The sequence below is a fragment of the Lentzea xerophila genome, from assembly GCF_051094245.1.
In the GTDB taxonomy this organism is placed as follows: domain Bacteria; phylum Actinomycetota; class Actinomycetes; order Mycobacteriales; family Pseudonocardiaceae; genus Lentzea; species Lentzea xerophila.
Map to the genome: position 1 here is coordinate 7894859 of NZ_CP194934.1, position 225692 is coordinate 8120550.

The following is a 225692-nucleotide window of genomic DNA, read 5'->3' on the forward strand; positions in this document are numbered from 1 at the left end:
CCGCGCTCGCGGTCTTCGAGCGGGGCGACACCGGCGGCGGGGCGTTCCTCGCCGCGTTGACGCTGGTCATCGGCGGTCCGTCGCTGTACGCGATGGCCAGGGCGATCTGGGCCCGGCCACGGCCGACCGGTGTCGCGATGACCCGCGCGACGCACCCGGAGCTCTGGCGGCACGTCGACGAGCTCGCCGGGATCGCGGGCACCCGCAGCCCCGACGACATCCGGCTGGTCCCCGAGGCGAACGCGGCCGTGTGGGAGCGCCAGGGCGTGCGCTACCTGGAGCTGGGCCTGCCGTGGGTGGCCGGGATGACGATCGGCGAGGTGCGGTCGGTGCTCGCCCACGAGCTCGGGCACTACGGCGGCGGGCACACGCGGGTCTCGGCACTGACGTTCCGCGCGAAGCTCGCCCTCGGGATGGTGATCGGGCAGGGCGGCTACCTGTCCGCCGTCCTCTACGCGTGGGCGAAGCTGTACGCGCTGGTCGCCGCCTCGCAGAGCCGCCGGCACGAGCGGTTCGCCGACGAGGTGTCGGTGGCCGCGGCCGGGCGGGAGGCGGCGAAGCGGTCGTTGCTGCGCGGCGGCCCGGTCGGCGAGGCATGGAACGACTACCTGCGCTGGTACGTGTCGCTGGCCGTGCTCGCCGGGCGCACGCCACCGTTGCTGGAGGGCTTCCGCTCCTACCTGGACCACCCGCGGCGCGTGCACCAGCTGCGCGAACTGGAACCGCTGATGGCCGCGCGGGAGCCGACGTCGGTGTTCGACAGCCATCCGCCGATCCGCGAGCGGGTCGCGGCGATCACGTCGCTCTCACCGTTGTCCGGAGGGGTGACCGAGGCGTTCGACGAACGCCCCGCGTGGATGTTGCTCGGCAGCCTGCCTCCCGAGCCGGTCGCCGCGCTGGTCGGGGTGCAGGGACCGCCGATCACGTGGGAACAGCTCGCCGCGCTGACCGGGCCGGTGCTGGTGCGCCGCTACGCGGACGGGCTGCGGCACGCGGGCCGGGTCAGCAAGATCGGCGACACGCCGGCCGACGTGCTCGCGGCGTTGGAACGCGGCGAGCTGCACAAGCTGACCGGAGCGCCGGTGGACGCGTCGCTGAGCGCGCAACAGGTGCACGACGCAGCCGTCGAGACCGTGACGGAACTCCTCGCGTGCATGGTCGCGGACCTGCTCGTGACCGCCGGTCTCGCGACGCTGGAACTCAACTGGGGCGGGCTGTTCAGGCTGCGAATGCGCGACGGAGCTGCGGTCCACGCCGACGACCTGGTCGCCCCAGCCGTCCGTGACGCTAACCGGGTCCCCGAAGTGCGGCTGCGGTTGAGCGCCCTTGGTCTCGACGGATTGTGACGGAACGCTCACCCACCGCCATTGTTTACGCCATGTGACGGGGATTACACTGAGGGCAGGTGCCGGTCGGCCCGTGCATTCGTCGGGGGATGCACGGGCCGACCGGCCACTTGTCATTCCCGGCAGTCCCGCTGGGCGGTTTGGCGTGTTGCCGTAGCGTTGTGCCGCCCGACAATCCACGGAAGCTACGGAACCCACAGACACGATGAGCAGCGAGAAGCCCGTCTCCCACTTCCTCGAACTCGCGCGCGGCATGGTGCCGCCGATGCACCCGGCAGGGCGCCCGTTCGTCGCCGGTGCGGCGATCGCGACCCTCCTCGTCCGGCTGCGCTTCAAGCGCCTGGGCGTAGTCCTCGGCCTGGTCACGGCGTGGGTGGCGTGGTTCTTCCGCGAGCCGAAGCGCGTGACGCCGACCCGCCCGAACCTCGCCGTGGCCCCGGCCGACGGCACCGTCTCGCACGTGGTCGACGCCGTCCCGCCCGCCGAACTCGGCCTCGGCACCGAGCCGATGACGCGCGTCAGCGTGTTCCTGTCGGTCTTCGACGTGCACGTGCAGCGCGTGCCCGCGGACGGCGAGATCGTCCAGGTCTCGTACCACCCCGGCAAGTTCCTCTCGGCCGACCTCGACAAGGCCTCCGAGGAGAACGAGCGCAACACCGTGTGGCTGCGGACCACCTCCGGTGTCGACCTGGTCGTCGTCCAGATCGCCGGCCTGGTCGCCCGCCGCATCGTCTGCGAGGTCGCCGAGGGCGAGAAGGTCGCCGCAGGCCAGACCTACGGCCTGATCCGCTTCGGCTCGCGCGTGGACCTCTACGTCCCGCGCGGCAGCCGCGTCCTGGTCGAAGCCGGCCAGCGCACCATCGGCGGGGAGACCGTCCTCGCTGAGCTTCCGGAGGCCTGATGGCGCCCAGCGGGCCCGGCGTTCGCCTGCTGCCGAACGCGATCACGGTCCTGGCCATGTGCTCGGGCCTGTCCGCCGTGCACTTCGCGAACGTCGGCATGTGGGGCGCGGCCATCGCGTCGATCGCGGCAGCCGCCGTCTTCGACGGCCTGGACGGCCGAATCGCCCGCCTGCTGGACGCGACGTCGAAGATGGGCGCGGAGCTCGACTCGCTGGCCGACGCCATCTCGTTCGGCGTCGCCCCGGCGTTGGCGATCTACCTGTGGAAGTTCGAGGGCAGCCGCGCCGGCTGGCTCATCGCGCTGATCTTCGCCGTCTGCATGGTGGTCCGCCTGGCCCGCTTCAACACGCTGCTGGAGAAGGAACAGCCGCCGTTCGCGAAGGAGTTCTTCGTGGGCGTCCCGGCTCCGGCCGGCGGTTTGCTGTTGCTGCTGCCGTTGATCATCGAGGAGCAGATCCGGACGGACGGCTGGTGGAACTCGCCGGTTGCCGTCGGGGTGTGGACCGTCGTGGTCGCGATGCTGCTGGTGTCGCGCATTCCGACGCTGTCCGTGAAAACGGTGAAGGTGCCGCCGCGCGCGGTCGCGCCTCTGCTGGTCGTCGTCGGGCTGCTGGCTGCCGCTGTGATCACCTATCCGTTGGTGGCTTTGATCATCGCGATGGTGGTGTACCTGGCTCACCTGCCTTACTCGGTGCGGCGGTACATGTGGTTGTCGAAGCACCCTGAGGCTTGGACCGTCACCGGGGCTGATCGCCGGGCTATCAAGCGGGCGCACGGGGTGGCTGCTCGTCGGCTCGGGTTGCGTCAGCCTTTGCGCGGCCGTGTGGCTGGTGCGGCCATGCGAGCGGTGCGTCGGCCTCGGCGTGACGGCTCTGTCGCTGCTGCGGCGGAGAGCACGGTTCCCGGCACCAACGGACGTCGCCGTTCTTGGCGGCAGCTGGGGCTTCGTCGGCAGCCCAAGCGCTGATCGCTCTCTAACAGACTCCGGGCCGGAGTCTTTGGAGGAACTAGAGTCGTCGGGGTGATCACGCTGACGGCTCGTCTGTCCCCGTCCGCACTGGACACCCGGCGCGGCGTTGTCCGGCTCCACCCCGAGGTGCTCGACGCCCTGGGCCTGCGGGCCTGGGACGCGGTGAAGCTGACTGGCGCCCGCGTCAGTGCCGCGCTCGCCGCCGCCGGTGAGCAGCCGCCGGGTGTGGTGCTGGTCGACGACGTCACGCTCACCAACCTCGGCGTGGTCGAGGGCTCCGAGATCGTCGTGGCACCGGTGCAGGTGGCTGCCGCCCGGTCGATCACCGTCGCGGGCTCGCGGCTGGCCAGCACCGCGCTGACGCCGGACCACGTGCGCATGGCGTTGACCGGCAAGGTGCTCACGGTCGGGGACAACGTCTCGCTGCTTCCCCAGGACCTCGCGCCGCCGCCCGGTGCGAACCTCTCCGAGACGCGCCGCAAGCTGTCCAACGCCATCGGCATGACGTGGACCAACGAGCTCATCACCATCACCTCCACCGATCCGGCGGGGCCGGTGGCCGTCCAGCCGTCGAGTGTCGTGGGCTGGCGGTCGGCCTCGGCGCCCGCCGCCGAGGTGACTCCCGTGGTGGTGCAGGAGAAGCACGACGCGCTGCCCGTCGCCGACCTGGTGGGCCAGCGGGAGCAGGCGCGTCGCCTGACCGAGTGGCTGGAGCTGATGTTCCGGCAGCCCGAGCTCCTCACGAAGCTGGGCGCCTCCGCGCGCCTCGCCGCCATGGTCAGCGGACCGGAGGGCGTCGGCAAGGCGACGCTGGTCCGCGCGGTCGCCCGTGCGGTGGACGCCTCGGTCGTCGAGCTGGCCGCACCGAGCATCGCCGTCCTGGAACCGGGCGCCATGGCCAAGCAGCTGGGTGACGCCATCGCGGGCGTTCCCGAGCAGCCCACGGTCCTGCTCCTCACCGACATCGACGCCCTGCTGCCCACGGCACCCCCGCCGGTCGCGACCGTCGTCCTGGACATGCTGCGCACGGCCATCGCCCGGCCCAACCTCGCCCTGGTGGTCACCTCGGCCAGGGCCGAGTCGGTCGACGCGCGCCTGCGCGCCCCGGACCTGGTGGACCGCGAGCTGACGCTTCCCCTCCCTGACGCGTCGGGCCGGACGGAACTGTTGCGGGTGCTGCTCCGCGACGTCCCGCTGGAGTCCGATGTGGACCTCGGCGAGGTGGCCGCCCGCACCCCTGGCTTCGTGGCGGCGGACCTCTGCGCGCTGCGCCGGGAAGCGGCGGTCCGCGCCGCGCTGCGCCAGCGCGACGTGGCGGAACCCCGGGTGGGGCAGGAAGATCTGCTGGCTGCCCTCGGCACGGTCCGGCCGATCTCCATGTCCGCCAGCGACACCGTCCAGACCGGCGGCCTGACGCTGGACGACGTCGGCGACATGAAGGAGGTCAAGCAGTCGCTGACCGAGGCCGCCCTCTGGCCGCTGCGCTACCCGGACTCGTTCGCCCGCCTGGGCGTCGAACCCCCGCGCGGCCTCCTGCTCTACGGCCCGCCGGGATGCGGCAAGACCTTCCTCGTCCGCGCGCTCGCGGGCTCGGGCCAGCTGAACGTGCTGACCGTCAAGGGCGCCGAGCTGATGGACAAGTTCGTGGGCGAGTCCGAACGAGCGGTCCGGGAACTCTTCCGCCGCGCCGCGGACGCCGCCCCCGCCCTGGTCTTCCTGGACGAGGTGGACGCGCTGGCCCCGCGCCGGGGTCAGTCCTCCGACGCCGGCGTGGCGGACCGCGTGGTGGCGGCCCTGCTGACCGAGCTGGACGGCGTGGAACCCCTGCGCGACGTCGTGGTGATCGCCGCGACGAACCGGCCCGAGCTGATCGACCCAGCCCTCCTGCGACCGGGCCGCCTGGAACGCCTCGTCTACGTCCCGCCACCGGACGCCGACGCCCGGACGGAGATCCTGAAGTCCGCCTCCCGCAACACGCCGCTGGCGGACGACGTGGATCTCGCCACGCTGGCCGCCGAGCTGGACATGTACTCGGCCGCGGACTGCGCCGCCCTGGTCCGGGAAGCCGCGCTGACGGCGATGCGCGAGTCCCTGGAGGCGGCCGAGGTCACGCAGGCCCACCTGGCGAAGGCCAGGCAGACGGTCCGCCCGTCACTGGAGCCGGCACAGCTCGCGGCGCTGGCGGCCTACGCGGCACGCTGACCTACTTGCTCTTGGCGGCACCCTGGTAGTCGTTGGTGACGATCAGGATGATCCCGGCGGCAGCCGACTGGATGCCGTCGAACCGGGGCTCGACCCGTGCCCGCAGCACCGCGGCGAGCTCCCGGGCCGAAGCCTCTTCGTCGGTACCGGGCCGGAAGTAGACGGTGGTGGTCGGAATGGTGCCGGACGAGTAGTTGCCGGTCTCCGCGACGGTCCACCCGTTGGCACGAACGTCGTCGGAGGCCGTCGACGCCAGCCCGACCACTGTCGAGTTGTTGTAGACCCGGACCGGCACCTTCGCGACCCCGGGCGGAGTGACCGGCGGCGGGGGCACGGCCGCGGACGAGGCCGGCGCCGACGGTGTGGCCGTCGTCGTCACGGCGGGCGGCGCCGACGAGGGTGTGGACGACGGTGTGGACGCGGGTGGCTGCTCGGAAGTGGTGGTCTGCGCCGGAGGCGCGGTGGACGTCCCCTCAGCGACCGGTGGCGCGTCGGAGTCACCGCCGAACAGGCTGATGACACCGATCACCAACGCCACCGCGGCGACGCCGAGCAGGGCGAAGCCGGCGGCCTTGGCCGGACGGGACGGGCTTGCGGACTCGGGGGAGGTCATCAGTCCTCGGTGCTCCTGGCGCGTGCGCGAACCCTCTGACGGCCTGTCCGCACGCCGCGCAACCGCTTGACCAGCATCGGATCGGCCGCCAACGCGGCCTCGGACTCAACCAGGGCGTTGAGGAGCTGGAAGTAGCGGGTCGCCGACATGTCGAACAGTTCCCTGATGGCCTGTTCCTTGGATCCCGAGTACTTCCACCACTGGCGCTCGAACGCGAGCATCGTGCGTTCGCGGCTGGTCAGCCCGTCAGCGGAGGTGAGCGTCTCGGCGTGATCCATCTGGCTCCCCACGGTCGCCACACCATCTCAGGTGCGGGCAATTCAATCATGTGATCGTTCCAACCTACCGCGCGACACCGACAGTTTTGGACGGCTTAAAGTCTGACCATGGCCGTCCATCGCATCCGCATCGCCGGCGACCCCGTGCTCCACAACCCGACGCGCGAGGTCACCGAGTTCGACACCGAGCTGAAGACCCTCGTCGACGACATGTTCGAGACGATGGCAGCCGCTCGCGGAGTGGGGCTCGCGGCCAACCAGATCGGCATCGACCTGCGCGTCTTCGTCTACGACTGCCCGGACGACGAGGGCGTCCAGCACCGCGGCGTGATCGCGAACCCGGTCCTCGAGACCTCCGAGGTCCCCGAGACCATGCCGGACCCGGACGACGACTTCGAGGGCTGCCTGAGCGTGCCCGGCGAGGCGTACCCGACCGGACGCGCCCGATGGGCGAAGGTGACCGGGCAGGACGTCGACGGTCAGCCGATCGAGGTCGAGGGCACCGGCTTCTTCGCGCGCTGCCTGCAGCACGAGACGGACCACCTCAACGGCTACCTCTACACCGACCGCCTGATCGGCCGGTACCGGAAGGAGGCCAAGCGGATGCTGCGCGACAACGAGTGGAACCAGCCGGGCCTCTCCTGGGACCCGACCGATCCCGCGAACTTCGACGAGGACGACGACTGAGCCGCTAAGGCCGGAGCACCGACTCCACCTGCGCCAGCTCGTCCGCCGTCAGCGCACCGAACTCCAGCGCCCCCGCGTTCTCCTCTGCCTGAGCCACCGTCCGGATGCCCGGAATCGGCACCAGCCGGGGAGAACGCGCCCAGAACCACGCCAGCGCGCCCTGTACCAGCGTCCGCCCGCCCGACGTCAGCACGTCCCGCACGGCCTCCCGCGCCCGGAAGTACTCCGGTGACGGCCGCCCGTCGACGAAGAACCGCAGCCAGGACGGGTTCGTGACGCGCACGTCGTCGGCGGGCAGCACGCCGAACGTCTCCCGCGCCAGCAGTCCCATCGCCAGCGGCCTGCGGCACAGCACCGCGAAGTCGCCCGCGTACATCTCCGGGTTGTCGAACAGCAGGTTGATGTCGGCCTGCGCCGCGATCCCGTGCTCCCCCTCGCAGAAGAACCGCGCCCGCTCGGCGTCGTCCGTGCTCCACCCGTAGGACCGGATCTTGCCCGCGGCCACCAGCGTTTCGCACTCGTCGCGCAGCAACGCGGCCTCCTCCAGCCCGAGATCACCGACGTGCAGCTGGTAGAGGTCGATCCGGTCGGTCCCCAGGCGGCGCAACGACCCCTCGACGGCGCGGCGCAGGTACTCGACCGACCCCTCGTTGCCGGTCATCCGCCTCAAAGAGGCGTCGAACCCGCAGCCCCACTTCGTGGCGATCAACACCTGGTCACGCAGGTCCGCAAACGCTTGCCCCACCACGGTCTCCGCGTGCCCGCAGCCGTAGACGTCCGCGGTGTCGAACAGCGTCACGCCCAGCTCCACCGCGCGCCGCAACGCCTTGACCGACTCGCCGTCGTCGGCCGGTCCCCAGCCCACCGGCAGGCCGTCCGGGCCCGAGAACGGCCCACCCATGGCCCACGTGCCGAAACCCAACTTCCCCAGTTCCAAGGTCATGCGGCCAGCGAACATCCTGGAGCGCGCTCCAGGTCAACCCGCCGCTTCCGGCAAAAAGAAATTGCGGCCACCAGCGACCATCGACGCATGCCCATCGAAAACATCGTCGCCTTCGTCGCGGCCTCGTTCCTCATCGCACTGTCGCCCGGACCTGGCACGGCAATGGTCCTGCGACAGTCGGTGCACGGGCGGAAGGCCGCGCTGGCGACGGTGTTCGGCATGGAGGTCGGCGTCGCCTGCTGGGCCGTCGCGGCCGCGTTGGGCCTGAGCGTGCTGCTCACCGCGTCCGAGATCGCCTTCCACACGCTCCGGATCGCGGGAGCCGTCTTCCTGATCTACCTGGGCGTCAAGGCCCTGATCAGCAAGAGCCTGCCCGGCGCCGCGCCGCCGCCCGCGAGCCACGCGTTCCGCGGCGGGCTGGTCGTGAACCTGGCCAACCCGAAGCTCGGCGTGTTCGCGATCTCGTTCCTACCGCAGTTCGTGCCTGCCGGGGAGGCCGGCCAGGGGGTTCTGCTCTTCCTCGCCGTGTTCTGGGTCGTCATCGACACCGTCTGGTACCTGGTCATCGTGTCGATCCTGCACACCATCCGCGGCTGGCTCAGCCGCCCGCGGGTTCGCCCGGCTCTCGAGAAGCTGTCGGGCGGCGTGCTGCTGGCGCTCGGAGTCCGGCTGGTACTCGACCCGCGTTGAGACCCGGTCGCCCCGGCGCCAGAACAGCTCGGGCAACCCGGCCAGCTCGGCGAAGGTGTGGCAGGCCGCCATCGACGCGTAGCCGCCGGCCAGCACGTGCGCGCGGATCCGGTCCAGCCGGCCGAACTCGATCACCTCACCGGCGATCAGGAACGGCAGCACCAGCTGCCAGGCCCGCACCACGGCCGGACGACGCCGGTGAGGTGCGCGCAGGGCGGCGCGGGCGACTCGTAACAGGTGCTCGTTCGCGCTCATCGTGGACGGGTGCGCCGAGTGGTCCCAGTTCCACCGGCGTTCCTCGGTCACCGCGCACCGCACGCACTCGACCGGCCCGGTGCCCAGTTCGGCACCGCACCGGGAGCACGCGAGCAGCGTCATCGCCCAGTCGACGCACGTCCACGGGTACTGGCCGACGTCGGCGGAGGTGACCAGCTCGGCCAGTTCGCGGTCCGCCAGCTGGGACGACATCCGCAGGGCCTCCCAGTCCGCGAGCCAGAACTGGTCGAGCAGCTCCGCGCAGAAGCCGCAGTCGGGGTAGCCGCGACCTGCGAGTTCTCCGCAGGAAGGGCATGCCGAGACCACGGCGGGACGTTGACCGCGACGCGCGCCGGGCGGGAACGGCTGGTGATCAGCCACGAGGAAGAGATTAGGGGCAAACGACGCCCTTGGCAGCTACGGCGCGCTCTGACTATGGTCAGTTCTCGACAACTCAACAAGAACGCGGGAGCTCGCGCCTGAAGCGGGCTGAGAGGGTGACTGGCTGCTGTGCCGGTGTCACCGACCGCCTGAACCTGACCGGGTAATGCCGGCGTAGGGAGGAATGTCGTGACGGCACTTGACGACCGTTCGGTCAAGCCCAGTGTGACCACCGGCCCGATCTCGGGCTCGCGCAAGGTGTACCGCGAAGTGTCCTCGGACATCCGCGTGCCCTACCGCAGGGTGGAGCTGACCAACGGCGAGCATGTCGATCTGTACGACACTTCCGGTCCGTATACCGACGACAACGCGACCATCGACGTCCACAGTGGACTCCCTGACCTGAGGTCGGGGTGGGTCGCCGCACGGGAACCGATCAACGGAGCTGTCAGCCAGCTCGCGTACGCGAAGGCCGGGATCATCACCCCGGAGATGCGCTACGTCGCGACGCGGGAGAACCTCGACGCGGAGTTCGTCCGCGCAGAGGTCGCCATCGGGCGTGCGGTCATTCCGTTGAACCGCAAGCACCCCGAGGCCGAGCCGATGATCATCGGCAAGAAGTTCCTCGTCAAGATCAACGCCAACATCGGCAACTCCGCGGTGTCGTCGTCGATCGAGGACGAGGTCGAGAAGATGGTGTGGGCGACCCGCTGGGGTGCCGACACGATCATGGACCTGTCCACCGGCAAGCGGATCCACGAGACGCGGGAGTGGATCCTGCGCAACTCGCCGGTCCCGGTCGGCACCGTGCCGATCTACCAGGCGCTGGAGAAGGTGAACGGCGATCCGGCGAAGCTGTCGTGGGAGGTCTACCGCGACACGGTGATCGAGCAGTGCGAGCAGGGCGTCGACTACATGACCGTGCACGCGGGCGTGCTGCTGCGGTACGTGCCGCTGACGGCCAAGCGCGTCACCGGCATCGTCTCGCGCGGCGGGTCGATCATGGCCGCGTGGTGCCTCGCGCACCACAAGGAGAGCTTCCTCTACACGCACTTCGAGGAGCTCTGCGACATCCTGCGCGCCTACGACGTGACGTTCTCGCTGGGTGACGGGCTGAGGCCCGGTTCCATCGCGGACGCCAACGACGCGGCGCAGTTCGCCGAGCTCAAGACCCTGGGCGAGCTCACGCACATCGCCCGTGCCCGCGACGTCCAGGTGATGATCGAGGGCCCCGGCCACGTGCCGATGCACAAGATCGCCGAGAACGTCCGGCTCGAGGAGGAGTGGTGCGGCGAGGCGCCGTTCTACACCCTCGGGCCGCTGGCCACGGACATCGCGCCGGCGTACGACCACATCACGTCCGCGATCGGTGCCGCGCAGATCGGCTGGCTCGGTACCGCGATGCTCTGCTACGTCACGCCGAAGGAGCACCTCGGCCTGCCGAACCGCGACGACGTGAAGACCGGCGTGATCACGTACAAGATCGCCGCGCACTCCGCCGACCTCGCGAAGGGCCACCCCGGCGTCCAGGACTGGGACGACGCGCTGTCGAAGGCACGCTTCGAGTTCCGCTGGGAGGACCAGTTCAACCTGTCGCTCGACCCGGACACCGCGCGCTCGTTCCACGACGAGACGCTCCCCGCGGAACCGGCGAAGACGGCGCACTTCTGCTCGATGTGCGGGCCGAAGTTCTGCTCCATGAAGATCACGCAGGACGTGCGGCGCTACGCCGAGGAACGCGGACTGTCCACAGTGGAGGCTATCGAGGCGGGCATGGCGGAGAAGTCCGGCGAGTTCGCCGACACGGGCAACAAGGTCTACCTCCCGGTCGTGGAGACTTCGTGACCTCGACCCCACCCAGGGCCCTCACCATCGCCGGAAGCGATTCCGGCGGTGGTGCGGGGATCCAGGCCGACCTCCGCACGTTCTTCGCGTGCGGAGTGCACGGCTGCGTCGCACTCACGGCCGTGACGGTCCAGAACTCGCTGGGCGTCACGGGAGTCTCGGAGATCCCGGCCGACGTCGTCGCGGCGCAGATCATCTCGGTCGCCGAGGACATCGGCCTGCAGGCCGCGAAGACCGGCATGCTCGCGTCGGCTCAGATCATCGAGGCGGTCACGCCGGCACTCGACCGGGTCGGGATCGGGCGGGGCGGCCGGACGCCGCTGGTCGTCGATCCGGTCTCGGCGTCGATGCACGGCAACCAGCTGCTCGCCGACGACGCGCTGGACGCGTTGCGCGGCCTGCTCTTCCCGCGCGCGACGCTGGTGACGCCGAACCTCGACGAGGTGCGGCTGATCACCGGCATCGCGGTGAAGGACCGCGCGGACCAGCGGGTCGCGGCCGAGGCTTTGCACGCCATGGGCCCGGAGTGGGTGCTCGTGAAGGGCGGCCACATGTGGGACGACCCGGAGTGCCTCGACCTGCTCTACGACGGCCGCGAGTTCATCGAGCTGCCCGGCCCGCGCTACGACACCAACCACACGCACGGCTCCGGTGACACGCTCGCGTCGTCGATCAGCTCGGCGCTCGCGCGTGGTGCGTCGGTGCCGGAAGCCGTGCGGTTCGGCAAGGACTTCATCGTGAAGTCCGTCGCGGCCGCTTATCCGCTGGGTGGCGGCGCGGGCCCGGTCTCACCGTTCTGGAGGCTCGACCGGTAGCGGCCGCTACTTCGACTCCTCGCCGACGAGGGTCTCCAGCGCATCCAGCGCGTTCACCAGCGCGGCCACGTGCTCGGGCGTGAGCTGCTCGATCCTTCGTTGCAGCTCACGCACCCGCGCGGACCGCACGCCGGACACCATCGTCTCGCCCTCGGGCGTGGGCGTGGCGAGCCAGGCGCGGCCGTCCTGCGGGTCGGGTTCGCGCTTCACGTACCCGGCCTCGACCAGCGCGGCGACGATGCGGGACAGCGTCGGGGGCGCCACGCCCTCCTTGGTCGCCAGGTCGCCGAGGCGCATGGGGCCGCAGCGTGCGAGCGTGGCGAGCGCGGAGACCGCGCCGGGGCCGAGTCCGGGGGAACCGGTGCGTCGCAGCAACCGGGCCAGCCGGCCGATCGCCAGGTACAGGCGCGCGGTCGCGTCCTCGACCTCGGCGTCAATGGGGGCCGTCACGGCTAGTCGTCCTCCTCGGCGGGATTCAGGTAGTTCTCAATCATCCCCCAACACGTGAGTACCCACGGTAGCGACCTCAGAGACCCGGCGAAGACGCTTGGGCCCAAAAGCGCCGCGGAATCCTTCCAGCCAACCGCGCCAGTCGTCCGCCCTCGACCGCACAACGCATGGCGGCGCCCATCCGTTCCGGGTCCTGCGCGCGCGTGACCGCCGTGGCCAGCAGCACCGCTGAGCAGCCGAGTTCCATCGCCAACGCCGCGTCCGACGCCGTGCCGATGCCCGCGTCGAGCACCACCGGAACCGACGCGCGGGAGGTGATCAGCTCGATGTTGTGCGGGTTGCGGATGCCGAGACCCGTTCCGATCGGAGAGCCCAGCGGCATGACGGTCGCGCAGCCGATGTCTTCCAGCTTGCGCGCCAGCACGGGATCGTCGTTCGTGTAGGGCAGCACCACGAAGCCGTCCCGCACCAGCCGCTCGGCCGCGTCGAGCAGCTCGACCGGGTCCGGCAGCAGGGTCTCCTCGTCGTGCACCACCTCGAGCTTGACCCAGTTGGTCTCCAGCGCCTCCCGGGCGAGCTGCGCGGTCAGCACGGCCTCCGCGGACGTGCGGCAGCCCGCGGTGTTCGGCAGGACCTCGATTCCCAAGCGCCGCAACAACTCCAGCACGCCGGTCTGGCCGGCCGAGTCCACCCGGCGCAGCGCCACGGTGGTCAGCTCGGTGCCGGACGCGACCAGCGCCCGTTCCAGCACCGAGAGGTTCGCGGCACCGCCGGTGCCGGTGATGAGCCGGGACCGGAACTCCCGGCCCGCGATGATCAGCGGATCGTCCACGTCAGCCTCCCTGGACCGCGGTCAGCACCTCGACCACGCCGCCGTCCGGCACGATCGTCTCCTCCCACAACGTTTTCGGCACCACGGCGCCGTCGAGCGCCACGGCCACGCCCTTCTCGGGTGCCCCCACCAGCGTCACGACCGCGGCCACCGACGTGCCGTCGGCCAGCTCCCGGGACGTGCCGTTCACCTGTGCCTTCACGAACTTCCTCCCTGAAGCAGCTCGACCACGAGCCGAGCGGTGTGCGGGGCCAGCAGCAGGCCGTTGCGGTGGTGGCCCGTCGCGGCGATGACGCCCGGTTCCAGCCACCGCACGACCGGCACGTTGTCGGGGCTGCCCGCGCGGAACCCGACGGCGGCCTCGGTCAGCGCGTACTCGGCGATGCCCGGCAGCACGGTTTCCGCGTCCCGCAACAGGTCCCGCACGCCCGCCACCGAGACGTCCGTGTCGAACCCGGCCTCGTACTGGGTCGCGCCGACGACCAGGCCGTCGTCGCGCGGCACCAGGTACACCGGACGACCGGAGACCAGCGCCCTGATCGTGTGCCGCGGCGGTGGCAGAGCGCCGGACCTGTGCGTCAGCCGCAGGATCTCGCCCTTGACCGGCCGGATCACGTCCCGCAGCGCCGGGTGCAGCGAGCCGCTCCACGCCCCGGCCGCGATCACCGTCACCCGTCCGTCCACTGAGGACACGACACCGGCGTCCAGACATGCCTTCCACAGTGCGGAAAGCAGCACCCGGTTGTCCACGGCCAGATCGCCGGAGGCGTACACACCACCGCGCACCGCCGGCCCCAGCGACGGTTCGAGCGCCCGGATCTCCCGCGAGGTCAGCAACTCCCCCGCGTGCCGCAGGTCCGCGAGGTCACCGGGCTGCGTACCGACCGCCAGCGTGCCCGCCGTGAACAGCGGAACCCCGATCGACGAGGCGAACGAAGGCCACATCGCGAGCGCCTCGACGCCCTGCGCCACCACGGCTTCCTCGCCCGGCCAGGCCTCCGTCAGCGGCGCCAGCATGCCGCCCGCGACCCGTGAGCCCGCATGCGGCGAGCCCTCGTCGAACACGGAAACGGAGAACCCCGCCCGTGCCGCCGCCAGAGCCACGGACAGACCGATGACACCGCCACCCCGGACGGCCACTTCCACACTGCTCAAGGCATTCACGCTCCCTGCGCCGGCATGACCCGGATCAGGTTCGACGGTCGGAGCGAACCACGCTCCCTCTCAGCCCGGTGTTCTCCAGGCTCCCGTGCGGACCGACTTCAACATAACGGTTAACGTGCGTACGTGCCAGGACTCGACGGAAACCTGATCAGGCAACGACTCGCCGACGCGACGCTCTACCTCTGCACGCCGAACCGGCCTGATCTGGCCGAGTTCGCGGACGCGGCCCTCGCGGGCGGCGTCGACATCATCCAGCTGCGGGACAAGTCACTCGAGGCGAAGCAGGAGATCGCGGCGATCGAGGTCCTCGCCGAGGCCACCGAACGCCACGGGAAGCTGCTCGCCGTCAACGACCGGGCGGACATCGCCCACGCCGTCGACGCCGACGTGCTGCACCTCGGCCAGGACGACCTGCCCGTCCCGCTCGCCCGCCGGATCATCGGCGACGACGTGGTGATCGGCCGCTCGACCCACGACGTCGGCCAGATGCGCGAGGCCGCCGCGGAACCCGGCGTGGACTACTTCTGCACCGGCCCGTGCTGGCCGACCCCGACCAAGCCGGGCCGTCCCGCACCGGGACTCGGCCTCGTCCGCGCCACGACGTCCGAGCGCCCGTGGTTCGCGATCGGCGGCATCGACCTCACGAACCTCGCCGAGGTCAAGCAGGCCGGAGCCACCCGCGTGGTCGTCGTGAGGGCCATCACCGACGCCGAGGACCCGCGCAAGGCCGCCGAGTCGTTCAAATTCGAACTTAGTCGTTGAAGTTTGAACAAACTGGCGTACGCTCGATGACGTGAGCGCACCTGTGCTGTACCTGAGCCACGGGGCTCCCCCGCTGGCTGACGACGAGACGTGGACCAGAGAGCTCAGGGACTGGTCCGCCACCCTCCCGCGCCCGGAGGCCGTGCTCATGGTCTCCGCGCACTGGGAGGAGGCGCCGACGACCATCGGCGCGACCACGACAGTGCCGCTGGTCTACGACTTCTGGGGCTTCCCGAAGCGCTACTACGAGGTCACGTACACCGCGCCGGGCGCGCCGGAGCTCGCCGAGGACGTCCGCAAGCTCCTCGGCGGACACGTCGAGCAGGACGAGGCGCGCGGGCTCGACCACGGCGCCTACGTGCCGCTCAAGGAGATGTTCCCGGACGCCGACGTGCCGGTGCTGCAGATGTCGATGCCCACGCTCGATCCGCGCGAGCTGCACACGATCGGCCGCAAGCTCGCCCCGTTGCGCGACCAGAACGTCCTGATCGTCGGCAGCGGGTTCATGACGCACAACCTGAGCTGCGTGAACTTCCCCGCCGGACCGGACTACGAGCCGCCGTCGTGGTCGAAGGAGTTCGACGACTGGGCGCACCGGCAGCTCGCGGACGGCGACGTGGACGCGTTGCTCGACTTCCAGCGGAAGGCCCCGGCGGCCGGGATCGCGCATCCGCGGACCGAGCACTTCGCGCCGTTGTTCGTGGCGCTCGGCGCTGCGAGCGACGAGAAAGCCCGTACCAGCGTTGAAGGCTTCTGGTACGGGCTCTCGAAACGATCAGTGCAGTTCAGCTAGTGCCTAGCCGCGCGTGAGGCTCAGGCCGTAGCGCGACAGGATCGGGTTCAGCGGCTGGAAGAACGTGGTGCCGCCGGACGAGCAGTTGCCCGAACCGCCGGACGTCACGCCCTGGGCCTGGCCGAAGCCGGAGCCCGCCACCCACGAACCACCCGAGTCGCCACCCTCGGCGCAGGCGTTGGTGCGGGTGAGGCCCCGGACCGAGCCCTGCGGGTAGTTCACGGTCTGGTTCTTGGCCTGGACGGTGCCGCAGCGCCATCCGGTCGTCGAACCCGAACGGCAGATCTGGGCGCCGACAGCGGCCTCCGTGTTGCCGCGGACGATGACGTTCGCGCCGCCGTAGCGGTTCACCCACGGACGCGGGGTCCAGTTCGCGTTCGTGCGCACCCAGGCGTAGTCGTTGCCGGGGAACACCGAGCCGGCGAACGAGCCCTGCGCGACGCGGTTGTAGCCGGAGACAGCGGTGCCCGTGCGGCCGCAGTGGCCCGCGGTGACGTAGCCACCGCTCACCGAGAAGCCGAGCGAGCAGCGGCCGCCGCCCATGTAGATGGCGTCACCACCGCGCAGGTCGTACAGCGGGGTCGGGCTCTCGGTCACCTCGGTGACCTGGACCGCTCCGCTGATGCCCTGGGCGGTCGCGATCCACTTGTCCGCGGCCGCGTCCCGGGTGTTCTTGTTGACCTCGACGACGACGCTGTTCGACTTCTCGTCGACCCGCCAGCTGGTGATGCTCGCGGGGGCGCTCATGAGGTCGAGGACCGACTTGGTCCCGTTGAGCTGGCTCAGTGAGTTCTTCACCACCTGGGTGTCGGCGCCGGTCACGGAGAGTCCCGGCCTGGTCACGGCAACGGTCAGCCTGCCGCTCGCCTGGTCGATCCACGCTCCGCCGAACGCGTCGCCCAGCGAGGACTTCGCTTGCTCCGCCAGACCGGCCGCTTGGTGGTCAGACGCCAACCGGACGCGCGCCTGATCAGCGTTCAGGCCCAAATCACGTTCGACCGCTTGGAGCAATTCGGCCGGGTAGCTCTCCGTATCCGAACCGGTTGGGGCGGCAGGCGCGGCAGGCGCGCCAAACGCCGGTACGCTGAGAGCAGTGACGACTCCGGTGGCGAGCAACAGGGCACCGGTTACACGGGCCGCACTCGTGCGGTTCATCAGGCGTCTCCCTCACTTTCGGGTGCAGGGGTACCCGAGAGATCGGTTGCAGGGACCTCTCTCGGGGGCTCTAGGGGGACGGGTGGTGGGGCGGCGGCAGGGGTCGCCCCACCCCTCCCGTCCTTGGTTGCCTCTCGGCCTCACAGGCGTTGTCGAACTCACGGCGGGCGCCGGGCTCAAGCGGACGTGCCACGAGCCTCATTGCGCCTCCTCTGGTCTCTTTCGGACCGAATTCTTACGCCCGTTCGAGTGAAGTTATGGGCCAGGTAGCTATGACGCCCGACCTCGAACGTGGACGAAGTGTGTCACAGCTCACGACAGATCAACTGCGCTGCGTAGCAATTGACAGTTAACTATCGCTCAACGTAGTGACGTGATCACCGAATGGGGTCGACAGTTGACGGCGGCGTCGAGCTGTCGGTCGGCTGTCGAGACTCTGTCGACGTCGTCGAGGGCGCGCTCGTCGTGCTTTCGGGCGCCGACTGTCCGGACGTGCTCGGAGGGACCGTCACGGTCATCGTTTCGGTCTTCGTCGTCTCGGTGTGCGTCTCGATGTGCGATTCGGTGTGGGTGCTTGTGGACGGTTTGCCGGAATCGGCCGTGACGGGTGTGCCGGTCACGAGCTGGACGCTCGTCGCGGTGAGGACGGTCACCACGAAGACGAGCAGACCGCCGACGGCGATTACCTGCCAACGCTTTTCGCGTTCCATCGACCGTTGGTAGAACACGGCACCCACGGTGGTCACCAGGCTCGCGAGGATCGCGCCGATGACGGTGCCGACGAGGTTCAGGCGAAGGCTCAGCACGGCCGCAGTGGCGGCGGCGAGCACACTCGCGACGAGCTTGACGGGGGTGATCTTCTCCTTATCAGACATGACACAGGTAGGACGTTGGGCACAGTTCACCGGTTGTGTGCCGGTGACGTGCATCATCAACGCATGCGCCTGGTGACCCTCGAGGACGTCCGCGCGGCCGCCGCCGCGATCGCACCGCACGTCGTCCGCACCCCGTTGCTGTCCTTCGACTCCGGTCTGTGGATCAAGCCGGAGAACCTGCAGCCGATCGGCGCCTTCAAGCAACGCGGCGCGGTGAACGCGTTGTCCCGCATACCTTCCGAGGATCGCGCCCGCGGTGTCGTGGCGTACTCGAGCGGTAACCACGCGCAAGCGGTCGCCTACGCGGCCAAGATCCTCGGCATGCCGGCGGCCATCGTCGTGCCGAACAACACGCCACAGCTGAAGATCGACGCGACGCGCGCGCACGGCGCCGAGGTGTTCGTCGTCGGCATCACCGAGCGCGAGTCGCGCGCCTACGAACTGGTCGAGGAGCGCGGCGCCACGCTGATCCCGCCGTTCGACCACCCGGACGTCATCGCCGGCCAGGGCACCATCGGCCTGGAGATCTGCGCCGACCTTCCCGACGTGGCAACGATTCTGGTGCCGGTGAGCGGCGGCGGACTGATCTCCGGCGTCGCGGCGGCGGTGAAGGCACTGCGCCCGGACGTCCGCGTGGTCGGCGTCGAACCCGAGCTGGCCGGCGACGCCGCCGCCTCGTTCGCCGAGGGCTCGCTGGTGCGCTGGGACGCGCACGACCGCGCCCGCACGAGCGCCGACGGCCTGCGCGCCGAGCCCTCGGAGCTGACCTGGGCCCACATCAGCGAGTACGTCGACGACTTCATCACCGTCTCCGAGGACGAGATCCGCGACGCGGTGAACCAGATCGCCCGCCGCACGCGGGTCGTGGCCGAGCCGAGCGGTGCCGTGCCCGTCGCCGCGTACCTGAACCGGAAGCTGCCGGACGGTCCGGTCGTCGCGGTGGTGTCGGGCGGCAACATCGAGCCCTCGCTGCTCGCGTCGATCCTCGGATGATCGCGCTCCCAGACATCCGTGCGGCGGCGGAGGTCATCGCACCGCACGTGGTGCGCACGCCGTTGCTGCCGTTCGGTTCCGGCTGGCTCAAACCGGAGTCGCTGCAGCCGGTCGGCGCGTTCAAGCTGCGCGGCGCGCTGAACGCGTTGGCACGCCTGGAGAACCGCTCCAACGGGGTGGTGGCCTACTCCAGCGGCAACCACGCCCAGGCCGTGGCGTTCGCGGCCCGGCTGCACGGCGTCCCGGCCGCGATCGTGATGCCGGACAACACCCCGGCGGTCAAGATCGAGGCCACGAAGGCGTTGGGGGCCGAGGTCTTCATCGTCGGCATCACCGAACGCGTCGAGCGCGCCGAGGCCCTCGTCGCCGAACGCGGCGCGGCGCTGATCCCGCCGTTCGACCACCCCGACGTGATCGCCGGCCAGGGCACGATCGGCCTGGAGATCATCGAGGACCTGCCCGTCGTCGAGGCCGTCGTCGAGGCCGTCGTGGTGCCGATGTCCGGCGGCGGGCTGATTTCCGGCGTGGCGACGGCGATCAAGTCGCTGCGCCCGGACGTCCGCGTCGTCGGCGCCGAACCCGCGCTGGCCGCCGACATCGCGGAGTCGCTCGAGAAGGGCGAGTTGGTGCGCTGGGACCCGCTGCGGCGCGCTCAGACCGTCGCTGACGCCCTCAGGGACGAGCCCTCGGCCCTGACCTGGGCCCACATCAGCGCGTTCGTCGACGACGTGATCACGGTGTCGGAGGACGAGATCCTCCAGGCGGTGGCCGGCCTCACCCGCAGAGCGCGGCTCGTCGCCGAGCCCAGCGGTGCCGTCGCCGTGGCCGCGCAGAAGAAACTCGGCGGCGGGGTGGCCGTCGTGTCCGGCGGCAACGTCGATCCCGGACTACTGGCGCGGGTTCTCGCCACCTGACCGGACGTGCGTCGGCGGGCCCTCCACGCCGCAGTGCAGGCACTCGCCGGGGTGCGGGGTCTCGTGCTGCTCGGGCGCCGCGGCGAGCACGCGGTTGTCCACGCCGAACGCCAGCAGACCGCCGACGATCGCCGCGACCGCGCACAGCACGAGGGCCATCTGCCAGCCGTCCGTCATCACGGCCGGGTTCGCGTAGTCGTCGCCCGTCAGACCGACGGCCGCGGGCAGCACGGCCATGGCGAGCAGGCTGCCCGTGCGGGCGACGGCGTTGTTCACGCCGGACGCGACCCCCGCGTGGTGATCGGAGGCGGAGGCGAGCACGGTGGCGGTCACCGGCGCCACCACGATCGCCAGGCCGATGCCGAACACAAGCACGCCGGGCAGCACACCGGTGAGGTACGAGGCGCCGGGCGCGGCATTGCGCAGCAACAGCATGCCGACGCCCACGAGGATCGGGCCCGCGACCAACTGGAGGCGCGGGCCGTGGCGCTGGGCGATCCGTCCCGACGTCGAGGACGCCAGCAGCATGATGATCGTGATGGGCACGCTGGCCAGGCCCGACGCCGTCGGCGAGTAGCCCATCGAGATCTGGAGCTGCAGCACGAGCAGCACCATCACGCCGCCCAGCGCCGCGTAGACGAGGAACGTCAGAACGTTGGACAGTAGGAACGTTCGATTGTTGAACAGTTCTACCGGGACCAGCGGGTCGGCGGACCGCTTCTGCAGCACGCCGAACGCGATCATGGCGAGCAACCCGAGAATTGTCACAACGTAGGATTGTTCAACAATCCCACCTGTCAACAAAGCCAGCCCCAACGCTCCGACCAGCGCGGACAGGTAGTTGGGGTGGCCAGCCGACTCGTCGCGAGACTCCGGCACGAACTTCAGCGCCAGGTACACGCAGAGCGCGGCCACCGGCAGGTTCACCAGGAACGCGAGCCGCCAGGACCACGCCTGCACCAGCAGACCGCCCACCAAGGGCCCGATGGCCGTGGCGACCCCCGAGAGCCCGGACCACGCGCCGATCGCGCGCGACCGGTCCTCCCGGTTGAACGTCGACTGCAGGATCGCGAGCGCGCCCGGAGTCAGCAACGCCGCGCCCACCCCCTGCAGCACGCGGGCGGCGACGAGCACCGGCACGTTCCACGCGGCACCGCACAGCAGCGAGGCCACGCCGAACCAGATCACGCCGATCACGTAGACCCGCCGGCGTCCGAACCTGTCGCCCAGGGAACCGGCGATGAGGATCAGTGAGGCCAGCGCGAGCAGGTACCCGTTCAGGATCCACTGCAGGTCGGTGACCGACGCGGAGAACTCCGCGCCGATCCGGGGCAGCGCGACGTTGACGATCGTGCCGTCGAGCATCGCCATGCCCGAGCCCAGGATCGTCGTGGTGAGCACCCAGCGGGCACGAGGTGTGCCCCAGGCGATCATGCGCCGCCGATCAGGACGGCCGGTTCAGCGTGGCCACGAACTTGTACCGATCACCCCGGTAGACCGAGCGCACCCATTCGATCGGGTTGCCCTCGGTGTCGAACGAGTGCCGCGACAGCAACAGCATCGGCAGGCCGATGTCGGCGCCGAGCAGCTCTGCCTCTTCGGGCGAGGCGAGCGCGGTCTCGATGGTCTCCTCGGCGTGTCCCATCTCGACGCCGAACCGCTCGGACAGCACCTGGTACAGCGAGGCGCCGGGCGCCAGGTACCGGCGCAGCCCGCGGAAGCGGCCGAGCGCGAGGTGGGTCGTCTCGATGGCCATCGGCTCGTTGTCGGCGAGGCGCAGGCGGTGCAGGCGCAGCACCTTCGCACCGGGACGCACGCCGAGGTACCGGGCGAGCTCGGCCTCCGCCGGCATCTCCGAGGCCTCGATGAGCTTGGACGACGGCACGCGGCCCTGGGCACGCATGTCCTCTGTGTACGAAGACAGCTGCAACCTCTGGGCGACCTTGGGTTCCGCCGCGAAGGTGCCCTTGCCCTGCACTCGGAGCAGCCGGCCTTCCACCGTCAGCTCGGCCAGGGCCTGGCGGACGGTCGTCCTGGAGACGTCGAACTCCGCGGCCAGCGACCGTTCCGTGGGGATCGGCGAACCGGGCGGCAGCGCCCTCAACAGGTCGAGCAGGTGCCGCTTGAGACCCCAGTACTTGGGTTCGCGTTGCGCACGCGTCCTGGCGTCCACGCCTGATGCAGGCGTCGTCTCCAGCATGGCCTCCTCCTCGCACTCCATGTCACGCACCACAAGGATGCCTTGTCCGTGCCGATTCGTGCGTCCGAACCCCCGCATCCGACCTGAAATTGGTCCGATGACTTCGCAACGTATTGGCAACGCGCTTGACAGACGCGGTGACGCAGCACACGCTGTTCCGCATTGGTCTACACCACTTGGACGTTCCGGCCGAGTGCCGGGCTTGGTGAAAGGGCGCGAACTGTGAAGGGCTGGAGAGGACTCGCTGTCGGTGCCGCCGCGCTGGCAGTGGCCGTGTCAGGTTGTGGCACGAGCACGAGCGGTAGCGGCACGGAGACCAAAGAGATCACCGTGTGGCTGATGGACGGCTCCGCGCCGACGACCCTGACCGACGCCTTGAACAAGGAGTTCGAGTCAGCGAACGGCATCAAGGTCAAGTACGAGGTCCAGAAGTGGACCGGCATCCAGGAGAAGCTGACGACCGCGCTGGCCAGCAGCACGCCGCCGGACGTCATCGAGCTCGGCAACACCCAGACCGCGAGCTTCGCCGACCAGGGCACCCTGGCCGACCTGACCGCGGACAACGCTCAGTTCAACGGCGGTGAGTGGCTCGGCGGTCTGAAGGACTCGCTGACGCTCAACGGCAAGCAGTACGGCGTTCCGTTCTACGCCGCGAACCGCACCGTCATCTACCGCACCGACCTGCTCCAGGCCGCGGGCGTCGCGCAGCCGCCGACGTCGCGCGCCGAGTGGCTCGACGCGATCAACAAGCTCAAGGCCGCGAACGCGTCCAACCCGGAGTTCCAGGCGCTGTACCTGCCGGGTCAGTCCTGGTACTTCCTGCTCTCGCTGATCTGGGACGAGGGCGGCGACATCGCCAAGCTGGACAACGGCAAGTGGACGGGCACGCTCGACACGCCGCAGGCCAAGGCGGGCTTCGAGGCCTACAAGGCGCTCTACGACGCGTCGGCCACCAAGAAGGCCCCGGCTGACATCGACGAGGCGAAGCCCCAGCAGATGGAGGTCTTCGGCACGGGCAACGTCGGCATGATGGTCGGCCTCCCGTGGGAGCTCGCCGGTGCCGTGAAGGCCAAGCCGGAGCTCGCCGACAAGACCTCGGCGTTCCCGATCCCGTCCAAGAAGGCCGGCTCGGCCGCCCCCGTGTTCCTGGGCGGCTCGAACCTCGCCATCCCGGCGGGCAGCAAGAACGCCGACGCCGCGAAGAAGTACCTCGCGCTGCTGTCGTCCAAGAAGTACCAGGACATGCTCGCCGAGGGCGGCGCGGTTCCCGGCACCTCGAAGGACACCGCCAAGCTCGCCAGCAACGCGATCGGCAAGGCCATGGCGGACTCCTCCCCCAACGGCAAGGTCACCCCGGTGACGCCGAAGTGGGCGGCCGTCGAGGCGGGCCAGAACCCGCTCAAGGACGCGCTGACCGCGTACCTCACCGGTGCCAAGTCGCTCGACCAGGCAACGAAGGACGCGAGCGAAGCCATCACCAAGGCCATGGCCTAGCCAAGCTGAGATGACGGCCGTCAAAACGACCGAAACGGCAGCGCCGGCAGGGGACCTCCCTCCGGCGCTGCCGCCTGCCGTGACGGGTGGGGCGCGCAAGCGCCGCCGCCGGGGCAGCGCCTTCGACAGGTCGCTGCCCTACCTGCTGCTGGCTCCCGCACTCATCGCGATCCTCTGGCTGATCGGCTGGCCGGTCGTCTCGGTGTTCGTGACGAGCTTCCGCCAGCTCAACCTCGGTGAACTGGTCCGCGGCGAGATCGTGTGGACCGGCTTCGACAACTACGTGACGGTGCTGCGGGACGAGCGGTTCTGGACCGTCTCGTTGCGCACCGTCGTGTTCACCGTCGCCGTCGTCGGCGCCTCGGTGGGCGCGGGTCTGGGGATCGCGCTGCTGATGCGCGTGCTCACGCCGTGGGTGCGGGTCGCGTTGCAGATCGCGATGCTCTGCGCCTGGGCGATGCCGATCCTCGCGTCGACCACGGTCTACCAGTGGATGTTCGACCAGAACTACGGCATCCTGAACAAGACGCTGGTGCAGCTGGGATTCGACTCCTTCGCCGGCTACTCGTGGTTCTCCTCCGGCACGTCGACGCTGTCCGTCGTCGGCCTGTTGATCATCTGGCAGGCGATCCCCTTCCTCGCCTTCTCCCTCTACGCCGGACTCGTCGGCATCCCCCGCGACCTCTACGAGGCGGCGGGCATCGACGGCGCGACGGGCCTGCAGACGTTCCGCGCGGTGACGTGGCCGGAGATCAAGTCGCTGCTGATGATGGTGACGTTCCTGTCGACGTTGTGGGACTTCAAGGTCTTCGCCCAGATCTGGGTGTTCCGCGAGGGCGGTCCCAGCGGTGAGAGCACGACGCTGCCGGTGCTGCAGTACCTGGAAGGCATCGCGAAGAGCCACTTCGGCATCGCGGCCGCGATCTCCGTGCTGATGATGCTCATCCTCGGCCTGATCACGTTCCAGTACCTGCGCAAGCTCCTGCAGACCGAGGAGGGGAAGATCTGATGCTGAAGAAGTCCGCAGCCAACGTCGTTGGTCTCGTACTCGCGTTGTTCTTCCTCTTCCCGACGTACTGGATGATCACGACGGCGCTGAAGCCCAAGGGTTCGACGATCACGTCGGACTACGACCTGATCCCGTTCTCGGTGACGTTCACGAACTTCGTGACGGCGTGGACCAAGCCGGGCTTCCTGTCCTCGCTGGGCAACAGCCTCCTGGTGACGCTGACCGCGGTGCTCGCCGCGATCGTCATCGGCATCACCGCGGCGGTCGCCATGTCGCGCTTCGCGTTCCGCGGCCGCAAGAGCTTCGTGCTGCTGATGCTGGTGGCACAGATGGCGCCGTTCGAGGCGTTGCTGATCCCGATCTTCCTGATGATGCGGGACCTGCAGCTCTACGAACACCTCTCGTCGCTGATCCTCGTGTACTTCGCGGTGACGCTGCCGTTCTGCGCGTGGACGTTGCGCGGGTTCGTCAACGGCATCCCGATCGAGCTCGAAGAGGCCGCGATGGTCGACGGCTGCGGCCGGTGGGGCGCGTTCCAGAAGGTCACGCTGCCTCTGCTGGGACCGGGCCTCGTCGCGACGTCGGTGTTCGCGTTCATCACGGCGTGGAACGAGTTCCTGTTCGCCAAGGTGCTGATCCGCAGCCAGGACAGCGAGACGCTGCCGGTGTGGCTGTCCGGGTTCCAGACCGCGTTCGGCACCGACTGGGGTGGCGCGATGGCCGCCTCGGCGCTGTTCACGGTGCCGGCACTGGTGTTCTTCCTGATCGTGCAACGCAAGATGGTCGCCGGCGTCACCGCCGGTGCGGTGAAGGGATGACACGTGGATCAGTTGGCCGCTGCCGTTCTGCTGCCCGGTTTTCACGGAACGACCGCCCCCGACTGGTTGCTGCGGCGGGTCGCTGACGGCCTCGGCGGCGTTGTGCTCTTCGGGCGCAACGTCGTCGACGACGCCCAGGTGACCCAGCTGTGCGGCGAGCTGCGTTCGGTGCGCCCGGACGTGGTGATCGGCATCGACGAGGAGGGCGGCGACGTCACGCGGCTCGACGCGGGCCGCGGCTCCGAGGTGCCGGGCAACCACGCCCTGGGCGCGGCGGACGACATCGACCTGACCCGCTCGGTCGCGGCGTCCATCGGCTCCAGGCTGGCGAAGTGCGGGATCTCGTTGAACCTCGCGCCGTCCGCGGACCTGGTGCTGACGCTGGACGACCCGATCATCGGTGTCCGCGCGTTCGGCTCGGACCCGGTGCACGCCGCACGGCACGTCGCCGCGTGGGTCGAGGGCCTGCAGACCGTGGGCGTCGCCGCGTGTGCCAAGCACTTCCCCGGCCACGGAGCGTCCACTGAGGACTCCCACGAGCAGCTGCCCGTGCTGCCGCGCACCGAAGAGCAGTTGCGCGCGGTCGAACTGGTGCCGTTCCAGGCGGCCGTGAACGCCGGCGTGCGGTCGATCATGACCGGCCACCTCGTGGTCCCCGAGTGGGGCACCCAGCCGGTGACGCTGAACAAGCACGCGATCGACCTGCTGCGCTCGGAGCTCGGGTTCACCGGCGCGGTGATCACCGACGGCCTGGACATGAAGGCCGTCGGCGGCGACCTGGCTCACGGCGCCGTCCGCGCCCTCGCCGCCGGCGTCGACGCGCTCTGCCTCGGCGGCATCGCGCTGGACGACACCGACCTGCAGTGGCTGACCGACTCGATCGTCGCCGCCGTGAAGGCCGGCGAACTGTCCGAGGAGCGCCTGACCCAGGCGGCAGCCCGCTCGCTGGCGCTGGGCCTGCCGCCGTCGACCGTCGACGCCCACGACGCTGAGATCGGTCTCACGGCCGCTCGACGCGCCATCGAGGTGCGCGGCCGGGTTAGTGTCGGTGCCGACCCGGTCGTCGTCGACCTGGTCGTGGACCCGTCGATCGCGGTCGGCGACGTCCCGTGGGGCCTGGGCCCCTACCTGCGGGAGGTTCTTCCCGGCACCGAGGTGATCGCCGCGCGCGACATCTCCGCCGACGAAGTTGCGAAGGCCGCGGGTGGCCGCACGATTGTCGTCGTGACGCGAGACGCCCACCGCCACACGAGCGCTCGACAACTGGTAACAAACCTAACTAATCTGCAGCTGGACGTGGTGCACGTCGAAACCGGTGTGCCGGGTCCGGACCTGGGCAGCGTCGCCCGCATCGACACCCACGGCGGTTCTCGGGTGAGCCTCCGAGCCGCGGCCGAGCTGATCCTGAAAGGCACGACATGACCACGCCCCAGCCAGGCCGGCACATGGCAGCGGAGATCGCCGAACAGCCGTCGATCTTCTCGTCGCTGTACTCCTCGCGCTCGGCCATCGCCGAGGTCGCCGCGGTGATCCGCGAACGCGCCCCGCGCTTCGTCCTGTTCGCCGCGCGCGGCTCCAGCGACCACGCCGCGATCTACGCGAAGTACCTGACCGAGATCCTCCTGGAGCTCCCGGCAGGCCTGGTCTCCGCGTCGACCACGACCCTCTACGGCGCCGAGCCCGATTTGCGCGACGTCCTGCTGGTCACCGTCTCGCAGTCCGGCGGCTCCCCCGACCTGCTGGAGGTCACCGCCGCCTACCGCAGGCGCGGCGCACTGACCGTGGCCGTGACCAACACGGCGTCGTCCCCGCTGAACGCGGCCGCCGAGCTGTCGGTGGACGTCTCCGCGGGCGTCGAGCACGCGGTGGCCGCCACCAAGACCTACTCGGCCACGCTGCTGGCGCTGTACCTGCTGATCGACGCCGTCCGCGGCGGCAACGGCGAGGCCGCCGCATCTCTGGGCGACCTTGCCCAGGTGACCCTGGACGCCTCGGCCCCCACGGTCGAGGAGGCGGTGCGCCGCTACCGGTTCGTGGACCGGGTCCTCACCACCGGCCGCGGCTACTCCTACGCCACGGCCCTGGAAGCCTCGCTCAAGCTCGCCGAGACCTCCTACCTGGCCGCCCGCGCCTACAGCGGTGCCGACCTCCTGCACGGCCCGGTGGCCGCCGTGGACGGCGAAACCGCCGTCCTGGCCATCACGTCCATCGGCAAAGGCGGCGACTCGCTGCGTGACGCCCTGGACGTGGTCCACTCACGTGGCGCCGACGTCGTGGCGGTCGGCTCGGCCTCGGAGAAGGTCGGCGCGACCCTCGCCGTCACCATCCCGGAGACGGCCGAGGAAGTGGCGCCGGTGCTGGAGATCCTCCCCGTGCAACGCCTGGCCCACGGCCTCGCACTCGCGCGCGGCGGCGACCCGGACAGCCCGCGCGGCCTGAACAAGGTCACCCGCACCCGCTAGCCGCAACACGAAAGGGGCCCCGCTCGTTTTTGAGCGGGGCCCCTTTCGCGTTTCCTACTGTCCTGCGGTGGCGTAGCCGGCCACGACCGGCGCCACGGGTACCTCGGCGTCGAACACGACGCGACCGTCGACCCAGACCTTCCTGGGCCGCAGATCGTCGTCCCACCACACCAGGTCCGCGACGGCACCGGGTGCGAGCCGGCCGAGACCGGACTCGCCGATCACCTCGGCCGGCACGATCGTCGCCGAGGCGAGAGCGTCGGCCACCGGCACACCCACCGACACGATGTTGCGCACCGCGCGGTCGAGCGTGAGCGCCGAGCCCGCGATCGTGCCTTCCGGCGAACGCGGCACACCGTCCTCGGTGAGCAGCACGTCGGCCCCGCCGAGGTGGTAGCGGCCGGGCGGCATCCCGGCAGCGGCCACGGCATCGGTGACCAGCGCGACCCGTGCCCCGGCGGCGTTGAACACCAGGCGGCACACGTCCGGCCCGACGTGCGCCAGGTCGGCGATCAGCCCCAGCGTGAAGCGCTCGTCGACCAGAGCCACGCCGGGCACACCGGGTTCCCGGTGCCCCAACGGCCGCTGGGCGTTGAACAGGTGCGTCACCATCCGCGCCCCGGCATCAGCGGCGGCACGGGTCTGTTCGCCGGTGGCGTCGGAATGCCCGACGGCGACCAGCACCCCGGCCTCGACCAGCCGGCGCACGGCCTCCAGACCACCGGGCTGCTCCGGTGCCATCGTCACCATCCGCAACGCGCGGCGGAGCACGTCGTCGTTCAGCAGCGCCGAGATCTGGTCCGGCCCAGGCTCGACCATGAACGACGGGTCGTGCACCCCTGCCCGTTTGGGCGACAGGAACGGTCCCTCCAGGTGCACCCCCAGCGGCCGCGCGCCGACCCCGTCCGGCAACGCGGCCGAGGCGGCGAGAACGGCACGGGCCTGCCTGACGACCACGTCTACCGGCGCGGTGATCAACGTGGGCAGGAACCGGGTCACACCGGTGGACGGCAGAGCTTCGGCCACGGAACGCATTCCGGCGGCGTCCACCTCGGCGAAGTCGACGCCGACGGCGCCGTTCACCTGCACGTCGACCAGGCCCGGCGTCAGCAGGCCGTCGGACAGGACCTCCGCGCCGGGTGGTGCCTCACCGGTGGTCACTTCGACGATGCGGCCATCCCTGATCCGCACCGAGGCAGGACCGACGATCGTGCGACCGAGCAAAGCGCGCGGTGCTGCGACAACGGCGTCCAAGATCCCTCCTTGAATGGTCCAGACCATTATGGCCACAACAGGGGTTCTCGTCACGTCTCGTTAGTAGATAACCATCTTACATAGCATTTGGTGAATATGCGCCAGAAATGCCGTGATGCCGCGAAGATGACCATCCGTGGCGCATACTGGCCATCAGACATCCGAGGTCTACGACGAGTTGAGGGTGCCGTGGCAGTCACTGACGATGCGATCGTGCGCGTCAAGGAGATGATCGTTTCGGGCGAGCTCAAGCCCGGCGACCGCCTCCCGCGTGAGGCTGACCTGGCAGAACGACTCGGGCTGTCGCGCAACTCGCTGCGCGAAGCCGTGAAGGCACTGTCACTCGTACGAGTGCTCGACGTCCGCCAGGGCGACGGCACCTACGTCTCGTCACTGCGCGCGGACGACCTGCTCGGCGCACTCTCGTTCGTGCTCGACCTGCACCGCGGTGAAGATTCGGTGCTGGAAGTCCTCCAGGTCCGCCGCATCCTCGAACCGGCCGCCGCCGCGATGGCCGCCCAGCGCGTCGACCAAGACGAGATCATGAAGCTGCGCGCCCTCTGCGACGCCGCCGAGTCCGCGAAGTCCGTGGAGGAACTCGTCGAGCACGACCTCGAGTTCCACCGCGCCATCGCGCAGTGCTCCGGCAACGCCTACCTGGCCCAGCTCCTCGACACCCTGGCCGGCCCGACCGTCCGCGTCCGAATCTGGCGCGGCATCACCCAGTCGAACGCAGTCGACCGCACCGTCGCCGAACACCGCGCCATCGTCGACGCCCTGGCCGCACACCAGCCGGAACTCGCCCGCAGCTGGTCCACGGTGCACGTGGCCGGCGTCGAGCAGTGGCTGTCGGACCTGGCCTAGTCGAACTCGCCGCGCTTGACGGCGTCCAGGAACACGCCCCAGCCGGGCGCAGCGATCGTCGAAGCTTGATTCTTGGAGTCACGCACAAGCGCTGTTGAGCTGGTCAACGCAACCTCGACGCAGTCGGTTTCTTCTCCGTTGTTGCTACGACTGCTCTTGCGCCACACAGCGGACACTTCGACCCCTACCTCTCAGCAGCCAGCCTCTCGATCCACGCGGCGGACTGCTCGGGGGTCAACGCCAGCTTCGAGAGATGCTTGAAATCGAGGCTAGCAGTCTTCACCAGAGCCGGATCCTCGCTCTGGAACGACCCCCGGTTGTATTCGACGTACAGCACCTGAGGGTCGCCGGAATAGGGGAAGTCCAGCAGACTGAACGCGCCGTTGTGCCCGTCGTGCAGGCCGGCCGAGTCGAGAAAGACCTGGACCGTGACGTTGGGCAACTCACCGACTTGGTTGATGTGCAACAGCTGGCTGCGATCGGCATGGACCATCGCCGCCTCGCCGATCACCGCGTGGAGCTGAAGAGGATTGTCGCCGTGGAGTCGCTGCTGACGGCGCTCTCGAATGGCGATCTGCTGCTCGATCCACTTCCGCGAACGTGGTGTCCGCGAACCGCTGAACAACGCATCCATGTAGGACCTGATCTGCAGCAGGCCAGGGATGTAGATCGGCTGCACCGTCCTGATCCTGGTCGCGTCGTGCTCCAGGCTGAGGTAGCCGCGGCCCTCCTCTCGATACTGGTGCCACCAGGCCTTTTCGACTGCCAGGTTCCACATCTCGACGTAGGGCGCGGTGTCGTCGGCGATCACGCCGTACATGTCGAGCATCGTCTCGAACGCGCTGTAGTCCGGCACCTGGCCGTTCTCGATGCGGCTGACCTTGGCGATGTTGTAGTGCAGCCGCTCGGCGATGTCCTTCTGGCTGAGGCCGGCCCTCTCCCGCAACTCCTGCAGCACCCTGCCGAGCCGCCTCTGCCGGAACGTGGGTTCGGACACGAATGAGACGTTATCGGTGTGATCTGGAATCTGAGATTCTCACTGCGCTCAGACCTGCCGCAGCTGTTCCAAGACCACCCGAACGGCTGGCTGGCCGTCCGCCCGGTTCCGCACCACCGCCGAAACGGTCCGGAAGACCTGCTGCTTCAACGGCCGCAACGCCACCCCGGGCCGCCGCGCCACCGACGGCACCAACGCCACACCTAGGCCGGCCTCGACCAGTCCGCACATCACGCCGAAGTCGTCGCAGTAGGCCTGCGCCCGCGGTACGAACCCGGCCGCGCCGCACGCTCGCTGCGTCAGTTCGTGGCAGGACGCGTCGGTGCGCGGCATGATCCACGGACGGTCGGCCAGCACGGCGAGGTCCACGGAATCCTGCTGCACCAACGGATCTGACAGCGGCAGCGCCACGTTCACCGGCTCCACGAACAGCTCGTGCGACTCGCAGGAAGCGGGCAGCGAGCGCGGCATGATGTTGTACGAGTGGATGACGGCGATGTCGATGTCGCCGCGCCGCAACGCCGGCAGCGACGCCTCGGGTTCCATCTCGTGCACGAACAGGTCCACATCGGACCCGTGCGCCGACCGCAGCACCTGGATCACCCGCGGCAGCAAGGCGGCGACCGACACGAACGTCCCGATGCGCACCACACCGGACACGGAGGTCCGCAACGACGCCAGGTCCGCTTCGGCGGCGGCCAGCTGGTCGAGGACCAGCTGGGTGTGAGCGGCCAGGACGTGGCCGGCGCGGGTCAACGAGAGGCGGCGCCCGTCCCGTTCGACGAGAGCGACGCCGGCCTCGCGTTCCAGCGCGGCGAGTTGCTGGGACACAGCCGGGGAGGTCACGTGCAGGGCTTCCGCGGCGGCGGTGACCGTGCCGTGGACCGACAGGGCGTGGAGCAAACGGAGCCTTCGTACGTCCAACACAAAGCTCAGCTTAACGTTCCGGGCAGAACTTCTAACTGGAACTTTGCGAAGACTGGAGCCACGCTGGAGTCATGTTCGGACGAGTGCTGGTAGCGATGGTCACCCCGTTCACCCCCGACGGTGACCTGGACCTCAAGGGCGCGCAGGAGTTGGCGGCGCACCTCGTCGGCAAGGGTGGCGCGGACGGGCTGGTCGTCAACGGCACGACCGGCGAGGCGCCGACCACGACCGACGCCGAGAAGGCGCAGATCATCAGGGCCGTGAAGGAAGCGGTCGGCGAGAAGGCCCAGATCCTCGCGGGCGTGGGCACCAACTCCACCCGCCACACCATCGAGCTCGCGCACCAGGCCGAGCAGAGCGGCGCTGACGGCCTGCTGGTCGTCACGCCGTACTACAGCAAGCCCACGCAGGAAGGCGTCGAGAACCACTTCAAGCAGGTGGCGAACGCGTCCGGCCTGCCCGCGCTGCTCTACGACATCCCCGGCCGCACGGGCACGGCGATCGAGACCGAGACGCTGCTCCGGCTCGCCGAGCACCCGCGCATCGTCGGCGTGAAGGACTGCAAGGTCGACCTGCTCGCGACGGCCCGCGTGATCGCCGAGACCGGCCTCGACTACTACTCCGGCAACGACGAGCTGATCCTGCCGCTGTACTCGATCGGCGGCGTCGGCACGGTCAGCACCGTCGGCCACGTCGTCGGCAACGAGATCAAGGCGATGCTCGACGCCTACGACGAGGGCGACAACAAGGAGGCCCTGCGCCGCCACCAGGCCCTGCTGCCGGTGATCACCGCGATCATGACCCGCGAACCTGGTGCCGTCGCGGTCAAGGCCGCGCTCAGCCTGCTCGGCCTCCCGGCCGGTCCGGTCCGCGAACCGCTCGTCGGAGCGACTCCGGAGCTGATCAACGAGCTGAAGGCGCTGTTCGCCTGATCAGTTCGCCTGATCAAACGGTGGAGAGCAGGTTGCGTCTGTAGGTTCGGCTTGGGTCCAGCCACCGGGGCCGGGTGAACACCGGTATGCCGGACACCATCGTCACTTCCCACTCGCTCTGGTGCACGAGCGTGTGATGCGACCTGCACAACAGCACGGCGTTGTCGACGGAGGTCTCGCCTCCGTCCGCCCACCCTCGAACATGGTGACCGTCGCAGTGTCTCGGCGGCCGATCACACGATGGGAACGCGCATCCCTTGTCCCTGGCGACGAGGAGGCGGCGGATCGAGGCGGGGAAGGTGCGGGTCTTGCGGCCGATGTCCATCGGCTCGGACCGCCCGCCCAGCACCACCGGGATCACCCCGGCGTTGCAGGCCAGCTGGCGGACCTCGGCGGCGGCGATCCGCTCGCGGGTGTCGAGCATCGCCGCGCCGATCTCGTGGGTCAGGTCGTCGTAGCTCATCGTGAGCGTCAGCGTGACGGGCTCACCGCCGTGTTCGGGCAGCTGATCGGCACGCAACATCAGGTCGACCAGCTCCGCGAACGCATCGCCTTCGCGTTCGGCGCGGCTGCGCGGATCAGGGCCTTCGTCGGCGGTGGCCGGGCGCGGCTTGGCCAGCGGGTCGATCATCGCCTCGAACTTGGCGCCCGCGACCTTGTCCAGCTTCGCCCAGACCTCCAGCTGGTCGTCGGTCCACCGCATGCGCAGCTGGTTCCGCGGCCGCTTCGGTTCGGCGTCGCGCGGCTCCGGGTCGTGCTGGTAGAGGCGGTAAGCGAGCTCCTTGCCGAACGAGCGCACAGCCGCGGGTTCGTGCTCGCGCGCGAACTCCACCACTGACTGCTCGGCTTCCGCGGGCAGCTCCTTCATCACCTCGGCGACCACGGTGACGTGCTCGCCGGACAACGCGCCCTCGGCCATCGCGCCGGCGGTGGCGGGCAGTTCGGGATCGAGCCGCGCACCCGTCGGGGTCAGCTGCCCCGTCAACGCCAACGCGCGGGCAAGCCATTGCTGCGAGGTCTTCAGATCCCACCGCACCGCGTGCCGCAGCACCTGAGCCAGATTCTTGTAGCCCAGTTCGGTCGCGGCACCGCGCCGCTCCAACTCGGCGATCTTGCGCATCATCGCGTGCTCCCGGACCCGGAGCTCCGCCACCTCCGCGACGACACCACAAAGGAGCTCGTCGGTGGCGAGGAGGGCGAGGTCGGGTTCGTTCACGTGTTCGACGCTACCGCAAGATCACGACGAAACCGCACGTCACAGCGTTCTCGATCGGGTGAATCCACAGCGCCGACCCAATGATCAGAGCGCGTAGATCCGGCTAGCGGTGCCCGAGAAGATCGCGGTCTGCTCGTCGGGTGACAGCTCGGAGACCAGTGAACGAGCAGCGGAAAGCCAGTCGGCGTAGGAAGCCGCGAGCAGGCACACCGGCCAGTCCGAGCCGAACATCAGCCGGGACGGGCCGAACGCGTCCAGCACGACCTCGAAGTACGGCCGCAGTCGCGCAACGTCCCACGACGCCCAGTCGGCCTCGGTGACCAGGCCGGACAGCTTGCACGTCACGTTCTCGTGTGCCGCCAGCGAGCGGATCGGCTCGGCCCACTCACCAACACCCGAAGACCCGATCGCGGGCTTCGAGCAGTGGTCCACCACGAACTGCACGTTCTCCAGCGCCGCCACGGTCCGGCGCGCGGCCGGCAGCTGATGCGGCAACGTCAGCAGGTCGTAGACCAGCCCGTGAGCGCCGACCTGCGCCAGCCCGTGCCAGACGTCCTTGCGGCACAACCACTCCGGGTCCGGCTCGCCCTGCACCTGGTGCCGGATCCCGCGCAGCCACGAACCGTCGGGCCCGTCCACCAACGCCGCCAGGGCGTCGCCGACACCCGCGGACGTCAGGTCGGTCCAGCCCACCACCGCGGCGACGACGTCCGAAGACGCCGCCACCGCCAGGAGCTCCGGCGTCTCCTCCGGCACGCACACCGTCTGCACCAGCACGGAAGCCGACACGTCGGGTGCGGCCGAGACGAAGTCCGGCTCCAGGAACGACCGCCTGATCACGCCCATCGGCGGATCGGTGATCCAGTCCTGGTCGCGGACCGAGAGATCCCACAGGTGGTGGTGCGCGTCGACGATCACGGGGTCGGCACCTCCGAACCGAGCAGCCCCAACGACTTCAGCTCCTCCCACAGGCCGGCGGGGATCGGCGCCGAGAAGTAGGCCGCGTTCGACGTCATCTGCTCGGCGGTCCGCGACCCGATCACGACGGACACGACGGCGGGATGCCCGAGCGCGAACTGGATCGCCACCTCCGGCAACGTCACGCCGTGCCGCTCGCAAACGGAAGCGATCGCGCGGGCACGAGCGACCAGCGCGGCGGGCGCGTCCTCGTAGTTGTACTTCGCGTCGGACGCCACGACGGGCTTCGACAGCAGTCCGGAGTTGAACACCCCGCACGCCACCACCGAGACACCGCGCTCGACGCACGCGGGCAGGAACGACGGCAGCGCGGGCTGTTCCAGCAACGTGTACCGCCCGGCCAGCATCACCACGTCGATGTCGGTCTCGCGGACGAACCGCTCCGGCATCTCCCACTGGTTCATGCCCACGCCGATCGCACCCACGACGCCCTGCGCCCGCAGCTCTTCCAGCGCCGGGTAGGCCTCGCCGAAGGCCACGTCCCAGTACTCGTCCGGGTCGTGGATGTAGACGATCTCCACCCGGTCGGTGCCGAGACGCTCCAAAGAGGACTCGATGGACCGGCGAACGCCGTCGGCCGAGTAGTCCCGGACGCGCCGGAACTGGCGCGGCACCGCGAAACCCTCGTCGTCGAACCCGACGCCGTCGGAAGGCTCCAACAGCCGTCCGACCTTCGTGGAGAGCACGTACTCGTCGCGCGGCCGCCCGTCCAAGGCGACGCCGAGTCGCCACTCCGACAACCCGAGCCCGTAGTGCGGCGCGGTGTCGAAGTACCGGACGCCGGTCTGCCAGGCCGCCTCCACCGCGCCGAACGCCTCGGCGTCGGAGACCTCCCGGTACAGGTTGCCGATCGGCGCACCACCGAAGCCCAGACGAGACACAGCGACCTTCACGGCAGCTCCCACACGAGTCGCACATCGGGTTCGGCGCCGGAGTAGTCGTCGGAGACCTCCAGCAGTTCCGCCATCCGAGCCTGCCACGGAACGTTCGCCGGGTGCTCGGCCAGATAGGCCCTCATCGCGCGGTAGTCGTCCACCTCGACCAGGTGGAACAGGTCGCGACCAGAACGCCAGATCCGCCACGAGTGCACCCCGGCCTCGCGCAACGCCCCGTCCAGCTCGGCCGGGATCGTCGCGTGGATGCGATCGTAGTCAGCCTCTCGCCCAGCCAGAAGCCTCGTGTGCAACGCAACGGTCTCCACCGGGCTCACTCCTGCTTCTGGCCGGTCGCGAACCGCGTCACGATCAGCGCGAGGATGATCACCGCACCGTACGAGGCCTTGATGTAGAAGCCGGACACGCCCTGCAACCGCAGGATCTGCTCCACGAGCCCCAGCATCAGCACGCCCGACAGCGCCCCGAACAGCGTGCCCTTGCCGCCCTGCAACGAGATGCCGCCGATCACCGCGGCCGCGAAGACCTGGAAGATCATGCCCTCGCCCTGCGTGGCGGCCACCGACCCCAGCCGTCCGGTCATCAGGATGCCCGCGATCACGGCCAGCACCGAACCGATGATCAGCACGGTCCACACCACGCGGTCGACCCGGATGCCGGCGGCACGCGCGGCCTCCGAGTTACCGCCGATCGCGTACAACGAGCGGCCCGCGCGCAGGTACTTCAGCACGAAGATGCCTGCCGCGTAACAGGCGACGCAGATCCACACCGCCGCCGGTAGCCCGAGCCACGTCGTGGAACCCAGGTACAGGAACGACTCCGGCACGTCGATCAGCGACTTGCCCTCGGTGACCGCGAGCTGCAGGCCGCGCAGCATCGTCAGCATGCCCAGCGTCACCATGAACCCGGACAGCCCGACCTTCAGGATCAGGAACCCGTTCAGCCCACCGATGAGAACACCGATCAGCAGGCACAACGGCAACGCCAGCCAGGCCGCGAGCCCGACGTCCAGCCCACCGGCCGAGGACGGGATGATCAACGCGACCGCCAGCGCCGGCGCGAGACCGACCGTCGACTCGAGCGACAGGTCCATCTTGCCGACGATCAGGATCATCGCCTGCCCCAGCACCAGCAACGACAGCTCGCTCTGCTGGGTCAGCACGGCGATCAGGTTGTTCGGCGTGAGGAAGATCGGCGACAGGATCGCGCCGATGACCAGCAGAAGGATGATCACCGGGACCAGCGCGAGGTCCTGGTACCTCGCCAGCCGGAACTTCTGCTTCTCCGGCACGGGCGCCGAGACAGGCGGAGTCATGGCCTTGGTCATTCCGAGCTCATTCCTTCGATCGCAGAGATGAGTTCCTGATCGCGCCAGCCGCGGGCGAACTCGCGCACGACCCGGCCGTGGAACAGCACCAGGACGCGGTCGCAGACCCGCAGGTCGTCGAGCTCGTCGGAGACGACGATCGCGGCCTTGCCCCGGCGCGCCTGCGCGTCGACGACCCCGAGCAGCGACTCCTTGGACTTCACGTCGACGCCCGCGGTCGGGTTGATCAGCACCAGCACCGACGGGTCGCCGGCCAGCGCACGCGCCATCACGACCTTCTGCTGGTTGCCGCCGGACAGGTCGGACACCGGCTGGTCCGGCCCGGCGGCCTTCACGTCGTAGGACGCGATCGCCGTGCTGCCGGCCGAGCGTTGCGCCGACGGCCACACGAACGACCCCGCCGTGCTCATCGTCGCGTTCTCCGCGATCGACAGGTCCAGCACGAGCCCCTGGTGGTGCCGATCCCGCGGTACGCAGCCGATTCCGGCCTTCAAAGCGGCCGGGACATCGCCTCCACGCACCACCGAACCGTTCACCGAGATCGTGCCAAGAGACGGCTTGCGCAGCCCGTAGACGGTCTCGGCGAACTCGTGCTTGCCCGACGACGCACTGCCCGCGAGCCCGATGACCTCGCCGCGCGTCGCGGACAGCGAGATGCCCGAGAAGTGGTCCCCGCTCAACGACGACACGGTCAGCACCTCCTCGTCCGAGGAGGGCCTGTCGTCGCCGCTGGGCACGTTCAACCCGCCGGCCTCGCCCGTCATCGCCTCGATCAGGCCGGGCTTCGACATCTCGGCGACCGGCGCGGTGACGATGTGCCGCGCGTCGCGGTAGACCGTCACCGTCTGGCAGACCTCGTAGACCTCCTGCAGGTGATGGGAGATGAACAGGAACGTCACTCCCTTGTCCTGCAACGACCTCATCCGGTCGAACAGCCGCTCGATCGCCGGGCCGTCGAGCTGCGCGGTCGGCTCGTCGAGGATCACGAACCGCGAGCCGATCGACAGCGCCCGCGCGATCTCGACGAGCTGCCGCTGCTCGACGGTCAGCGCGGACACCAGCGCGTCCGGCCGCACCGCCACGTCGTAGGTCTCCAGCAACTCGGAGGCCTGCTGCCGCAGCTTCTTCCAGCTGATCAGGCCGCCACCGAGGTCCTGCCGGTTGATGAACAGGTTCTCGGCGACCGACAGCTCCGGCACGACCGTCGACTTCTGGTAGACGCACGCGACGTGCCGGCGCCACGCCGAACGGTCGGCGACGGGCGGCGCGGGTTCGCCGAAGAAGGAGACCTCGCCCGCGTCCGGCGCCCGCATGCCGGTGAGGATCGAGACCAGCGTCGACTTGCCCGCGCCGTTGCGGCCGACGAGCGCGTGCGACTCACCGGCGCGGATCTCGATGCCCACGTCGTCCAGCGCGAGCGTGCGCCCGAACCTCTTCGTCACGCCCCGCGCGACGGCAGCGAATTCGTTCATCAGATCTGGTTGCCCCAGAACGCCTTGTCGTCGACGTTCTCCTTGGTGATCAGCGGCGCCGGCAGCTGGTCCTCGAGACGGCCGCCACCGACGTCGACGATGTTCGAGTCGTGGTCGGTCGGGCCCGGCTGGAACGTCTTGCCCTCGACCGCGGCCTTCGCGTAGAAGAGCGCCCACTGCGCGTAGAGGTCGGCCGGCTGCGAGACGGTCGCGTCGATCTCGCCCTTGCGGATGGCTTCGAGCTCCGCCGGGATGCCGTCGTTGGAGACGATGAAGATGTGCTTCGGGTCGGTCGGCGGGACCAGCAGACCCTTCTGCCGCAGCACCTGCAGCGTCGGCGCGAGGAACGCACCGCCTGCCTGCAGGTAGATGCCGTTGATGTCCGGGTGCTGGTTCAGCCTGGTCTGCAGGGCGGCGGCCGCCTTCGCGCCCTCCCAGTCAGTCGGCTCCTCGAACACGGTGATGCCGGGGTAGTTCTGCTTCATGCAGGCGGCGAACGCCTCGGAGCGGTCGCGGCCGTTGACCGACGACAGCGCGCCCTGGAACTCGACGACCTTGCCCTTGCCGCCCAGCTTGTCGCCGAGGAACTTGCAGGCCTTCTCGCCGTACGCCTTGTTGTCCGCGCGTACGACCATGTAGGTCTTGCCCTTGTCCGGCCGGGTGTCGACGGTGACCACCGGGATGCCGGCCTTGTCGAGCCGGTCCAAGGTGGACGCGATCGCGCCGGTGTCCTGCGGGGCCATCACGATCGCCTTGGCGCCCTGCGACTGCAGCGACTGCGCGTTGGCGACCAGGTTCTCGACCTTGTTCTGTGAGTTGGTCGGGTTCAGCAGGTTGATCCCGAGTTCCCCGGCCTTGTCCGGGAAGTACTTGATGTAGGAGTTCCAGAAGTCGGTGTCGGCGCGCGGGTGGTCGGCGCCGATCGGGCCGACACCGCCGGCACCGGTTCCGGCCGCTCCGCCGCCACAGGCGGTCAGTGTCAGAGCACCGGCGAGCGCGAGGCACACCGCGGCGGTGAGGTTGCGACGCTTCATCGTTGAGTTGCCTTTCATGACTGCTGGGGACGCAAGCGCAGGCCGTGCATGCCACCGTCGACCGCGAGGATCGTGCCGGCGGTGGAACCCGACAGCGGGCTCGCCAGGTAGGCGACGGCTCCCGCGACCTCGTCGGCGGAGACGAGCCTGCCGTGCGGCTGGCGTGCCTCCAGTGCGGCTCGTTCGGCCTCCGGGTCGGGCGCCGAGTCGAGCAGGCGGCCCACCCACGGGGTGTCCGCCGTGCCGGGGGCGACCGCGTTGACGCGAATGCCCTCGCGCACGTGGTCGGCGGCCATGGCGAGCGTCAGCGAGTACACCGCGCCCTTGCTGGCCGAGTAGAGAGCGCGCTGCGGGAGCCCGGCCCAGGCAGCGATCGAGCAGGTGTTGACGATCGCCGCGGACGGCGAGTTCCGCAGGTGCGGCAACGCGGCCCGCGACACCCGGACCATGCCCAGCACGTTGACGTCCAGCACCTTCAGCCACTCGGCGTCGTCGTTGGCCGTGACGTCGCCCTGCGCGCCGATGCCCGCGTTGTTCACGACGACGTCGAGCCGTCCGAACCGCTCGACGACCTCGTCGATGGCGGCCTTGACGCTCTCGTCGTCCGACACGTCCGCGCGGATGCCGACGAGCGGGTCCGCGACGTCCGGGTTGAGGTCCAGTGCCACGGCCGTGGCCCCGCGCGACGCCAGCAGCTCGGCCGTGGCCAGGCCGATGCCGGACGCGCCGCCCGTGACGACGGCGACAAGTCCTGCGAAGTCAGTCATTCTCAGCCTCCAGTGCCGTCCACACAGGACCCCCTGGGTAGACGTAGTCGGCCAGCGTCTCGTCCTTGAGCTGGGCGGAGAACCCCGGCTCGGCAGGTGCCAGGTAGCGGCCGCGCTCGACGACGGCCGGGTCCAGGAAGTGCTCGTGCAGGTGGTCGACCCACTCGATCACCCGGTCGCCGACCTCACCGGAGACGGCCACGTAGTCGAAGAACGACAGGTGCCGCACCAGTTCGCACAGGCCGACCCCGCCGGCGTGCGGGCACACCGGGATGTCGAACTTCCTGGCCAGCAACAGGATCGCGATGTTCTCGTTCACGCCCGCGACCCGGCAAGCGTCGAGCTGCAGCACGTCGATCGCACCGGCCTGCAGCAGCTGCTTGAAGATCACGCGGTTCTGCACGTGCTCGCCGGTGGCGATCCTGATCGGGGACAGTGCGTCCCCGATCGCGCGATGCGCCAGCACGTCGTCCGGGGAGGTGGGCTCCTCGATCCAGTACGGGTCGTACGGCGCCAGCTCACGCATCCAGCGGACCGCCGTGCCGACGTCCCAGCGCTGATTCGCGTCCACCGCGACGCGCACCTCGTCGCCGACGACCTCGCGGGCGAGCTTCATCCGGCGCACGTCGTCGTCCAGGCTGCCGCCGACCTTGAGCTTGATCATGCCGAAGCCGTCGGCGAGTGCCTGCCGGGCGAGGTTCGCGAGCTTCTCGTCGGAGTACCCGAGCCAGCCAGGTGACGTCGTGTAGGCCGGATAGCCGTCGCGGGCAACGGTGTCCGCGCGCCCGGTCTTGCCGGGCTCGGCCTCGCGCAGGATCCGCAGCGCCTCGTCGGGCGTCAGGGCGTCGGACAGGTACCGGAAGTCGACGAGGCTGACGATCTCCTCCGGCGACATCCGGGCCAGGAACCGCCAGACCGGCAGCCCGGCGCGGCGCGCGGCGAGGTCCCACGCGGCGTTGACCACGGCGCCGATCGCCATGTGCGCGACGCCCTTCTCCGGGCCGAGCCAGCGGAGCTGCGAGTCGCCGATCAGCTCGAAGTACAGCTCTGCCAGCGCTTTCGCGTCCTCCGGCACGTCCTTGCCGACGATGTGCGGTGCCAGCGCCTTGATCGCGGCGGCCTGCACGTCGTTGCCGCGGCCGATGGTGAACGCGAGCCCGTGGCCCTCCGGCCCGTCGTCGGTCCGCAGCACCACGTACGCGGCGCTGTAGTCCGGGTCCGGGTTCATCGCGTCGGAGCCGTCGAGCTCGCGCGAGGTCGGGAACCGGATGTCCAGCACGTCCAACTCGGTGATCCTGGGCATGGGTCAGGCCTGCCCGAGGGTCTGGCGTTGCGTCCCGAGGCCTTCGATCTCCAGCTCGACGACGTCACCGGCGCGCAGGTACGGCTTGGGCTCGGGCTGCCCCAGCGCCACCCCAGCGGGTGTACCTGTGTTGATGACGTCACCCGGTCGAAGGACAAGGAACTGGCTGAGGTAGCGCACGATCTCCGCGATCGGAAAGATCATGTTCTTGGTGGACGAGTTCTGCTTGATCTCGCCGTTCACCCAGAGCCGCATCTCGAGGTTCTGCGGATCGGCGATCTCGCCGGCGGGCACGAGGAAGGGGCCGAGCGGGTTGAACGTCTCGCAGTTCTTGCCCTTGTCCCACGTACCGCCGCGTTCGATCTGGAACTCCCGCTCGGAGACGTCGTGCGAGAGCACGTACGCGCCGACGCACGCCAGAGCGTCCTCTTCGGACTCCAGGTAGCGAGCGGTCCGCCCGATGACGACACCGAGCTCGACCTCCCAGTCGGTCTTCACGGACCGGCGCGGGACGAGCACCTCGTCGTACGGGCCGACGATCGTGTCGGGCGTCTTGAGGAACATCACCGGCTCGCCCGGGATGTCCGCGCCGGTCTCCTCCGCGTGGTCGCGGTAGTTGAGGCCGATGCAGATGACCTTGCCGGGACGCGCGAGCGGCGGTCCGACCCGGACGCCCTCGGTGTCCACGACCTCCAGCTCGCCGGCGTCGAGCGCGGCACGGACGCGCGCCACGCCGTCGTTCGCGAGGAACGCGCCGTCGATGTCCGGCGTGATCGGCAGGAGGTCGTACGTGGTCCCGTCGTCGGTCCTCACCGCAGGACGTTCATCGCCGACCGGCCCCAGGCGCAAGAACTGCACGGCCGTTCCTCCTTCTGCTCACACCGCACGAAATACATCGGATGTATAGCCCCGCAGGGGCACGTTCGTCTAGGCCTCACGCGTAAGTCGTCCGATGAATAAGAGAGATTGATCATGAAGTTGTTGGCCGCGTCACTCCTGGCCGGCGCCCTGCTCACCCCGTCCGGCCCGCCCGAGAATGTAACCGTTTTCGTGGAGCTGACCTCGACGGCTGCCGTCGACATGGGCACGGCCGCCCAGGCCCGTTCCGCGCGGAACGAGACCTCGGAGCGCGCCGAGGAGGTCGTCTCCCGCTCCGGGGGCCGCGAAGTCGCCAGGACGACCAACGCGGTGCCCGGTGTCGTCCTGGCGACCGCCAGGTCACGCCTGTCCGCTCTGTCGCGTATGCCCGAAGTGCGGGCGGTGCACCGGATGGTGCCGAAGAAGGTCGCCAACGCGTCGGCCGTCCGCCTCACCCGCACGGCCGACGCGTGGAAGTCGATCGGACGCCTCGGCGAGGGCATGCGCATCGGCGTGATCGACACCGGCATCGACTACCGGCACGCGGACTTCGGTGGCGGCCCCACCGAAACATTTCCCACTGGCAAGGTCGTCGGCGGCCACGACTTCGCGGGCGACGCCTACACCGGCAGGCCGGGATCGCTGCCGGAGCCGGACGCCGACCCGATGGACTGCGGGGGTCACGGCACGCACGTCGCCGGGACCGCGGCCGGGTTCGGCGTCAACGCCGACGGCACTACCTATCGCGGTTCCTACGACTCCGTCGACCTCGACGCGATGAAGATCGGACCGGGGACGGCGCCGCGCGCGTCGCTTTACGCGTTGAAGGTGTTCGGCTGCAAGGGCGGCACCGACCTGACCGCCAAGGCGCTGGACTGGGCGCTCGACCCCAACGGCGACGGCGACTTCGCCGACCGGCTCGACGTGGTGAACCTGTCGCTGGGCGGCGACTTCGGCACGCCGGACGACCCGGACGCGCTGTTCGTGCGCAAGCTCGTGGAGCACGGCGTGGTCGTGGTCGCGGCGGCCGGGAACGGCGGCGACTTCTACGATGTGGCCGGATCTCCCGGCAACGCCGCCGAGGCGATCTCCGTGGCGAACAGCCGTGACGCGTTCTCGATGCTGGACGGGCTGGAGGTCGCCGGTCGTCGGTGGCCGGGGCAGTACAGCCAGCTCTACAAGGGCTCCTTCGACCTCACGCTGCCCGTCGTGCGGCTTTCGTCCAATGTGGATGGTTGTCAGCCGATCTCCGAGCCGCTGGCCGGGAAGATCGTCTGGCTGGAGTGGGACGACAGCGACGCCACGCGTGCCTGCGGTTCGGGTGCCCGGACGGACAACGCCTGGAAGGCCGGTGCGGCCGGGGTGCTGCTGCCGACCACGTTGCCGGTTTTCGCGGCCGGGATCGCCGGGAACGCGCACATCCCGGCGTTCCAGCTGACGGCGGCGGCCTCTCAGGCGCTGCGGCCGGAGTTGGAGGCCGGGACGCTGACGGTGCGCCTGACCTCGGCGTTGAAGCTCGCGGTGCCGTCGGTGGAGCCGTCGATCGCGGACACGATCACGCCGTCGTCGTCGCGTTCCCGCTCGTCGATCGCGGTGGCGGCGCCCGGTGACACGGTCTTCTCCGCGGCCTCCGGGACGGCGTCGGACGGCGTGTCGATGAGCGGCACGTCGATGGCCGCGCCACACGTGGCCGGGATCGCGGCCCTGCTGCGCGAGGCTCATCCGGAGTGGACGGCCGAGGAGATCAAGGCAGCGCTGATGAACACGGCCGCCGGTGTGGTGCGGTCCGCGGACGGCGCGCGGGAGGCGCCGATGCGGGTCGGTGCCGGCCGGGTGGACGGGCTCGCCGCGTTGTCCACCGACGTGCTGGCGCTGGGCGACGCGTCGTTCGGCACGGTCGAGGCCGACAGCCCCGTGCTGATGCGCCGGAAGATCCGCCTGGTCAACAAGGGGACCGAGACCGTCCGCCTGCACGCGCGCTACGAGCCGACCACCACCGTGCCCGGTGTGTCGTTCCACGTCACGGTGCCCTACGTCGTGGTGCCGGCGGGCGGATCGGCGTCCGTGCCCGTGCAGCTTCGGATCTCGCACCCGGCCGCGTTGCGCAAGACGCCCGACCCCACCGTCTCGCGGGACGAGGGCCGCCAGTTCCTGGCCGAGGCGTCCGGGCTGCTGACGTTCAGCGGTGACCGGACGCTCCGGGTGCCTGTCTACGCGGCACCGAAGCCGGTGTCGCGCCTGACCGTGACGGGTGACCGGGTCTCCGGCCGCGGCCTCGACCAGGAGGACTACCGCTCGCGCATGACCGTGCTCCAACTCGGCGCGCACTCCGACCGGCTCCCCGACTGCGGCCCGGACGTGCAGGACGACTGCACCGCGAACCGCACCGCCCGCGGCGCCGACCTGCGCTACGTCGGCGCGACCGCGACGCCCGACCTGCTGGCGTTCGGCGTCGCGACCTGGAGCACCTGGGCGAACCTCGGCAGCAACACCCAGCCCGAGGTGCGTTTCTCGGTGGGCGGCAAGGACTTCGTGACCAAGGCCGTGAAGCCGACCAACGGCGGCGACGTGACCGCCGACGTCTGGCTCGCGCGCACTCTCGTCGCCGACACCGACGAGGTCGTGGACGAGCAACCGTTGAACGGCCTGGACGGCTCGTCCGACACGAACCTGTTCGACAGCGACGTCGTCGTGCTGCCGGTCTCGCGCGCGGTTCTGCCGTCCGGCCCGGTGACCTACACCGTTGGCATGAAGAGTCGTTACACCGCGCCCGCCGATTCGGACGAACGGGTCGATGTCGCCCTCGCGGCCGTGTTCGACTACGGCTTGACCGTTCCGTCACTGTCCACAGTGGTACGTCCGGGTGATCCGGTTCCGCCCGGATCGCTGGTGTTCTTCCACCACAACGCGACGGGTAATCGCGCACTGATCCGGTGACACCCGGTTGGGCGTGCCTCAGGTCCGCGACTCTCGGCATACTCGATCGTTATGGATCTGGTTGTGGGACTCGACGCCGGCGGCACCTCAACCAGGGCTTTGGTGCTCGGTCTGGACGGCGCCCGCCTGGGCCAGGGCCTGGCGGGCGGCGCGAACCCGAACTCGCACCCGCCGTCCGTCGCCGCCGCCCACATCGGCGAGGCCCTGACCGAAGCACTGGACGGTCTGGACTCCCGCAAGGTCCGTTGCGGAGTCCTCGGCATCGCGGGCGCCTCCCGGATGTCCGACCCCGCCGTCCTGGACCTCTTCCAGGAAGCCTGGGAACGCGCGGGCCTGCACTGCCCGATGCGCGTGGTCACCGACTGCGAGGCCGCCTTCGCCACCGGCACCTCGTCCCCCGACGGCACGGTCCTGGTGGCGGGCACGGGTTCCATCGCCGGCCGCATCGCCGACCACCGCATGGTCGGCCAGTCCGGCGGCTACGGCTGGCTGATCGGCGACGACGGCTCGGCGTTCTGGCTGGGCCGCGAAGCCGTCCGCGCCACGCTGCGGTTGCTGGACCTGGACGCACCCCTGGAGGGCCTGGCCACCGCCGTCCTGACCGCCGCCGGCGCCCGCAACCGCGGCCAGCTGATCACCGCCGTCAACGCCGCGGCGCCGATCAGGCTGGCGCGCTTCGCCCCGCTGGTCAGCTCCGCCTACCACCACGGCGACCCCGAAGCGCTGACGATCGTGGCGTCCGCCGCCCGCCTGCTCGCCGACACGGCCACAGCGGTCCGCGAGCCCTCCGACACCTCACCGATCGTGCTCGTCGGCAGCCTGATCAAGACCCCGATCGGCACCCACCTGAAGCAGGAACTCCTCACTCGCTGCAACGCCCAGGTCATCATGGCGACGGAGGGCGCGGCGGGCGCGGCGTGGCTCGCGGCCGTTGACGTGCTCGGACCCACGGCCCCGCGCCCGGTCTGCTGACCTGCCCAGGTTCCGCAGCGTGTCCGCAGCGCCACGCAAGGTCCATAGTGTGAGATATATTTCTCGGCTGCTGGTTCGACGCAACACGACCTTAAACTCCGCGTAACGCGGGTGTGACGTCGCGACGAGGCGGCGACAGGGCGTCTCCGCACAAGGCCGGACGGCTCGCGTTCTCCCGATTCCCACCTAGGAGGACGGCAGATGCCTGTGCTGGACGAGAAACTGGCCGACATTTACGCCGAGGTGCTGCGCCGCAATCCCGGCGAGAGCGAGTTCCACCAGGCGGTGTACGAGGTGCTGGACTGCCTCGGCCCGGTGGTCGCCAAGCATCCGGAGTACATCGACGCCGCCGTGATCAACCGGCTGTGCGAGCCGGAGCGGCAGATCATCTTCCGGGTGCCGTGGGTGGACGACAGGGGGACCGTCCAGATCAACAGGGGTTTCCGGGTCGAGTTCAACTCGGCGCTCGGCCCGTACAAGGGTGGCCTGCGCTTCCACCCGACCGTCTACCTCGGGATCGTCAAGTTCCTCGGCTTCGAGCAGATCTTCAAGAACGCGCTCACCGGTATGCCGATCGGCGGTGGCAAGGGTGGTTCCGACTTCGACCCGAAGGGCCGTTCCGACGGTGAGGTCATGAGGTTCTGCCAGGCCTACATGACCGAGCTGTACCGGCACATCGGCGAGTACACCGACGTTCCCGCGGGGGACATCGGGGTCGGGCAGCGGGAGATCGGTTACCTGTTCGGGCAGTACAAGCGGATCACCAACCGGTACGAGTCGGGTGTGCTCACCGGGAAGGGGCTCGCCTGGGGCGGTTCGCTGGTGCGCAAGGAGGCCACCGGCTACGGCACGGTCTTCTTCGTCGAGGAGATCCTGCGCCACCGGCACGACTCCTTCGAGGGCAAGCGGGTCGTCGTCTCCGGTTCCGGCAACGTCGCCCTGTACGCGATCGACCGTGTCCAGCAGCTCGGCGGGATCGTCGTGGCCTGTTCGGACTCGAGCGGCTACGTGTTCGAGGAGAAGGGCGTCGACCTCGAGGAACTCAAGCACGTCAAGGAGATTCGCCGCGCGCGGCTGAGCGAGTACGCCGACGCCAGGTCCGCGACCTTCGTGGAGGGCCGGTCGATCTGGGAGGTGCCGTGCGACGTCGCGCTGCCCTGCGCGACCCAGAACGAGCTGAACGGCACCGACGCGGCGATGCTCGTCGCCGGCGGCTGCTCGGTGGTGGCGGAGGGCGCGAACATGCCGTGCACGCCGGAAGCGGTGCGGGTGCTGGGAGAGGGAGGCGTCGTCTTCGCCCCCGGCAAGGCCGCCAACGCGGGCGGAGTGGCGACCAGCGCGTTGGAGATGCAGCAGAACGCGTCGCGCGACTCTTGGTCGTTCGACTACACCCTCGACCGGCTCGGCAGCACCATGCGCGGCATCCACGACCGGTGCCTGGAGACCGCCGAGGAGTACGGCGCTCCCGGCAACTACGTCGTCGGCGCCAACATCGCGGGCTTCACCAAGGTCGCGGACGCGATGCTCGCACTGGGCGTCGTCTGAGCACTTAGGAGGCGGACTCCGGCACCTGCGGGTGCCGGAATCCGGGATGCCCGGCAGGCAGCGCGCGCCGCAGCATCCACCCCGACACCAGGATGCAGACGATCTGCACCGGCCACGACAGCGCGAGCCGCAGCGTGGCCAGCCAGTACACCTGGGCGTCGAGCCACAGCGGCGTGAAGACGGCGACGCGCAGCACGTACTGCGCGACCCACGGCCACGAGGCGATGGAGTAGGCGCGCAGGAGGGCGGGATCGCGGCGCCAGCGGGTCTTCTGGCCCAGCAGGGTGCCGACGACCACGCCGAGCAACGGCCAGCGCACCGCGATCGAGCCTGCCCAGGCCAGCGCCGAGGCGACGTTGGACAGCAGCTGGATCAGGAAGAAGTCCTCGGCGCGGCCGGTGTAGAGGGCGATCAGGGCTGCCGCCACCACCGCCAGGACCGAGAACACGACGGCGCGGGGTTTCTGGCCGCGCACGAAACGCACGACGCCGATCACCACTCCACACAGGACGGCGGCGACGGCGCCCGCGCCGATCGAGTGACCGGACAGCAGCCAGCCCGCGACGAACGCCAGTGGCGGCAGGGAGGCGTCGAGGGCGCCGCCCCGGCCTCCGAGCAGTGATGCGAGCGACTCCTGGCGCACGTCCGTCATGGTTCCAGGGTGCCTTAGGTGAACCTAAGTCAGGTAACGGACCTGTATCGGGGATTGACCGCGGTGAACCAGGTCACTACCGTCTCCACGAAATCGTCTGGAAAGTTAACAGACAGGAGCGGACCTAATGCGTGCCGGAAGCCCACGACTGCTGCGGGAGATCAACGACCGCGCAGCCATCGAGGCTCTGCTGCGCAACGGGCCGCTGACCAGGTCGGAGTTGGAGGGCCTGATCGGCCTCTCCAAGCCGGCGACCGCACAGCTGCTCACCCGGCTGGAAACCGCCGACACCGTGGTCCGCGACGGGCTGCGCGGCGGTGGACGCGGGCCGCGTGCCCAGCTGTGGTCGGTCAACGGGGCGCTTGCGCACATCGCCGCCGTCGATCTCACCCCCGAGACGGTCGACATCGCGATCGCGGACATCTCCGGTGCCGTGCTCACCGAGCACAAGGCGCCGATGCCCGCGAAGCACGGCGTGCTGGAGGCGTTCGTGAGCGCGATCGGCAAGGCCTGCGCTCAGGCAGGTCTGAGCGCCGAAGAGTTGCTGCACGTCGTGGTGGGCTGTCCGGGCGCGGTGAACCCCGCGAACGGCGAGCTCGCCTACGCACCTCATCTGCCCGGCTGGAGCGGTTTCGACGTGCCAGGGCGGTTGCGGGAGCGGCTCGCGACCTCGGTGAGCGTCGAGAACGACGTCAACCTCGTCGCGCTGGAGGAGATGGTCGCCGGACGGGCCACGCGGGTGAGCGACTTCGTCGTCATCTGGCCCGCGGACCTCGTCGGTGCCGCCGTCGTCGTCAACGGGGTGCTGCTGCGCGGCGCTTCCGGTGGCGCGGGCGAGATCGACGGGCTGATGATCCCCGACCGCGCGACGGCCGACACCGGCACGGACCGCTCCGGCGGCACGTTCGGTGAGCTGCTCAGCAACACGTCGATCTGCAAGCTCGCCAGGGCCCACGGGCTCGCCGCGCGCAACGGCCACGGGGCCGTGCGCAAGGCGCTGGCCGCGGGGCCGGCGGGCCGCGAGTTCATGGCCGATCTCGCGAGGCGCATCGCCACCGGTGTGGCCAGCGTCGTCGCGGTGCTCGACCCGGAACTCATCCTCCTGTCCGGCGACATCGCCCAGGCAGGCGGAACCACGCTGAACGATCTCGTTGCCGCGGAACTGCGGCAACTGGTGGTGCCGAGGACACCTGTCCAGCTGGCGCTGGTGACCGGGAAACCGGTGCGCAGCGGCGCACTGCACTCGGCTCTGGCCGTCGCACGCGAGCAGGTTTTCGGCCTGCCGGCAGCCACCACGGCTCCATTCCGCGGCCCTGTGTCCTCGGCCTCAGCGGTCGCCGGGTCCCCACGTTGATCGAGAAGGAGTGCACATGCGCAAGCACACCCGTGCTGCCTTGCTCTGTGTCGCCGCAGCGCTGACCCTCACCGCATGTGCGGCGGGCAAGGGTGGTGGCGCGAGTTCCGACGCCGCCGCTGCTCCTGGCAAGGACGACAAGCTCACCCTCACGGTCTGGAGCAACTACTCCGACCGTGAGTACGAAGAGGTCACCAAGGCCCTCAAGACGTTCAACAAGAAGTTCCCGAACATCGAGATCAAGCACGAGGGCTCGCAGGACGACGACAAGATCACCGCGGGCATCCGGTCGGGCAACACGCCGGACGTCGCGCTGTCGTTCACCACGGACAACATCGGCCAGTTCTGCTCCTCCGGCGCGTTCCAGCCGCTGAAGTCCTACATCGAGCGCGACAAGGTCGACCTGAACCAGCTCTCCCCCGCCGTTCAGGAGTACACCGAGTACAAGGGCAACCGCTGCGCGATGCCCATGCTCACCGACGTCTACGCCATGTACTACAACAAGGACATGATGTCGGCGGCCGGCATCGCGACCCCGCCGAAGACGCTGGACGAGCTGTACGACGCGGCCGTGAAGGCCACCAAGAAGGCGGCGAACGGCGACATCGAGGTGGCGGGTTACCTGCCCACGATGGGCTTCTACGCCAACCGCCCGACCATCCTGGCGCCGTCGTTCGACGCCGCGTGGGAGACCGCCGACGGCAAGTCGGCGCTCGCCTCCTCGGCCGGCTGGACCGAGATGATGAAGTTCCAGAAGAAGCTCGTGGACTTCTACGGCTACGACGCGCTCGAGCGCTTCCGCGCCGGTCTCGGCCAGGAGTACTCGGCCGACCACGCGTTCCACCAGGGCAAGATCGCGATCATGATGGACGGCGAGTACCGCACCGCCTTCCTCAAGGCGCAGGCGCCGCAGATCAAGTTCGGCACCGCCCCGTTCCCGACGCTGAAGCCCGAGCAGTACGGCACGGCGTTCACCACGGGCACGATCATGGGCATCCCCAAGGGCGCCAAGAACCCCGGCGCCGCGTGGGAGCTGATCAAGCACCTGACGTTCGACACCGACACGATCGTCGACCTGTCCAACGCCATCAAGAACGTCCCGAGCACCAAGGCCGCCATGGAGAGCCCGCGGCTCGAGGTGGACGAGCAGTTCAAGACGTTCATCGACCTGGCCAAGAGCGACAAGCTCAAGGGCAACCCGGTCACCCCGATCGGTGACGCGCACATCAAGGCGGTCACCGACTTCTCGGTCTCCTACCAGTCCGGCAAGGTCCCGGACCTGGCGGCAGGCCTCAAGGAGGTCGACCAGAACATCGACGACCAGATCGCCAAGAGCGGCAAGTAGGGATTCGCACGATGACCGCCACGCTCGGCGCCCGTCCCGCCCCCGGCAGGGGGCGGGCACGTGCCCGCCACCGTCTCGCCGTGCTCGGGTTCATGGCCCCGGCCATCATCGGCTTCGTCCTGTTCTTCGGTTACCCGTTGGTCGCCACGATCGTCTTCAGCTTCACGAAGTACGACCTGATCAACCCGCCGGAGTTCAACGGCCTCGACAACTACACGTTCATGTTCAAGGATCCCTTGCTCATCAAGGCGATCACGAACACGCTGTGGTTCGTCGTGGTGCTCACGATCGCGCGGACCGTGTTCGCGCTGGGCGTGGCGTCGGTCATCGCTCGTCTGAAGTCGGGCGTCGGGTTGATCCGCACGCTCTGCTACCTGCCCTCACTGGCACCGCCGGTGGCCGCGACACTCGTGTTCTTCATGGTGTTGCGCCCCAACGGCGGCCCGGTCGACAGCGTCCTCGGCTGGTTCGGCGTCGACTCACCGCTGTGGTTCTCCGACCCGGCGTGGGCCAAGCCCGGCATCACCGCGATCATGCTGTGGATCTCCGGCGACCTGATGATCATCATCCTGGCCGCGATCCTCGACGTGCCGCAGGAGCAGTACGAGGCGGCCGAACTCGACGGCGCCGGCCCGATCCGGCGCTGGTGGCACGTCACGCTGCCGACGATCTCCCCGGTGCTGCTCTTCGGCGTCGTGAACTCGGTGATCCTCGCGTTGCAGCTGTTCACACAGGCGGTCGTCGCGGGGTCGGCCGGCTCGGGGGCGGCGGACGCGACGGGATCGACCAAATATCTCGGTTTCCCGGACAACTCGACGCTGACGTTCCCGGTTTACCTGTACACGCAAGGCTTCCGTTACTTCGACATGGGCTACGCGGCCGCCATGGCCACCGTCCTGTTCATCATCTCGTTCGCCGTGACCATCGTGCTGGTCCAGCGGATGCGCAAGAACTCCAGCGCCGAGGAAGGGGGTCCGGGAGCATGACCGCCACGCTGACCAAACCACCGGTCGACGTCACCGCGGAACCGGAGCGGCCACGCCGCAAGCGGAACGTCGGCGGCTTCCTGAACTGGGTCGCGACGCACGCGATCGGCCTCGCGCTCGGCCTGATGTTCGCCACGCCCGTCGTGTTCGTCTTCCTCACCGCGGTGATGTCGGACAACCAGGCGTTCACGTCGAACCTGTGGCCGACGGAGTGGCACTGGGAGAACTTCGTCGAGGTCTTCGACAAGGCGCCGCTGTTCCAGTACCTGATCAACAGCCTCACCTACTCGCTGCTCGCGACCGCGGGCATGCTGATCTCGTCGATCCCGGCGGCCTACGCGCTCGCGAAGCTCCAGTGGCGCGGCCGGAACGTGGCGTTCATCCTCGTCATCGGCGCGATGATGCTGCCGCCGCAGGTCGTGGCCGTGCCGCTGTACGACACGTGGTCGTCGCTGGGCCTGACGGGCACGCTGTGGCCGTTGATCGTTCCGTACTTCCTGTTCGACGCGTTCAGCATCTTCCTGCTGCGCCAGTTCATGCTCACCATCCCGCAGTCCTATGTGGACGCGGCGAGGGTGGACGGCTGTTCGGAGTTCCAGGCACTGGTGCGGATCATCGTGCCGATGGCGAAGCCCGGCATCGCGGCCACCGCGCTGTTCTGCTTCCTCTTCACCTGGAACGACTACTTCGGCCCGTTGCTCTACACCGGCGAGGTCAAGGACCAGTGGACGTTGTCGCTGGCACTGGCGACGTTCAAGGGCATGCACATCGTCCAGTGGAACTCGTCGATGGCGGTGACGTTCCTGACGATGATCCCGGCCGTCGTCCTCTTCGTCTTCGCCCAGAAGTCGTTCGTCAAGGGAATCACGTTCACGGGAGTAAAGGGATGAAACTCACCGTCGTCGGTGGCGGGTCCACCTACACACCGGAGCTGATCGACGGCATCGCCGGTCGTCGCACCAGCCTGGCGGTGGACGAGATCGTCCTCGTCGACCCGGACCAGCACCGCCTCTCGCTCATCGGCCCGTTCAGCCAGCGGCTGCTGGACCACGCGGGTCACCCGGCGAAGGTGCGCACCACCACGTCGCTCGAAGAGGGCATTGAGGGCGCGTCCGCGGTGCTGCTGCAGCTGCGCGTCGGCGGGCAGCAGGCGCGTGCCTCGGACGAGACGTTCCCGCTGAGCTGCGGGTGCGTCGGCCAGGAGACCACCGGCGCGGGAGGCCTCGCGAAGGCCCTGCGGACCGTGCCGGTGGTCCTGGACATCGCCGACAAGGTGCGCCGCCTCGCCGGCCCCGACACGTGGATCGTGAACTTCACGAACCCGGTCGGCATCGTGACGCGCGCGTTGCTGCAGGAGGGCCACAAGGCGATCGGGCTGTGCAACGTGGCGATCACGTTCCAGCGCTGGACGTCCGCCCTGCTGGGCGTGGATCCGTCCACTGTGGAGCTGGAGCACGTCGGCCTGAACCACCTCACGTGGGAACGCGGCGTCTACGTCGACGGCGTGGACCGCCTGCCGGAACTGCTCGCCGACCACGTCGAGGGACTGGCCGAGCACATCGGCATCGACGGCGCGCTGATGCGGCGCCTGAACATGGTGCCGTCGTACTACCTGAACTACTTCTACAACCACGACGCCGTCGTGAAGAAGCAGCTCACCGAACCGCCGCGCGCCGAGGTCGTGGCGGCGGTCGAGAAGGAACTGCTCGACATCTACGGCGACCCGTCGGTCGTGACGAAGCCGGAGCAGCTGTCGCAGCGCGGCGGCGCGTACTACTCCGAGGCGGCCGTGCAGCTCGTGCACGCGCTGACCGGCGGCGAAGGCGCCGAGAAGCACGTGGTGAACGTGCGGAACGACGGCTCGCTGCCCTTCCTGCCCGACGACGCCGTGATCGAAGTGTCCTCCACAGTGGACTCGAACGGCGGCAGGGCACTGCCGGTCCGTCCCGTGGAACCGTCCATCTCCGGCCTGATCTCGCACGTCACCGCGTACGAGTACCTGGCGCTGGAAGCCGCGAAGCACGGTGGCCGTGACCGAGTGGCGAACGCGCTGCTCGCCCACCCGCTGATAGGCCAGCACGCCATCGCGGACCAGCTGGCCGACGAGCTGATCGCCCAGAACCGCGATCTGCTGCCGTGGGTGAAGGGAAACTGACAACGATGACAGACCGGGTGCTCGCCATCGACGGCGGGAACAGCAAGACCGCGGTGCTCTTGGTCGACGCGGACGGCAAGGTGCTCGCGCAGGTGCGCGGTCCCGGTGCCCCGCCGCAGACCGTGGGCATGAAGCGCGGGCTCGACGTGTTCGAGGGACTGGCACGCGAGGCCGCGGCTCAGGCGGGACTGTCCCCCGACGAGCCGATCGCCGCGCACACGTCCGCCTACCTCGCGGGAGCAGACCTGCCCCGCGAGGAGGAGGACCTGACGCGGGCGATCTCCGAGCGCGGCTGGTCGAAAACGACGTTCGTCGGCAACGACACGTTCGCCCTGCTCCGCGCCGGCACCGCGGCCGCCGGTGGCGTGGCCGTGGTCTGCGGCGCAGGCATCAACGCCGTGGCGGTGGCCCCGGACGGCCGCACCCACCGCTTCCCGGCGCTCGGTGCGATCTCCGGTGACTGGGGTGGCGGCGGGCAACTCGGCAACGACGCCCTCTGGCACGCCGTGCGGGCGGAGGACGGCCGCGGCGAACCCACCCTGCTGCTCCCCGCCCTGCTTGAGCACTACGGCGAGACGTCCATCGCCAAGGTGGTCGAGAAGATCCACTTCGAGGAGCTCAAGCTCGACCCGCACGCCCTGTGCCCGCTCGTCTTCGAGGTGGCCGCACAAGGAGACTCCGTCGCTCTCGCCCAGGTCGACCGCCTGATCGAGGAGATCGTCCTGCTCGCCACGGTCTCCCTGCGCAAGCTCGACCTGCTGGACGAGCGCGTGGACGTGGTGCTGGGCGGCGGAGTCCTCACCAACACGGGCGACGTGCTGGTCGGCCCGGTCCGCCGGCAGATCCTCGAAGCCGCCCCGCTCGCCCAGGTCCGCCTGGTCGACGTCCCGCCGGTGGTGGGCGCGGCACTCCTCGGCCTCGACCACCTCGGGGCCTCGCCGGGCGCGGAGCTGAGGCTGCGCTCGGCCTACCACGACCACCTGCCGGCGGCCACCCTGGACGTGGCGGCCAGCGGGTGACAGACCCCGTCTCAGGGGGTGACACGGCGGCGGCGCCCCCTGAGACGGCCCCCAGCCCTTTCCGGCGGGAGCCATCGGCGGCGGCGCTCCCCCCGGAAAGGTCCCACTCCCGCAGCGACCTCACGCGCCGAGGTCGCTGCGGGTTTTTTCGTGCCGGACTACGGAACCCGCGCGCCGGCCACGGAAGAAGCCGGACTGGGCAACACGGCCGGCAACACCACGGAAGGCACCACGGTCGTCCCCGCGACACTCTCCCGGGGTTCGACGACCACCGGGGTGACCACCGGATTCGAATGCGGAGGCGGCGTGACCACGGGCCGTCCGGACGGAGGCACCGACGCCTTCACCGCGGACGGCACCGAAGCGGACGGCGAGAACTCCATCGGCGGCTGATCCCCACCGGTCTGCGCCACCTCGGGCCGTCCGGGGGCCACGCCACCAGGGTTGGACCCGGAGCTCAGCGCCATCGCAGCCAGCACCCCGGCTGTGACAAGCGCGACACCGGCGGAAACGAGCGGAAGCGGCAAACCAGAACGCATCCGGCAAAAGGTAGCGACCAGATGAGACGAATCCCCCGGATCACCCTCAAGCTTCCCTCGATCGAGTGGTAAAAGAATCGTCACCCACAGCGACAAAACCTACGATGCCGTAACCGACGGTGGCGTAACCACGGCTTCGTTGTGCATGCTAACCAGTTGTCTGCGATCGGGAGTCCGCAGGCACAGGCCACGCAAGACCCCGCCGGGCAGGGCAGGCCCGGCGGACGGCAAGGCGCGAAAAGGGGGATGTTGTGCTGCTGCGATGGAACAGTCTCGTGTCCCTGGGGGACAGCTTCACCGAGGGCATGGACGATCCGGGCCCGGGAGACACCTACGTCGGCTGGGCCGACCGCCTGGCGGGAATGATCGCCAGGAACGCACCGGAGTTCCGGTACGCGAACTTCGCGGTCAGGGGCAAGATGCTGCAGGAGATCATCGACGAGCAGGTGCCGCTCGCGATCTCCCTCAAGCCGGACCTGGTGACGTTCTGCGGTGGCGGCAACGACATCATGCTGCCGAACAGCGACCCGGACGCGCTCGCGGAGGTCTACGAGGTGGCGGTCGCCGACCTCAGGGCCGCCGGGTCCGATGTCGTGATCTTCACGGGCTTCGACACGCGGGCCACCCCGCTGCTGCGGAGCCTCCGGGGCAAGGTCGCCATCTACAACTCGCACCTGTGGTCGATCGCCGAGCGCTACCACTGCCGGATGGTCGACCTGTGGTCCATGCACGTGCTGCACGACCGTCGCGCATGGAGTGACGACCGGCTGCACCTCTCGCCGGAGGGACACCAGCGGGTCGCGCTCAAGGCCGCCGAGGTGCTCGGGCTGATCGACGACCACTCCTGGAACGAGCCGTGGCCCGCGCTCGAACAGGCGGACTGGGTCACCCAGCGCAAGGCCGACCTCAAGTGGGCGCGCGAGTACGTGGTCCCGTGGATCGGCCGCACACTGCGGGGCGAGTCGATGGGTGACGGCCTGGCGCCGAAGCGGCCGGAGCTCATGCCGTTCGCAAGGTGCACCGAGGAGAACTACAACTAGTGCCGAACAGGAGAAGGCCCGACCGGCACTCTCCCCCGAATGCCGGTCGGGCCTTCTGGATGCAGGCGCCGTACCCCCTCGGTAATCCCCCAAGTCGGCAGCCTGCACGTCCAACATCCCATGTTTTGGGGCCAGACGACTAAACGTCCGCTAAACCTCGGACGACAACGAGTCCAGGGCGGCCCTCACCTCGACCGCGCGTGCGGAGTTGACCTGCGCGTACAACCGCAGCGCCTCCGTCAATTCCGCTGCCGCAGCAACCCATTCGGCCCGCCGGAGCAACACCCCGCCGAGCACGTGGCGGCCGAAACCCTCGAGGTAGGTCACCCCCGCCACGGCGGCATGTTCGACGACCTGGCGGGCCAGCGCCTCCGCCTGGTCCAGCTCGCCGGCTTCGAGGTGCAGCTCGGCGAGGTTCGCGAGCCCGCGGACGAACGCCACCTGGTCGCCGGAGCGCCGGTACACCTCGACGGCGTGGGCTTGGTGCCGCAGCGCCACCTGCACGTGGCCGCGCGCCTGCTCCACCTGCGCGACGTTGTTGAGCCCGTGGGCTTCCCCGACGACGTCACCCGCCTGCTGCGCGAGCTGCACCGAGTCCCAGAAGTGCAGCAACGCCTCGTCGTGCTCCTCCAGCCGGAACAGGACGTCGGCGAGCTGGGCGAGCGTCAGCACCAGGTACTGACGCTCGCCCAGCTCGGTCGCGAGCCGGTGCGCGCGGCGAGCGTCCGGCAGCAGGACGGGACGTCCCAGCCGGGCGTTCGTCGTGTAGGTCGTGTCCAGCATCAGGACCTGGCCGAGGCGGCTCCCCGTCACCTCGGCCGCGACCAAGCCGAACCCGACCAGCGCGACCCACTCCCCGGTGAGCGCGCGCACGGTCGCATAGTGGTGCAACAGCCTCACGAGCTGCCACACCTGGTCGTGCATGCCCTTTTCGGCGGCCGCGTGCACGACGGCGACGATGTTCGGCCACTCCTGGTCGAACCAGCCGACCGGGTCGCCGAACGCCGGCAGCGAGGTGGACCCGTTGTCCCCCAAGGCGAAGTCCAGCCCGTCCCGCGCCGGCCGGATGGCGCGGCGGACGTGGTCGCAGGCGACGAGGTAGTAGTTCACCAGGCGCCGCAACGAGTCCAGGTCCGCACGGCCTGCTCCCCGCACGTACAGGCGCACCAGCTCGTGCATCGTGAAGCCGTCCGGCCACGGTTCGACCAGCAGGTTCACCTCGACGAGCTGCGTCAGCCGCGACCGGGCCGACTCCACGTGCGTGCGGGTCAGCGCCGCCACGGCGTGCGGCGACATCCACCGGCCCGGCGCGAGGCCGACGGACTGGAAGACCTCGCCCAGTTCGGACGGCAGGTCGCGGGTCGACAGGTCGAGCGCCCGCGACACCCCCACCCCCGCCTCCGGCAGGTCCAGGCCGCGCATCCGGTGCCCGTCGTCGGCCAGCTCCCCCACCAGCTCCTCGACCGTCCACTCGGGACTGATCACGAGCTTGGCCGCGGCCACCCGCAACGCGAGCGGCAACCCGCCGCACAGCTCGGCCAGCTTCCGCGCGGCCACCGGGTCCTCCTCGGACAACGGCTTGCCCAGCACGTCGTCCACCAACGCGCGCGCCGCCTCGTCGTCCAGCGGGCCGAGCTTGCGGACGCGGGCACCGTTGGTGACGACGAGCCGTTCGAGCTGGGAACGCGACGTCACCAGCACCACCGAGCCCGAACCCGGCGGCAGCAGCGGCTGGACCTGCTCGAAGCTCGTCGCGTCGTCGAGCACCACCAGCACGCGGCGGCGGTTGAGCAGCGAGCGGTACAGCCCGACGCGGTCCTGCACCCCGACCGGCACACCGTCCGCCGGCACGCCCAGTGCCACCAGGAACCTGGTCAGCACCTCACCCGGCTCGGTCTCGCCGAGCGACGCGAACAGCACGCCGTGCGGGAACATCTCGGCGTTCTCGTGCCCCCACGTGATCGCGAGCGCGCTCTTGCCGACGCCGGGCGGGCCGGTCAGCACGGCCGCGGTCGTCGCTAGCAGGTTCCTGGTCGCGACGACGTTGCTCAGCCACGACCTGTCGTCGTCCCGGCCGAACAGCCGCGACGCCGAGGCCGGCAGCAACGCGGGAACGACGATCCCCGCGCGCGGCGCGACGGGACGGGAGTCGACGGTCTCGATCACGCTCAACGACGGGTCGTCGCGCAGCACCTGCTCGTGCAGCGACCGCAGCTGCGGGCCGGGGTCGATGCCCAGTTCCTCCACGGCACGGCGCTGGAACCGCTGGTAGGCCTCGAGAGCGTCGGCGCGCTGCCCGGACCGGTAGAGCGCGCGCATGCTGTGGGCGACCAGGCGTTCCCGGAACGGGTACTCGGTGCACAGCCCGCGCAGCTCGCCGACCAGCTCCAGGTGGCGGCCCAGCTCCAGTTCGGCGTCGATGCGCTCCTCCAGCGCCGCCAGCCGCAGCTCCTCGAGGTCGGAGGTCATCGGGTCACCCGGCACGTCGGCGAGCACCGGCCCGCGCCACAGACCCAGCGCCTCGCGCAGCAAGCCCGCCCTGATGGCGGCGGGCTTGCCGCGGGAAGACGCCACGAGCTGCCGGGCGCGGTGCAGGTCGAGACGCCACGGGTCCACGGTCAGCTGGTACCCGGTGGGCGTGGTGCGGATCGTCGCGGAGCCCGCGGGATCGGACTCCTCCAGCACCTTGCGCAACCGCGAGACGTAACCGTGCACGATGGTCCGCGCGGTGGCGGGAGGCGACTCCGTCCACAGCGCGTCGACGATCTGGTCGATCGAGACGGGTCGGTTCGCCTCGACGACCAGCATGGCCAGCAGCCCGCGCATGCCACGGCGGCCCAGCGGGACGAGCCGTCCGTCCGCGAGCACCTGGAGTGGACCGAGCACGCCGAACTCGAGTCCGGTTTTGCTCCGCATGCCCCTCCCTCAGGTGCGCTGACCTCGTCACTTCAACAGGTGCGCAGGGCGGAGTGTCAGATACAAGTACGGCCGAAGTTCGCGGGACGCTACTGTGCACCCGTGCCGCGAGATCGGAACTCCGTGGTTGACCGCGGCGCCGGGTGCCTTCTCGGCGGCGCACTCGGTGATGCGCTCGGCGCCCCTGTGCAGTACCTCGGCTGGGCCGACATCCAGCGCGAACACGGTCCCGAGGGCGTCCTCAGCCCACCGAAGCCCGCGCTGTTCACCGACGACACTCAGCTGACGCTGTTCACCGCCGACGGCTACCTGCGCGCCTGGGTGCGCGGGAAGCGCACCGGCGAGTGGGAGCCGTCGGAGATGGTGTGGCACAGCTACCGGCGCTGGCTGGTGACGCAGCAGCAGCCGGCCCCCGAGCGGGGTGCGGTCGGGCTGCTCGCGGACGAACGGCTGTACGAGAGCCGCTCGCCGGGCCTGACGTGCCTGCGCGCGCTGGCTGCCGAGACACCGTCCACTCCGGAGAACCCGCACAACGAGTCGTCCGGCTGCAACGGCGTCACGCGCACCGCCCCCGCGGGCTTCGCGCCGTCCGCCGCGATCGCGTACGACCTCGGCTGCCGGTTCGCCGCGCTGACGCACGGCGGCACGGGCGGCTGGGTGTCCGGCGGCGCGCTGGCGTTGCTGGTCCACCTGCTCGCGGTGAAGGGCAGGCCGTTGCGCGAGGCCATCGACCAGGTCATCGGCCGGGTGCTGCGCGACGACACCTACACGGCGACGGTGCTGACGCGGGCCGTGGTGCTCGCGGACGAGCACGACGGCGAGTCGTCCGTGCGCGTCGACCGGCTCGGCAGCGGCTGGACCGGTCCGGAGGCGCTGGCGATCGCGGTCTACACCGTGCTGACGCATCCGAAGCCGGTGCAGTTCGTGGACGCGATGCGCGCCGCCGTCAACCACTCCGGCGGCAGCGACGCCACGGCGGCGTTGACGGGCAACGTCCTCGGCGCGCTGCACGGCACGGAGGCGCTGCCCCGCGACTGGCTGAGCGGGCTGGAGATGGTGGACGTGCTCGACGCGATGGGCCGCGATCTCGGCATGTCCGCCGTGGGCGTCGACTTCAACGAGGACCGCTACGCCTGATCGGGTGAGCCATGGGGCACCGTGCCGCGTCCCGCGAGTTCGCGTCGGTCGTGGGGCACCGTGCCGCGTCCCGCGAGTTCGCGTCGGTCGTCCGGTCGCCTCTTCGGGTCAACCGCCGCAGGCGATTCGGGCCGAAGCGGCGGCCGGACGACCGACTCAAAGGCGAACTCGCCGCCGCGCCAGCGGCCAATAAACACAGAAAAGGCCTGCCTGGGGTGCGCTCCCGAATTCGCACCGCCGGCAGGCCTTCTCGCACGAGTAGTTGGTCGACAGCAGGCCGGGTCTTGCCCCGAGCGCGAGCTCCGATCCAGCTCTTGATCAACGAGAAACGTGCCCCGGAGTCAAAGCTCCGTTGGGCGGGCATGTTAACAGATGTGTACCGGAAGTCCAGGGCTCGAGTACACGCGTCGATCTTCGTCGACGATGAAGACCTCGCACTCCTCCTGCGTGGCCGCCCACTCGATTCCGTCCCTGCCCAGCGCAAACGCTGCTGTGGCAGTGGTATCCGCGATCGCGAGGTCGTCGGAGAAGACCGTGATCGACAGGATTCCCGTGACTGGTTCACCGGTGCGGCCGTCGAGGATGTGCCGGCCGCGTTCGTACAACGCTGACGTGGCAACGGCTCCGTCGCGCACGCCGAGCACGACGCTGAGCCGGTCGGCGAGGTCGGGATGCCGAACGCCCACGCGCCAAGGCTTTCCGGGCTCGGGCTCGCCGGCCGTCACGACGTCGCCGCCGGCGTTGACGCAGAACGTGGAGGCGCCGCCCTCGCGCAGCAGGTCCGCCGCGCGTTGCACGGCCCAGCCCTTCACCACCGCGCACGGGTCGAGCCCGCGGCCCGGCACCCGTGCCGTGAACGCGCCGCCCGTCGACTCCTCGTACCAGTCGCACAGCGCGAGAACCTCAACCAGGTCCGGGGTGAGCTGCTCGGAGGTGAGCTCACCCCGGTCCAGCCGGGACACCTCGCTGCCGGGCTTGAACGGCGAGAACCGGGCGTCCACCTCGTGCAGCCACGCGAACGCGCGCTCGGCCAGTGCGGCGTCCCCGTCACGCAGGTCCACCGAGATCGGCAGGCCCATGATGTGCTCGACGCGCCGCACCGCCACCGCTACCGCGCCCCGTCGATGGCGGCCTGCAGCGACTGCTGGTAGCCCTCGGAGGTCGCGGTCGCGCCAGACACCGTGTCGATGTCCGCGCTCTGCGCCTTCAGTGCCGACTCCCGCAGCAGCGGCAGCGCCATCCTGGTCGGGTTGCTGTTGGGCGCCCGCAACGCCTTCACGTCGGTGATCCTGGTGCCCTCGAACGTCACCTGCACCTGCACGGTGCCTTCGGAGGTGTTCACCGCCGGCCCGGACACGCTCCGGCTCTGGGCCGGCTGCTGTTGCGGAGCGGTCTGGGTCTGTTGCGGCGCCTGGGTTTCCGGCGCGGCGGCCTCGCTGATCTCACCTCCGTGGCCGGCACCCGGTGAGTAGAGCCAGACCGGCACCAGGCCGGCCACGCTCAGCGCCAGAACGGGAATCGCCCTCTTCACGTCGTCGGACCCTCTCAGTTGGCCAGCGCGAAGCGCTCGGCGTGGACCTGGTTGCCGGGCACGCCCAGCTCGTCGAGGCTGCGCACCACGGCGGCGGTCATGCCGTTCGGGCCGCAGATGAACACGTCGCGGTCCTGCACGTCCGGCACCAGCGCGGCGATGTTCTCCGGGCCGAGCAACGGGCCGTTCGCGGTGATCGTCTTCGACGAACCGGTGACCAGGCGCAGCACCGCGCCCTTGGCCCGCGCGAGGCCTTCGAGCTCGCGCAGCAGCACGGCCTCGCGCGGGTCGGTGACCCGGTAGAGCACCACGACGTGGCCCTTGATCTCCTCCAGCAGCGCGCGGACCGGCGTGACGCCGACGCCGCCCGCGACGAGCAGCGCGTTGGACTTGGTCTGGTGCATGGTCGTGAAGGCGCCGTAGGGGCCCTCGGCGAACACACGGGTGCCGACCCTGATGTTGCGGATGTCGGCGCTGCCGGTGCCCAGGGCCTTCGCGGTGAGCCGCAGGTACTTGCCGTTCGGCGCCGCGGACAGCGAGAACGGGTTGGCCTGCCACCAGCGGTCCTTGGTCAGGAACCGCCAGAGGAAGAACTGGCCGGCCCTGGCGCCGAGCCGGTCGAGGTCCCTGCCCTCGATGTAGACCGAGACGACGTCGGGCGACTCGGGCACCACGGCGGCGACGCGGAACTGGTGGCGCCAGTTGCGCCAGAACGGGAGCACCAGCCGTCCGATCAGGACGGACCCGAGCGCGAACGTCCAGAGGCCCCACCAGTACCCGGTGGCGAGCGCGGAGTTGCGGAACGTGCTGCCGACCACGACCTGGTGCGTGAACGCGAGGAAGATCGCGACGTAGGTGTAGAGGTGGATGAAGTGCCAGGTCTCGTAGGCCATCCGGCGCCGCGCGAAGCGGGCGGAGACCACGCCGACGACCATGATGATCGTCCACGCGACGACCGCGCGCAGGATGCCCTCCAGTTCGGTCGCCTGCCGGACGATCTCGGCGACCGGGCCGTCGGCACCCGCGTTGCCGAACGCGATGAAGACCAGGTGACCGACCAGCATCCAGAAGATCGTGAAGCCGACCCAGCGGTGCCACGAGGTGAGCTTGTCCATGCCGAGACGGCGGTCGAGCCACGGCAGCCGCGCCACCAGGAGCAGCTGGAACGCCATCGCGAGCGCGCCGTACAGGCCCGTCAGCCGGCCGAAGTTGATCAGCCTGTTCGACCCGACGCCCGCCGCGTTGAACAGGTAGGTCACGAAGGCCGCGTTGGCCAGGAGGAACACGTAGAGGCCGGCTTTGGCCAGCACCTTGTGCGGCGTCGCGCGCCCGGCCGGAGCCGGTCGCACGGGATGCTGCAGGGTGGTCGTCACGGCGGGCTCCTCGGTCAGGGCGGTCGCGGTCGGTCGGTCTCGATCCTTGGTGTGCGAGCTGTGGCTCCGCTTTGCGCGGGCTGTCGACTTCCTGTCGATCGAGCGGCGGTGCCATCAGGTGACGCACCATGAGCACGTGGACAAGGGCAACTCGGTTCGATTGCTCGTCGTGGACGACGAGCCGCACATCGCTGACCTGGTCGCGACGGTGGCCCGGTACGAGGGCTGGCAGGCCGCGACCGCGCTCAACGGCGAGGACGCCCTCAGAGAGGCGGCCGAGTTCCAGCCGGACATCGTCGTGCTCGACCTCATGCTGCCTGACCTGGACGGATTCACCGTTCTCGACCGGCTTCGGGCGGCCGGCGCGATGGTGCCGGTGGTCTTCCTGACGGCGCGGGACGGCACCGCGGACCGCGTGGCCGGGCTCACCCGCGGTGGCGACGACTACCTCGTGAAACCTTTCTCGGTCGAGGAGCTGATGGCGCGGCTGCGCGCCGTCCTGCGCCGCTCGACGGGTCCGTCATGGAAGCGCTCGGTCCTGAAGGTGTCCGATCTGCTGATGGACGAGGACACACGCGAGGTCCGGCGCGGCGGCAAGCTCGTGACGCTCACACCGACCGAGTACGAGCTGCTCCGGTATCTCATGCGCCGCTCGCCGGCCGTGCTGACGAAGGCGCAGATCCTCGACCACGTGTGGGAGTACGACTTCGGCGGCCGTTCCAACGTGGTCGAGCTCGTCATCTCCCACCTGCGCCGCAAGCTCGACGACGGCCGTGAGCCGTTGATCCACACCGTGCGCGGTGTGGGGTACGTGCTCCGCCGAGCAGCGGAGTGAGCCCGGCATGAAGCTCCAACCGAAGCCCGTCCGCGACTGGCGGCTCGGCACCCGTCTCGCCCTCGTCCTCGGCGCGCTCGCGCTGATCGTGTTCGTGATCGTCGGCTGGGTCATGGTCACGTCGATGAGGGACTTCCTGGACCGCCGCCTCGACGACCAGATGGTCCTCAGCCAGCAGGGGTCGGCCAGGGAGGTCGAGTACCACGGCGAGGTCACGAAGCTCCCGCCCGACTGGTTCGCCGTCCTCTACAAGATCGAGAACGGCGAGCTGAAACCCCAGCCGGGGGATCAGCAGCCGGAGGACCGCGAGGAGTTCGACGCTCTCGCGAGGCAGGCGCTGACCGCCGACCGGTTCGCGACCGACTACCTGCGCGACGAGGGCAAGTTCCGCCTGCGCGCCTGCCAGATCATCAAGGGCGAGTGGATCCTGGTCAGCGCGGCCCCGACGCAGGACAGGGACGGCACGATCTCCCAGCTCGTCACGGTCAGCGTGATCGCGTTCCTGGCCGCGCTCGTCGCGCTGGTGGTGGGCGGCCAGGCGTTGATCCGCAAGGGCATGCAGCCGTTGTCGGACATGGCCGACACCGCGCACGACATCTCCTCGCACGACCTGACCGACTCGGGCGACCTCACCGTGCGCGTGGGCGGGCGCGGTGGAGGTGTCGAGGTCGAGGAGCTGCGCGAGGCGTTCAACAAGATGCTCGCGCACATCGACTCTTCTCTGGCCGCCCGCACGGCCGCAGAGCAACGCCTGCGCCGGTTCATCGCCGACGCCTCGCACGAGCTGCGCACACCCCTCACGTCGTTGCGCGGCTACGCGGACCTCTTCAAGTACGCGGCGGCCAACGAACCGGGCGAACGCGAGAAACACCTGGAGAAGCTGCGGTCGGAGGCGGCACGCATGAGCGTGCTGCTGGACGACCTGTTGTTGCTGGCACGCCTGGATTCCGCGGAGTCGGAACCGCCGTTGCGCCCGGAGGAGCTGGACCTGGCGGTGATCGCGGACGCGGCCGCCGACGCGTTCCGGGCCGCCCGGCCGTCGCACTCGCTGGACGTGGACGCCGACACGGTGACCATGGCGGCCGACCCGACGCGGTTGCGGCAGGTGCTCGACAACCTGCTGACCAACGCGGCCGTGCACACGCCCGCCGGCACCGCGGTGTCGTTGAAGGTGACGGCTGAGAACGGCTGGGCGGTGATCAGGGTGAGCGACACCGGCCCCGGCATCCCGGAGACCGACCAGGCGCGGATCTTCGACAGGTTCTACCGCGTCGACGACTCGCGGACCCGCCAGCGCGGCGGGAGCGGCCTCGGCCTCGCCGTGGTGCAGTCGCTGGTGAAGGCGCACGGCGGCACGATCGAGCTGGCGAGCCGGCCGGGGGCGACGGTCTTCACGATCCGCCTCCCCCGGCACGAGCACTGAGCCTGTCTCACTCCGCCTGGGAGCTGGTGGCCCAGAGGTCGATGCCCGACTCGACCGCGTGCTTGTCGATCTCGGCCAGCTCGTCGTCGGTCAGCGGCGGCGCCTGCAGGGCCGCGAGGTTCTGCTCCAGCTGCCCGACCGACGACGCGCCGATCAACGCCGACGTGACGCGCGGGTCGCGGATGGTCCAGGTCAGCGCGAGCTGGGCCAGCGACTGGCCGCGCGACCTGGCGATCCCGTCGAGCGACCGGATCCGGCTGAGGTTCTGCTCGTTCAGCAGGTCCGTCGACAGCGACTTGCCCTGCGAGGCGCGCGAGCCCTCCGGGATGCCGTCGAGGTAGCGGTCGGTCAGCATGCCCTGCGCGAGCGGCGAGAACGCGATGCAGCCGGCGCCGACCTCCTCCAGCGTGTCCAGCAGCTCCGGCTCGATCCAGCGGTTGAGCATCGAGTACGACGGCTGGTGGATCAGCAACGGCACACCGGCGGACCGGAGCAGCTCGGCGGCCTCGCGGGTCTTGGCGGGCGAGTACGACGAGATGCCGACGTAGAGCGCCTTGCCCTGCTGCACGGCGCTGACCAGCGCGCCCATCGTCTCTTCCAGCGGCGTCTCGGGGTCGAACCGGTGCGAGTAGAAGATGTCGACGTAGTCGAGGCCCATCCGCGTCAGCGACTGGTCGAGCGAGCTGAGCAGGTACTTGCGGCTGCCCCACTCCCCGTACGGGCCCGGCCACATGTCGTAGCCCGCCTTCGTCGAAATCACCAGCTCGTCGCGGTACGGCCTGAGATCATCGGAGAGGATCTGCCCGAACGTGATCTCCGCCGAACCGTACGGCGGACCGTAGTTGTTGGCGAGGTCGAAGTGCGTGACACCGAGGTCGAACGCCCTCCGCGCGATCCCGCGGCCCAGCTCGTAGGGCCGGTCGCCGCCGAAGTTGTGCCACAGGCCGAGCGAGATGGCGGGCAGCTTGAGGCCGCTGCGTCCCGTCCGCCGGTAGGTCATCTGGTCGTAGCGCGCGCTATCCGCGAGGTAGGACATGGTGCCCACAATGTCACGTCCTAGTGGGACAGAGCAGGACATGACCCGCGCCGCGGAGGCGGGCGAGGTGCTCGATCTCTCCCGCCGCGGGAACAACGTGGTGCGTGCGGAAGCGATCCGCGACCTGCTGCGGTCGGGCGAGGTGGACCCGCGCGGTCTCAAGGTGACCGGCGCGCGCATCACCGGTGCCCTCAACCTCGACTTCATCAGCACTTCCACGGCGTTGCAGCTGGACAACTGCCTCTTCGAGGAACCGGCATCACTCCACGACACCGACCTGCCCGCCCTGTCGCTCGACGGGTCGACGCTGCCCGAACTGAACGCCGAGAACCTGCGCACCCGCTACCTCACGATGGAGAACGCCCGCTGCGCCGGGATCATCGACCTGCAGAACGCGCACGTCGACGGATCGCTGCTGCTCAGCGGCGCCACCGCCCGGCCGCTGTTCGGAACGGGCCTGCGGGTCAGCCGGAGCATGGAGGCCGACGGGCTGTACGCCAGCCGCGTCTGGCTCGACGGCTGTGAAATCGGCGGTGACGTGAACCTCTCCGACGCCGTGATCGTCAACGAGACCGGCCTGGCCTTCTTCGCCGTCAACGCGAAGATCGGCGGAGACCTCACGTTGAACCGGGCCTTCGTCAAGGCGAGCGGCGAGGGCCCCGCGGTGAACCTGATCGACGCCACCGGGCACGGCCTGCACATGAAGGGGGCGGTGCTGCGCAGTGCCGGGAGCTGGGCCCTCTGCCTCGACGGCGCGCACTTCACGCAGGAGGTGCGGCTGAACGAGGGGTTCGACGCCCGGTCGACCGGCGAGACGATCCACGTGGTCGACACGCGCATCGGTGCCGGGTTCATCCTCGACGGTTCGGTGCGCAGCCGCGAGAGCCAGGCCATCGTGCTGCACCGGACCGAGGTCGGCGCGGCCATCACGATCAAGGCCACCGAGATCGAGGCGACCAGCCGGCGGGCCGCGGTGGACATCGAGGACGCGGTGGTGAACGGCGAGCTCGTCTTCGAGGCGAAGAAGCTGGTCAACCACGGCAGCGGCTACGAGCTCGAGCTCTCCGGCACCAAGGTGCGCAACGTTCTCCACCTCAACGAGTCGAAGCTCATGCAGGCCGACGTGTTCACCGTGACCGTGGACGGCCTGACCTATCCGAACCCGCCAGTGGACACCGACGCGTGGCTCAGGATGCTGCGCGACCACACGTTCGGCTACGAAGCCCAGCCATACCAGCACCTTGCGGCCGTCCACCGGGCCGCCGGCCACGAGCACACCGCCCGCAAGGTCCTGATCGCCCAGCAGCGCGACCTCCGCCGCCGGGGCGACCCCGGCAACAAGCTGTGGCACTGGTTCCTGGGCGTCACTCTCGGCTACGGCTACAAGCCGTCCCGGGCGGTGGCCGGACTGCTCGTGACGTTCCTGCTCGCGATCGGTCTGGTGTGGACAGCGGGCCAGTTCGGCGGCCTCACCCCGGCCAAGGACCGCCCCGCCGACTCCTGTTCACCGGTGAACAGGATCAGTCTTGCGGCCGATCTCGCGATCCCGCTGGTCAAGCTCGGCGGGACACCGAGGTGCGAACTGGCGAACGGAGCAGCCGGGCAGTGGGCGACGGGGGCCGGCTGGGCCGTGCAGATCCTCGGCTGGTCGTTCGCCACGCTGAGTGTCGCGGGCTTTACCGGACTCGTTCGCAAAACCTGAGGAACTGCCGGCCGAAATGGACGAGGGTCCGCCCACCTGGGCGAACCCTCGTTCTCCGTGAGCCGGCGAGGGGAATCGAACCCCTAACCTTTCGCTTACAAGGCGAGTGCTCTGCCAATTGAGCTACGCCGGCCTGGCTCGTGTTCGCGAACATCGTAAGCGCCCCTTGCGGGTACTACCTGCGGCGAACGGACTGCTCTCAGTGTGATCGGATTGCTCCGACCGGAGTCGGACCAGCCAACTGAGTGGGTCAGTGCGTCGGAGTGACCGCCTTGACCAGGTCAGGAGGGTAACCAACGGACAGTGATCATGTCCTCCTTTTTGGGTCCCCCGATCGGGGGTGGCAGAGGACACAGCAACAGTAGAACGACTCCGCACGATCACACGACGGAGGTGCGCGAGATTTCCCCGAACAACCTGCACGGCCCCTCGTTGCCGGACGACACCACTGTTCACCTGGTACTCGATCTCGCCTTGCGGATCGGTGAGGTCCAAATGGCCAGTGGGGCCGGCGCGGCCGACGTGACAGCCACGATTCTCTCGGTCACCGAGAGCTATGGGCTTCCACATACGGAAGTCGACGTGATTTACACCTCTATCAGCGTGTCGTGTCATCGGGGCACCGAGGCGCCACCGGTCACCGCGGTACGGGTCGTCCGGCAACGAGGTCTCGACTACACACGGCTGGCCGCGGTGGAGCATCTCGTCCGCAATCTCGGGCCGATCGAGGACGCGCACGCCGAACTCGAGGACATCACCAACGCCCAGCACCCGTACCCGCGCTGGGCCGCCACCGCCGCCTGGGGCGGGATGGCCGCCGCTGTCGCGTTCCTCGTCGGTGGCGGGTGGGTGCTCGCCCTCACCGCGGCGGTCATCACCGCCGTGGTCGACCGGGTCGGCCGGCTGCTCAACCGCCGTGCGCTGCCGTTCTTCTTCCAGCAACTGGTAGGCGGTGCGCTCGGCACGGGTGCCGCGCTCGCCGTCTACGCGACCGGGTGGCTGCCGGTGCGGCCGAGCCTGCTCGTCGCCGTCGGGATCGTCGTGCTGCTGTCCGGGCTCGCGCTGGTCAGCACCGTGCAGGACGCGATCTCCGGCTACAACGTCACCGCCGCGGGCCGCACGGTCGAGACCGTGCTGCTCAGCGCCGGCCTGATCGCGGGCGTCGCGCTGGCGATCCGCGCGGCCGTCCACTTCGGACTGGACATCAGGCTCAGCGACCCGTTGCCCGCACTGATCTCCGCGGTGCCCATGCAGTTCGCGGCCGGCGCGGCGACGAGTGCGTTCTTCGCGCTCGCCTGTTACGCCCAGCCCCGCGCGCTCGTCGCCGCCGCCGTCGCCGGCGCGATCGGCACGGCCACCTACGGCCTGGTGACGACGTTCGGCCTCGACCCGCTGCTCGGGTCCGCCGTGGCCGCCGCGATCACCGGCTTCGGCGGCGCGACGCTGACCCGCCGGTTGCGCATCCCGACGCTCGTCGTCGTCCAGGCCGGCGTCGTCCCGCTGCTGCCCGGCTGGACCACGTACCGGGGCCTGTTCCAGCTCACGGCCGAGGGTGATCCGGCCGGTTTGAGCACGCTGGTGTTCGCGAGTGGCATTGCTCTCGCTCTGGCCGGAGGTGTCGTGTTCGGCGAGTACCTGGCCCAGCCGGTGCGCACCGGACTGAGCCGTCTGGAACGGAAGTTCGCTGGTCCGCGCATGTCCGGGCCGCTCAAACCCACCAAGCGTCGTTTGGAGTGAAACTCGCTGTGACAGGGGTTACACGACACGCCGACGGCACGCGTCCGCACTAGCCTCGGAAATGTGAGCATCGACATTGGCGAGAACGGGGCGGAATTCGTAGTCGTGGCCAACCGGCTGCCGGTTGACCTGGAGCGCTTGCCCGACGGAACCGAACGGTGGAAGCACAGCCCAGGAGGGCTGGTGAGCGCGCTCGAGCCGTTCCTCCGCTCACACAGCGGCGCCTGGGTCGGCTGGCCCGGCGTCGCGGACACCGAGGTGCCGCCGTTCGAGGACGACGGACTGCTGCTGCACCCGGTCGAGCTGTCGGCCAAAGAGGTCGAGGACTACTACGAGGGCTTCTCCAACGGCACGCTTTGGCCGCTTTACCACGACGTCGTGGCGCAGCCCGCGTTCCATCGGCACTGGTGGAACGCCTACGTGAAGGTCAACCAGCGGTTCGCCGACGCGACCGCGAAGGTCGCCGCGCAGGGCGCGACGGTGTGGGTGCAGGACTACCAGCTGCAGCTCGTCCCGGCGATGCTGCGCGAGCAGCGGCCCGACCTCAAGATCGGCTTCTTCCTGCACATCCCGTTCCCGCCGGTCGAGCTGTTCATGCAGCTCCCGTGGCGCACGGAGATCATCCGCGGTCTGCTGGGCGCCGACCTGGTGGGCTTCCACCGGCCCGGCGGCGCGCAGAACTTCCTCTGGCTGGCCCGCCGCCTCGTCGGCCTGGAGCCGAGCCGCGGCACCGTCGGTGTCCGGACCCGGCCTGGTGTCGTGCAGGTCGGCGACCGCACCGTGCGCGTCGGCGCGTTCCCGATCTCGATCGACAGCGCCGGGCTCGACGCGGTGGCGCGGCGCAAGGACACGCAGGCCCGCGCGAGGCAGATTCGAGAGGACCTCGGCAACCCGAAGCGCATCCTGCTGGGTGTGGACCGTCTCGACTACACGAAGGGCATCGACGTCCGGATCCGGGCTCTCTACGAGCTGATCGCGGACGGACGCGTGGACCCCGAGGACGTCGCGATGATCCAGCTCGCGACACCTAGCCGTGAGCGGGTCGACCACTACAAGACGATGCGCCAGGACATCGAGCAGTCCGTCGGGCGGATCAACGGCGAGTTCGGCCGGGTCGGCAAGCCCGTCGTGCACTACCTGCACCAGTCGGTGAACCGCGAGGAGCTCGTCGCGTTCATGAGCGCGGCGGACGTCATGGTCGTCACGCCCGTCCGGGACGGGATGAACCTCGTGTGCAAGGAGTACGTGGCCTGCCGATATGATCTTGGTGGAGCTCTGGTGCTCAGCGAGTTCGCCGGCGCTGCCGCAGAGCTGACCAGTGCGTTCCTGGTGAACCCCCATGATCTGGACGGTGTCAAGAACGCACTGCAGGCCGCCCTCGACATCGATCCCGCAGAAGGCCGCCGTAGGATGCGCGCGCTGCGCCGTCAGGTCCTCACCCACGACGTTGACCGTTGGGCAAGGTCGTTCCTGGAGGCGCTGGGCACGCAGACCTCGGTCTGAATCCTTTCAGATCTTCCCAGCAGTGTCATCCTGACCCATCGAGTGCTCCAGGAGGGGCGTTGACCGCCGAGGCCCTCCCCGCCGAACTGCGCCGAGCCATCTGTCAGCTCGCCCGCACCCCGCGACTGCTGGTCGCCAGCGACTACGACGGAACACTCGCGCCGATCGTGAGCGACCCGGAGGCGGCTCGCCCGCTTCCGGAGTCGGTGAACGCGCTGCGTTCGCTCGCGAGCCTGCACGAGACCACCTCAGCCGTGATCTCCGGCCGTGCGCTGCGCGATCTGGCCACCCTTTCCCGCCTGCCCGGCGAGGTCCACCTGGTGGGCTCGCACGGCTCCGAGTTCGACGTCGGCTTCGTCCACGCGCTGGACGCGAACGCCAAGGCGTTGCTGCGGCGCATCGAAGCCGACCTCGAAGAGATCGTCGACGGCCACGAGGGCGTCCACCTCGAGGTCAAGCCCGCCTCCGTCGCGGTGCACGTGCGCCGCGCCGCGACCGCGGAGATCGGCGAGACGGTGCTCGCCGCCGTCCGCTCCGGCCCGTGCACCTGGGAAGGTGTGCAGGTCACCGAGGGCAAGGCCGTCATCGAGCTCGCGGTCGTCGAGACCAACAAGGGCCAGGCGCTCGACATCCTGCGCCACCAGGTCGGCGCCACCGCGGCGATCTTCCTCGGCGACGACGTGACGGACGAGAAGGCGTTCGCGCGCCTGCACGGCCCCGACCTGGGCATCCGGGTCGGTGCCGGCGAGTCGCTCGCCCAGCACTACGTGAACGACCCCGCCGACGTGGCGACCGTGCTCGCGTTCCTCCTGGAGGAGCGCCGGGCGTGGCTGCACGGCGACCAGGCCGTGCCGATCGAGCGCCTGACCATGCTCGCGAACGAACGGTCCGTGGCCCTGGTGACGCCCGATGCCAAGGTCAACTGGTTGTGCCACCCCGAACCGGACTCCGCGGCGATCTTCGCCGACCTGCTCGGCGGTCCCGCCGCGGGCCACTTCTCGATCAAGCCGGAGCACGGGTCGCTGCCACTGGGCCAGCGCTACCTGCCGGGCACGATGATCGTGGAGACCCGCTGGTCGCGGCTCCTGGTGACGGACTACCTGGAGCACGACCTCGCGTCGCACCGCACGGACCTGGTGCGCCGGATCTCCGGCTCGACCAACGCGGTGATCACGTTCGCGCCGCGGCCGGAGTTCGGCCAGGTGCCGGTGCGGCTGCTGCGCGAGCGCGACGGCCTGCGCGTCGTCGGCACCTCGGACCCGATGGTGCTGCGTTCGCCGGGCGTCGACTGGGAGATCACCTCCGACGGCGTGCAGGAGACCGCACGCGCCGTGGTTCGCCCGCGCGAGGGCGCGCATGTGTTGCTGGAGCTGCGTTGCGGCACCGACGACATCACCGAGCACGCTTCCCCCGAGTCGGTCCGCCGTGACCGCGCGGCCGGCTACTGGTCGGACTGGGCGGCGGGGCTGCGGCTGCCGAGGGTGCAGCCGGACCTGGTGCTGCGCTCGGCGCTGACGCTGCGCGGCCTGGTGCACAAGGACTCCGGCTCGATCATGGCCGCGGCCACCACGTCGCTGCCGGAAGAGCTCGGCGGCGTCCGCAACTGGGACTACCGCTACTGCTGGCTGCGCGACGGCGCGATGACCGCCTCCGCGCTGGTGTCCGTGGGCTCGTACGCGGAGGCCGACGGCTTCCTGGCGTGGCTGCACGGCGTCCTGAAGACCATTCCCGGCCCGGAGCGCCTGCACCCGCTGTACACGCTGCACGGCACCCAGCTCGGCGCCGAGGCCGTGATCGACACGCTGCCCGGCTACGCGGGCTCGCGTCCCGTGCGCGTCGGCAACCTCGCGAACCAGCAGGTGCAGCTCGACGTGTTCGGCCCGGTCGTGGACCTGGTCGTGGCGCTGGCCTCCGCCCGCGGTGCGCTGTCGGACGCCGACTGGGCGATGGTCCAGGCGATGGCCGAGGCCGTCGCGCGGCGCTGGCACGAGCCGGACCACGGCATCTGGGAGGAGCGGCACGCGCCGCGCCACCACGTGTACTCGAAGGTCATGTGCTGGCTGACGATCGACCGCGCGATCAAGCTCGGCGAGCAGTTCGGCCGCTCGCTGGACCCGTCGTGGGTGCCGTTGCGCGACACAATCGCCACGGACGTGCTGAAGAACGGCTGGAACGACGAGGTCCAGTCGTTCACCACGGCCTACGACGGCGACGATCTGGACGCCGCCTCGCTGTTCGTGGGCCTGTCGGGGTTGATCGACCCGGCCGACGAGCGGTTCCAGTCGACGGTGACGGCCATCGAGGCCGAGCTGCGGTCCGGCTCGACCGTGTACCGCTACCACCGCGACGACGGCCTGCCGGGCGACGAGGGCGGCTTCCACCTGTGCGCGGCGTGGATGATCGAGGCCTACCTCCTGACGGGTCGCCGCACCGAGGCCGAGGAGCTCTTCGGCCAGATCGTCGCGGCCGCGGGCCCCACCGGCCTGCTGCCCGAGGAGTACGACCCGGTCGCCGAGCGTTCGCTGGGCAACCACCCGCAGGCGTACTCGCACCTGGGCCTGATCCGCTGCGCCCAGCTGCTCTCGCAGTGATCTCGTAGTTCTGCTGCCGCCGCGGTCCTGTTCAGGGCCGCGGCGGTACTTTTTCGATGATCGTCGCCGTGCCGGGCGAACGGCCGTGCAACGTGATCATGTCGCCGCGGATCAGATGCGCCCACGCCGGCGGCACGAACGGCCTCAGGCGAGCCGTCGCGCGTTCACCGGGCCCCAGCACCGGCTTGGACTCGATCCACAGCGCAGCGACACGCTGGTCCCTGCCCGTGACGTCCCACATCGGCCGTTCTCCCCTGGCCTGCAACGGTTCCGCGTCGACGCTCAGCGTCAGCTCGACCCGCCACAGGCCTTGGATCGACTCCACGCACCGCCACTGGAACCAGGCCTCGTCCTGCTCCATCTGGATCGCCGCCTCGGCCAGCAGGGCCCAGTAGCGCGGCGTCTGCCAGGTGTGGCCGTCGAACTCCCCCAGCAGCTGGAGCACCAGCTCCCACTCCTCGAGTTCGAGGTAGTCGAGCAGGTCCGCGCTCTGCACCTCACGGGGCACCAAGGACGTGGCGAACCGCAACAACTCACCGATCTCGCTGTCGTGCTTCCCCAACACCCGCGTATTCGATCACAGTCGCCGTGCCGGACACCGACTGTCCCTCGTGGAGGGTGATCACGTCGCCAGCCCCGAGGTGGCGCCAGGCTTCTGGCCACGCGGGCAGCAACCGGCCGACCGCGTGCGGCTTCGACTCGACCCAGAGCCTGGCGGACTGGGCTGCGCCGGTTCCCACGTCCCAGAGCACGCCGGTGTCCGGAACCGGGTTCCCGGGCTTGAGGTGCAGGTCCACGCGCAGCAGCACGCGCTGGTACGCCTCGTACTCGCGCCAGCGGAACCACTCGGCAGGCAGGCGCAACTGCTCCGCCGCCCTCACCAGCAGTGCCCAGTACTCCCAAGGCTGCCAGTCGATGCCGCCGAAGTCGCCGAGCAGGTCGAGCGCGAACTCCCACTCGTCGCGGTCGAGGTACGCCCGCACGTCCGCCGCCGAGGCCCCCGAGTCGCCGCGGATGTCGTCGGGCACCAACTCGACGGCGCGCCGCAGGAGGTCAGTCATCCTCGTTCTTGCCGCCGGACTCGGACTTGCCGCTGCTGCGCTTGCGGTTCAGGCCCAGCACCTCCAGCGCCGACACCAGGTCGTTCGCCACCAGCGCGCGCACGCCGTCGGGCAGCGGGCCGTGGTCCGGCGGCACGAGCGCCTTCTTGAAGCCGAGCCGTGCGGCTTCCTGGAGCCGCTTGCCGACGCCGTTGACGCGCCGGATCTCGCCCGCGAGGCCGACCTCGCCCAGCACCACCAGGTCGGCGGGCAGCGCGATCTCCCGTTCCGCCGACGCCACCGCCAGCACCACGGCGAGGTCCGCGGCCGGCTCGACCAGCCGCATGCCGCCGACGGTCGCGGTGAAGACGTCCTTCTGGAACAGGTTGACCTTGCCGCGCTTCTCCAGCACGGCCAGCGCCATCGCGATCCGCGCCGAGTCGAGCCCGCTGACGGCACGCCGGGGCGCGGGCAGGTTCGTCTTGGCCACCAACGCCTGCACCTCGCCGAGCATCGGCCGCTTGCCCTCGACGATCACCGTGACGCAGGTGCCCTCGACGGCCTTCTCCCGCCGCGTCAGGAACAGCCCGGACGGGTCCGGCACGCACGCGATGCCGTCGTCGCGCAGCTCGAAACAGCCCACCTCGTCGGCCGCGCCGTAGCGGTTCTTGATGCCGCGCAGCAGCCGCAGACTGGAGTGGCGATCGCCCTCGAACTGCAGCACCACGTCGACGAGGTGCTCCAGAACCCGAGGCCCCGCAACGGATCCGTCCTTCGTGACGTGACCGACCAGCACGACCGGCAGACCGCGCTCCTTGGCCATCGCGATCAGTCCTGATGCGACGGCCCGCACCTGCGTGACGCCGCCAGGGCCGCCCTGGGCGCTCACCGTCGACATGGTCTGGATGGAGTCGACGATCAACATGGACGGCTTCACCTGGTCGACCTGACCGAGCATCGCGCTGAGCTCGCTCTCGGCCGCCAGGTACATCTCGCCATGCAGGTTGCCGGTGCGTTCCGCGCGCAGCCGCACCTGCCCCGCGGACTCCTCACCCGTGACGTAGAGACAACGGCCGTGGCTCTCGGCCCAGCGGTGCGCCGTCTCCAGCAGCAACGTCGACTTGCCCACACCGGGCTCACCGGCCAGCAACACGACCGCACCCGGCACCAGCCCACCGCCGAGCACCCGGTCGAACTCGCTGACACCAGTCGAGAGCGCCCGCGCCGACTCGATGTCGACCTCACCGATCGGCCGGGCCGCCGACGTCGGCGCGCCCGCCACGACCCGCGTCACCGACGCGGTGCCCCGTTCCTCGATGCTGCCCCACGCCTGGCACTCGGGGCAGCGGCCGAACCACTTCGCCACCTCGTGCCCGCACTCGGCACAACGGAAGATCGGCCGCGCTGTCTTCGCCACGGGTCGAACGTTAGAGCAAGGGTCTGACAGTGTTTGTTGGCGCTCGCTGGCGCTCGCGCGGCGAGTTCGCCCTTGAGTCGGTCATCCGGGCCCCGCTTCGCGCCGAATCGCCTTCGGCGGTTGACACGAAGAGGGACCCGGACGACCGACGCGAACTCGCAGTGTTTGATGGCGCTCGCTGGCGCTCGCGCGGCGAGTTCGCCGGGGAGTCGGTCATCCGGGCCCCGCTTCGCGCCGAATCGCCTTCGGCGGTTGACACGAAGAGGCGACCGGACGACCGACGCGAACTCGCTTTCGCTGGTCAGCCCTGCGTCTCGAAACTTTTCAAGATTCTTTGAGGCGGTTTGTCGATCCGGCGGGAGGCCCGTTCGACGCATCAGTGGAAGGACACGACAGCCTGGAGGACACAGTGACCACCGCTACCGCGACCCAGACCCGCAAGTTCGCCCTCGGCCGCTACGCCACCGTCGTCACCCGCGTGCTGACCGGCCTGCTGTTCGCCACGACCGGCCTCAACGGCTTCATCATGTTCATGCCGGCCCCGGATCCCAGCACGATGGCTCCGGAGGGTGTGGCGTTCAGCGCGGCGCTCTACGCGACCGGGTACATGCTGCAGCTGACGTCCGGCGTCCAGCTGCTCGCCGGCGTCCTGCTGATCGTCGGCCGGTTCGTGCCGCTGGCGCTCGCGCTGCTCGCCCCGGTCGTGGTGAACATCTTCCTGTTCCACGTCTTCCTGGAGCCCGCCGGCATGGTCATGGCGTTGCTCGTGGTCGCCGCCGAGATCGGCCTGGCGTGGGCGTACCGCGACAAGTTCCGCCCGATGCTCCAGGCCTCCTGAACCACCGGGGTCCTGAACCAACGAAAACGCCGCTCCCCCAACGAACGCGGGGGAGCGGCGTTTCGCGCATCTCTTGCGAGTTCGCGTCGGTCGTCCGGTCGCCTCTTCGGGTCAACCGCCGCAGGCGATTCGGGCCGAAGCGGCGGCCGGACGACCGACTCAAAGGCGAACTCGCCGCCGCGCCAGCGGCCAAAAAATCAGTGTCCGCCGGAGTCGTGGCCCTCGCTGACGCGCTCGTGCTCGGACGGCGCCACCGGCACCTCGAGCGTCAGCGAGCCGGCCTTCTCGAACAGGAACGTGATCTTGACGGTCTGGGCCGCCACCACGTCGCGGTTCAGCTTCTTGAGCGTGCAGCGGATCTGCAGCACCTCGAGGTCGGGGTCCACCGCGGTCGGCGCCGCGGAGGAGCTCGACGGCGGGCGAGCGGACGACGAGGCGACCGAGGACGGCGCGCCGGACGACGGCGTCACCGAGCCCGAGGTCGGCGCTACCGACGAGGACGACGGGGCGCCCGAGGTCGCGGACACCGACGAAGAAGGCGCGTGCGACGACGACGGGGCGTGCGCGGACGACGAGGGCGCGGAGGTCTTCGTCGGCGCCTTGGAGGCGTCGTACTCGGCCCGCAGGGCGTAGCCCGCCGGGATCTCCTTCGAGCCGACGATCTCCGCCTCGGCCTCGGCCGCCTCCGACTTGATGGAGAGCAGCTTGTCCGGGGTGGAGCCGGTGTTCGCGATGACGAACGTCAGCGGGGCGTCCTCGCCCTCGTGGTACCGGTTCCCGTCCGCCGGGAAAGCGAGCATGGCGTTGCGCACCGCGATCGGGCCAGCGTTGCCGCTCGCACCGTCGACGGCGGCGACCTGGGTGTCGGTCTGGGTGACCTGACCGGCGCTGCAGCCGACCGCCACCAGGCCGAGGCCCGCGGCCAGCGCTGCCGTCACGATCATCCGGCGAGACACTCCTGAGTTCACGGCTCCAGCGTCCTTCCTAGGGAACAACCACCAGGCAAGGAGCCTAACTGGGGGCCGAAAAGAGGACGCGACGGGCTGCCAGTCGATCTTCGGTGAGTCGTACCTTGCACGCGAACAGGTGGTTTGTCAACCCCCCGCATGGCCCTGACCAGCACTAACGGATCATCGAGCAGCAATCGGAGGGTTGCCGGACGTGTTAGGATGGAGGCATCGAAAGGGGCAGAGGACACATGGTTTTCAAGGTCGGAGAGACCGTCGTCTACCCGCACCACGGTGCCGCTCTCATCGAAGCAATCGAGACCCGCGTGATCAAGGGCGAGGAGAAGAAGTACCTCGTTCTCAAGGTAGCGCAGGGCGACCTCACCGTTCGGGTTCCCGCTGACAACGCCGAAATCGTAGGCGTGCGTGACGTTGTCGGCCAGGAAGGGCTCGACAAGGTTTTCGAGGTCTTGCGTGCTCCCCACACCGAGGAGCCGACCAACTGGTCTCGGCGGTACAAGGCCAACCTTGAGAAGCTCGCCTCCGGCGATGTGAACAAGGTTGCGGAAGTGGTGCGCGACCTCTGGCGGCGTGAAAAGGATCGCGGGCTGTCCGCCGGCGAGAAGCGGATGCTGGCGAAGGCGCGGCAGATACTGGTCAGCGAGCTGGCGCTGGCCGAGGGCACCGACGAGGACAAGGCCGAGGTTCTCCTCGACGAAGTTCTCGCCACTGCCTCGTAGTTCTCACAATCACAACAAGAGCATCGGACCTAAGTCGCGAACATGAGTGTCGTCGCGCTCGTGCCCGCGGCAGGGCGAGGTGAGCGTCTGGGCTACGGGATGCCCAAGGCGCTCGTGCCGGTCAACGGCGTACCGCTGTTGACCCGTGCCGTGCGCGGCCTGTTCGAGTCGGGCCACGTCCAGCACGTCGTCATCGCCGCTCCACCGTCCGATGTGGATCTCGTGCACACCGCTACCGCCTCGCTGGCCCCGGCCGGCGGGGCGGTGCACGTGCTTCCCGGGGGCGCTCAGCGCTCCGACTCGGTGCGCCTCGCCCTCGAACACGCCCTCCGCGTGATTCCGGACACCTCGATCGTGCTGGTCCACGACGCCGCTCGTGCCTTCACCCCTCCCGAGGTCATCGCCGGTGTCGTGGCCGCGGTGCGCGGCGGGCACGACGCCGTCATCCCCGTGCTCCCGGTCGCCGACACGATCAAGCAGGTGGACGAGGTCGGAGTGGTCGTCTCCACACCTGATCGAGCGGCACTGCGGGTCGTGCAGACCCCGCAGGGTTTCCGCGCCGAGACTCTCAGAGCCGCCTACAGCTCCGGTATCGCCGCGACTGATGACGCTGGTCTCGTTGAGAAGAACGGTGTCGCGGTCCACACGGTTCCCGGGCACGCGCACGCCATGAAGATCACCACCCCGTTCGACCTCGCGGTCGCGGAAGCACTTTTCAGCGGAGGCCAGGAGTGAGGATCGGCCAGGGCGTCGACGTCCACCCGATCGAGGCAGGCCGGGAGTGCTGGATCGCCGGCCTGCTGTGGGAAGGCGTCGACGGGTGCGCCGGCCACTCGGACGGCGACGTGGCCTCGCACGCGTTGTGCGACGCGTTGCTCTCCGCCGCGGGTCTCGGCGACCTGGGCGCCGTCTTCGGCACGTCGGACCCGCGCTGGTCGGGCGCGCACGGGGTCGTCCTGCTCACGGAGGTGCGCCGCCTCGTCGAGGAGGCCGGTTACCGTGTGGGCAACGCCACAGTGCAGGTCATCGGCAACGAGCCGCGCATCGGCAAGCGCCGCGACGAGGCCCAGAAAACGCTTTCCGAAGCCGTCGGCGGCCCCGTCTCGGTCGCCGGCACCACCACCGACGGCCTCGGTCTCACCGGGCGGAGCGAGGGCATCGCGGCGATCGCGACGGCCCTGCTGATCCCGGTGGACTAGCGGGAAGTCCGCTGGCTCGGCACCTGCAGGACGGCGGTGCCGCCGTCGAGGTCGACCAGGCTCCGCGGCGGTGCGCCGTCGCCCTCCTCGTCGCGCAGCTGCCGTTCCTCCTTGCGGTACTCCAGCTCGTCGCGCTTGCCCGCCTCGAACGTCGCGCCGAGCTCCCCGATGCCGGCCGCGGCCAGCGGCGTGCCCCGCTTCTTCCTCCGCACGAACCGCTCGACCACGGCGAGTGCGAACAACACCACCACCAACGCGGGTAACGACATCGCGAAAAGGAACCCCAGGCTCATTACTGGACAACTCCCGCGCCGGCGGTGTGGTTCCCGCCACTACCATCCACACGGTGCCCAAGTACGACGTGTGCCTCTCCTTCGCCGGTGAAGACCGCCCCTACGTCGACGAGGTGGCCCGCCACCTCTCCGAACTGGGCGTCTCCCGCTTCTACGACACCGACGAGCAAGCCGATCTCTGGGGCAAGAACCTGGTCGAGCACCTCGACCAGATCTACCGCCACGACTCGCGCTTCTGCGTGATGTTCGTGTCGGAGCACTACGCCAGGAAGATGTGGACCCGGCACGAGCGCCAGTCCGCGTTCGACCGCGCGCTGGTCTCCGACACCGAGTACGTGCTGCCCGCCAGGTTCGACGACACCGAGCTGCCCGCGCTGCGGTCCGGCACCGGCTACCTGGACCTGCGCCGCCTCACGCCGCGCGAGCTGGCCGAGATGATCGCGGCGAAGGTCGGCGTCCCGGCCTCCCCGCCGCCCTCCGGCTGGGAGTACCAGCTGTTCTCGGACAACGTGGCGCTGCACATGCGCAACCTCAACGACAAGCGGATCAGCCACGAGATGGGCTACGCCTCGCCGGGTCGCACGATCTCGACGGACACCGACGCGCTCGACACCTACATGGCGCGCACCCGCGCGTTCGACCGCATCGTCAACGGCATCGCGGACCTGCTCTCCCCCGGCAGGCAGCAGTGGGCGTTCGGCCCTGCGGGACGGCCCGGTGACCGCGAGAAGATCCGGCACCTCGCGAACCGCTTCGTCGAGTCGTACGAGAGCCTGCTCGACTGGGCCGCCGAGCTGCGCGGCACCGTGACGCCGGACCGCTTCACGAACCTCTACCGGATCACCGCGCAGCTCGCCGACCAGCCGCTGAAGCAGATCGAGGAGTTCGTCGAGCAGTTCGCGACCGCCGCCGGGCGTGGTGCCGGCGACCTGCAGCTGGTCCTCTCCTATGACGCGTCCCACGTTGAGGCGGAACTCAAAAAGGTCCAGACCACCTAGCCGCGGAGAACGTAGAGTCGGGGGCGTGACGATCCGCGCCGCGCTCTTCGACTTCTCCGGCACGCTCTTCCGGCTCGAACACCCCGAGCTGGCGTCCAACGCGGACCTGATGCGTGCGCTCACCGCCCCCGTCGGCATCGCCGACGGCATGGACCCCGACCTCGTCGACGCGTGGTACCGCCGCGACCTCGACCCCGACCTGCACCGCTGGGTCCACCTGAGGGTGCTCAACGACTCCCTCGTGCCGGACGCCGAGGCGCTCTACGACCAACTCATCCAGCCCGAGTCCTGGGAGGCCTACCCCGACACCAAGGCCGCGCTGGAACACCTCAGGGACATCCCCGTCGCGGTCGTCAGCAACATCGGCTGGGACATCCGCCCGGTATTCGAGCGGCACGGCGTCACCCACCTCGTGGACGAGTTCGTGCTCTCCTACGAGGAAGGCGTGATCAAGCCGGACCCGAAGATCTTCACCACCGCGTGCGAACGGCTGGGCGTCGATCCCCGCGACGCCGTCATGGTCGGCGACAGCGAGGAGGCGGACGGCGGAGCGGAGGCGATCGGTTGCTCCTTCCGGCTCGTCAACCCGGTTCCGACGAGTGACCGCCCCAATGCTCTTTTGGATGTGGCCCGTACCATTCCCGTGTGAGCCTCCACATCTACGACACGGCGAGCCGATCCATGCGGGAGTTCCACCCGCAGGTCAACGGAACGGCGTCGATCTACGTGTGTGGGGCGACGGTGCAGGGCGTACCGCACATCGGGCACGTCCGCAGCGGCCTGAACTTCGACGTCCTCCGGCGCTGGCTCGCCCGTGACGGTGCCGAGGTCACGCTGGTCCGCAACGTCACCGACATCGACGACAAGATCCTCACCAAGGCCGCCGAGCACGACAAGCCGTGGTGGGAGTGGGCGTACCAGCACGAGCGCGCGTTCGAGGACGCGTACGACGCGCTGGGCTGCCTGCCGCCGTCGTACGCGCCGCGTGCCACCGGTCACGTGACGCAGATGGTCGAGCTGATGCAGCGGCTGATCGACAAGGGCCATGCGTACGACGTCGACGGCGACGTCTACTTCGACGTGCGCTCGTTCGCCGAGTACGGCGCGTTGTCCGGGCAGAAGCTCGACGCGGTCGAGCAGGGCGAGACGGCCGTGCGCGGCAAGCGCGACCCGCGCGACTTCACGCTGTGGAAGGCCGCGAAGCCCGGTGAGCCGTCCTGGCCGACGCCGTGGGGCGACGGCAGGCCCGGCTGGCACCTCGAGTGCTCGGCGATGGCGACGACGTACCTCGGCGGCACGTTCGACATCCACGGCGGCGGGCTCGACCTGATCTTCCCGCACCACGAGAACGAGCAGGCCCAGTCGCGCGCGGCCGGTGACGGCTTCGCGAACTACTGGATGCACAACTACTGGGTGACGCTGTCGGGCGAGAAGATGGCCAAGTCGCTCGGCAACACCGTCTCCATCCCCGCGATGCTGGACAAGGTCCGCGCGCAGGAGCTGCGGTACTACCTGGTGGCGCCGCACTACCGGTCGCACATCGAGTACTCCGAGGACGCGTTGCAGGAGGCGGTGTCGGCCTACGGCCGGATCGAGTCGTTCCTGCGCCGCACCGTCGAGCGCGTCGGCCCGATCGAGCTCCGCGGCGACATGTGCCCGGACTTCGTCGTGGCGATGGACAACGACCTGAACACGCCGCAGGCCGTGGCCGCACTGCACAACAAGGTGCGCCAGGGCAACACGGCACTCGCCGACGGCGACCACGACGCGGCCCGTGCGGCCGCCGAGTGCGTGCGCCGGATGGCTGACATCCTCGGCGTCGACCCGTTGTCGCCGAAGTGGAACGACGCGTCGTCTGCCGATCTCGGCATGCGGCAGGCGTTGACCACACTGGTGGATCGGCTGCTCGCCGAACGCCAGGAGGCCCGCAAGAGCAGGGATTTCGCGCGCTCTGACGCACTGCGCGACCAGCTGCACGACGCGGGCATCGCCGTCGAGGACACCCCCGGCGGTCCGCAGTGGACTTTGAAGGACGACTGACTTCCGTGGCTGGCAACTCCAAGCGCAAGGGCGCGATGCGCAATCCGGGCTCCAAGAAGGGCGCGGTCGTCGGCTCCGGCGGGCAGAAGTCCAAGGGCCTGCAGGGCAAGGGCCCGACCCCGAAGGCGTCGGAGCGCCCGAACCACCCCGCGTACAAGCGGGCCAAGGTCGCGGCGAAGACCGACGCGGTCAGGACCCAGCGCCGGCAGACGAAGGAGAAGGCCGCCGCGGAGACCGTGGCGGGCCGGAACCCCGTCGTCGAGTGCCTGCGCGCGGGCACGCCGGCGACGGCGCTGTACGTGGCGCTGGGCATCGACTCGGACGACCGCGTGGCCGAGGCCGTGAGCCTGGCCGCCGACCGGGGCATCTCCGTGCTGGAGGTGGCCCGCGGTGAGCTCGACCGGATCACCGGCGGCGCGATGCACCAGGGCCTCGGCCTGCAGGTGCCGCCGTTCGAGTACGCCACCCCGGACGAGATTCTCGAACTCGCCCAGCGCGCCGGTACGCCGCCGCTGCTGGTCGCGCTGGACGGCGTGACGGACCCCCGCAACCTGGGTGCCGTCGTGCGGTCGGCCGCGGCGTTCGGCGCGCATGGCGTCGTGGTGCCGCAACGGCGCAGTGCGTCGATGACGGCGGTGGCCTGGCGCACCAGTGCGGGCACGGCGGCCAAGCTGCCGATCGCGATGGCCACGAACCTCACCCGCACGCTGCGTGACTGGGCCGAGGCCGGGCTGATGATCGTCGGCCTGGACGCGGATGGCGACGTGGACGTCGACGGTCTGGACCTCGCGACGGGCCCGCTCGTCGTCGTGGTGGGCTCGGAGGGCCGCGGTCTCGGCCGTCTGGTCAAGGAGACGTGCGACCAGACCGTGTCGATCCCGATGGCCACGGGCGTCGAGTCGCTCAACGCGTCCGTCGCGGCCGGCGTCGTGCTGGCCGAGGTCGCCCGCCGCCGCCGGATCGACGCCAAGGGCTGAACTTCCTGACGCAATCGGCTGGTTCGCGACGCCAAGCGCGTTCATTCGCCGACGTTAGTGATCGTTTTCCTGCCCGCGAAACCGGTTTAGGTTCGCGGGCGGGAAAGTCGGCTTTCCACACTTGCCAGATCTCGCGCAGCCCGTTCGCATGACAAACGGCACGCCCTATTACGCGCCACTCCCGGCCACGGGTACGGTCGTCTCGTTGCCTATTGTCGGGTCCTGCCGGGCAGGAGTCGGAGCTGGTTGCACCGGTCGGCCGAGCGCGGGACACCCCGTTTGGCACCGGCTGACACACAACGTGACCATTTGGGGTCCAATCAGGCGAACCCGAGGTCAACTGTGAAGAAGATCAGCTCTACGTTTCGCTATTGTAACTACTTTAGGTAACTGGTCTGCTCCGTTTAGGTACACACTGTGGTAGGACAGACGTTGAACGGTCAGGCAGCTTCTACCGTGATTGTCGATAGAAATTGATTACCACCGGCGGGGGCGACGTGACTCGGCGTAGAGCGAATCAGGACGTGCTGATTCGCCGCGCGCGGGACGCGGCACGCCGAGGTCGCGCATGACGGCGCGCGGCGCCCTCCGCGAGCTCCTGGGTTTGCGTGAGTTCCGCGCCATGTGGATCGGTTCGACCGTGTCAACGGCCGGCGACCAACTCGCCGCGGTTGCATTGTCACTGCTCGTATTCGAACGAACACAATCCGCTGCCTGGACCGCCCTCACGTGGTCGCTGACGCTCTTCCCGCCGCTGATTTCGGGTCCGTTGCTCGGCTGGGTCGCCGACCGGTTCCCGCGCCGCACGGTAATGGTGACGACCGCCTGGTTGCAGGCCGTGCTCATGGCCGCGATGGCCATTCCGGGCATGCCGCTCTGGGCGATGATCGTGCTGCTCGTGGTGGTGCTGGCGATCTCCTCGCCGTACCTCGCCGCGCAGGAGGCGAGCCTTCCTCACGTGCTACCGGCGAAGCGCTACGACGACGGCGTGGCGCTGTTCGGCACGTCCGTCGACATAGCCCAGATGGCGGGCCTAGCGGCCGCGGGCTTCCTCGTCGCCCACACCAGTCCCGGCCTGGCCCTGGCGGTCAACGCGGTCACGTTCGCCGCGCTGGCGATCCTGGTGCAGACGTCGGTGAAGCACCGGCCCGCAGCGGACCCGCTGGGACGCAAGAAGAAGGACGACGACGAACCACGCGGTGTGCTGACCCTGATGGTGTCCGAGCCGCGATTGAGGACGCTGCTGGGCGTCCGGCTGCTCGCGGGCCTCGCGATGGTGCCGGAGGGCCTCGCGGTGCCGCTGGCGGCGAGCCTGAACGCCGTCTGGGCGGTGGGCCTGATCCTCGCCATCGAACCCGCCGCGAACGTGCTGGGTGTGGCGCTGCTCTTCCGCCTGGTGAGGGATCCGGCGAAGCGGGAACGGCTGATCGGGCCGCTGGCGATCCTGTCGCTGGCACCGTTGATCATGTTCGCGTTCCATCCGAACCTGACCTGGACGATCGTTTTGCTGGTGATTGCCGGTATAGGCGGGGCTTATCACACACCCGCTCGTTCGGCGTGGATGCGGCTGCTACCCGACCAGTACCGTGGAAGGGCTTATGGCATTGGGCGCGCGGCGTTGCGCTCGAGCCAGGGCGGCGGAATGGCGCTGGCCGGTGTCGTCGCTCATTCGGTCGGATCGTTGACGGCCACGATCGCGGGAGCGGGCGGTATCGGGCTGCTGCTGGCCGCGCACGCCACCTTCGCGCTGCGACGTGCTCGGGGTCGCGACGACTCGAAGGCGGTGGCAATCTGAAACAGAACGGTCACCATTAGCGATATCCGTCTTAGAGGCACCAGGATGTTCAGGTGCGAGATTGAGGTCCGATCAAGAGAGGTGGAGTTCAGAAGTCACGGTTGTTGCGCATGGAAGGACACCTCCTCGTTGCAACGAGCAGCAGCGCGGTGGTCTACGACCTGGTCAGCGGCGGCTTTGCTCATGATGTGCCATGAGCGTAGGGGGTCGTGGTGAAGAACAGTTTGACTGATCGCAGGCGATCGCGGGCACTCGGCTTGACTCCGATTCGCAACTGGGACCTTTGGACGGTTGCGCCTAGTGCGATCGCGTACTTCTTCGTGCTCGAAGCGGCCGTCGCCGTCGCGTCCATTTGGCTGCTGACGAAGCTCACCGCCGTGTCCCCCACGGACTGGCTCCGCTTCGGCGCGCTCATCGCCGCGATCACGGTCCACCTGACCATCGTCCGCAGAGCCGAGGAAGCCCGCCGCAACGAGGCTTCCGGCCCTCACATCGACCTGACCTCGGTCTGGACCTTCGCCGCCGCCGTGGCACTACCCGGCGGCCTGGCTGTGATCGCCACGATCTGGATGCGCATCCTGATCCAGCCCATCGCCCGCCGCCAGCCGTACCGGTTCGTCTTCGGCACCGCCTCCATGCTCGCCTCGACGCTCCTGTCGTGGGCGCTGGTGCACCTGTCAGGCGTGTCACTCGCGGCGACCGGCAACGTCCCGACGGACCTCAGCCTGGTCCTCATCCTGGCCATCGCGGCGGTCGTCTACTGGTTCGTCCAGGTCATGACGGTCGCCGCCGCGTTCAAGATCGTGACCCCGAATTCAAAGGTCCTCGACTTCCTCGGCTCCAAAGTCGACAACATGCTCGAGATGAGCACGCTCGGCGCCGGGGCCATGCTCGGCATGCTCATGACGTCCCACTGGGTCGGCCCACTGCTGCTGGTCGTGCCGGTGATCCTCGTCAACGCCCTGCTCTCGCGCGCCGGCGAACGCCGCACCCACCTGGAACGCCTGCTGCGCGAACAGGAACAGCTGCACCAACGGCTGGCCGCGGACGCCCACACCGACTACCGGACGGGCCTGCTCAACACCAACGGCCTGGCCGAGTACGCGGGCCGCCTGGCCGAACGCTGCCGCATGGACGGCGAACCGATGACCGTCCTCGTCATCGACCTCGACCACTTCAAGCGCATCAACGACACCTGGGGCCACCCGGCGGGCAACGCCGTCCTGGCCGAGGTGGGCCGGATCCTCCGCGAGAAGCTCCGCCCCGGCGACGTGGCGGGCCGCGACGGCGGCGAGGAGTTCGTGGTGGCCCTGAAGGACACCCCGGTGGCCCAGGGCGTGACCATCGCCGAACGCATCCGCGAGGCCATCGGCTCGCTGGCCGTCCCGACCACCGACAAGCACCGCAACGTGGTCACCCTCTACGGCCGCGAGATCCAGCCCCCGGAACCGGAAGGCGCGGCGCTGCAGGCGATCTCCGCCTCCATCGGCGTGGCGGTGATCCCCGACAACGGCCCCGACATCGCCACCGCACAACACTCGGCGGACGCGGCGCTCTACAAGGCCAAGGAGAACGGCCGCAACCAGGTTCGCGTCGCCGGCCTCGACATCCCGCCGCGCCTGATGCCGGCCCCGCGCCAGGACGACGTGACGAAGCCGATCACGTCCCGCACTGCCTGACAGCCCTCAGGCGGCCCGGGCTCGCACCGCGCCGATCCCCCGGCACACCAGGTAGATCACGAAACTGACCGCGGTGACCAGCGCGGAGACCGGCAGTCCCGGCTGCAGCGACAACAGGATGCCCCCGACCGCCGCCACCTCCGCGAAGACCACGGACAACACGGTCGCGCGCAACGGAGAAGCCGTGACCCGCATGGCGGCCGCCGCCGGCGTGATCATCAGCGCCAGCACCAGCAGAGCCCCGACGACCTGCACCGACAGCGCGGTGGCCACCCCGATCAGCACCGCGAACACGATCGACAGCGTGCGCACCGGAACCCCGCGCGACACGGCCACGTCAGGGTCCACCGAAGCGAAGAACAACGGCCGGTAGATCAACGCCAGCACGGCCAGCACGGCGATCGACGAGATCACCAGCAGGTCCAGGTCGGTGGAGTCGACGCCCACGATCTGCCCGGTCAGCAGCCCGAACTTGTTGGCGGCCCTGCCCTTGTAGAGCGCCAGCATGAGAATCCCCATGCCGAGCCCGAACGCCAGGATCGCCCCGATCACCGAGTCGCGGTCGTTCTCCCGCCGCGACAGCACCCCGAGCAGCACCGCGGCGATGATCGACCCGGCCAGCGCGCCGTACCCGATCCCGATGCCGAGCAGCAACGCCGCCGCGCCACCGGTGAACGCGAGCTCGCTCGTGCCGTGCACGGCGAACGCCATCTTGCGGGTGACGATGAACGGGCCGAGCACGCCGGCGACGAGGCCCAGCACGGCGGCCGCGATCAATGCGGTCTGCACGAACTCGAGCTCGAGCAGGTCGAAGATCGTCACGACGCGGCCTCCGCCGTCAGGTGGTGCGTCTGCTCCTCGCAGGCTCCGGCGCCGACGACCAGGATCTGGTCGCGGACGCGGACCACCTCGACCGGCGTGCGGTACAGCTCGGACAGCGTCCGGGAGTTCATGACCTCTTCCGGCGTCCCGATCCGGAACCGCCCGCCCACCAGGTACAGCACCCGGTCGACCAGGGGCAGCACCGGGTTCAGCTCGTGCGTCACGAAGAGGACCGCGGTGTCTGACTCACGGCGCCGCTTGTCGATCAGCTCGGAGACCACCCGCTGGTTCGCGAGGTCCAGCGACAGCAACGGCTCGTCGCACAGCATCACGGTCGGGTCGCCGACCAGCGCCTGCGCGACCCGCAACCGTTGCTGCTCGCCACCGGACAGCAGGCCGATCGGCGAGTCCGCGTACCGCTCGGCGCCGACGGACGAGATCGCGGCGTCGACGCGGATGCGGCGCTCACGGCGGTTGCGCAGGCCGAGCCCCCACCGGTGGCCGTCCAGCCCCAGACCGACGAGGTCGCGGCCGCGCAACGTCATGGACTGGTCGAGCGCTCGCTGCTGCGGGATGTAGCCGATGGCCTTGTTGCCGCCGGCGACCGAGACCGTGCCGGAGGACAACGGCTGCAAGCCGAGCAGCACGCGCATCAGACTGGTCTTGCCGGAGCCGTTCGGGCCGAGCACCGCGAGGAACTCACCGGACTCGACGTCGAGGTCGAGGCCGTCCCACAGCACCCTGTTCCCGTAGGACAGCCGGGCCCCGCGCAGCGAGATCGCGGTCATGCCTTGAGCGCCAGCGACAGCGCGTCCACCTGCTTGCTCATCCAGTCAAGGTAGCTGGTCACACCCTCGGGCAACGTCTCGGTGACCGCGACGACCTGGACGCCCGCCGTCTTGGCCTTCTCGACGACCTGCTTCGTGACCTGGTTCTCGGTCTGGGTGTTCTCCAGCAGCACGGTGATCTGCTTGCCGTCGACCAACTGGTTCATCTCCGCGAGCGCGGCGGCCGGCACGTCCGACTCCTCCTCGATCGCCTCGCTGAACGCCTCGGGCGTCACGTCCTCGGCGCCGGTCTCGTCGAGCAGGTAGTGCGCGATGGGCTCGGTCGCGGCGACCTTCTTGCCCGTGCCGATGCCCTCGACCTTCTTCTCCAGCTCCTCGAGCTTGGCGGAGAAGTCGGCGGTGTTGCTCTCGAACGTGGTCTTCTTGTCCGGCGCGAGGGCACCCAGCTCGTTCGCGGCCGCCTCGGCCACCGCGCGCACGGTGTGCAGGTCGTACCAGACGTGCTCGTTCACGCTGTGGTCGTGACCGTCGGCATCGGGCGCCGCACTGGTCTCCCCGGCGTGGTCGTGCTCGCGCAGCGGGAACGCCTCGATCTTCTTGGTGGCGTCGCTGGTGATCAGCTTCGCGAAGAAGTCGTCGTAGCCGCCGCCGTTGAACACGACGAGCTTGGCGTCCTTGACCAGCGCGGCGTCCGCGGGCTTGCTCTCGTAGGAGTGCGGGTCGGCCGACGGGTCGTCCAGCAGCGCCTTGACCTCGACCGCGTCGCCGCCGACGGCCTTGACGACGCTGCCCCAGACGTTCGTCGAGGCCACGACCTGGATCTTGCCGTTGTCGGCGGACAGTGTGGTCGTGCCACAGGCGGCCAGGCTCACGACGGCGAGAGTGCCGACCAAAGCGTTGCGGAGAGTCATCACGCCGTCCCTCGATCAGGTAATGGAAACCGTTGTCGAGTTCAGTTTACGACACGAAAAAGCCCCCGACGGTCACGCCGGGGGCTTTTCGAAGTGACTCACGCCTCCAGGCGCTCGCCCGACTCGGGGTGGAACAGGTGGATCTCGGTGGTGTCGCGGACGGCCACCTTGACGTGCTGGCCCAGGGTCGGCGGCGTGCGACCGTCGACGCGGACGACGAAGCGCTGCGACGCGTCGCCGATCTTCACCGCACCGTGCACGAGCGCGTCTGCGCCGAGCTCCTCGACCAGCTCGACCGTCATGTCCATGCCCTCCTCGCTCGACGGCACGATGCCGAGCGCCTCGGGCCGGATGCCGAAGGTGACCTCGTCCAGACCACCGGCGGCGTCGAGCGCGGAACGGGTCAGCGGCACGATGATGCCGTCGAGTTTCGCGCCCTCCGACGTGATCGGCACGGTCTTGAGGTTCATGGCCGGCGAGCCGATGAAGCCGGCGACGAACGCGTTGGCCGGGCGGTCGTACAGCGCGCGAGGCGTGTCGCACTGCTGCAGCAGGCCGTCCTTGAGCACCGCCACGCGGTGGCCCATCGTCATGGCCTCGACCTGGTCGTGCGTCACGTAGATCGTGGTGGTGCCGAGGCGCTGCTGGAGGGCGGCGATGTTCGCGCGGGTCTCGACGCGCAGCTTGGCATCCAGGTTGGACAGCGGCTCGTCCATGAGGAACACGGAGGGCTCACGCACGATCGCGCGGCCCATGGCGACACGCTGACGCTGACCACCGGAGAGCGCCTTCGGCTTGCGCTCCAGGTACTTGGTGAGGTCGAGCATCTTGGCGGCCTCTTCGACCTTCGCCTTGATCTCGGTCTTCGCCACACCGCGCAACTTGAGCGCGAAGCCCATGTTCTCCGCGACCGTCATGTGCGGGTAGAGCGCGTACGACTGGAACACCATCGCGATGTCCCGGCCCTTCGGCGGCACGTTCGTGACGTCCTTGCCACCGATGTGGATGGCGCCCTCGTCGACGTCCTCCAGACCCGCGAGCATGCGCAGCGCCGTCGACTTGCCGGAACCGGACGGGCCGACCAGCACCAGGAACTCGCCGTCGCTCACCTCGAGGGAGAGCTCGTCGACCGCCCGCACCGGCGGGTTGCCGGAGAAGATCCGCGACGCCTTGACGTAGGACACCTCTGCCATGTGACGCACCTTTCACCGCTTGTCTGGGCGCGACGTTATGCATTGCAAGCGCTTACGGGAACAGACGTAAGCGCTTACGTTCCGCCGTGCGGCAACGTAAGCGCTTACGTCCTCTCAGCCCTTGACGGCGCCGGACGCGAGGCCCTGCACCAGGAAGCGCTGCACCAGGTAGAACACGACGATCGCGGGGATCGCGACCAGAATGGACGCCGCCGCGAGGTGCCCCCACTCGGTCCTGTTCTGCTGCACGAACACCTGCAGGCCGACCGCCAGCGTCTTCGACTCGTCCGCCGCCGACAGGAAGGCGGACGCGAACGCCACCTCGCCCCAGGCCGTGAGGAACGCGTAGAACGAGGTGACCGCGAGACCCGGCTTGGCCAGCGGCATGATCAGCCGCCAGAACACGCCGAACGGCGACAGGCCGTCCACGCGACCGGCCTCGTCGATGTCGGCCGGCACCGTGTCGAAGTAACCCTTCAACATGTAGGTGCAGAACGGAACCGCGGTCGTGCAGTAGACGAGCACGAGACCGATGGAGGTGCCGTTCAGGCCGAGGGCGATCAGGATGTTGTACAGCGGCACGATGAGCACCGCGAACGGGAACATCTGCACCAGCAGGAACGACATCATCAGCCCGCGCTTGCCGGGGAACCGGAACCGCGAGGCCGCGTACCCGGCCGTGGCCGAGATGAACACGCCGATGACGGTCGTCATCAGCGCGATCACCACTGAGTTGCCGAACCAGGCCAGGAAGTCGCCCTTCTCGCCGGCCAGCACGCGGGTGTAGTTGTCCAAAGAGGACTCGTTGAACAGCTTCGGGGTCGGCTCGACCGCGCGGGCGTCCGGCTTCAGCGACGTGACGAACACCCAGAAGACCGGGAACACCGCGACGATCGACGCGACGATCAGCGTGGCGTGCAGGGCGACGGAGGCACCCTTGGACCGGTCGGACCTGCGCAGCCGGTTGCCGCCGGCCTGAACGACCTTGAGAGACGAAGCGTCGAGCGTCATCACCACACCTCGCCCTGCTTGCGCAGCGCCCGCCGGTAGATCGTGGCGAACACCAACAACACCGAAAGGATCAGCACGCCGTAGGTCGACGCGATGGCGTAGTCGCGGGACGCGCCGGAGAAGAACCGCTCGAACGCGTAGGTGACCAGGATGCGGGCGTTCGGGTTCGGTCCGGCGATCAGGTAGATCACCGGGAACATGTTGAACGTCCAGATGATGCCCAGCAGGACCACCGTCGACGACACGGAACGCAGGCCCGGCAACGTGACGTGCCGGAACCGCTGCCACGGCGTGGCACCGTCCATTTCGGCCGCTTCGTAGAGGTCGCCGGGAATCGACTGCAGGCCACCGAGAAGCGCCACCATCATGAACGGCACGCCGAGCCAGACGTTCACGATGATCACCGACACCAGCGCCCAGTCGGACTGGCCGAGCCACACGGGGTCCGGCAGGCCGACCGAGCGCAGGAGCTGGTTGATGATCCCGTACTGCGCGTTGAACATGTACTTCCACGCGAACGCGCTGATGAACGCGGGCACGGCCCACGGCAGGATCAGCAGCACGCGGTAGAACGAGCGGCCGCGCACCTGGCGGTTGAGCAGCATCGCCAGGCCGAGACCGATGGTGTAGTGGAAGAACACGCACGAGAACGTCCAGATCAGCGTGCGGACCAGCGTGCCCCAGAACGCGCCGTACGACTCGCCGCCGGACAGCACGTTGAGGTAGTTCTTGAAGCCCACCACGTCGTAGGTGGCCGGCCGATCGAGGATCGGGTTGGCGATGTTGCCTTCGTTGATGTTCGTGAAGGTGAAGAACACGCCCTGGGCGAGCGGGTAGAGCACCAACACCGCGATGACCACCACGACCGGCAGCACCATCGCATACGCGTACCAGTACCGGTCCAGGAACCGACGCACCGAGATCTCCCCTCAGGCGAACGGCCGGAGCACGAAGCTCCGGCCGTTCAACAACAATCAGCCGATGGAGTACTCGGGAACGACCTTGTCCTTGTACGCCTTGGCCACGTCGTCGAGCGCGGTCTTGGCGTCCTTCTTACCGGCGAGGAAGTCGGCGTAACCGATCTTCAGCGGGTCGAACAGCTCGCCGCCCTCCGGGATCCACGGGCGCTCGTGCGCGACCTTGGTGACCGGCTCGAACGCGGCGACGACGGCGTTGGCCTTGACGTCGGCGTTCTGGTAAGCCGACTTGCGGGTCGGCAGCAGGCCCAGGTCCTTCGCGATGGCGGCCTGCGAGTCGGCCGACGCCATGCACTCGATGAACTTGATCGACGACTGCTTCGCCTTGGTGCCCTGGCGGATCACGTAGTCGTGGCCACCGACCGGCGCGCTGCCCTTGCCCGCGGCCGGGCCCGGAACCGGCGCGATGCCGAGGTTCGCCGGGTCGCTGAACGCGGCACCCTTGAGGTAGTCGGCGACGGCCCACGGACCGTTGACGACCATGGCGGCCTCACCGGACGAGAACGCGGCCTGCATGTTCGAGTAGGAGTTCGTCGCGTCGAGCGCCGTGGTCGCGGCCTTGGCGTCGAGCAGGCCCTTGGCGGTCTCCAGCGCCTTCACGTTCTGCTCGGAGTTCACGACGATCTTCTTGGCGGACGCGTCGACCAGGTCGCCGCCCTCGCCGTAGATGAACGGCAGCGCGTAGTACGCGTCGTTGTTGAGGAAGAACGTCTTCTCGCCACCCAGCTTGGCGGCGGCGGCCTTCAGCTCGTCCCACGTCTTCGGCGGCTCGACACCGGCGTCGGCGAGCTTCTTTCTGTTGTAGAGCAACGCGAGCGAGTCGGTCACCTGCGGCACCGCGTAGGTCTTGCCCTCGTACTTCGTGGAGCCGAGCGGGGCCTCCAGGAAGTCGGAGGTGTCCTTCGCGAGGTCGGTGTCGGACAGGTCGGCGATGTAGCTCAGCTTCGCGAGCTGCGGCACCCACGCGACCTCGGCACGGAAGACGTCGGGGCCCTGACCACCCTGAGCGGCGGTCTTGTAGTTGTTCAGCGCGCCGTCGAACGCCTGCGTCTCGACCTTGACCTGGTAGCCGCCCTTGGTGGCGCAGTCCTCGGCGATCTTCTTGAACACCGGGCTCTCGTTGGGGCCACTGGTGTCCCAGAAGGTCACCTCGCCCGAGTCGGATCCGCTGTTGCCGCTCGATCCGCCGCTTCCGCACGCGGTGAGCACGAGGGCGACACCCGTCGCCATGGCGGTCACGAGGGTTGTCCGTCGCATCGTTGCTGCCGTTCCCTCCAGCTGGCCCCATCTCCCAGTGAGATGAGGGGTATTGCAAGTTTTTGCGAGAATGTTGCGGGCGATTTCACTACCCGAACCATGGTCAGGTCAAGACATCGACCGTAACCAAGCCGTAACGGCCCTGTCTTGCAAACCCGCGTTGCAAAATTTTTCTGAACGCGGCAGGCTTGCCCGCAACCAAGCTGAGCAGGGAGGCAACGTGTCCGGACTGTCCGAGATCGCCAGGGCAGCCGGGGTGAGCATCTCGACGGTGAGCCGCGTGCTGAACCGGCGGGCCGGCGTCAACGAGGAGACCCGGCAGCGGGTGCTGTCGGTGCTCGCGGAGATGCCCTACACCCCGCGCGGACTCGGTGCGTTGCAACGCACCGGCGTGATCGGCCTGCTCGTGCCGGAGCTCTCGAACCCGGTCTTCCCGGCGTTCGCCGAGGCCCTGGAGACGCGGGCCGCACGCCTCGGCTACTCCTCGCTGCTGTGCAACACCCGCAGCGGCGCCCCGATGGGCGAGGAGGAGTACGTCCGGATGCTCCTGGCCCGCGGGGTCGAGGGCATGGTGTTCGTGTCACCGGAGATCACCAACGTCGAGGTACCGCTCGGCCAGGCGCCGCGCCCGAGCTACTACGCGAAGCTCGTGGCGGACGGCGTCCACATGGTCTTCCTCAACGGCGCCACGCCCGCGCTGGACGTGCCCGACGTGACGGTGGACGAGCAGCTCGCGGGTTACATGGCCACCAAACACCTGATCGAACTGGGCCACGAGCGGATCGGGTTCGTCTCGGGTCCGGCGCGGTCGCTGCCGTCGCGGCTGAAGCGCGCCGGCTGGGCCGCCGCGCTGGAGGAGAACCACCTGCCGGCCGGGTCGGAGTACGTCTCGCACGCGTCGTTCAGCGCGGAGGGCGGCGGCCAGGCCCTGGCGCGGCTGCTCGACACGGTGACGCCGACGGCGGTGATCTGCTCGTCGGACCACATGGCGCTCGGCGCGATGCGCGAGGCACACCAACGGGGGATCTCGGTACCCGGCGACCTCTCGGTCGTCGGGTTCGACGACATCCCGCTGGCCGCCTACTCGTCGCCCGCTTTGACGACGCTCGCGCAGCCGATCGAGGAGATGGCGGCGGCCGCGATCGACGAGCTCGTGCTGCGCCTCGACCCGGATCGCCGCAGGCAGGGCACCGACAACTACACCCGTGTCTTCCGCCCGCGGCTCGTCGTGAGGGAGTCGTCCGCGCCTCCGAAGTGAGACGACCGGCTCCCAAATTTGGTCTGGACCAAATTCTGAACAAGGCAGATGGGTCAACCAGGGCGGATGCGTCATTGGAGGGACGCCGGTCACCCTGACTTCACGAATTGGTTCTGAACCGTTACGGTCCTTTCATGGCGCGGTCGATGCATGTGCGACGTCCGGCGACGCTGGCCTCTCTGGCCGCTGAGCTGGGCGTTTCCCGGACAACGGTGTCCAACGCGTACAACCGGCCCGACCAGCTCTCGCCCGAGCTGCGTCGGCGGGTGTTGGACACGGCCCGAAGGCTGGGTTATCCCGGCCCGGATCCTGTGGCGCGTTCGTTGCGCACACGCAAGGCCGGGGCGGTGGGACTGTTGCTCACCGAGAACCTCTCCTACGCGTTCCGCGACCCGGCCGCGATCGGGTTCCTGGAGGGCCTCGCGCTGGCGTGCGAGGACGCGGGAACCGGTCTGCTGCTGGTCCCCGCCAACCCCGAACGCGAGGACGTCGCGTCCGTCCACCGGGCCGGCGTCGACGGCTTCGTCGTCTACTCGGTCCCGGACGACGACCCGCACCTCGCCGCCGTACTGGAGCGCCCGGTGCCCACCGTCGTCTGCGACCAGCCGGACCTCGGCACCGTGGACCGCGTCGGCATCGACGACCGTGCCGCGATGTACGAGCTCGCGCGGCACCTGATCGGGCTGGGCCACCGCCGCATCGGCGTCGTGTGCATGCGTCTCGCGCGTGACCGCAACGACGGCTTCGTGACGCCGGACCGGCAGCACGCCGCGCACTTCCACGTGCAGCGCAACCGCCTGTCCGGCCTCGCCGAGGCGTTCAGCGAGGCCGGCGTCGACTGGTCGCTGGTGCCCGTGGCCGAGCGCTTCGACCACAACATGGCCTCCGGTGCGTCCGGTGCGGCCCAGGTCCTGGACCGCGACCCCCAGATCACCGCGCTGATCTGCACCTCGGACGTGCTGGCGCTGGGCGCCCTGACCGAGGCCGCCCGCCGTGGGCTGCGGGTGCCGCACGACATCACGGTCACCGGGTTCGACGGCATCCGCGCCGGCGAGGAGGCCGGGCTCACCACGGTCCGCCAGCCGGTGCTGGAGAAGGGCCGGGCGGCGGGCAAGCTGCTGCTCGACGCGAGCGAGCGCACCCGGCCGCGGTCGGTCAACCTCGCGACCGAGCTGATCATCGGCAAGACGTCGGGGCCGCCGCGCGGTGGTGCCGAGGAGCGCTGGTTCGGTCCGTGATCAGCGTTCCAGCCTGAACACCACGGGTGAGCTGGCCTTCCCGGCCAGCTTCCCCACCAGCAGGTAGTCGCCGGGCCCGAGCCGGGCGTGCTTGCCGCACCCCGGCTCCGAGGTGGAGCCCGCCCACTTAGCGCGGTAGGTGAAGATCTCCTTCGGCTGCATCACGCGCACCTCGTTGCCCGCCGTCGCGAGGCAGTGGTTGCTCGACCAGAGCAGCGTCGCGCCGTCCGCGGTCAGCACCGTGACCTCGCGGTGCTGGCGCCCGATGTCCTTGATGCACGGCACCGGACCGTTGTTGGCGACCTCCATGGACAGTTCCGGCTGGTCACCGACGGTGTAGAAGGGCTTGTTGGTCTTCACCACGACCCCGATCACGTCGTCCGGGCAGGCCTGCGGCGGTCCGGGAGGCGGGGGCGGCGGCGCGGTCTCGGTCGGCGAGGGTGGCGGTGTGGACTCCGACGAGGCGGCCGCCGGGCTCTCGGACATGCTGGGCGGAGGGTTCGAGGACGACGCCGCGGCCGCGTTCGTCGGCTGGGCGGTCTCGTCGTTCGAGGAGACCATCCCGACGATCCAGATCACGAGCAGGAGTGTGACCAGCGCCGCCCCGATCGCGGCGAGGCGACGGCGCCAGTACACCGTGGACGGCAGCGGACCTGTGGGCTCGATCACGGCCCGAACGTAGCCCGGCCTGCTCGGATCCAGCGTTAGGCGAGCATCGCTCGATCCGGTGAACGTGATATTGGGCGAAACCCCTTGTGAACGTGCGCTAACTCCGGTTCCAATCGATGCGGGGTCCACCGGTAGGCCATGGAGGTGTGTCGCATGACCGCGATCGACGAGCTGCTCAAGCGGAACTACGAGCTCGGGAACGTGGTTCCGGGAGACCGTTCGTCCCCGAAGCCGTCCCTGCAGGTGGCAATCCTGACCTGCATGGACTCGCGCATCCGGGTGTTCGAGATCTTCGGCTTGAAGCAGGGCGAGGCGCACGTGCTGCGCAACGCGGGCGGGGTCGTCACCGACGACGCCATCCGGTCGCTCGCGCTGAGCCAGCGCAAGCTCGGCACGCGCGAGGTGCTGCTCGTGCACCACACCAACTGCGGCCTCGAGATGGTGACCGAGGACGACTTCAAGGACGAGCTGGAAGCCGACACCGGCCTGCGCCCGACGTGGGCCGTCGAGGCGTTCAAGGACGTCGAGCAGAGCGTGCGCGGGTCGATGGCGCGGCTGCGCCGCAGCCCGTTCATCCCGCACACCGACAAGATCCGCGGCTTCGTCTACGACGTGCACACCGGTGAACTGCGCGAGGTCGACGCGGCCAACTCAGCCGCCGCTTGAACTTCTTCGTGAGGGCCCCCTTCGGGGGGCCTTTTCGTTGCGCGACAATGGCGGGCGATGAATCACGAGTTGCTGCTGGGCTGGTGGGACACCGCCGCCCGCGACCTGCCGTGGCGCCGTCCCGACTGCACCGCCTGGGGTGTGCTGGTCAGCGAGATCATGCTGCAGCAGACGCCGGTCTCCCGCGTCGAGCCGATCTGGCACGAGTGGCTGGCGAAGTGGCCGGTGCCGTCCGCGATGGCCGCCGCCTCGCAGGGTGAGGTGCTGCGCATGTGGGGCAAGCTCGGCTACCCCCGGCGTGCTCTGCGGCTGCACGAAGCCGCCACGGCCATCGCCCGCGACCACGGCGACGTGGTGCCGTCGGACATCGACACGCTGGAGTCGCTGCCCGGCATCGGCAGCTACACGGCCCGTGCGGTGGCCACGTTCGCGTACGGGCAGAAGTGCGCCGTCGTCGACACGAACGTCCGACGCGTCGTCGCGCGCGCTGTGCACGGTGCCGGTGACGCCGGGCCGCCGTCGACCAAGCGCGACCTGCGTGACGTCGAGGCGATCCTGCCCTCGTCGCAGGAGGACGCCGCGGTGTTCTCTGCGGCGTTGATGGAGCTCGGGGCGTTGATCTGCACGGCGAAGAACCAGAAGTGCGCGGACTGCCCGTTGTTCGCCGAGTGCGCGTGGCAGGTGGCCGGCCGGCCGGCCTACGCGGGGCCGCTGAAGAAGGTGCAGCAGTTCGCGGGCACCGACCGCCAGGTGCGGGGCAAGCTGCTGGACGTGCTGCGGGGTGCTCCCGGACCGGTGCCCAAGGTCCAGCTCGACGTGGTCTGGAACGACGTGACGCAGCGCGAGAAGTGCCTGGTCTCGTTGCTCGACGACGGCCTGGTCGAGCAGACGCGGGACGGCCTGTTCGCGCTACCGGGAGAGCACTGATGCACGCGCTGGTGGCGTTCTTCGACGACGAGGCGGACGCGAGGATCCGCGACCTGCGGCGGCGTATCGGCGCGAAGCACGAGTACCCGCCGCATCTCACCTACGCGGTCGCGAGCACCATCGGTCCCAAGGTCCGCAAGGAGCTGCGCGAGGACCTGGAACGACTGTGGATGCCGGACCTCTACCTGCACTCGCTCAGCACGTTCTCGTCGGCCGACAACGTGCTGATGCTCTCCGCCGTGGTCGACGCGGAACTGCTGGCCGTGCACTCGGCGATCCACGACGTGCTGGCGAGCAAGGTGAAGAACCCGAGCGCCTACTACCTGCCCGGCAACTGGGTACCGCACTGCACGCTGGTGCAGGGCGTCGACGACGAGGCGGTGAAGGCCGCGTTCGCCAAGGTCTTCCCGGTGGAGCCGATCCGCGCGAAGGTCCGCGAGGTGTCGATCGTCGACACTCAGACCGGCGAGATCGACGTGCTCAAGAAGGCCTCCACCGCGCCCCGGTAGACCCACGGCGCACTGGCGTGCACGACGTGGCCTGCCTCCTCGACGTAGAGGTACTGGCCCTGAGAACGCCGTGCCGCCTCCACCATCTGCCCTGGTAGCTGGCCACCCCTGCCGGCCTCGATGACCAGCGACGGACATCGCACGGCGTCGATGAAGTCCCAGTAGGCGCGCGTGCCCCAGTGCGCGGCGATCTCGTACAGGTCGTCCAGCGAGGCGATCAGGTGCCAGCCGTCCGCACGCTCCTCGAAGTACTCGGCGAACACCGGCGCGCCGAAGTACGAGGTCACGTGCGCCGGCGACTGGAACGGCACCGGCCAGGCGTCGAAGAGCCACTTCCACTCGTCGATCGTGCGGCCGGAGTTGTCCGGGGCGAAGTCCTCGACCACAATCGCCCGCACCAGGTCCGGACGGGTCGCCGCGAGACACCACGCGTGCAGCCCGCCCATGGAGTGCCCGATCACCACGGCGGGCCCGAGGTCGAGCTCCTCGATGGCGGTGGCCGCGTCGGCGACGAAGTCCTCGGTGCGGAACGGTCCCCGCCGCGGGTTGCGGCCGTGCCCGCGCTGGTCGATGCCGACGACACGACCGAACGGCCTGAGCCACTGCGCGACCGGCCACCAGGCGGTGGCCCTGCTCATCAGGCCGTGCAGGAGCAGCACGCCTTGTCCTGTTCCGCCGAACTCCACCACCGACACAGGGATGATTAAACGCATGAAGGCCCGCCCGTACCTGATCGCCCTGGTGTTGATCGTGCTCGTCGCAGGTCTGCTCGTCGTGTTCCGCACGCCGGGCGGCGACCGCGCGCAGCAACGCCAGGAGACGTCACCGGAAGCCGCTGTGGAGGCCGGTGCGGGCGCGGGCGACGCGTACTACCCGACGGACGGCAACAGCGGCTACGACGTCACGCTCTACGACCTCGCGATCAGCTACGACCCGGGGTCCAAGCGGCTCGACGGCGTCGCCTCCGTCACCGCGACCGCCGCGCAGGACCTGGCGCGCTTCAACCTCGACCTCGAAGGCCTGGACGTCAGCGAGGTGAAGGTGGGCGGGCAGCCCGCGAAGTTCGCGCAGGAGGGCGACCACGAACTCGTGATCACGCCGGCGTCCCCGCTCGCGAAGGGCCAGCCGTTCACCGCCGTCGTCACCTACGGCGGCCAGCCCACGACGATCGACGACGCGTCGCTCGGCCGCAGCGGCTGGCAGATCTCGTCCACCGGTGGCGCTTTCGCCGCAGGTCAACCGCACTCCGCGACGACGTGGTTCCCGGCCAACGACACCCCGCGCGACAAGGCGGCACTGAAGGTCGCGGCCCGCGTCCCCGACGGCTGGACGGCGATCTCCAACGGCCTCGAGGGCCCGGTGACGCGCGATGGTGGCTGGACGACGTTCACCTGGTCGGAGGAGACGCCGCTGGCGACCTACCTCGCCACCGTGGCCATCGACAAGTTCGAGGTCGTGCGTTCCACGCTGCCCGACGGCACGCCGGTGGTCGACGCCTACGCGCCCGGCACGTCCGGCTCCAAGAAGCCGGTGCAGGCGCAGGCGCCGGAGGTCCTCGCGTTCCTGGAGACGAAGTTCGGCCCGTACCCGCAGCGCGCCGCGGGCAGCATCTGGGTGGCCGACCAGATCGGGTTCTCGCTGGAGACCCAGACGCGGCCGGTCTACGCGGCGTGGGCCGACCTGGAGACGGTCGTGCACGAGAACGCCCACCAGTGGTTCGGCGACTCGGTCTCGATCGAGAACTGGGCCGACATCTGCCTGAACGAGTGCCTCGCCTCCTACGCGCAGTGGCTGTGGCTGGAGAAGGAGGGCACCGACCTCGACCAGCGCTACCGCGACAACGTCGAGCAACGGCGCGAGCGGGCGTCGTTCTGGGCGCCGAAGCTCTACGACATGGGCAAGGGCAACGAGTTCCGCGGCGTCTACGACAAGGGCCTGATGGGGATGCACGCGCTGCGCAAGCAGGTCGGCGACGACGTGTTCTTCGGGGCCCTGCGGTCGTGGGCGACCGAGCACCGCGACGGCAACGCGTCGTGGCCGGAGTTCGAGGAGCACTTCAAGAAGGCCTCCGGGCAGCCGCTGGACGGGTTCTTCCGGGCCTGGTTCCGCGAGTCGGGCATCCCGGAGGACCAGTACCTGCTGCCTGTCGGAGTGCGGCGCTAATCTGGGTGTCATGGCAGTCGTGAAGATCAACGCGATCAAGGTTCCCGAGGGCAACGGCCCCGAGCTCGAGAAGCGGTTCGCCGCCCGTCTCGGCGCCGTGGACAACCAGCCGGGCTTCCTCGGCTTCGAGCTCCTGCGCCCCGTCGCGGGCGAGGACCGCTACTTCGTCGTCACGCACTGGGAGACGCACGAGGACTTCGTGGCGTGGCGCGACGGGTCTGCCGGTGCGGCCGCACACGCCGGTGAGCGCGCACGGCCCGTGTCGACCGGTGCCGACCTGCTGGAGTTCGAGGTCGTGCTGGGCAGCAAGCCCAAGCAGTGATCGAGCAGGCCTACGACAGAGCCGCCGAGCTGATCGCCGGTGCGGACGCCGTCCTCGTCTGCGCCGGTGCCGGCATCGGGGTCGACTCGGGTCTCCCCGACTTCCGCGGCACCGAGGGCTTCTGGCGGGCGTACCCGCCGTACGAGCGGCTCGGGCTGAAGTTCGAGGAGATCGCCGACCCGGTGCACTTCGCCGACGACCCGGCGCTGGCCTGGGGTTTCTACGGCCACCGGCTCGCCCTGTACCGCACCACCGTGCCGCACGAGGGTTTCTCGGTCCTGCGGTCGTGGGGTGCCCGCGTCTTCACGTCCAATGTGGACGGCCAGTTCCAGAAGGCGGGCTTCGCGGACGTCGCCGAGGTCCACGGGTCGATCCACCACGCCCAGTGCGTGGAACCGTGCACGGACGAGATCTGGGAGTGCTCGTTCGACGTCGAGATCGACCCGGAGTCGATGCGGGCCGTCGGCGAGCTGCCGTCGTGCCCGTCGTGCGGCGGTCTGGCCCGGCCCAACATCCTGATGTTCGGCGACTGGGGCTGGGTGCCGTACCGCAGCCAGGCGCAGCTCGACGAGCTGACGGCGTGGCGGCGTTCGGTGCGGAACCTCGTCGTGATCGAGATCGGCGCGGGCAGCGCGGTGCCGACGGTGCGGCGTCAGGCCGAGCTGGCGAGCGCGGCCAACGGCGCGTTGATCCGCATCAACACCCGCGAGCCGGAGGTCCGCCACGGCCGTGGCGTGTCGCTGCCGGTCGGCGCGCTGGAAGGCCTCACAGCGCTGGCACGACGAACTGCGTGACGACGGCCCGGTGGTCGCTGCCGGGCACGTCGAACACGTCGACGGTGTCGACCACGCACTTCGCGTCCACCAGCACGTGGTCGATGGTGACCGGCGGCGGCCAGACGCCGCTCTTGCTCGGCCAGGTGTGGATCAGCCCCTTGCCGACCTGGTCGGCGGCGTCCACGTAGCCCTTGTTGAGCAGCCGCGTGAGGCCGACGTGGTCGAGCGTCGCGTTGAAGTCGCCCGCCAGCACCCTGATCGCGCCGGTCGAGTCGGGAGCCGGCAGTCCGGCCAGCTCGCGTTGCCAGGCCTCCGGACCGGCGGTGACGACCGGCGGCAACGGATGCACCGACACGACCTCGATGTCCCTGCCCGGCAGGTCCACCAGCGTGCCGGCCTGCCGCAACGTGCCCGGCGGGGTCAGGTTCCGTTGTGAGAGCGGGAACCGCGAGGCGATGCCGCTGCCGGACCCGCCCGGCTCGTCGAGGAAGACGCGGTTGGGCAGCACCTGGTCCAGGCCCGCCCGTTCGAGGTCGCGGACCATCTCCGGCGTCAGCTCCTGCATCGCCAGGATGTCGATCCTGCGCTGGCGGACCTCCTGCACAATGGCCTGCGCGTCCGCGATGCCGGTGAGCAGGTTCGAGGTCATCAGCCTGACCTGCTGCCCCACCCCGTTGGGCCGCGCGTCCGGGAACGCCCGCGGCGCGACGTTCGCGACGAGCACGACCGCCACCAGGGTCATCGTCAGCCCGACGGCCCATCTCCTGCGGAGCAGCGCGAACAACCCGACGAGCAGGCCGCCGACCGTGATGTACGGGATCAGCGACGTCGTGGCGATCGTGTACCGGGTGCCGTCGATGCCGAGCAGCCGCACCAGCGCCGCCGTGACGAACGCCATCGCGCTCACGACCAGCAAGAACGTCACGAACCCGCTCTTGCGCGGCTGCACCTCGGTGGTGACCACGTCGTGCAGTGTCGCCGAACGCTCGTCAGTCTCCCGTGTGGTCGCCACAGCCTGAAGACGGTTGGCGGCGGTCTCCCGTTGCGTCAGGCGGTGACCTCCGGGTGCGCCGGCTGGGCATCGGGCATCCGATCGAGCAGGCCGATGATCGCGTCGACCTTCCGCAGGATGGTCTTCGGATCGATCTGCCCGGTGGCGACCGAGTAGGCGATTCCCGACTCGAACGTGAGGGTCCGCAGGTCGCCCATCCTCGACTCGCCCAGCAGCCGCTCCACGACCTGGGTCGTGAACATCGCGGCCGCCCGGTGCGGATCGCTGGTGCACGCCACGAACTCGGGCGCCACGGGCTCGGGCAGCCGCAGCTCCAGCCACTGCGGCTGCTGGTCGCGGGCGACGGTCTGCGGCATCTCACCGACCCACTTCCGAGCTCCGGTGCCGCCGGCCCAGCTGCTGGACGCGATCTTCAGCGGCACCAGCCCCGAGGCGGCCACCTCGATCCGGTGCTCGTAGTGGGTGACCACGTTGCCCTGCGTGGAAGCGCTGTTCAGCTCGATCGACGCCTCGGTGACCCGAACCCGCCACCCGTACCGGTCGAAGTCGAGCGCGTGGTCGAACCGCCCGTCCGACGCCCGGTGCAGCCAGGAGATCACGTCGCCGTACTCGTGTGCGAACGGCCGCCGGAGACCCGCGGACCACGCGTTCGCGTGCGACGCGGTCCCGCCGACGGAGGACGCGAACTTGGCCAGCGCGCCCGCGTGGTCGAGCGCGGCCTTCTTGTCCGCGCGCCACCTCAGCCAGAACATCAGTGCCACGAGCGCCACCAGGATCAGCACGAGCAGCCCGAGCTGGAGCTTCCACGGTTCCATGTCGTCCCGTTCCCCGATGAGTCAGATGTCGAGATAGCCCTCGATGCGCTGCCTCGAGTAGTCAGTGCCAGTCTGGTCGTACGAGTTGGCCTTGTCGTTCATACCCTGGTTGCGCAGGCCCTTCTCGTGCGTCGGGTTGACCTGCGCCAGCGCTTCGTTGCCTGCGGCGTCCACCAGGGACTTCCCGAAGCCCTGCTGCACCCGCTCGCCGATCATGCCGTCCTTGCTGTTCAGGCGGGTGATCGGGTTGGTCTTGAGCTTCTGCAGCTTGCTGAGGCCCTCGAGCTTCACGTCGGCCGCGTGGCTCGCGACCTTCTTGTCCGCCATGGACTTCTGGAACGCGGTCTTCACGTTCTTCAGGCGGCTGCCCAGATTCTTCAGGAACTGCATGATCTTCTGCAGGAACTGGCGCAGCTTGGCGACGATGCGGGACACGCGACCCGCCGTCGACGCCACGCGGACACCGGTGGCGGCTCCGGCCGCGGCGGTGGAGGCGCCGAAGCTCGGCACCGCGGCCGCGAGTGCCGGGATCCAGATCATGATCAGCCAGGTGATCAGCTCCGTGAGGATGGCCTTGATGATGTCCTCGATGATCGTCATGATCATGCTGGAGGTCATCAGCATCTCTGCCAGCTCACCGGCCTGGCCCGCCACGCCGTCGATGCCGTTGGCGAACTCGCCCAGCTTCGTGCTGGCGACCTCGGACGTCTGGCCGCCCCAGGACTGCACGGAGCTCGCCAGGTCCTGGTCGAAGGTGTCCCGCAGCTTGCCGATGCCCTCGGCGATGGCGCCGTAGTTCTCGCCGGCCTGCGACAGCGCCGGGCCGTCGCCGCTGACGAAGTGGATCGCGTCCTCCAGCGGCTGGCACACGCTGATAAGGAAGTTCAGGCCCTGACCGACCAGCCAGCCGATCGGGTCCAGCGCGATGCCCTGCGCGGCCGTGCCGACCGCGCTGATCAGGGCGCTGCCCTCGGAGGCCAGCGCGGCGCTACCGCCGGTCTCGTTGCTCTTGCCCAGCGCCTCTTTCGTCTTGAGGTAGCTGCCGTAGAAGGGCGCCGCCTCGGCCGCCTTCTGGCCGGTGGTCTTCTCACCAACGGTGATCTTGACCCCGCCGGCCTCGAACTCCTCTTCCGCCATGCCGGGTAGTCCCCCTACTTCCCGTTGATATCGATCTGGACGCCGTTGAAGATCGACGCCAGCGCGTCCTCGTGGTTCTGGTAGTCCTGTGCAGTGCCGCGGAACTTGTCCCCGGCCGACTGCAGGCCGTTCTGCAGTTCCGTCATCAGTTCCTTGAGGTCGCCGAGCATCTGGTCGTACTCGTCCTTGACGAACAGTCCGACGATGCCCCACGATTTGTCGCCCACGTCCGCCTTGTCGACGAGCCCGGCGATCGCACCAGCGGTGCTCTTGTGGCCGTCGAGCTTGCCCGCGAACGCCGTCAGCTCTTCGGGCTCGACCTCGAAGCCGCTCATCGGCCATCCTCATCGTCGTAGAGGTTCAGGTATCCGCCGCCGCCCTGCTTCGGTGGCGCCGGGGGCGGCTGGGAAGAACGCTGCTGCCACGAGTCGCCCCGGAGCACGTTCTGGTCGGAGAAGTCGTCCGGGGGTTCCGGCGCCGGCCTGCGCGGCGGCGGCGGTGGCTGCCGGACCGGACCACCCTGCGGCCCGGGTGCGGGAGGAACCGGAGGCTGCGTCGGCGGCATCGGAGGCATCGGCGGCCGTTGCGGAGCAGGAGTGGCCGACTCGTCCTCGGTAGCCCGCTGCAGGTCCTCTTTGGACATACCGAAGAGCTGCGCCTGCGTTTCCAGCACCTGGTCCTTGAGGCGCATGTCGTCACCCAGCGCGCCTTCGACGATCCCGGCCTGGCGGCGCGCGGCTTCCGCGACCGCCTTCTGCAACGTGGACATCAGTTCCGCGGCAAGCGAAGCGGGGGGCCGGCGCATGGCCTGGTCGGTCAGCCGAATGTCCTTGATGGACCCGGACGGCCCGGCCACGACCGTAATCGCTCTGTCGGCCGACGTGGCCACCGCCTCCATGTCAGCCAGCTGCTGCTGCATGTCGCCGATGTTGGCGAACTGCTGGTCGACACGGTGCATCTGGGACTGGAACCGCTCGAACTGAGCCACTAGCTGGTCGAACTCGGCCGACACTGCTGGGGCCTCCCTTTCCTCAAGTCACCGTTCGCAGGATTGTCGACATCGGATCGCCTGCGGTGAAGCGAAACGTGCGAATCCACACTGCCTTGTGATCGGACGAACAGAACACCAGGCTGGTTCCACCCGAGCCTGCTGGATCACTCGTTCTGCGGCTCGGGGGCGGCAAGGTCCACCGGCAGGGCGCCCGGCACGCGGTGCAGCAAGGCGATGATCGTGTCGACCGTGCGCACCGTCACGCCGGGCAGGATCGGCCCTCTTCAGAGCCCGAACAGTCGACGCGGCCGAGTGACCACCGCGACAGACGAGGGCGGCGAACGACAACGGCTCCCAGGCCGGAAGCCTGGGAGCCGTTGTCGGGTACTGCCTAGATCACTCGTTCTCGTTGGCCGGAGCGTCCTGCGGCTCGGCGGCGGAGGCGGCGGTGAGGTCGACCGGCGGGGCGTCCGGCACGCGGTTCGGCTTGGCTTCGCCGCGGAACACGAACTTCGCCTTGTCGTGCTGGTCGGACTCGCCGTCCCAGCCCTCGACGTCGGTGATGATGATCTGGCCCGGCTGGATCTCGCCGAACAGGATCTTCTCCGACAGGGTGTCCTCGATCTCGCGCTGGATCGTCCGGCGCAGCGGGCGGGCGCCCAGCACCGGGTCGAAGCCGCGCTTCGCGAGCAGGGACTTGGCGCGGTCCGTGAGCTCGATCGCCATGTCCTTGTTCTTCAGCTGCGTCTCGACGCGGGCGATCATCAGGTCCACCATCTTGATGATCTCGTCCTGAGTCAGCTGGTGGAAGACGATGATGTCGTCGATGCGGTTGAGGAACTCGGGGCGGAAGTGCTTCTTCAGCTCGTCGTTGACCTTGTTCTTCATCCGCTCGTAGTTGGACGCGGTGTCCTGACCCGAGGTGAAGCCGAGGCCGACGGCCTTGCTGATGTCGGACGTGCCCAGGTTCGACGTGAAGATGATGACGGTGTTCTTGAAGTCCACCGTCCGGCCCTGACCGTCGGTCAGGCGGCCGTCCTCCAGCACCTGGAGCAGCGTGTTGTAGACCTCCTGGTGGGCCTTCTCGATCTCGTCGAAGAGCACGACGGAGAACGGCTTGCGGCGCACCTTCTCGGTGAGCTGGCCGCCCTCTTCGTAGCCGACGTAACCGGGAGGGGCACCGAAGAGCCGCGACGCGGTGTACCGGTCGTGGAACTCGCCCATGTCGATCTGGATGAGCGCGTCGTCCTCGCCGAACAGGAAGTTCGCCAGCGCCTTCGAGAGCTCGGTCTTACCGACACCGGACGGGCCGGCGAAGATGAACGAGCCGGAGGGGCGCTTCGGGTCCTTCAGGCCGGCGCGGGTGCGGCGGATCGCCTGCGACACGGCCTTGACCGCGTCGACCTGGCCGATGATCCGCTTGTGCAGCTCGTCCTCCATGCGGAGCAGACGCGTGGTCTCCTCCTCGGTGAGCTTGAACACCGGGATGCCGGTCCAGTTGGCGAGGACCTCGGCGATCTGCTCGTCGTCGACCTCCGCGACGACGTCCAGGTCACCGTCCTTCCACTGCTTCTCCCGCTCGGCCTTCTGGCCCAGGAGCTGCTTCTCCGCGTCACGCAGCTTCGCCGCGCGCTCGAAGTCCTGCGCGTCGATCGCGGACTCCTTGTCGCGACGGACGTCGGCGATCTTCTCGTCGAACTCGCGCAGGTCTGGCGGCGCGGTCATCCGGCGGATGCGCATGCGAGCGCCCGCCTCGTCGATGAGGTCGATCGCCTTGTCGGGCAGGAACCGGTCGTTGATGTACCGGTCGGCCAGCGTGGCGGCGGCGACGAGTGCGGAGTCGGTGATCGAGACGCGGTGGTGCGCCTCGTACCGGTCGCGCAGACCCTTGAGGATCTCGATGGTGTGCTCGAGCGACGGCTCGCCCACCTGGATCGGCTGGAAGCGGCGCTCCAGCGCGGGGTCCTTCTCGACGTGCTTGCGGTACTCGTCGAGCGTGGTGGCGCCGATCGTCTGCAGCTCACCACGGGCCAGCATCGGCTTGAGGATCGACGCGGCGTCGATCGCGCCCTCGGCGGCACCCGCGCCGACGAGCGTGTGGATCTCGTCGATGAACAGGATGATGTCGCCGCGCGTGCGGATCTCCTTGAGGACCTTCTTCAGGCGCTCTTCGAAGTCACCGCGGTAGCGCGAGCCCGCGACCAGCGAGCCGAGGTCGAGCGTGTAGAGCTGCTTGTCCTTGAGCGTCTCGGGCACCTCGCCCTTGACGACCATCTGCGCCAGGCCCTCGACGACGGCGGTCTTGCCGACGCCGGGCTCGCCGATGAGGACCGGGTTGTTCTTGGTGCGGCGGGACAGCACCTGCATGACCCGCTCGATCTCCTTGGCGCGCCCGATGACCGGGTCGAGCTTGCCCTCCCGCGCCGAGGCGGTGAGGTTGCGCCCGAACTGGTCGAGCACCAGGGACGACGACGGCGTGCCCTCGCCGCGGCCGGGCGACTCCGACGTGCCCTTCTCCGTCGAGTAACCGGACAGCAGCTGCAGCACCTGCTGCCGCACCCTGTTGAGGTCGGCGCCGAGCTTCACGAGGACCTGGGCCGCGACGCCTTCGCCCTCGCGGATCAGGCCGAGCAGGATGTGCTCGGTGCCGATGTAGTTGTGGCCGAGCTGAAGCGCCTCGCGCAGCGAGAGCTCCAGGACCTTCTTCGCACGTGGGGTGAAGGGGATGTGACCGCTGGGAGCCTGCTGGCCCTGGCCGATGATCTCCTCGACCTGCTGGCGGACGCCCTCCAGCGCGATCCCCAACGACTCGAGCGCCTTGGCGGCGACACCTTCACCCTCGTGGATCAGACCCAGGAGGATGTGCTCGGTGCCGATGTAGTTGTGGTTGAGCATCCGTGCCTCTTCTTGGGCAAGGACAACCACCCGCCTCGCGCGGTCGGTGAACCTTTCGAACATTCGCACTCCCTGACTGCTGCGTCGGCGGTCCTCGGCTCCACCGATCTACCCTGGTGAGCGCGGCACCGTGGCTCCACTGTAGTGGGCGGTACCGAGGCCTGTGGTTCCCGTCAGCGGACAGTCGCGTCCGGGGAACATTGACATCGGCATCAACGCAGGTCGGGCCCAACGGATTCCACAGATCGGGCGATGTCCGCTCAGCGCGAACAACCCACCGTCGAGCGAAAGTCCTGTGACCGGGGCCACCTGGAGAGGCGCGAGAAGCACGATCTTGGGTAAGGTTAGGCAAGCCTCATACCCATGAGATTGGACTTGAGCGTTGACCGTACCGGCGAGGGTCTCACAGCAGAACCCGCGTGCGCTCACGCCTCTGGCCGAGTCCATCGCCCGCCTGCGGGTCGAGTCCGAGATCAGGTTCGGCATGCCACCGCGGGACTGGACGATCTGCTCGGAGCTGCTGGCGGAGCCCTCACGCTTCGACCTGTGGCGCAAGGACCTGGCCGAGTGGATGGTCGAGCAGTACGGCGAGTCCGACGACCGCGCGACCGCGGGCTACGTCATGGGCTGGTACCTGCACCAACCCGGCTACCTGGCGGGCCTGCTCTTCCACACCGCCCGCCGCGTCCCGACCCTCCGGCCGCGCGACATGGCGTTCCGCATCAACCCGTCGGGCCGCCCGCACCCGGACGGCATCGCCCTGTTCAGCGACGAGTTCGCCTGCCTGCCGGACGACCCGGCCTCGAACCACCCGGCCGCCACCGTCGTGGCCGACGAGGCCGCGCTGGCCGCGATCCTGCGCGCCCGCTACGCGGCCCACGCGGCCCAGTTCGTCGCCTCGTTCGGCCAGGTGGTCCGCTTCGGCCGCCGCACCCTCTGGGCCGCCGCGACCGACATGCTGGAGTACGGCCCCTGGGCCGCCGGCCGCACGTTCGGCGACGAGAACGCCGGCGTGACCGACGCGGCCCTGATCCTGCCCGAGAAGCTCGCGCCGTTCGTCGCCGCGTCGTCCCTGCACTTCACCGACGAGGGCTGGAAACGCAAGCGCAACAGCTGCTGCTTCCACTACGTCCTGCCGGACGCGGAGCCGTGCACGGCCTGCCCGCGCACCTGCTCCTGAGCGTCCGCCCTTCCCCTACGGCAGCCGGTGCCGCGACCCGACCGGCACCACCAGCGGCGTCCCGGACACGGGGTCTTCCACGACCCGCGCGTCCAGCCCGAAGACGTCCAGCAGCATCTTCTCGGTCAGCACCTCGGCGGGCGTCCCCTGGGACACGATCCGCCCGCCCCGCATGGCCACGATGGTGTCCGCGTACCGGGCGGCCAGGTTCAGGTCGTGCAACACCATGACGATCGTGCGTCCCATGGACGCGTGCAGCTCCTGCACCAGGTCCAGCACGTCGATCTGGTGCGCGAGGTCCAGATAGGTCGTCGGCTCGTCCAGCAGCAGCAGGTCGGTCCCCTGCGCGAGGGCCATCGAGATCCAGGCCCGCTGCCGCTGACCGCCCGACAGCTCGTCGACCGTCCGCTCGGCCAGGTCCGCGATCCCGGTCATCTCCATGGCCGCGTCGACCGCGGCGGCGTCGTTGGACGACCACTGCCGGTACCAGGACTGGTGCGGGTGCCGGCCGCGGGCGACCAGGTCGGAGACCGTCAGGCCCTCGGGTGCGACCGGCGCCTGGGGCAACAGTCCCAGCACTCGCGCGACGTCCCTGGTGGGCATGCCGTCGATCTGCTTGCCGTCCAGCAGCACCGCTCCCGACCTGGCCGGCAGCAGCCGGCCGAGCGCCTTGAGCAACGTGGACTTGCCGCAGCCGTTCGGGCCGATCACCGCGGTCACCGTGCCGCTGATGACCGACAGGTCCAGGGTGTCGACGACCAGCCGCTCCCCGTAACCGATGGACAGCGACGACGCCTCAAGACGCACACTCATATCCGCGCCTCCCGGCGGCTCCGAACCAGCAGGAACATCAGATAGGGCGCACCCAGCACGGCGGTGACGACACCGACCGGCAGCTCGATGCGGTAAACGGTCCTGGCCACGAGGTCGGACAGCATGACCAGCACGCCGCCGACCACCACGGACCCGAACAGCGGCGGCTGGGCGGTACCGGCCAGCCGCAACGCGATCTGGGGCGTGGCCAGCGCGACGAACGCGATCGGGCCGGCCGCGGCGGTGGCCACGGAGGCCAGCACGATCGCGACGATGATCAGGAACGACCGCGCGACGTTGACGCGGATGCCGAGGCCACGCGAGGTCTGGTCGTCGTACTGCAGCGCGCCGAGCACGTGCCCGCCGACCAGCGCGACCGGAACCAGCACGACCAGGGCCAGCGCCACCGGCACGACGTGCTCCCACCCTCGCCCGTTCAGCGACCCGGTGATCCACACCATCGCCCGGCCGGCGTCCAGCACGTCGCCGACGGTCAGCAGGTAGTGCGTGAAGTTGCCGGCCACCGCGGTGATGCCGATGCCGACCAGCACCATCCGGAAGCCCTCGATGCCCCGCCGCCACGCCAGCGCGTAGACCAGCAGACCGGCCACCAGTCCACCGGCCAGGGCGGCGAGCGGCACGCCGATCGAGGCCGCGCCGCCGGTCACCACGCCGAGCGAGCCGGCGAAGGTGATCACCGAGACCGCTCCGGCACCGGCTCCCCAGGTCACGCCCAGGATGTCCGGCGAGGCCAGCGGGTTGCGCACGATCGCCTGGAAGATCGCGCCCGACAGCCCGAGCGCGCCTCCGACGAGCAGACCGGTCAACGCGCGCGGCAGCCGCAGCTCCGTCACCACGAACTGGTCGCGCCGCGTGCCTCCGCCCAGCAGGGTGTCGACGACCTGCGAGACGGTCAGCGGGAAGTCGCCGATCATGATGCCGACGACCAGGACCGCGGCCAGCAGCGCCAGCCCGGCCGCGACGACGACCATCGGCCGGGGACGCAGCCGGAACGACGTGGCCCCGACCCTCAGCGCGGGCTGCGCGGTGGCGCTCAAATCTTCACCAGCTTCTTGCGACGCACCAGGTAGATGAAGAACGGCGCTCCGAGCAGCGCCAGCATCACGCCGACCTCTACTTCGGACGGACGGGCCACCACGCGGCCGACGATGTCGGCGAACAGCAGCAGGATCGCGCCGACCAGCGCGGAGAACGGCAGCAGCCAGCGGTAGTCCGGCCCGGTGAAGGCACGCGCCACGTGCGGCACCACGAGACCGATGAACCCGATGGGCCCGCACGCCGCGACAGCCCCGCCCACCAGCAGTGTGATGGCGAAGATGCCCAACGAGCGCGTCATCCCGACCCGCACGCCCAGCGACTTGGCCACGTCCTCCCCCAGCGACAGCGCGTTGAGGCCCGGCGCGTTGAACGCCGCGACGACCAGTCCGAGGAGGAGGAACGGCAGCACCTGCGCCAGTACCGTCATGTCCCGGCCGGTGATGCCACCGACCTGCCAGAACCGGAACGCGTCGAGCGACTGCTGGTCGAGCAGCACGATCGCCGAGACCAGACCGTGCATCAGGGCGGACACGGCGGCGCCGGCGAGCGCCAGCGTCACCGGCGACGGCCCTCCCCGTCCGGCGGAGCCGAGCAGGAACACCAGCACGCTCGCGACCAGCGCGCCGGCGAAGGCGAACCAGATGTAGCCGACCAGCGAGTCGATCCCGAGCAGGAAGATCGAGAGCACGACCGCCAGCGCCGCGCCGTGCGTGACGCCGAGGATGCCGGGATCGGCCAGCGGGTTGCGCGTGTGGCCCTGCATGAGCGCGCCACCGACGCCGAGAGCGATGCCGACCGCGATGCCGACCAACGTCCGCGGGAACCGCAGCTCGCGGATCACCACGTCGTCCTCGACCCCGGTGGGCGTGAAGAGACCGTGCCACACCCCGGAAAGCGGGATCTCCTTGGAGCCGATCGCGATGCTCGCCAGAGCGACGGCGACCAGCACGACCAGCAGGAAGAGCAGGCCCAGCGACCTACGACCCAAGGCCTACCCTCCTATGCTTCTGAAGACAGGTAAGCCTAACCGAACAAGATGAGGGTTCCGATGCGCAGGTCCATAGTTCTGATCACATCCGCGCTGCTCACCCTCAGTGCCTGCGGCACGCCCCAGCCCGAGACCGGCAGTGGTGGCGGTGGCGTCACCGTCGAGCACGCGATGGGCAGGACCGAGATCCCCGCCAGGCCGAAGACCGTCGCCGCTCTCGACACGAGCTACATCGACGCGACGCTCGCGCTGGAGACCGATCTCGTCGCCTACACCCACTACTCAGGACTGGGTCCCGGCAAGTACCCCGACTACATCGCCGCCGACTGGGAGAAGTACGCGAAGAACGCGCAGCCCGTCGGCGACCTCATGCAGCCGGACCTCGAGAAGCTGGCGGGGATCTCGCCGGAGCTGATCGTGTCGGCCAAGGTCCGCCACGCGGAGATCTACGACAAGCTCACCAGGATCGGGCCCACGGTGTTCAGCGACTCCACCGGCCTGACCTGGAAGGAGAACATCCGGCTGCTCGGCCGTTCACTGGGCAGGGAGGACCTCGCGAACACCAAGATCTCGGCCTACGAGGCCCGCGCGAAGAAGGTCGGCGACGCGATCCGGGCGAAGGCCGCCAAGAACCCGTCCGTCTCGCTCGTGCGGTTCGTCGCCGGTGAGCAGACCGTGCGCCTCTACACGGAGAACTCGTTCCCCGGCACGGTCCTCTTCAAGGACGCGGGGCTCGCGCGGCCCGACGGCCAGCCGACGTCGGAGAAGATCGCGGTCTACCTGAGCCAGGAGCAGCTGTCGTCCGTCGACGCCGACCGGATCCTCACCAGCACGTGGGCCGATCCGAAGAACGAGTCGCAGAAGATCAAGGAACAATATTCGGCGAACCCGTTGTGGGCTCAACTAAAAGGTCAGAAGCAAGAGGTCCGCGATCTCGTTTGGATCGCATCGGTCAGCCTTCAGGGCGCACACGCGATGCTCGACGAGCTCGCCCGGGGATTCGGTGTCGATCCAGCCGGTAGTTGAGCAGTCACCCAAATAGCACGAAGGGGTTCCGAGGAATCATCCCCGGAACCCCTTCGTGCTTTACCGAATTTCAGCCCTGCTGGTGGTAGGCGTCGAGGACCTCAGCCGGGATGCGACCCCGGTCCGACACCTTCATGCCCTGCTTGCGTGCCCACTCGCGAATGGCCTGGTTCTGCTCACGATCCGCCGATGCGGGGCGCGCCTTCACACTGGCCGGACGACCCGGTCCAACGCGCTTGCGGCCACCCGCACGACGTGCGCTTCCCACGAAGTCGGCCAGGACATCGCGAAGTTTGCCCGCATTCCCCGAGGAAAGGTCGATCGTGTAGCTGACACCATCCAGTCCGAACTCGACGGTCTCCTCCGCGGTGGAACCGTCCAGATCGTCGACGAGGGTCACCGTGACCTTCTGCGCCATGCGTATCCTCCTGGACCCCGAATGCGCGGTCACCCGCGTCGCCAACTTAAAGCCTTCTGCGAGGCAGGTTAGCGCACGGGTGCCGCATTGCACCTATCGACATCCGGAAAGTTACTCATTCAGGGCGAACGAGCGGGAACAAGATGGTCTCCCGGATACCCAGACCGGTGAGGGCCATCAGCAGCCGATCGATACCCATTCCGACGCCACCACTCGGTGGCATTCCGTACTCCAGTGATCGCAGAAAGTCTTCGTCGATCGGCATCGCCTCGACGTCACCGGCCGCGGCAAGGCGGGCCTGTGCTTCCAGGCGTTCCCGCTCGATGACCGGGTCCACCAGTTCGGAGTAACCGGTTCCGAGTTCGAATCCGCGGACGTACAGATCCCACTTTTCGGCGACACCCGGCTTGGTGCGGTGCTGCCTGGTCAGCGGGGACGTCTCGACCGGGTAGTCGCGCACGAACGTCGGCGCGTGGAGCGAGCCGCACACCAGGTGCTCCCACAGCTCCTCGACCAGCTTGCCGTGCCCGAACTTCGGGTTGACCTCGAGTTCGTGCCGGTCACAGAGCTTGCGCAGCGTCTCGGCGGGCGTCTCGGGGGTGATTTCCTCACCCACCGCCCCGGACAACGACTCGTAGATGCTGAGCGTCGTCCATTCACCCGAGAGGTCGTACTCGGTGCCGTCCGCCAACGTGACGATCTGAGAACCCGTCACGGCTTCCGCCGCTTCCTGGATCAGCTCACGCGTCAGTACCGCGTTCGAGTCGTACGTCGCGTACGCCTCGTAGTACTCCAGCATCGAAAACTCGGGCGAATGCGAGGAGTCCACGCCCTCGTTGCGGAAGTTCCGGTTGATCTCGAAGACCTTCTCGATGCCACCGACGACACAGCGCTTCAAGTACAGCTCCGGCGCGATGCGCAGGAACAGGTCGATGTCGAGCGCGTTCGAGTGCGTGATGAACGGACGCGCGCTGGCCCCTCCCTGCAGCGTCTGCAACATCGGCGTCTCGACTTCGAGGAATCCGCGCCGGTGGAACGACTCGCGCAGAGAACGAACGACGTTCGCACGGGTCCGAACAGTGTCCCGGGCGGTCGGCCGCAGGATCAGGTCGACGTAACGCTGGCGAATACGGGTTTCCTCGCCGAGTTCCTTGTGTGCGACCGGCAACGGGCGCAGCGACTTCGACGTCAGCTGCCAGGCGTCGGCCATCACGGAAAGCTCACCGCGGCGGGAGCTGATGACCTCGCCGTGCACGAATACGTGGTCGCCGAGATCGACGTCGGTCTTCCACTCGGAAAGCGCTTCTTCACCCACACCGGCGAGGCTCAGCATCGCCTGCAGTTCGGTGCCGTCGCCTTCGCGCAACGTCGCGAAGCACAGCTTTCCGGTGTTGCGCAGGAACATCACGCGCCCGGTGACGCCGACGACCTGACCGGTCTGCGTGTCGGGTTCGAGTTCGGGATGTGCGTCGCGAATCTCGCGCAACGTGTGCGTGCGCGCGACTTCGACGGGATAGGGCTCCTTGCCGGAAGCGAGCAGCCGCGCACGCTTTTCCCGGCGCACGCGCATCTGCTCTGGCAGGTCTTCTTCGCTGGTCACGGGGCTTTGCTTCGGCTGCTCACTCACGCGGAGAAGGGTACGGAAGAGCTCGTGGGCGAAGCGAACCGGATACCCCGGCGGATCCCGGACGCCCTAAGTTGGACGGATGGATCTACACGCGAGGCGAGCGGACTCGTTCGGCGCGCAGGCGGAGGCCTACGCCGAACACCGGCCTGACTATCCCGTGGCGGCGATCCGGTGGGCGCTGGAGCCGCTCGGCACTTCCGAGCGGCTGGAGGTCCTCGACCTCGCCGCCGGCACCGGAAAGCTGACCGCGGGCCTGGTCGCGGAAGGCCACCGCGTGACAGCCGTGGAGCCCAACGAGCAGATGCTGTCCGAGCTGGTGCGCCGTGTTCACGACGTACGCGCGCTACCTGGCCATGCGGAGCACATCCCCGTACCGGACCAGACGGTCGACGCCGTGCTCGTCGGCACCGCGTTCCACTGGTTCGACCAGGAGAAGGCGCTGCCGGAGATCGCCCGCGTGCTGCGGCCCGGCGGTGTGCTGGCGGCCATGTGGGTCGAGCCGGACCAGGACGTCGAATGGCTGGCCGAGTTCGAACGGGTGTCGGCGTCCAGCGTCGAGAACCGGCGGCAGGATCCGACGGGCATGATGGCGCACCCGATGTTCGGGCCGGTGGAGAGGGCGACGTTCCCGCACACCCACCGCAGGGACTCGCCGGAAGCCGCCGTCGCCTGGGTCAACACCCACTCGCGCATGCTCGTCGTCGACGACGCGGAGCGTGCCGCGGTCAACGACAAGATGCTCGCGTTCCTGCGCGGACGCCCGGAGACGTCGAACGGGCCGTTCGACGTCCCCCTGCGCGCGGAGGTCTTCCGGATGGTGCGGGTCAGCGATTGACATCCTCTCCGTCCTAAAGGGCGGAGATTCCCTCCACGCCGCGCGTGGACCGCGCGACGTCCGGGTGGGTTACCGCTTCGCGGCGCGGTGCCGGCACACGTGCTGGTCTTACCCGCGCTCCACGGTCGTTTGAGTTGTCCGCCTGCCCGGCGGCCAACACGTTCCTCGCGGCGTTGACGTCCCGGTCGCGGACGCTGCCACATGGGCACGTCCACGACCGCACGGACAGCGGCTTGGGCCCGTCGATTCGTCCGCACTCCGAGCACGTCTGTGACGTGGGCGCGAACCGGTCGATCCGGGCGAAGACGCGTCCGTATCGGGCCGCCTTGTACTCCAGCATCCCGGTGAAACCGGCCCAGCCGGCGTCGTGCACGGACTTCGCGAGCCTGGTACGGCCCAGACCGGTCACGCACAGGTCCTCGACATACACCGCTTGGTTGTCGCGGATGATCGCCGTGGACAGCTTGTGCTGCCAATCCCGCCGCGTGTCGGCCACCTTCGCATGCGCGCGAGCGACCTTGACGACGGCTTTCCTGCGGTTGTTCGAGCCCTTGACCTTGCGGCTCAGCGACTTCTGCAACCGCGCCAGCCTGCGTGCCGCCTGGCGCAGGAACCTCGGCGCGGCCACCTTCGTACCGTCCGAGAGCACCGCGAAATGCGTCAGGCCCAGATCAATGCCGACCTCGGACTCGGCCGCCGGCAGCGTCTCGTCCCGCCCCGTCATGACGACGAACGAGGCGAAGTACCGCCCGGCCGCGTCCTTCACGATCGTCACCGAAGACGGTTCGGAAGGCAGGCCACGCGACCAGCGCACGTCCAGGTCACCGATCTTCGGCAACCGCAACCGTCCGTTGCCCAGCACCGCGAACCGGGCGTTGCGGGTGAACCGGACAGCCTGCCGATTGTCCTTACGGGACCGGAACCGGGGCGGGGCGACCTTGCGGCCCTTGCGTTCACCCGTGACCGAAGCGAAGAAGTTGCGGTACGCGGTATTCAGATCCGCCAGCGCCTGCTGCAACACCACCGCCGACACCTCACCCAGCCACGCCCGCTGCGGCATCGCCTTGGCCAGCGTGATGACCTGCTTGGACAACTCCCCATCCGAAATGCGAGGCAGCCCGGCGGCATAGGCCTCCTGCCGGGCACGCAAGCCATCGTTGAACACCACCCGCGCACACCCGAACGCCCGCGCCAGCGCGTCCCGCTGATCCGACGTCGGATAGACGCGGAAGTTGTAACGCAGCTGCACCCGCACCAGCCCATACGGTTGGTTTCATGACAGACCTCGCCGGAGTTCGTACTGGCCGACAGTGCGTTTTTGCGCTTCACGCACACTTGGTCTTCGTAACGAAGTACCGGCAGAACCGGCCGGTCTAGAACACGCCCGGCCGTGACCGGCCGCCCACGCGGGCCTTCACCACCGGGCCGAAGCCCGGTGCACTAGCCCGCACTACCGGGTAGCGGCGGGCATGTTGCGCTCGAACACCATGCGCAGGCCCAGCAGCGTCAGGTCGGGCACGTGGTGCGCGATCGTCGAGGACTCCGACACGACCAGCGGCGCGAGGCCACCCGTGGCGATCACCGTCACCGGTCCCGGGTCGGTCTGCTGGAGCTCCTCGGTGATCTTGCGCACCAGCCCGTCCACCTGGCCGACGAACCCGTAGACGATGCCGGACTGCAGGCACTCGACGGTGTTCTTGCCGATCACGTTGCGCGGCCTGACCAGCTCGACCTTGCGCAGCTGGGCGGCGCGGGAGGCCAGCGCGTCCACCGAGATCTCGATGCCCGGCGCCAGCGCGCCGCCGAGGAACTCGCCGCGCGACGAGATCACGTCGAGGTTCGTGGACGTGCCGAAGTCGACCACGATGCACGAGGTCGAGTAGAGGTGGTGCGCGGCCAGCGTGTTGATCACGCGGTCCGAGCCCACCTCCTTCGGGTTGTCGACGAGCAGCGGCACGCCGGTCTTGACGCCCGGCTCCACCAGCACCTTCGGCACGGCGTCGTAGTAGCGGCCGAGCATCACCCGCAGCTCGCGCAGCACCGCGGGCACGGTGGACAGCGCGGAGATGCCGGTGATCTTGTCGGAGTACTCGCCGAGCAGGCCGCGCATGGTCAGCGCGAGCTCGTCGGCGGTCATCCTGGCGTCGGTGCGCATCCGCCAGTCGCGCACGAGCGGGGCCGAGTCGCCGACCCCGTCGTACAGACCGAGCACGATGTTGGTGTTGCCGACGTCGATGGCGAGCAGCACTTTGCGGTTCCTTAGTTCTCGGCCTGGATCAGCGCGTCCAGCGCGGTCGCCTCAACGGTCTCAGAGGACGGCGCACTCGTGGAGCCGTTCACCAGACCGGACCCCTCGGGGGCGTGCGCGGGGTCGGCACCGAGGTCGACGACCTTGTTGTCGGCGTCCACGAAGACGACGCGCGGCTGGTAGGTGCGGGACTCGGCGTCGTCCATCTGCCCGTAGGCGATCAGGATGACGATGTCGCCGGGGTGCACGAGGTGCGCCGCGGCGCCGTTGATGCCGAGCACGCCGGTGCCGCGCTCGCCGGGGATGACGTAGGTCTCCAGGCGCGCGCCGTTGGTGACGTCGACGATGGCGACCTGCTCGCCCGCCAGCAGGTCGGCGGCCTCCATCAGGTCCTCGTCCACCGTCACCGAGCCGACGTAGTGCAGGTCGGCCTGCGTCACGGTGGCGCGGTGGATCTTGGACTTCAGCATCGTGCGGAACATGGCACTCCCCCTACTCGTCGCCTTCGCCGAGCAACACCGCGATGTTGTCGATCAGGCGGGTGGAACCGACGCGGGCCGCGACGAGCAGCCGCGCGTCGCCGTTCTCGGGTGCGGGACCGAGGTCGACCCCGCGCAGCTCCAGGTAGTCCAGCTCGATCTCGGGCGTCTGCGCGAGCACGTCGTGCGCGGCCTTGAGCACCGCGTCCGGGCCCTGCGAGCTCACGTGCGCGCCGGCGGTGAGCGCGGCGGACAGCGTCACGGCCTGCTGGCGCTGCTCCGGGGTCAGGTAGGCGTTGCGGGACGACAACGCGAGACCGTCGTGCTCGCGGACCGTCGGCACGCCGACGACGTCGAGCGGGAAGTTGAGGTCGCGCGCCATCTTGTGGATGAGCTGGAGCTGCTGGTAGTCCTTCTGCCCGAACACCGCGTACGTGGGCTGCACGATGTTGAACAGCTTCGAGACGACCGTGAGCACGCCCCCGAAGTGGCCGGGCCGTGTGACGCCCTCCAGCTCGTCGCCCAGCGGGCCGGGGTGCACGGTGACCTGCGCGCCCGCGGGGTACATGTCCTCGACGGACGGTGCGAAGACGATGCCGACGCGTTCCTCCCGGCAGATGTCCACATCGGAGGAGAACTGCCGCGGGTACTTCGCGAGGTCCTCGTTCGGCCCGAACTGCAACGGGTTCACGAAGATCGACACCACGACCACCGTGTTCTGCATGACCTGCGCCTCGCGGATCAGCTGACGGTGGCCCGCGTGCAGCGCGCCCATCGTGGGCACCAGCGCGACGTTGCGGCCGGCGTTGCGCAGCGCCCTGATGACCCGGTTCAGGCGGGCCGGGTCGCGGTGCACCGTGACGTCGTCCGGGCGGTAGTCGTCCTTGGTCAGTGGCTTGGTCACGTCAGTCCTCGAGAGTGGTGCGAACGTCGTCGGCGGCGTCGGGCTTGAGCAGCCCGGAGCGTTCGGCCCGGTCGGCGGTGCGCCGGGCGAGCACGCGGTAGCTGGGCAGGGTCCCGGGTGCCTGCTGGGCGAGCACGCCGAGGTGCCCCCGCAAGGTACCCGTGTCGCCACGGGCGACCGGACCGGTGAGGGCTCGGTCACCGTGGCGCAGCGCGTTGTCGAGCGCGGCGGACAGCAACGGGCCGAGCAGGCGTTCGGCGTTGGCGACACCGGCGTTGGTGAGCAGGTCGGCGGCGTCGCGGACCAGCGTGATCAGGTGGTTCGCGCCGTGGGCCAGCGCGGCGTGGTAGAGCGGCCGGACGGACTCGGGCACCCTGACCGGTTCCGCGTCCATCTCCACGACCAGCGCCTCGCCGACGCTCCAGGCCACCTCGTCGCCGTCCGCGGCCGTGACGCCCACGCACGCGGCGCTCATCCGCTGCAGGTCCTCCGAACGCCCGGTGAACGTCATGACGGGGTGCAGCGCGAGGGTGAGGGCACCGAGCGCGGCAGCGGGTTCGAGAACCTTCACGCCCTGCGCGCCGCTGGTGTGCACGATGATCTGGCCAGCACGCAGCGAACCGGTGGCGACGAGGCCTTTCACCAGGCCCTCGAGCTCGTCGTCCGGCACGGCCAGCAGCACGAGGTCGGCGCGCCTGGCGACCTCGGTGGGGTCCTCGATCGGGACGCCGGGCAGCAGCTCGTCCGCGCGGTCGCGGGAGGCCTGGGAGACGGCGGAGGCGCCGGCCACCACGTGGCCCGTCCTGGCCAGCGCGGCACCCAGCACCGAGCCGACGCGGCCTGCCGAGATGACACCGACGGCGAGCCTCGCCGGACGTGGGGTCGCGTCCATGCGACTCACTCCTTCTGACGTTCCAGTCCCGGTTCGGGTACCAGACGACGCCGCTGAGGGTAATCCCGCCGATCCCCGCCTGAGGCGGGTCGGTGACGGGACTCACCGGCGAGCGGCAGCCCTGGCGGCGTGCAGCGTGTCGAGCAGCACGCCGTGGCGGTGTTCGGCGCTCTGACCCGCCGTTCCCTGTTCGATGCGATGGCGCAGGAAGGCCAGTTCGGTGACCGCGACCTGGTAGTTGCGCACCGACCTCACCGCCGTGTCACCGGACTTGCGCTTGACCGCCCTGAGCCAGTTCCTGCGGCCGTTGAGGCTCGCCAGCAGGGCCACCTCGCTGTTGGCGATCCACCGGTTCTGCGCCATCGCGGCGAGCTGCCCCGCGACGATCCGCTGCTCCCGGCGCCGCTGCCAGACCACGATCGCGACGGCACCGGCGAACACCGGCACCATGATCAGGAAGTAGAGGTTGATGAAGTCCGACCCGGTGCCGACCGTGGTCGAGAAGTTCCACAGCGAGTGCAGCCCGACCGCCGTCAGGTACCCGCCGATCGGCGCGAGGACGCGGATCGTGGCGTGACTGGTGCTGGCCGCGATGCCGACACCGATGCCCGTCATCGCCGTGAACAACGGGTGCGCGAACGGCGACAGCACCCCGCGCAACACGAACAGCGCGATCACGCCGCTGCCCATGCCACCCAGCCCGTCCTGCAGGAAGACCCGGCCGAAGTACCAGATGTTCTCGGTGAACGCGAAGCCCGCGGCCGTGATGCCCGCGTAGACCATGCCGTCCACGACGCCGTCGAACTCGTGCCTGCGGCGCACGAACACGGCGATGAGGAACGCGGCCTTCGTCGCCTCCTCGACGATCGGCGCCCCGACCACGGCCGTGAACGTCGTACCGTCGTTGGTGAGCAGATCGCCGAGAACCCGCGACGTCTGGTTGAACGCGAGCGAGCTGATCGTGGCCCCGCACGAGCCCCACACGAACGCGAAGAGCAGCATCTTCGCCGGTTCCGGCTCCCACCTGTCGATCCACAGGAACGCGCTCACCACGAACGCGACGGGGATCAGCGCCGCGGCGGCACCGACCAGCAACGGCTCGATGCCGATGCTCGACGTGCCCAGCGCGAACAGCACGAGCCCTGCCGCCGCGAGCGCGATCAGCGCCACGACGGGGAACAGGACGGTCCAGCGGCGCTGCTCGATGCGCTTCTTCGCCGGCGTCGATCCCGTCGGCGTCGGTTCCGTCCGCGTCAGTTCCGTCCGCGTCGGTTCCTCCGGCGTCGGTTCCATCGGCGGCGTCGGCGGCGTCGGCGTGAGGTCGGCGTCGTTCACGGGAAATGACCTTAGATGCACACTTGTCCGATGTTCGACTGGGAAGCCGCTTGGCATGCCGCGCTGTACGGCCCCGGTGGCTTCTTCGCGCGCGGCGAGAAGCCTTCCTCGCACTTCCGGACGTCTCCGCTGGTCGGACCGGAGCTGGCCGAGGCCCTGCTGACGCTGCTGTCGCGAGTGGACGCCGCTCTCGGATTTCCCCCGGTCGTGGACTTCGTCGATGTGGGCGCGGGCGGCGGCGAACTGGCCGCCGCGGTGCGCTCGCTGGCCTCCGGCTCGTTGGCCGCGCGGCTGCGGGTGACCGCCGTCGAGATCGGTCCTCCCGTTGACCTGCCTGGGGTTCGGTGGACCTCGACGGTGCCTCCGTGCGTGGGACTGCTGGTCGGGCACGAGTGGCTCGACGCGATCCCCTGCCCGGTGGTGACCGGCCCCTCCTCCGACCCGTGGATCACCCGATGGTGGCCTTCGTTGCGCGACGGCTCACAGGCCGAAGTGGGCGCTCCGCGCGATGCCGCGTGGGCTGCCGCGGTCGCTTCCGTGCGTGGGGCGGCTTTGGCGATCGACTACGGGCACCTCGTGTCGTCGCGGCACTTTTCGCTCACCGGGTATCGCGACGGGCGTCAGGTACCTGTCGTGTTCGACGGCTCCTGCGACATCACGGCACACGTCGCCCTGGACGCCTGCGCGGTCGCCGCCGGCGGTGAGTGGGTGCTGGTGTCGCAGCGGGATGCCTTGCGCGCCTTGGGTTTGACCGGTTCCGCCGCCGGTTCCGGGTGGGACTGGCTGGAGTCGGCCGCACGGGCCGGCCGGATCGCCGAGCTGCGCGACCCCCGCGGGCTGGGTGCGTTCGGGTGGCTGTTGCACGGGCGCGGGGTCGCCGTGTCGGACCTGCTGCCCGCGCTGCCGCCCTGGCGTCCGATTCCCGCCAGCTTTTCGCGGGCCTGACGACGATCGTTGCCGGTATGCGAATCCACACCGTGCCGCCTGCCGAGGCGTTGTCCGATCCCGGCCGCGAGTACCGGGCCTCCGAGCCGGGCGTGCCGCTGCGCTGCTGCCTGCGCAAGTCCCTGGCCGGCGAGCCGGTGTGGCTGTTCCGTTACTCGCCCTCGTCCGGCAAGGGTCCGTACTCGGAGGTCGGGCCGGTCTTCACCCACGTGGAGTGCTCCGGTTCGCCCTCGTTGGATCGTCTCCCCGTAGAATTGTTGAACAATCCCCGGATCCTACGTTCCTACAACGCCTCAGGTCAGATCCACGACGGCGAGGTGGTGGCGCCGGGGTCGTTCGATCGTGTGATCGAAAGATTGTTCAACGATCCGGCGGTAGAGTCGGTGCAGGTCCGAAGCGTGTCGCACGGGTGCTTCTTCTTCGCGGTCACGAGGTCCTGAGGCGCCGCCGGGGGTCGATGCGGGGCCTGGCGACCACTGCCCGGCGGCCACAGCCTGCACCAAGCCCGCACCCACCCGAGCAAGCACCTTCCAGCGGCCACCACGCCGCCACAACCCCGCCCGCCGCACATGAACCACTCCCCGCCACCACCGCCCGAGCCACGTCCGAGCCGCTCGCCGGGACCGTGAAACCATGCTCGGGTGAGCGAGCAGATCACCGTCGGCGTAGGCGCGGGCGCCCAGTACCTGGGCGTGGACCGCGTGATCGACCTGGGCCCACTGCACCCGTCGGCCCACGGCGCCTACCGTCTGCGTCTCACCGTCACGCCCGAGCTGGTGATCACGGCCGCCGAGCCCCTCGTCGGGCATCTACACCGCGGCGCCGAGAAGCTGTTCGAGGTGCGCGACTACCGGCAGGTCCTCACGCTCGCCAACCGCCACGACTGGCTGTCCGCCTTCTGCAACGAACTGGCCGTCGCCCTGGCCGTCGAACGCATGACGGGCATGGACGTCCCCGCTCGCGCCCAGTGGCTGCGGGCGTTGCTGTGCGAGCTCAACCGCCTGATGGCGCACATGGTGTTCCTGACTCCGTTGTCCCCCAACGCCGCCACGTACCGCGAGGGCGTGCAGGCGCTGATGGAGGAGGCGTCGGGGGGCCGCATCCACTTCATGTTCAACCGGATCGGCGGCCTGCGCGAGGACGTCCCGGCGGGCTGGACCGCCCGCGTCGCCGAGTTCCTGTCCACTGTGGACGTGAGCACGCTGCCGATCGACTTCGGAAAGCTCGAAGGGCTCGGCGTTCTGCCGCACGCGGACGCACTGGCGTACGGCGTCACCGGACCGATCGGCCGGGCCAGCGGCGTGGACTTCGACCTGCGGCGCGACGACCCGCTGCCCGCCTACCGGCAGCTGGGCTTCACGCCGTCCGTCCGGACCGAGGGCGACGCGGCGGCGCGCGTGCGGTGTCTGCTCGACGAGGTCGGGAAGTCGGTCGAGTTGGCCGGGCGGTGCCTGGAGCAGTTGCCGGCGGGGCCGGTGAACGTCCGGCTGCCCAAGGCCATCAAGGCTCCCGAGGGCTCGGTCTACACGCGCGTCGAGGCGCCGCTCGGCACCTCGGGCGTGCACCTGTCGTCGCGCGGCGAGAAGACGCCGTGGCGCCTCAAGCTCCGCACACCGTCGTTCAACAACGTTCAGGCGCTGTCGGCGCTGCTGCCGGGCACCAAGGTCGACGACCTGCCGGCCGTGCTGAGCTCGTTCGCCGTCATCGTCGGCGACATCGACAAGTAAGGCGATACCGGCCCTAGTCCTCGCGGCGACGGCGGCGGCGAGGCGCGTCGCCACCGCCGAGGGACGCCAGGAGCTCGCTCACGGACTTGCCGTCCGCGTGCGCGCCGGACGGGTCTTCCGGCGCCGCGCGGCGGCCGGTCGAGACCGCGGGCAGGCGTGCCGACGAGTCCTCGGCCACGCGGCGGCCCGACACCGGGGCCTCGTCCGCCGCTGACCGGCGGCCGGACGGCACCACCGGCAGACGGGCCGACGACTGCTCGGAGGCACGGCGGCCGACGGGCGGTAGCGACACCAGCGAGTCCTCGGACTTGCTGCGGCGCGACGGGGTCTCCTCCGAACGCCTGCGGCCGCCGGAGCTCGACGGACTGTCCGGCTTCAACGTCTCCCACGAGCCGCTGTCCTGCACGGGCGCCGGGCGGTCGTCGGCACGGCGGCGCCCGCCACCGGTCGACTGCAACGCCTTCGGGTCGATCATCTCGGTGCGCTCGGCCACGCGGGACCGCGGTGGCTCGGGCTTGCGGGTCTCCGGAGCCTTCGCAGGCGCGACGGGTGCGGCGGGCGCCTTCGGGGGCTGGTCCGGGCGCGACAACGCCTCGGTGCGGGCCGGTGGCTGCTGCGGCCTGGGCACGCGCTCGGTGCGGTGCGCCTGCGCCTGCACGGATTGGGCCTGGACGGGCTGAGGCTTCGGCTGGACGGGCTGGGCCTTCACGGTCAGCGGCTGCGACGGCTTCGGCGCGGCGGGCGGCGTGGCGCCGCCGAGGCGGGCCGACACGGCAGCGGCGGCGGAGGGCCGGGGCTGCGGGCGGGCTGGTTCCTGCTTCGCCGCCTTCACGGGCTCGCGGCGCACCACGGCCGGCTGCGGGCGCGGCGAGTTCCTGGCCGGGTCCGGGCGCACCGGTTCGGGCCGGGCGGGCTCGCGGCGTGGCGGCTGCACCTTGGCGTCCGCGGCGACGCGCTCGATCAGCTCCGTGCGCTCGGACGGCTTCTCGGCGGAGACGGACGAGGTGGTGGTGATCGCGGGCTTGGCGTTGATGATGCGCTTCTCGGGGCCCGCGGTCAGCCTGGACGCCTCCGAGGAGAGCGAGCGCAGGCGGGTGGACTCCGCGCGCAGCGCCACGCGCTCGACCAGGACGTCGCCGCCCAGCAACGCCTGGAGGTTGTCGCGCAGGGCGTGGAGATCGGCGCGCAGGGCCTCGATGTCCGCGCGCGACTCCTCCTCGATGCGCCTGCGGGTCTCCGCCTCGATCTCGAGCTCGTACTCGCGGCGGGCCGCGACCTCGCGCTCGAGCTCGAGCTCGTAGACGGACTGGAGGTCGGCCACCTCGTCGTCGCGCTCGGTGACCTGTTTGCGGTACTTGGCGGCGAGGAAGGCGCCCACCAGAGCCGCCCACAACGCGGCCACCACGGCCAGGCGCAGCATGCGGGCGCTGTCGCTCAGCACGAGCACCGCCGCGGCCACGAGGGCGAGCGCCAAAGCCGCTACCAACAGCAAGCGCCCGGAGCCACGACCGTGATCTTCCTGGTCGTCGTCGATCGACGCGCCTCGTCCGGCCATGCGCACTACGGTACCGCGTAGTTATGCGACTGAGACCTACGGCCGGGTATCTATTCGTTCCCGGAACCCTCCGTCGGGGTCCGGCAGCAGTGCTCGAGCCACAGCGCGGCGGCCGTCAGAGCAAGCGCCGAGATCACCCCGACAACGCCTGCCACCAGGTCGTTCGAGGCCGCCGGGAACGAGTCGCGGACGGGGATGACGAAGATCAGCAACCCGGCCCAGGCGCCGAACATCAAAGCCCCCAGAACGGATGACGCCTTCGCGAGCGCGACGGCACGGGCCGCGGTCAGCGGCTGCACCGGACGCGCCCCCGCACGGCGCTGGATCCTGGCCCGCAACGAGAACGCGAACACGACCTCGACAACCGCGATGACCAGCAACGTCGACCCGGCCAGGAGGGGCAGCGGCGGCAACGTGTCGTACGAGAGTCGCAGCAGCAGATGAGCCAGCAGTGCGGCGATGATCGCGACGGCCGCCAGGTCGCGGGGACGGGTGAACCTCACGCGTCCATCCAACCCGAAAGTGTGAAATCGTCCCGCCGCCGCACACCTTCGGAGGAAAACTCCAGGCCCGCAACGGGTCCGTGGCCCGGCAGAACGGCGTCCGGCTCCACGTCGAGCCACGGGATGAGGACCGTCGCGCGTTCGAACGCACCAGGATGCGGCAGCAGGAGCTCCGGGTGGTCCGAGGTCACCCCGTCCACCGAGACCACGTCCACGTCCAGCGTGCGCGGTCCCCAGCGCTTCTCCCGCACGCGCCCGGCGGCGTTCTCCAGCGCCTGACCGCGCCGCAGCCAGCCCCACTCGTCGACGTCATCGGCCGAAACGATCACGATGGCGTTCAGGAAGTCCGGCTGGTCCTCGACGCCCCACGCCGCCGTCTCGTACACCGGCGACACGGCGACGACGAACGGCTTCAGCCCGTCCACCGCGGACTGCAGGAAGGCGAGGCGGTCACCGAGGTTCGAGCCGATCGAGAGAACCGCGCGGGTCACCGGGATTCCTTGGGTGGCAGCGGCGCGGCGAGCCGGCGCGAACGGCGGATCGTCACCGACACGTCGTCGAACGTCAGCGGGATCGGCGCGGACGGCTTGTGCACCGTCACCTCGGCCGCGTGCAGCCGCGTGTCGGTCATGGCGGCGTCGGCGATGCGACCGGCCACCGTCTCGATGAGATCGCACGGCTCACCACCGACGATCCCCGCGGCCATCTCCGCGAGCTCGCCGTAGTGGTAGGTCTCGCTCAGGTCGTCGGTGCGCGACGCCGAGCTCAGGTCCAGCCACAGCGTGATGTCCACGACGAACTCCTGGCCGTCGCGCTTCTCGTGCTCGAAGACCCCGTGGTTGCCGCGCACCCGCAGCCCCGTCAACGCGATCCGGTCAGCCACGTCCCCGCCTCCACGCCCCGGCGACGGCGACCGCGTCCAGCGTCCGGCCGACGTCGTGCACCCGCACACCCCACGCTCCGTTGAACGCGGCCAGAGCGGACACCGCCGCGGTCGCGTTCTCCCTGCCGTCCGGTGGACGGTTGCCGAGCAACGTGCCGAGGAAGCGTTTGCGCGACGCCCCCACCAGCACCGGGAAGCCGAGCTCGACCAGCTCGTCCAGGCGCTGCAACAGCTCCCAGTTGTGGTCGCCGAGCTTCGCGAAGCCCAGGCCGGGGTCGAGCACGATCGACGACTCCGCGACGCCGGCGGCCAGCGCGGCCTCGACGCGCTCCAGCAGTTCGCCGCGCACGTCCGTCACCACGTCGTCGTAGCTCGCCAACGAGTCCATCTCGGTGCTGTGCCCCCGCCAGTGCATCAGCACGTACGGGACGCCGGCCGCGGCGACGACGGCCGCCATCCCGGGGTCGGCGAGACCGCCGGAGACGTCGTTCACGATCGACGCGCCCGCCTCCAGCGCGGCCGTGGCCACGGCGGCGCGCATGGTGTCGACGCTGACCGGCACCCGCTCGGCGACCAGTGCGCGGATCACCGGCACGATCCGCGCGATCTCCTCGGCCGGGTCGACGCGCTCGGCACCGGGCCTGGTCGACTCGCCGCCGACGTCGATCATGTCGGCGCCGCGCCTGTGCAGCTCGACGCCGTGCGCCACCGCGTCCTTCCGGTCGAGGTAGCGCCCGCCGTCGGAGAACGAATCGGGCGTCACGTTCAGCACGCCCATCACGACACAGCGGCCGGGGCGGGGCAGACCGCTCACCGCGTCCGGCCCCTGATCAGCTCGATCGCCTCCGCCCGCGAGGACGCGGACGTGCGCAGCAGCCCACGCACCGCGGAGGTCGTGGTGCGCGAACCCGGCTTGCGCACACCGCGCATGCCCATGCACAGGTGCTCGGCCTCGACGACCACGATCACGCCGCGCGGCTCCAGCTTGCGCACCAACGCGTCCGCGACCTGCGACGTCAGCCGCTCCTGCACCTGCGGCCGCTTCGAGTAGAGGTCGACGAGCCGCGCGAGCTTCGACAGCCCCGTCACCCGGCCGTGCTCGTTCGGGATGTACCCGACGTGCGCGACGCCGTGGAACGGCAGCAGGTGGTGCTCGCAGAAGCTGAACATCGGGATGTCCGTGACGAGCACGAGCTCCTCGTGGCTCTCGTCGAACGTCTTCGCGAGCACGCTGTCCGCGTCGGTGTAGAGACCGGCGAACAACTCCCGGTAAGCACGCGCCACCCGTGCGGGTGTCTCGCGCAGGCCTTCCCGCTCCGGGTCCTCACCGCACGCGATCAACAGCTCGCGCACCGCTGCCTCGGCGCGTGCCTGGTCGAAGCCCCGTCGCGCGGAGACGCCGGCCTCCCCGTTTCGGGTGAGGCCGGCGTCCGTGTCGAGCTGGTCGTGCTCGGTCACTGCCGCTCGTCCTGGTCTGGCTGCGGCTTCTTCGGCTCCCAGACGTTGTGCGGCTTGCCGCCGGGCACGGTCGCCGGGGTCCATCCGGGCGGGGCGCCGTAGTTCGGCGGACCCGCCTGGTTGCCCGGCTGAGCCGGCTGGTGCACGCCGTTCGCCCCGTTCGGCGACGGCAGCTCCTGGGTCGGCTCCGCCGCGGCGGCGGGGTCGGCCGGCAGCGGCTCCGGCTCGTCGTCGAGGGTGTCCTCGACGACCGGCGGCCACGGCTCCCCGCGCTCCCTGGCGAGCTCACCAGGGGTCTTGATCGGCGGGATCTCGGACGGCCTGCGGTCACCGAAGTCGTTGAACTGGGTGATGCGCGGCCGCTTCTCGACGCGGGCGAAGATCCGCTCCAGTTCCTTCTGGTGCAGGGTCTCCTTCTCGATCAGCTCGAGCGTGAGGTCGTCGAGGACGTCGCGGTAGGTGACGAGCACCTCGTACGCCTCGGTGTGCGCGGCCTCGATGAGCTTGCGCACCTCCTCGTCGATCTCGTGCGCGACCTCCAGCGAGTAGTCCGCCTGACGACCGGCCGACCGTCCGAGGAACGGCTCGCCCTGCTCCTGCCCGTACTTCACGGCGCCGAGCTTCGCGCTCATGCCGTACTCGGTGACCATCGCGCGGGCGATCTTGGTCGCCTGCTCGATGTCGTTGGACGCACCCGTCGTGGGCTCGTGGAAGACGAGCTCCTCGGCGGAACGGCCACCCAGTGCGAACACCAGTCGGGCGATCATCTCGGACCTGGTCATCAGGTCCTTGTCCTCTTCCGGCACCGAGAGGGTGTGACCACCCGTGCGGCCGCGGGCGAGGATCGTGACCTTGTAGACCGGGTCGATGTCCGGCATCGCCCACGCGGCCAGGGCATGCCCGGCCTCGTGGTACGCGGTGATCTTCTTCTCCTTCTCGGAGATGATCCGGCTCTTGCGGGCCGGACCGCCGATCACGCGGTCCACGGACTCCTCGAGCGCCGCACCGTCGATGGTGTGGCCGTTGTGACGCGCGGTGAGCAGCGCGGCCTCGTTGATGACGTTCGCGAGGTCGGCGCCGGAGAACCCGACGGTGCGCTTCGCGAGGCCGTCGAGGTCGGCGTCCGCGGCCAGCGGCTTGCCCTTCGAGTGCACCCGGAGGATCTGCTTGCGGCCCTTCAGGTCCGGTGCGGACACCGGGATCTGACGGTCGAAGCGGCCGGGGCGCAGCAAGGCGGGGTCGAGGATGTCGGGGCGGTTCGTCGCCGCGATCAGGATGATCCCGCCGCGCGAGTCGAAGCCGTCCATCTCGACGAGCAGCTGGTTGAGGGTCTGCTCGCGCTCGTCGTGACCGCCGCCCATACCCGCGCCGCGGTGGCGGCCCACCGCGTCGATCTCGTCGACGAAGATGATGCACGGCGCGTTCTGCTTGGCCTGTTCGAACAGGTCGCGCACACGCGAGGCACCGACACCGACGAACATCTCGACGAAGTCCGAACCGGAGATCGAGTAGAACGGCACGCCCGCCTCACCGGCGACGGCCCTGGCGAGCAGCGTCTTACCGGTTCCCGGCGGGCCGTACAGCAGCACGCCCTTCGGGATCTTCGCGCCGAGCGCCTGGTAGCGGCCGGGGTTCTGGAGGAAGTCCTTGATCTCCTCGAGCTCCTCGACGGCCTCCTCGGCACCGGCGACGTCGGCGAACGTCGTCTTGGGCATGTCCTTGGACAGCTGCTTGGCCTTGGACTTGCCGAAGTTCAGGACGCGGTTACCACCGCCCTGGGCGTTGTTCATCATCCACATGAGCAGCAGCAACAACAGGCCGAGCGGCACGAGGTAGATCAAGATCTGCATCAGGATGGACTCCTGGCTGACCTTGGTCTCGACGGTCGGCTTGTTGCCGGCCTGGTCGAGGACGGTGAAGATCTCGTCCGTCGAGCTGGCCGGGAACTGCGTGATCAGGCGGTTGCTGCCCTCGAAGGTGGTGCCGTCGGTGAGGGTGAGACGGAGGCGCTGTTCCTTGTCCTCGATCGTGGCTTCCTTGACCTTGCCGTCCCGCACCTGTTGGAGTGCCTGGGACGTCTTCACGGGGTGGTATCCCCGTGAGTCGTCAAAGAGAACGGTGAAGACGAAGTACAGCAGCAACACCGCAGCGATCCACAGCAGCGGGTTGCGAAGCAGGCGCTTGCGGTCCATGCACTTACGGCCGGCGGGCGGCCTCGACCCTCCCTGACTTGCGCGTCGGGCAGTGGAAGACCCACATACCGCGTCCGACCAGCCTACCGCCCGCTGGTCGGGTACTGAGCAACCAACGGGCGACGGCCCTTACTGGTTCCCGCGGGTGACCCCTGCCACGCATGTTCACGCAGTTTGGTTCATCCGGAACAAATACGGCCGTCCAGACGAGTGACGCAGGTCACGCCGTCTCATTACGTTTGGGGGTCACATGTCATCCTCATTCCTCGCCGAGTGTTCCCCCGCCACTCGAAAGAGTGAACACGTGACCGAAGGTAAGTAACTGTATGTCAGCACGTCACACGTCCCCCGGACTGTTCCGGCGGGTGGCCCTCCCCGTGGGCGCCCTGCTTGGAGTGGTCGCGGCGGCGGGCGTCACGGTCGTTGCACTGCGTGTCACCAGCGGCGCCGACTGTTCCGGCGCACTGCCCTTGAAGATCGCCGTCACACCCGCCGCGCTGGAGGTCGTGAACGCGGCAGCGCAGGACTACCAGCGGTCGCAACCTGTCGTGCACGGCCGGTGCGTTCAGGTCCAGGTCGAGTCGCGCAACGCGGCCGACGTGGCGAACGAGCTGCCCACCGCGCAGATCAGCCCCCACTCCCTCTGGATTCCCGACTCCTCGATGTGGGCCGCCGAGGCCCAGCGCCAGGCGGCGGAGACCGGCCCGGAGGCCCCGAAGCTGGACATCAAGCCCTCGCTGGCGTCCAGCCCGCTGGTGATGGCCGGTTCCTCCTCGGCGATGTCGAAGATCGGCTTCCCGGTCACCCCGGTCTCGTGGTCGAGGGTCATCGACCCGAACGTCCAGATCTCGATGAGCGACCCGACGATGACGTCGGAGGGCCTCGCCTCGCTGTTCGTGATCCGGACCTTGCTGGGCAACGCGGACGGAACGCCCAAGCCCGAACTGGTCGGCACCCTGCTGCGCGTGGGCCGCAGCGCCGTGCCGTCGGTGCGCGACTCGTTCGGCAAAGTCACCACGAACGCCGACAAGGCACCGCTCTTCGCCGCCACCGAGCAGTCCGTCGTCGCCAACAACCGCTCGGTCAAGGACAACGCCGTCCTGGGCGCACCGCCCAAGGAGGGCACGCTGTCCTTCGACTACCCGCTGGTCCGGGTCTCCCGCCCGAGCGAGCCGGAGGGCATCGGCGAGGCCGCGGCGGAGTTCGAGAAGGTGCTGCGCTCGGCCGAGACCTCCAAGCGCTTCGGTGAGGCCGGCTTCCGCACCGTGCAGGGCGCCGCGCCCGCCAAGTGGTCGACCGACGTCGAGGGCGTGCAGGCGGGCGACGTGAAGCTGATCGAGACGCCGAACGCCGACCAGGTCTCCGAACTGCTGCGCACGTGGGGCGCCATCAGCCTGGACATGCGCATGCTGACCGTCATCGACGTCTCCGGCTCGATGATCGAGAAGGGCGGCAACGGCAAGACCCGCGTCGAGGCCGCCACCCAGGCGTCCATGACGGCCCTGTCGATGCTGCCGGACACCACCGCGATCGGCCTGTGGGCGTTCTCGACGGACAAGAAGCCGCCGAACGACTGGATCGAGCTGGTCCCGATCGGCCCGCTGGGCGAGCCTCTCGCCGGCGTGACGCGCCGCAAGCGCCTGGAGGCCGGCGCGTCGCAGCTGCCGGGACTCGTCGGTGGCGGCACGGCCCTGAACGACACGACGCTGGCCGCGTACCGGCACGTGCTCGCCGGCTACGACGCGTCGAAGGTCAACTCGGTCGTGCTGATGACCGACGGCCGCAACGACGACATCTCGTCGATCGACACGGCCGCGCTGATCGAGACGCTGAAGCGGGAGTCGGACCCCGCCAAGCCGGTGCCGATCATCATGGTCGGCCTCGGGGACGAGGTCGACATGGACGCTCTTCGGTCCATTTCCGCTGCTACCGGCGGTAAGGCCTACCAGGCGCCGAATCCTGAGGACATCCGCGGGGTGCTGCTGGACGCGGTCTCGCAGCGCCGCTGCCGCCCGAACTGCTGACCTGTTCCGGCAACGCGGGGCCGCACGTTTCCCTTGGGAATGCACTGCGTTCCGCGAGTTGGACTGGTAGTTGAAGGCTTAGGTGGTGAGGACCTGGGTTCGGTATTCAGCCGGGCTCAGGCCTGCCAGCGTGAGCGACGGGCCGTGGGGGCAGGCCACCACGGACGGGTCGGCCTGGTGATCCACACCCCGACCGAAACCCTCCTCGAACAACGCCACAGCAGCCTCCCGCTGCCGCCCGCACTGCTGATCGCGAAAATGGCCAAGAGGCAGCCCCCACCCTTCCCGGGGGGACGGCCCCTTGGCCATTCTATTGCTTCCTGACCTGCGGAAACTGCCGTTCGCAGATCTGTGGACAACTCAGCTGGAGTAGACCTTCGGGTCCAGCGTGCCGATGTAGGGCAGGTCGCGGTAGCGCTCGGCGTAGTCGAGGCCGTAACCCACGACGAACTCGTTGGGGATGTCGAAGCCGACGTACTTCACCGGCACCTCGACCTTCACGGCGTCGGGCTTGCGCAGCAGCGTGCACACCTCCAGGGACCGCGGCTTGCGCGACTGCAGGTTCTTGAGCAGCCACGACAGCGTGAGGCCCGAGTCGATGATGTCCTCGACGATCACCACGTTGCGGTCGGCGATGTCTCGGTCCAGGTCCTTCAGGATCCGCACCACGCCGGAGGACGAGGTGGAGGAGCCGTAGGACGAAACGGCCATGAATTCGAGCTGCACCGGAACGGGCAGCGCGCGGGCGAGGTCGGCCATGAACATCACGGCGCCCTTGAGCACCGTGATCAGCACGAGGTCGGAGTCACCTTCTGGGTGATCGTCCGCGACCTGCTTGGCGAGTTCGGTGACCTTGTCGCTGATCTCCTGCTCGGTGATGAGCACGGATGCGATGTCGCCGTCGTACACGGACAGGTCCCCTCTGCTTAAGACTGTGGTTCCACAACGAGCCTGCCATGCGCGCGCCGCACGACAAAGCCGCCGGGTAGCCAGACACCGCCCTGACCGCGCCATTCACTCACCAGTGCGTCAACACGACGCAGGTGCGAATCGGACAGTTCCGGCACGCCTTCGTCGATGAGCCACGATCTGACCACTCTGCGTCGTAGTGCGGCGGGCAGTTCGGCGATGTCGTCGACGGCACAGCAGTCGCCGGCGAAGGCTTCCGCGAGAGAGTCGAGTGCGTCACAGTCCTCACGCAACTGTGCCGCCGTGCGCGCCAACGACGACGAGACACCGCCCTGCAGCACTTCCTCCAGCAACGGCAACACTTCGTGACGCAGGCGCACGCGCGTGAACGACGGATCGGCGTTGTGCGGGTCCTCCCACACCTCGATGCCCTGCTCCTCGCACGCCGCACGGGTGACCGCTCGTGACACGCCGAGCAGCGGGCGTCCCCACGGCGGGTCGTACGCGCGCATGCCGGCGATGGAGCGCGGACCGGATCCGCGGCCCAGGCCGAGCAGCACGGTCTCCGCCTGGTCGTCCAGGGTGTGGCCGAGCAGCACCACGCCCTTCGCGGGCCTCAACGCGGCGTAGCGGGCGTTGCGGGCCGCCGCCTCGGGCCCGCCGGACCCCTGCACGCTCACCGGCTCCACGCGCGCCACGAGGCCGAGCTCGGAACACTGCCGGGCCGCCCGCAGAGCCACGTCGGCCGAACCGGGCTGGAGCTGGTGGTCGACGACGACGGCCGAGGCGCCGGGCACCAGCCGTGCGACGGACGCGGCCAGCGCGAGCGAGTCCGCGCCGCCGGAGACCGCGACCGTCACCGCGTCCGGGCACACCTCGTCGAGAAACCTGCGGACCGCCGTCCTGATCTCGGCGACCGGTCCGTTCACGGCGACACGCGGCGCAGCCAGCTCATCGGCTCGGCGATCTCCACGCGGGTCGGCAGGGTGTCGGCGGACGTCCAGATCGCGTTGAAGCCGTCCATGCCGACGCGTTCCACGACGTACTCGGTGAACTGGGCGCCCTCCTCGTACTGGCGCACCTTCGCCTCGACGCCGAGCACCGTGCGCAGGATCCGGTCGAGCAGGCCGCCGCCCTTGCGCCGCGCGCTGAAGCGGTTGCGGATCGTCGAGACGGACGGCACGACAGTGGGACCGACGGCGTCCATCACGTGGTCCGCGTGACCTTCGAGCAAAGTGGACAGTGCGATCAACCGGTCCAGCACGGCTTTCTGCTGCGGCGACTGGACGAGCTCGATCAGCCCTATCGGACCGTCGCCCGCGCGCAGCTTCTGCCGGAAGTCGCGGATCACGTCGGCCAGCGGCGCGCGCTCTTCGTCCATTGCGGACATCAGTGCGGTGACCTGGTCGGAGAAGTACTGGCGCAGCCACGGCACGCCGGTGAACTGCAGGCGGTGCGTGCACTCGTGCAGGCACACCCACATCCGGAAGTCGTCCGCCGGGACGTCCAGAGCCTGTTGCGCGCCAACGATGTTCGGCGCGACGAGCAGCAGGCGTCCTGCGAGCTGGTCGTTCGGGCTGAACGGGTCGTACTGGCCGAGCACCCGTGAGGACAGGAACGCCATCACGACGCCGGCCTGCACACCGGCCGTGCCCGCGAGGATGCTCGCCATCGGACCGGTCTGGCGCGGCATGGCGGCACCCGTCAGCGCGGCCAGGCCCTGCGCGGCGGCCGCCACCCACGCGGGCCGGTCGACGACCTCACCCGGCAGGAGCGGCAGCCCCTGACCGAGGCCGGTCAGCTCGCGGACGTGCACCTCCGCCTGCGGCGCGAGCTCTCGCAGTCTGCCGACGACGTGGTCAGCCTCGTCCTTGCCGATCACCGGACCTGGTCGTACCAGCCGCACGGCGGTCGAAACCGCCAGGTCCCAGTCCACCGGGCCGAGCTCTGCCTCCGTCGCGCCGTTCACGCTTGCGACGCTACCTGCGCACGCCCCGCTACGAACAGCCACAACCCCGCAACGCGGCGGCGAGCACGTCCAGCGCGGGCCGCACCTCGGTCTCGGGGTTGCGGTCGCTGGCCGACATGAACGCGAACACGAGCACCCGCCCGTCCACGTCGACGACCACGCCCGCGAGCGCGTTGACCCCGGTGAGCGTGCCGGTCTTGGCCCGCACCCAACCCTTGCCCTGCGCCGCGTCGCCGCCGTAGCGGCCTTCGAGGGTGCCGCTGCCGCCCGCCACCGGCAGCGCCGTCAGCAACGACCGCAGCTTCGCGGTGCGCGAGTCGTCCAGCGTCGGCTTGGCGGCGACGGTGAGCACGTCGGTGAGCACCTTGGCCGGGATCTTGTTCGTCGCCGACAGCCCGCTGCCGTCCACGAAGTTCGTCCCGGAGAGGTCGAACCCGTTCCTGGTCAGCACGTCCCGCACGGCCTTGACCCCGCCCGCGAACGACGGCTCGTTGCCCGTCTTGATCGCGACCTCACGCGCGATCGCCTCGGTGAGGACGTTGTCCGAGATCTGCATCATGTTGTCGACGAGCTGCTCGATCGGCGCGGACTTGATCTCGCCGAGCACCTGCCCGCCCTGCGGCGCCGCACCGGGGGTGGCACCGGGAGCCCCGATGCGTTGGGCGAACGCGTCCGCCGCCGCCTGGGCCGGACTGCCGGTCCGCACGCCGTTCATGTTCGCCTGGTCGACCCGCCCGCCGTCGAGCATGAACGGCACGATCGGCGCGACCGAGCCGCCGGCGATGTCCGCGGACTCCCACTGCGGCCCGAGCGCCTCACCCACGTACCGGCTCAGGTCGAACTGGACCTTGGTGACCGGCCCCTTCGCCTTGACCTGGTTGACGAGGTCGTCGAGCGTCGCGGCACCGGGGTAGACCGACCGGCCGGGCACGCCGGAGATCGTGGGGTCGCCGCCGCCGACGATCACCACGCTGCCGGGCTCCGCGCCCTGGACGACCTTGGTGGACAGCCGGTCGGTCTTCTCGAGGCTGAGCAGCGCGGCAGCGGCCGTGAGGATCTTGAGGCTCGACGCCGGCGTCGTGGCCATGGTGTCGCCCTGCTGCCACAGCACGGCGCCGCTGGCCGGGTCGATGACGCTGCCGGTGAGCGTTCCGAGGTGCGGGTTGCCGGCCGGACCGGCGAGCACCTGCCGCACACCTGCCGGACTGGGCGTCGGGCCGCCCGCGGTGACGGCCTTGACGAGCGGCTGGACGTTCACCGGCGCGGCCGGGGGCCTGGTCTCGACGGCCTGGGAGCCGCCGAACTCGTTGACCGCGTAGATGGTCGCGCCGGCGAGGGCCGCTACGACCAGCAGGCTGAGGGCGACGAGCAGCTTGCGGCTCTTCTTGGGCTCGTCGGTGGTGAGGCGGTACTCGGGCTCCTCGTCGTAGCCGGTGACGGGGAGGTCGTGGTGGGCCGGTTTCGGCTCCTGGCGCGGAGGGTGGGAGTCCTGGCGCTGGGTTTCCTGGCGCTGGGGCTCCTGACGCTGGGGCGGTGTGGGGCGCTGCTGCTCTTGACGCTGTTGGTCGTGGCGCTGTTGGTCGTGGCGCTGTTGGTCGTGGCGGTGCTGGTCCTGACGCGACTGGTCCGGGCGAGGCGGCTCGTGGCGCCGTTGGTCGTGGCGCTGGAGTTGGTCGACGCGCATCGTCGACTCGGGACGCTGCGGCTCGAGGCGCTGCGGCTCGAGGCGCTGCGGCTCGAGGCGCTGCGGCTCGGGACGCTGCGGTTCAGGGCGCTGCGCTTCGGCTCGCTGCGGCTGCTGGCGCTGTTCCTGCCCCTGGCGGTCCGACCTCACCGGCCGGTCGAACCACGACTGGTCCGGGTTCGGCAGCTGGTCGACCCGGGCCGTCTTGGCGTTGGGCGGCAAGCTCGCGCGAGGGTCCCCTCCAGGGGGTCCCCCGATTTCAATTTTGCCAGGTGGGACCGACAGTTCTGTCGTTTTCTGGTCCGGCCTGTGGACAACTTCGGTCCTGTGGACAACTTCCGGCCGGGATGCTGCCTCAGGCCTCGGCGCACCTTCAGGCTTCGACACGGCGTCAGGCCGCGGCGTGACCTCCGGCCTCGACACACCGTCGGGCCTGGAGCCACCGGCAGGCTTGGGCGCGTCGCCAGAGCTGGGCGCAACGCCAGACTCGGACGCACCGCCGGACCCAACATCAGGCCTCGCCACGACGCGGGTCTGGTCGCCCTTCGACTCAACCGCGGGCGCGATCCTCACCGGCAGCGCGCGCGGCGCCTCGGCCTGCCCGAGGTCAGCCGTCGTGCGGTCCGTCTCGGCGACCGAACCCGAAACCGCCTGAGGTTGGCCGACGTCTGGACCAATCCCCGCGTGAGACTTCCCACCCGCTTTTCCGCCGGAAGACCCGTCTGAGCTGCCAGAAAGCCCGCCCGGCCCGCCAGACCCCGAACCAGCACCGTCCGGAACGGAACGGACCGGCGACGAGTGCAAAGGCTCCTGAATGGACGGAGCCGACAGCACGGGCGCCACCGGGAACCGCATCGTCGGCTGATCGACGGGAGGTCGGCTGACCTGCGGTGTTGGCGAGAATGGGGCCTCGGTGGACTCGGCGTCGTCGTCCTCGGTCGGCCACTGGGGCTCGTCCGGCAAGAGGGCCTCCGTCAGCTCGGTACGGGCAATCTCACACCCTCCAGCCGCGGCTCCGATGAGGGTTGACAGGGCGTCGTGGTCCACACTAGTGAAGTCACGAATGGGCTACATGAGCGAGGACCAGTGGAGTTCGACGTCCTGATCGAGATCCCCAAGGGCGTGCGCAACAAGTACGAGGTGGACCACAAGAGTGGCCGCATCCGCCTCGACCGCACGTTGTTCACGTCGACGCAGTACCCCGCCGACTACGGGTTCATCGAGAACACCCTGGGTGAGGACGGCGACCCGCTGGACGCCCTCGTCCTCGTCCAGGAGCCGACGTTCCCCGGCTGCCTGATCGCGGCTCGTGCCATCGGCATGTTCCGCATGACCGACGAGAAGGGCGGCGACGACAAGGTTCTGTGCGTCCCGGCCTACGACCCGCGCCACGAGCACCTGCGGGACATCCACCACCTGGCGGAGTTCGACCGCCTGGAGATCCAGCACTTCTTCGAGGTCTACAAGGACCTGGAGCCGGGCAAGAGCGTCGAGGGCGCGACCTGGGTGGGCCGCACCGAGGCCGAGGCCGAGATCAAGCGTTCCTACCAGCGTCTGAAGGACGCCGAGGCGAACGGCGAAGTGCACCACTGAAGCACACGGCAAAAGTGGGGGCCGCACGCAGCGACCCCCACTTTGTGTATTCCGAACCTAGACCGCGATGGCCTCGGCGTCCGCGACCCGCTCCAGGCCCGACCTGGTCGACAGCGGCTTCTCGCGCAGGAACCACACGAGGACCGTCGCCACGATCATCACGATCCCGCCGGTGAGGAACACCAGGCTGATCGCGCTGGAGAAGCCGTCGAGGAACGGCCGCGCCAGCACCGGGTCGAGGGTGTTGAGGAACTCGGTGTTGTTGATGTCCACACCGGCCCCGTTCTGCAACGTCTGCGCGAACTCCGGGTTCTGCCGCAACGCCGTGTTGAACGCGTCGGTCTGCAGTGCCGCCCGGAGGCTGGACGCGATCTTGTCGCCTACCGTGCTGAACAGGATCGACAGGAACACCGCGGTGCCGACGGTGCCACCGATCTGGCGGAAGAACGTCGCCGAGGCGGTCGTCACGCCCATGTCCCGCGGCTCGGACTCGTTCTGGATCGCCAGCATCAGCGTCTGCATGCACTGGCCGAGGCCGGCACCCATGACGAACATGTAGATCATGACCAGCCAGTTCGGCGTGTCCGTGCCGATGCCGCTCAAGAGGAACAGCGCAAGCGTCAGCAGCGCGGAGCCGATGATCGGGAAGATCTTGTAGCGGCCGGTTCGCGAGGTCACGCGGCCGGCGATCGTCGTCGCGAGCGTGATGCCGACCGTGATCGGCAGCAGCATCAGACCCGCCACGGTCGGCGAGACGCCCTTCACGATCTGCAGGTACAGCGGGATGGAGACCATGCCGCCGAACATGCCGATGCCGAGCACGAAGTAGATCGCGTTGCCCAGCGCGAACGTCTGGTAGCGGAACAGCCGGAGCGGCAGCAGCGCCTCGTCGCCCATGCGGCGCTCGACCCACACGAACGCCACCACGCCGAGCACACCGATCACGTACATCGCGATCGAGATCGGCGACGCCCAGCCCCACTCCCTGCCCTGCTCGGCCACGACCAGCAGCGGCACCAGGCCGACGGTCAGCGCGATCGCGCCGCCGAAGTCGATGCGGTGGTTCACCCGCTTGTGTGGAATGTTCAGCACGCGGGCGACGACGACCAGCGCGATCAGCGCGATCGGGACGTTCACGAGGAACACCCAGCGCCAGCCGGTGATGCCGAGGAACGAGTCGAGACCGGCGAACAGGCCGCCGACGACCGGGCCGAGCACGCTGGCCGCACCGAACACGGCCATGAAGTAGGCGGAGTACCTGCTGCGCTCACGCGGCGAGGTGATGTCCGCCAGGATCGCGAACGCGAGCGACATCAGACCGCCGGCGCCCAGGCCCTGCACCGCGCGGAACGCGGCCAGCTCGTAGATCGACGTCGCGATGCCCGCGAGCAGCGAGCCGATCAGGAACAGCGAGATCGCCGCGAGGTACATCGGCTTGCGCCCGTAGATGTCGGACAGCTTGCCGTACAACGGGGTCGTGATGGTCGCGGTGATCAGGTAGGCGGTGGTCGCCCAGGCCTGCACCGTCTGGCCGTGCAGCTGGTCCGCGATGGTCTTCATGGCGCTGGCGACGATCATCTGGTCCAGCGCCGCGAGGAACATGCCCAGCATCAGGCCGGACAGCACCGTCATGATCTGGCGATGCGTCAGGGAACTCCCCGGCGTGGCTGTCGCCTCAGTTGTTTGTGACATCTCTGCTTTCCCCTCCTGCGCGGGTCCCCGTCCCGCGGTCGGTCATGAACGTCGGAGCCGTGCGCTCGTAGTCCTGGACGAAGCGCTCGAACAGCTCCGCGAAAGTCTTGAAGTCCTCTTCGGGCCACTCGTCGAACATCCGCTTGATGGCCTCGTTGCGCTGCCGGCGCCGGTTCATGATCAACTCACGGCCCGCCTCGGTGACCACGAGAACGCTCGCCCTGCCGTCCGCCGGATCGGCTCGCCTCTCCACGAGCCCGTCCTTCACCAGCCCGGCCACCTGCCTGCTGATCGTGGACGGGTCGGAGAGCACCGCCTCCGCGAGCGCGTTCGAGCGGCACTCCCCGAGACCGAGGAGCGTCACGAGGAGCACATAGGCCGACTTGTCCATGCCCTGCTTCGCCATCTGGTGCGTGACCTGGGCGTGCATCTTGTTCAGCCGCACCATTGCCATGCCGACGCGGTCCGCGAGCTCATGCTCGGCATCGACACCGGCGCTGACGCACCTGCCCGGATCGACCATCAGACACCTCATTGCTTGTATCACCCAACTAGTTGCTAAGTGCAAGCATCCATCCTCGTCGACCAGAATGCAAGTGCGTTCCGAGTCTCACTCCGCAGCGGAGTGACAGGGATGCGGCGAGTAGTTGTTACCGACGGGTAGCCGCTCGCGTTACTGGTCGGTAGCATCCGTCTCATGAGCCAAGACGTGTCTTTCGTCGCCGACGCGATGAAGCAGGCGGTGCCGTATGTGAAGACCACCGGCATCGAGTTCGAGGAGGTCTCCGCCGGCCGTGTCGTCGCGTCGCTGCCGGACGACCAGACGCTGCACAACCACATCGGCGGGCCGCACGCCGCGATGATGTTCGGCCTCGGTGAGTCCGCGTCCGGCGCCGTCGTGATGACCGCGTTCGCCGCGCATCTCGGCAAGGCCACGCCACTCGCCGTCCGCGCGGACATCGCGTACAAGAAGATCGCGATGGGCGTGTTGCGCGCCGAGGCCGTTCTCGGGCGCTCCGCCGACGACGTCCTGGCCGAACTGGAGTCCGGCACGCGGCCCGAGTTCCCGGTCACCGTCACGATCACCGACTCCGAGGGCGTGACCACCGGCGAGATGACCGTCGTCTGGACGTTGAAGCCGGCTCGCTGAACTGCGGATCTCCGTATTTCAGTTCGGACTACCGGTGAACCGATCCGATCCAAATACGTAACCTTGGCCACACTCCGTCCCGAGGGGCACTATTCGGTGCCATGTCGGGGTGGAGAAGTGTGGGCGGGGTCTTGGCGGTCGTGCTGACCGCGGGGTGCTCGGCACAAGTGCAGCAGTCGACGCCCGTCGCCGTGGAGAAACCGGTCGAGGACGCGCCGGTGTCCGCATCTACGTCGACGTCGGTGTCGGTCCCGCGTGCCCAGCTGGACATCAGCGTCGCCTCGATCGTCGACGGTCGCTCCGTGATGCTGTCCGACGGGTCGAAGGCCGAGGTCAGCGGCCTCGCCCAGCCGGGTCCGTGCTGGGCGGAGGCTGCCACGAGCTTCGCGCGCAGCATGCTGCTGAACCAGCAGGTGCGCTACGACCGGGCCACCGGCGCGCTCAGCCTCTCGGACGGCACGGACTACGCGCTGCTCGCGCTGGGCAACGGCGCCGGGCGCACGGCGGGCACCCCGACCGCCGCGCAGAAGGAGGCGGAAGCGGTCGCCCAGCGCGTTCCGATGGGACTGTGGGGCACGCCGTGCGGCGGCAGGGACGTCACCGAGACGCCCGCTCCCCCGCCTCCTCCCCCTCCGCCGGTCACCACCACGACGAAGCCGAAGCCGACCACGCAACCGAGGCCGCGGCCCGTCTTCTACTCGACCTGCGACGACGCCCGGCGGGCCGGCGCGGCACCGCTCTACTGGGGCCAGCCGGGTTACCGCGTCGAACTCGACCCGAACCGCAACGGCATCGCCTGCGAGTCCCGGTACCGCTAATAGCCTCTGCGGCATGAGACTGGACAGCAGTGCCGTCGACTACACCCCGGCCGACGCCGGGTCCATCGCCAGGAGCGCGGAGGACCGCGGCTACGACGGGTTCTGGCTCGCCGAGACCAAGCACGACCCGTTCCTCGCGCTGTCCGGCGCCGCCGCCGCGACCGAGCGGATCGAGCTCGGCACGGCGATCGCGGTGGCGTTCGCGCGCAACCCCATGACCGTCGCGACCACGGCGAACGACCTGCGGCTGCTGTCGCGCGGCCGGTTCAACCTCGGCCTGGGCTCGCAGGTCGAAGCGCACATCACCAAGCGCTTCTCCATGCCGTGGAGCCGGCCGGCGGCGCGCATGCGCGAGTTCGTGCTGGCCATCCGCGCGATCTGGCACGCATGGGAGACGGGCGAGCGGCTGGCGTTCCGCGGCGAGTTCTACCAGCACACGCTGATGACGCCGTTCTTCGACCCCGGCCCGAACCCGCACGGCACCGCGCCGATCTACCTCGCGGGCGTCGGCGAGCGGATGACCGAGGTGGCGGGCGAGGTCGCGGACGGCTTCCTGTGCCACAACTTCACGACCGAGCGGTACCTGCGCGAGGTGACGCTGCCGGCGCTCGAACGCGGCCGCGCCAAGGCGGGAAAGACGTTGGAGGGCTTCGAGATCAGCGGCCCGGTGTTCACCGCGACGAACGACGAGGAGATCGCCGACGTCAAGCAGCGGATCGCCTTCTACGGGTCGACACCGGCGTACAAGCCGGTGCTGGACCTGCATGGCTGGGGCACGCTGCACGAGGAGCTGCACCGCATGTCACGGCGGCAGCAGTGGGCGGAGATGAGCGAGCTGATCACGGACGAGGTGCTGGACGCGTTCTGCGTCCTCGGCTCTCCGGAGACGGTCACAGCCTCGCTGCTGGACCGCTACGGCGACGTCGTCACCCGGATCTCTCCGTCGACGGACGTCCTCCAGAGCGGGCTTCAGCGCCCGGAGAAGTGACTGAGCCCCTGACGTGCCAGCTCGGCGTGGAAGGCGTCGAGCTCGGCGCGCACCCTGACGACCCCGCGCTTGCGGACCCACCTGCGTCTACCGACGTTGGCGGCGGTCAGGGCGAACGGCAGCGCCAGCAGGGTCAGGACCAACATCATGATCATGTCGTCTCCTCAGGGGTTGCGAACTTGCAACGACCAATCGAGACATCGCTTACGGTACCGGCTCCAACGCCACCCAGGTGGAGCAAAGCTCACCGACAGCAACTGAGTTCTTGACTAATTTTGTTTTCGGTGTGACGCTGGGGCCATGTTCGAAGTGGCGGTGATCGAGGACCCGGCTGCGGCCGAGGTGTCGCTGGACCCAGTGCGGGCGAGACTGCTCGCGGAGCTGGCAGAGCCGGGATCGGCGACGATGCTCGCCGCGAAGGTCGGCCTGCCCAGGCAGAAGGTGAACTACCACCTGCGCACGCTGGAGCAGCACGGCCTGGTGGAGCTCGTCGAGGAACGGCGCAAGGGCAACGTGAACGAACGCCTGATGCAGGCGACCGCCGCGTCCTACGTCATCTCCCCGACCGCGCTCGCGGCCGTGCAGCCAGACCCGGCGCGCTCACCCGATCGGTTGTCCGCGCGGTGGCTGCTCGCGGTCTCGGCCAGGCTGGTGCGTGACGTCGGCACGTTGATCACCGGCGCGACCAGGGCGAAGAAGCGGCTCGCGACCTTCGCACTCGACGGCGAGGTCCGGTTCGCCAGCGCGGCGGACCGCGCGGCGTTCGCCGAGGAGCTCGCCGGGTTCATGACGCAGCTGGTCGCCAAATACCACGACGAACAGGCCGAAGGAGGGCGTCCGCACCGAGTCGTCGTCGCCCTGCACCCGAGCGTCACCGCCAACGATGCCAAGGAGGACGAGTCGTGACCCGCGAGTTCGAGATCGAAAAGGAAGTCGAGATCGCCGGCACCCCGGAGCAGGTCTGGGACGCCATCGCGACCGGGCCGGGCCTCGACTCGTGGTTCATGGGACCACACACCGTCGACGGGCGCCTGGACGGTCGCATCTCGCTCGACCTGGGCTTCTTCCAGGAGGCCTCGACGATCACCGCGTGGGAGCCGGGCAAGCGCCTCGCCTACGCCGGCGACAAGGGCGAGGACGGCACGTTCCACGCGATGGAGTACCTGATCGAGGGCCGCGGCCAGGGCTCGACCGTACTGCGGTTCGTGCACAGCGGCCTGCTCGCCGACGGCTGGGGCGACGAGTTCGTCGACCAGCAGTCGAAGGGCTGGGACATGTACCTCTTCACGCTCGCCGAGTACGTCAGGCACTTCGCGGGCAGGCCCGGCACCTACGTGTTCGCCCAGTGGCCCGAGCAGCCCGAGGGCGCCGCCAACTGGCCGGTGCTGCTCAAGGCGCTCGGCATCCCCGAGGACGCGCAGGTGGGCGACGAGGTCACGATGGAGCCGTTCGGTGTCACCGGCGTCGTCGACTACGTCGTGCGCCACGACCTGCACGAGTTCCTCGGCGTGCGCGGCCCGGAGGGGCTCTACCGGTTCCACGGCACCAACGCCGTCGGCCACCACCTCTTCGGCGACGCGACCGGCCAGGCCGAGAAGTGGCAGGCGTTCCTCAATCAGACGGTGGGCGGGCAGACCTCGTAGACGTAGTCCTCGTGCCCGTACGGCACCACGTTCCGGTCGCGGCGGATGATCGAGACCCGTCCGCCGCGGTCGGCGCAGGACTTGCGGAACCCCTCGTCGGTGTACTCGATCTGGAAGAAGTGGTCGCCGAACGCCTCGGCGTAGGACCCGCACTCGCCCAGCGCCTGGCAGTCCTCGGTGATCGCGAAGTCGAAGCCGATCTCCTCCTTGCCCGCGGTGCCCAGCTCGGCGACGTTCTTCTGCGCGACGGCGAGGCCCTGCTCGTGCGCGTACTTGACGAAGCCCTTCATGAACTCCTTGGTGGCGTTGAGGTCGAACGCCCCTTCGGCCCGCGTGTAGGAGTCGAGGTTGTCCGGCTCGACGCCCTTGAACATGGCCGTCTTGCAGTCCTTGATCCACTTCTTCTGGATGTCGAGGATCCTGCGGCGCTTGTCGTCGGTGGAGACGTCGAGGACGCCCTCGTTCCACTCCTCGTCGATCACGACGTCGCCGTTCGGCTTCTTGACCAGCAGGTCGCCGTGGTGCTGCTTCCACCAGCTCAGCCCGCCCTCCATCGGGTCGGGCTGGGTCTGCAGGGCGTTGAGGTAGCAGATGTTGTAGCGCCGGCCGTCCGCGAACTTGCTCCGGTCCCGCATGACGATCTTGACCGGCACGTCGGGCTGGTACGTCCCGCCGAGCTGGTAGTCGAACTGCGCGCCGACCGGCGGCAACTCCCGCGGCGGTGGCTCCGGCTCACTCGAGCACGAGGTGACGGCCAGCAGCACAGCGGCCAGCGCCGCGACGAACTTCATGCGACCCACCCGTCGACGACCTCCTCCAGCAGCGCGAGCGCCAGCCATGGTAAGCATGCCGAACCTGAACCCGTCACCGCCGCAGAGGCCCATCTCGTCCGGCCGGACGTTCGCAGGACAGCGCCCAGAGTTACGCCGTTGAGCGGCCATCACGCCCTTTGTACCGGGTAACTCCCGCGCATGCGCTGGTTGCTGCTGATCATCCTGCTGACCGGCTGTGCCGCGATACCCCTGTCGCCTGCCCCGCAGGTGGACCGGGTACCGACCGGCACCCTCGACGCCGTTGCCGCACGCACCTCTCTCGCGGCCCTGCCGCTGGCACAACCGGGCCGGCTCGACGGCTACGTGCGCGACTGCTCGGACGACAAGGCGTGCGTCTTCGGGCAGCCGTGGTTCGACACCGACGGCGACGGCTGCGACCAGCGCAGCCAGGTGCTGGCCCGCGACCTGACCGGCGTCACCCGCAAACCGGGCCGTTGCGGCGTGCAGTCGGGCACGCTCGACGACCCCTACACCGGCTCGCGCGTCACCAGCGTGTCGAAGATCCAGATCGACCACGTGGTCCCGCTGGCGGAGATGTGGCGCAGCGGCGCGGCGACGTGGGCTCCCGACCGGCGGCTGGCGGCGGCCAACGACCTGCGCAACCTCGTGGCGGTCTCCAGCAAGGTCAACCAGTCGAAGAGCGACAAGACGCCCGACGAGTGGATGCCGCCCAACGCCGGTTACTCGTGTTCCTACGGGCGGATGTATGTGACGGTGAAAGCGGCTTACGGGCTGTCGGTGGCTCCGGCGGAACGCACGGCGCTGGAGAACGCATTGGTTAGCTGCGACGCGGCACCGGCGGGGACCACGAAATAGCAGAAGGGCCAGGTCAGCGAATGACCTGGCCCTTCCGTCTCACCGAGCCGCCTATCGGAATCGAACCGATGACCTGCTCATTACGAGTGAGCCGCTCTGGCCGACTGAGCTAAGGCGGCGAGACGCGACAACTATAACCGACCCGCAAGCGCGTTACTCACGGGGGTCGGCATCGTTGTACGGACCGTGACCGACGTCACGGCCTCCTAACCGCCGGGGAGAGGTTCATGCGCCGTTCGATGTCCGTGCCGCTGGCCGGGTTGCTGCTCGCGCTCGTCGCGGCGCCGGCGCTCGCGCAGCCTCCGACCACTCCGGTGCCGGGGCCGCGTGACCCGAGCCAGCCTCCCGCGTCGTCGCCGAACGGGCCGCAGCCGCTGGCGCACGCGGTGGGCGACGCGGGGACCGGGCTGAGCGTCGTCCGGCTCGGGCCGCAGGGGGTGCCGACGAACACGATCCTGCCGGGCCTCGGCGAGCAGTTGCCGAAGCAGTCGGTCACCGAGTTCGGGCTGGGGCTGGCGAGCGCGCAGGTCAACACCGAGGCGTTCCTGGCCACCGAGCGGGTCGTGACGCAGGCGAACCCGTTCGGGTTCGCGGTGGCGGGCCGGTCGCCGCAGTCGCCGGGCACACTGGTGCAGACGGCGATTCCGGACAACCCGCAGCCGACCAACGGCGGACTGCCGATTCCGGAGACGCCGCTGGGCACGCTCCGGGCGCTCAACGGCAGCGTGCACGCGCGGTGGGACGACAAGCTCGGGCCGTGCATCAGCCCTCTGGCCACGGCCAAGACCTCGCTGGCGGGCCTCGAGGTCCTCAGCGCGCTGCCGGCCGAGGTGCCGTTGCCCGCGAAGACCAGCCTGCTCAGCGTCCCGGACACCTTCGAGGCGAGTTCCGTCGTCAGGCTGGTCGACCTGCCGGGCAGCAAGAACAAGGCGGTCGAGTCGACGTCCACGATGCGCGCGGTCAGCGTCGAGCTGGCGGGCGGCATCAAGATCGACGTCGCGAGCCCGCCGACGCTCACCGCCACGGCGACCGGGGACGAGAAGACCTCGAAGATCACCTACACGGCACCGGTGCTGAAGGTCAGCCAGAACGGCAAGGACCTCGGCACGCTGGACGCCGCGCACCCGACGCTGGACATCCCGCTGCTGCTGGACCTGGTCGTGATCAAGCTGCAGATCGCGGGGCTCAACGAGAAGAAGGCGAGCTTCACGGGCAACGGGTTCAGCGGCTTCCAGCTCGGCGCCACGGCCCGGATGCTCGACGTGCAGCTCCTGCCGACGGACAAGCTCAAGTTGCCGAACCTGCCGACGGCGCTCGCGCAGATCTCGCTGGGCGAGCAGATCGTCCGGGCCGCGGCGCCGCAGGGCGGTGTGGTCTGCGGGACCTCGCAGCCGCCGCAGACCCAGCCGAACGCGCCACAGCAGCCCGGTGGGCAGGCGGCACCTCCGAAGGCGCCGGCGCTCGCCTACACCAACGCCGCGTACCAGGCGATCCCGCTGTTCTGGACCGGCACGGCACTGCTGCTCGCGGGCGTGGTGCTCGTGGCCGCGCTGCCGGCCAGGGCGGCGTCCAGCCGGGCGGGGGCGTCGGCCGCGGGACGGCGATGACGCCGTTCACTATCGCCCCACCTGCCGGCGCAGACCGGTCTGGGTGAGACGGGCTGTGTCTACCGAGGGCGACGGCCCTGCCGCCGACCGACCCGGCCACCCGCGCTTCCTTACCTTGCGGAACGTTTGAAATTCGCTTTGGGTTCCCGGCTGTCCACAGCCTAGCCCGCCAGGCGTTTCCGCAGGTCAAAGCGTCGCAATCTGTGGACAACTCGAGATCTTGATCAGGCAGCACGCCGACCTGGTTGATCAGGCAGCACGCCGACCCTTGGTCAGGTGCCTAACAACTCCCAGCCGTCGAGTTCCAACCTCGCCCCGGCGTGCCACCCGCGGGCCGAGGCTTCGTCGAGCAGCGCGCGGACGACCCCCGGCCGGTTGAGGTTCAGGCTTCGCCCGTCGGCGTGCTGCACCTCGCCGGCGTGCAGGAACCCGTCCGCGACGAGGTGACCATCGCCGGCCTGGAACACGACCACCAGCTGTCCTGGCGCACCCTCACGTCGCAGTCGCACCACTTCACGGCAGCCGCTCTCGTGCGAGTGGCGAACCGACCAGATGAACCGGTCCGGCCCGACCAGCAACGACCTGACAGCACGCCGGGACATCGGGTCACCCCCGGTGCAGCGTCGTCACCATCGCCTCGACGGCGATCCGCGGCTTCACGTTGACCTCGATCGCCTCCCGGCAGGCCAGCACCGCCTCCAACCGCCGCAGGATCGACTCCTGCGACCACTGAGCGGCAGCCGTCCGGGAATCCCCGGCCCGGTCCGGGTGCATCAGCGCAGCCTCGGACCCGGTCTTCGTCACCAGCGCATCCCGGTAGAACCCGGCCAGATCCACCAAGGCCATGTCGAGCGAGTCACGCTGCGTCCGCGTGGCCCGGGACTTCTGCCGCTTCTCCAGATCCTTCAAGGCACCCTTGGCCCCACGGGTCGCGGCGGCCGTCCCCTTCCCCGTGCCACCGGCGCCCATCGCGGTCTCCAGCGCCTCCCGCTCGGCATCGTTGCGAGCCTCGTTGGCGGTGGACGCGTCGTCCTCAGCGGCCTTGATCAGCTCGTCGGCGCAGGTGAAGACGTCAGCGGGCTTGCGCAGCGCCAGCGGGATCCGCAGCACGGACTCGCGGCGGGACCGGGACTGCTCGTCGGAGGCCAGCCTCCGGGCCCGCCCGACGTGGCCGCCGCACACCGACGCTGCCCACTGGGCCATCTCCGGCGCGACCCCGTCCACGGTCTCCAACGCCGACGCGATGGCGGCGGGGCGGGGCGAGCCCAGTGAGACCAGGCGGCATCGCGAGCGGATCGTCACCGACACGTCGTCGGGGTGGTCCGAGGGCGCGCACAGCAGGAAGACCGTTCGCTCCGGCGGTTCCTCGACGGCCTTCAGCAGGGCGTTCGCGGCGCCTTCGGTCAGCCGGTCGGCGTCCTCGATGATCACCACCTGCCACCGGCCCGAGGTGGGGCGGCGCGCGGAGATCTGGACGAGGGACCGCATTTCGGCAACCGAGATCGAGAGGCCCTCGGGGGCCACTACCCGTACGTCGGCGTGCGTGCCGTGCAACGAAGTGCGGCAGCCGTTGCATTCGCCGCAACCTGGCCGGTCGTCGGTCACTGCGCACTGCAGCGCGCCGGCGAACGCTCGGGCGGTCGAGGAACGGCCGGAGCCGGGTGGGCCGGTGAAGAGCCAGGCGTGGGTCATCACGCCGGGGGCCGGCTTGCCGCCCGCGACGATCACGGCAGCGGCCTCGGCGGCCGCGGACAGGGTTGCCACCGCGTCGGGCTGGCCGACCACCTCGTCCCACACGCTCATGGGTGCAGTCTTCCAGCGGGCAGTCAGACGGCGGCTTCGGGGACCGCGCGCCTGCGGGTCGCGAGCAGCGGCAGGACGGCGGAGCGGACTCGGTCGGCCACCTCGTCGGCGTCGCCCTCGGCCTCGACCACGACGTAGCGGTCCGGGTCGGCGGCGGCCATCTCGCTCAGCAGTCGTTGCACGCGCCAGTGGTGTTCGAGGCCGATCCTCTTGCCGTCGGTGACCGGGCGGTCCAGCAGGATCGTGAGGTCCGGCCGCAGCCGGCCCGTCGCCCAGTCGACCAGGCCTTCGAGCTCCTGGTGTTCCAACTCGCTGGTCGCGGTGAAGTGCGCCAGCGGCGAGTCGACGTAGCGCTCCATCACGACGACGGAGCCTCCGTCCAGTGCGGGACGCACCTGCCGTTCGACGACGTCCGCGCGGACGGCGGCGGCGACCAGCGCCTGTGCGCGCACTCCGGCCAGTTCGGCGGAGGACAGCATCGTGCGCAGGCGGCGTTCGTCGTGTTCGGGGTCGGCGGCCAGGAGTACGTCGAGTCCTTCGGCGCGCAGGGCGGCGGCCAGGCGGCGGGCCTGCACCGACGTGTCCTCGCGGGTGTCGCCCTCGACCGCGATCAGGAGACCTGTGGTGTGCCGGCGGCCGCGGAAGGCCGCGAACAGCGACGACAGGACCGGCTCCTCGCGGCGGTCGTCCATCTGCCGGTACGCGACGAGGCCGAGGACGATCGCGATCGCGGCGCCGCCGAGCATCACCGGGCGGGTCGCGTCGACCTCCATCGGGTGGCCGAACACGCTGACCTCGCGCTTCTGCAGCAAGGCCACGAGCAGGGGCGCGCCGGCCGAGGCGCCGAACAGCACGACCTTGAGCAGCGACTGGATGAGCGCGACCGTGCGGCCGCGCATCTCGTCCTCGACCTGCGACCCCACGATCGTCAGGCCGGTCAGGAACGCCACGCCCGCGCACGCGCCGACCAGTGCCACCGTCAGCAGCGCGATCCACAGGTGCGGGGCCACCGCGACCAGCACCAGCGCGATGCCGGCCAGCACGATCGTGACGCCGAACAGGCGGTTGTAGGCGAGCCGCCGGGCCAGTCTCGGCGCGGTCGCCATGCCCACGGCGAGCCCGAGGAACACGGCCACGAACAGCAGGCCGAACGTCGAGGCGCCACCGAGCAGCGACTGGGCGTAGAGCTTCGCCGTCGCGATCACGACACCGGCGGCGGCGAACGCGCCGATCATGCCGATGACCAGGCCGCGGACCAGCGGGGTCGCGGCGGCGAACCTCACGCCGTCGCGGAACATCGCGACGAAGCCGGGCTTGTCGGCGTCCTCGGCCTTCTTGCGCGACGAGTCGACGCGGCCGGAGAGCTCCGGCAGCCGGGTCGCGATCAGGATGGCGGAGGTGAAGTACAGCAGGCCGTTGATGATCACGGCGATCGTCGCGATGCGGAACTCGAGGTTGCCGCCCTGCAGGTTCAGATAGCCGGGGATGCCCGCGATCAGCGAGTACAGGCCGAAACCGCTGATCGTGGAGATGCCGTAGGTCATCACCAGGCCGAGCTGGTTCGCCGACTCCACCTGGTCGGGGCGGCGCAGCAGGTTCGGGACCGCCGACTCCTTGGCCGGGATCCACAGCATCGCGCAGCAGCCGACCAGGAAGTTCGCGACGAACAGCCAGATCGGGGACCCGATCAGCGCGATCGAGATGAACAACGACCCGCGCAGGACGTCGCAAACCACCATCACCTTGCGGCGGTCGAACTTGTCCGCGAGCACGCCACCGATGGGCGCGAAGAGGATGCCGGGCAGCAGCTGGGTGAGCACGACCAGCGACAGTGCGAACGACTGCCACTGGTAGCTGTTCATCATCTCGGAGACCAGACCGGTCAACGCGAGCAGTGACAGCCAGTCACCAACGCTACACAGATAGGTGACGAGCCAAAGTCGCCGGAACGGCCTAATGGCCAGCACCGAGCGAAGCCGGTGAACCGTGGACACGCTGGACTGGGCCTGCCCCGTCTGGCCGGCCCCGGTCACCTGCGTGTCCGCGTCCTGAATTTCAGTCACCCCTAATCGACACTCCCGTGCGATCAGCGTAACCGGATGTGGTGAGTCAGGACGCCGGACTCTCAGCACTGCTAGCTGAAGATCGCTCCGAGAATGCCGAGCAGGACCAGCACGAAGAATCCGACCACGATCAGGCAGCCGATGAACGCGGCCACCCCGTTCGCGGGTTTGGCCGGCTGTTGTTGTTGCGCTCCAGGCGTTTGGTAGGGCTGTGCGAACGGCGGCGGCACCTGCTGGTGCGCTCGCTGCGTCCGGCCGCGCGGTCGCCGCTGCTCCTGCTGCATCTGCGAGTAGATGGCCTGACGCATCTCCTCGGTCGGCGCCGGCGGTGTCGGCACCGACACACGTGACCTCGAAGACGCCCACTGCGAAGACGTCCATTGGGACGACGCCCACTGGGGAGCGATCCAGGTCTCCGCCGTCACCAGCCCGGACAGCGGGTCGGAGAACAGCCGGGGAGGCGGCGGGGCCTGCGTCCCGTCCGGACCGAACTCGGAACTCGGCACCGCCACCTCCTCCTGCTGACCGCTAGCTCTTGGACTTGGCCGGGGCCTTCTTGGCGGCAGGCTTCTTCGCCGCCGCCGGCTTCTTGGCCGGAGCCTTCTTCTTGACCGGTCCCTTGGCGCGCTTCTCGGCCAGCAACTCGGCCGCGCGCTCGTCGGTGATCGACTCGACGCTGTCCGTCTTGCGCAGCGACGCGTTCGCCTCACCGTCGGTGACGTACGGGCCGAAGCGGCCCTCCTTGATCACCATCGGCTTGCCGGACACCGGGTCGTTGCCCATCTCGCGCAGCGGCGGCGCGGCGGCGGCCCGACCGCGCTTCTTCGGCTCGGAGTAAATCTTCAGCGCCTCTTCGAGCGTGACGGTGAAGATCTGGGACTCGTCGGTCAGCGACCGCGAGTCCGTGCCCTTCTTCAGGTACGGGCCGTAGCGGCCGTTCTGCGCGGTGATCTCGGCGCCCGTCTCCGGGTCCTTGCCGACCACGCGCGGCAGCGAGAGCAGCTTCAACGCGTCTTCCAGCGTCACCGAGTCCAGCGACATCGACTTGAACAACGAGCCGGTGCGCGGCTTCGGCGCCTTCGCCTTCGACGAGCCGTTCTCCGCCGCCTCGGGCAGCACCTCGGTCACGTACGGGCCGAAGCGGCCCTCCTTGGCCACGATCTCGTTGCCCGAGACCGGGTCGGTGCCGAGCGACCGGCCCTCCTGCGGCGTCGAGAACAGCTTCTCGGCGATCTCACCGGTCAGCTCGTCCGGCGGCAGGTCGTCCGGCAGGTTCGCGCGCTGCGCGGCGCCGTCGACCTCGCGCTCCAGGTACGGCCCGAAGCGGCCGACGCGGACGACGACCGTGCGGCCCTCGGAGTCGCTGAACAGCGGGATCGAGTTGACCTCGCGCGGGTCGATGTCCTCGACACCCGTGCCGACCAGCTTCTTCAGGCCGCCGGAACGGCCGATCGAGCCGTCGGGACCGACGCTGCCGCCGAAGTAGAAGCCGGAGAGCCACGTGGTGCGCTGCTGGCGACCGGCGGCGATGCCGTCCAGCTCGTCCTCGAGCGCGGCGGTGAAGTCGTAGTCGACGAGGCGGCCGAAGTGGCCTTCGAGCAGGCCGACCACGGCGAACGCGACCCAGGACGGGACCAGCGCGGCGCCCTTCTTCCACACGTAGCCGCGGTCCTGGATGGTGCTGATGATCGACGAGTAGGTGGAGGGACGGCCGATGCCGAGCTCCTCCATCGTCTTGATCAGCGACGGCTCGGTGAAGCGCGAGGGCGGCGAGGTGGTGTGGCCGTCCGCGGACAGCTCCGCGATCGTCAGGTCCTGGTCCTTGACGAGCTGCGGCAGGCGCGACTCCGCGTCGTCGGACTCGCCACCGGCCTCGGCGTCGACGGTCTCGACGTAGGCCTTGAGGAAGCCGGCGAACGTGATCGTGCGGCCGGACGCGGCGAACGTGACCTCCTGGCCCGTCGCGGCACGGCCCAGGATGCGGATGCTGGTCGTGTTGCCCCGCGCGTCGGCCATCTGGGACGCGATGGTGCGCTGCCAGATCATCTCGTAGAGCTTGAACTCGTCGGAGTCGAGCTCGGCGGCCACCTGACCGGGCGTGCGGAAGACCTCTCCGGCCGGCCTGATCGCCTCGTGGGCCTCCTGCGCGTTCTTGACCTTGCGTGTGTACTGCCGGGGCTTGTCCGAGACGTACTGCGCGCCGTAGAGGTCCGTGGCCTGCGTGCGGGCCGCGTTGATCGCGGTCTCCGACAGCGTCGTGCTGTCGGTACGCATGTAGGTGATGTAGCCGTTCTCGTACAGCTTCTGCGCCGTGCGCATCGTGCGGTCGGCGGAGAACCGCAGCTTGCGGCCCGCCTCCTGCTGCAGCGTCGAGGTCATGAACGGCGGGTACGGCTTGCGCGAGTACGGCTTCTCCTCGACCGAGGAGACCTTGACCGGCGCGTTCTCCAGACCGTTCGCGATGGCCCTGGCCTGCGCCTCGTCCAGCACGACCACGTCGGCCCTGCCGGTCAGCTTGCCGTCCGAGCCGAAGTCGCGGCCGGTGGCGAGACGGGTGCCGTCGACGGCGACGAGACGCGCGCCGAACTGGCGCGGCGTGGCCTGCTCACCGGCGTCCATCTGCGCGGAGATGTCCCAGTAGCTCGCCGAGACGAACTTCATACGCTCGCGTTCGCGCTCCACGACCAGACGCGTCGCCACGGACTGCACGCGGCCTGCCGAAAGCTTCGGCATGACCTTCTTCCACAGCACCGGGCTGACCTCGTAGCCGTAGAGGCGGTCGAGGATGCGGCGGGTCTCCTGCGCGTCGACCAGGTCCTGGTCGAGGTCACGGGGGTTGGCGGCGGCGGCCTGGATCGCGGACTCGGTGATCTCGTGGAACACCATCCGGCGGACCGGGACCTTGGGCTTGAGCGTCTCCAGCAGGTGCCACGCGATGGCTTCACCCTCGCGGTCACCGTCTGTCGCGAGGTAGAGCTCGTCGACGTCCTTCAACGCTTCCTTGAGCTCGGTGACCAGCGACTTCTTGTCGGCGGAGACCACGTAGAGCGGCTCGAAGCCGTGGTCTACGTCCACGCCGAGCCTGGCCCAGGCCTGGCCCTTGAACTTCGCGGGAACGTCGGCGGCACCGCGCGGCAGGTCCCGGATGTGTCCCCTGGAGGACTCCACGACGAAGTTGCTGCCGAGGTACGAGGCGATCTTGCGCGCCTTCGTGGGCGACTCGACGATCACCAGTCGTCGGGTGCCGCCCGCACCTCCGCTGCTCTTTCTCGCCCGTGTCGATCCAGCCACTCGCTGTCCTGCTCTCTTCCAAACCCGGTTCCCAGGCCCGCCAGTGTTGCCCAGCGTCGGCCGAAAAGCACACCATCCGTCATGTCTCGGCGACGCCTGTACGACGAGACAGAGTGACACAACCTTGCCGGACCGCCCGCTCAGGCCGCCGGCCAGGTGCTCATCGCCACTCCCTGCGGAGGGCTTCCGACCAGCTCAGCGAGCCGTGCCAGCCGTCGTCGGCCGGTTACCCGCAATGCCGGAGCCCCTACCAGGGTGCACGGAAGTCCGGACGCGAGCAGCGCATTTTGCAACGGCAGGTGTGTCTGCGGTGCGTTGGGGTCCAAACCGAGCAGGTACGCGGACTCCATCCAGCTGCCCGCGGCCAGCGCCCAGACGCGCAGCACCGCTCCGTTCAGCTCGAAGTCCGCAGGCACCTTCTTGACCGAGCCGTCCAGCCAGCGGGCGGCCAGAGGGGTGAGATCCGTGCGGAACGGCGTGCGAACGAAGTGCGTGCCCTCGTCGTTGACGCACAGCTCGGTCGTCACGCCACGCTCGGTGCAGGCCTGCTTGAGCGGGCGGTGCCGCCACTCGTCACGCAGTTCGACGTAGACGCGGGCGGCCGTGCCGCGCGCGAAGCTGACGGCCTGCCCCGGCCCGCAGAGGAAGCCGGCGAGGTCCGCCTTGGCCGGCGCTCGCGCCTCGGCCGAGAAGAAGGACAGCTGCCCAACCACGGCCCACAGGGTAGAACAGACGTTCGAGCGTGACTAGTTTCAAGATTGCCGGCTGCCTGTCTTGAGCTCGGTGCAGGGTGCGGACCTGCCCATCTCCGCTGCGTACTTGGGCGACTTCTCGAGCGCGTCGAAGGTCGCCCGCAGGTCTTCCGGCGCCGTCACCACGTTGGTGTCGGCCAGCACCTTCTCGGCGTTCTCCCAGAACTGCGCGTTCGGTTCCAGCGCCTGCACGGGAGCCTGCGCGCCGGCGTACGACCTCGCGGACTCCTCGACGAACCTGACCAGCCGCTCATGCACCTTCTCCAGGTCGTCCTCGGGCGCGCCGAGCTCCTTCAGCTTCTTCTCGGCGGCCGCGAACGCGGTGGCGTTGGAGGTGACGAGCTTGACGTACGCGGTCTTGACCGCAGCGGGGTCGGCCGGGTCCTGTTCGCGCAGCTCGACGCCGGCTTCCATGCCTGGGAGGACGCCGCCGCAGAACGCGTCCACCCACTGGCGCTGCGCGTCGGTGATCGGCTTGTCCCCGGCGGATCCGCAGGCGGTCAGCACGACGGCACCGGTCAGCACGGCAGTGAGCAGACGTGTCCTCATGCGAGCTATTTTCCCAGGCCGTCCGCGGTGGTCGCGGCCGCGCTCAGCACGGCCGCGACCAGGCGAAAGCTCGTTACTGGCCGATGAGCTCGCCGAGCTTGGTGCGCATCTCGGTGCACTCCGGCGACTTCGAGATGGCGTCCTTGAGCTTCGGGTCGGCGTCGAGCTTCTTGATCTGCTCGGAGAGCTTCGACGGGTCGGCGGAGTCACCGCCGATCTTCTCGACCTGCGCCATGAAGTCGGGCGAGTTGGCGTCGATCTTGCTGATCTGCTCGCGGACCGCCACGTACTCCTTGGCGCCGTCGCCGAACATCTTGACCAGCTCGTCGTGCAGGGCCTGGTGCTCGGGGGCGGGCGCGCCGACCTCCTTGAGCTTCTTCTCGGTGGCGGCCATCGCCGTGCCGCCGGTGTCGAGCAGCTTGAGCATGCCCTCCTTCATCGCGGGCGGGTTCTCGGCGTTGGCCGCGAAGACGGTGATGAGCTCGACCGCACCCGTCAGCACCGGCGTGGTGCCGCTGCAGAACGCGCCCGCCCACTTCACCGGGTCGCCGGCGGGCTGGGTCGTCGTGGTGGTCGTGGACTGCGCGGACGGCGCGGCGGTGCTGCCGCAACCGGTGACGGCCAGCGCGGCGCCCGCGCAGACGGCGACGATCGACAAACGTGCGTTCATGTGAACATCCCCCAGAAAATCCCTGAGCGGACCGGCGAACAGTACACGTTCGGGTGGTTCGGTCAGACGGATTCCTCCGTGTCACGGGGTGGGCGCCGAGGCCTGGAGTTCCTTGCAGGAAGCGGCCTTCTGCGAGGCCCCGGCAAGCCCCGTCTCGTCGAACTTCCCGCGCACGGCGGCGCCGGCGTTCTCCAGTTCGGTCGCCTTGGTCGCCATCTCGGTGAAGGCGGTGACGACCTGGGTCTCGTCGGCCGCCGAGTCGACCTTCGACCTGGTGTCGGCGAGCAGGGTCCTGACCTGCTCCATGCCCTGCTCGGCGGTGGTGGCCAGCTCCTTCGACCGCGCGTGCGGGCCGTTCTCCAGTGCCTTGAGGTCGGCGATCGACTTCTCGACCGCGGTGATCTTGGTGCCGAGCCACTCCGACAGGCCCGTCCTGAGCTTCTCCGGGTCGTTCATGTCGATGGGCGGCTCGTCGGACATGATCTTGGCGGTGCCGCCGACGGCACCGCAGACCTTGTCGATCCAGGCGACGACATCGGCCTCGCCGGCGGTGGGCGTCGACGACGTGGACGAACCGCCGCCGGTGCACGCGGTGAGCGCGAGCAGACAGCTCGTCAGGAGTGTGCAGACTGTGCGACGCATGGGCCGGAAGCTACCTCGGCCGGACTCGCTCAGCTCGTCGGCGTGACGTTGAGGCGCTGCATCTCCTGGCACTTCGGCGCGCTCTGCGTGGCCTTCTGCAGCTCGGGGACGGCCTTGAGGTCGCGCAGCGGGTCGGCGAGCTCGGAGAGCTTGGCGATGGCCTCTCCGGCGGCCTGGAGGCCTCCGGTGGCGTTGTTCGCGTCGGCCTGCTCCACCTTCGTCTTGGCGTCGGCGAACACGGCACCGAGCGAGGTGAAGGTCTCGGCCATCTTGATGACGGCCTCGTCGCCGCCCGCGACGGGCGACGGGCCGACGTTCTTGAGGCCCTCGGCCGACTTGGTGAAGGCGTCGGCGAGCTGGCCCATGTAGGCGGCCATGTCGGCCTTGAGCTTGGTGGAGTCGCCCGCGTCGAGCTTGGGGGCCGTCTTCTCGATCTTGGCGAACTCGGAGGCGGCGCCGCACACCTTGTCCATGTACGCGACGGCCTCGGGGCCGGCCGCGTCGCTGCTGGGCGTCGGCGTTGACGTGCCGGAGTTGCCGCCGTTGGTGCACCCGGCCAGCGCCAGGGTGGCAACGGCGGCAGTGGCGACGAGGCTGCGCCTCATGTCGTAACTCCTCGGTCGGGGTACGTCGGGGGGATACCCGAAAGTACCCCGACCGGGAGTGTTGTACCTACGCGGCGCCGTTGCTCACGGTCTCCGCGGGCGTGTCCGCGATCGCGGTACCGCGGCGCTTGGACACGACCACCGCACCGACGATGATCATCGCGGCGACGACGGCGATCGCGATGCGGATCGGGTCGGACGCGTTGTCACCGATGGAGAAGGTGACGATGGCGGGGGCGATCAGCACCGAGACCAGGTTCATCACCTTGATCAGCGGGTTGATGGCCGGGCCGGCGGTGTCCTTGAACGGGTCGCCGACAGTGTCGCCGATGACCGTCGCGGCGTGGGCGTCGGAGCCCTTGCCGCCGTGGTTGCCGTCCTCGACCAGCTTCTTGGCGTTGTCCCAGGCACCACCGGAGTTGGCCAGGAAGACCGCCATCAGCGTGCCGGTCGCGATCGCACCGGCCAGGTAACCCGCCAGCGGGCCGACGCCGAGGCCGAAGCCGACGGCGACCGGGGCGAGCACGGCCATCAGACCAGGGGTCGCGAGCTCGCGCAGCGAGTCCTTGGTGCAGATGTCGACGACCTTGCCGTACTCCGGCTTCACCGAGTAGTCCATGATGCCCGGGTTCTCGCGGAACTGGCGGCGCACCTCGAACACGATGGCACCGGCCGCGCGCGTCACGGCGTTGACCGCGAGGCCCGAGAACATGAAGACGACGGCCGCACCGATAGCGACGCCGACCAGCACGTTCGGGCTGAACACCACGTTGCTGAACGACACGGGCAGGTCGCCCGCGACGTTGCCGACCTTGACGAGCGCCTGGTCGATCGCGTCCTTGTAGGAGCCGAACAGCGCCGTCGCGGCGAGCACGGCGGTCGCGATCGCGATGCCCTTGGTGATGGCCTTGGTGGTGTTGCCGACCGCGTCGAGCTCGGTGAGGATCTGCGCGCCCTCACCGTGCACGTCACCGGACATCTCGGCGATGCCCTGCGCGTTGTCGGAGACCGGGCCGAAGGTGTCCATCGCGACGATGACACCCACGGTCGTGAGGAGACCACAACCGGCGAGCGCGATCGCGAACAGCGCGACGACGACCGAACCGGAGAGCAGGAACGCGCCGTACACGGCCGCACCGATCACCAGCGCGGTGTAGACCGCCGACTCGAAACCGACCGAGATGCCGGACAGGATCACCGTGGCGGCACCGGTCAGCGAGGTCTTGCCGACCTCCTGCACCGGCTTGTGCTCGGTGCCGGTGTAGTAGCCGGTCAGCCAGAGGATGACGCCGGCCAGCACGATGCCGATGATCACCGCGACGGACGCGATCAGCTGCGGGTTGCCGGTGGTGGCCCTGACCGCGTCGCCGACGCCCCTGAGGTCCGCGAAGGAGCTCGGCAGGTACGCGAAGGCGGCGATCGTGCACAGCACCGCGGAGATGACCGCGGAGATGTAGAAGGAGCGGTTGATGGCCGTGAGGCCGTTCTCGCCCACCTTCGCCTTCGTCGTGTACACGCCGATGATCGCGGTCAGCACACCGATCGCGGGGACGATCAGCGGGAACAGCAGGCCCTGCACGCCGAACGCGACGGTGCCGAGGATCAGCGACGCCACCAGGGTGACGGCGTAGGACTCGAAGAGGTCCGCGGCCATGCCGGCGCAGTCACCGACGTTGTCGCCCACGTTGTCCGCGATGGTGGCGGCGTTGCGGGGGTCGTCCTCGGGGATGCCCTGCTCGACCTTGCCGACCAGGTCGGCGCCGACGTCCGCGGCCTTGGTGAAGATGCCGCCGCCGACACGCATGAACATCGCGAGCAGCGCGGCACCGAAACCGAAGCCCTCCAGGACCTTCGGAGCCTGACCCGTGTACACGAACACGACCAGCGCGGCTCCGAAGAGGCCGAGACCGACCGTGGTCATGCCGACCACACCACCGGTGCGGAACGCGATGCGCGTCGCCTTTTCGCGACCGCCTTCTTCGTTCGCGGCGGCGGCGACACGCACGTTGGCGCGCGTGGACAACCACATGCCCAGGTAGCCGATAGTCGCCGAGAACGCGGCACCGACGATGAAGAACAAAGATCGGCCGATTCGTTCGGCCAAATCATCTGCCGGTAGCGCGAACAGCAGAACGAACACGATCACGACAAAGATGCCGAGCGTGCGGAACTGCCGGTTGAGGTAGGCCGCTGCGCCCTCCTGAACCGCCTTGGCGATGTCCTGCATCTTGGGGGTGCCCTGGCCTGCGGCCAGGACCTCCTTGAGCAGCACGTACCCGACGGCGAGAGCAGCCAGGGCGACCACGGCGACCACGGCTACGACGCCGCGATCACCCCCGGAGAGCTCGAGGCTCTCCGCGAGGAATTGCCGGGACATCCGTCCTCCTGGTGAGTTGCCATGTGCAGCGCCAAGGCAGACCAGCCGCCCAGCGCGACGTGACGCATCCCTCATTGGATGCGATGAGCGGGGAGTCTAGGGGGTGGTTGCAACGAGGCAACGAAACGTCCCGATCCGTGCACACACCGTTATCTGCGCAGGAAGTCGAGCACAGCCCGGCCGGGACTGTCGGTGGTGTATGCGAAGCTCGGCCCCGTGGTGGATCAGGGACGCCGGTTGCTGGACCGCGTGCTGGCGGGGGTGCCCGCCGGTGAGTCGCCGCTCACGCACGCGCGCGATCTGCCGTTGCGGCAGGCAGATCACGTGGACTGGCCTGCGTGGACGGCCCCCGCGGTCGTCGAGGCGTTCGTCGGGACGGGCGTCCGCGAGCCGTGGCGGCACCAGGCCGAGGCGGCGTCGCTGGCGTGGTCGGGGCAGCACGTGGTGCTCGCGACGGGCACGGCGTCGGGCAAGTCACTTGCCTACCAGTTGCCCGTGCTTTCCACTCTTTTGGCGGACACGAAGGCCACCGCGCTGTACCTGTCACCGACCAAAGCCCTTGGCGCGGACCAGCTCCGCTCGCTCGACGAGCTGGGGATCAAGGGGGTGCGCGCGTCGGCCTACGACGGTGACACCCCGATGGCCGAACGCGACTGGGTCAGGGCGCACGCGAACTGGGTGTTCACGAACCCGGACATGCTGCACCGCGGAATCCTGCCGCAGCACCCGAAATGGCTGCGGTTCTTCCGCCGCCTGAAGTACGTGGTGATCGACGAGTGCCATTCCTACCGCGGTGTTTTCGGTTCGCACGTCGCGTTGTTGATGCGGCGGCTGCGGAGGGTCGCGCGCAAATACGGCGCGGATCCGATCTTCGTTTTGGCATCGGCCACTGTGGCTGATCCTTCTGGGTCCGCCGAACGTTTGCTGGGCGTGCCGGTTTCCGCTGTCGTGGACGACTTCTCGCCGCGTGCGTCGCGCACGGTCGCGTTGTGGGAGCCCCCACTGACCTCTCTGGAGGGTGAGAACGGCGCGCCCGTACGGCGCTCGGCGGGCGCGGAGACATCGCGGATCCTGGCCGACCTCGTCGTCGAGGGCGCACGATCGCTCGCCTTCGTGCGCTCACGCCGCGGCGCGGAGCTGACGGCGCTCGGCACCCAGCGAATCCTGTCCGAAGTGGACGGTGAGCTGCCCGGCCGGGTGGCCGCCTACCGGGGCGGGTTCCTGCCGGAGGAGCGGCGGGCGCTCGAGAAGTCGCTGTCCACAGGCGACCTGCTCGGGGTCGCGACGACGAACGCGCTGGAGCTCGGCGTCGACATCGCCGGGCTGGACGCCGTGGTCGTGGCCGGGTTCCCCGGCACGCTGGCGTCGTTCTGGCAGCAGGCAGGCCGCGCCGGGCGGTCCGGGGACAGTGCTCTCGTGGTGTTCGTGGCGCGTGACGACCCGTTGGACACGTACCTGGTGCACAACCCGTCCGCGGTGCTGGACAGGCCGGTCGAGGCGACGGTGCTGGACCCGTTGAACCCGTACGTGCTCGGGCCGCAGCTGGCGTGCGCCGCGTCCGAGATGCCGTTGACGCCGGCCTGCCTCGACGACTTCGGCGGGCCTCTCGCGGAGGCGGTGCTGGCCGACCTCGTGGCGGAGAAGCTGCTGCGCAAGCGGCCTGCCGGGTGGTACTGGGCGTCGCACGACCGCCCGCACACCGGGGTCGACATCCGCGGCTCGGGCGGCGACCAGGTGGCCGTCGTGGAGGCGGACTCGGGCCGGATGCTCGGCACGGTCGACCCGGGATCGGCCTGCTGGCAGGTGCATCCCGGTGCCGTGTACCTGCACCAGGGGCGGGCGTACGTGGTCGACGAGCTCGACCTGGACAGCGGGCTCGCGATGGTCCACCGGGAAGATCCGGAGTGGACGACGCAGCCGCGTGACTGCGTGGACATCACCGTGGTGCGCGAGGTCGAACGCGCCGACTTCGGCGGGGTGTCCGTCTGCCTGGGCGAGGTGGAGGTGACGACGCAGGTCGTCGGCTACCTGCGGCGGCTGCCGTCCGGTGTGGTGCTCGACCAGATCCCGCTGGACCTGCCGGAGCAGACGCTGCAAACCCGTGCGGTCTGGTACACCGTCGACGAGTCGCTGCTGTTCGACGCCGGCGTCGAGGCGAAACGCGTCCCCGGCGCCCTGCACGCCGCCGAGCACGCGGCGATCGGCCTGCTGCCGCTGTTCGCGACGTGCGACAGGTGGGACATCGGCGGAGTGTCGACGGCCGCGCACCCGGACACGGGGATGCCGACGGTGTTCGTGCACGACGGCCACCCCGGCGGCGCGGGCTTCGCCGACCGCGGCCACTCGGCGCTGCGGGCCTGGCTCTCGGCGACGCGGGCGGCGATCAGCGCGTGCTCGTGCCCGATGGGCTGCCCGTCGTGCGTGCAGTCGCCCAAGTGCGGCAACGGCAACGATCCGCTGGACAAGGCCGGCGCCGTGCTGGTGCTGGACGTGGTGCTGAGCAAGATCGCCTGACCAGGTAGCCGCTGTGACCTGGCGCTGGGCGAGATCGCCTGACCGGGTGGCCGCTGCGACGCGGCGCTGGGCGAGATCGCCTCGCCGAGCGGCCGCTGTGACCTGTGCTGGGCAAAATCGCCTGACCAGGCGGCCGCTGCTTGGCTACCGTGGCGCTGTGACCGCATGCAGCTGCAACGCCACTGACCGGACCCGTCGCGCCTAGCGCGGCCGAGCCGGAAGTTCGCCGCGCCCTCGCGCGGCTGACCACCTGACGCGCCTTCGCGCGCTGGTCGAGGCTCTGTCGCGCCCTCGCGCGGCCTCACCCCGAACCCGCCTTCGCGCGCTGGTCGGGGCTCCGCCGCGCCCGTTCCCTCATCGGCCACGGGTTCTTCAGGAGTTGCCTTGTTCACGCCTTTCTCCGACCTTGACGCACTGCTCGCCGACCTGGTCTCGTCCGTGCGCGAGATCCTCGGCCCCACCTACGTGGGTACGTACGTCCAGGGCTCGTTCGCCCTGGGCGCCGGTGACGTCCACAGCGACTGCGACTTCATCGTCGCCTGCACCGAGTTGCCGTCCGGTGACCGGGAAGCGGGACTGCGCGCGCTGCACGACGAGATCCCTCTGCGGCCGGGCCATTGGTCGACGGAGATCGAGGGCTCGTACGCCGACGTGGAGTCGCTGCGCACGTTGGCCGGTCTCGGGGTTCCGTGGCTGTTCAACGACCACGGCCACCGCACGTTGGCCTGGGACACCCACTGCAACAGCCCGCACACCCGCTGGATCCTGCGCCACCACGGCATCGTGCTGGACGGCCCGCCGATCACGTCACTGGTCGACGAGGTGCCCGCGTCCGCTCTGCGCTCGGCGATGCGTGCCGAGCTGCCACACGTGCTGGCAGGCATCAGGGAGTGGGCGCCGATGGGCAACGCCTGGACGCAGCGCTACATCGTCTCGACGTACTGCCGCACGCTCTACACCATCCACACGGGAGAGGTGGAGTCGAAGCGTGGCGCCCTGCTCTGGGCGACGAAAATGCTCGATCAGCGGTGGCACCCGCTGATCGAGCAGGTCCTGCAGGACCGGGACCTCGGCTGGGACGCCGACGCGGTTCCGCGGCCCGGATCCATGGAGGAGACCTTCGCCTTCGCGTCCTACGCGGAAGGTCTCCCACTTCCGTGAGGCTTCCGCCGCCGTGCGGGCGCCCGCCGCCCGAACTCGCGGGGGTCTGAGGGGTCGCTCCCCCACAAGACAACCGAACGACGTGGTTCGCGTTCTCCGCGGACACACGCTCCCCGAGTTTCGTGGGCGCGGCGGGGGCTCACGGGTACCCCCGCCGCGCTCTCCACGTGCCGAACACTGTTTTCCCGCCTGCTACCGCTTCGCGACCGGATCCCTTGGAACATCGGTGGAATCTGGTTCGTTCGTCTCGACAGGACACGCGGGAGGCGTCGGTGTCCACTGTCTTCTGACGAACTCCGGGGAGGAGCCGGCTTCACCGACCGCGGCAGAGCTGGCGCTCTGCCACTAACGTTCCTCGGCCCGGTCGCTGGTGCGGGAGGCTGTCCTTCGGGGTGCGTGTTCGGCTTTTCGCCCGTTCCCGCGCGGCCCCCGACGTGCGGGGTGCGGAGGCCGATCACCGGATCGGGCTGAGGTGGAACGGCCGCGCAGGGCATCGTCTTCGGGGTTGTCGGGGAGAGTCCACGACGACACCCAGCGCGGCCGGGCTTCGTTTGGAGTTGTTGTCAGACGGTTTCGAGCTGGTAGCTCGCCGGGGCGTGCAGCGCCTCGACGAGTGCGTCCTGCACGACGTGCGCGTCCGGCAGGTTCCAGCCGCAGACCTGCGGCTTGACCCGCCAGTGCACGACACCGTGCGCCATCGTGGTGGGGGGCAGCGGGATGTACTCGCCCTTGGCGTAGTGGTGCACGTCGTAGTTGCCGGCCAGCTCGGTGTTGAGCTTCGAGCCGGACTTCACGAGGAACATCCACCGGCCGGACGGGGTCGCGGCGATCGGCACGGGAACACCGATCGACCGCAGTGCGACGGCGGCGCGGCGGCCGAGGGCGGTACCGACCTCGATCGCGTCCACCACGTGGCCGGTCGCGACGAGAAGGCTGTAGGAGCCGCCCGCCCACCACGTGGCGACCTGGTCGGGACTAGTCCCGATGCGGTCCACCCAGTCGCGGTGCACGGGGATGGGGCCGTGGAGCTCGAGGCCGCTGCGCCCCGCCCACCGGGTGACGCCGTCCTCGGAACCGGCCGGATAGGTGCCGGGCAGTACGGGCCAACCGCGGTACGCGAGGCTGACGGCCTCGGCACGCAGTTCGATGCGGAAGGCCCCGCGCCAGCTGTCCGACCAATCCATCTTCCGTCGCCTTCTTCCTAGCTTCTGACTCGACATCGACGTGGTGCCGGTGTTCGTAGGACACCGCGTCGGTGCCGCCTCTACAACTAACGACACCGGCACCGGCCTCGGGAACCCCCGCTCGACAACTGGTAGCTACGGGACGGCGAACGCCCTTTGCCGGACCGGGCAGCTGAACGCCGCGCGTTTGGTTCGATCACCGTTCAGCATGTCCGGGCGCCGGTGTGAGTCCGCTCACCGCTGGGAGTCGACCGTTCGTCGTGCTCCAAACGCTTTGATCTTCGGCCGGACCTGCCCTGGCACGTGCGTTCGCCGGGCCGAACGGCGTAATCGCCGAGACCTCAACCACCACCTCCCAGCCGCTCACCGCGCAGTTCGTCAGCTCGGCACCGTTTGCCGCCGCAACCCGTTTGGCCTGGTCACACGCACTGTCATCGCCTTCGGTGAGACGAGCGGCAGCCGCGAGCGCCGCCAGATCGGCCGCACCGGTCACCCGGTGCCGCGCGATGACCGCCGAACCGGCCTGCGCACCGGCCACAGTGAGGATGATCAGCAGCAACATCGCCGCCACACCGCTCACCGCAGCCGAACCGCGCTCGCAACCAGACCGTTCGCCGTTCATCGCGGCTCCAGCACGGCGAACGCCCCCGCGCTGAGCGGTACGCCCAACGGCCCCCGCTTGCTGACGACGACCTTCACCGCGTCCGCTTCCGTGTGGATGACGACGCTCGCGCCGGGCGCTATCCGCCCGACCGCCTCTTCACCGCGCTGCCGTTCACCGCGAGCTGTGAGCCGAGCCGCCTCTCTCGCCGCGTCGGTGCACTGCATCTGTTCGATGACCGCCGTCAGCCCGGCCGCCGCCAGCCCCATGAACACCAGGAGCGCGCACACCGCGATCGCGGCCTCGACCGTCGCCATGCCCCGGTCGTCAGACCGAAGACAGCGCACGCTGTATCAGTCCTTGCAACTCGTTGCGCACGAAGTCGCTGGTGACGAGCACATACATCACCCCGGCCATCGTGGCCGCCGCCAACGTCCCGATCGCGTACTCCACAGTGCTCATGCCGCTGTCGTCGTCGAGCAGGTCCATCTCTTCTCCTAGGTGAGGAACTGACCGGCGAGGCCCAGCACCACCGGCAGCACGCCGAGGCACAGGAACGCCGGGAGGAAACACAGCGCGAGCGGCGCCGCCACCGCGACCGCGGCCTTCTGCGCCTTCGCTTCTGCTTCGTCTTGCGCCTCGGCCCTGGTGCGCTCGGCCAGTTCGGCGGTCTGCCGGGCGAGCGCCGCCCCTGACCTCGCCGTCCTCTTCGCCGCTCTGGCGAGCGGCGCGGTGGCGGGCTCCTCGAGTGCGGGCGCCCAGGCCGTGGCCGGGTCCGCGCCGAGCTTCAGCAGTTCGGCGACCTGGCTCAGTTCCGCGAGGCCGACCGCGTGGATCGCCGTGGGCACCGGCAGCCCGGCCCTGAGGCACGCGGCGAGCAGGTCCCAGGCCGCGGCCCGTTCGAACGGGCCGTGCGCTGCCGTTGGTTCCCGCGGCGGGTCGTGCGCCTGGGGCTTGAGGCGATCGATCGCTCTCCGGGGCTTCGGTGACACGAGGATCGCCATCGCCAGCAGGAGGAACGTCATGGCTCCACCTCCGTGATCCGGTTCGTCCACCACAGCCCTGCCGCCAGGAACAGCGCTCCGAGGACGAGGAAGCACTGTCCGGCCGCGGTGCCGGTGAGCACGTGGACCGGTCTGGCACCGCTGAGCTCGCCCAGCAGCACGCCCAGCACCGGCAGGCCCGCCAGCACCGCCGCACTCGCCCGTGGCCCGGCCATCCGCGCGTGCGCCTGCCGCGCGAACGCCGCCCGCTGGTCGAGGTCGCGCCTGGTGGCATCCAGCACGTCGGCCAACGCCACGCCGTGCTTCGCCGACACGTGCCACGCCCTGGCCAGTTGGTCGACGGCGGTTCTCAGCAGTGGCTGGCGAAGATCGCGCAACGTCCGCTCGACGTCGCCGCCCAGCCGTGAGGTGGCCGCCACGGCCTTGAGGACTTCACCGGCCGGGGCCGGGGTTTCCTGGGCCGCGCCTTCGGCCGCCTGTGCGGGATGAGCGCCCGCTCGCAGCTCGTCGATCACGCCACCCAGGCCGTCGCTGAGCGCATCGGTCGCCTGTCGGAGTGCCTTGTATCGCTTGCGCCGCTTGAGGAGTCTGGCGATGGTCGCCGCGAGGACCGCCGCGGCGACCAGTCCGCCGATGCCCGCGGCCAGATACGTGACCACCGCGGCGGCCGCGAGCCAGAGAGACGGCGGCACAACGAGTTCGCGCTTGCCTCGTGGCCCGAGACGGCGCAGCGGTGTGATGTGGGGCCAGGCCAGGAGTGCCGTCGCCAGCAGCAGAAGACTCACCACGGCAACTCCTCCTCGTGCCAGCCGTGGTCGCGCGTCCAGACTGGACGGACCTCAAGCCCCGTTGCGGTGCGCTCGAACTTCCCGATCTCGTTGAGATAGCGGGTGCTGCCGTCCCGGCGCATGTGCAGGACGAGCCGCAGGGCCGCGGCGACTTGGCTGTGCAGGGCTTGCGGTGTCAGCCCGCTCAACGCCCCCAACGCCTCCAGCCGCGCCGGCACCTCGGCAGGTGAGTTGGCGTGCAGCGTTCCGGCGCCGCCTTCGTGGCCGGTGTTCAACGACATGAGCAACTCGCGGACCTCGGCGCCGCGCACCTCCCCCACGACGATGCGGTCGGGCCGCATCCGCAGCGCTTCCCGGACCAACTCGCGCGTCGTGACCTCGCCCGCGCCCTCGACGTTCGCCGGGCGCGCGGTGAGCCGCACGAACTGCGGATGGTCCGGTTGCAGCTCGCTGGCATCTTCCACGCACACGATTCGTTCGTGCTGCGGGACGCACCCCAGCAGCGCCGACAGCAACGACGTCTTGCCCGACCCGGTACCGCCGATCACCAGGAACGCCAGCCGTTGGCGGACGATCGCCCTGAGCGCTTCGGCGATCTCCGCGTCGAACGTGCCGAGCTCCCGCAACGTCTGGAGATCGTGCGTCGCCGGGCGGAGGACGCGGAGCGACAGGCAGGTGCGATCGGCGATGGGCGGCAACACCGCGTGCAGCCGGACGCCGCTATCCGGCAACCACCCGTCGACGCAGGGCGAGGCGTCGTCGAGACGCCTGCCCGCGGCGACCGCGAGGCGTTGGGCGAGGCGGCGGACCGCGTCTTCGTCGGGAAACGTGACGCCGGTGCGGTGCAGACCTCTCGTGCCGTCGACCCACACCTGGTCCGGCGCGGTGACGAGGACGTCGGTGGTGCCGGGGTCGGCGAGCAGCGGGTCGAGCGGGCCGGTGCCGCTGAACTCCTGGCGGAGCACCTGGAGGGCTTCCAGGACGTCCGAATCGGCCAGGACGCCGCCGGCCTCGGAGCGGACCGCGTGGGCGACCACGGCCGCCGTCATCTCCATGTCCGCGCCGGCCAGGCGGTGGCGGACCCGGTCGATCAGGGCGGAGGTCATGTCGCGGCCTCCGGGCGGCGGGCGTGGCGGCCGTAGGCGATCTCGCGGCCGGTGAGGCGGAGCCAGGTTTCCTGGCACCAGATGAGGAAGCGGTTCATTTCGGCGGCTCCTTGAAGATGAAGCGGGGTGGGTAGATGCGGCCGTAGCGGACGAGGTTGTGCAGCATCCGGCACAGGATGCGGAGCAGGGTCACGGCTGGAGTTCCTTTCGTGCGAAGGGAATCTCGTGGCGGGAGGGAGGGAGGGAGGGAGGTCGGGGCAGCCGGGAGGGGGTGGTCGGTGCGGCGGGCGCCGGTGGCTGGCGCGGCGGGCGCGAGGGAACGGGGCGGAACGGGGCGGGCTGCACGGTGGGAGCGAGCGGCCGGTGCGTCGGGAGGATCGGGCGGCCGGCACGGCGGAAGCGAGCAGGCGGTGGAGCGGGGAGGACGGGCGGCTGGCACAGCGGAAGTGGGCGGCCGGTGCGGGAATGGCGGTCCGTGGCGCGGGAGCGAGCGGTCAACGCGGCAGGAGCGGGTGGTCAGCGGGACGGAAACGGCGGTCGGGGCGGCAGGTGGGAGCGGCCGTCGCCGCAGGAGCGGACGGTCAGCGGGGCTGAAGGTGCGGTCGACACAGCGGAAGGAACGGTCGATGCGCCAGAAGGAGGCCGCCGGCCGGGCGGGGCGGTCAGTGGGGCGGGAGGGGCGGCCGGTGGGCGGCAGGGAGGTCGGCGGGGCCGGACGGGGCGGCTGGCGGGGCCGGTCCGGGCGGCTGACCGGGGCCGGAGGGCGGGCGGGGCGGCGGAGGAACTGCTTGGCGCCGGACTCCGTGGGTGTGAGGAGCGGCTTTGGCGTTCCGCTGGCGGCGAGGGCGCTCCTGGGGGCGAGGGTCGGTCAGGCTGGGGCGCGGCTTTTCGCGTGGCGAGGGGATGCCGGGGTGGCGTTTGTCGGCCGGGATCGGTTTGGCAGGGGGTGCGGCTCCTGTTGTGGCCGTCGGCTCGTTGAGAGGCGGCGTACCTGGTTGAGGATCACCAGGAGGCGGATGCGGTCCTCGGTGGGGGTCATGGGCGCAGCTCCTTCAGGACCAGGCGGGCCGTGGTGGCTAGCGGGCCCTTGGCGTTGCGGGGGAAGCGGCCCCGTTCCAGGACCTCGGGCAGGCCCGGTTCGGGGCGCATGTGGGTCAGGAGGGGGACGCCGATCACCTCGGCCATCTCGGTGGGTTTGAGGTTGCCTGGGGACGGGCCTCGCACGACCAGGCGGAGGTTGCGGCCGTGGGTCAGCAGGCGGGAGGCGACTCGGCTCGCGGCTGCGGTGGCGCGGACTTCGGCTGGGACGACCAGGACCGTCAGGTCCGTGCGGTCCAGGGCTGCCGAGGCTGCGGCGGTGGGGTGGCGCGGTAGGTCGCAGACCACGGTGCAGCCTGCTCGGCGGCCCGCGTCGAGGACTGCTGCCACGGCGGCTGGTTCCGGGTCGGGGCCGGCTCGGTCGCAGGCCAGGACGCTGAGGTTGCCGGAGGTGGGGAGGGCTGCTCGCAGTGCGGACATCGGGACTCTGCCGCCGCTGCAGTGCACGCCCGGCCAGCGGGCGCCCTCGTCGGACTCGGTGCCCAGGGCCAGGTCTATGCCGCCGCCCAGGGGGTCGCAGTCGACGAGCATGGCGTCACCGCCTTGGGCTACCGCCTCGCGGCCGCAGGCTGTGGCGAGGATCGAGGCGCCGGCGCCTCCTCGGCCGCCCATGAAGGAGACGACTCGGCCCCGGTCGGACGGTGGGCCCTCGCCCAGGTCGGTCAGGGCCGTCACGAGGAGGCGGCCTTCCACGGGCAGTTCCAGGACGCCGTCCGCTCCCAGGGCCACGGCCGGGGCCCAGGGCGGATCGCCTCCGTGGACCACCAGGACGCCGGAGCGCCGGGGGAAGCCCGCGTCGAGGCAGGCCGAGACGGCGGGCGGGTCGAGCAGGACCAGGGGTGCGGTGTGCCAGTGGGAGCGCAGCGCCGTCACGTCGGCGGCGCGGTCCAAAGGACAGTCGGCTGCGGCGGCCACGCGGAGGACCTCGTCCAGGAGGTCGGAGTCGGTGAGCAGGGCGATGGGGTGGGTCATGGGGTCCACCGTGCTCAGTCGTGAGGAATGACACAACGGGGTCATGATCCAGATGTGGACAAATCAGCGGATGTGGACAAGTCGCGATCTTGGAAGCCTTGGCACGCCAGAAGTGTCGGGCCTGTGTGCGACTCTGGGGGGTTGGGCACCGCATCGCCGGCAAAGGGCGGCAGAGGTCCACGGGAGGCCACGGAAAAGGCCTCTGGATATGGGACGACCCCCGCCAGGGGGGAGGGACGGGGGTCGTCAATGGTTCAGTCCCGGGGGGTCGGACTGAACCCGTCCGTCGAACCGGACTCTCCTACTGTATCCCCAAGCGCCAGTGCCGCGCGCAACTTCCGCAACAGCTGAGAGCCAAGTTTCGGTAACCAAGCCGGGCAACGGTTTCGTACACGACCGAAATGCCGCCCGAACGGCCTACTGACGAGTACGCCTAAGCTGCGGTACATGAGCCGGATCGCCGCCTTCTTCGACCTCGACAAGACCGTGATCGCGAAGTCGAGCACGCTGGCGTTCAGCCGCCCCTTCTTCCAGGAGGGGCTGATCAACCGCCGCGCGGTCCTGAAGAGCGCATATGCCCAGTTCGTGTTCATGCTCGCCGGCGCGGACGCGGACCAGATGGACCGGATGCGCGCGCACATCACGGCGCTCGCGGCCGGGTGGGACGTCGAGCAGATCCGCAGCATCGTCAGCGAGACGCTGCACGACATCGTCGACCCGCTCGTCTACAAGGAGGCGACGCAGTTGATCGCCGACCACAAGGCCGAGGGTCACGACGTCGTCATCGTCAGCGCGTCCGGGGCGGAGCTGGTCGCCCCCATCGCCGAGATGATCGGCGCGGACTACAGCGTCGGCACGCGGATGGTGATCCAGGACGGCCGCTACACCGGCGACGTCGACTTCTACTGCGCGGCCGACAACAAGGCGGTCGCGATCAAGCAGCTCGCCGCCGAGCACGGCTACGACCTGTCGCAGAGTTATGCCTACTCGGACAGCGTCACGGACCTGCCGATGCTCGAGGTCGTCGGCCATCCGACGGTCGTGAACCCGGACCGGGGCCTGCGCCGCATCGCCGTGCAGAAGGACTGGCCGGTGCAGCAGTTCACCGACCCGGTGAGCCTGCGCGGCCGCATCCCGACCCCCTCGGGCAAGGCGGTCGCGGTCACGGCCATCGGCCTCGGCGCGGCAGCGGCGGCCGGAGCCGCCTGGTACGGCCTGCGACGCAAGCGCGGCAAGGCCTAGTCAAGCCCTCAAGCGACAGACGCACCCTTCGGGAGCGGTACCGGCGAGTAGCGGCGACGCGGCGCACACGTGGTGCCCTCGTGGGTGCGCGGCACCGCCCTGTCGGCGGTACCCGAACACGGACACGCGCTCACAAACCCAGAAACGCCAGTACTTTCACTACTGAACGTGGCTTGACCGGTGCACCCGTCCGAGCCCTTGCTGTGACCGGGCACACGCACTTAAATGGGTGGTGCGGACCTCGGGTCGGCCAGGGAACTGGCGAAGAGAAGCCAGCATCCACCCCGGCGGAGCTCCGTGCGCGGACTTCGAGTACCCACGCGCAGCACGCCGCGGGAGGCTTGTCGTCTAGGGCCTGCGTACCGGGACGCCGGGCGCCGAGGCCAGGGTTGTACGACACGAGTTGCACGCTTGGTAACTCGCAAGCCCGCGCTGTCGACGGGGCACCCTTTCGAGGGTGCCCCGTTTGCTGTGCCGTGAAAAAGTGCCCCCGAACGGCACAATGGCCATCCGTTGACCCACCCCGCGGTCGTGAGTAACTTGCGAAATACGCCAGTTATCCGTGGGAACATCACCGGGAGGCACTGCACAGTGCGGAAAATCGCCGCGTTGACACTGGTCACAGCCATGGTCGCCCTCATGCCGGTGGCGAGAGCGGACGCTTCCGTGACCACGCTGCGCGGGATGTCGCTGGAACAGAAGGTCGGCCAGCTCTTCGTCACGTACGTCAACGGCCAGGCCGCCGACGTCCCGCACCCCAAGAACCAGACCGACTTCGGAGTGGCGACGGCCGCGGAGATGGTGCGCAAGTACCAGCCCGGCGGCGTCATCTACTTCAACAACTCCTCGCGCGACAACATCGACACGCCCAGGCAGATCGCGCGGTTCTCCAACGGCCTGCAGAAGGCCAGCCCCGTGCCCCTGCTCATCTCGACCGACCAGGAAATGGGCCTCGTCACGCGCATCGGCCCGCCGGCCACGCAGCTGCCGGGCAACATGGCCCTCGGCGCCGGCAGGTCCGCCAAGGACGCGGAAGAGGCCGCCCGCATCGTCGGCCAGGAGCTCCGCGCGATGGGCATCAACCAGAACTTCGCGCCGGGCGCCGACGTCAACTCCAACCCGGCGAACCCGATCGTCGGCGTCCGCAGCTTCTCGAGCGACCCGAAGCTCGCGGCCGACCTGGTGCAGGCCCAGGTCGTGGGCTACGAGGGCCGCCGCTGGTTCGACCCGGCCTCGGTCACCTCGACCGCCAAGCACTTCCCCGGCCACGGCGACACGGCCGAGGACAGCCACACCAGCCTGCCGGTCTCGAACCGCAGCCTCGACCAGTGGCGCCAGATCGACGCGCCGCCGTTCCGGGCCGCCATCGACGCCAAGATCGACTCGATCATGACCGCGCACATCCAGGTGCCGCAGATCGACCCGTCGGGCAACCCGGCCACGCTGAGCCCGAAGATCATCACCGGCCTGTTGCGCGAGGAGCTGAAGTACGACGGTGTGGTCGTCACCGACTCGCTGGAGATGGTGGGCGTCCGCAAGCTCCACTCCGACGCCGAGATCCCGGTGCTGGCCATCAAGGCGGGCGTCGACCAGCTGCTGATGGCGCCGAAACTGGGCCTTGCGATCGAGAGCGTCCTCAAGGCCGTCCGCAGCGGTGAGATCACCGAGCAGCGCATCGACCAGAGCGTGCTGCGCATCCTCAGGATGAAGCTGATGCGCGGCGTGATGCTCAACGCCGAGGTCGACGAGACCAAGGTCGACCAGATCGTCGGCTCCAACACCGAGAAAGCCCAGGCCATCGCCGACCGCACCATCACGGCCGTCCGCAACGACGCCCAGGCGATCCCCCTGAACGCCGCCGCGCCGCTGGTCGTGGGCACCAGCGACGCTCCGACGACGGCCCTCGCGACCAGGCTCAAGGGCACGAAGTTCGTCACCTCCACGAGCCCCACGCCGGCGCAGGTGCAGCAGGCACTGGCGGCCGCGGCCAACGCCGACAAGATCGTCGTGCTGACCAACAACCTGAGCGCCAGGCCGGCCCAGCTCGACCTGCTCAACCAGCTCGTCGCCACCGGCAAGCCGGTCATCGCGGCCGCCACCGGCAACCCGTACGACGTGGCCTACAGCAACGCGAAGACGTGGCTCGCGACCTACTCGACCACGACCGTCTCAATGGAGGCGCTGGCCAGGATCCTGCTCGGCGAGACGAAGCCACAGGGCAAGCTCCCGGTCGACGTCCCCGGCCCGACCCCCTACCCGTTCGGACACGGGGTGACCTGGTGAGAAGGCGGAGCTTCCTCGCGGCTGGAGCCCTGTCCGTCCCCCTCGTCAGCACGGCCGGCGCCACCGCGGCCCCGAAACTCGGCACCGCCGCCGAGCAGCTCGCGAACGACGGCTGGCGCAAGCTGAAGGGCCGCAAGGTCGGCGTGCTCACGAACCCGACGGGCGTGCTCAAGGACCAGACCCACATCGTCGACTCGATGGTCGCCCACGACACCAGACCGGCAGCGGTGTTCGGCCCGGAACACGGCTTCCGCGGCACGGCCCAGGCAGGCGGCTCCGAAGGCGACTACGCGGACCCACGCACCGGCATCCCGGTATACGACACGTACGGCGCCAACGCCACGAAAATCGCGGCGATGTTCACGAAGGCGGGCATCGACACGGTCGTGTTCGACATCGCGGACGTAGGTGCGCGCTTCTACACCTACATCTGGTCGATGTACACGGCGATGCAGGCCGCACCGGACCTCGACTTCATCGTCCTCGACCGCCCGAACCCCATCGGCGGCACCGCGAACGGCCCTCAGCTCGACCCGGCCTACGCGACGTTCGTCGGGCTGAAACCGATCGTGCAGCAGCACGGCATGACGGTCGGCGAACTCGCCCGCTTCTTCGTGGGCGAGTTCGACCTGACCACGAGGCTCGAGGTGGTGAACGTCCGGGGCTGGCGCAGGAACCAGCTCGACACCGGCCTGCCGTGGGTCCCGCCGAGCCCGAACATGCCCACCCGGGACACCGCGCTCGTCTACCCCGGCACGTGCCTGTTCGAGGGCACGGTCCTGTCCGAGGGCCGCGGCACCACCCGCCCGTTCGAAACGGTCGGCGCACCGGGCATCGACTGGCGCTGGGCCGAAGCGCTGAACGCCCTGAACCTCACCGGCGTCCGGTTCCGCGAGACCTACTTCTCACCCACGTTCAACAAGTTCCAGGGCAAGACCTGCGGCGGTGTCACCCTGCACGTCACCGACCCGCACAACTTCGACGCCATCAAGGCCGCAACAGCCATGCTGATCACCGCGAAGTCGTTGTACCCCACCGTGTTCGCGTGGCGCCCCGACAACTGGATCGACAAGCTCAGCGGCTCCGACCGGCTGCGCAGGATGATCGACGCCCAGGCGCCCCTGGACGAGATCACCGGTGCGTGGCAGCAGGAGCTGCAGCAGTTCCGCCGCACCCGCCTGCCCTACCTGCGCTACCGGTGAGGACGCCATGCTCATCCCCGCACTGGCCGTCGCGGTCGTGACGGCCGCGATCCCCGGTCACTTCGACCAGCCCCAGGACGGCTTCGCGCACGAGCGGACGACGTTGCGCCAGTCGAACCCGTACTGGGCCGGCCTCGACCCGGAGCCGATCAACGCCGCCCTGCGCCGGCTCCGCGACTTCACCGAACCCCAGGCGAACGGCACACCGCTCTACGCCGGCGCCGTCACGATGTACGTGCACAACGGCAAGATCGTCGCGCACGACCGCACGGGCTACGCGGTTCTCTACGAAGACCAGCAAACCCAGCTGCCAGAAGAAGAACGCGTCCCCATGGAGAAGGACACGATCTTCGACTTCGCCTCCATCTCCAAGCTCTTCACGTCGATCGCGGTCATCCAGCAGGTCGAGCAGGGCCGCATCGACATCGACGAACGCGTCGCCACCTACCTGCCCGAGTTCGGCGTGAACGGCAAGGAGAACATCACCGTCAAGCAGCTCCTCACACACACGAGCGGCCTCGAACCGTTCATCGCGTTGTGGAAGCTGTACCCGGACGTCCCCTCGCGCATCAAAGCCGTGATGGACGTGAAGCCGAAGTCCACGCCCGGCACCACGTACGTCTACTCCGACCTGAACCTCATCACGCTCGGCGAACTGGTCCACAAGGTCAGCGGCAGGAAACTCGACCAGGCCGTGCGGGACGGCATCACCACGCCGCTCGGCATGAAGGACACCGGCTACAACCCGAAGGCCAAGGACCGCACGGCCGCAACGGAGTTCCAGGCGGCGCCACCACGCGGCATCGTCCGCGGCGAGGTCCACGACGAGAACGCGTGGTCCCTCGGAGGAGTCGCGGGCCACGCGGGTGTCTTCGGCACGGCCAAGGACCTCGCGATCCTCGGTCAGACGATCCTCAACGGCGGCACCTACCAGGGCCAACGCATCCTGACCGAGCGTTCCGTCGAGCTGATGCTCACGAACTTCAACCAGCAGTTCCCCGACAACGCCCACGGCCTCGGGTTCGAGCTCGACCAGCGCTGGTACATGGGCGGGCTGAGCGGTCCGGGCACCGCGGGCCACACCGGCTACACCGGCACGTCGTTCGTGATCGACAAGGCCTCGCGGTCGATCGCGATCCTGCTGACCAACCGCGTGCACCCGAGCCGTGACTGGGGCAGCGTGAACCCGGCCCGCCGCGTCGCCGCCGACGGACTGGCCAATGCTCTGGCGGTCAGGGCGCACGGAGCGCAGTGGCGTGCCACGACTTCCGGCGGCACGCTCGTGGCCCAACGCCCGGTCGAGGTCTTCGTCGACGTCGACAAGGGCGACAAGCTGACCGTGCAGCACTGGAACGGCACCGGCTGGCAGGACGTCCGCACCATCACGACGACCGAACGCCGTTGGGTGCCAACGGAGTCCGTCAAGACCAGGTTCGTCTACACCAAGGCGGGCCAGTACAACGCCCGCGGTGTCTACGTGCACGCCCGTGGCGACGTCACGGCAGAGGGCTGGTCAGCAGCACGCCGCTAGCACCTCGATGAACGGCGGGAGCGCCCGTGGAAACGCGGGCGCTCCGAAGCTCACCACCACACCGGAACGGTCGTCGTCGCTCAGCTCGTGCCGGAACCACGAGAGAGGGCTGACCTCGATCCCACGTTCACGCGCGGTCCGCACGATCTCCTTTTCATGAGGCGTCTCAAGCACAGCGTGCATCCCGGCCGCGATTCCGGACACCGACGCGTACGGCGAAACAGCTTCCACGAGCCGATCACGCCGCCGCTGGTACTTGAGCCGCATCCGCCGCACATGACTGTCGTACGACCCGGACGACAGGAAGTCGGCCAGGACCAGCTGGTCGAGCATGCTGATGTGCTGCTCACGGTCGGTCTTCAACGCCAGGATCGGGTCCACGAACCGGTCCGGCAGCACCATCCACGCGATCCGCAACGCCGGCGACAACGCCTTGCTGGACGTGCCCAGGTAGACGACGTGCTCCGGGTCCAGCCCCTGCACGGCCCCGACCGGCTGACGGTCGTAGCGGAACTCCCCGTCGTAGTCGTCTTCCAGCACAACGCCACCTACGCGCCGTGCCCACTCCACGGCCGATGCTCGCCGTCGTGGGTGCAAGGGGCCGCCCAACGGGAACTGGTGCGCCGGGGTCAACACGCACGCACGGCGGTCGTCGGGCAACTGCTCGGTGTTCGCGCCGTGGTCGTCCACCGCCAACGGCACCGTCGACGTCCACAACGAACGGTGGAAGCCCAGCCCGTACTCCTCGACGACGACCGGCGGCTTCAGCAGCCGGTCGAACATCCCGACAGCGCCCCCGAAGCCCGAGCACAGCACGATCCGTTCGGGATCGGCCCGCACGCCGCGTGCCCTCGCCAGGTACTCGGCCAGCGCCGTCCGCAGCTCGATGCGCCCCTGCGGGTCCCCCGGCCCGAACGCCTCCGCGGGCGCCGCCGTCACCGCCCGCCGCGTCGACCGGATCCACTCCGTGCGCGGGAACTCGGTGACGTCCGGCGTGCTGACCCTGAGGTCGAACCGCACCTCCGGCCCGGACACCGCGCGCTTCAAGAGTGGCGGTGGCTCAACCCGTTGCGCGACAACGGTTCCCGAGCCCTGGCGGGCGGTGAGCCAGCCTTCTGCCACGAGTTCCGCGTACGCCTCGGCAACGGTGTTCCGCGCGATCCCGAGATCGAGGGCGAGCGACCGCGAGGCAGGCAGCCGGGTGCCGGGAGGCAGCCGCGCCGACCGAACCGCTTCCCGCAGCGACGCCGTCAACCGGTGCCGCAACCCACCCGGACCGGACAGGTCCAGGTGGAAGTCAAGATTGGCCCACGATTCCACGATCAGATTGCACCATGTCCAGGGCCAATCGGCGGCCTAACTTTGCAGACATGACGAACCGCATCGACCTCGCCAAGAAGGCCCCGAAGGTCTACCGCGCCATGATCGCCCTCGACGCCGCCGCCCGTGAAGGTCTCGACGAGCAGCTCGCCGAGCTCGTCCGCATCCGCGCCTCCCAGCTCAACCACTGCGCCTACTGCCTCAACATGCACACCGTGGACGCCCGCAAGGGCGGCGAGTCGGAGGCACGGATCTACCTGCTCAACGCGTGGGAGGAGGCGGGTGACCTCTACACCGAGAAGGAGCAGGCCGCGCTGCGCCTCACCGAGGCCATCACCGTCCTGAGCAGCCACGAGTACGTGAGCGACGAGGTCTACGAGCAGGCCGCGAAGCACTTCGGCGAGGAGGAGCTCGCGCAGCTCATCGCGCTGATCTTCACCATCAACTCGTGGAACCGGATCGCCGTCTCCACCCGGAAGAAGCCCGACATCCGGTGACCTGCTGGCCGAGAGAGTGACTTTCGGACACACTCCGTTGACCGTCGCACTGGCGGTTAGTAAGTTTCCCACGTGTCCACTGAAAGCAGTGCCGAATCCAGTCCACTGGTGAAGATCCGGTCGTTGCTGCCTGGTCTCGCGCGCGCCGAGCAGCGCGTCGCGAAGGTGGTCCTGGAGAACCCGGCGACGGTCGCGCACCGCAGCATCACCGAGGTAGCCGAGCAGGCGGGCACCAGCGAGACGACGGTGACGCGGTTCTGCAAGGCCATCGGCGTCGGTGGATACCCGGAACTGCGCATCGCGCTCGCCGCCGACACCGCGCGCAGCCAGGTCAGGGCCAACCACGACATGGGTGGCGACATCGGGCCTGGTGACGACCTGCGGCAGGTCGTCGGCAAGGTCGCGTTCGCCGACGCCCGCGCCGTCGAGGAGACCGCGGAGCAGCTCGACGTCGAGTCGCTCGACAAGGTCGTCCAGGCGGTCGCGGGCGCACGCCGGGTGGACGTCTACGGCTTCGGCGCCTCGGCGTTCGTCGCGTTCGACCTGCAGCAGAAGCTGCACCGCATCGGGCTGACCTGCTTCGCGTGGAACGACACGCACATCGCGCTGACGTCCGCGGCCGTGCTGACCGGCGCGGACGTCGCGGTGGGCATCTCGCACACCGGCTCGACCGCGGAGACCGTCGAGGCACTGCGGGTGGCCGGCGAGACCGGTGCCACCACGGTCGCCCTCACGAACTTCCCGCGCTCGCCGATCACCGAGGTCGCCGACCACGTGCTGACCACGGCCGCGCGCGAGACCACCTTCCGCTCCGGCGCGATGGCGAGCCGCATCGCCCAGCTCACGGTGATCGACTGCCTGTTCATCGGCGTCGCCCAGCACCACGTCGACACGGCGAAGACGGCGCTGGAGGCGACCTACGAAGCGGTGTCCGGCCACCGGCTGGGCGCCAGACCAGACGGCCGCCGGCGGCCGCGGGAGACGTCTAAATGACCTCCCCCCGGAACGGTGTGGTGGTGCGCGTGGAATCTCCGACCGAGCAACGGAACCCTCGCACCACGGACATCGACCGGGTGGCCACGGTCGACGTGCTGCGCATGATCAACGACGAGGACCGCACGGTCCCGTCCGCAGTCGCCGAGGCGTTGCCGGACCTGGCCCGCGCGGTCGACCTCGGCGTCGCGGCGATCATGTCCGGCGGCCGCGTGCACTACGTCGGCGCGGGCACGTCCGGGCGGCTGGCGACGCTGGACGCCGCTGAGCTGGTGCCCACGTTCAACGCCCCCGCCGACTGGTTCGTCGCCCACCACGCCGGCGGCCCGGAAGCCCTCGTCCGCGCCGTCGAGGAGGTCGAGGACGCCTCCGGCGCCGCCCAGATCCGCCGGCACGCGACGGCGAAAGACCTGGTCGTGGGCGTGACGGCGTCCGGGCGCACGCCGTTCGTGATCGGCGCGCTGGAAGAGGCGCAAACGCTTGGCGCCCGCACCGTGCTGGTGTCGAACAACGCGTCCGTGCCGTTCACACCGGACGTCCTGGTCGCGCTGAACACGGGCCCGGAGGCCATCGCCGGTTCGACGCGGATGAAGGCGGGTTCGGCGCAGAAGCTGGCGCTGACGTCGTTCTCCACCGCGGTGATGATCAAGCTCGGCCGCACCTACTCGAACCTGATGGTCAGCATGCGGGCGACGAACGCGAAGCTGCGCGGCCGCACGATCCGGATCCTGCACGAGGCCACCGGCCTGCCCGCGAACGACTGCGAGCAGGCGCTGGCGGAGGCGTCCGGTGATCTCAAGGTGGCGCTGGTGCACCTGCTCTCGGGTGAGCCGACCGAACGTGCGGCCGCCGCGCTGGAGGACACCAAGGGCCACGTCCGCAACGCGCTGGACCGGCTAGCGGGTTAGGTCCGGCCCGAAGATCTCGTAGTGGATGTCGGTGACACCCGCGTCGAGCAACTGGGTCCGCGTCGCGCGCAGGAACGGAACCGGTCCGCACAGGTACGCGGTGGTGTCCGGCGGGATCTCGAGGCCACCGAGGTCGACGAACCCGGTCCGGTCGGCCGGCCAGTCCCCGATCGGCCGCTCGTAGAAGACGTGCGCCCGCGCGTCGGCGAGCTTGGCCACGAGCTGGGAGAGCTCGGCGCGGAACGGGTGGCTGAACTGGTCGCGGTCACCGTGCACCGCGATCACCCGGCGAGGTGAGCCGGTGGCGGCCAGCTCGGCGAGCATGGAGATCATCGGCGTGCAGCCGATCCCCGCCGACGCGAGCAGCACCGGACCGTCACCCGGCTGCAGCGTCAGGTCCCCGGCCGGGTGGCTGACCAGCACCGTGCTGCCCACCGGCGCGAAGTCGTGCAGGTGGTTCGACACCTCGCCGTCGCGCTTCACCGAGAACTGCAACGCGTCGTCGGACCGTCCGGACAGGCTGTACTGGCGGATCTGCCGGGCACCGTCGGCCAGCGGGACCTGCATCGACACGTACTGCCCCGGCTCGCCCGCCCGCACCTGCCCGTCGACCGGCCTGACCACGAACGTCACGACGTCCTCGGTCTCCTGGAACCGGGCGATCACCCGGTGTTCCTGCTGCCCCTGCGGCAGGAACCGCTCGATGCCGATCAGCGCGTCAGCCATCAGCCAGTAGACCTCGCTCCAGGCCGCCGCGACGTCCGGCGGCACGTCCAGGACCTCGGCGACGGCCCCGAGCAGGTGCCGGTGCACGACCGCGTACTGGCCGGGCGTGACGCCGACCGACACGTGCTTGTGCGCGACGCGCCTGAGCATCGCGTCGGGCGTCCGACCGGCGAGCAGGCCGGACGCGAACGCGGCGATCGACCCCGCGAGCGCCTGCTTCTGGGTGCCGTTGGCCTGGTTGCCGCGGTTGAACATGTCCCGCAGCAGGATCGGGTGTTCGGCGAACATGCGCTCGTAGAACAGCGCGCTGATCTCGCCGATGGCGGCGTCGACCGCGGGCAGGGTGGCCTCGACCAGTTCCGCGGACTTCGGGGACAGCATCGATGAGCTCCTCACTTCCGCCGCCCGAGGGCGAGCAGAACGGGACCGGTGGGATCAGCGACGAGGTCCTCGACGCGCAGTGGATCGAGCGAGGCGTAGAAGGCTTCCTGGGCTTCACGCAGGGCGCGCCGCAACCGGCAGGCCGAGCTCAATGGGCAGGGCAGCTCGCCCTCGCAGTCGACGACGTCGCCCTCGCCCTCCAGTTGGCGGACGAGCCATCCGACCGAGACGAGACGCATCGTCTCGTTGAGCGCCAGACCTCCACCCCGGCCACGCCGCGCTTCGACGACGCCGAGGTGCTGGAGCCGCGCCACGACCTTCGCCGCGTGGGTGTACTGCACGCCCATGACCTCGGCGACTTCACGGGTGGTCGGGTGCGCCGAGACGAGACGATCCGTCTCGGCAACGGCCAGCCGCATCACGATCCGCAGCGCGATGTCGGTGCTCTTGGTCAGCCTCACAAGATCGAAGGCTAGCTTAATTGGAACCTTAGATGCATGTTATCCGCGCAACACCACGGCCAGGCGGTGTTTCAGGGAGCGGGTGAGTCTTGGGCGGACAGCTCCAAGGCCAGTTCCATACAGCGCAGGCGGGCCGGGGAGAAGTCGTAGGGCATCTTGCCGACGGCTTCGAACGCGCTCATGGAGCCGGCCTCCCGCCTGCCACAGCTGAGGCCGGCCTCCTCATCGGCGGTAGGAGGGTGCAGCCTGTCCCAGGCGTCGAAGAGGGCATCGTCGTCCTTGTCCAGGCCGGACTCCTCGATGACGGCGTGCAGGGCGTTTTCGAAGGCGTGCCGCTCGGCGGCCACCTGAGCCACCCGCGGATCATCGACGGCGACGCTGTCGTCGAGTGCCTCCTCGGCGGCATCGATGCGGTCGGACTCCTCCCGCAGAGCGGGATGCCTGGCCAGGGCGACGAAGCGGGTGGCATTGACGGCCGCGCCGAGCGGGCCGAAGATCCGCTCCATGACCAGCAGATTGTCCAGGTCCGCCTGACGCAGGGAGCCTTCGGGCAGGCCCTTGAGGCGTTCGGTGACGAAGTCGGAGAGCAGGCCCATCCGGCTGCCTTCGGTGCGCATCCGCTGCACGGCGGTCCGTTGCCGCCGCAGTTCCGCCTCCTGCTCGGCGAGGGTTTCCTCCAACCGCTCCAGGATGCCCGCGATACCGTCTTCGCTGTCCGCACCGGCGGAAGCCATGCCGGTGGCGGAGGCGTCCCGGATGTCGTCCAGGGCGATCCCGGCGTCGGCCATCCTGCGGATCCACAGCAGGCGGATCATGTCCTCGTACCCGTAGCGGCGGCGGTCATCGGCTCCCCGCTCAGGCTCGGGGAGCAGGCCGATCTCGTGGTAATGGCGAATCGCCCGTGGCGTGGTGCCGGCGAAGGCCGCCGCGTCACCGATCTTGACCTGGCGGGGTGGCCAGAAAGCCGAAAGCATGAGCAGGGACCTTTCCTCAACGGATCGGGACGTGAGTCCACTGGACCACATGCCGCTACGGAAGGTGCAAACCCGAACGCGGCTAGCGGGACAACAGCTCGGTGGTCGCCTCCCACAGGCGCTGCTCGCGGGCTCGGTCATGGGCGACCGGCTGCACCTCGGTCAGTTCGGTCTTCACGACGAACGCGCCGTCGCGCAGGTGCGCCCACTTGTCGTCGAGAGCCATCGCGGCGAGCAACGGTCCCGAGCGCCGTGGCGTCGACACGCCGGGAATCCGGCCGAGAGCCCTGCCGACGGCCTGGGCCGCCGCCGGCGCGCCACGGCCCAGTGCGGTGCCGGGCATCCAGCCCGGTTCGAACACGGACACGTTGACGCCGTCGCCGACGCGCCGCTGCAGTTCGTGGGCGTAGTAGAGGATCGCCAGCTTCGCGTTGGAGTAGGCGGTCATGCCGTCCTCGGCGGAACCGGGGCGGGCCAGCTCGACGGGGTCGGCCCACTTCGCCTCCGCCACGCCGAGCACCTTGCGCCAGAAGTTCTGGTGGTAGGTGTTCGAACCGATCAGCACGATCCGCGCCGGTGCGGCGAACGAGTCGAGCAGATCGCCGATCAGCTGGGCGTGGGCGAGGTAGTTGACCGCGAACGTCAGCTCGTACCCGTCGGGTGAGGTCTGCCCCGCCGAGACCACGCCTGCGTTGGCGACCAACGCGCGCAACGGCCGTACGGCTCCACTGGCCAGCAGGCCGCGCACGGCGGCAGCGGCGGCGCGGACGTCAGCCAGGCTCGCCAGGTCGCAGCCGATCTCGTGGACGGTAGCGCCGAACGCGCGGGCCTCGTCGGCGACCGCGGTCAGGTCCGCTCCCTTCCGCCCGACCAGCAGCAGGTCGGGCCTCCGCGCCCGGCGGGCCATGGCCAGCACGGCGTGACGGCCCAGGTTGCGGGTCGGGCCGGTGATCAGAACAGTTCCTGTTTCGCTCATGACCCGAGCCTGCGAGAACCGCCGGAGGTCAGCCAGCAGACCGGTTTTCCTAGGACTGACATGCACAGGACAACGTTCTCCGGCTCGCGCACACTGGACCCCGTGGAGACGTGGGAGTTCGGGCGGACGGTGCGGCGCTGGCGCGACCGGGTGCCACCCGAGGCCGCCGGGGTGCCGGCAGGCCGGCGTAGGCGCGCGGCCGGGTTGCGCCGCGAGGAACTGGCCGCGCTGGCCGGCATCTCCGCCGACTACCTGACCCGCCTCGAACAGGGCCGCGCGACCGCACCGTCGACGCAGGTGGTCGAGGCGCTGGCCAGGGCACTGCGGCTGGGCGACGCCGAACGCGGCCTGCTCTACACACTGGCGGGGCACGCCACACCCGGCCGCGACGTCGTGCCGTCCCGGATCACCCCCAGCGTGCGGCGGTTGCTCGACCGGCTCTCGCACACCCCCGTGGTCGTGTACGACGCCAGCTGGACGTTGGTGCTGGCCAACGCGCCGTACGACGCGCTCATGGGAGACACGACCACCTGGAGCGGACTGGACCGCAACGCCGTCTGGCGCAACGTCACCCGCATGCCCACACGGGTCGTGCACTCGGAGCAGGAACACGCGGAGCACGAGGCGCGGCTCGTGGCCGACCTCCGGCTGACGGCCTCGCGCTACCCCGCCGACCTCGGGCTCCGGCGTCTGGTCGCGAGCCTGACCTCCGGCAGCGAGCGCTTCGCCGGGCTCTGGGACGCCAAGGCTCCGCCGCCTCCCGCGGACCCGTGCCGGCACAAGACGATCGACCACCCGGCGGCCGGTCTGATCACGCTCGACTGCGACACGCTGATCGTCGCCCAGGACGACCTGCGCATCACCGTCTACACGGCGGAGCCGGGCACCGAGGACGCCGAACGCCTGGCCCTCGCCCTGGTCATGGGAACCCAGTCGATAGCCGGCTAACCGGGCAGCACCGGACGCCACGGGATCGGCGTCGACAGCACCATCGCGCTCGACGTCTCCCCGTGGGTGGCCAGCCGGACCAGCAACCGTTCCAGCTCGACGATCGACGTGGTGACGACCTTCACCACCGAGCAGATGTCGCCGGTCAGCCGCACGACCTCGACCACTTCGGGCAGGTCGTCGAGCAGCTCCGGGTGCACCGTGATGCACCGCGGGCCGTAGCACTTCATGCGCACCAACGCGACGACCGGGCGGCCGACGACGGTGGGGTCGACCACGGCGCGATAGCCGGTGATGGCGCCCATGTTCTCGAGCCGCCGCACCCGTTGCGCGACCGTCGGCGGTGAGACGTGGACTCGGCGCGCGAGCTCGTTGTACGACAGGCGCGCATCCTCTTGGAGGGCCTCCAACAGGGCCTTGTCGACGTCGTCCAACATGAACGCAAAGCTACCTGGCGACCTGTTTTGCGTTTGGAAGAAGTTCGATGCCAACGCCTTTCATCACCCATTCAGGTGCCGAGCGGTTCCGGCGAGGATTGAAGCCATGAGCTGCCCCGTGTCCCCCAAGCTGGATTTCGGCGGCACCACGCCGTACGAGGACTACGTGCACGCGTCGGTGCTGCACACCCTTCAACAGCAGTGGTCCAAGGACCCGCGTGAGATGTCGTTCCTGGTCATCACGCAGGTGATGGAGCTGTACTTCGGCCTGCTCTGCTTCGAGTGGCGGCAGGCCCAGACCGAGCTGCGCGCCGACGACCTGCGCGCCGCCGTCCGCACCCTCCGGCGATCCGACCTGCACCTGCAGGCGCTCTCGGCGGCCTGGCGGCCCATCGCGCGCATGACGCCGACCGAGTTCAACTCGTTCCGCGACGCGCTCGGCGAGGGCTCGGGCTTCCAGTCGGGCATGTACCGCGAGATGGAGTTCCTGCTAGGTGAGAAGTCCCGGTCGATGCTCGTCCCGCACCGCGCGGTGCCGGCGATGCACGACCAGCTGGAGAAATCGCTGGGCGAGCCGTCGCTCTACGACGACGTGCTGGCCGCGTTGCGCCGCAGGGGTTTCGACGTCCCGGCCAGCGTCCTGGAGCGCGACCTGACCAACGCCTACGAGCCGTCGCCCGAGGTCGAGCAGGTGTGGGTGGCGATCTACCGCGGCCACGACCGCGACCTGCTGGAGCTGGGCGAGGCGCTGACCGACATCGCCGAGGAGTTCGCGCGCTGGCGCTACGACCACCTGCTCGCCACCCGCCGCTCGATGGGCTCGAAGGTCGGCACGGGCGGTTCCGCCGGTGTCGCATGGCTGGAGAAGCGCACCCAACGGGCGGTGTTCCCCGAGTTGTGGACGGCCAGGAGCCACGTATGAAGCGCGAGCTGTTCGACCTCCCCGAAGGCGTCATCTACCTCGACGGCAACTCCCTCGGCGCACTGCCGAAGCACGTCGCCGACCGCATGCAGGACGTCGTGCGGCACCAGTGGGGCACGCGGCTGATCCGGTCGTGGTCCGAAGGCTGGTGGGATGCGCCGCAACGGGTCGGCGACCGCATCGGCCGGCTGGTCGGGGCCGCACCGGGACAGGTCGTGGCCTGCGACTCGACGTCGATCAACATCTTCAAGGCGTTGATGGGCGCGGTGAAGGGCACCGACCGCACCGAGATCGTGTGCGACGAGTCGACGTTCCCCACCGACGGCTACATCGCGCAGTCCGTGGCCTCGTTGACCGGACTGAAGATCCGCGCCGCGCAACCGTCCTCTTTGGACCTCAGCGAGGACACCGCCGTGGTGCTGCTCAACCACGTCGACTACCGGACCGGCCGGCTCCACGACATGAGGGCGCTCACCGAGCAGGCCCACGACGCCGGCGCGCAGGTGGTCTGGGACCTCTGCCACAGCGCGGGCGTGCTGCCGATCGAACTGGACGCGCTGGACGTCGACTTCGCGGTCGGGTGCACCTACAAGTTCCTCAACGGCGGACCGGGCGCGCCGGCCTACATCTACGTGCCGCACGCCAGGCAGGCGACGTTCGAGAACCCGTTGTCGGGCTGGAACGGCCACCGCGAGCCGTTCGGCATGAAGCAGTCCTACGAACCGGATCCCGGCATCGGCCGCGCGCGGGCCGGCACGCCGGACATCCTGTCGATGCTGGCCCTGGACGCGGCGCTGGACGTCTGGGACGACGTCGACCTGGCCGAACTGCGGCAGCGCGGATTGGCGCTGACGGCGTTGTTCCGCGAGCACGTCGAGAAGCTCACGGACCTCGAAGTGATCACTCCGGAGGCCCGCGGCAACCAGATCTCGGTGCGCTGCCAGGACGCCGAAGCCGTGATGGACGAACTGGTCGCGCGCGGTGTCATCGGCGACCACCGGCCGCCGGACATCCTCCGGTTCGGGTTCGCCCCGCTCTACGTGACCGACGAGGACGCGGTCAGGGCCGCCGAGGTCCTGGCCGACGTCACCCGGTGAGTGCGGCGTCCGCGATGCTCTTCGCCTCGCGGGCGCCCGCCTCCAGCGACGAGCAGACGAACAGGATCCACTGGGCGAGGCCTTCGAGATCCCCCGACGCGAACGCCACGGACGCGGCCTCGTACTCGGCCGACCGGCGCAGGCACGCCACCTCGGGCACGCCGAGGCCCTTGGGGTCGAGTCCGGTGGAGATCGACGTCATCCGGGCGGCGGCACGGGCCACCACCCCGTTGGCGACGTCGAACGGCGCCAGGCCGAGCAGTTCGCCGTGCACGACCGCGACCAGCACCGGCGCCGGGACGGACGTCCCACCGGTGACCAGGGTGCCGAGCAGGTCGAGCCGCTGCGACACGTCCTGCGACACCCGCGGTCGTCCGACGTCGGTCGTGAGGTCCGCGGCGGCGAGAACGTGCAACCGCGCGAGGGCCTGCAACGGCGCGCGTTGCCACGTGCCGACGAGGCCGCCCAGCGCCTCCGCGATCCGCAACGACCCGGCCAGGACGGGATCCGAGACCTCGCCGGACTCCGGGATCTCGGTCGGCCCGCCCTCCAGCGCCGCCGAGGCACGGGCCGCGCGGACGGACGCCTCCGCCGCCGTCGTGGCCCAGCCGCGCAGGTTCACCCGATGGCGGTGCACCTGGAAGACGGCGTCCTTGGCTGCGTTCGCGGCATCTGCCACACCAGGCAAGGAAAGCAGCGGAGCGAGAGGATCGGTCACGGTCGCGCAGAGTACCTGACCAGGTGAAACGCGTGACCCAGCTCACTGGAGCAACCGCTGAGCGCGCAACGGCGCCCGTTCAACGCGCCACACGTGCCTGGACCAGACAAAACGGGTTACACAATGACAGCCGTGTAACCGCCCTCCCCAGATTGGTCTGAACCTTTTGGGGGAGGAACCTGTTGGAAGTGAGCTGGCTCGCACTACGGTCAGTACCCCATCCCCAACCGGTCTGGACTTTCCAGGAGGTCTCGCACCATGACGCAGTCGCCAGGCCAGGGCAACGCTCTGGACAACCTGCTCACGGAGAGCAGGACGTTCCCGCCTTCCGACGAGTTCGCGGCACAGGCGAACGCACAGCCCGCGCTGTACGAGGAGGCGAAGGCCGACCGCGAGGCGTTCTGGGCGAAGCAGGCGGAACGGCTGCACTGGGACACCAAGTGGGACCAGGTGCTCGACTGGTCCGGCGCGCCGTTCGCCAAGTGGTTCGTCGGCGGCAAGCTCAACGTCGCCTACAACTGCGTCGACCGCCACGTCGAGTCCGGTCACGGTGAGCAGGTCGCGATCCACTGGGAGGGCGAGCCCGGCGACTCCCGCGCCATCACCTACGCCGAGCTGCAGCGCGAGGTCTCCAAGGCCGCGAACGCGTTGACGTCGCTGGGGATCGGCGCCGAGGACCGCGTCGCGATCTACATGCCGATGGTCCCCGAGGCGATCTACGCGATGCTCGCGTGCGCCCGCGTCGGCGCCATGCACAGCGTCGTGTTCGGCGGTTTCTCCGCCGAGGCGCTGCGCACCCGCATCGAGGACTCCTCGTGCCGCCTCGTGATCACCACCGACGGCCAGTACCGCCGCGGCACCCCGGCGCCGCTCAAGCCCGCCGTGGACGAGGCCGTCGCCGGCGCGCCGTCCGTGGAGAAGGTCATCGTCGTCAAGCGCACCGACACCGAGGTCGCGTGGACCGACAAGGACGTGTGGTGGCACGAGCTGGTGGACTCGCAGTCCGACCAGCACACCCCCGAGGCGTTCGACTCGGAGCACCCGCTCTTCATCCTCTACACCTCGGGCACCACGGGTAAGCCGAAGGGCATCCTGCACACGTCCGGCGGCTACCTCACGCAGGCGTCGTACACGCACAACTACGTGTTCGACCTCAAGCCGGACACCGACGTGTACTGGTGCACCGCGGACATCGGCTGGGTCACCGGCCACAGCTACATCGTCTACGGCCCGCTGTCGAACCGCGTGACGCAGGTCGTCTACGAAGGCACGCCGAACACCCCGAACGAGGGCCGGCACTGGGACATCGTGCAGAAGTACGGCGTCTCGATCTACTACACGGCGCCGACGCTGATCCGCACCTTCATGAAGTGGGGCGCGGACATCCCGGCCAAGTACGACCTCAGCTCGTTGCGCGTGCTGGGCTCGGTCGGCGAGCCGATCAACCCCGAGGCGTGGATCTGGTACCGCGAGAACGTCGGCGGCGGCAAGGCCCCGATCGTCGACACGTGGTGGCAGACCGAGACCGGCGCGATCATGATCTCGCCGCTGCCCGGCGTCATCTCGACCAAGCCCGGCTCGGCGCAGCAGCCACTGCCCGGCATCGGCGCGAAGGTCGTCAACGACGAGGGCGTCGAGGTCCCGCACGGCGGCGGTGGCTACCTGGTGCTCGACGAGCCGTGGCCCGCGATGCTGCGCGGCATCTGGGGCGACGAGGAGCGCTACCGCGACACGTACTGGTCGCGCTTCGCCGACCAGGGCTTCTACTTCGCCGGTGACGGCGCGAAGTACGACGACGACGGCGACATCTGGCTGCTCGGCCGCGTCGACGACGTGATGAACGTGTCCGGTCACCGCATCTCGACCACCGAGGTCGAGTCGGCGCTGGTGTCGCACCCGACCGTGGCGGAGGCGGCCGTCGTCGGCGCGTCCGACGCGACCACCGGCCAGGGCATCGTGGCGTTCGTGATCCTGCGCGGTGGCGCGGCCTCCGACGCCGGTGGCGCCGAGGCGATCAAGGCGCTGCGCGACCACGTGGCCAAGGAGATCGGCCCGATCGCGAAGCCGCGCCAGATCATGGTCGTGCCCGAGCTGCCGAAGACGCGCTCCGGCAAGATCATGCGCCGCCTGCTGCGCGACGTCGCCGAGAACCGCGCGGTCGGCGACGTGACGACACTGGCCGACTCGTCGGTGATGGACCTGATCTCGGCGGGCCTGCAGTCGGGCAAGTCGGAGGACTGATTCGTCTTCGATCGAACGGGCGTCCTCCATGAGGACGCCCGTTCGCGTTAAGATCTCGGCAGGGTGAGCCGGGAAGTCTGGTCGGCACGAGTATTCGTGTACCCGCTGACCGCACCTGGGAGCCCTTTTGTCGCGCAAGAAGGACGTCGTCGCCGAGTTCGCTCGCTACCTCCGCACGGAGACCGTCGGTGGCACCGTGCTGCTCGGCGCCACCGCGATCGCGCTGGTGTGGGCCAACTCTCCGCTCGCCCCCTCCTACTTCGGGTTGCGGGACCTGCACCTCGGACCGCTGTCCGTCGGCGACTGGGCCAAGGACGGGCTGCTCGCGATCTTCTTCTTCGTGGCCGGGCTGGAGCTGAAGCGCGAGCTGGTCGTCGGTGAGCTGTCCAACATGAAGGCCGCGATCCTGCCGATCGTCGCGGCGATCGGCGGGATGGTCGTGCCCGCGCTGGTCGCGCTGTCGATCGGCTGGGGGCAGCCGGGGATCGAGAAGGCGTGGGCGATCCCTGTCGCGACGGACATCGCGTTCGCGCTGGGAGTGCTGGCGCTGACGGGGTCGGGGCTGCCGTCGAGCCTGCGGGTGTTCCTGCTGTCGCTCGCCGTGGTGGACGACCTGGGGGCGATCATCGTGATCGCGGTCCTGTTCACCGCGAAGTTCAACCTGCTCGCGGCCGGTGCGGTCGTGCTGCTGCTGGCGCTGTACTGGTTCCTGCAGCACAAGAGGGTCACCAGTGTCTGGCTCTACGTGCCGATCGCGCTCGCCACCTGGTGGTTCATGCACGAGTCGGGCATCCACGCCACGATCGCGGGCGTCGCGCTGGCGTTGCTCACGCGGGTGAAGCGCGACCCGTACGAGGTCCATGCCCCGGCGGTCCGGCTCGAACACCGGTTGCAGCCGTTCTCGGCCGGGGTGGCGGTGCCGGTGTTCGCGCTGTTCGCGGCGGGCGTGCCGGTGGGCGCCGAGGCACTCGGGAAGCTCTTCGAGGACAAGATCGCCATCGGTGTGATCGTCGGGCTCGTCGTCGGCAAGGTGATCGGGATCGTGGGCGCGTCGGCGCTCGCGGTGTGGTTCAAGGCGGCGGTCTGGCCGTCGGGCGCGGGTCCGCGGGACATCGTCGCGGTGGCCGTGCTGGGCGGGGTCGGGTTCACGGTCAGCCTGCTGATCGCGGACCTCTCCCTCGACGAGCCGGAGACGGCGAAGGCAGCCGTACTGATCGCTTCCCTGATCGCGTCGCTGCTCGCCGCGGTGTTGCTCATTCGCCGCAGCCGGGCACATGGCACGATGTCGGAGTGACCACCAGGGAGCACATCGCGTCGATTCCGCTGACCGCAGACGACCCGGCGGCCGAAGCGTCGATCGGCGGTCTTGTCCGTGATGCGACCGCCCACGTGTCGACTTTGGTCAGAGCAGAGGTCGAACTCGCCAAGGGCGAGCTGGCGAAGGAGCTCAAGAAGGGCGTCAAGGGCAGCGTCTTCTTCATCGTCGCCCTGACGGTCCTCTGCTTCAGCCTGTTCTTCCTGTTCATGGCGCTCGGCTTCGGCTTCGCCGAGTGGTTCGGCTGGGGCTACTGGGCGGGCTTCGGGCTCGTGTTCGGCGTGATGCTGCTGACCGCCGTCGCGTTCGCGCTGCTCGGCTACCGCAAAGTCCGCAAGATCAGGGCGCCGGAGAAGTCGATCGCGGTCGCGAAGGACACGGTCGCGGCCCTCACTCGCAGGGGCGACGACAACTGAGCCGCAAACCCGACCCGTCGGTGGTGCGGGTCGCGGGCCCCTGGACGCACCGCGACGTCTCGGCCAACGGCATTCGCCTGCACGTCGCCGAACTCGGCGACGGCCCCCTGGTGCTGCTCCTGCACGGCTTTCCCGAGTTCTGGTGGTCGTGGCGGCACCAGCTGACCGCGCTGGCCGAGGCCGGCTACCGCGCGGTGGCGGTCGACCTGCGCGGCTACGGCGACTCGGACAAACCACCGCGCGGCTACGACGGGTTCACCCTCGCGGGCGATGTCGCGGGCCTGGTCAAGGCGCTCGGAGCCCAGCGCGCGCACCTGGTGGGTCACGCTTGGGGCGGCGCCACGGCGTGGACGGTCGGCGCCCTGCACCCGCGCGTGGTCTCGTCGATCTCCGTGCTGGCCGCACCGCATCCGCTGGTGACGCGCCGGGCGTTCCGCCGGCATCCGCGGGTGAACTCCCACGTGCTGCGCTTCCAGCTGCCGATCCACCCGGAACGCTGGCTGACCGGCGAGAACGCGCTGCAGGTCGCCAAGCTGCTGTCGGCGTGGTCCGGGCCGAAGTGGCGGTCGGCGCCCGAGTTCGACGAGGTCATCCGCCGCTGCCGGCAGGCGATGACGGTGCCGGGCGTCGCGCACAGCGCGTTGGAGTACTACCGCTGGGCGGTGCGCTCGCAGCTGCGCAGCGACGGCCGGCGGTTCGCCGAGGCGGTCGACCGGCCCATGCAGGTGCCGGTCCTGCAGATCCACGGCGCGCTCGACCCGATCACCCTGGAGTCGTCGGCGCGCGACTCGCTGCCGTGGCTCGGTCCCGAGTCGGAGTTCCGCTACCTGCCCGAGGTGGGGCACTTCCCGAACCAGGAGGCGCCCCACACCACGAGCAGGCTGATCACCGAGTTCCTGCAGAAGATGAGCTGAACGCTGCCCTGAGCCGTACTGCCGGGTCGTCCGGCAGGTCGGTGCAGCGCCATGCGATGTAGCCGTCCGGCCTGACCAGCGAAGCGCCCTTCGCGGACAGTCCGAAGACGTCCAGCCGCTCGACCCGTTCGTACCGCACACCGGCTTCCTGGGCCGCCTCCTTCCACTGCGGGTGGTCGGCGACGAGCACCCAGCCGCGTTGGAAGAGGTCCAATGTGGACCGGCCCGGCTCGGTCCACACGTGCGGGGCCCGCGTACCCGGCTGGCCGTTCCATTGCTCGGGCAGTTGCGCCGGCGGCAGTTCCGGACCCGCGTCGAGGACCGCGGCCGACCTGTACAGGACGCCGTAGTGCATCGCGTTGTTGTCGATCAGCGGTGCGTCCTCGGCTTCGCCGTCGGGGTTGTGGCCGTCGTTGCGCGCGAAGATCTGCTGGTGGCACAGCAACGCGACCGGGCGCCGTTCCGCGTCGTAGGTGTCCAACAGGGACGGTCGTGACTCGCCGTCCAGTACGGCGGCGAGCTTCCACGCGAGGTTGTGCGCGTCCTCGATGCCGACGTTCGCCCCGAACCCGCCACGGCTCGGCGGCAACGTGTGCGCGGCGTCGCCCGCCAGGAAGATCCGGCCGGCCGAGAACCGGTCGGCCACCGCCGCGCTGATCGTCCAGCGGCCGGTGGTGATGATCTCGACGTCGAGGTCGTCGCGGCCGATGGCCTGGAAGATCTTCTGCCGCAGCTCCGGCTCGTCGTACTCGCGGTCGTCGAGCATCAGGACCCATCGGCCGTCGCCGTAGGTGGTCAGGAAGCCGACGCCGTCCACGATGAACTGGCCGATGCCGTCCTTCAGGTACTCCTCCAGCGGCGCGCGGAACAGCACGCTGCGGGAGGTGTTCAGGTAGCCGCGGCCGCTGCGGGTGATGCCGAGCGCCTCGCGGACCGGGCTGCGGTGACCGTCCGCCGCGACCAGGTAGTCGGCGCGGATCTCGTAACTGTTCTCTGGCGGCTCGCCGTCGCCCTGGACGATCGCCGTGACGCCGTCGTCGTCCTGCGAGAACTCCAGCATCCGGGTGCTCATCCGGATGTCCGCGCCGAGCTCACGGACCTTGTCCCGCAGCAGCGGCTCCATCCTGTCCTGCGGCACGCCCACACCCGCGCAGGGCGAGTACTCGATCTGCTTGGTCTGCGGCTGCTCGGCGGGCGGAGACCAGAACGTCTCCTCGAACCGCTCGCCGACCAGGCTCGCCACCCGCACCCGCCGGATGCCGAAGCCCTTCGCCATCCTGCTCGGCGGCAGCTCGTGCTCCAGTCCGACCGCGCGCAGCAACTCCTCCGTCCGCGCCGTGAAGCCGACCGCTCGCGGGTGCGGTGAGCTGCCTGGATGCTTCTCCACCAACGTCACGGGCACCCCGCGCCACGCCAGGAACAACGCCGCCGACGTGCCCGCCAGGCCTCCCCCGACCACCAACACCGAAGTCTTCATCGCATCCTCCCGATACGCTGTATCTCTCGATACACTGTATCGGTACGAGACGATGTATTGTCCAGCACGATGTCGAAGGAAACCGTGTGGGACCGCCCAGAGCCGCCCAGCAAGCCGTCACCGACCCCGTTGAGCAGGGACCTGATCGTGAGCGCCGCGATCAGGCTCGCCGACGAGGGCGGACTCGACGAGGTGTCGTTCCGCAAGGTCGCGGCCGCGCTGAACGCCGGCCCGATGCGCCTCTACGGCTACGTCGAGACCAAGGACGAGCTGCTCGACCTCATGGTCGACGAGGTGTACGGCGAGATCACGCCACCGGGGAAGTCAGCCGACTGGCGTGAGGGACTGCGGCACGTCGCGCACGGCATCCGGGACGCGGCGAAGCGGCACGAGTGGTTCATCGACCTGCTCAGCCGCCGCCCGCACCAAGGCCCGAACTCGCTCGCGCACATGGAGTCCACCCTCGCCACCGTCCGGTTCGAGGACATCGACCAGGTGATGAGCGCGGTCGGCGCGGTGATGGCGTACGTCTTCGGCGCCGTCCGCGGCGAGATCACCGAACTGCGCGCGGAACGGTCCACCGGCATGACCGAGGAACAGTGGCAGCGCGCGAACGGGCCGTACATGGAGCGCATGCTCGCGACCGGCAGGTTCCCGACGCTGGCCAGGGTCATGCACGAGTCCGGCGACCCCAGCCAGGCCGAGATCTTCGACACCGGTCTCGACTACGTGCTGGACGGCATCGCCGCCCGCCACGGAACCTAGGACGCGCAGCCCTGGGTCGAGGCCCGGCGGGTCAGCGTCGGCGCCTTCTGCACCATCTGCTGCACCTGCTGGGCGGTCAGCACGAAGCCGGTCTCCGGGTCGTCGACGGCCGCGCCGAACACCACGCCCATCACCCGGCCGTTCGGGTCGACCAGCGGGCCACCGGAGTTGCCGGAGCGGACCTCGGCGCGCACCGTGTAGACGTCACGCGTGACCGTCTGGGCGTCGTAGATGTCCGGGCCGCGCAGCAGCGGGATCCGCTCCCGCACCCGCGCCGGCGAGGCCTTGTACGGGCCGTCGAGCGGGTAGCCGAGCACGATGCCGTCCTCGCCCGGCTGCACCTCGTCCGAGCGGAACTGCAGCGGCGTGGCCTCCAGGTCCGGCACCGCGAGCACCGCGATGTCGATCTTCGGGTCGTACGCCACGACCGTCGCGTCGAACTGGCCGCGGCCGACCTCGATCGTCACCTCGTTGGTGCCGGCGACGACGTGCGCGTTGGTCATGACCCGCTCGGGCGCGATCACGAAACCGGTGCCCTCCAGGGCGCGCGAGCACGACGGCGCGCGACCGCGGACCTTGAGCACCGAGGACTTCAGCCGGTTCGCCACCGGGGAGTTCGCGAGCTGGCCGTCCGGCGGCTCGACCTCCTTGAGCGGCGTGCGGTTGAACGGGTCCATCGCCTGCGGGAAGCCCGAGACGTCGAAGAGCTTCTGCAGGTCGCCGGAAAGCACGCGGGCGGCCTGCGGCATGGTCTGGTCGACCTTGCCGAGGATCACCGACTGCTTGAGCGACGAGGTGAGGTCCGGCAGACCGACGACCGAGGTCAGCGGCAGCGCGATCATCCACGCCACCACGAACACGACCAGGCCCTGCACGATCGCGCCCAGCGCGTTGTCCGCGCCCCGCAACGGTGACGCGTTGACCCGGGCCTTGATCGTCCGGCCGATGTAGACGCCGATCGTCTCGCCCAGCGCCACGAGCAGCACGACGACGCCGACCGCGAACACGACCTTGGTGACGACGTTCTCGAACTGGGACACCAGCAGCGGTGCGATCTGCGTGCCGAGGATCAGGCCGACGAGCACACCGACGAACGCGGGGAGCGCGACGACCATGCCCTGCCTGGCCCCGGACAGCGCGGCGACCGCGGCAAGGCCCAGCACGAGCAGGTCAACCCAGTTCAACCCGAAACCTCCGCCTCACTGTGTAGCGCGCAACGCTAGTTCAAGGTCACGCACATCGGTCGCATCCCACGGCTGTTCCCAGCCGCCGAGTGCGATCAGGCCGTTGATCAACCCCGCGGTGAAGCCCCACACCAGCATGCCCGGCGCGGAGAAGGCCGCTCCGACGTAACCCGCGGGGTGACGCACCCGGAACCTGTTCGCGGGATCGGCGAGGTGCGACACGGGCACCCGCGCGACGGCGGCGGTCTCCGCCGGGTCGACGGGGGCGACGGGGCTCGGCTGTTCCCAGTAGGCGAGCACGGGCGTGACCACGAACCCGGACACCGGCACGTACAACTCCGGCAGCAGGGCCAGCGGTCTCACTCCTGACTCAAGTACACCGGTCTCCTCGTAAGCCTCGCGTAATGCCGTGGCCACGGGTCCGTCGTCGGTCTCGTCGGCCGCGCCGCCGGGGAAGGCGACCTGGCCGGGATGCGAGCCGAGCGTGTCCGACCGGCGCAGCAGCAGGATGTCGGGCCCGTGCTCCTCGTTCTCGCCGAACAGCATCAGCACCGACGCCTTGCGGTACGCGCGCGTCGGAGCGCGCGGGTCCCGCATGAACGTTCGTGCGTCGATCGTCTCGGTGGCCTTGGCCAGGCGCTGCATCCAGTCGGGTGGCTCTGTTGCCTCCGTCATCGAACCGCTCTCTCCACCTGCTCGGGTGCCGTGAAGTACGGCGGGTCCACGATCTGCCGGACCTGACCGTCCGCTGCTACGTAATACGTGGCGGGAAGCGTTATCGGCGCCTTCACCCGCTTGCGCAGCTCGTCCGCCCCGTCGTAGACCGCGGGCAGCCGCACGCCGAGCCGGGCGAGCAGCTCCAGGCCGTCCGCCTCCGTGCTCTTCACAAGAACAGGGACGACCGGGACGGCACCTGGTTGCTTCGCATAGGTTTCCAGCACGGGCAGCTCCTCCTGGCACGGCTGGCACCAGGACGCCCAGAAGTTGATCAGCAGCGGACCCTTCAGCGCGAGGGCCGTCCGGGTGCCGTCGCCGAGGCACGTCACGTCGACGCCGCCTTCACCCGCCGGGTGGCACGCCCTGAGCTGAGCCTGCGCGCGCAACGCGGCCACGTCCTGCGCCGGGCGGGACGGTGTGGGCGGCGGCTCCGCGTTCTCGCCACGGGGCCACAGCGCCACGGCACCCGCCAGGCCGAGGACGAGCACGACGACGAGCCAGCGCGTGCGGTTGTTCACCCTCCTAGCTTCTCACCGGCCCGTACCCGCTCGGCGAGCTCGATCAGGTGCGGCTTCTCGTCGCCCTTCACGAGCTTGGCCGCCTTGTCCGGATCTTCGGGGCCGAGACCGTACGACGGGCAGTCCTTCATCAGCAGACAGGCCCCGCAGGCAGGGGTTTTGGCGTGGCAGACGCGGCGGCCGTGGAAGACGATCCAGTGCGAGGCCATGGTCCAGTCGCGCTTCTCGATCAGTTCGCCGACGGCGTACTCGACCTTGACGGCGTCCTCGAGGTCGGTCCAGCCCCAGCGGCGCACGAGCCGGCCGAAGTGGGTGTCGACTGTGAGCCCAGGCACATCGAACGCGTTGCCCAGAACCACGTTGGCCGTCTTGCGTCCTACACCGGGGAGCTTGACCAGCTCCTCCATGTTGCCCGGAACCACACCGTCGTGCCGCTCCACCAGAGCGGCACCGAGACCCAGCAGAGACGTCGCCTTGTTCCGGAAGAAACCGGTGGGGCGGAGCATCTCCTCGAGTTCCGTCCGGTCGGCGCCGGCGTAGTCGGCGGCCGTCGGGTACTTCGCGAAGAGAGCGGGAGTGACCTCGTTGACCTTCTTGTCGGTGCACTGCGCGGACAGGATGACCGCCACGACGAGCTCGAGCGGCGTGGTGAAGTCCAGCTCGCAGTGCGCGTCGGGGTATCCCTCGGCCAGCACGCGCACCATCCGGCGGGCCCTGCGGGTCAGGCCGAGCTTGGTTTCCGGTTTCTTGGTTGCGGGCACTGATCCAGAGTAGTCAACACGCCGGAACCGACCCCTAGATCCGCACTCGAATCCTTCATGCGCCACACTTCGGAGCATCATGACTGCCTGGCTTGTGATCGTCGTTCCGATCGTGATCATGTTCTTCGCGCTCTTCATGGAGCGCGTCGAAGCGAAGCTCCGGCACGTTGCCGTGCAGGAGAACGAGGTCGAGGAGTTCCTGGAGTCCGCCAGGCCCGAAGAGGTCAAGGCGCTCTACGGACACGGCATCGGTCGCGCCCTCGACATGTTCCGCCTCCGTCGTCGTGGTCGCGGTGGGTCGCGCAAGCGCGTCCGCTGACGGTGGCGCGTTGACCGGCACCCGAATGGCGTAGACTGGCTCGTTGGGCTCTGGATCGAGTCAGTCTTGTTGTTCCGACTAAGACGGCGAGCCGGGCGGCGATCCACAACGCAGCCCTTAGACTGCAACGCAGTGATCGGCGGCACGGCGCTGACTCCACCAAAGATGGTGGTAGGCGTGCCGTCGCGTCGATTAGGAGGGACGAGGTGGACGAGACCCTGGCGCGAGCGGGCATCTTCCAGGGGGTGGACCCGGCGGCCGCAGAGGCGCTGGCGACGACCCTGGAGACGGTGGAGTTCCCGCGTGGCCACGTGATCTTCGCGGAGGGTGAGCCGGGCGATCGCCTGTACATCATCCAGTCCGGCAAGGTGAAGATCGGCCGCAAGTCGCCGGACGGCCGCGAGAACCTGTTGGGGATCTTCGGGCCCTCCGACATGTTCGGCGAACTGTCCATTTTCGATCCCGGCCCCCGCACGTCCACTGCGACGACGGTGACCGAGGTGCGCGCGGTGTCCATGGACCGCCCCGCGCTCCGCCAGTGGATCACCAACCGGCCGGAGATCGCCGAACAGCTGCTGAGGGCACTGGCCCGCAGGCTGCGCCGGACGAACTCGATGCTGGCCGACCTGATCTTCACGGACGTGCCCGGCCGCGTCGCCAAGGCGTTGCTGCAGCTCGCGCAGCGCTTCGGCTCGCAGGAGGCCGGCCTGCTCCGCGTCACGCACGACCTGACGCAGGAGGAGATCGCCCAGTTCGTCGGCGCGTCCCGCGAGACCGTGAACAAGGCACTCGCCGACTTCGCGCACCGCGGCTGGCTGCGCCTGGAGGGCAAGAGCGTGCTGATCCTGGACCCGGAGCGCCTCGCGCGCCGCGCCCGCTAGGGATCCTTCCGCGCTGGTCGTCCGTTCGCCTCTTTCGTCGGGCGGACCGACCAGCCGCTCAGCGGAGCCTGTGAAGCAACACAAAGGACCGGGCGCCACCCCCGACGTGGCGCACCGGTCCTTTGTGTTGCACGGCCCATCCCCCGACGGACCGTGCTTTCCATCCTCTGGTGCGTAGGCCCCGACCCTCAAACCAGAGGTTGGTCTCGGTCGACGAGTCAACTTTCGCACGTTGCCACCCCGACCGCTCAAGTCCTTTCACCCTCAAGGACCTCGTGCGTCGCCGATTCGTTGCATCTTTCACCCGGTCATCCCATTCCCGTGACCCAATCGCAACAATCGTGACCCTGCGCACCCGATCTGGTACCTCCGTACCACGTTTGGCATACTGGTACGCATGTCCCACTCTGCCCGTCTCTCCGACTACCGTGCTGCCCTGACGACCCCCGGCATGCGCGGCCCCGTGGTCGCGTCGCTGCTCGCCCGCCTGCCCATCGCCATGGTCGGGCTCTCGCTGCTGCTCTACGTGGAGCGCGCGACGGGGTCGTTCGCGGTCGCCGGTCTGGTCTCGGCGGCGGCGCTGGTGGGCGTGGCTCTCGGCTCGATCGTCCAGGGCAGGCTGATGGACCGCCTGGGTCCCACCCGCCCGCTGCTCGCCGTGACCGCCTTCTTCGCGGTGTTCGTGACCGTCTCGGTGATCGCCGTCGAAGCCGGTGCGCCGGTGTTCGTGCTGGTCCCGCTGGCCTTCGGCGTCGGCGCGACCGAGCCGATGGTGGGCTCGGCGTCGCGTGCGCTGTGGGAGCGGATGGTGCCGGCCGGCCCGACGCGGATGGCGGGCTACGCCTACGAGGCGATCAGCATGGAGGTCTTCTTCATCCTCGGACCGGGTCTCGCCGGCGTGCTGGTGGCCGCCCCGTGGGCAGGTACCGGCGTCGTCGTAGGTGCCGTGCTGATGGTCGTGGGCGCGCTGTGGTTCGCGTTCAACGGCATCGTGCGCGCCTGGGGCCCCGTCAAGCAGGCCCCGCGCCCGTTGCTGGGCGCGTTCGCCTACCCCGGCATGCGCACGGTCGCGCTGGCCGCACTGGGCTTCGGCGTGACCATCGGCTTCGTCGAGGTGGCCGTGCCGGCGTTCGCGAAGGCCGCGGGCCACGCCTCGATGGGCGGCCTGATGCTCTCGCTGTGGTCGATCAGCTCGGTGATCTTCGGCGTGCTCTACGGCATGCGCCCGTGGCCGCGCCCGATGTACCTGCGCCTGCCGGTGCTGCTGGCCGGCTTCGCGCTGCTCGCGTTCCTGCTGGCGATCCCGGCCACGCTGGTCGGCCTGGGCGTGGCGCTGTTCCTGGTCGGCACCATGATCACGCCGCAGTCGACCGCGCACTCCGCGGCGATCGAGCAGGTCACGCCGAACGGCATGGCCGCGGAGGCGTTCGGCTGGGTGATCACCTCGGTGACCGTCGGCCTCGCCATCGGCCAGGGCCTCTCCGGCCAGCTGATCGAGCACTTCGGCACGCGGCCGGCGTTCGTCGCTTCGGGTGTGGCCGGTCTGCTGATCGCGCTGGCGGTCTGGTTGTTGCGCGGCACCGTGCAGCGGGGCGTGCCCGCTGAGGCGCCGGCGCGCTCCGAGATGGAGCTCGCGGCCCGCTAGGCGGGCCTCGCTGTTCGGCCCGGCTGGGCGGCGAACACAGGGCGGCGTTCGGGCACCGGCCCGGTGCGGCTGGGTTGTTCGCGGCGTCTGGTTGTTGCGCGGCACCGTGCAGCGGGGCGTGCCCGCTGAGGCGCCGGCGCGCTCCGAGATGGAGCTCGCGGCCCGCTAGGCGGGCCTGCCGCGCTCCCCAGACGGAAACTCGCGGCCCCCACCTTCCCCAGACGGAACGCGCGGCCCTGCGCTCCCAGACGGAAACGCGCGGCCCACCTTCCCTAGACCAGAACCCGCGGCCCCGCGCTCCCCACCCGGAGACGCGGGGCTGCCGCGTTTCCTCAGGCCACCGAGCGCATCGGCACGACGAGGTAGGTGAGCTCGACGCCGTCCTCGCCCGGCGGCGACGTCAGCACCGTCGAGCGCAGGCCGTCCTGGATCCTCAGCTCGATCCGGCGGCCTGCGAACGCCTTCAGCGCGTCCGCCAGGTAGCGGGCCTGGAAGGTCTTGGTCAGGCGGTCGCCCTCGACGGTGGCCTTGACGAACTCCTCGGACTCGCCCTGCTGCGGGTCGCTGCCCTTGACCCTGATCTCGCTGTCCTCGACCTGGATGGTCACGGCCTGGTGCGGGCCGCCGTAGGGCGTGGCTCTGCGGACGGCGCGGGCGAGCGCGTCCGCGTCCACGAGCACCGTGCTGTCGATGACTGCCTCCAGGAGTCGGCGCGCCCGGTCGTCCGGGAACGGAGCGGCCAAGAGTGCGGTGGAGATCGAGTTGGTGCCCCAGGCGAGACCGATGCGGTCGGTGTTCGCGTGCAGGGCGACCTTGCCGTGGGCCTGCCGGGCTGCTTCGACGAGAGCCTTCGCAGGTACCAACAGGTCTAGTTGACCTTGTTGTTCCCACGGAAACGTGGCGTACGCCATGCGGTAGCGGTCTGTGGCCATGACGTGCAGCTTGTGCTCGTCCGACTGGATCCGGATGCCGGTGAAGATCGGCAACGCGTCGTCCTTGCTCGCCGCGCCCGCCACCGCCGCGATGGCGCTCAGCCTCGCCGCGTCGATGTGGCCCTGCAGCGGCGGCAGCTCCGGGACGCCGGGGTGGTGGTCGAGGTCGAGGAGCGGCAGCGCGAACCTCGACGTGGGCGTGCGGACGGCCAGCCGCTGCCCTTCGACCACGAGCCTCACCTGCGGGTCGTCGAGCGCCTGGAGGGTCGCGGCCAGCGGCTTCGCCGGCACGAGCACCTCGCCCTCGGTGTGGACCGTCGCGGTGATGCTCAGGCGTACGCCGTGCTCCTGGTCGCTGCCCGCGATCTCGACGTCGGTGCCCGCACGGAGCCGGAGCCCGGCGAGCACCGGGTCGAGCACCCTGGTCGGCAGCAGCCGCGCCACCTCGGCGGCGGCACCGGCGAGCTCGGCTGTCGTGGCGGTGAGGTCCATGCTCGGGACGCTAGCGGGCACCCCCGACAATTTTGGACGGCTGGATCGCGGAGGAACGGAGCGGATTCGTGGGCGGTTGTCTGATCTGCGCGAAGCACCGGGGCTCCGGGCCCCTGGTGGGACCGGTGGTGTTCGCCGACGACCTGGTCGTCGTGTCACACCGGCCTGGTGGCGTGGTGGGTTATCTGTTCGTGGAGACGCGTCGGCACGTTGCGGCGCTTGACCTGCTCACCGTGGAGGAGGCGGAGGCCGTGGCGCGGGCGGTGCGGGCGGTCGCCGTGGGATTGCGGGCCGAGCTGGACCCGGAGTTCGTGTTCTCGGCTGTTGCCGGGCGGTCCGTGGCGCACTTCCACCAGCACGTGTTCGCCCGGCATCGGGGGACGCCGCCGGAGCTGGCGTGGACCGAGGTGCGGTGGCCGGGTGCACCCACCGGTGACGCGGCCGAGCTGTGCGCCCGGCTCGGCGCCCACCTCCGGTGAGACCTCAGGCACCGGCCTTGGCGCGGGCCAGGTCGATGATCCGCTGCAGGTGCAGCCCGCGCCGCGCGTCGCACTCGTGGGCGGTGGTGCCGCTGTGCACCATGGCCACGAAGTCGTCGAGCAGGTTCGTGAAGCACTCCAGCGCGGGCGTGTCGCGGTTCGTCAGCGTGCGGGCGCCGTTGGTGCCGAAGACGGTGAAGTCGGCGAACGGCGGTTGCAGCGGCAGCGACAGGCACAGCGAGACGGTGCTGGTGGCGCCGCCCGAGTGTTGCAGAATCAGTTGCCACAGGCCGGTGTCCGAGACGTTCGCCGCCAGCACGTCGGTGATCTCGCCCAGTGCCGCGTCGAGCAGGTCGAACGCGTGCGGGCCCACGTCGTCCAGCGCGCCCTTGTCGTGGCGCCACGGGGAGTTCGAGAACGGGCCGTCGAGCAGTGCGCCGGAGATCCAGCGGCTGTCGGCTCCGGTCCAGCCGCCCGTGCGGTGCAGCTGGGCCAGCATCTCCTTGGTCTCCGGGGCGTAGCGGCGGGTCAGCACGACCAGGGACGCGACGCCGGCTTCGGTGACGGCGTCGACGAGCGTCGAGGCGACCTCGACGCTTTCCGCGATCGGCTTCTCCAGCACGAGGTGCTTGCCCGCCCGAGCGGCCTCGATCGCCATCGGGCCCTGCACGCCCGGTGGCACGCAGAACGCCACGGCGTCCACAGTGGACAGCATCGCGGAGTAGCCGGAGAACGGCTCGGCGCCATGGGCGTGAGCCAGTTCCGCGGCCGTCTCCGGACGTCGGGCCCACACGCCGGTCAGCGTGGTTCCCGGGTGGTTCGCGATGCCGGGGGCGTGAATCATCTGGGCCCACGGTCCGGCGCCGACAAGTCCTACGCGCAGCTGTTCGTCCACTCGCACATCCTGCCTCAGGAGTAACTCGCCTTGGGGACGAAGATCTCGCCTCCGTTGTCGAACTTCAGGCGCAGGCCGTCCGCACCGGACTCCCGCTCGGGGTCGTGGTCCCAGCCCGCGGGCACGGTCACGACGTGGCCGCGGTCCGGCGACGGGCCGAGCCAGATCTCGTAGTGGGTGCCGCCGACGAGCCGGTCGACCTTCTTCACGTACACGCCGGGCGCGGTCGAAGTCGGATCGACGCTGATCACGGTCGTGCTGTCCGGCACGAACATCACCACGCCGGCCACGGCGGTGAGACCGGTGCCCATCACCGCCCCCAGCAGGAACAGCAGGATCTTCACCAGACAGCCGGAGACGTTCGTCGCCATCACACCATCCTCGGGTAAGCGCGGTCGTACGCTCGGAGAATGCCCGACGACATGACCCTGCCGGGACACCTGGTACCCGCGCAGCCCGTCTCCCAACCCGCCGAGGCCCGCGATGCCGTCACCGTGGTCCTGCTCCGCGACGGCGCCGAGGGCGTGGAGGCCTTCCTGCTGCGCCGCGTCACGGGCATGGCCTTCGCGGGCGGCATGACCGTCTTCCCCGGCGGGGGCGTCGACCGGCGGGACGCCGACACGTCCGTCGCCTGGGCCGGTCCCCTGCCGCGGTGGTGGGGCGAGGTCTTCAGCGTGGACGAGTCGCTGGCCCGCGCGTTCGTGTGCGCGGCCGTGCGCGAGACGTTCGAGGAGTCCGGCGTCCTGCTGGCCGGTCCCGACGCCACCTCCGTCGTCGCGGACACCTCGGCCTACTCCGAGGCCCGCCGGCAGCTGGTCGACCGCGAGCTCTCGCTGGCCCAGTTCCTCGCCTCCGAAGGCCTGGTCCTGCGGGCGGACCTGCTGCGGCCGTGGGCGAACTGGGTGACCCCGCGCGAGGAACCCCGCCGCTACGACACCCGCTTCTTCGTCGCCGCGCTGCCGTCGGGCCAGAAGGCGGACGGCGAGACGACCGAAGCCTCCGACGCGTCCTGGCAGACGCCCGCGGCAGCCGTCCGGGACGCCAAGGATGGCCGCCGCATGCTCATGGCGCCCACCTGGCGCACGCTCGAGGAGGTGGGCGCTCTGGGCAGCGTCGAGAAGGTGATGGCCGAGCAGCGCAGCGTCGAGAAGATCATCCCCAAGCTGATCCGCGACGGCGACGTCATCCGGGTGGTGCTGCCGTGAGCGGCTCCCCGTTGATCGGCGCCCGCGCCGCGCACCCGCTCTACGGCGAGCTCCGCCAGGTCACCCCGCACGCCGCCGTGCTGCTGGCCGACAACCCGTCGCCGATGACGCTCGACGGCACGAACACGTGGCTGCTCAAGACGCCGGACGCCGAGTCGTACGTCGTGATCGACCCCGGTCCGCTCGACGACGCGCACCTCCAGCGCGTCGCGTCGTTCGGCCCGGTCTCCGAGATCCTGCTGACCCACGGCCACCCGGACCACTCCGACGGCGCCCGTGCGTTCGCGGAGCTGGTGAAGGCCCCGGTGCGCGCGCTCGACCCGACGTTCACCTACGGCTCAGAAGGCCTCGTGGACGGTGACGTGATCACCAGCTCCGGCCTGGAACTGCGCGTCCTCGGCACGCCCGGCCACACCAGCGACTCGCTGTGCTTCGTGATCGACGGCGAGGCCGTGCTGACCGGCGACACGGTGCTGGGCCGCGGCACGACGATCGTGGCGCACCCGGACGGCAAGCTCGGCGACTACTTCGAATCGCTGAAGCTGCTCGCCGAACTACCGGAGAACACCGCGGTTCTGCCCGGTCACGGCCCGGAGCTCGCGGACGCCGGCGAGGCCGCACGGATGTACCTCGCGCACCGCACCCAACGACTGGAACAGGTCCGCCGCGCCGTGGCACAGCTGGGCGGCGCGCCGACCCCGCGCCAGGTCGTCGAGGTCGTCTACGCGGACGTGGACAGGGTGCTGTGGCCCGCCGCCGAGTGGTCGGTGCAGGCCCAGCTCGAGTACCTGCGGACCGGCTACTGAGACTGGTGGCCGTTGTTCGTGGCCCCGAACGCCGACGGACGCGACGACCGGTCGATCTGCCAGCGGCCGCTGTCGGAGCCGTTCGCCCCGGTCGTCTGCTCCCGCTGCGCCAGCTCCTCGTGCAGCTGCTGTAACAGGGCCCGTTCGCGCTCGCTGAGGTTCGCGTCCACCGAGGACGGCTCGGCGGGCTCGGCGAGGGCGGCCTGCAGTGCCGCCAGCTCGTCGGCCTTGAGCTCGGTGGTCACCTCGGCCCGGTTGATCGGGACCGGCTCGGGGAGCGTCTCGGCCTCGGGTTCGGCGGACACCATCGGGATGCGCTTCACGGGCTTGGGCGGGAAGGGCTGCGACCCCTCCAGCGTCGGTGCGGAACGGGTACGACGTGAGCCGGTCTCTTCCTGTGGCTCCGGCGCCGGTGTCGGCTCGGCCACCGGCGCCGGAGCGGGAAGCTCTTCGTTCTGGTCGAACCAGGCCGCGGTCTCGTGGGCCATGGCCGGCTGGGGCGCGGGAGCCGCCATCGGCGCTCCGGAGACCGGCACCGCACGCGACGACGTCATCGCGGACGCGTGGTAGTCGCCGAGCTGCGCGCCGGTGGTCAGCACCTCGACCGCGGCGCGGACGCCTGCCTTGCGCAGCACCGAGTCGACCCGGTACGCGGTCGCGGGCGCGAATCCCTGCGGACCGATGTCCACCAGCACCACCCGCTGTGGCAGCGGGCCGGGCGTGGACCCCGTGGGCGAGGAGCGCCAGACGCACCGCACCGAACGGACGTCGGGCAGCACCGACACGGCACGCGACAGCGGACCGGCGATGTCCGAGACCGGGTCGGTCTCGGACGTGAAGCGGTGCCGGATGAACGGCAGCATCTCGACCACCGGCAGGCGGTCGGTGAACGCCGCGTCCGAGCGCACCTCGTGCAGGATCCACGTGATGGCCGCGCGCTCGTCCGGCAGCACGGGGATGCTGCCCGCGAGAAGCGTGCCGACGAGCAGTTCGATCGATCGGTCCAGTTCTCCGACCGCGAGGAACTCGCGTGCCTGCGACAGGGCGTCGTCGTCGACGCGCCCGGCCATCGACAGCAGGAGATCGTGCAGACGGACCGGCAGGCCGACACCGTCGTTCGTCACGTCATGTCTCCTTAGCTGAGCACCAGGTGCTCCTCGGACTCGGCGCCGGCACACACCAGCTCCGATGCCGCCAACGCCGCCCGGTGGTAGGGCGGAAGGTCCAGACCGGACGGCACGACCTCGACGCACGGGTCGTGTTCGCCCAACGCCCGAAGCACGCGCTGCAACTCGCCGGTCAGCCGGGCGTGGCCGGTGGTGGCCGCCACCAGCAGGACGCGGTTGATCCCCGAGGGACCGATGCGCCAGCAGGTGCGAACCTCCCCGACCCCGTGCCGGCCTCGCAACGTGGCACCGAGGACGACGGTCGCGGAATCCCCCATCGCCACCCGATCGGGTGATTCCGGGGAAAAGGTGTAGTCGGTGGGGGGCAGTTCGTCCAGCCCTTTGACCGAACTGACCGCACCGGGTTCCGCCCCGTAGGGCACCAGCGCGCCCTGCAAAAGGCGCAGTTCATGATCGGTCAGAGGGATGCGTCCGTGCAGCAGGGTCCGGGGCAGCGACCGCGCGAGCACCGCATACGCGTCGGAGGCCGCCCAGTCCCGGTACCGCCACAGCAGGTCGTCCGGAAGGCGCCCGGCGAGCCGCAGCAGCAGTTCGTGGCACGTGTCCGACATGTCACACCTCGACGATCAGTTCGATCTCCACTGGAGCGCCGATCGGCAGCTCTGCGACCCCCACGGCCGACCGGGCGTGCTTGCCCGCGTCTCCGAAGATCTCACCGAGCAGTTCGGAGGCACCGTTCACGACACCCGGCTGCCCCGTGAAGCCCTCGGCGGAGGCCACGAACCCGACAACTTTCACGACTCGCTTGATCGAGTCAATCCCCACGAGCGCGTCCACGGCGGCGAGCGCGTTGAGGATGCAGGTCGCGGAGTACTGCTTGGCCTCCTCCGGGGAGACCTCGGCGCCGACCTTGCCGGTGGCGGGGAGCTTGCCGTCGACGAACGGCAGCTGGCCGGAGGTGAACACCCACGAGCCGCTCTGGGTGGCGGGCACGTAGGCGGCGAGCGGGGCGGCGACGGCGGGCAGCTCGATGCCGAGGTCCTTCAGGCGGGTGCTCCAGGTGCTCATGCCTTCACCCGCTTCAGGTACGCGACGTGCTGCTCACCGGTCGGATTCGTCAGCACGGTGACCAGCTCCCAGCCGTCCTCGCCCCACTGGTCGAGGATCTGCTTCGTGGCGTGGATCAACAACGGCACGGTCGCGTACTCCCACTTCGTCATGCGCGGAGCCTAACTTGCCACCCGATCGCCCTCTGCGCGGTTCACGCACTTCGGGCTACCTTGATCACATGGAGACCTGGCGGATCGTCGCCACCAGCCTGTTCGCGCTCGGCGGGCTGGTGATGGTGCTCGTCGCCATGGCCCAGGTGCGTGACCGCAAGCACAGCCGGCGCGCACAGGTCCTGCAGGCAGGGCTGATCGGACTCGTCGTCGTGGTCGTCGTCACGGCGAGCATCGCGCTGTGGCTGCCATCGGTCGTGGCCTGGGCACTGGTCGCCGCGACGGCCATGGCCGTTCTCTTCCTCACCATGGTCGATTGACCGACCGGTCCACCTCCGGCCGATTTCACACCTAGTCTGGACGTGTGACGTCGTGGACCGAGGAGCTGACCCGAGCCCGCCTGCACGTGGTCTCCGGCAAGGGCGGCACCGGCAAGACCACGGTCGCGGCGGCGCTGGCGCTCGCGCTGGCCACCGGCGGCCGCCGGGTGCTGCTGATCGAGGTCGAGGGCAGGCAGGGCATCGCCCAGCTGTTCGACCGGGCCCCGCTGCCCTACGCCGAGGAGCGGATCGCGGCCGCGCCCGGCGGAGGTGAGGTGCACGCGCTCGCCGTCGACGCCGAAGCCGCGCTGCTCGAGTACCTGGCGATGTTCTACAACCTCGGTTTCGCGGGCCGCACGCTGCGCAAGATGGGCGCCATCGAGTTCGCGACCACGCTCGCGCCCGGCCTGCGGGACGTGCTGCTGACCGGCAAGGTCAAGGAGTGCGTCAACCGGACCGGCGCGGACGGCCGCCACCTCTACGACGCGGTCGTGCTCGACGCGCCGCCGACCGGGCGGGTGGTCAAGTTCCTCGACGTCACCAAGGCCATGGCCGACCTCGCCAAGGTGGGGCCGATCAAGGGCCAGAGCGACGGCGTCGTGCGGCTGCTGCACTCCGGTGACACCGCGGTGCACCTGGTGGCGCTGCTGGAGGAGATGCCGGTGCGCGAGACCCTGGACGCGGTCGCCGAACTCGACGGCGCCGACCTGCGGCCGGGTGCGGTGCTGGTGAACCGGGTGCACGCGGAACGCCTGCCGGCCCGGTCGATCCCGGTCGCCGCCGAGGGCAGGGTCGACGAGTCGCGGGTGCGCGCCGGGCTCACGGCCGCCGGGCTCGACCTCGACGAGTTCACGCTCGAGGGCCTGGTCGACGAGACGGTGGAGCACGCCATCCGGGTGCAGTCGCAACAGGAGGCGAAGGAGCTGCTCGGCGAGTCGGACCTGCCGACGGTCGAGCTGCCCGAACTGACGGACGGGGTGGACGTGGCCGCGCTGTACGAGCTGGCCGAGGTGCTGGTCGCGGCGGGTGTGCGGTGACCAGGCTCGAGTTCGACCCGTTGCTGGACGACCTGGACACCCGCGTGCTGGTGTGCTGCGGGTCCGGCGGCGTGGGCAAGACGACGACGGCGGCGGCGCTGGCGTTGCGCGCGGCCGAACGCGGCAGGCGCGTGGTCGTGCTGACGATCGACCCGGCCCGGCGCCTCGCGCAGTCGCTGGGCCTGCGCGAACTGGACAACCACCCGCGCGAGGTCGTCGTCGACGGCTTCGAGCCCAAGGGCGAGCTGTTCGCGATGATGCTCGACATGCGTCGCACGTTCGACGACATGGTGCTGACCCACGCGGGCCGCGACCGGGCCGACCAGATCCTGTCGAACCCCTTCTACCAGACCATTTCCTCGTCGTTCTCCGGCACGCAGGAGTACATGGCGATGGAGAAGCTGGGCCAGCTGGTGGCGCAGGACGAGTGGGACCTGATCATCGTCGACACCCCGCCGAGCCGGTCCGCGCTCGACTTCCTGGACGCTCCGCAGCGGCTCTCGACGGTGCTCGACGGCAGGTTCATCCGGATGCTCTCGGCGCCGGCACGGGCGAGCGGCCGCGGCCTGCTCAAGATCGTCGGAACCGGTTTCAGCCTTTTCACGCGGGCCGTGTCGACGATCGTCGGTGGCCAGCTGTTGCAGGACGCTTCAACCTTTGTTCAGGCTTTCGACAGCATGTTCGGCGGATTCCGCGAACGTGCCCAGCGCACGTACGAACTGTTGCGCTCACCCGGAACCGGTTTCGTGGTCGTCGCGGCGGCGGAACCCGACGCGTTGCGTGAGGCCAGCTATTTCGTGGAGCGGCTCAGCGCCGAGAAGATGCCGTTGTGCGGGCTGGTCGCGAACAGGACCCATCCCGTGCTCGCGGCGGACCTGCCGGCGGCGAACGCGCTCGCCGCGGCGGACGACCTCGACCGTTCCGGTGAGGCTCCGCTCGCCGCGGCGGTGCTGCGGCTGCATGCGGACCGGGTGGCAGTCGCCGATCGTGAGAAGCGACTGCTCGCCCGGTTCACACGTGCTCACCCCGGTGTCGCGCTGGTCGGCGTGCCCGCATTGCCTGCTGACGTGCACGACCTCGACGGCCTACGGGAGATGGGCCGCCGGCTCGCCGGGGAGTGAGTCCTAGCCGACCCTCGTGTCCTCGACGTGCTCCTGACGAGCGTTGTCGAGCAACTCGAACCACGAGTCGACGTCCGGACGGCGGCGCAGCAAAGCACGGCGTTCGCGCTCGGTCATGCCTCCCCAGACCCCGAACTCGATCTTGTTGTCCAGCGCTTCGGCCAGGCATTCCATGCGCACCGGGCAACCCAGGCACACGAGCTTCGCCTTGCGCTGCTCCGCACCTCGGACGAAGAGCTGGTCCGGCTCTTCGTCACGGCACGAAGCGTTGATACGCCAATCCCCCTGGTTCATATCCCCCACTCCTCAGTGCTGTCCAAATGTTGGAAATCCGCCACACCCCTGCCACGGATGCCGTAGCGTTCGAGCCACGGCTGCTTTCCTTGGACGTTGACGGACTGTAGTGCCGTTCGGTTCCACGTCCAACCCTGGGTCACCCGACTGTTACCTGTCTTGCGTATCTCTACTCATGCTGAGTAACGGCACTTACTGATCACCTTCACCCGTTCGTGTACGGCGTACGCTGACCTGCGTGCGAGTCAGGAATGGCGTGCTCAAGATGCTCGGCCTGTGCCTGCTGGCTGGGGTTCTCCTCGCCGGCATGCTGTTCCCAGTCGTGGGCGCGACGGGCCTCGTGTCCAACCGCGCGAGCGACACCGTGGACAGCATCTCGGCCGACCTCGTGACCACCGACCCCCCGCTGATCACGACGGTCACCGACAAGGACGGCGCGCCCATCGCGTACCTGTTCGACCAGTACAGAGTCCTGACACCACCGGAGAAGATCTCGCCGACCATGAAGGCGGCGCTGATCTCGGTCGAGGACCGCCGGTTCTACGAGCACCAGGGCGTGGACTGGAAGGGCACCATCCGCGCCGGCCTGACGAACCAGGTCAGCGGCGCCGTGACGCAGGGCGCGTCCACGCTGACCCAGCAGTACGTCAAGAACTACCTGGTCCACGTCGTGGCGCGGAACAACAAGCTGGAGCAGGCCAAGGCCCAGGAGCAGACCATCGCGCGCAAGATGCGCGAGGCCCGGATCTCGCTGCAGCTCGAGCGCAAGCTCGGCAAGGAGGAGATCCTCGCCCGGTACCTCAACGTCGTTCCTTTTGGTTCAACCATTTACGGCATCGCCGCGGCGGCACAGGCGTACTTCAACACGACGCCGGACAAGTTGACGGTTCCGCAGTCCGCGATGCTCGCCGGAATGGTGAACAGTCCGTCAGCACTCGACCCCGAGGCGTATCCGGACAAGGCTTTGGACCGGCGCAACAAAGTGATCGACAGGATGGTCGAGAACGACAAGCTGTCGCACGACGCGGGTGAGGCGGCGAAGAAGGAAGGGCTGGGTCTCGCGACTCCGGTCCGCACACCGCCGAACGGTTGTGTGGGCGCCGGTCCGGAAAACGGTTTCTTCTGCTCGTACGTCGTGAACTACTTGCAGCGCGCGGGTTTCAGTGAAGAGCAGCTGCGTACCGGTGGCTACACGATTCAGACCACTTTGGACAGAGCAGCCACCCAGCAGGCGAAGGCGGCGGCCGAGGCGGGCATCCCCAAGACCACCGAGGGCATCGCGAACACGATGGCGATCGTGAAGCCCGGCAAGGAGCGCCACGACGTGCTGGCACTGGTCGCGAACCGCGACTACGGACTCAAGGCCGACCTGCGCCAGACGACGTACGACCTGCCCAGCGGCGTGGAGAACAAGTTCGGCGCCGGCTCGGTCTACAAGGTCTTCACGGCCGCGGCGGCGCTGGAGAAGGGCCTCGGCATCGAGAACGTCATCCAGACGCCGACCTCGCACACCTCGCGGGTCTTCAAGGGTGGCGCCCAGCGCTGCCCGAGCACCGGGGAACCGGGCACGCGCTGGTACTGCCTGTCGAACTACGACTCGAACTACCCGTCGTCGATGACGCTGCAGCAGGCCCTCGCGACCTCGCCGAACACCGGCTTCGTGATCCTCGAGGAACAGACCGGCATGGACGCGGTGGTCGACATGGCGTCGCGGCTCGGCATGCGCGAGACGATGGCGACGAACCTGCAGGGCACGCGGCCGGACCCGAAGGCCAAGGACAAGCAGAACCGCATCTCGCAGACCGAGTTCTACAAGCAGAACGGCGGCAACGCGTCGTTCACCCTGTCCCCGGCGCCGGTGTCCACTCTGGAGCTGGCGAACGTCGCCGCGACCATCATGAGCGGCGGCAAGTGGTGCCCGCCGACCCCGATCGCGAAGGTGCTGGACCGCAACGGCAAGTCCGTCCCGGTCAACGAGGCGCCGTGCGAGCAGGTGGTCGCCGAGGGCCTCGCGAACGGCCTCGCCGTCGGCATGAGCAAGGACGACGTGGGCAACGGCACCGCCGCGGGGGCCGCCCGCAACGCGAAGTGGACCCGTCCGATGATCGGCAAGACGGGCACCACCGAGGAGTACAAGTCGGCGGCGTTCATCGGCGCGACCCCGGACTTCGCGGGCGCGGTGCAGACGTTCAACGACGGCACCAACCCGCGCCCGATCTGCGTGACCGGCACACCCCGGTTGTGCGGCAACGGCAACATCTTCGGCGGCACGGTCCCGGCCAAGACGTGGTTCGAGACGATGACGAAGCTGCACGCGAACCTACCGGTGTCGCAGCTTCCGCAGGTCGAACAGCGGTACCTGAAGGGTGGCCGCGAGATCCAGGTGCCCGACGTCGTGGGCAGGCAGGCGAACGACGCCGTGCGGATCCTGGAGCAGGCCGGCTACCGGTCGAGCCAGCAGACGATGAACTCCGACCAGCCGAAGGGGACGGTCGTCAGCCAGTCGCCGCGCGGCAACGCGTTGCGCGGCACGGTGATCGCGCTGTCGGTGAGCTCGGGGTACGTGCCGCCGCCGGTGGCACCGGAACCGACGAACCAGCCACCCACGAACGAGCCGCCGCCACCGGGCAATCCCGGCGATCCTGGCAATCCCGGCAACGGCAACAGGCCACCGATCACGCTGCCGACCGACCCCAGACCGACCCGTTAGCGGCCGGCCAGCATCTCCTTGAGGCGCCCGACGCTCGCGTCGACGTGGGCGCGGATCTCGGCGGCCGCCCGGTCGCGGTCGCCGAGGCGGATGGCGTCGAGGATGGCCGCGTGCTCCGCGATGACCTCGTCCGGCGTCTCGGACCTGGTGAGGACCGTGAGGTAGAAGCGCAGCTCCTTGGTCAACGCGGCGTAGAACTCGTCGAGCCTCGTGCTGTCGAGCAGCGCCACGATCGCCTGGTGGAACGCGAGATCGCGGTCGACGATCGCGCGGACGTCGCCGGTCCGCGCGGCTTCCCGCAGCCTGTCGAACGCCTCGGTGATCGCCTGGAGCTGCTCCGGCCGTGGCGTGCGGGCCAGTGCGGCGGTCTCCAGGCGTTCGCGGGCGGTGTAGAGCGCCTCGATCTTCTCCGGCGTGGGCGCGATGACGACGGCGCCGCGGTTGACCTCGTAGCGGACCAGGCCGGTCAGCTCCAGGATCCGCACGGCCTCGCGGATGGTGTTGCGCGCGACGCCCAGCTCGGCCGCGATCGCGCTCTCCCTGAGCCTGTCACCAGGGCCGAAGGCGCCGGCCATGATCCGTTCGGACAGTCCGTCGGCCAGCTGCTGGGCCGTGGTGGTGCGGCGCACTTCGAGGCCGTCGAGGGCTGCCATGTGGCCAGTTTAACGGGTTGCCCTACAGTTGAACTGTACTACAGTTCGCGTCATGGACCTGACGAAGTTCCAGGCACTCAGCTTCGACTGCTACGGCACGCTGATCGACTGGGAGACCGGTATCGCCGCGGTGCTCGCGCCGTGGGCACGGTCGGAGGGGCTCGAGCTCTCCGACGAGGAGTTGCTCCTCGCCTACGCGGACCAGGAGGCGGCCGTGGCGGCGCAGACGCCGGCCGCGTTGTACCCGGACGTGCTGGCGGCCGCGTTCCGCCGCACGGGCGAGGTGCTCGGGCGGCCGGTGAGCGACGAGTGGGCTCGGCGGCTGGGCTCGTCGGTGCCGGACTGGCCGGCGTTCCCCGACTCCGCGGACGCGCTGGCGCGCCTCGCCTCCCACTACCGGCTGATCATCCTGTCCAACGTGCACCGCGACGGGTTCGCGGGCAGCAACCGGCAGCTGCGCGGGGACTTCGCGGCGATCATCACCGCGGAGGACGTCGGCGCGTACAAGCCCGCCGAGAACCACTTCCGGGCGCTGGACACGACACTCGGTTCGCTGGGCATCGAGCGTTCGGGGCTGCTGCACGTGGCGCAGAGCCTGTTCCACGACCACGTCCCGGCCAAGCGGGAGGGGCTGCCGTCGGTGTGGATCAACCGGCGGCGCGACCGGCCGGGGTGGGGCGCGACGCCCCAGCCGTCCGGCGACTACAGCTACGACCTGGAGTTCGGGTCGATGGGCGAGTTCGCGGACGCGGTCGACAGGGCGTTCTGAACTGGGGTGCCGCAGCGGTTTCGGCCGCTGCGGCACGTGGCACTAGCTGGTGAGCCTGGACTTCACCGCGGCCGCGACACGGCCACCCTCGGCGCGTCCGGCGACCTCGGCGTTGACGGCCTTCATGACCTGGCCCATCTGCTTCGGTCCCGGCGTCTCACCGAGCTGCGCGGCGACGGCCTCGACGGCCTTGTCCACAATGGACGCGAGCGCGGAGTCGTCGAGCTGCGCGGGCAAATAGGCCTCCAGCACCGCGAGCTCCTGGCGCTCCAGCTCGGCCTTCTCGGCCCGACCGGCACCGTCGAAGGCCTCGGCGGCCTCCTTGCGCTTCTTCGCCTCCCGCGTGAGGACCTTCACGACCTCGTCGTCGGAGAGCTCACGGGCCTGCTTGCCCGAGACCTCCTCGTTCGTGACAGCGGTGAGCGCCATCCGCAGCGCACCCGCCGTGACCGTCTCCCGGGCCTTCATGGCCGCAGTCAGGTCGTTCTGCAGCCGCGTCTTCAACTCCGCCATGGCGCAGAACGGTACCGCCCGCGGGATGCCGCGCCGATCGAGTTAACCGTCTTCCGTACCCTTGACACGTGAACAAGCTCGGCCGAGCCCTCCTTGCCACGACCGCCGTCGGTGCCGCGACGATCGCGTACGCCGCGGGAATCGAGAGAAGGCACTGGACCCTGCGCACCGCCACGGTGCCCGTCCTGTCCCCCGGTGCCAAGCCGATCCGCGTGTTGCACATCTCAGACCTGCACATGACGCCGAACCAGGTGTCGAAGCAGCGCTGGGTCGCCTCCCTGGCCGACCTGAACCCGGACTTCGTCGTGAACACGGGCGACAACCTCGCGCACAAGGACGCCGTCCCCGGCGTGCTGCGCGCGCTCAACCCGTTGCTCGACAAGCCAGGCGTGTTCGTGTTCGGCAGCAACGACTACTACGCGCCCAGGCTCAAGAACCCGGTGCGCTACCTGCTGCCGTCCTCCAAGACCAAGCGCATCCACGGCGTGACGCTGCCGTGGCGCGACCTCCGCGCGGGCATGATCGAGCGCGGCTGGGAGGACCTCACCCATCTGCGCAAGACGATCACCGTCGCCGGCCAGGACATCTTCTGCGCGGGCCTCGACGACCCGCACCTCAAGCGCGACCGTTACGCCGACATCGCCGGCACCCCGGACCCGTCCGCCGCCCTGCGCCTGGGCGTCACGCACTCCCCGGAGCCGCGCGTGCTGGACCCGTTCGCCGCCGACGGCTACGACTTCGTGATGGCCGGACATACCCACGGCGGACAGTTGCGGGTGCCGTTCTACGGCGCTTTGGTGACGAACTGCGAACTGGACCGTTCGCGTGCCCGCGGTGTCTCGCGGTGGGGTTCGCACATGTGGATGAACGTTTCGGCGGGGATGGGCACTTCGCCGTACGCGCCGGTGCGGTTCTGCTGCCCTCCGGAGGCGTCCCTGCTGACCCTGGTTCCGCGGCCCGTCACGCCTGGTCAGGGCCGTAATGAGGGGGTCCGATTCGGTGCTGGGGCGGACATGATGTAGAGTTCTACTCGTTCCCAGCCGGGGTGTGGCGCAGCTTGGTAGCGCGCTTCGTTCGGGACGAAGAGGTCGCAGGTTCAAATCCTGTCACCCCGATTGAAACAAACAGATCAGCCTCTGTTCGCAGAAATGCGGACAGGGGCTGATCTGTTTTTCATCGCGATTGCGAGAGAAACCGCCGGACAACGAACTCCCGAATCATTTCCCACCGCGGCGCTCAGAGGTAGCGAACGCCGGTCAACTCCTCCGCCGCCGCCCAGAGCCGCCTGCCGATGGCCGGGTTGGTCGCGTCCCGGTTGAACTTCGCCTCGACCACCCGGCCGCGCGTCTCGAACAGGCCGGCCGGGCCGAAGAAGGTGCCGCCCGGGAGGCCGGGCTCGGGCGCGGCGCGAAGCTGCGGCAGGGTCCCGGCCCGGACTATTCCAAACGAATACGCAAAGTTAACCCGTTCAGGGGAAATTGACGGTTCAACTCACGTTGCGTAACGGCCGGCTTGATCCAATCGACGTAGGCGGTGGTTCGGCACTCGGTGACAATTCGGGAGAAGTCGCATGAACTCCGCCTCCGCCGTCAGGCCTGCTCATCGGTCGTGGCTCATCGTCGCGGCCCAGACCGTCGTGTTCCTGCAACTGCTGGCCATCGCCTACCTGCTGACCTCGGCCTGGGTCACGGCCGCCGTCGCGGCCGGGGTCGCGGTGGCCGTCCTCGCGGTGAGGGTGCTCTCGCGGGCGTCCCGCAAGGTCGACGAGATCTTCGAAGAGGAACTGCGCCGGCAATAGGCTCCGCAGGTCACCTGATGCGGCGTCTGACTCTAGTGTTGAGACGTGACGACGCATCCCTCTCCCAACGTTCCGGACCGGCTCTTCGAGGACCCGGCCGCCGAGACCCGGTGGCGCGAGCGGTTCACCGCTCCCCGGATGAGCCTGCCCGGCTGGGCCGACGACGCACCGGACCGGACCCTGTACGTCTCCAACGCGAGTGGCGTGTGGGAGATCTACTCCTGGGACCGCGCGACCGACGAGCACCGCAAGGTCACCGACCGCCCGAACGGCACGTCGCACGCCACGCTGAACCCGGACGGCACCGAGATCTGGTGGTTCGACGACCACGACGGCGACGAGTTCGGCGTCTGGGTGCGCGAGCCGTTCCACGCGGACGGCAGCAAGCCAGAGCCCGCGGTCGCGGACGTGACGCCGGGTTACCCGGCCGGTCTGGAGATCGGCCGCACCGTCACGGCGGTGGCCGCCTCGACCGACGACGGCACCACGGTGTGGCTGGCGCGCAACGGGACGAGCGAGGTGCTCTACCAGCACGTCAACGACGCCGGCGTGACCGCGCTGGCCAAGGACGAGTCGCTCGTCGTGATCGCGCACTCCGAGCACGGCGACAACCGGCACATGGCCCTGCGCGCGCTCAACGCCGAGAACGGCGAGACGGTCGCCGAGAAGTGGGACGGCAAGGGCAAGGGCCTCGACGCCATCTCGTTCAGCCCGGTGCGCGGCGACCAGCGGCTGCTGGTGCTGCACGAGCGCCGCGGCCGTGAGGAGCTGCTGATCTGGGACGTCGCCGCCGACACCGAGCAGGAGATCGTCGTCGACCTGCCGGGCGAGGTCGCCGCCGACTGGTACCCGGACGCGTCCGCGTTGCTGATCGTGCACACCCACCACGCCCGCAACACCGTGCACCGCTACGACCTCGCGACCGGCGAGCTGTCCACTCTGGACACCGCGCCCGGCGTGATCGGCTCCGCGGGCGTCCGGCCGGACGGCACCGTCGAGTACTCGTGGTCGTCCGCCGAGAAGTCCACGGTGATCCGCGCGCTGGCCACCGACGGCACCGAGAGCGTGCTCGTCGAGCCGCAGGGTGCCAAGCCCGCGACCTCGGCGAAGCTCGAGGACGTGTTCGTCGGCGACGTGCACGCGCTGGTCTCGAAGCCGGAGGGCGAAGGCCCGTTCCCCACGGTCTTCCTGATCCACGGCGGCCCGCACTCCTCCGACGAGGACCGCTTCTCCGCGTACCGCGCGGTGTGGCTGGACGCCGGGTTCGCCACCGTGCACGTGAACTACCGCGGTTCCAGCGGCTACGGCTCGAAGTGGCGTGACGCCATCGAGGGCCGGCCGGGCATCACGGAGCTCGAGGACATCGCCGCCGTGCACGACTGGGCGGTCGAGTCCGGGCTCACGGACCCGGCGAAGTCCGTCCTCAACGGAGCTTCGTGGGGCGGTTACCTGACCCTGCTCGGCGTCGGCACCCAGCCGGAACGCTGGTCCGTCGGCATCGCGGGCGTCCCGGTCGCGGACTACTTCGCCGCGTACGAGGACGAGATGGAACCGCTGCGGGCGTTCGACCGCGCGCTGTTCGGCGGTTCACCGGAGGAGCTGCCGGAGCTGTACAAGGAGTGCTCGCCGCTCACGTACGTCGACCAGGTCACCGCGCCGGTGCTGATCCTCGCGGGCGAGAACGACCCGCGCTGCCCGATCCGGCAGATCGACAACTACCTCGACGCGCTCGCCGCCCGTGGGCACACCTACGAGATGTACCGCTACGACGCGGGCCACGGCTCGTTGGTCGTCGCGGAGACGATGCGGCAGACGGCGGCCGAGGTGGACTTCGCGCGGCGCCACCTTCCCATCTGATTCCGGGCGGAAGTAACCTGGGTGACGGCGCTGCCGAGCGCCTCACCTCCTGATCGGTCACCCACGCTGACCGGCGTCGCGGAGGCAAAGGGGACTCCTGTCCTCCCGGCGCCGGTCAGTCGTGTGCACGAATGCGGCCCGGACGAGCGGAGCAGGGCGTGGGGAACGGCTCGCGCGCGTCCGCGAAAGGCACGCCATGACCGAGCAGAAGTCGTTCAAGCGCCTGGTTCGCGCCCGGATGGAGCGAACCGGCGAGTCCTACACCACCGCGCGCAGGCACGTGCTCAAGGATCCTCGGCCTGCTGGGCAGATGCACGATTCCTGGCTGTTGCGGGAGATGCTCGACGACGAGTGGTCCGAGGCGATGCTCGCCGGGCTCGCGGGCGGCATCGGGTTCATGTACTTCGTGTTCGAGTACAAGGGACACACGCCCACGATGACGATCGTGGCGCGGCACCACCCCGCGCCGTTCATCCCCACCGCGCTCCAGCACGCCAACATCGCGCACGAGGTCACGTCCACGACGTCCGCTCGCAAGGCCGAGGCCAGGCTCCGAGCCGCGGACGGGCCGGTGATCTGCCTGCTGGGCAAGGAGAAGCACCCGGTCGGGGTGCTCGGGGTCGACGGGGACGCGGTCACGGTGCACAACCGCGGCACGCACGTCCAGGCGCTCGACGAGTTCATGGCGAGCTGGGGACAGGGCAAGCACGAGATGATCACCATCGGCGAGCGGACGGGCGAGCCGGACGTCGCGGCAGCCGTGCGGATGACGTGCGAGCACCTCACGGGGCCGGTGCTCGGAAACAACTTCGACGTGAACTTCGGGTTCTCGGGGATGCGCAAGCTCGCGGAACAGCTGCGCGACAAGGGGAAGAACGGCTGGGCGCAGCGCTGGGCCGGCGATCCGGGGTTCGTGAGGCAACGGCTGCACGACTGTCTGGAGGCCGAGTACACGGCACCGGGCGCCACCCGGCCGCTCTACGCCGAGTTCCTCGCCGAGAACGACCTCCCGGGCGCCGAGGAGTTCAGGGCGGCGGGCCGGCTCTGGTCCGAGATCGCCAGGGGCGGCGACTACGACGAACTGGCCGGGAAAGTGGATGAGGCCCGCTCCGTCGAGGAGCGGGCCGTCCGTCAGCTGATGTTCTAGTGGTGTGGCTCGGAACGTTGCCACACCACTAAGCCGACTGGGCCTGCCACATCCAGTGCGCCTGCTCCAGCTCCTGCGTGATGCCGATGAGCAGGTCCTGGGTGACGAGGTCCGGCTTGTCGGTCTCGTCGATGCGGGTGCGCATGCGGGTGATCAGCGACGCCAGCACCGCCGTGATCGACTTGACGACCTGGTCCTCCTTCAGCCAGCCGGTCTCGATCTCGGGCACGCCGGACGACGCGGCGATCGTCTTCGCCGTGCCGTTCGGCGTGACACC

221 protein-coding genes, 3 tRNA genes and 1 riboswitch (2 of these 225 running past the window's edge) are annotated in these 225692 nt (G+C 69.6%); of the genes, 103 read left to right on the forward strand and 121 right to left on the reverse strand.

The genetic code is table 11. The annotated features are described in order from the left end of the window. The 4 genes from ACRSBM_RS37805 to ACRSBM_RS37820 form a co-directional block, all read left to right on the forward strand. Positions 1-1346, forward strand: partial view of a M48 family metallopeptidase gene (locus ACRSBM_RS37805; protein ID WP_434451418.1) — the 3' portion only. The gene continues 79 nt to the left of window position 1, outside the view; 1346 of the gene's 1425 nt are visible here — the last part of the coding sequence; the start codon falls outside the window, past its left edge; the stop codon is at positions 1344-1346. A 205-nt stretch (positions 1347-1551) separates the two neighbouring features. Beyond that, entirely contained in the window at positions 1552-2247 is a 696-nt protein-coding gene (locus ACRSBM_RS37810) for a phosphatidylserine decarboxylase (protein WP_434451421.1), read from the forward strand. Then, entirely contained in the window at positions 2247-3215 is a 969-nt protein-coding gene (gene pssA / locus ACRSBM_RS37815; RefSeq protein ID WP_434451424.1) for a CDP-diacylglycerol--serine O-phosphatidyltransferase, read from the forward strand. The genes ACRSBM_RS37810 and pssA overlap by 1 nt, the downstream gene beginning before the upstream one ends. A gap of 54 nt (positions 3216-3269) precedes the next feature. Then, positions 3270-5420 carry an AAA family ATPase gene (locus ACRSBM_RS37820; protein WP_434451426.1) on the forward strand — a complete coding sequence of 717 codons (2151 nt, stop codon included), beginning with the start codon at positions 3270-3272 and terminating at the stop codon, positions 5418-5420. Between the two features lies 1 nt (position 5421). On the opposite strand, the gene ACRSBM_RS37825 is transcribed toward ACRSBM_RS37820, so the two are convergent. Further along, complete coding sequence (locus tag ACRSBM_RS37825) at positions 5422-6033, reverse strand: LytR C-terminal domain-containing protein (protein WP_434451429.1); 612 nt, start codon at positions 6031-6033, stop codon at positions 5422-5424. Then, entirely contained in the window at positions 6033-6311 is a 279-nt protein-coding gene (locus ACRSBM_RS37830) for a DUF3263 domain-containing protein (RefSeq protein WP_434451431.1), read from the reverse strand. The genes ACRSBM_RS37825 and ACRSBM_RS37830 overlap by 1 nt, the downstream gene beginning before the upstream one ends. A 108-nt stretch (positions 6312-6419) precedes the next feature. Here ACRSBM_RS37830 and ACRSBM_RS37835 point away from each other — a divergent pair, with 108 nt between their 5' ends. Beyond that, positions 6420-6998 carry a peptide deformylase gene (locus tag ACRSBM_RS37835; protein ID WP_434451433.1) on the forward strand — a complete coding sequence of 193 codons (579 nt, stop codon included), beginning with the start codon at positions 6420-6422 and terminating at the stop codon, positions 6996-6998. A gap of 4 nt (positions 6999-7002) precedes the next feature. On the opposite strand, the gene ACRSBM_RS37840 is transcribed toward ACRSBM_RS37835, so the two are convergent. Further along, the gene (locus tag ACRSBM_RS37840) at positions 7003-7941 is read right to left on the reverse strand and encodes an aldo/keto reductase (RefSeq protein ID WP_434451435.1); all 939 of its coding nucleotides are present in this window, start codon (positions 7939-7941) and stop codon (positions 7003-7005) included. Positions 7942-8028: 87 nt separating this feature from the next. On the opposite strand from ACRSBM_RS37840, the gene ACRSBM_RS37845 reads away from it, so the two are divergent. From ACRSBM_RS37845 to thiD, 3 genes are all read left to right on the forward strand, one after another. Continuing rightward, entirely contained in the window at positions 8029-8631 is a 603-nt protein-coding gene (locus tag ACRSBM_RS37845; RefSeq protein WP_434451439.1) for a LysE family translocator, read from the forward strand. An 825-nt stretch (positions 8632-9456) separates the two neighbouring features. Beyond that, positions 9457-11112 (forward strand): phosphomethylpyrimidine synthase ThiC, encoded by a 1656-nt coding sequence (gene thiC, locus ACRSBM_RS37850; RefSeq protein WP_434451442.1) that lies wholly within the window; start codon positions 9457-9459, stop codon positions 11110-11112. Further along, positions 11109-11927, forward strand: coding sequence for a bifunctional hydroxymethylpyrimidine kinase/phosphomethylpyrimidine kinase (thiD, locus tag ACRSBM_RS37855; protein ID WP_434451445.1), 819 nt, complete (start codon positions 11109-11111; stop codon positions 11925-11927). Before thiC ends, thiD begins: the two co-directional genes overlap by 4 nt. A gap of 6 nt (positions 11928-11933) precedes the next feature. On the opposite strand, the gene ACRSBM_RS37860 is transcribed toward thiD, so the two are convergent. From ACRSBM_RS37860 to ACRSBM_RS37875, 4 genes are all read right to left on the reverse strand, one after another. Next, entirely contained in the window at positions 11934-12377 is a 444-nt protein-coding gene (locus ACRSBM_RS37860; protein ID WP_307830028.1) for a MarR family winged helix-turn-helix transcriptional regulator, read from the reverse strand. A 76-nt stretch (positions 12378-12453) separates the two neighbouring features. Then, positions 12454-13209: a thiazole synthase gene (locus tag ACRSBM_RS37865; RefSeq protein ID WP_434451448.1), complete on the reverse strand. Its 756-nt coding sequence runs from the start codon at positions 13207-13209 to the stop codon at positions 12454-12456. Position 13210: 1 nt separating this feature from the next. Continuing rightward, the gene (gene thiS, locus ACRSBM_RS37870; protein WP_434451451.1) at positions 13211-13411 is read right to left on the reverse strand and encodes a sulfur carrier protein ThiS; all 201 of its coding nucleotides are present in this window, start codon (positions 13409-13411) and stop codon (positions 13211-13213) included. Beyond that, positions 13408-14364, reverse strand: a complete 957-nt coding sequence (locus tag ACRSBM_RS37875; protein WP_434451454.1) for an FAD-dependent oxidoreductase — start codon at positions 14362-14364, stop codon at positions 13408-13410. The genes thiS and ACRSBM_RS37875 overlap by 4 nt, the downstream gene beginning before the upstream one ends. Then, positions 14359-14470, reverse strand: a riboswitch (TPP riboswitch). (Overlaps the previous gene by 6 nt.) 26 nt (positions 14471-14496) lie before the next feature. Here ACRSBM_RS37875 and thiE point away from each other — a divergent pair. Continuing rightward, positions 14497-15135: a thiamine phosphate synthase gene (gene thiE / locus ACRSBM_RS37880; protein WP_434451455.1), complete on the forward strand. Its 639-nt coding sequence runs from the start codon at positions 14497-14499 to the stop codon at positions 15133-15135. A 31-nt stretch (positions 15136-15166) separates the two neighbouring features. Then, complete coding sequence (locus ACRSBM_RS37885) at positions 15167-15928, forward strand: dioxygenase family protein (protein ID WP_434451458.1); 762 nt, start codon at positions 15167-15169, stop codon at positions 15926-15928. A 3-nt stretch (positions 15929-15931) separates the two neighbouring features. Here the strand turns inward: ACRSBM_RS37885 and ACRSBM_RS37890 are convergent, their stop codons facing one another. Further along, positions 15932-16882: a S1 family peptidase gene (locus tag ACRSBM_RS37890; protein WP_434451461.1), complete on the reverse strand. Its 951-nt coding sequence runs from the start codon at positions 16880-16882 to the stop codon at positions 15932-15934. A 578-nt stretch (positions 16883-17460) separates the two neighbouring features. After that, complete coding sequence (locus ACRSBM_RS37895; RefSeq protein WP_434451464.1) at positions 17461-18012, reverse strand: hypothetical protein; 552 nt, start codon at positions 18010-18012, stop codon at positions 17461-17463. 9 nt (positions 18013-18021) lie between these two features. On the opposite strand from ACRSBM_RS37895, the gene ACRSBM_RS37900 reads away from it, so the two are divergent. After that, positions 18022-18951: a threonine ammonia-lyase gene (locus ACRSBM_RS37900; protein ID WP_434451466.1), complete on the forward strand. Its 930-nt coding sequence runs from the start codon at positions 18022-18024 to the stop codon at positions 18949-18951. Next, positions 18948-19865 (forward strand): threonine ammonia-lyase, encoded by a 918-nt coding sequence (locus ACRSBM_RS37905; protein WP_434451468.1) that lies wholly within the window; start codon positions 18948-18950, stop codon positions 19863-19865. Before ACRSBM_RS37900 ends, ACRSBM_RS37905 begins: the two co-directional genes overlap by 4 nt. Here ACRSBM_RS37905 and ACRSBM_RS37910 read toward each other — a convergent pair. Next, positions 19839-21299, reverse strand: a complete 1461-nt coding sequence (locus ACRSBM_RS37910; protein ID WP_434451471.1) for an MFS transporter — start codon at positions 21297-21299, stop codon at positions 19839-19841. The two genes, ACRSBM_RS37905 and ACRSBM_RS37910, sit on opposite strands and share 27 nt — an antisense overlap. Positions 21300-21309: 10 nt before the next feature. Then, positions 21310-22065 carry a GntR family transcriptional regulator gene (locus ACRSBM_RS37915; RefSeq protein ID WP_030480591.1) on the reverse strand — a complete coding sequence of 252 codons (756 nt, stop codon included), beginning with the start codon at positions 22063-22065 and terminating at the stop codon, positions 21310-21312. A 222-nt stretch (positions 22066-22287) separates the two neighbouring features. Between ACRSBM_RS37915 and ACRSBM_RS37920 the strand changes: the two genes are divergently transcribed. From ACRSBM_RS37920 to ACRSBM_RS37940, 5 genes are read left to right on the forward strand one after another with little or no spacing between them, the layout of a single operon-like run. Next, complete coding sequence (locus tag ACRSBM_RS37920; RefSeq protein WP_434451474.1) at positions 22288-23559, forward strand: sugar ABC transporter substrate-binding protein; 1272 nt, start codon at positions 22288-22290, stop codon at positions 23557-23559. A gap of 10 nt (positions 23560-23569) precedes the next feature. Further along, complete coding sequence (locus tag ACRSBM_RS37925; RefSeq protein WP_434451477.1) at positions 23570-24568, forward strand: carbohydrate ABC transporter permease; 999 nt, start codon at positions 23570-23572, stop codon at positions 24566-24568. Then, a complete protein-coding gene (locus ACRSBM_RS37930) occupies positions 24568-25386 on the forward strand; it encodes a carbohydrate ABC transporter permease (RefSeq protein ID WP_434451480.1) in 819 nt (272 codons plus the stop codon). The genes ACRSBM_RS37925 and ACRSBM_RS37930 overlap by 1 nt, the downstream gene beginning before the upstream one ends. Positions 25387-25389: 3 nt before the next feature. Then, the gene (locus ACRSBM_RS37935; protein WP_434451482.1) at positions 25390-26808 is read left to right on the forward strand and encodes a glycoside hydrolase family 3 protein; all 1419 of its coding nucleotides are present in this window, start codon (positions 25390-25392) and stop codon (positions 26806-26808) included. After that, positions 26805-27848 (forward strand): SIS domain-containing protein, encoded by a 1044-nt coding sequence (locus ACRSBM_RS37940; protein WP_434451485.1) that lies wholly within the window; start codon positions 26805-26807, stop codon positions 27846-27848. Before ACRSBM_RS37935 ends, ACRSBM_RS37940 begins: the two co-directional genes overlap by 4 nt. Positions 27849-27902: 54 nt before the next feature. On the opposite strand, the gene nagA is transcribed toward ACRSBM_RS37940, so the two are convergent. Beyond that, the gene (gene nagA, locus ACRSBM_RS37945; RefSeq protein ID WP_434451488.1) at positions 27903-29102 is read right to left on the reverse strand and encodes an N-acetylglucosamine-6-phosphate deacetylase; all 1200 of its coding nucleotides are present in this window, start codon (positions 29100-29102) and stop codon (positions 27903-27905) included. A gap of 189 nt (positions 29103-29291) precedes the next feature. Here nagA and ACRSBM_RS37950 point away from each other — a divergent pair, with 189 nt between their 5' ends. Next, complete coding sequence (locus ACRSBM_RS37950) at positions 29292-29966, forward strand: FadR/GntR family transcriptional regulator (protein WP_434451491.1); 675 nt, start codon at positions 29292-29294, stop codon at positions 29964-29966. Here ACRSBM_RS37950 and ACRSBM_RS37955 read toward each other — a convergent pair. The 3 genes from ACRSBM_RS37955 to ACRSBM_RS37965 form a co-directional block, all read right to left on the reverse strand. Beyond that, positions 29963-30133, reverse strand: coding sequence for a DUF397 domain-containing protein (locus tag ACRSBM_RS37955; protein ID WP_434451494.1), 171 nt, complete (start codon positions 30131-30133; stop codon positions 29963-29965). The genes ACRSBM_RS37950 and ACRSBM_RS37955 overlap by 4 nt on opposite strands. 17 nt (positions 30134-30150) lie before the next feature. Next, positions 30151-30924 (reverse strand): helix-turn-helix domain-containing protein, encoded by a 774-nt coding sequence (locus tag ACRSBM_RS37960; protein WP_434451497.1) that lies wholly within the window; start codon positions 30922-30924, stop codon positions 30151-30153. 87 nt (positions 30925-31011) lie between these two features. Then, complete coding sequence (locus ACRSBM_RS37965) at positions 31012-31890, reverse strand: LysR family transcriptional regulator (protein ID WP_434451500.1); 879 nt, start codon at positions 31888-31890, stop codon at positions 31012-31014. A gap of 71 nt (positions 31891-31961) precedes the next feature. On the opposite strand from ACRSBM_RS37965, the gene dapA reads away from it, so the two are divergent. Further along, the gene (gene dapA, locus ACRSBM_RS37970; protein WP_434451503.1) at positions 31962-32822 is read left to right on the forward strand and encodes a 4-hydroxy-tetrahydrodipicolinate synthase; all 861 of its coding nucleotides are present in this window, start codon (positions 31962-31964) and stop codon (positions 32820-32822) included. A gap of 13 nt (positions 32823-32835) precedes the next feature. On the opposite strand, the gene ACRSBM_RS37975 is transcribed toward dapA, so the two are convergent. The 10 genes from ACRSBM_RS37975 to ACRSBM_RS38020 form a co-directional block, all read right to left on the reverse strand. Then, positions 32836-34038, reverse strand: a complete 1203-nt coding sequence (locus ACRSBM_RS37975; RefSeq protein ID WP_434451505.1) for a DUF222 domain-containing protein — start codon at positions 34036-34038, stop codon at positions 32836-32838. Between the two features lie 84 nt (positions 34039-34122). Further along, positions 34123-34956, reverse strand: coding sequence for an amidohydrolase family protein (locus ACRSBM_RS37980; RefSeq protein ID WP_434451506.1), 834 nt, complete (start codon positions 34954-34956; stop codon positions 34123-34125). Further along, on the reverse strand, positions 34953-35909 hold the full coding sequence (locus ACRSBM_RS37985; protein ID WP_434451508.1) for an aldo/keto reductase: 957 nt from the start codon (positions 35907-35909) through the stop codon (positions 34953-34955). Before ACRSBM_RS37985 ends, ACRSBM_RS37980 begins: the two co-directional genes overlap by 4 nt. Then, complete coding sequence (locus ACRSBM_RS37990) at positions 35906-36217, reverse strand: L-rhamnose mutarotase (RefSeq protein ID WP_434451509.1); 312 nt, start codon at positions 36215-36217, stop codon at positions 35906-35908. Before ACRSBM_RS37990 ends, ACRSBM_RS37985 begins: the two co-directional genes overlap by 4 nt. Positions 36218-36222: 5 nt before the next feature. Beyond that, positions 36223-37236, reverse strand: a complete 1014-nt coding sequence (locus ACRSBM_RS37995; protein ID WP_434451511.1) for an ABC transporter permease — start codon at positions 37234-37236, stop codon at positions 36223-36225. Continuing rightward, positions 37233-38708, reverse strand: coding sequence for a sugar ABC transporter ATP-binding protein (locus ACRSBM_RS38000; RefSeq protein ID WP_434451513.1), 1476 nt, complete (start codon positions 38706-38708; stop codon positions 37233-37235). The genes ACRSBM_RS37995 and ACRSBM_RS38000 overlap by 4 nt, the downstream gene beginning before the upstream one ends. Next, positions 38708-39742 carry a sugar ABC transporter substrate-binding protein gene (locus ACRSBM_RS38005; RefSeq protein WP_434451515.1) on the reverse strand — a complete coding sequence of 345 codons (1035 nt, stop codon included), beginning with the start codon at positions 39740-39742 and terminating at the stop codon, positions 38708-38710. The genes ACRSBM_RS38000 and ACRSBM_RS38005 overlap by 1 nt, the downstream gene beginning before the upstream one ends. Before the next feature lie 14 nt (positions 39743-39756). Next, a complete protein-coding gene (locus ACRSBM_RS38010; RefSeq protein WP_434451517.1) occupies positions 39757-40509 on the reverse strand; it encodes an SDR family NAD(P)-dependent oxidoreductase in 753 nt (250 codons plus the stop codon). Continuing rightward, a complete protein-coding gene (locus ACRSBM_RS38015) occupies positions 40502-41812 on the reverse strand; it encodes an enolase C-terminal domain-like protein (RefSeq protein ID WP_434451519.1) in 1311 nt (436 codons plus the stop codon). Before ACRSBM_RS38015 ends, ACRSBM_RS38010 begins: the two co-directional genes overlap by 8 nt. 3 nt (positions 41813-41815) lie before the next feature. Further along, entirely contained in the window at positions 41816-42670 is an 855-nt protein-coding gene (locus ACRSBM_RS38020; protein WP_434451520.1) for a fumarylacetoacetate hydrolase family protein, read from the reverse strand. 114 nt (positions 42671-42784) lie between these two features. Here ACRSBM_RS38020 and ACRSBM_RS38025 point away from each other — a divergent pair, with 114 nt between their 5' ends. From ACRSBM_RS38025 to gdhA, 3 genes are all read left to right on the forward strand, one after another. Further along, positions 42785-45607 (forward strand): S8 family serine peptidase, encoded by a 2823-nt coding sequence (locus tag ACRSBM_RS38025; RefSeq protein WP_434451522.1) that lies wholly within the window; start codon positions 42785-42787, stop codon positions 45605-45607. A 51-nt stretch (positions 45608-45658) separates the two neighbouring features. After that, positions 45659-46579, forward strand: a complete 921-nt coding sequence (locus tag ACRSBM_RS38030) for an N-acetylglucosamine kinase (protein WP_434451524.1) — start codon at positions 45659-45661, stop codon at positions 46577-46579. Between the two features lie 201 nt (positions 46580-46780). Then, a complete protein-coding gene (gdhA, locus tag ACRSBM_RS38035) occupies positions 46781-48124 on the forward strand; it encodes an NADP-specific glutamate dehydrogenase (RefSeq protein WP_434451526.1) in 1344 nt (447 codons plus the stop codon). 4 nt (positions 48125-48128) lie between these two features. On the opposite strand, the gene ACRSBM_RS38040 is transcribed toward gdhA, so the two are convergent. Beyond that, a complete protein-coding gene (locus ACRSBM_RS38040) occupies positions 48129-48776 on the reverse strand; it encodes a DUF3159 domain-containing protein (RefSeq protein WP_434451527.1) in 648 nt (215 codons plus the stop codon). Positions 48777-48903: 127 nt separating this feature from the next. Here ACRSBM_RS38040 and ACRSBM_RS38045 point away from each other — a divergent pair, with 127 nt between their 5' ends. The 8 genes from ACRSBM_RS38045 (at position 48904) to ACRSBM_RS38080 (ending at position 57214) form a co-directional block, all read left to right on the forward strand. Further along, positions 48904-50130 carry an ROK family protein gene (locus tag ACRSBM_RS38045; RefSeq protein ID WP_434451529.1) on the forward strand — a complete coding sequence of 409 codons (1227 nt, stop codon included), beginning with the start codon at positions 48904-48906 and terminating at the stop codon, positions 50128-50130. A 16-nt stretch (positions 50131-50146) separates the two neighbouring features. After that, the gene (locus ACRSBM_RS38050) at positions 50147-51475 is read left to right on the forward strand and encodes an extracellular solute-binding protein (RefSeq protein ID WP_434451531.1); all 1329 of its coding nucleotides are present in this window, start codon (positions 50147-50149) and stop codon (positions 51473-51475) included. A gap of 11 nt (positions 51476-51486) precedes the next feature. Continuing rightward, positions 51487-52461 carry a carbohydrate ABC transporter permease gene (locus tag ACRSBM_RS38055; RefSeq protein WP_434451533.1) on the forward strand — a complete coding sequence of 325 codons (975 nt, stop codon included), beginning with the start codon at positions 51487-51489 and terminating at the stop codon, positions 52459-52461. After that, positions 52458-53351: a carbohydrate ABC transporter permease gene (locus ACRSBM_RS38060; protein ID WP_434451534.1), complete on the forward strand. Its 894-nt coding sequence runs from the start codon at positions 52458-52460 to the stop codon at positions 53349-53351. The genes ACRSBM_RS38055 and ACRSBM_RS38060 overlap by 4 nt, the downstream gene beginning before the upstream one ends. Continuing rightward, the gene (locus ACRSBM_RS38065; RefSeq protein ID WP_434451536.1) at positions 53348-54616 is read left to right on the forward strand and encodes a 6-phospho-beta-glucosidase; all 1269 of its coding nucleotides are present in this window, start codon (positions 53348-53350) and stop codon (positions 54614-54616) included. The genes ACRSBM_RS38060 and ACRSBM_RS38065 overlap by 4 nt, the downstream gene beginning before the upstream one ends. A gap of 5 nt (positions 54617-54621) precedes the next feature. Then, complete coding sequence (locus tag ACRSBM_RS38070) at positions 54622-55635, forward strand: N-acetylglucosamine kinase (protein ID WP_434451538.1); 1014 nt, start codon at positions 54622-54624, stop codon at positions 55633-55635. Positions 55636-55785: 150 nt separating this feature from the next. After that, positions 55786-56028, forward strand: coding sequence for a hypothetical protein (locus ACRSBM_RS38075; protein WP_434451540.1), 243 nt, complete (start codon positions 55786-55788; stop codon positions 56026-56028). Between the two features lie 421 nt (positions 56029-56449). Further along, on the forward strand, positions 56450-57214 hold the full coding sequence (locus ACRSBM_RS38080; RefSeq protein ID WP_434451542.1) for an SGNH/GDSL hydrolase family protein: 765 nt from the start codon (positions 56450-56452) through the stop codon (positions 57212-57214). A gap of 150 nt (positions 57215-57364) precedes the next feature. Here ACRSBM_RS38080 and ACRSBM_RS38085 read toward each other — a convergent pair whose 3' ends face one another. Continuing rightward, positions 57365-60130, reverse strand: coding sequence for a BTAD domain-containing putative transcriptional regulator (locus ACRSBM_RS38085; protein WP_434451543.1), 2766 nt, complete (start codon positions 60128-60130; stop codon positions 57365-57367). A 102-nt stretch (positions 60131-60232) separates the two neighbouring features. Between ACRSBM_RS38085 and ACRSBM_RS38090 the strand changes: the two genes are divergently transcribed. Then, complete coding sequence (locus ACRSBM_RS38090) at positions 60233-61267, forward strand: ADP-ribosylglycohydrolase family protein (RefSeq protein WP_434451545.1); 1035 nt, start codon at positions 60233-60235, stop codon at positions 61265-61267. A 365-nt stretch (positions 61268-61632) separates the two neighbouring features. Here the strand turns inward: ACRSBM_RS38090 and ACRSBM_RS38095 are convergent, their stop codons facing one another. From ACRSBM_RS38095 to ACRSBM_RS38105, 3 genes are read right to left on the reverse strand one after another with little or no spacing between them, the layout of a single operon-like run. Next, positions 61633-62373: an FAD:protein FMN transferase gene (locus tag ACRSBM_RS38095; RefSeq protein ID WP_434451547.1), complete on the reverse strand. Its 741-nt coding sequence runs from the start codon at positions 62371-62373 to the stop codon at positions 61633-61635. A 2-nt stretch (positions 62374-62375) separates the two neighbouring features. After that, complete coding sequence (locus ACRSBM_RS38100) at positions 62376-62798, reverse strand: FMN-binding protein (protein WP_434451549.1); 423 nt, start codon at positions 62796-62798, stop codon at positions 62376-62378. Between the two features lie 14 nt (positions 62799-62812). Beyond that, on the reverse strand, positions 62813-64171 hold the full coding sequence (locus ACRSBM_RS38105) for a ferredoxin reductase family protein (RefSeq protein WP_434451551.1): 1359 nt from the start codon (positions 64169-64171) through the stop codon (positions 62813-62815). A gap of 118 nt (positions 64172-64289) precedes the next feature. Here ACRSBM_RS38105 and ACRSBM_RS38110 point away from each other — a divergent pair, with 118 nt between their 5' ends. Both ACRSBM_RS38110 and ACRSBM_RS38115 read left to right on the forward strand, forming a co-directional pair. Beyond that, positions 64290-65006, forward strand: a complete 717-nt coding sequence (locus ACRSBM_RS38110; protein ID WP_434451553.1) for a response regulator transcription factor — start codon at positions 64290-64292, stop codon at positions 65004-65006. A gap of 7 nt (positions 65007-65013) precedes the next feature. After that, the gene (locus ACRSBM_RS38115) at positions 65014-66429 is read left to right on the forward strand and encodes a sensor histidine kinase (protein WP_434451555.1); all 1416 of its coding nucleotides are present in this window, start codon (positions 65014-65016) and stop codon (positions 66427-66429) included. Positions 66430-66436: 7 nt separating this feature from the next. On the opposite strand, the gene mgrA is transcribed toward ACRSBM_RS38115, so the two are convergent. Beyond that, complete coding sequence (gene mgrA / locus ACRSBM_RS38120) at positions 66437-67465, reverse strand: L-glyceraldehyde 3-phosphate reductase (RefSeq protein WP_434451557.1); 1029 nt, start codon at positions 67463-67465, stop codon at positions 66437-66439. Between the two features lie 40 nt (positions 67466-67505). Here mgrA and ACRSBM_RS38125 point away from each other — a divergent pair, with 40 nt between their 5' ends. Continuing rightward, entirely contained in the window at positions 67506-69167 is a 1662-nt protein-coding gene (locus ACRSBM_RS38125; RefSeq protein WP_434451558.1) for a hypothetical protein, read from the forward strand. 60 nt (positions 69168-69227) lie between these two features. Here the strand turns inward: ACRSBM_RS38125 and ACRSBM_RS38130 are convergent. Further along, a tRNA-Thr gene (locus tag ACRSBM_RS38130) sits at positions 69228-69300 on the reverse strand. A 260-nt stretch (positions 69301-69560) separates the two neighbouring features. Between ACRSBM_RS38130 and ACRSBM_RS38135 the strand changes: the two genes are divergently transcribed. The 3 genes from ACRSBM_RS38135 to otsB all read left to right on the forward strand — a co-directional run bounded on the left by ACRSBM_RS38135 (position 69561) and on the right by otsB (position 74998). Beyond that, entirely contained in the window at positions 69561-70904 is a 1344-nt protein-coding gene (locus ACRSBM_RS38135; protein ID WP_434451560.1) for a threonine/serine ThrE exporter family protein, read from the forward strand. A 69-nt stretch (positions 70905-70973) separates the two neighbouring features. Further along, positions 70974-72407 (forward strand): alpha,alpha-trehalose-phosphate synthase (UDP-forming), encoded by a 1434-nt coding sequence (locus tag ACRSBM_RS38140; protein ID WP_434453387.1) that lies wholly within the window; start codon positions 70974-70976, stop codon positions 72405-72407. Between the two features lie 59 nt (positions 72408-72466). Next, the gene (gene otsB / locus ACRSBM_RS38145) at positions 72467-74998 is read left to right on the forward strand and encodes a trehalose-phosphatase (protein ID WP_434451562.1); all 2532 of its coding nucleotides are present in this window, start codon (positions 72467-72469) and stop codon (positions 74996-74998) included. A 31-nt stretch (positions 74999-75029) separates the two neighbouring features. Here the strand turns inward: otsB and ACRSBM_RS38150 are convergent, their stop codons facing one another. Genes ACRSBM_RS38150 through radA form a run of 3 tightly spaced genes read right to left on the reverse strand, consistent with a single transcriptional unit; the run spans position 75030 to position 77455 of the window. Then, a complete protein-coding gene (locus ACRSBM_RS38150; RefSeq protein WP_434451564.1) occupies positions 75030-75563 on the reverse strand; it encodes a hypothetical protein in 534 nt (177 codons plus the stop codon). Continuing rightward, positions 75532-76059 (reverse strand): hypothetical protein, encoded by a 528-nt coding sequence (locus ACRSBM_RS38155; protein ID WP_434451566.1) that lies wholly within the window; start codon positions 76057-76059, stop codon positions 75532-75534. The genes ACRSBM_RS38150 and ACRSBM_RS38155 overlap by 32 nt, the downstream gene beginning before the upstream one ends. Then, entirely contained in the window at positions 76052-77455 is a 1404-nt protein-coding gene (gene radA / locus ACRSBM_RS38160; protein WP_434451568.1) for a DNA repair protein RadA, read from the reverse strand. The genes ACRSBM_RS38155 and radA overlap by 8 nt, the downstream gene beginning before the upstream one ends. A 409-nt stretch (positions 77456-77864) precedes the next feature. Between radA and ACRSBM_RS38165 the strand changes: the two genes are divergently transcribed. Beyond that, positions 77865-78293 carry a hypothetical protein gene (locus ACRSBM_RS38165; RefSeq protein ID WP_434451570.1) on the forward strand — a complete coding sequence of 143 codons (429 nt, stop codon included), beginning with the start codon at positions 77865-77867 and terminating at the stop codon, positions 78291-78293. Positions 78294-78490: 197 nt separating this feature from the next. Here ACRSBM_RS38165 and ACRSBM_RS38170 read toward each other — a convergent pair whose 3' ends face one another. Further along, complete coding sequence (locus tag ACRSBM_RS38170) at positions 78491-79237, reverse strand: hypothetical protein (RefSeq protein WP_434451572.1); 747 nt, start codon at positions 79235-79237, stop codon at positions 78491-78493. Positions 79238-79491: 254 nt separating this feature from the next. On the opposite strand from ACRSBM_RS38170, the gene ACRSBM_RS38175 reads away from it, so the two are divergent. Genes ACRSBM_RS38175 through ispF form a run of 3 tightly spaced genes read left to right on the forward strand, consistent with a single transcriptional unit; the run spans position 79492 to position 81179 of the window. Next, a complete protein-coding gene (locus tag ACRSBM_RS38175) occupies positions 79492-79980 on the forward strand; it encodes a CarD family transcriptional regulator (RefSeq protein ID WP_012782996.1) in 489 nt (162 codons plus the stop codon). 42 nt (positions 79981-80022) lie between these two features. Beyond that, a complete protein-coding gene (ispD, locus tag ACRSBM_RS38180; RefSeq protein ID WP_434451575.1) occupies positions 80023-80715 on the forward strand; it encodes a 2-C-methyl-D-erythritol 4-phosphate cytidylyltransferase in 693 nt (230 codons plus the stop codon). Further along, positions 80712-81179, forward strand: a complete 468-nt coding sequence (ispF, locus tag ACRSBM_RS38185; protein WP_434451577.1) for a 2-C-methyl-D-erythritol 2,4-cyclodiphosphate synthase — start codon at positions 80712-80714, stop codon at positions 81177-81179. Before ispD ends, ispF begins: the two co-directional genes overlap by 4 nt. On the opposite strand, the gene ACRSBM_RS38190 is transcribed toward ispF, so the two are convergent. Continuing rightward, a complete protein-coding gene (locus tag ACRSBM_RS38190; RefSeq protein WP_434451579.1) occupies positions 81176-81472 on the reverse strand; it encodes a DUF6191 domain-containing protein in 297 nt (98 codons plus the stop codon). The two genes, ispF and ACRSBM_RS38190, sit on opposite strands and share 4 nt — an antisense overlap. Positions 81473-81525: 53 nt before the next feature. On the opposite strand from ACRSBM_RS38190, the gene ACRSBM_RS38195 reads away from it, so the two are divergent. The 6 genes from ACRSBM_RS38195 (at position 81526) to ACRSBM_RS38220 (ending at position 88961) form a co-directional block, all read left to right on the forward strand. Further along, positions 81526-82470 (forward strand): toll/interleukin-1 receptor domain-containing protein, encoded by a 945-nt coding sequence (locus tag ACRSBM_RS38195; RefSeq protein WP_434451581.1) that lies wholly within the window; start codon positions 81526-81528, stop codon positions 82468-82470. A 25-nt stretch (positions 82471-82495) separates the two neighbouring features. Next, positions 82496-83119 (forward strand): HAD family hydrolase, encoded by a 624-nt coding sequence (locus ACRSBM_RS38200; RefSeq protein WP_434451583.1) that lies wholly within the window; start codon positions 82496-82498, stop codon positions 83117-83119. Next, positions 83116-84510 carry a cysteine--tRNA ligase gene (gene cysS, locus ACRSBM_RS38205; protein WP_434451585.1) on the forward strand — a complete coding sequence of 465 codons (1395 nt, stop codon included), beginning with the start codon at positions 83116-83118 and terminating at the stop codon, positions 84508-84510. The genes ACRSBM_RS38200 and cysS overlap by 4 nt, the downstream gene beginning before the upstream one ends. 5 nt (positions 84511-84515) lie before the next feature. Next, positions 84516-85487 carry a 23S rRNA (guanosine(2251)-2'-O)-methyltransferase RlmB gene (gene rlmB, locus ACRSBM_RS38210; protein WP_434451587.1) on the forward strand — a complete coding sequence of 324 codons (972 nt, stop codon included), beginning with the start codon at positions 84516-84518 and terminating at the stop codon, positions 85485-85487. A gap of 568 nt (positions 85488-86055) precedes the next feature. After that, positions 86056-87282 carry an MFS transporter gene (locus tag ACRSBM_RS38215; RefSeq protein ID WP_434451589.1) on the forward strand — a complete coding sequence of 409 codons (1227 nt, stop codon included), beginning with the start codon at positions 86056-86058 and terminating at the stop codon, positions 87280-87282. Positions 87283-87602: 320 nt separating this feature from the next. Then, a complete protein-coding gene (locus tag ACRSBM_RS38220; protein ID WP_434451591.1) occupies positions 87603-88961 on the forward strand; it encodes a GGDEF domain-containing protein in 1359 nt (452 codons plus the stop codon). 6 nt (positions 88962-88967) lie between these two features. Here the strand turns inward: ACRSBM_RS38220 and ACRSBM_RS38225 are convergent, their stop codons facing one another. The 7 genes from ACRSBM_RS38225 to ACRSBM_RS38255 form a co-directional block, all read right to left on the reverse strand. Next, entirely contained in the window at positions 88968-89783 is an 816-nt protein-coding gene (locus ACRSBM_RS38225) for a metal ABC transporter permease (protein ID WP_434451593.1), read from the reverse strand. Beyond that, a complete protein-coding gene (locus ACRSBM_RS38230; protein WP_434451595.1) occupies positions 89780-90571 on the reverse strand; it encodes a metal ABC transporter ATP-binding protein in 792 nt (263 codons plus the stop codon). The genes ACRSBM_RS38225 and ACRSBM_RS38230 overlap by 4 nt, the downstream gene beginning before the upstream one ends. Continuing rightward, complete coding sequence (locus ACRSBM_RS38235) at positions 90568-91482, reverse strand: metal ABC transporter solute-binding protein, Zn/Mn family (protein ID WP_434451597.1); 915 nt, start codon at positions 91480-91482, stop codon at positions 90568-90570. The genes ACRSBM_RS38230 and ACRSBM_RS38235 overlap by 4 nt, the downstream gene beginning before the upstream one ends. A 98-nt stretch (positions 91483-91580) precedes the next feature. Continuing rightward, positions 91581-92675 (reverse strand): ABC transporter ATP-binding protein, encoded by a 1095-nt coding sequence (locus tag ACRSBM_RS38240; protein ID WP_434451599.1) that lies wholly within the window; start codon positions 92673-92675, stop codon positions 91581-91583. Between the two features lie 114 nt (positions 92676-92789). Next, a complete protein-coding gene (locus tag ACRSBM_RS38245; RefSeq protein WP_434451601.1) occupies positions 92790-93686 on the reverse strand; it encodes a sugar ABC transporter permease in 897 nt (298 codons plus the stop codon). Then, positions 93686-94564 carry a carbohydrate ABC transporter permease gene (locus ACRSBM_RS38250; protein ID WP_434453389.1) on the reverse strand — a complete coding sequence of 293 codons (879 nt, stop codon included), beginning with the start codon at positions 94562-94564 and terminating at the stop codon, positions 93686-93688. The genes ACRSBM_RS38245 and ACRSBM_RS38250 overlap by 1 nt, the downstream gene beginning before the upstream one ends. A 96-nt stretch (positions 94565-94660) precedes the next feature. Next, positions 94661-95920 (reverse strand): extracellular solute-binding protein, encoded by a 1260-nt coding sequence (locus ACRSBM_RS38255; RefSeq protein WP_434451602.1) that lies wholly within the window; start codon positions 95918-95920, stop codon positions 94661-94663. A 220-nt stretch (positions 95921-96140) separates the two neighbouring features. On the opposite strand from ACRSBM_RS38255, the gene ACRSBM_RS38260 reads away from it, so the two are divergent. Both ACRSBM_RS38260 and ACRSBM_RS38265 read left to right on the forward strand, forming a co-directional pair. After that, complete coding sequence (locus tag ACRSBM_RS38260) at positions 96141-97178, forward strand: LacI family DNA-binding transcriptional regulator (RefSeq protein WP_434451603.1); 1038 nt, start codon at positions 96141-96143, stop codon at positions 97176-97178. Between the two features lie 134 nt (positions 97179-97312). Then, on the forward strand, positions 97313-98416 hold the full coding sequence (locus ACRSBM_RS38265; protein WP_434451604.1) for a LacI family DNA-binding transcriptional regulator: 1104 nt from the start codon (positions 97313-97315) through the stop codon (positions 98414-98416). On the opposite strand, the gene ACRSBM_RS38270 is transcribed toward ACRSBM_RS38265, so the two are convergent. Then, positions 98417-99085, reverse strand: coding sequence for a hypothetical protein (locus tag ACRSBM_RS38270; protein ID WP_434451605.1), 669 nt, complete (start codon positions 99083-99085; stop codon positions 98417-98419). Between the two features lie 153 nt (positions 99086-99238). Between ACRSBM_RS38270 and ACRSBM_RS38275 the strand changes: the two genes are divergently transcribed. The 3 genes from ACRSBM_RS38275 to ACRSBM_RS38285 are packed head-to-tail and all read left to right on the forward strand — an operon-like array spanning position 99239 to position 101187. Then, positions 99239-99751: a beta-class carbonic anhydrase gene (locus ACRSBM_RS38275; protein ID WP_434451606.1), complete on the forward strand. Its 513-nt coding sequence runs from the start codon at positions 99239-99241 to the stop codon at positions 99749-99751. A gap of 57 nt (positions 99752-99808) precedes the next feature. Continuing rightward, positions 99809-100678, forward strand: a complete 870-nt coding sequence (locus ACRSBM_RS38280) for an A/G-specific adenine glycosylase (protein ID WP_434451607.1) — start codon at positions 99809-99811, stop codon at positions 100676-100678. Then, on the forward strand, positions 100678-101187 hold the full coding sequence (locus ACRSBM_RS38285; RefSeq protein ID WP_434451608.1) for a 2'-5' RNA ligase family protein: 510 nt from the start codon (positions 100678-100680) through the stop codon (positions 101185-101187). Before ACRSBM_RS38280 ends, ACRSBM_RS38285 begins: the two co-directional genes overlap by 1 nt. On the opposite strand, the gene ACRSBM_RS38290 is transcribed toward ACRSBM_RS38285, so the two are convergent. After that, positions 101136-101882 (reverse strand): alpha/beta fold hydrolase, encoded by a 747-nt coding sequence (locus ACRSBM_RS38290; protein ID WP_434451609.1) that lies wholly within the window; start codon positions 101880-101882, stop codon positions 101136-101138. The two genes, ACRSBM_RS38285 and ACRSBM_RS38290, sit on opposite strands and share 52 nt — an antisense overlap. Before the next feature lie 16 nt (positions 101883-101898). Here ACRSBM_RS38290 and ACRSBM_RS38295 point away from each other — a divergent pair, with 16 nt between their 5' ends. Genes ACRSBM_RS38295 through ACRSBM_RS38305 form a run of 3 tightly spaced genes read left to right on the forward strand, consistent with a single transcriptional unit; the run spans position 101899 to position 104466 of the window. After that, on the forward strand, positions 101899-103350 hold the full coding sequence (locus ACRSBM_RS38295; protein ID WP_434451610.1) for a M1 family metallopeptidase: 1452 nt from the start codon (positions 101899-101901) through the stop codon (positions 103348-103350). A 10-nt stretch (positions 103351-103360) separates the two neighbouring features. Then, entirely contained in the window at positions 103361-103672 is a 312-nt protein-coding gene (locus ACRSBM_RS38300) for an antibiotic biosynthesis monooxygenase family protein (RefSeq protein ID WP_434451611.1), read from the forward strand. Continuing rightward, positions 103672-104466, forward strand: coding sequence for an SIR2 family NAD-dependent protein deacylase (locus tag ACRSBM_RS38305; protein ID WP_434453391.1), 795 nt, complete (start codon positions 103672-103674; stop codon positions 104464-104466). The genes ACRSBM_RS38300 and ACRSBM_RS38305 overlap by 1 nt, the downstream gene beginning before the upstream one ends. Here the strand turns inward: ACRSBM_RS38305 and ACRSBM_RS38310 are convergent. The 6 genes from ACRSBM_RS38310 to ACRSBM_RS38335 form a co-directional block, all read right to left on the reverse strand. Then, positions 104438-105412 (reverse strand): endonuclease/exonuclease/phosphatase family protein, encoded by a 975-nt coding sequence (locus ACRSBM_RS38310; RefSeq protein WP_434451612.1) that lies wholly within the window; start codon positions 105410-105412, stop codon positions 104438-104440. The two genes, ACRSBM_RS38305 and ACRSBM_RS38310, sit on opposite strands and share 29 nt — an antisense overlap. A gap of 83 nt (positions 105413-105495) precedes the next feature. Then, a complete protein-coding gene (locus ACRSBM_RS38315) occupies positions 105496-106275 on the reverse strand; it encodes a hypothetical protein (protein ID WP_434451613.1) in 780 nt (259 codons plus the stop codon). A gap of 21 nt (positions 106276-106296) precedes the next feature. Then, positions 106297-107412 (reverse strand): hypothetical protein, encoded by a 1116-nt coding sequence (locus tag ACRSBM_RS38320; RefSeq protein WP_434451614.1) that lies wholly within the window; start codon positions 107410-107412, stop codon positions 106297-106299. A 14-nt stretch (positions 107413-107426) separates the two neighbouring features. Beyond that, complete coding sequence (locus tag ACRSBM_RS38325; protein WP_434451615.1) at positions 107427-107747, reverse strand: WXG100 family type VII secretion target; 321 nt, start codon at positions 107745-107747, stop codon at positions 107427-107429. After that, positions 107744-108424, reverse strand: a complete 681-nt coding sequence (locus tag ACRSBM_RS38330) for a YbaB/EbfC family nucleoid-associated protein (protein WP_434451616.1) — start codon at positions 108422-108424, stop codon at positions 107744-107746. Before ACRSBM_RS38330 ends, ACRSBM_RS38325 begins: the two co-directional genes overlap by 4 nt. A 375-nt stretch (positions 108425-108799) precedes the next feature. Further along, entirely contained in the window at positions 108800-111361 is a 2562-nt protein-coding gene (locus tag ACRSBM_RS38335; protein ID WP_434451617.1) for an ATP-dependent Clp protease ATP-binding subunit, read from the reverse strand. 319 nt (positions 111362-111680) lie between these two features. Between ACRSBM_RS38335 and ACRSBM_RS38340 the strand changes: the two genes are divergently transcribed. Continuing rightward, a complete protein-coding gene (locus ACRSBM_RS38340; protein ID WP_434451618.1) occupies positions 111681-112478 on the forward strand; it encodes a (2Fe-2S)-binding protein in 798 nt (265 codons plus the stop codon). A gap of 15 nt (positions 112479-112493) precedes the next feature. On the opposite strand, the gene ACRSBM_RS38345 is transcribed toward ACRSBM_RS38340, so the two are convergent. The 3 genes from ACRSBM_RS38345 to ACRSBM_RS38355 are packed head-to-tail and all read right to left on the reverse strand — an operon-like array spanning position 112494 to position 115338. Further along, positions 112494-113291, reverse strand: a complete 798-nt coding sequence (locus ACRSBM_RS38345) for an ABC transporter ATP-binding protein (protein ID WP_434451619.1) — start codon at positions 113289-113291, stop codon at positions 112494-112496. Beyond that, positions 113288-114349: a FecCD family ABC transporter permease gene (locus ACRSBM_RS38350; protein ID WP_434451620.1), complete on the reverse strand. Its 1062-nt coding sequence runs from the start codon at positions 114347-114349 to the stop codon at positions 113288-113290. Before ACRSBM_RS38350 ends, ACRSBM_RS38345 begins: the two co-directional genes overlap by 4 nt. Beyond that, positions 114346-115338 (reverse strand): FecCD family ABC transporter permease, encoded by a 993-nt coding sequence (locus tag ACRSBM_RS38355; protein WP_434451621.1) that lies wholly within the window; start codon positions 115336-115338, stop codon positions 114346-114348. Before ACRSBM_RS38355 ends, ACRSBM_RS38350 begins: the two co-directional genes overlap by 4 nt. A 60-nt stretch (positions 115339-115398) precedes the next feature. On the opposite strand from ACRSBM_RS38355, the gene ACRSBM_RS38360 reads away from it, so the two are divergent. Further along, positions 115399-116364: an ABC transporter substrate-binding protein gene (locus ACRSBM_RS38360; RefSeq protein ID WP_434451622.1), complete on the forward strand. Its 966-nt coding sequence runs from the start codon at positions 115399-115401 to the stop codon at positions 116362-116364. 70 nt (positions 116365-116434) lie between these two features. Here ACRSBM_RS38360 and ACRSBM_RS38365 read toward each other — a convergent pair whose 3' ends face one another. Both ACRSBM_RS38365 and lysS read right to left on the reverse strand, forming a co-directional pair. Beyond that, a complete protein-coding gene (locus tag ACRSBM_RS38365; protein WP_434451623.1) occupies positions 116435-116782 on the reverse strand; it encodes a histone-like nucleoid-structuring protein Lsr2 in 348 nt (115 codons plus the stop codon). 115 nt (positions 116783-116897) lie between these two features. Next, positions 116898-118352, reverse strand: a complete 1455-nt coding sequence (gene lysS / locus ACRSBM_RS38370) for a lysine--tRNA ligase (protein WP_434453392.1) — start codon at positions 118350-118352, stop codon at positions 116898-116900. Positions 118353-118488: 136 nt separating this feature from the next. Between lysS and ACRSBM_RS38375 the strand changes: the two genes are divergently transcribed. Then, positions 118489-119244, forward strand: coding sequence for a class I SAM-dependent methyltransferase (locus ACRSBM_RS38375; RefSeq protein WP_434451624.1), 756 nt, complete (start codon positions 118489-118491; stop codon positions 119242-119244). A 13-nt stretch (positions 119245-119257) separates the two neighbouring features. Here the strand turns inward: ACRSBM_RS38375 and ACRSBM_RS38380 are convergent, their stop codons facing one another. The 6 genes from ACRSBM_RS38380 to ACRSBM_RS38405 form a co-directional block, all read right to left on the reverse strand. Further along, entirely contained in the window at positions 119258-120499 is a 1242-nt protein-coding gene (locus ACRSBM_RS38380) for an RNA-guided endonuclease InsQ/TnpB family protein (protein ID WP_434451625.1), read from the reverse strand. Between the two features lie 195 nt (positions 120500-120694). Beyond that, a complete protein-coding gene (locus tag ACRSBM_RS38385) occupies positions 120695-121492 on the reverse strand; it encodes a type III pantothenate kinase (RefSeq protein ID WP_434451626.1) in 798 nt (265 codons plus the stop codon). Positions 121493-121503: 11 nt separating this feature from the next. Beyond that, positions 121504-121974 (reverse strand): aspartate 1-decarboxylase, encoded by a 471-nt coding sequence (panD, locus tag ACRSBM_RS38390; protein ID WP_112262627.1) that lies wholly within the window; start codon positions 121972-121974, stop codon positions 121504-121506. 10 nt (positions 121975-121984) lie between these two features. After that, entirely contained in the window at positions 121985-122875 is an 891-nt protein-coding gene (panC, locus tag ACRSBM_RS38395) for a pantoate--beta-alanine ligase (RefSeq protein WP_434451627.1), read from the reverse strand. 1 nt (position 122876) lies between these two features. Then, positions 122877-123767, reverse strand: a complete 891-nt coding sequence (locus ACRSBM_RS38400) for a Rossmann-like and DUF2520 domain-containing protein (RefSeq protein ID WP_434451628.1) — start codon at positions 123765-123767, stop codon at positions 122877-122879. Between the two features lie 102 nt (positions 123768-123869). Then, positions 123870-125102 carry a PrsW family intramembrane metalloprotease gene (locus ACRSBM_RS38405; RefSeq protein WP_434451629.1) on the reverse strand — a complete coding sequence of 411 codons (1233 nt, stop codon included), beginning with the start codon at positions 125100-125102 and terminating at the stop codon, positions 123870-123872. Positions 125103-125132: 30 nt separating this feature from the next. Here ACRSBM_RS38405 and ACRSBM_RS38410 point away from each other — a divergent pair, with 30 nt between their 5' ends. From ACRSBM_RS38410 to ACRSBM_RS38420, 3 genes are all read left to right on the forward strand, one after another. After that, positions 125133-126047, forward strand: a complete 915-nt coding sequence (locus ACRSBM_RS38410) for an SAM-dependent methyltransferase (protein WP_434451630.1) — start codon at positions 125133-125135, stop codon at positions 126045-126047. A 17-nt stretch (positions 126048-126064) separates the two neighbouring features. Next, complete coding sequence (locus ACRSBM_RS38415) at positions 126065-126487, forward strand: DUF1203 domain-containing protein (protein WP_434451631.1); 423 nt, start codon at positions 126065-126067, stop codon at positions 126485-126487. 201 nt (positions 126488-126688) lie between these two features. Then, entirely contained in the window at positions 126689-127774 is a 1086-nt protein-coding gene (locus ACRSBM_RS38420) for an NADH-quinone oxidoreductase subunit D (RefSeq protein ID WP_434451632.1), read from the forward strand. A gap of 13 nt (positions 127775-127787) precedes the next feature. Here the strand turns inward: ACRSBM_RS38420 and ACRSBM_RS38425 are convergent, their stop codons facing one another. The 7 genes from ACRSBM_RS38425 to ftsH are packed head-to-tail and all read right to left on the reverse strand — an operon-like array spanning position 127788 to position 134365. Beyond that, positions 127788-129329, reverse strand: a complete 1542-nt coding sequence (locus ACRSBM_RS38425) for a DUF6779 domain-containing protein (RefSeq protein WP_434451633.1) — start codon at positions 129327-129329, stop codon at positions 127788-127790. 50 nt (positions 129330-129379) lie between these two features. Next, complete coding sequence (locus ACRSBM_RS38430; RefSeq protein WP_434451634.1) at positions 129380-129832, reverse strand: DUF3180 domain-containing protein; 453 nt, start codon at positions 129830-129832, stop codon at positions 129380-129382. Continuing rightward, positions 129829-130323 (reverse strand): 2-amino-4-hydroxy-6-hydroxymethyldihydropteridine diphosphokinase, encoded by a 495-nt coding sequence (folK, locus tag ACRSBM_RS38435; protein ID WP_434451635.1) that lies wholly within the window; start codon positions 130321-130323, stop codon positions 129829-129831. The genes ACRSBM_RS38430 and folK overlap by 4 nt, the downstream gene beginning before the upstream one ends. Continuing rightward, the gene (gene folB, locus ACRSBM_RS38440) at positions 130320-130715 is read right to left on the reverse strand and encodes a dihydroneopterin aldolase (protein ID WP_434451636.1); all 396 of its coding nucleotides are present in this window, start codon (positions 130713-130715) and stop codon (positions 130320-130322) included. Before folB ends, folK begins: the two co-directional genes overlap by 4 nt. Then, positions 130708-131493, reverse strand: coding sequence for a dihydropteroate synthase (gene folP / locus ACRSBM_RS38445; RefSeq protein ID WP_434453394.1), 786 nt, complete (start codon positions 131491-131493; stop codon positions 130708-130710). The genes folB and folP overlap by 8 nt, the downstream gene beginning before the upstream one ends. 32 nt (positions 131494-131525) lie before the next feature. Beyond that, positions 131526-132173, reverse strand: coding sequence for a GTP cyclohydrolase I FolE (gene folE, locus ACRSBM_RS38450; RefSeq protein WP_434451637.1), 648 nt, complete (start codon positions 132171-132173; stop codon positions 131526-131528). After that, a complete protein-coding gene (ftsH, locus tag ACRSBM_RS38455) occupies positions 132170-134365 on the reverse strand; it encodes an ATP-dependent zinc metalloprotease FtsH (protein WP_434451638.1) in 2196 nt (731 codons plus the stop codon). The genes folE and ftsH overlap by 4 nt, the downstream gene beginning before the upstream one ends. Positions 134366-134691: 326 nt before the next feature. Between ftsH and ACRSBM_RS38460 the strand changes: the two genes are divergently transcribed. After that, on the forward strand, positions 134692-136389 hold the full coding sequence (locus ACRSBM_RS38460) for a substrate-binding domain-containing protein (RefSeq protein WP_434451639.1): 1698 nt from the start codon (positions 134692-134694) through the stop codon (positions 136387-136389). 360 nt (positions 136390-136749) lie between these two features. Here ACRSBM_RS38460 and hpt read toward each other — a convergent pair whose 3' ends face one another. From hpt to dacB, 4 genes are read right to left on the reverse strand one after another with little or no spacing between them, the layout of a single operon-like run. Then, positions 136750-137298, reverse strand: coding sequence for a hypoxanthine phosphoribosyltransferase (hpt, locus tag ACRSBM_RS38465; protein ID WP_045317223.1), 549 nt, complete (start codon positions 137296-137298; stop codon positions 136750-136752). Between the two features lie 17 nt (positions 137299-137315). Beyond that, positions 137316-138227 carry a tRNA lysidine(34) synthetase TilS gene (gene tilS / locus ACRSBM_RS38470; protein WP_434451640.1) on the reverse strand — a complete coding sequence of 304 codons (912 nt, stop codon included), beginning with the start codon at positions 138225-138227 and terminating at the stop codon, positions 137316-137318. Next, positions 138224-139267 carry a zinc-dependent metalloprotease gene (locus tag ACRSBM_RS38475; protein WP_434451641.1) on the reverse strand — a complete coding sequence of 348 codons (1044 nt, stop codon included), beginning with the start codon at positions 139265-139267 and terminating at the stop codon, positions 138224-138226. Before ACRSBM_RS38475 ends, tilS begins: the two co-directional genes overlap by 4 nt. A 28-nt stretch (positions 139268-139295) precedes the next feature. Further along, complete coding sequence (gene dacB, locus ACRSBM_RS38480) at positions 139296-141173, reverse strand: D-alanyl-D-alanine carboxypeptidase/D-alanyl-D-alanine endopeptidase (protein WP_434451642.1); 1878 nt, start codon at positions 141171-141173, stop codon at positions 139296-139298. Positions 141174-142037: 864 nt separating this feature from the next. Here dacB and ACRSBM_RS38485 point away from each other — a divergent pair. Then, entirely contained in the window at positions 142038-142544 is a 507-nt protein-coding gene (locus tag ACRSBM_RS38485; RefSeq protein WP_434451643.1) for an inorganic diphosphatase, read from the forward strand. A gap of 57 nt (positions 142545-142601) precedes the next feature. On the opposite strand, the gene ACRSBM_RS38490 is transcribed toward ACRSBM_RS38485, so the two are convergent. Continuing rightward, entirely contained in the window at positions 142602-144236 is a 1635-nt protein-coding gene (locus ACRSBM_RS38490) for an MDR family MFS transporter (protein WP_434451644.1), read from the reverse strand. Then, positions 144220-144759: a MarR family winged helix-turn-helix transcriptional regulator gene (locus ACRSBM_RS38495; RefSeq protein ID WP_434451645.1), complete on the reverse strand. Its 540-nt coding sequence runs from the start codon at positions 144757-144759 to the stop codon at positions 144220-144222. Before ACRSBM_RS38495 ends, ACRSBM_RS38490 begins: the two co-directional genes overlap by 17 nt. A gap of 174 nt (positions 144760-144933) precedes the next feature. Here ACRSBM_RS38495 and ACRSBM_RS38500 point away from each other — a divergent pair, with 174 nt between their 5' ends. The 3 genes from ACRSBM_RS38500 to ACRSBM_RS38510 all read left to right on the forward strand — a co-directional run bounded on the left by ACRSBM_RS38500 (position 144934) and on the right by ACRSBM_RS38510 (position 147192). Next, positions 144934-145386, forward strand: a complete 453-nt coding sequence (locus ACRSBM_RS38500; RefSeq protein WP_434451646.1) for a DUF4442 domain-containing protein — start codon at positions 144934-144936, stop codon at positions 145384-145386. Between the two features lie 119 nt (positions 145387-145505). Then, positions 145506-146204, forward strand: coding sequence for an excalibur calcium-binding domain-containing protein (locus ACRSBM_RS38505; RefSeq protein WP_434451647.1), 699 nt, complete (start codon positions 145506-145508; stop codon positions 146202-146204). Positions 146205-146217: 13 nt separating this feature from the next. Continuing rightward, the gene (locus ACRSBM_RS38510) at positions 146218-147192 is read left to right on the forward strand and encodes a TIGR03617 family F420-dependent LLM class oxidoreductase (protein ID WP_434451648.1); all 975 of its coding nucleotides are present in this window, start codon (positions 146218-146220) and stop codon (positions 147190-147192) included. Here the strand turns inward: ACRSBM_RS38510 and ACRSBM_RS38515 are convergent. Then, positions 147174-147347 carry a hypothetical protein gene (locus tag ACRSBM_RS38515; protein WP_434451649.1) on the reverse strand — a complete coding sequence of 58 codons (174 nt, stop codon included), beginning with the start codon at positions 147345-147347 and terminating at the stop codon, positions 147174-147176. The two genes, ACRSBM_RS38510 and ACRSBM_RS38515, sit on opposite strands and share 19 nt — an antisense overlap. Before the next feature lie 145 nt (positions 147348-147492). Here ACRSBM_RS38515 and ACRSBM_RS38520 point away from each other — a divergent pair, with 145 nt between their 5' ends. Both ACRSBM_RS38520 and ACRSBM_RS38525 read left to right on the forward strand, forming a co-directional pair. Beyond that, positions 147493-148098 (forward strand): ArsR/SmtB family transcription factor, encoded by a 606-nt coding sequence (locus ACRSBM_RS38520; RefSeq protein ID WP_434451650.1) that lies wholly within the window; start codon positions 147493-147495, stop codon positions 148096-148098. Beyond that, on the forward strand, positions 148095-148835 hold the full coding sequence (locus tag ACRSBM_RS38525) for an SRPBCC family protein (protein WP_434451651.1): 741 nt from the start codon (positions 148095-148097) through the stop codon (positions 148833-148835). The genes ACRSBM_RS38520 and ACRSBM_RS38525 overlap by 4 nt, the downstream gene beginning before the upstream one ends. On the opposite strand, the gene ACRSBM_RS38530 is transcribed toward ACRSBM_RS38525, so the two are convergent. Then, on the reverse strand, positions 148808-149626 hold the full coding sequence (locus tag ACRSBM_RS38530) for an endo alpha-1,4 polygalactosaminidase (protein ID WP_434451652.1): 819 nt from the start codon (positions 149624-149626) through the stop codon (positions 148808-148810). The genes ACRSBM_RS38525 and ACRSBM_RS38530 overlap by 28 nt on opposite strands. A 180-nt stretch (positions 149627-149806) precedes the next feature. Here ACRSBM_RS38530 and ACRSBM_RS38535 point away from each other — a divergent pair, with 180 nt between their 5' ends. After that, positions 149807-150484: an HNH endonuclease family protein gene (locus tag ACRSBM_RS38535; RefSeq protein ID WP_434451653.1), complete on the forward strand. Its 678-nt coding sequence runs from the start codon at positions 149807-149809 to the stop codon at positions 150482-150484. A gap of 45 nt (positions 150485-150529) precedes the next feature. Here ACRSBM_RS38535 and ACRSBM_RS38540 read toward each other — a convergent pair. After that, positions 150530-150603: transfer RNA gene (locus ACRSBM_RS38540), tRNA-Thr, on the reverse strand. A 108-nt stretch (positions 150604-150711) separates the two neighbouring features. Here ACRSBM_RS38540 and ACRSBM_RS38545 point away from each other — a divergent pair. Next, positions 150712-152091 (forward strand): hypothetical protein, encoded by a 1380-nt coding sequence (locus tag ACRSBM_RS38545; RefSeq protein ID WP_434451654.1) that lies wholly within the window; start codon positions 150712-150714, stop codon positions 152089-152091. A gap of 272 nt (positions 152092-152363) precedes the next feature. Here the strand turns inward: ACRSBM_RS38545 and ACRSBM_RS38550 are convergent, their stop codons facing one another. From ACRSBM_RS38550 to ACRSBM_RS38600, 11 genes are all read right to left on the reverse strand, one after another. After that, entirely contained in the window at positions 152364-152693 is a 330-nt protein-coding gene (locus tag ACRSBM_RS38550; protein WP_434451655.1) for a hypothetical protein, read from the reverse strand. A gap of 4 nt (positions 152694-152697) precedes the next feature. After that, on the reverse strand, positions 152698-153894 hold the full coding sequence (locus ACRSBM_RS38555; protein ID WP_434451656.1) for a DNA polymerase III subunit delta': 1197 nt from the start codon (positions 153892-153894) through the stop codon (positions 152698-152700). Positions 153895-153917: 23 nt separating this feature from the next. Continuing rightward, complete coding sequence (locus ACRSBM_RS38560) at positions 153918-155957, reverse strand: bifunctional MFS transporter/dTMP kinase (protein ID WP_434451657.1); 2040 nt, start codon at positions 155955-155957, stop codon at positions 153918-153920. A gap of 71 nt (positions 155958-156028) precedes the next feature. Beyond that, the gene (locus tag ACRSBM_RS38565) at positions 156029-156463 is read right to left on the reverse strand and encodes a hypothetical protein (protein WP_434451658.1); all 435 of its coding nucleotides are present in this window, start codon (positions 156461-156463) and stop codon (positions 156029-156031) included. 22 nt (positions 156464-156485) lie between these two features. Then, the gene (gene topA / locus ACRSBM_RS38570) at positions 156486-159248 is read right to left on the reverse strand and encodes a type I DNA topoisomerase (RefSeq protein WP_434451659.1); all 2763 of its coding nucleotides are present in this window, start codon (positions 159246-159248) and stop codon (positions 156486-156488) included. A gap of 140 nt (positions 159249-159388) precedes the next feature. Then, complete coding sequence (locus ACRSBM_RS38575; protein ID WP_434451660.1) at positions 159389-159961, reverse strand: hypothetical protein; 573 nt, start codon at positions 159959-159961, stop codon at positions 159389-159391. Between the two features lie 39 nt (positions 159962-160000). Then, positions 160001-160549 (reverse strand): hypothetical protein, encoded by a 549-nt coding sequence (locus tag ACRSBM_RS38580; RefSeq protein ID WP_434451661.1) that lies wholly within the window; start codon positions 160547-160549, stop codon positions 160001-160003. A 73-nt stretch (positions 160550-160622) separates the two neighbouring features. Next, on the reverse strand, positions 160623-161219 hold the full coding sequence (locus ACRSBM_RS38585) for a hypothetical protein (protein ID WP_434451662.1): 597 nt from the start codon (positions 161217-161219) through the stop codon (positions 160623-160625). Between the two features lie 81 nt (positions 161220-161300). Then, positions 161301-161861, reverse strand: a complete 561-nt coding sequence (locus ACRSBM_RS38590) for a hypothetical protein (RefSeq protein ID WP_434451663.1) — start codon at positions 161859-161861, stop codon at positions 161301-161303. A gap of 29 nt (positions 161862-161890) precedes the next feature. Continuing rightward, positions 161891-162466, reverse strand: a complete 576-nt coding sequence (locus ACRSBM_RS38595; RefSeq protein ID WP_434451664.1) for a hypothetical protein — start codon at positions 162464-162466, stop codon at positions 161891-161893. A 67-nt stretch (positions 162467-162533) separates the two neighbouring features. Beyond that, positions 162534-164843: a sodium-translocating pyrophosphatase gene (locus tag ACRSBM_RS38600; RefSeq protein WP_434451665.1), complete on the reverse strand. Its 2310-nt coding sequence runs from the start codon at positions 164841-164843 to the stop codon at positions 162534-162536. Between the two features lie 216 nt (positions 164844-165059). On the opposite strand from ACRSBM_RS38600, the gene ACRSBM_RS38605 reads away from it, so the two are divergent. Together ACRSBM_RS38605 and ACRSBM_RS38610 are read left to right on the forward strand one after the other, a co-directional pair. Then, positions 165060-167357 carry a DEAD/DEAH box helicase gene (locus ACRSBM_RS38605; protein ID WP_434451666.1) on the forward strand — a complete coding sequence of 766 codons (2298 nt, stop codon included), beginning with the start codon at positions 165060-165062 and terminating at the stop codon, positions 167355-167357. 384 nt (positions 167358-167741) lie between these two features. Next, positions 167742-168518, forward strand: coding sequence for an aminoglycoside adenylyltransferase domain-containing protein (locus ACRSBM_RS38610; RefSeq protein ID WP_434451667.1), 777 nt, complete (start codon positions 167742-167744; stop codon positions 168516-168518). Between the two features lie 563 nt (positions 168519-169081). Here ACRSBM_RS38610 and ACRSBM_RS38615 read toward each other — a convergent pair. From ACRSBM_RS38615 to ssd, 8 genes are all read right to left on the reverse strand, one after another. Further along, positions 169082-169702: a bifunctional DNA primase/polymerase gene (locus tag ACRSBM_RS38615; RefSeq protein ID WP_434451668.1), complete on the reverse strand. Its 621-nt coding sequence runs from the start codon at positions 169700-169702 to the stop codon at positions 169082-169084. Between the two features lie 196 nt (positions 169703-169898). Continuing rightward, on the reverse strand, positions 169899-170324 hold the full coding sequence (locus ACRSBM_RS38620) for an Rv3654c family TadE-like protein (RefSeq protein ID WP_434451669.1): 426 nt from the start codon (positions 170322-170324) through the stop codon (positions 169899-169901). Further along, positions 170321-170620, reverse strand: a complete 300-nt coding sequence (locus ACRSBM_RS38625) for a TadE family type IV pilus minor pilin (protein WP_434451670.1) — start codon at positions 170618-170620, stop codon at positions 170321-170323. Before ACRSBM_RS38625 ends, ACRSBM_RS38620 begins: the two co-directional genes overlap by 4 nt. A gap of 10 nt (positions 170621-170630) precedes the next feature. Further along, positions 170631-170792, reverse strand: a complete 162-nt coding sequence (locus ACRSBM_RS38630; RefSeq protein WP_434451671.1) for a DUF4244 domain-containing protein — start codon at positions 170790-170792, stop codon at positions 170631-170633. Positions 170793-170800: 8 nt separating this feature from the next. Beyond that, positions 170801-171328, reverse strand: coding sequence for a type II secretion system F family protein (locus ACRSBM_RS38635; RefSeq protein ID WP_434451672.1), 528 nt, complete (start codon positions 171326-171328; stop codon positions 170801-170803). Next, positions 171325-172092, reverse strand: coding sequence for a type II secretion system F family protein (locus ACRSBM_RS38640; protein WP_434451673.1), 768 nt, complete (start codon positions 172090-172092; stop codon positions 171325-171327). Before ACRSBM_RS38640 ends, ACRSBM_RS38635 begins: the two co-directional genes overlap by 4 nt. Continuing rightward, the gene (locus ACRSBM_RS38645; RefSeq protein WP_434451674.1) at positions 172089-173201 is read right to left on the reverse strand and encodes a TadA family conjugal transfer-associated ATPase; all 1113 of its coding nucleotides are present in this window, start codon (positions 173199-173201) and stop codon (positions 172089-172091) included. The genes ACRSBM_RS38640 and ACRSBM_RS38645 overlap by 4 nt, the downstream gene beginning before the upstream one ends. A 1035-nt stretch (positions 173202-174236) precedes the next feature. Next, the gene (ssd, locus tag ACRSBM_RS38650; RefSeq protein WP_434451675.1) at positions 174237-175271 is read right to left on the reverse strand and encodes a septum site-determining protein Ssd; all 1035 of its coding nucleotides are present in this window, start codon (positions 175269-175271) and stop codon (positions 174237-174239) included. 447 nt (positions 175272-175718) lie between these two features. On the opposite strand from ssd, the gene ACRSBM_RS38655 reads away from it, so the two are divergent. The 4 genes from ACRSBM_RS38655 (at position 175719) to ACRSBM_RS38670 (ending at position 181529) form a co-directional block, all read left to right on the forward strand. Further along, entirely contained in the window at positions 175719-176513 is a 795-nt protein-coding gene (locus ACRSBM_RS38655) for an HAD-IB family hydrolase (RefSeq protein WP_434451676.1), read from the forward strand. Between the two features lie 627 nt (positions 176514-177140). Next, complete coding sequence (locus ACRSBM_RS38660) at positions 177141-178796, forward strand: glycoside hydrolase family 3 N-terminal domain-containing protein (RefSeq protein ID WP_434453397.1); 1656 nt, start codon at positions 177141-177143, stop codon at positions 178794-178796. After that, positions 178793-179998 (forward strand): exo-beta-N-acetylmuramidase NamZ family protein, encoded by a 1206-nt coding sequence (locus ACRSBM_RS38665; protein WP_434451677.1) that lies wholly within the window; start codon positions 178793-178795, stop codon positions 179996-179998. Before ACRSBM_RS38660 ends, ACRSBM_RS38665 begins: the two co-directional genes overlap by 4 nt. A 7-nt stretch (positions 179999-180005) precedes the next feature. Continuing rightward, a complete protein-coding gene (locus tag ACRSBM_RS38670) occupies positions 180006-181529 on the forward strand; it encodes a serine hydrolase (protein ID WP_434451678.1) in 1524 nt (507 codons plus the stop codon). On the opposite strand, the gene ACRSBM_RS38675 is transcribed toward ACRSBM_RS38670, so the two are convergent. Beyond that, a complete protein-coding gene (locus tag ACRSBM_RS38675; RefSeq protein ID WP_434451679.1) occupies positions 181512-182849 on the reverse strand; it encodes a PLP-dependent aminotransferase family protein in 1338 nt (445 codons plus the stop codon). The two genes, ACRSBM_RS38670 and ACRSBM_RS38675, sit on opposite strands and share 18 nt — an antisense overlap. A 50-nt stretch (positions 182850-182899) precedes the next feature. Between ACRSBM_RS38675 and ACRSBM_RS38680 the strand changes: the two genes are divergently transcribed. The 3 genes from ACRSBM_RS38680 (at position 182900) to ACRSBM_RS38690 (ending at position 185247) form a co-directional block, all read left to right on the forward strand. Then, entirely contained in the window at positions 182900-183346 is a 447-nt protein-coding gene (locus ACRSBM_RS38680) for a carboxymuconolactone decarboxylase family protein (RefSeq protein WP_434451680.1), read from the forward strand. 72 nt (positions 183347-183418) lie between these two features. Next, complete coding sequence (locus tag ACRSBM_RS38685; RefSeq protein WP_434451681.1) at positions 183419-184339, forward strand: MurR/RpiR family transcriptional regulator; 921 nt, start codon at positions 183419-183421, stop codon at positions 184337-184339. Further along, positions 184336-185247 (forward strand): N-acetylmuramic acid 6-phosphate etherase, encoded by a 912-nt coding sequence (locus ACRSBM_RS38690; protein ID WP_434451682.1) that lies wholly within the window; start codon positions 184336-184338, stop codon positions 185245-185247. The genes ACRSBM_RS38685 and ACRSBM_RS38690 overlap by 4 nt, the downstream gene beginning before the upstream one ends. Here the strand turns inward: ACRSBM_RS38690 and ACRSBM_RS38695 are convergent. The 4 genes from ACRSBM_RS38695 to ACRSBM_RS38710 all read right to left on the reverse strand — a co-directional run bounded on the left by ACRSBM_RS38695 (position 185236) and on the right by ACRSBM_RS38710 (position 188765). After that, positions 185236-186354 (reverse strand): globin domain-containing protein, encoded by a 1119-nt coding sequence (locus tag ACRSBM_RS38695; protein WP_434451683.1) that lies wholly within the window; start codon positions 186352-186354, stop codon positions 185236-185238. The genes ACRSBM_RS38690 and ACRSBM_RS38695 overlap by 12 nt on opposite strands. Before the next feature lie 11 nt (positions 186355-186365). After that, positions 186366-186815: an RrF2 family transcriptional regulator gene (locus tag ACRSBM_RS38700; protein WP_434451684.1), complete on the reverse strand. Its 450-nt coding sequence runs from the start codon at positions 186813-186815 to the stop codon at positions 186366-186368. 71 nt (positions 186816-186886) lie between these two features. Next, positions 186887-187789, reverse strand: a complete 903-nt coding sequence (locus tag ACRSBM_RS38705) for a MerR family transcriptional regulator (protein WP_434451685.1) — start codon at positions 187787-187789, stop codon at positions 186887-186889. A gap of 82 nt (positions 187790-187871) precedes the next feature. After that, a complete protein-coding gene (locus tag ACRSBM_RS38710) occupies positions 187872-188765 on the reverse strand; it encodes an SDR family NAD(P)-dependent oxidoreductase (protein WP_434451686.1) in 894 nt (297 codons plus the stop codon). A 60-nt stretch (positions 188766-188825) separates the two neighbouring features. Between ACRSBM_RS38710 and ACRSBM_RS38715 the strand changes: the two genes are divergently transcribed. Then, positions 188826-189713 carry a helix-turn-helix transcriptional regulator gene (locus ACRSBM_RS38715; RefSeq protein ID WP_434451687.1) on the forward strand — a complete coding sequence of 296 codons (888 nt, stop codon included), beginning with the start codon at positions 188826-188828 and terminating at the stop codon, positions 189711-189713. Here the strand turns inward: ACRSBM_RS38715 and ACRSBM_RS38720 are convergent. Then, positions 189710-190150 carry an Lrp/AsnC family transcriptional regulator gene (locus tag ACRSBM_RS38720; RefSeq protein ID WP_355433933.1) on the reverse strand — a complete coding sequence of 147 codons (441 nt, stop codon included), beginning with the start codon at positions 190148-190150 and terminating at the stop codon, positions 189710-189712. The two genes, ACRSBM_RS38715 and ACRSBM_RS38720, sit on opposite strands and share 4 nt — an antisense overlap. 106 nt (positions 190151-190256) lie before the next feature. On the opposite strand from ACRSBM_RS38720, the gene ACRSBM_RS38725 reads away from it, so the two are divergent. Beyond that, positions 190257-191072, forward strand: a complete 816-nt coding sequence (locus tag ACRSBM_RS38725) for a tryptophan 2,3-dioxygenase (RefSeq protein WP_434451688.1) — start codon at positions 190257-190259, stop codon at positions 191070-191072. Further along, positions 191069-192169 (forward strand): kynureninase, encoded by a 1101-nt coding sequence (kynU, locus tag ACRSBM_RS38730; protein WP_434451689.1) that lies wholly within the window; start codon positions 191069-191071, stop codon positions 192167-192169. Before ACRSBM_RS38725 ends, kynU begins: the two co-directional genes overlap by 4 nt. Here kynU and ACRSBM_RS38735 read toward each other — a convergent pair. After that, positions 192159-192887, reverse strand: a complete 729-nt coding sequence (locus tag ACRSBM_RS38735) for an oxidoreductase (RefSeq protein ID WP_434451690.1) — start codon at positions 192885-192887, stop codon at positions 192159-192161. The two genes, kynU and ACRSBM_RS38735, sit on opposite strands and share 11 nt — an antisense overlap. A gap of 258 nt (positions 192888-193145) precedes the next feature. On the opposite strand from ACRSBM_RS38735, the gene acs reads away from it, so the two are divergent. The 4 genes from acs (at position 193146) to ACRSBM_RS38755 (ending at position 197773) form a co-directional block, all read left to right on the forward strand. Beyond that, a complete protein-coding gene (gene acs / locus ACRSBM_RS38740; protein ID WP_434451691.1) occupies positions 193146-195128 on the forward strand; it encodes an acetate--CoA ligase in 1983 nt (660 codons plus the stop codon). Positions 195129-195255: 127 nt separating this feature from the next. Then, the gene (gene nhaA / locus ACRSBM_RS38745; protein WP_434451692.1) at positions 195256-196422 is read left to right on the forward strand and encodes a Na+/H+ antiporter NhaA; all 1167 of its coding nucleotides are present in this window, start codon (positions 195256-195258) and stop codon (positions 196420-196422) included. Then, the gene (locus ACRSBM_RS38750; protein ID WP_434451693.1) at positions 196419-196859 is read left to right on the forward strand and encodes a phage holin family protein; all 441 of its coding nucleotides are present in this window, start codon (positions 196419-196421) and stop codon (positions 196857-196859) included. Before nhaA ends, ACRSBM_RS38750 begins: the two co-directional genes overlap by 4 nt. Next, a complete protein-coding gene (locus ACRSBM_RS38755; RefSeq protein ID WP_434453399.1) occupies positions 196856-197773 on the forward strand; it encodes an alpha/beta fold hydrolase in 918 nt (305 codons plus the stop codon). The genes ACRSBM_RS38750 and ACRSBM_RS38755 overlap by 4 nt, the downstream gene beginning before the upstream one ends. Here ACRSBM_RS38755 and ACRSBM_RS38760 read toward each other — a convergent pair. Continuing rightward, on the reverse strand, positions 197745-199250 hold the full coding sequence (locus ACRSBM_RS38760; RefSeq protein WP_434451694.1) for an FAD-dependent monooxygenase: 1506 nt from the start codon (positions 199248-199250) through the stop codon (positions 197745-197747). The two genes, ACRSBM_RS38755 and ACRSBM_RS38760, sit on opposite strands and share 29 nt — an antisense overlap. Before the next feature lie 69 nt (positions 199251-199319). Here ACRSBM_RS38760 and ACRSBM_RS38765 point away from each other — a divergent pair, with 69 nt between their 5' ends. After that, a complete protein-coding gene (locus tag ACRSBM_RS38765; RefSeq protein WP_434451695.1) occupies positions 199320-200015 on the forward strand; it encodes a TetR/AcrR family transcriptional regulator in 696 nt (231 codons plus the stop codon). Here ACRSBM_RS38765 and ACRSBM_RS38770 read toward each other — a convergent pair. The 4 genes from ACRSBM_RS38770 to nth are packed head-to-tail and all read right to left on the reverse strand — an operon-like array spanning position 200012 to position 203138. Beyond that, positions 200012-201199: a MarP family serine protease gene (locus ACRSBM_RS38770; protein ID WP_434451696.1), complete on the reverse strand. Its 1188-nt coding sequence runs from the start codon at positions 201197-201199 to the stop codon at positions 200012-200014. The two genes, ACRSBM_RS38765 and ACRSBM_RS38770, sit on opposite strands and share 4 nt — an antisense overlap. A 15-nt stretch (positions 201200-201214) precedes the next feature. Further along, positions 201215-201874, reverse strand: coding sequence for an NUDIX hydrolase (locus tag ACRSBM_RS38775; protein WP_434451697.1), 660 nt, complete (start codon positions 201872-201874; stop codon positions 201215-201217). Beyond that, on the reverse strand, positions 201871-202434 hold the full coding sequence (locus ACRSBM_RS38780; protein WP_434451698.1) for a TlpA family protein disulfide reductase: 564 nt from the start codon (positions 202432-202434) through the stop codon (positions 201871-201873). The genes ACRSBM_RS38775 and ACRSBM_RS38780 overlap by 4 nt, the downstream gene beginning before the upstream one ends. Continuing rightward, the gene (gene nth, locus ACRSBM_RS38785) at positions 202431-203138 is read right to left on the reverse strand and encodes an endonuclease III (RefSeq protein ID WP_434453401.1); all 708 of its coding nucleotides are present in this window, start codon (positions 203136-203138) and stop codon (positions 202431-202433) included. The genes ACRSBM_RS38780 and nth overlap by 4 nt, the downstream gene beginning before the upstream one ends. A 136-nt stretch (positions 203139-203274) precedes the next feature. Between nth and ACRSBM_RS38790 the strand changes: the two genes are divergently transcribed. The 3 genes from ACRSBM_RS38790 (at position 203275) to ACRSBM_RS38800 (ending at position 206040) form a co-directional block, all read left to right on the forward strand. Further along, a complete protein-coding gene (locus ACRSBM_RS38790; protein WP_434451699.1) occupies positions 203275-203514 on the forward strand; it encodes a hypothetical protein in 240 nt (79 codons plus the stop codon). Between the two features lie 206 nt (positions 203515-203720). Then, complete coding sequence (locus ACRSBM_RS38795) at positions 203721-204395, forward strand: Crp/Fnr family transcriptional regulator (protein ID WP_030477589.1); 675 nt, start codon at positions 203721-203723, stop codon at positions 204393-204395. Between the two features lie 397 nt (positions 204396-204792). After that, the gene (locus ACRSBM_RS38800) at positions 204793-206040 is read left to right on the forward strand and encodes an MFS transporter (protein ID WP_434451700.1); all 1248 of its coding nucleotides are present in this window, start codon (positions 204793-204795) and stop codon (positions 206038-206040) included. A gap of 332 nt (positions 206041-206372) precedes the next feature. Here the strand turns inward: ACRSBM_RS38800 and dnaN are convergent, their stop codons facing one another. Continuing rightward, positions 206373-207464 carry a DNA polymerase III subunit beta gene (gene dnaN / locus ACRSBM_RS38805; protein WP_434451701.1) on the reverse strand — a complete coding sequence of 364 codons (1092 nt, stop codon included), beginning with the start codon at positions 207462-207464 and terminating at the stop codon, positions 206373-206375. A gap of 68 nt (positions 207465-207532) precedes the next feature. Between dnaN and ACRSBM_RS38810 the strand changes: the two genes are divergently transcribed. Then, complete coding sequence (locus ACRSBM_RS38810) at positions 207533-207943, forward strand: HIT domain-containing protein (RefSeq protein ID WP_434451702.1); 411 nt, start codon at positions 207533-207535, stop codon at positions 207941-207943. A gap of 4 nt (positions 207944-207947) precedes the next feature. Here the strand turns inward: ACRSBM_RS38810 and ACRSBM_RS38815 are convergent, their stop codons facing one another. Together ACRSBM_RS38815 and ACRSBM_RS38820 are read right to left on the reverse strand one after the other, a co-directional pair. After that, positions 207948-208838 carry a Gfo/Idh/MocA family protein gene (locus ACRSBM_RS38815; RefSeq protein ID WP_434451703.1) on the reverse strand — a complete coding sequence of 297 codons (891 nt, stop codon included), beginning with the start codon at positions 208836-208838 and terminating at the stop codon, positions 207948-207950. 14 nt (positions 208839-208852) lie between these two features. Next, positions 208853-209209 carry a hypothetical protein gene (locus ACRSBM_RS38820; protein WP_434451704.1) on the reverse strand — a complete coding sequence of 119 codons (357 nt, stop codon included), beginning with the start codon at positions 209207-209209 and terminating at the stop codon, positions 208853-208855. A gap of 39 nt (positions 209210-209248) precedes the next feature. Between ACRSBM_RS38820 and ACRSBM_RS38825 the strand changes: the two genes are divergently transcribed. Then, a complete protein-coding gene (locus tag ACRSBM_RS38825; RefSeq protein WP_434451705.1) occupies positions 209249-210043 on the forward strand; it encodes an NUDIX hydrolase in 795 nt (264 codons plus the stop codon). Then, the gene (locus ACRSBM_RS38830; RefSeq protein WP_434451706.1) at positions 210040-210849 is read left to right on the forward strand and encodes an MBL fold metallo-hydrolase; all 810 of its coding nucleotides are present in this window, start codon (positions 210040-210042) and stop codon (positions 210847-210849) included. Before ACRSBM_RS38825 ends, ACRSBM_RS38830 begins: the two co-directional genes overlap by 4 nt. On the opposite strand, the gene ACRSBM_RS38835 is transcribed toward ACRSBM_RS38830, so the two are convergent. The 4 genes from ACRSBM_RS38835 to ACRSBM_RS38850 are packed head-to-tail and all read right to left on the reverse strand — an operon-like array spanning position 210843 to position 213196. Beyond that, entirely contained in the window at positions 210843-211973 is a 1131-nt protein-coding gene (locus tag ACRSBM_RS38835; protein ID WP_434451707.1) for a hypothetical protein, read from the reverse strand. The genes ACRSBM_RS38830 and ACRSBM_RS38835 overlap by 7 nt on opposite strands. An 11-nt stretch (positions 211974-211984) precedes the next feature. Continuing rightward, positions 211985-212587, reverse strand: a complete 603-nt coding sequence (locus tag ACRSBM_RS38840) for a hypothetical protein (protein ID WP_434451708.1) — start codon at positions 212585-212587, stop codon at positions 211985-211987. A gap of 1 nt (position 212588) precedes the next feature. Continuing rightward, positions 212589-213044, reverse strand: coding sequence for a RidA family protein (locus ACRSBM_RS38845; protein WP_434451709.1), 456 nt, complete (start codon positions 213042-213044; stop codon positions 212589-212591). Continuing rightward, positions 213041-213196, reverse strand: coding sequence for a DUF4177 domain-containing protein (locus ACRSBM_RS38850; RefSeq protein WP_086668176.1), 156 nt, complete (start codon positions 213194-213196; stop codon positions 213041-213043). The genes ACRSBM_RS38845 and ACRSBM_RS38850 overlap by 4 nt, the downstream gene beginning before the upstream one ends. Before the next feature lie 68 nt (positions 213197-213264). Here ACRSBM_RS38850 and ACRSBM_RS38855 point away from each other — a divergent pair, with 68 nt between their 5' ends. From ACRSBM_RS38855 to ACRSBM_RS38865, 3 genes are read left to right on the forward strand one after another with little or no spacing between them, the layout of a single operon-like run. After that, complete coding sequence (locus ACRSBM_RS38855; protein ID WP_434451710.1) at positions 213265-213516, forward strand: hypothetical protein; 252 nt, start codon at positions 213265-213267, stop codon at positions 213514-213516. 44 nt (positions 213517-213560) lie between these two features. After that, complete coding sequence (locus tag ACRSBM_RS38860; protein ID WP_434451711.1) at positions 213561-214553, forward strand: ArsA-related P-loop ATPase; 993 nt, start codon at positions 213561-213563, stop codon at positions 214551-214553. Then, positions 214550-215674 (forward strand): ArsA family ATPase, encoded by a 1125-nt coding sequence (locus ACRSBM_RS38865; RefSeq protein WP_434451712.1) that lies wholly within the window; start codon positions 214550-214552, stop codon positions 215672-215674. Before ACRSBM_RS38860 ends, ACRSBM_RS38865 begins: the two co-directional genes overlap by 4 nt. 3 nt (positions 215675-215677) lie before the next feature. Here the strand turns inward: ACRSBM_RS38865 and ACRSBM_RS38870 are convergent, their stop codons facing one another. Then, positions 215678-215968, reverse strand: a complete 291-nt coding sequence (locus ACRSBM_RS38870) for a WhiB family transcriptional regulator (protein ID WP_434451713.1) — start codon at positions 215966-215968, stop codon at positions 215678-215680. 238 nt (positions 215969-216206) lie between these two features. Here ACRSBM_RS38870 and ACRSBM_RS38875 point away from each other — a divergent pair, with 238 nt between their 5' ends. Next, positions 216207-218678: a penicillin-binding protein gene (locus ACRSBM_RS38875; protein WP_434451714.1), complete on the forward strand. Its 2472-nt coding sequence runs from the start codon at positions 216207-216209 to the stop codon at positions 218676-218678. Here the strand turns inward: ACRSBM_RS38875 and ACRSBM_RS38880 are convergent. Then, complete coding sequence (locus tag ACRSBM_RS38880) at positions 218675-219331, reverse strand: GntR family transcriptional regulator (protein WP_434451715.1); 657 nt, start codon at positions 219329-219331, stop codon at positions 218675-218677. The two genes, ACRSBM_RS38875 and ACRSBM_RS38880, sit on opposite strands and share 4 nt — an antisense overlap. A 52-nt stretch (positions 219332-219383) precedes the next feature. Here ACRSBM_RS38880 and ACRSBM_RS38885 point away from each other — a divergent pair, with 52 nt between their 5' ends. Then, positions 219384-220100 carry an HAD-IA family hydrolase gene (locus ACRSBM_RS38885; RefSeq protein ID WP_434451716.1) on the forward strand — a complete coding sequence of 239 codons (717 nt, stop codon included), beginning with the start codon at positions 219384-219386 and terminating at the stop codon, positions 220098-220100. Between the two features lie 42 nt (positions 220101-220142). Here the strand turns inward: ACRSBM_RS38885 and ACRSBM_RS38890 are convergent, their stop codons facing one another. Beyond that, the gene (locus tag ACRSBM_RS38890; protein ID WP_434451717.1) at positions 220143-220613 is read right to left on the reverse strand and encodes a GatB/YqeY domain-containing protein; all 471 of its coding nucleotides are present in this window, start codon (positions 220611-220613) and stop codon (positions 220143-220145) included. Between the two features lie 68 nt (positions 220614-220681). On the opposite strand from ACRSBM_RS38890, the gene ACRSBM_RS38895 reads away from it, so the two are divergent. From ACRSBM_RS38895 to ACRSBM_RS38915, 5 genes are all read left to right on the forward strand, one after another. Next, positions 220682-221635: a metallophosphoesterase gene (locus ACRSBM_RS38895; protein WP_434451718.1), complete on the forward strand. Its 954-nt coding sequence runs from the start codon at positions 220682-220684 to the stop codon at positions 221633-221635. A 19-nt stretch (positions 221636-221654) separates the two neighbouring features. After that, a tRNA-Pro gene (locus ACRSBM_RS38900) sits at positions 221655-221728 on the forward strand. A gap of 455 nt (positions 221729-222183) precedes the next feature. After that, positions 222184-222411, forward strand: a complete 228-nt coding sequence (locus tag ACRSBM_RS38905) for a hypothetical protein (protein ID WP_434451719.1) — start codon at positions 222184-222186, stop codon at positions 222409-222411. A 45-nt stretch (positions 222412-222456) separates the two neighbouring features. Continuing rightward, complete coding sequence (locus ACRSBM_RS38910) at positions 222457-224268, forward strand: prolyl oligopeptidase family serine peptidase (RefSeq protein ID WP_434451720.1); 1812 nt, start codon at positions 222457-222459, stop codon at positions 224266-224268. 196 nt (positions 224269-224464) lie between these two features. Next, the gene (locus ACRSBM_RS38915; RefSeq protein ID WP_434451721.1) at positions 224465-225415 is read left to right on the forward strand and encodes a hypothetical protein; all 951 of its coding nucleotides are present in this window, start codon (positions 224465-224467) and stop codon (positions 225413-225415) included. Positions 225416-225443: 28 nt separating this feature from the next. On the opposite strand, the gene ACRSBM_RS38920 is transcribed toward ACRSBM_RS38915, so the two are convergent. Next, on the reverse strand, positions 225444-225692 hold the 3' portion of the coding sequence (locus tag ACRSBM_RS38920) for a Dps family protein (RefSeq protein ID WP_434451722.1). 228 nt of this gene lie beyond the right edge of the window; only the last 249 of its 477 coding nucleotides appear in the window; its start codon lies off the right edge, out of view — the gene reads right to left on this strand; the stop codon is at positions 225444-225446.

Bases quoted from the DNA above. Each gene is read 5' to 3' on its own strand.
- ACRSBM_RS37810 (WP_434451421.1), top strand. From the start codon at position 1,552: ATGAGCAGCGAGAAGCCCGTCTCCCACTTCCTCGAACTCGCGCGCGGC.
- pssA (WP_434451424.1), top strand. From the start codon at position 2,247: ATGGCGCCCAGCGGGCCCGGCGTTCGCCTGCTGCCGAACGCGATCACG.
- ACRSBM_RS37825 (WP_434451429.1), bottom strand. From the start codon at position 6,033: ATGACCTCCCCCGAGTCCGCAAGCCCGTCCCGTCCGGCCAAGGCCGCC.
- ACRSBM_RS37830 (WP_434451431.1), bottom strand. From the start codon at position 6,311: ATGGATCACGCCGAGACGCTCACCTCCGCTGACGGGCTGACCAGCCGC.
- ACRSBM_RS37835 (WP_434451433.1), top strand. From the start codon at position 6,420: ATGGCCGTCCATCGCATCCGCATCGCCGGCGACCCCGTGCTCCACAAC.
- ACRSBM_RS37840 (WP_434451435.1), bottom strand. From the start codon at position 7,941: ATGACCTTGGAACTGGGGAAGTTGGGTTTCGGCACGTGGGCCATGGGT.
- ACRSBM_RS37845 (WP_434451439.1), top strand. From the start codon at position 8,029: ATGCCCATCGAAAACATCGTCGCCTTCGTCGCGGCCTCGTTCCTCATC.
- ACRSBM_RS37895 (WP_434451464.1), bottom strand. From the start codon at position 18,012: ATGCACGTCACCGGCACACAACCGGTGAACTGTGCCCAACGTCCTACC.
- ACRSBM_RS37900 (WP_434451466.1), top strand. From the start codon at position 18,022: ATGCGCCTGGTGACCCTCGAGGACGTCCGCGCGGCCGCCGCCGCGATC.
- ACRSBM_RS37905 (WP_434451468.1), top strand. From the start codon at position 18,948: ATGATCGCGCTCCCAGACATCCGTGCGGCGGCGGAGGTCATCGCACCG.
- ACRSBM_RS37910 (WP_434451471.1), bottom strand. From the start codon at position 21,299: ATGATCGCCTGGGGCACACCTCGTGCCCGCTGGGTGCTCACCACGACG.
- ACRSBM_RS37915 (WP_030480591.1), bottom strand. From the start codon at position 22,065: ATGCTGGAGACGACGCCTGCATCAGGCGTGGACGCCAGGACGCGTGCG.
- ACRSBM_RS37925 (WP_434451477.1), top strand. From the start codon at position 23,570: ATGACGGCCGTCAAAACGACCGAAACGGCAGCGCCGGCAGGGGACCTC.
- ACRSBM_RS37930 (WP_434451480.1), top strand. From the start codon at position 24,568: ATGCTGAAGAAGTCCGCAGCCAACGTCGTTGGTCTCGTACTCGCGTTG.
- ACRSBM_RS37940 (WP_434451485.1), top strand. From the start codon at position 26,805: ATGACCACGCCCCAGCCAGGCCGGCACATGGCAGCGGAGATCGCCGAA.
- dapA (WP_434451503.1), top strand. From the start codon at position 31,962: ATGTTCGGACGAGTGCTGGTAGCGATGGTCACCCCGTTCACCCCCGAC.
- ACRSBM_RS37995 (WP_434451511.1), bottom strand. From the start codon at position 37,236: ATGACCAAGGCCATGACTCCGCCTGTCTCGGCGCCCGTGCCGGAGAAG.
- ACRSBM_RS38000 (WP_434451513.1), bottom strand. From the start codon at position 38,708: ATGAACGAATTCGCTGCCGTCGCGCGGGGCGTGACGAAGAGGTTCGGG.
- ACRSBM_RS38005 (WP_434451515.1), bottom strand. From the start codon at position 39,742: ATGAAGCGTCGCAACCTCACCGCCGCGGTGTGCCTCGCGCTCGCCGGT.
- ACRSBM_RS38010 (WP_434451517.1), bottom strand. From the start codon at position 40,509: ATGACTGACTTCGCAGGACTTGTCGCCGTCGTCACGGGCGGCGCGTCC.
- ACRSBM_RS38015 (WP_434451519.1), bottom strand. From the start codon at position 41,812: ATGCCCAGGATCACCGAGTTGGACGTGCTGGACATCCGGTTCCCGACC.
- ACRSBM_RS38025 (WP_434451522.1), top strand. From the start codon at position 42,785: ATGAAGTTGTTGGCCGCGTCACTCCTGGCCGGCGCCCTGCTCACCCCG.
- ACRSBM_RS38030 (WP_434451524.1), top strand. From the start codon at position 45,659: ATGGATCTGGTTGTGGGACTCGACGCCGGCGGCACCTCAACCAGGGCT.
- gdhA (WP_434451526.1), top strand. From the start codon at position 46,781: ATGCCTGTGCTGGACGAGAAACTGGCCGACATTTACGCCGAGGTGCTG.
- ACRSBM_RS38040 (WP_434451527.1), bottom strand. From the start codon at position 48,776: ATGACGGACGTGCGCCAGGAGTCGCTCGCATCACTGCTCGGAGGCCGG.
- ACRSBM_RS38045 (WP_434451529.1), top strand. From the start codon at position 48,904: ATGCGTGCCGGAAGCCCACGACTGCTGCGGGAGATCAACGACCGCGCA.
- ACRSBM_RS38050 (WP_434451531.1), top strand. From the start codon at position 50,147: ATGCGCAAGCACACCCGTGCTGCCTTGCTCTGTGTCGCCGCAGCGCTG.
- ACRSBM_RS38055 (WP_434451533.1), top strand. From the start codon at position 51,487: ATGACCGCCACGCTCGGCGCCCGTCCCGCCCCCGGCAGGGGGCGGGCA.
- ACRSBM_RS38060 (WP_434451534.1), top strand. From the start codon at position 52,458: ATGACCGCCACGCTGACCAAACCACCGGTCGACGTCACCGCGGAACCG.
- ACRSBM_RS38065 (WP_434451536.1), top strand. From the start codon at position 53,348: ATGAAACTCACCGTCGTCGGTGGCGGGTCCACCTACACACCGGAGCTG.
- ACRSBM_RS38070 (WP_434451538.1), top strand. From the start codon at position 54,622: ATGACAGACCGGGTGCTCGCCATCGACGGCGGGAACAGCAAGACCGCG.
- ACRSBM_RS38085 (WP_434451543.1), bottom strand. From the start codon at position 60,130: ATGCGGAGCAAAACCGGACTCGAGTTCGGCGTGCTCGGTCCACTCCAG.
- ACRSBM_RS38115 (WP_434451555.1), top strand. From the start codon at position 65,014: ATGAAGCTCCAACCGAAGCCCGTCCGCGACTGGCGGCTCGGCACCCGT.
- mgrA (WP_434451557.1), bottom strand. From the start codon at position 67,465: ATGTCCTACCTCGCGGATAGCGCGCGCTACGACCAGATGACCTACCGG.
- ACRSBM_RS38125 (WP_434451558.1), top strand. From the start codon at position 67,506: ATGACCCGCGCCGCGGAGGCGGGCGAGGTGCTCGATCTCTCCCGCCGC.
- ACRSBM_RS38155 (WP_434451566.1), bottom strand. From the start codon at position 76,059: ATGACTGACCTCCTGCGGCGCGCCGTCGAGTTGGTGCCCGACGACATC.
- ACRSBM_RS38170 (WP_434451572.1), bottom strand. From the start codon at position 79,237: ATGATCGTGACGGCAGCGCTGGCCGCGGGCCTCGGCCTGGTGGCGGTC.
- ACRSBM_RS38175 (WP_012782996.1), top strand. From the start codon at position 79,492: ATGGTTTTCAAGGTCGGAGAGACCGTCGTCTACCCGCACCACGGTGCC.
- ispD (WP_434451575.1), top strand. From the start codon at position 80,023: ATGAGTGTCGTCGCGCTCGTGCCCGCGGCAGGGCGAGGTGAGCGTCTG.
- ACRSBM_RS38190 (WP_434451579.1), bottom strand. From the start codon at position 81,472: ATGAGCCTGGGGTTCCTTTTCGCGATGTCGTTACCCGCGTTGGTGGTG.
- ACRSBM_RS38215 (WP_434451589.1), top strand. From the start codon at position 86,056: ATGACGGCGCGCGGCGCCCTCCGCGAGCTCCTGGGTTTGCGTGAGTTC.
- ACRSBM_RS38230 (WP_434451595.1), bottom strand. From the start codon at position 90,571: ATGACCGCGATCTCGCTGCGCGGGGCCCGGCTGTCCTACGGGAACAGG.
- ACRSBM_RS38235 (WP_434451597.1), bottom strand. From the start codon at position 91,482: ATGACTCTCCGCAACGCTTTGGTCGGCACTCTCGCCGTCGTGAGCCTG.
- ACRSBM_RS38240 (WP_434451599.1), bottom strand. From the start codon at position 92,675: ATGGCAGAGGTGTCCTACGTCAAGGCGTCGCGGATCTTCTCCGGCAAC.
- ACRSBM_RS38245 (WP_434451601.1), bottom strand. From the start codon at position 93,686: ATGACGCTCGACGCTTCGTCTCTCAAGGTCGTTCAGGCCGGCGGCAAC.
- ACRSBM_RS38250 (WP_434453389.1), bottom strand. From the start codon at position 94,564: ATGGTGCTGCCGGTCGTGGTGGTCATCGCGGTGTTGGTGCTCTACCCG.
- ACRSBM_RS38255 (WP_434451602.1), bottom strand. From the start codon at position 95,920: ATGCGACGGACAACCCTCGTGACCGCCATGGCGACGGGTGTCGCCCTC.
- ACRSBM_RS38265 (WP_434451604.1), top strand. From the start codon at position 97,313: ATGGCGCGGTCGATGCATGTGCGACGTCCGGCGACGCTGGCCTCTCTG.
- ACRSBM_RS38275 (WP_434451606.1), top strand. From the start codon at position 99,239: ATGACCGCGATCGACGAGCTGCTCAAGCGGAACTACGAGCTCGGGAAC.
- ACRSBM_RS38280 (WP_434451607.1), top strand. From the start codon at position 99,809: ATGAATCACGAGTTGCTGCTGGGCTGGTGGGACACCGCCGCCCGCGAC.
- ACRSBM_RS38285 (WP_434451608.1), top strand. From the start codon at position 100,678: ATGCACGCGCTGGTGGCGTTCTTCGACGACGAGGCGGACGCGAGGATC.
- ACRSBM_RS38295 (WP_434451610.1), top strand. From the start codon at position 101,899: ATGAAGGCCCGCCCGTACCTGATCGCCCTGGTGTTGATCGTGCTCGTC.
- ACRSBM_RS38300 (WP_434451611.1), top strand. From the start codon at position 103,361: ATGGCAGTCGTGAAGATCAACGCGATCAAGGTTCCCGAGGGCAACGGC.
- ACRSBM_RS38315 (WP_434451613.1), bottom strand. From the start codon at position 106,275: ATGGAACCGTGGAAGCTCCAGCTCGGGCTGCTCGTGCTGATCCTGGTG.
- ACRSBM_RS38320 (WP_434451614.1), bottom strand. From the start codon at position 107,412: ATGGCGGAAGAGGAGTTCGAGGCCGGCGGGGTCAAGATCACCGTTGGT.
- ACRSBM_RS38325 (WP_434451615.1), bottom strand. From the start codon at position 107,747: ATGAGCGGCTTCGAGGTCGAGCCCGAAGAGCTGACGGCGTTCGCGGGC.
- ACRSBM_RS38335 (WP_434451617.1), bottom strand. From the start codon at position 111,361: ATGTTCGAAAGGTTCACCGACCGCGCGAGGCGGGTGGTTGTCCTTGCC.
- ACRSBM_RS38345 (WP_434451619.1), bottom strand. From the start codon at position 113,291: ATGAGTGTGCGTCTTGAGGCGTCGTCGCTGTCCATCGGTTACGGGGAG.
- ACRSBM_RS38360 (WP_434451622.1), top strand. From the start codon at position 115,399: ATGCGCAGGTCCATAGTTCTGATCACATCCGCGCTGCTCACCCTCAGT.
- ACRSBM_RS38365 (WP_434451623.1), bottom strand. From the start codon at position 116,782: ATGGCGCAGAAGGTCACGGTGACCCTCGTCGACGATCTGGACGGTTCC.
- lysS (WP_434453392.1), bottom strand. From the start codon at position 118,352: ATGCGCGTGCGCCGGGAAAAGCGTGCGCGGCTGCTCGCTTCCGGCAAG.
- ACRSBM_RS38375 (WP_434451624.1), top strand. From the start codon at position 118,489: ATGGATCTACACGCGAGGCGAGCGGACTCGTTCGGCGCGCAGGCGGAG.
- panD (WP_112262627.1), bottom strand. From the start codon at position 121,974: ATGTTCCGCACGATGCTGAAGTCCAAGATCCACCGCGCCACCGTGACG.
- ACRSBM_RS38400 (WP_434451628.1), bottom strand. From the start codon at position 123,767: ATGGACGCGACCCCACGTCCGGCGAGGCTCGCCGTCGGTGTCATCTCG.
- ACRSBM_RS38410 (WP_434451630.1), top strand. From the start codon at position 125,133: ATGTTCGACTGGGAAGCCGCTTGGCATGCCGCGCTGTACGGCCCCGGT.
- ACRSBM_RS38415 (WP_434451631.1), top strand. From the start codon at position 126,065: ATGCGAATCCACACCGTGCCGCCTGCCGAGGCGTTGTCCGATCCCGGC.
- ACRSBM_RS38425 (WP_434451633.1), bottom strand. From the start codon at position 129,329: ATGGCCGGACGAGGCGCGTCGATCGACGACGACCAGGAAGATCACGGT.
- folP (WP_434453394.1), bottom strand. From the start codon at position 131,493: ATGGGCGTGCTGAACGTGACGCCCGATTCGTTCTCCGACGGCGGGCGC.
- ftsH (WP_434451638.1), bottom strand. From the start codon at position 134,365: ATGGACCGCAAGCGCCTGCTTCGCAACCCGCTGCTGTGGATCGCTGCG.
- ACRSBM_RS38460 (WP_434451639.1), top strand. From the start codon at position 134,692: ATGTCAGCACGTCACACGTCCCCCGGACTGTTCCGGCGGGTGGCCCTC.
- ACRSBM_RS38490 (WP_434451644.1), bottom strand. From the start codon at position 144,236: ATGTCACAAACAACTGAGGCGACAGCCACGCCGGGGAGTTCCCTGACG.
- ACRSBM_RS38495 (WP_434451645.1), bottom strand. From the start codon at position 144,759: ATGGTCGATCCGGGCAGGTGCGTCAGCGCCGGTGTCGATGCCGAGCAT.
- ACRSBM_RS38500 (WP_434451646.1), top strand. From the start codon at position 144,934: ATGAGCCAAGACGTGTCTTTCGTCGCCGACGCGATGAAGCAGGCGGTG.
- ACRSBM_RS38510 (WP_434451648.1), top strand. From the start codon at position 146,218: ATGAGACTGGACAGCAGTGCCGTCGACTACACCCCGGCCGACGCCGGG.
- ACRSBM_RS38515 (WP_434451649.1), bottom strand. From the start codon at position 147,347: ATGATCATGATGTTGGTCCTGACCCTGCTGGCGCTGCCGTTCGCCCTG.
- ACRSBM_RS38520 (WP_434451650.1), top strand. From the start codon at position 147,493: ATGTTCGAAGTGGCGGTGATCGAGGACCCGGCTGCGGCCGAGGTGTCG.
- ACRSBM_RS38530 (WP_434451652.1), bottom strand. From the start codon at position 149,626: ATGAAGTTCGTCGCGGCGCTGGCCGCTGTGCTGCTGGCCGTCACCTCG.
- ACRSBM_RS38535 (WP_434451653.1), top strand. From the start codon at position 149,807: ATGCGCTGGTTGCTGCTGATCATCCTGCTGACCGGCTGTGCCGCGATA.
- ACRSBM_RS38545 (WP_434451654.1), top strand. From the start codon at position 150,712: ATGCGCCGTTCGATGTCCGTGCCGCTGGCCGGGTTGCTGCTCGCGCTC.
- ACRSBM_RS38550 (WP_434451655.1), bottom strand. From the start codon at position 152,693: ATGTCCCGGCGTGCTGTCAGGTCGTTGCTGGTCGGGCCGGACCGGTTC.
- ACRSBM_RS38555 (WP_434451656.1), bottom strand. From the start codon at position 153,894: ATGAGCGTGTGGGACGAGGTGGTCGGCCAGCCCGACGCGGTGGCAACC.
- ACRSBM_RS38580 (WP_434451661.1), bottom strand. From the start codon at position 160,549: ATGAGGACACGTCTGCTCACTGCCGTGCTGACCGGTGCCGTCGTGCTG.
- ACRSBM_RS38585 (WP_434451662.1), bottom strand. From the start codon at position 161,219: ATGAACGCACGTTTGTCGATCGTCGCCGTCTGCGCGGGCGCCGCGCTG.
- ACRSBM_RS38590 (WP_434451663.1), bottom strand. From the start codon at position 161,861: ATGCGTCGCACAGTCTGCACACTCCTGACGAGCTGTCTGCTCGCGCTC.
- ACRSBM_RS38595 (WP_434451664.1), bottom strand. From the start codon at position 162,466: ATGAGGCGCAGCCTCGTCGCCACTGCCGCCGTTGCCACCCTGGCGCTG.
- ACRSBM_RS38600 (WP_434451665.1), bottom strand. From the start codon at position 164,843: ATGTCCCGGCAATTCCTCGCGGAGAGCCTCGAGCTCTCCGGGGGTGAT.
- ACRSBM_RS38615 (WP_434451668.1), bottom strand. From the start codon at position 169,702: ATGGATTGGTCGGACAGCTGGCGCGGGGCCTTCCGCATCGAACTGCGT.
- ACRSBM_RS38620 (WP_434451669.1), bottom strand. From the start codon at position 170,324: ATGAACGGCGAACGGTCTGGTTGCGAGCGCGGTTCGGCTGCGGTGAGC.
- ACRSBM_RS38625 (WP_434451670.1), bottom strand. From the start codon at position 170,620: ATGGCGACGGTCGAGGCCGCGATCGCGGTGTGCGCGCTCCTGGTGTTC.
- ACRSBM_RS38630 (WP_434451671.1), bottom strand. From the start codon at position 170,792: ATGGACCTGCTCGACGACGACAGCGGCATGAGCACTGTGGAGTACGCG.
- ACRSBM_RS38635 (WP_434451672.1), bottom strand. From the start codon at position 171,328: ATGACGTTCCTCCTGCTGGCGATGGCGATCCTCGTGTCACCGAAGCCC.
- ACRSBM_RS38645 (WP_434451674.1), bottom strand. From the start codon at position 173,201: ATGACCTCCGCCCTGATCGACCGGGTCCGCCACCGCCTGGCCGGCGCG.
- ssd (WP_434451675.1), bottom strand. From the start codon at position 175,271: ATGACCCACCCCATCGCCCTGCTCACCGACTCCGACCTCCTGGACGAG.
- ACRSBM_RS38655 (WP_434451676.1), top strand. From the start codon at position 175,719: ATGAGCCGGATCGCCGCCTTCTTCGACCTCGACAAGACCGTGATCGCG.
- ACRSBM_RS38660 (WP_434453397.1), top strand. From the start codon at position 177,141: ATGGTCGCCCTCATGCCGGTGGCGAGAGCGGACGCTTCCGTGACCACG.
- ACRSBM_RS38670 (WP_434451678.1), top strand. From the start codon at position 180,006: ATGCTCATCCCCGCACTGGCCGTCGCGGTCGTGACGGCCGCGATCCCC.
- ACRSBM_RS38680 (WP_434451680.1), top strand. From the start codon at position 182,900: ATGACGAACCGCATCGACCTCGCCAAGAAGGCCCCGAAGGTCTACCGC.
- ACRSBM_RS38690 (WP_434451682.1), top strand. From the start codon at position 184,336: ATGACCTCCCCCCGGAACGGTGTGGTGGTGCGCGTGGAATCTCCGACC.
- ACRSBM_RS38695 (WP_434451683.1), bottom strand. From the start codon at position 186,354: ATGCTGTCCCCGAAGTCCGCGGAACTGGTCGAGGCCACCCTGCCCGCG.
- ACRSBM_RS38705 (WP_434451685.1), bottom strand. From the start codon at position 187,789: ATGCTTTCGGCTTTCTGGCCACCCCGCCAGGTCAAGATCGGTGACGCG.
- ACRSBM_RS38710 (WP_434451686.1), bottom strand. From the start codon at position 188,765: ATGAGCGAAACAGGAACTGTTCTGATCACCGGCCCGACCCGCAACCTG.
- ACRSBM_RS38715 (WP_434451687.1), top strand. From the start codon at position 188,826: ATGCACAGGACAACGTTCTCCGGCTCGCGCACACTGGACCCCGTGGAG.
- ACRSBM_RS38720 (WP_355433933.1), bottom strand. From the start codon at position 190,150: ATGTTGGACGACGTCGACAAGGCCCTGTTGGAGGCCCTCCAAGAGGAT.
- ACRSBM_RS38725 (WP_434451688.1), top strand. From the start codon at position 190,257: ATGAGCTGCCCCGTGTCCCCCAAGCTGGATTTCGGCGGCACCACGCCG.
- kynU (WP_434451689.1), top strand. From the start codon at position 191,069: ATGAAGCGCGAGCTGTTCGACCTCCCCGAAGGCGTCATCTACCTCGAC.
- acs (WP_434451691.1), top strand. From the start codon at position 193,146: ATGACGCAGTCGCCAGGCCAGGGCAACGCTCTGGACAACCTGCTCACG.
- ACRSBM_RS38760 (WP_434451694.1), bottom strand. From the start codon at position 199,250: ATGAAGACTTCGGTGTTGGTGGTCGGGGGAGGCCTGGCGGGCACGTCG.
- ACRSBM_RS38765 (WP_434451695.1), top strand. From the start codon at position 199,320: ATGTCGAAGGAAACCGTGTGGGACCGCCCAGAGCCGCCCAGCAAGCCG.
- ACRSBM_RS38775 (WP_434451697.1), bottom strand. From the start codon at position 201,874: ATGACGGAGGCAACAGAGCCACCCGACTGGATGCAGCGCCTGGCCAAG.
- nth (WP_434453401.1), bottom strand. From the start codon at position 203,138: ATGGTGCGCGTGCTGGCCGAGGGATACCCCGACGCGCACTGCGAGCTG.
- ACRSBM_RS38790 (WP_434451699.1), top strand. From the start codon at position 203,275: ATGACTGCCTGGCTTGTGATCGTCGTTCCGATCGTGATCATGTTCTTC.
- ACRSBM_RS38800 (WP_434451700.1), top strand. From the start codon at position 204,793: ATGTCCCACTCTGCCCGTCTCTCCGACTACCGTGCTGCCCTGACGACC.
- dnaN (WP_434451701.1), bottom strand. From the start codon at position 207,464: ATGGACCTCACCGCCACGACAGCCGAGCTCGCCGGTGCCGCCGCCGAG.
- ACRSBM_RS38820 (WP_434451704.1), bottom strand. From the start codon at position 209,209: ATGGCGACGAACGTCTCCGGCTGTCTGGTGAAGATCCTGCTGTTCCTG.
- ACRSBM_RS38825 (WP_434451705.1), top strand. From the start codon at position 209,249: ATGCCCGACGACATGACCCTGCCGGGACACCTGGTACCCGCGCAGCCC.
- ACRSBM_RS38840 (WP_434451708.1), bottom strand. From the start codon at position 212,587: ATGTCGGACACGTGCCACGAACTGCTGCTGCGGCTCGCCGGGCGCCTT.
- ACRSBM_RS38845 (WP_434451709.1), bottom strand. From the start codon at position 213,044: ATGAGCACCTGGAGCACCCGCCTGAAGGACCTCGGCATCGAGCTGCCC.
- ACRSBM_RS38850 (WP_086668176.1), bottom strand. From the start codon at position 213,196: ATGACGAAGTGGGAGTACGCGACCGTGCCGTTGTTGATCCACGCCACG.
- ACRSBM_RS38855 (WP_434451710.1), top strand. From the start codon at position 213,265: ATGGAGACCTGGCGGATCGTCGCCACCAGCCTGTTCGCGCTCGGCGGG.
- ACRSBM_RS38870 (WP_434451713.1), bottom strand. From the start codon at position 215,968: ATGAACCAGGGGGATTGGCGTATCAACGCTTCGTGCCGTGACGAAGAG.
- ACRSBM_RS38880 (WP_434451715.1), bottom strand. From the start codon at position 219,331: ATGGCAGCCCTCGACGGCCTCGAAGTGCGCCGCACCACCACGGCCCAG.
- ACRSBM_RS38885 (WP_434451716.1), top strand. From the start codon at position 219,384: ATGGACCTGACGAAGTTCCAGGCACTCAGCTTCGACTGCTACGGCACG.
- ACRSBM_RS38890 (WP_434451717.1), bottom strand. From the start codon at position 220,613: ATGGCGGAGTTGAAGACGCGGCTGCAGAACGACCTGACTGCGGCCATG.
- ACRSBM_RS38905 (WP_434451719.1), top strand. From the start codon at position 222,184: ATGAACTCCGCCTCCGCCGTCAGGCCTGCTCATCGGTCGTGGCTCATC.
- ACRSBM_RS38915 (WP_434451721.1), top strand. From the start codon at position 224,465: ATGACCGAGCAGAAGTCGTTCAAGCGCCTGGTTCGCGCCCGGATGGAG.